The following is a 184,917-nucleotide window of genomic DNA, read 5'->3' on the forward strand; positions in this document are numbered from 1 at the left end:
CTCCTGACCCTGATCGAGGGCCTGCCGACCCGCGACTTGTCGGTGCCAGCGCCTAGGCTGGAGCCAGCATGAGTACGCCTGACCAGACCCCCCTCGCTTCCATCCCGGGCCTCGAGGCCTTCGCCTCGGCGCAGCCGGCCGACGAGCCGCGTACGAAACCGCGTGGCCCGAGCGTCGAGGAGCTCCTCGACGGGCTCAACGAGCCTCAGAAGGCCGCTGTGCAGCACGAGGGAGCACCCCTCCTGGTGGTGGCGGGAGCAGGCTCGGGCAAGACCCGGGTGCTGACCCGGCGGATCGCGTGGCTCATCTCCCAGCGTGGCGCCCACCCCGGCAGCATCCTGGCGATCACCTTCACCAACAAGGCCGCCGCCGAGATGAAGGAGCGCGTCGAGGCCCTGGTCGGCAAGCGCGCGCGGATCATGTGGGTCTCCACGTTCCACAGCGCCTGCGTGCGGATCCTGCGCAAGGAGATCGACAAGGTCGGCCTCAAGTCCAGCTTCTCGATCTACGACGCCCAGGACCAGAAGCGGCTGATGCAGCTGGTCCTCAGCGATCTCGACCTGGACCCGCGCCACTATCAGCCCAACCAGGTGCTCAACTGGGTCAGCGACCAGAAGAACGAGCTGCGCGACGTCGAGGCGGCCGAGAAGGACGCGCGCAACCATCTCGAGCAGACCTATGTCGCGGCCTACAAGGAGTATCAGAAGCGTCTTCGGCAGGCGAACGCCCTCGACTTCGACGACCTGATCATGTCGACCGTCGAGCTCTTCCGGGCCTACCCGGAGGTGCGAGAGGTCTACCGCCGCCGGTTCCGGCACGTTCTGGTCGACGAGTACCAGGACACCAACCACGCGCAGTACGCCCTGGTCCACGAGCTCTGCGCCGACCGGATGGACGACACCGCGCTGACCGACTCCTACGCCGAGGACACCCCGCGGGCCGAGCCGGCCGAGCTGATGGTGGTCGGTGACGCCGACCAGTCGATCTACGCCTTCCGTGGCGCCAACATCCGCAACATCCTCGACTTCGAGCAGGACTTCCCCAACGCGACCACGATCCTGCTGGAGCAGAACTACCGCTCCACGCAGACGATCCTCACCGCCGCCAACGCGGTCATCAAGCACAACAAGGGTCGCAAGGAGAAGGCGCTGTGGAGCGACGCCGGCAACGGCGACCGCATCGTCGGCTACGTCGCCGACGACGAGCGTGACGAGGCCCGGTTCGTCTCCGACGAGATCGACAAGCTCGTCGACGGCGGGCTCAAGGCTGCCGACGTCGCCGTCTTCTACCGCACCAACGCCCAGTCGCGCGTCTTCGAGGAGGTGTTCATCCGCACCGGCCAGCCCTACAAGGTCGTCGGCGGTGTGCGCTTCTACGAGCGCAAGGAGGTGCGCGACGCCCTGGCCTACCTGCGCACCCTGGCCAACCCCGACGACCAGGTCTCGCTCCGACGGATCCTCAACACCCCGAAGCGGGGCATCGGCGACCGTGCCGTGGCCTGTGTCAACGCGCTGGCCGAGCGCGACGGCCTGACCTTCTGGGACGCGCTGCAGAAGGCCGAGGACGCGCCCGGCCTGGCCACCCGCAGCCTGACCAACATCAAGGCCTTCGTCGCGATGATCGAAGAGCTGCTGCAGATGGTCGCCGCCGGTGAGCGGGCCGACGTCATCCTGGAGACCGTGCTCGATCGGTCGGGCTACCTCGCCTCCCTCGAGGAGTCCGACGACCCGCAGGACGAGACCCGCGTGGAGAACCTCGCCGAGCTGGTCGCCGTGGCCCGTGAGTTCTCCGACGACCCGGTCGCGGCCCCGAGCGCGGACCCGGCCGACGTCGACGCAGGCACGGTCGTGCCCGGGCTCCGCGACTTCCTGGAGCGGGTGGCCCTGGTCGCCGACACCGACCAGATCCCCGACGACGAGGACGGCGTGGTCACCCTGATGACGCTCCACACCGCCAAGGGCCTCGAGTTCCCCGCGGTCTTCCTCACCGGCATGGAGGACGGCGTCTTCCCGCACTCCCGAGCCCTCGGTGACGGCACCGAGCTCGAGGAGGAGCGCCGCCTGGCGTACGTCGGGATCACCCGCGCCGAGAAGCGGCTCTTCATCTCGCGTGCCGTCGTCCGGTCCGCCTGGGGCGCGCCCTCGCACAACCCCGGCAGCCGTTTCCTCGACGAGCTCCCCGTCGACCTGGTCGACTGGCGGCGTACGGAGAAGGAGATGTCCTCGTGGGGCCGGCCCAGCCTCGCCAACGACAGCTGGGGTGGTGGGCAGCGTCTCGGTCAGCCCACGGCCGCCGGCCGCCGCAACTTCTCCTCGGCCGCGCTGCGCGCCGATGTCGCCGCCAAGTCGAAGCCGGCCCGTGAGGTTCCCTCGCTCGACCCCGGCGACCGGGTCACCCACGACTCCTTCGGCCTCGGCACCGTCGTCACCATCGAGGGCTCGGGCGACAAGCAGGTCGCGAGCATCGACTTCGGGGATACGGGGGTCAAGCGGTTGCTTCTCCGCTATGCGCCCGTCGAGAAGCTGTGACTCGGGGAGGCTGAAGGCTCACGGGCCGCCGTGGTCGCTTAGGCGGCTGTCTCCTCGTGGGACGCCGAGTCGGCGCAACGGCACGCCTCGCTCGCTTCGCTTCGCTCCCAGGCGTGCAGTTGCGCCGACTCGGCTCTGTGCCGAGCTGACGCGCTGCGCGCGTCAGCTCGGGTCTACGCCGTGCTCGTTGAGGGCGGCGTCGGGGTCGACGGCGTCACCACCACCGGGGCGGACCTCCACGTGGAGGTGGTTGCCGGTGGAGTTACCGGTCGAGCCGACGTAGCCGATGACCTCGCCGGGGGAGACCGTCTGGCCGACGGAGACGCCGTAGTCGCTCTGGTGGCAGTACCAGATCTCGGTGCCGTCCTCGAGGGTGATGATCGTCCGGTTTCCGTACGCCCCGCCCCAGGCGGTCTCGGTGACCGTGCCGCGGGCGATCGCGTGGATCGGGGTGCCGTAGGGGGCCGCGAAGTCGAGACCCGTGTGGGTGCTGGACCAGTTGGAGCCCGAGGAGCCGAAGGTGCCGGTGATGCGGTAGACGCCCGCCGGGATCGGCAGCTCCCACATGTTGGACTTGAGGAACTTGTCCTGCTTGTCGGCCTGGACGTCGACGCCCTGGAGCGCCTTCTCGCGGTCGCTCGCCGCGGTGTCGGCCTCGGAGCGCTCGTCGTTGCGGGTGACGGTCGCGGAGCGGTCACCGACTACGACCATGTCGCTGTCGCCACCGAGCGCGGTGGCTCCGACGAGGCGTACGTCATCGGCGGCGACCATCGTCGGACCGCCGGTCAGCGCGATGCCACCGATGGCGGCGGCGAGGGCCGCGGCACCGGCGGTCAGCGGGACCGTCGGACGGCCACCGGCTGCCGAGGCGGAGGCGCGCCGGGTGCGGGGACGGGCGGGGCCGCCGATGCCGACCATCGTGCCGGTGGTCTCGACCGCCGGGAGGTCGTGCAGCTCGGGGCGGTAGGTCGCGATCTCGCTGATGCTCGGCAGGTCGATGCTGCCCGTGTCGGCGCGGAAGTAGGTCTCGGCCTGCTGCGGGTCGCGGTCGTAGCCGTCGGCGTAGTCGTCCTGGTAGAACGCCTCGTGGGCCTGCGGCTCCTCGTAGTAGGGCGCGTCGGTGTAGGACTCGGCCGGGAGGTCGATCGCCATCGAGTCGAAGTCGATCTGCTGCGGCAGCGACACCGGCGGGGCCGGGAACGAGGTCGTGTCGATCTTGAACGACGTCGGCGGCGCGTCGAACGCCTCCTGGAACCCGCGGGGCTCCTGTGCCTCCGGCTCGTAGGCCGGAGCGGCCGGCGCCACCGGCGGAGCCGGGATCTGGCGGGCCTGACGCACGGCGCGGATCTTGCCGGTCAGCGGCGCGAACGTGTTGGCCATCCGCAGCGGCTTCGGGGTGTGCGTCGGCTCGGGTGCCTGGAAGGTCGGCTCAGGAGCGACCGGCGCCACCGGACGGACCGGCTCAGGGAGCACCGGCTCGGGAAGGACCGGCTCGGGAAGCACGGGCGCGAGCGCTGCGGGAGCGGCCGGAACGCCGCGCGGGGGCGTCTTGGTCGAGACCGCCCTGCTCGAGGTCGCCTTGGCCGGCGCGGGCTTGGTCGGCTGGGTCAGGAACATGGTGAGCTCGGAGGTCGTCATGCCTCCGACGCCGAGGTCTTCGAGCACCTCGGGGGTCACCTTGTCCGGGTCGATGCCCATCGAGGAGAGCAGGTCGGCCAGGACCGGGTCGATCTGGGCCGCCCGTCGCTGCACCGGCACGATCGGCCGAGGCGCGAGCTGGGCGGGGGCGGGCGTCGTCGGGAACGAGGCCGGGAAGGTGGGGCCACCGTCGCCCTCGACGAGAGCACGCAGCTCACCCGTCGAGATGCGGCCGTCGGTGGTCTCGTCGGCGCGGGGGGACCCGACGACCGGCAGCGTGCCGGTCTGCTCGAGGACCACGCGGGCGGGCCGGGCCTTGGCGACCGGCTCTTCGGGAGTCTCAGGGGCGGGGGATGGCTTCGCGGTCCCGACGGCGGGGGACGGCGCGGCGCGCCGCTTCCCGACGTAGGAGGTCGATCCGGTCGCTCGCGGGGCAGGCCTGGAGGCAGGGCTGTCGGTCGCCGGCGCTGCGCGCCGCTTCCCAACGTAGCTGCTGCTGCTCGTGGTTGCTCCGGGGGAAGGGGTGACCGAACGCGGACTGTCACTGGTGACGTCGGCTCGGTGGTTGCCCATCAGTTCATATCTCCGCTGTTCGGGGTCAGGCGGCGAGCCATGACTGTAACGGACCGGAGGGCGCGGTCAAGAAATGTGGCACGCCCGTTTCGCTGATTTCACCAACGGCTGTGGCCGAATCAGTCGCTGATCTGCGTATTTCCGCCAGATTCGAAACTCGATTGCGACATCTTCATGTCACCCGAAACGCGTGTCATCGGCCCATTCAGGCCTCGATACGGTGTCGAAACCGGCTGGTTGCCGGAGTTCGGCCCGCGTCGTACGGGGTCAAACGGGGGTCGCTACGTAGGGCTACGGGCTGTTACCCGAGGTTGCCGATTTGTTGGTATATGTCCGGTGTGTCCGGCCCCGTGCGTTGCTAGTGGCGTACGTCACGTCGTGTGCCCTGGGCTCGTAAGTCCGCCTCGGCGGGGTCTATGGTGCTGGACGGACACATCTGAAGACGAGGGCGTCGACCGCTGATCCATGCGGTACGGCCCCCGTACCGCAACACACAGACCAGGTGGATCAGTGGATCTCATGGAATACCAGGCGAAGGAACTCTTCGCCAAGCACGGCGTGGCGACCACCCTTGGTGTTGTCGTCGACTCGGCGGAGGCGGCCAAGGCCGCGGCCGAGAAGCTGGGTGGCGTCACCGTCATCAAGGCGCAGGTCAAGGCCGGTGGCCGCGGGAAGGCCGGCGGTGTCAAGATCGCGAAGACGCCCGAGGACGCTTTCGAGCACGCCACCAACATTCTCGACCTGACGATCAAGGACCTGCCGGTCAACCGCGTCCTCGTGACGCCGGCGACCCCGCCGGTGGAGGAGTACTACTTCTCCTTCCTGCTGGACCGATCGAACCGGCAGTACCTCTGCATCGCGTCCGTCGAGGGTGGTGTGGAGATCGAGGAGGTCGCCAAGACCAACCCCGACGCCGTGAAGCAGATCGGCATCGACCCCGGCAAGGGCGTCGACGAGGCCAAGGCCCGCGAGATCGCGACCGAGTGCGGCTTCCCGGAGCCCGTCTTCGAGCAGGCCGTCGCGATGATCCAGAGCCTCTACACGGTGTTCACCGAGGAGGACGCGACGCTCGTCGAGGTCAACCCGCTGGCTCGCCTGGAGGGCGACAAGCTGGAGGCCCTGGACGGCAAGGTGTCGCTGGACGACAACGCCTCCGAGATCCGCCACGAGGACCACGAGAGCTTCGTCATCCGTGACGAGGAGGACCCGCTCGAGGCCAAGGCCAAGGACAAGGGCCTCAACTACGTCAAGCTCGACGGCCAGGTCGGCATCATCGGCAACGGCGCGGGTCTGGTCATGTCGACCCTCGACGTCGTCGCGTACGCCGGTGAGGCTCACGGCGGCGTCAAGCCCGCCAACTTCCTCGACATCGGTGGCGGCGCCAACGCGCAGGTCATGGCCGACGGTCTGGACGTCATCCTGAACGACGGGCAGGTCAAGTCCGTGTTCGTGAACGTCTTCGGTGGCATCACCGCGTGTGACGAGGTCGCCAAGGGCATCGTCGGCGCGCTGGACATCCTCGGCAACGAGGCCACCAAGCCGCTCGTCGTGCGTCTGGACGGCAACAACGTGGACCTGGGCCGCCAGATCCTCAGCGAGGCCAACCACCCGCTGGTCACCATCGTCGACACCATGGACGGCGGCGCCGACAAGGCCGCCGAGCTGGCCAACGCCTGAGGTCAGGAGAGAGAAACATGAGCATCTACCTCAACAAGGACAGCAAGGTCATCGTCCAGGGCATCACCGGCGGCATGGGTGCGAAGCACACCGCCCTGATGCTCGACTCGGGCGCCCAGATCGTCGGTGGCGTCAACGCCCGTAAGGCCGGCACCACGGTCACCCACAAGGACGCCCAGGGCGCCGACGTGGAGCTCCCGGTGTTCGGCACGGTCGCGGAGGCGATCAAGGAGACCGGCGCCAACGTGTCGGTCCTCTTCGTGCCGCCGGCGTTCACCAAGGACGCCGCGATCGAGGCCATCGACGCCGAGATGCCGCTGATCGTGGTCATCACCGAGGGCGTCCCGGTCCAGGACACCGCCGAGGTGTGGTCCTACCTGCAGGGCAAGGCCACCCGGATGATCGGCCCGAACTGCCCCGGCATCATCACGCCGGGTGAGTCGCTGGCCGGCATCACCCCGCACACCATCACCGGCAAGGGCCCGGTCGGTCTCGTCTCCAAGTCGGGGACGCTGACCTACCAGATGATGTACGAGCTGAAGGACTTCGGCTTCTCCACCGCCATCGGCATCGGCGGTGACCCGATCATCGGCACCACCCACATCGACGCCCTCGAGGCGTTCGAGAAGGACGACGAGACCAAGCTCATCGTCATGATCGGTGAGATCGGTGGCGACGCCGAGGAGCGGGCCGCGGCCTACATCAAGGAGAACATCTCCAAGCCTGTCGTCGGCTACGTCGCCGGCTTCACCGCGCCGGAGGGTAAGACCATGGGTCACGCCGGTGCGATCGTGTCCGGCTCCGCCGGCACCGCGCAGGCGAAGAAGGAGGCCCTCGAGGCCGCCGGCGTCAAGGTCGGCAAGACCCCGTCGGAGACCGCTGCTCTCGCTCGCGAGATCCTGCAGTCCCTCTGACGTACGTCAGATCCTGACCGCCCCGCGACCGCCAAGGTCGCGGGGCGGTCTTCGTCTGTGGGCGAATTGTCCGAATGTGCGCGCTCGAGCGTCCGAACGGATTAATGTGACAACCATGGCCAAGCGAATCACGCGTTTGCTCTCGGGTGCGGTCGTTATCGGACTTTCGGTGTCAATTGCGCCGCTGAGTCTCTGTTCGGTTTCGGCGGGAGCGGCGCCGGGCCAGAGCGTTAATCGGGTCGTGGACCAGGCGGAGAAGGCGCGGAAGACCCACGTCGTCCAGCCGGGCGAGACGCTCTCCGGGATCGCCGGGAAGTACGGCGTCAAGGTCACCGACCTCGCGACCTGGAACCAGATCGCCGACCCGGCCAAGATCCGAGCGGGGGCCGAGCTCGTGGTGAGCCCACCCGCCAAGCCGGCCGCGAAGACGTACACCGTGGTGGTCGGTGACACCTTCTCCGGCATCGCCAGGAAGTTCGGCGTCGAGGTGGGCGAGCTGATGGCCCTCAACGGCTATGAGGATCCCACCAAGCTCCTGGCGGGGAGCGAGATCAAGATCCCGGCGGCGAAGCCGAAGCCGAAGAAGTACCGGGTCGTCGCCGGTGACACGTTCGTCAGCATCGCCAAGAAGTTCGGTGTCACCGCGGACGAGCTGATGGCGCACAACGGCTACCAGGACCCCACCAAGCTGCTCGCCGGCTCGACGATCGAGATCCCGGCCAAGCCGGCCAAGCCCAAGCCGAAGCCGAAACCCCAGCCCGGCACCGGGGAGACCGTCTACACGACCGTCGCCGGGGACACCTACGCCAGCGTCGCCAAGAAGTTCCGCATCACCGAGGAGGAGCTGCGGATCTACAACGGCCACCGGGCGCCCGACAAGCTGTCTGCCGGCTTCAAGCTCTACATCCCGTCGAGCTGATCAGTCTCAGACCGCGCGCAGGGCACCGGCGCGGCGGCGCCGCATCGCCTCGAGCGACTCGGCGGTCGCCTCGTCGGCCGGCATCAGCACCAGGATCTGCTGGTTGTCGGCGGCCGGGAGCTCGAGCTCCTCGACGTCGAAGCGCAGCTCGCCGGCCTCGGGATGACACCAGCGCCACACGCCACCGTGCGGCAGGTCGTGGCGGCCCAGCCGGTCGGTGAACTCCGGCCCCGCCTGCGGTGACAGCGCCTCGATCATCCGGCGGGAGGCGCCGGCGTTCGGCCCGCGGTAGAGGTTCGCGACGAGGTCGTCGGCGACCCGGTCCCAGTCGGGGAACGCCTCGCGGGCGCGCGGGTGGAGGAAGGCGTACGCGGTCAGGCTGGGCTCCGCGTGGTCGAGCAGCCCCAGGGGGCGGGCGAGCAGGTCGAAGGTCTCGGTGTGGGCGAGCACGTCGCCGAGGCGGTTGGTGAGCACCGCGACCCCGGGCTCCAGCTGCTCGATGAGGGCGCGGGCGCCGGGGCGTACGTCACGACCCGAGGAGTACGGCCCGACGCACTGTCCGCTCGAGGCCATCGCCAGGGTCCGCAGGTGCTCGTGGGCGGCGGCGTCGAGGCGGAGCGCGTCGCCGATGGCCCGCAGGACCTGCGGCGAGGGATGACGGTCGCGGCCCTGCTCGATCCGGACCAGGTATTCGACGCTGATCCCGGCCAGCGTGGCCAGCTCGGACCGGCGCAGCCCCGGGGCGCGGCGGTGTACGCCTTCCGGAAGGCCGACGCTCTCGGGCGTCGTCCGGTCCCGGCGGTCTCTGATGAACGAGCCGAGGGCTCCCGGGTTGGCGGGCATGCCGACCAGCCTACGGCGGCCCGGCGCGGTGAGGGTGGCCCTGCCGGGGCCAGCCTGGGCTCGGTCTCCCACCGCTCGCTGATCGGCACGAACCTGGACGACATGAACCCACTACGTATCGCAGTCATCACCGCCAGCGTCCGGGAAGGCCGCGGCGGTCCGATCTTCGGCTCCTGGGTGGCCGAGCAGGCCGAGGCGTACGGCGGTCTCGAGGTCGAGCTGATCGACCTGGCCGACCACGAGATCCCGTTGTCCCTGCCCGCCGAGTCGCCGAAGGCTGCCGGGGACGACTACCCGCGGCCGGACGGCCAGCGCGACCTCACCGAGGCGCTCGCGGCGGCCGACGGCTTCGTCGTGGTCACGCCGGAGTACAACCACAGCTATCCGGCCTCGTTGAAGTCAGCCCTGGACTGGCACTTCACCCAGTGGCAGGCCAAGCCGGTCGCGCTGGTCTCCTACGGTGGCGACAGCGGCGGCCGCCACGCCGCCCTGCACTTGGAGAACGTGCTCACCGAGCTGCACGCCCACCCGCTCCAGGCGCGCCTTGCCTTCCCGCGCTACTGGGAGCGCCTCGACGAGAACGGTCGCCCCGGCGACCCGGACTCGGCCGTCTACGCCAAGGGCATGCTCGCTCAGCTCACCTGGTGGGCCGAGGCGTTGCGCGCCGCGCGTGCGGGCGCGGCCTACCCGGGGTGACGTCAGGCGGCGACCGTCTCCTTGGCGGGCTCCTCGTCCGCCAGGAGGCCCTCCGCCGAGGCGGAGCGGTAGCGGTCGACGTCGAGGATGCCCTCCCGCTTGGCCACGATGGTCGGCACGAGCGCCTGTCCGGCGACGTTGACCGCGGTGCGTCCCATGTCGAGGATCGGGTCGATCGCGAGCAGCAGGCCGACGCCGGCCAGCGGCAGGCCGAGGGTCGAGAGGGTGAGGGTCAGCATCACCACGGCGCCGGTGAGACCGGCGGTGGCGGCCGAGCCGACGACCGAGACGAAGGCGATCAGCAGGTAGTCGGTGATGCCCAGGTCGATCCCGAAGATCTGGGCGACGAAGATCGCCGAGATCGCCGGGTAGATCGACGCGCAGCCGTCCATCTTCGTGGTCGAGCCCAGCGGGACGGCGAACGAGGCGTACTCCTGGGGGACGCCGAGGTTCTTGACCGTCACCTGCTCGGTCACCGGCATGGTGCCCACCGAGGAGCGCGAGACGAAGGCGAGCTGGATCGCCGGCCAGGCACCGCGGAAGTACGCCAGCGGGTTGAGGCCGTTGACCCGCAGCAGCACCGGGTAGACGACGAAGAGGACCAGGGCCAGGCCGACGTAGACGGCCACCGCGAACCAGGCCAGCGAGCTCAGCGAGTCCCAGCCGTAGGAGGCGACCGCGTTGCCGATGAGGCCGAGCGTGCCGATCGGCGCCAGCCGGATGATCCACCACAGCACCTTCTGCACGATGGCGAGGAAGGAGCGGTTGAGGGCGAGGAACGGCTCGGCCTTCTCGCCGGTCTTGAGCGCCGCGATGCCGATCGCGAGGGCCACCACGAGCACCTGGAGGACGTTGAAGCTGAGTGCGGTCTCCGCGAGCGGGCTCCCGCCGACCTGCTCGACGCTGGTCGATGCCTCGAGGCCGAGGAAGTTGCCGGGGATCAGGCCCTGGAGGAAGTCGAGCCAGGAAGCGGAGGCGCCGGCCTCGGCCGCGTCGGCCGTGCTGACCGCGGTGTTGCTGCCGGGCCGGAAGAGGAGTCCCAGGCCGATGCCGATGACGACCGAGATCGCCGCGGTGATGGCGAACCAGAGCAGCGTCTGGCCCGCGAGCCGGGCCGCGTTGCTGACCGTACGCAGGTTGGCGATCGAGGCGATGATCGCGGTGAAGATCAGCGGTACGACGACGGCCTTGAGCAGCGAGACGAACGAGCCGCCGATCGTGGCGAGGGTCGTCGTCAGCCAGTTGGCCTCGTCGCCGGCCCCAGGGCCGATCGCTCGCGCGACGGCACCGAGCGCGACGCCGAAGACGAGGCCGAGGATGATCTGGACCGAGAAGGACGGAAGCCGCAGGCGCCGTCGGGTGGTGGGGGCGGTGGACACGAGAAGGTTCTCCAAGGTTGAGGCGGGTCGGGGCTCTGTTGGGCCCGAACGTCCTGGCCGGTACGCGTCTTCCCTGCGTGAGCGCGTTGTGACAGGAGTCTCCACGCTAAGTTATGAAAGACGATCAACCATATCGTGTTTGAGTGGAGCCCCTCAGCGCAGGTCGCTGATCCCGGCGGTGACCGCCGCCTTCTCGATCGCGAGGATCCGGCCGGGCCAGGAGTCGGGCTGGTCCGGCTGGTAGCACGGGTCGGCCTCGTCGCCGGTGCTCGGCGGGCAGGGGCCGGCGAGCTCGGCGTAGCCGACTAGGACGAGCCGGGTCTCGTACTCAGCGACCAGCTCGGTCTCGAACCACGCGCTGTCGCCACCGTCCATACCCGGGTAGGTCGCCTGCGAGCGGGCCGCGCGCTTCGGCCCGGCGTCGAGGTCGTCGGACACGTCGATGGGCAGGTCCGTGACGGTCGGGTCGACGCCGAGCTTGTTGGCCGGGCAGACCTCCATCCACTCCATGACCTCGTTATACGCAGCGCCGGCGGCGTTCTCGTCGGCGAAGTCCAGCACCGCGACGTGCACCTGGCCGACCATGGCGCTGTCGGTGTCCCAGCGGTAGTCGGAGGCGACCTTCGCCGAGGCGCCGAGCGAGGAGAGCCATTCCTTCTGGCAGGCCAGCGTCGGCACGTCGGGGGTGGGCGTGTACTGGTTCCAGCCGAGCTGGCTCTCGAAGCGGTCGAGCGCGGGGAAGGTGCTGCCGTCGACCAGGTTGGCCGCGCTGAGACCGTCTGCCGCGGGCGATCCCGCCTCCGTCGGGGTGGCGGACGGATCGCCCGGGGGCGCGACGCCGACCATCCGGTAGGCGGCGTTGACGGCGGAGGTCTGCAGGGTGGTGGGCGAGACGTAGTCCTGGACACCGCGTTTCCGGGTCATCACCAGCACCCGGTCCTCGGCGGAGACGACGGCCGTCGCGGTCTCCCAGACCGCGTTCATGTCCGGGTCCTCGGGCTGGTACGTCACCACGTTGATGTCCCCACCCGAGATGACGTCGCTCTCGACCGGCAGCGATCCGGCCACGTCGGCTCCGTCCACACCGGGGCAGGAGGTCGCGGCGTCGGAGAGGTCGGTGCGTACGGTCTCGGCCTCGTCGGCGGAGCCGAACTCGGCGACGACGGCGTTGAGCGTGCCTGCCGCGTCTGCCATCTCCGCCCCGGGCTCCGCGACGAAGTCGCGGCGGTACGTCGCCAGCGCGCCGGAGTCGCCCAGCGACTCGGTGAGACAGTCGTTGTAGGCGTCGGTGCCCTCGCCGTCGTAGGTCTGCTCCTGGACCCAGGCGGGATACGGGTCGTCGGTCTCGAGGTCGTCCTCGATCGGCAGGTCGGCGCGGGTGAGATCGGAGGCGGAGGCGGAGCCCGACGGGCTGGAGGCGACCGCGCTGTCGCTCGTGGCCGGTGCGGGGTCGATCCCCTGGTCGCCGAGCCCGGTGGAGAGGAAGATGACCGGCCCGGCGACGACGGCGGCCACGGCCGCCACGCCGGCGGTCACGGCGGCACGACGGCGGCGCCGGATCTGGTCACCTCGGCTCCGTGCCTCGGCTGCGGAGCTCATCGGCGCTCCGGGGGCGTCGGCGCGGAACTGGTCCAGACGCGAGATCGGGTCACTCATCTCAGGCCTCCTTCCAGGGCGCCGGGGTTGTCCTCGGCGAGCAGCTCCGCGAGGGCGGCTCGTCCTCGAGCCAGGCGGGCTTTGATGGTGCCGGTGGGCGCGCCGACCTCGGCGGCCACCTGATGGACCGGCAGGTCGGCGATGTGATGCAGGACGATGGCCTGCCGCTGCGCCTCGGGGAGCTGCTTCAGCGCGGCGACCAGCGCCACGTGGGACTCGTCCACCGCCGACATCTCCGTGCGTACGCCGACGGCTCTGTCGGCGGCCCTCCCGGCGTACTTCTTGCGGCGCCAGCGGCCCACGGCGAGACGGTAGGCGGTGGTGCGGACCCAGGCTTCGGGGTAGTCGACCGAGGACATCTTGCGGCGGTGTGCCCACGCGCGGGCGAAGGCCTCCTGCACGCACTCCGCGGCCTCGTCGAAGTCGCCGATCATGGCGTACAGCTGAGCACACAAGCGGCGGTAGGACGCGTTGTACAGCGCGTCGAACTCGTCCTCGTCCATCGTCTTGCCTCCCCGGCTGGCTTTACCCGACCCTTGCAGGAGCGTCAGTGTCGCGGATTGATACGTGCGAGCGTCCACATGGGTTGCATATCCGGTCATCTGGACGAGAGCCGATCGGCTGCGGCGGGGAGCATCTGCTGCACCGGCGTGCCGCCATCCTCTGCCGGCCAGGTGTAGTCCTGCCCGCTGATCAGCTGGCTGAGGACGGCGATCCGGGTGCCGCTGAGCACGACGCCCATCTCCAGGAACCACCCGTCCTCCTCGCGGCCGGCGGGGTCGTACTGCGTCCCGGGAGCGGCCGTGATCGGGCCGTAGACGGCCTGCCCGGTCACGCCCTCGGCCGGCGCTGACATCGGCACGTCGCCGAACGGGTTGGGCTTGAAGCTGTCCGAGCCTTCGGGGCTGCAGCCGTCGAACCAGGTGAGCACGTCCTCGTACGCCGCCTGGGCCTCCTCGTTGGACGGGAACTCGGCGATCGTCTCGTTGAGGTAGGCGTCGGCGTCGGGGTCACCGCCCTCGGAGGTCTCCAGGCCGAAGTCGCGCTGCATGGTGGCGATCGCTCCGCGGGCCTTCATGGAGCCCTGCCAGCAGGCGTTGGCCGCGGGTGCGGTCTCGCCGGTGGTCGTCGAGCCGGAGCTCTCCACCCAGTCCAACGCTCCTCCGTTGGGGTAGATCGCGTCCTCGCCGGTGAGCAGGTTGCGTGCCGACAGGGTCGGCTCCGGAGCCTTGCTGGTCGCCGGTGACGAAGCGGGCGGTTTCGAGGACGCCTCGACCGGACGCTTCGCGCCGACCATCCGGTGGGCGGCGTTGACGGCCGAGGTCTGCAGGTCGGTCGGCGAGACGTAGCTCTGCACGCCGCGCTTCCGGGTCATCACCAGGACCCGGTCGTCGGCGGAGACGACGGCCGTCGCGACCTCCCAGACCGCGTGCATGTCCGGGTCGTCGGGCTGGTACGTCACCACGTCGATGTGTCCGGCGGAGACGACGCCGCCCTCGACAGGCAGCGAGCCGGCGGTGTCCGCGCCGTCCACACCGGGGCACGCGGCTGCCGCCTCCGAAAGATCGCTGCGCGCCTTCTTCGCCTCCTCGGGCGACCCGAACTCGGCGACGACTGCCTTCAGCGTCCCGGCCGAGGCCGACAGCTCGTCCCCGGGTTTCGGGACGAAGTCACGGCGTACGGTCGCTCGGGCACCTGCGTCGGTCAGTGACGCGGTCAGGCACTCGTTGTCGTCGCTCTTGCCCTCCCCGTCATAGGTCTGCTCCTCGACCCAGGCAGGGAACGGGTCCTCGGCGACCAGGTCGGCGGCGAGGGGAAGAGCGGCGCGGGTCAGGTCCGACGCCGGCCCGGAGGCCGAGGCGGACGGGCTGGGGGTGATCGTGGTGGGGGTCTCGCTGGGGGCCGGTGCCGGGTCGATCGCCTTGTCGCCGAACCCGGCGGAGAGGAAGATGATCGGTCCGGCGAGCGCGGCGGCCACGGCCACGGCTCCGGCGGTGACGAGCGCGCGCTGGCGGCGGCGGATCTGGTCACCCCGGTGGCGTACCTCGGCTGCGGACTTCATCGGTGCTCCAGGGGTGGCGGCGCGGAACTGGTCCAGACGCGAGATCGGGTCACTCATCTCAGGCCTCCTTCCAGACGGCGCCGGGTGTCTCGTCGGCGAGCAGCTCCGCCAGGGTGGCTCGTCCTCGAGCCAGGCGGGCTTTGATGGTGCCGGTGGGGGCGCCGACCTCGGCGGCCACCTGATGGACCGGCAGGTCGGCGATGTGGTGCAGGACGATGGCCTGGCGCTGGACCTCGGGGAGCTTCTTGAGGGCGGCGACGAGGGCGACATGGGTCTCGTCGACCGCCGGCATCTCCGTGCGTACGCCGACGGCTCTGTCGGTGGCGCGGCCGGCGTACTTCTTGCGGCGCCAGCGGCCGACCGCGAGGCGGTAGGCGGTGGTGCGGACCCAGGCTTCGGGGTAGTCGACCGAGGACATCTTGCGGCGGTGTGCCCAGGCGCGGGCGAACGCCTCCTGGACGCACTCGGCGGCCTCGTCGGAGTCGCCGATCATGGCGTACACCTGAGCGCACACGCGGCGGTAGGACGCGTTGTAGAACACGTCGAACTCGTCCTCGTCCATCGCCTGCCTCCCGGACCGGCCGTCCCCGATCTGGCCCTACGCCAGCCTCACTGGATCAGATGCCTGGGAGGCGGGTCCGGTTGCATCCGGCGGAGGAAGATTCAGAGATAGTCGAGCCGGTAGGCGGCGCGCTTGGCGAGCGAGACGAACTCGGAGTTGCTGATGTCGGCGTCGCCGTCGGGATTGAAGCTCATCTGGGCGACGTTCGCGCCGCGCCGGATCGCGGCCATCCGGTAGTAGATGGAGGAGTTCTCGAGCTCGACCCGGATGTACCACACCGTGATCGCGCCGTCCTTGATGGACTCGGTCGCGAGCTGGGTGACGTGGCTGCCGAGCTGCTTGTCGCCGCACTTCTTCAGCCGGTCCTTGATGGCGACGTTGAAGGCCTGCGCCTGCTCGGCGGAGCCGAACTTGCCGACCGTCTCGGTGAGCCCGAAGGTGTCGGCGAGCTTCTTCTTCGTCTCCGGGATCACGAAGGAGCGCGTCTGGGCGCCGGTCATCCCCTTGGCGTTGAACTCGGTGCCGTCGCAGCGGGTCTGGGCGGGGTTGGTCTTGGCCGGCTTCGCCTCGGTGCCCTCCCACGGGTCACCGATGGTGGCGACCGGGGGCAGGTCGGTCTCGTTGATCAGCCCGGGTGCCTGCTCCGTGGCGATCGGGACCACCGTGGCACGCGGTCGCTTGGTCTCCACGCACGCGCCCGCGCCCGGCATCGAGCAGAGGCCGTGGACGGCGGTGCCGAGCATGGTCGAGGTCTTGGCCGCGGTCGTGCTGGACTTGCCCTCGGTCTTCACGGTCACCGCGGCGGTGTGCCTGCCGGTGCGTGCGACGCCGTAGGTGACCGCTCGGTTGTTCTCCCAGTCGCGGTAGGTGAAGAGGGTCGCCTGGTCGCCGATGCCGTCGACCGACTCGGTGAACAGCAGCTGGTAGCGGGGCTCGGCGCACGCTGCGTACCACCCCTGCATCTTCTTGTACGCCGCAGCCGCCGCCTTCGCGTCGACGGACGACTCGATCGTGGTGCCGGCGGTGGTCGCCTTCGCCTTGGCGGTGAAGGTGCGCGCCAGGCTCGCCACCGGCCGCTTGTCGGCCGAGGTGTCGGCCTGGCAGGGGATGGTGAGGCCGGTGCCCTCGAGGTTGTCGGAGGAGATGTCGACGGCCCAGGAGCCGCCGTAGATCTTCGCGACCTCCTCCTCGGTCATCAGGTCCTTGGCGGTCAGCTTCTTGCCGGGGATCTGGCTCGGCTCGACCTCGAACTCCTCGGCCGCCGACTGCATCGAGAGCGTGTTGAGCCGCGGCTCGGTCTCGGCGTCCTGGGTGACGAAGAAGCCGGTGCCGACCAGCGCGGCGATGGCCGCGGCCGCGCCGATCGCGGTGTGCACCCGGCGGCGTACGGCGCCGGCCGTGGTGAGGGTCGAGGTCTTCGGCCAGGGCTGCTCGGTGAGCACGTCGACGAGCGGGTCGAAGATGGACTGCAGCTGCTCCGGCGCGATCCCGAGCTCGGCGCAGATGGCGGCGTTGGCGCCCTGCAGGTCGGTCTCGGTGCGGCTGATCGGGGTGCCGACCTCGCGGGCCAGTTGGGCCAGGTCGACGCTGGTGAGGTGGCCCAGCAGGAAGACCTTGCGGTCGTGGAGCGGCAGGCTGCGCAGCGCGGAGAGCGTGCTCCGGGCCTCCGGCGCGATCGTCTGGTCGCGGTGGAGCAGCGGCACCGAGTGGTTGCGGATCGCCTTGGACCAGGCGATCGGGCGGACCCAGTCCTCGCGCTCGAAGTCGTCCATCGGCTTCACCTTGCGCCAGTGGTGCCAGGTGATGACCAGCGCGCCGCGCACGGCGGCCTTGGCGGCCTCCAGATCGCCGGTCAGCGACCAGGTTTGGAGAAGGAGGCGTCCACGGACGTCCTGATAGAACGCCTCGAAGGTCTCGTGGTCTGCCGTGGTCATGCCCATGTCAGCGGTCAACTGTAGGTGATTCGATCGAATGATTGGCAATGGTCGTTGATGCACAGGTGGGTATCAGGCGTGCACAAGACCTTTTCGGGCGGCGCGTCGCCCTGATCGAGACGGTGCGGGTTGCGAGGATGAGACGCGATGTCCTCGCTGCTGCCTCCTCGCACCCCTGACCGCGGGCTCTCCGCGGACGATCTCCACGATCTCCGCCACCGCCGCCCGCTGGTCGCGGTCGCTCTGCTGGGTGGCATCGGCACGGCCGCCGCCACGCTGGTCGTGTGCCTGGCGATCGGCATCCTGGGCTGGTTCATCAGCGACATGGGAGCCCACGGCGACCCGTCGGACGCCCTGCGTGTCGCCGCGCTCGGGTGGCTGCTCGGCCACGGTTCGGGCGTCGTCGTCTCCGGGGTCGCGGTCACGGTCGTCCCGCTCGGCCTGACCCTGATCCTGGCCTGGGTGATGTGGCAGGTCGCGGTCCGGGCCGGTGACGCGGTCTCGCTGCACGGCCCCGACGTCAATGCCCTCGCCGACGGCGAGCGTGACCTGACCGTCCCGGTCGTCGCCGGCCTCTTCACCCTCGGTTATGCCGGCACCGCGCTGGCCACCGCGATCATCGCCGGCACCCCGGCCACCGCGCCGAGCATCGCCGGCGTGTTCGCCTGGTCGGTCGGGCTCTGCGTCGTCGTGGCTCTGCCCGCGATCGCGGTCGGCTCCGGCCGTGCGGCGCTGTGGATCACCCTGCTGCCACGCGCGGCCGTGGACGTACTGGTGATGGTCCGCTCGATCCTGCTGTGGTGGTTCGCGGTCAGCACGCTGGTGTTCTTCGCGGCCCTCTTCACCGACTTCACCACGTCGGTCAACGTCGTCTCCCAGCTCCATCTCGACCTCGGCGGGATCATCCTCTACTCCCTGCTCGCCGTCCTCGTGCTGCCCAACGCGGTGCTCTTCTCCAGCGCGTACGCCCTGGGCCCGGGCTTCACGGTCGGCGTCGGCACCACCGTCACCCCCACGGCGGTGACCCTCGGTCCGCTGCCGATGTTCCCGATGCTCGCCGCGCTCCCCGACAACGGTGCCCCGCCCGCCTGGGTCGCCGCGGTGATGGCGCTCGGCCCGCTCACCGCCTTCTGGGCAGTCTGTCGGGTCAGCCGGGTCAGGCCCACCCTGCGTTGGTCCGAGGGCGCCCTCCGCGGCGTCAGCGCCGGCGTCGTCGCCGGCCTGCTCCTCGCCATTCTCTCCGGCGTCGCCGGCGGCTCCGTCGGCCCCGGCCGGATGGCCGACGTCGGGCCGTACGCGGGACAGGTCCTCGTCAACGCCATCGCCTTCTTCGGCCTCGCCGGTCTCCTCTCCGGGCTCGCGATGACCTGGTGGCACCGGCGTTCCCTCCCGACCGACTCTGCCGCCTAGAGTTCGCAGCATGTCGCTGCGTCTCGTCGTCCTCGTGTCCGGCTCGGGCACCAACCTCCAGGCCCTGCTGGATGCCTGCGCGTCCCCGGAGTTCGGGGCTGAGGTGGTCGCGGTCGGGGCCGACCGCGACGGGATCCAGGGGCTGACCCGGGCGAGCGACGCCGGGATCCCGACGTTCGTGCACCGGGTCAAGGACTTCGGGTCGCGGGAGGAGTGGGACGCGGCCCTGGCTGAGTCGGTGGCGGCGTACGAGCCTGATCTTGTCGTCTCTGCCGGCTTCATGAAGCTGGTGGGGGAGGCCTTCCTCGAGCGGTTCGGGGGGAAGACGCTCAACACGCACCCGGCGCTGCTGCCGAGCTTCCCCGGGATGCATGGAGCACGGGACGCGCTGGACTACGGCGTGAAGGTGACCGGGGCGACGCTCTTCATCGTCGACGCCGGGGTCGACACCGGGATGATCATGGCCCAGGTGACGGTGCCGGTGGAGGACGACGACACCGAGGAGACGCTGCACGAGCGGATCAAGGTCGTCGAGCGCTCGATGCTCGTCGAGTCCGTCGGAAGGATCGCCCGTGAGGGCTACACCGTGGACGGTCGGCGGGTTCGATTCGGGCGCGCCTGAACGGTTAGAGTGACGAGCACACGACTGGCGCAGGTGGGGGACCACCGGGGAGTGTAAAGAGACGGCATCGACCGCCTGGGTGCCCCTCATCGAATTCATCGACCGATGAGGAGTACGGCTGTGCAGGACCAGATCGCCATCAAGCGGGCCTTGGTGTCCGTCTACGACAAGACCGGTCTCGAGGACCTGGTCCGAGGGCTCCACGACGCCGGCGTCGAGCTCGTCTCGACCGGCGGCTCCGCCGCGCTGATCGAGAAGCTGGGCCTGCCGGTGACCAAGGTCGAGGACCTGACCGGCTTCCCCGAGTGCCTCGACGGCCGAGTGAAGACGCTGCACCCGCGCGTGCACGCCGGCATCCTCGCCGACCGCCGCCTGGAGTCCCACGTCGAGCAGCTCAAGGAGCTCGAGGTCGAGCCGTTCGACCTGGTCGTCTCCAACCTCTACCCGTTCGTGCAGACCGTCGCCTCCGGTGCCGGCCCGGACGAGGTCGTCGAGCAGATCGACATCGGCGGCCCCTCGATGGTCCGCGCCGCCGCCAAGAACCACCCCTCCGTGGCGATCGTGACGAGCCCGGAGCAGTATGCCGAGACCCTCGCCGCCCTCGCGGCCGGCGGGTTCACCTACGGCCAGCGCAAGGCGCTCGCCGCGGCCGCGTTCGTGCACACTGCGACGTACGACGTGGCGGTCGCCTCCTGGATGGGCTCCGTGCTCACCGACACCTCCGACGGCACCGGCTTCCCGGCGTGGGTCGGCGGGACGTACGAGAAGGCGACCGTCCTGCGCTACGGCGAGAACCCGCACCAGAAGGCGGCGCTCTACCTCAACGGGTTCGGCCCCGCCGGGCTCGCCCGTGCCGAGCAGCTGCACGGCAAGGAGATGTCCTACAACAACTACACCGACACCGACGCCGCGCGGCGCGCCGCCAACGACTTCGCCGAGCCCGCGGTCGCGATCATCAAGCACGCCAACCCGTGCGGCCTGGCCGTCGGTGCCGACATCGCCGAGGCCCACCGCCGGGCGCACGCCTGCGACCCGGTCTCCGCCTTCGGCGGCGTGATCGCCTCCAACCGCCCGGTGAGCGTGGAGATGGCTCAGCAGGTCGCCGAGGTGTTCACCGAGGTCATCGTGGCTCCGGGCTACGAGGACGGCGCCGTCGAGATCCTGCAGGGCAAGAAGAACATCCGCATCCTGGTCGCCCCTGCCGACGAGCGCGCCCCGGTCGAGACCCGCCCGATCTCCGGCGGCCTGCTGATGCAGCAGGTCGACCACGTCGACGCCGAGGGCGACGACCCGGCCTCGTGGACGCTGGCCACGGGTGAGGCCGCCGACGAGGCCACCCTCGCCGATCTGGCCTTCGCCTGGAAGGCCTGCCGCTCGGCCAAGTCCAACGCGATCCTGCTGGCCTCCGACGGCGCCTCGGTCGGCATCGGCATGGGCCAGGTCAACCGCGTCGACTCCTGCAAGCTCGCCGTCGAGCGGGCCAACAGCCTCGCCGAGGGCGACGAGCGCGCCCGCGGCGCCGTCGCCGCCTCCGACGCCTTCTTCCCCTTCGAGGACGGCCCGCAGATCCTGATCGACGCCGGCGTCAAGGCGATCGTGCAGCCCGGGGGCTCCATCCGCGACGAGCTCACCATCAAGGCGTGCAAGGCGGCGGGCGTGACGATGTACTTCACCGGCACGCGCCACTTCGCACACTGAGCGCGCTGGATGTTCGTCGAGGTATGCAGCCGATCCGTCACTTCCCGCGCGGAACTCCGCGTGGGAAGTGACGGTTTCCCTGCATACCTCGACGAACAGACACGGCCCGCCTACTACGCCGAAACCACAGCCCAGAGTGACAGGATGAAGAAGTGACAGCACAGAAGCTGGACGGCACCGCGACGCTGAAGGCGATCAAGGCCGAGCTCGCCGAGCGGGTCGAGAAGCTGAAGGCCCAGGGCATCACCCCGGGCCTGGGCACGGTGCTGGTGGGCGACGACCCGGGCAGCCGGTGGTACGTCAACGCCAAGCACAAGGACTGCGCCGAGATCGGCATCGAGTCGATCCGGGTCGACCTGCCGGCGACGTCGACGCAGGAAGAGGTCGAGGCCGAGATCGACCGCCTCAACGCCGACCCCGCGTGCACCGGCTTCCTGGTGCAGCAGCCGACCGGTCTCGACGAGTTCGCGCTGCTCTCCCGGGTCGCCCCGGAGAAGGACGTCGACGGTCTGCACCCGCACAACCTCGGCAAGCTGGTCCTCGGTGAGGACGGCCCGCTGCCGTGCACCCCGGTGGGCTGCATCGAGCTGCTGCGTCGTCACGGCGTCGAGATCAACGGCGCCGAGGTCGTCGTGGTCGGCCGTGGGCTGACCGTCGGCCGCCCGCTGGGCCTGCTCCTCACCCGCCGCTCGGAGAACGCCACCGTCACCCTGTGCCACACCGGCACCCGCGACCTGGCCGCGCACACCCGCAACGCCGACATCGTGGTGGCTGCCGCCGGCGTACCCGGGATCATCACCAAGGACATGGTCAAGCCGGGCGCGGCCCTGTTGGACGTCGGTGTCTCCCGGGTCGACGGTAAGATCGCAGGAGACCTGGCCGAGGACGTGTGGGACGTGGCTGGTTGGGTGTCGCCGAACCCGGGTGGGGTGGGTCCGATGACACGGGCCATGCTGCTCTCCAATATCGTCCTCAGCGCTGAGAAGGCTCTCGAAAGGCTCTGACATCGTGTCCGTCCACCCGCCGCTCACCCCCACGCCGCAGGCTCCCGCACCGGCGGCGGTTGCTCCTGAGCACGAGAAGACGGACCTCCAAGACGTACGCGGCTTCCCCTCGACCATCGGCGGGTTCGTCTACCTCGGGGTGCTGACGGCGGCGATCGTCGGTCTCGGGCTGGTCGGCTTCGGCCACTGGCGGGTGGGGATCATCGTCCTCGCCGCCGGGGTGGGGGCCGCGTCGCTGGGGCGTGCGGTGCTGCGTGCGAAGGATGCCGGGATGCTGGCGGTGCGCAACCGCTGGTTCGACGTGGCCCTGCTGGCGCTGACCGCGGGCGCGCTGTGGATCCTCGCGGTGACCGTTCCCGGAGAATGAAGACGTACAGATAGGACGAAGGCCGCCCCGAGGGGCGGCCTTCGTTGTTCCGGTCGAGCACTACTGCTCGATCGGGACCCATTCCTGCTTGGCGTAGTCCCAGCGCCAGCCGTCCTGCTCGTAGACCGGCAGGTCACCCTCGGCGGTCTGAGTCGGCTGCTGCCAGGCCGGCTGGCCACCGGTGCCGGCGCCGCCGGAGACGATGGTGCGGTCGCCAGTCTCGGGAGCAGCCGGTGCCGGATCGGCGGCCGGTGCGGCGGGCGCCGCCGGAGCGGCCGGGGCGGGCGGGGTGGCGGCCGCGGCTGCGGGTGCCGCGGGGGCGGCGGCCTGGGAGTCCCACTGGAAGTTCTGGGCAGGCGTCATGCTGTCGCCGCCGAAGGCGAGTCCTGCGCCCTCGATCTCGGAGCCGTCCTTGTTGAAGAGCAGCGGGTAGACGAACCCGGCCAGGGCGCCGCCGACCGCGGGGATGATCAGGAAGACCGGGAGGTCGACCAGTGCGTCGGTGCCGGAGAAGAGGGCAGGGCCGAACGAACGGGCGGGGTTGACCGAGGTGCCGGTCAACGGGATGCCGACGAAGTGGATCGCGGCGAGCGCGAAACCGATGGCCAGCGGTGCCGCGGTGGCGTTGGTCCCGGCCCGCAGGTCGGTGACACCGAGGATGACGAAGACGAAGATGAAGGTGAGGACGAGCTCGACGAGGATCGCGCCGATGAGCCCGGTGCCGGCTCCGTCACCCCAGGCGTTGGCGCCGAGGCCGCCGTCGTTCCACGAGTTGTAGCCGGAGGAGAGCGCGATGAGGAACAGCACGATCGCGCCGATCACGGCGCCGACGAACTGGGCACCGATGTAGGCGCCCGCGTCCTTCCAGGTGATCCGGCCGGCCGAGGCGACACCGAGGGTCACGGCCGGGTTGAAGTGGCCACCGGAGATGCGGCCGAAGGTGTACGCGCCGATCACGACGGCGATACCGAAGGCGAGGCCGACCGCGGCGACCTCGAGGCGCCAGGGCGTGTTGCGCAGCCCGGCGTGGGTGACGCCGGCGGCTACCGCGACGACCGAGCCGCACCCGAGGAACACCAGGATGAATGTTCCGATGACCTCGGCTGCGAGTTTCTGGATGAAGGTCGGCTCCGCCGACAGTGATTCCTCAGTCATGTCCCCTTAACCCTTCAATGTCTGTTGACGTCGGTCAGACCCATCGACACCCGAGAAGCACTCAGGTATCAGCAGTCACCTGAACAACATGAGGTGTTGACACACAGTAACTCTTTTGCGACGGCGCATCGTGGTGCTTAGGTGGGGCGGGGCGGCGTTGTGTCACCCTCTCTGTTATCTTGATGTCAAGACACTTTCGTTTCGTCAGGAGTAGCCACAGCAATGGCCGCACGAATCATCTACACCCACACCGACGAGGCGCCGCTGCTCGCGACGTACTCCTTCCTTCCGATCGTCTCGGCCTACGCGGCCAAGGCGGGAGTCGAGGTCGAGACGCGTGACATCTCCGTGGCCTCGCGCATCCTGGCCCAGTTCGGTCTGGCCGACGACGCGCTCGGCGAGCTCGGTGACCTGGCGAAGACGCCGGAAGCCAACATCGTCAAGCTGCCCAACATCTCCGCCTCCATCCCGCAGCTGAAGGCCGCGATCAAGGAGCTGCAGGAGAAGGGCTACGCGATTCCCGACTACCCCGAGGCGCCGAGCACGCCCGAGGAGGAGGAGATCCGGGCCAAGTACGACAAGGTCAAGGGCTCCGCGGTGAACCCGGTCCTGCGTGAGGGCAACTCCGACCGTCGCGCGCCCGGCTCGGTCAAGGCGTACGCCAAGGCCCACCCGCACACCAACAAGCCGTTCGCCGACGACTCCAAGACGACCGTCGCCACGATGGGTGCGCACGACTTCAAGTCCAACGAGAAGTCGGTGACCCTCCCGGCCGACGACACCCTCTCGATCGTGCTCGAGAAGGCCGACGGCGAGACCGTGACGCTGCTCGCCGAGCTGCCGGTGCTCGAGGGCGAGATCGTGGACGCGACGTACATGTCCGTGGCCAACCTGCACGCCTTCCTCGAGAACGCGCTCGCCAAGGCCAAGGCCGAGGACGTGCTCTTCTCGCTGCACCTGAAGGCCACGATGATGAAGGTCTCCGACCCGATCATCTTCGGCCACGTCGTGAAGGCCTACTTCAAGGACGTCTTCGAGAAGTACGGCCCCGACCTCGAGGCCGCCGGCCTCTCCGCCAACGACGGTCTGGGCGCGATCCTGTCGGGTCTCTCCGGTCTGGAGAAGGGCGCCGAGATCGAGGCCGCCTTCAAGGCCGCGATCGAGGCCGGCCCGCGCCTGTCCTACGTCAACTCCGACAAGGGCATCACCAACCTGCACGTCCCCTCCGACGTCATCATCGACGCCTCGATCCCGGCGCTGGTCCGCAACGGCGGCAAGCTCTGGGGCGCCGACGGCGGCGAGGACGACACCCTCGCGGTGATCCCGGACTCCTCCTACGCCGGCGTCTACCAGACCGTCATCGACGACGTGAAGAAGAACGGCCCGCTCGACCCGGCCACGATCGGCACCGTCCCCAACGTCGGTCTGATGGCGCAGAAGGCCGAGGAGTACGGCTCGCACGACAAGACCTTCCAGATCGAGGCCGCCGGCACCGTACGGATCCTGAACAAGGCCGGCGACGTGCTGATCGAGCACGACGTCGAGGCCGGCGACATCTGGCGCGCCTGCCAGACCAAGGACATCCCGGTCCGCGACTGGGTCAAGCTCGCCGTCACCCGTGCCCGCGACTCCAAGACCCCGGCCGTCTTCTGGCTCGACGAGTCGCGCGCCCACGACGCCTCGCTGATCGCCAAGGTCACCAGGTACCTCGCCGACTCCTCCATCGTCGGGGACACCGAGGGTGCCGACATCAAGATCCTCGCGCCCGAGCTGGCCACGGCGTACTCCCTCGAGCGCCTGCGCAACGGCGAGGACACGATCTCGGTCACCGGCAACGTGCTGCGCGATTACAACACCGACCTGTTCCCGATCCTCGAGGTCGGTACGTCGGCGAAGATGCTCTCCATCGTCCCGCTGATCGCCGGCGGCGGTCTGTTCGAGACCGGCGCGGGCGGCTCGGCGCCGAAGCACGTGCAGCAGCTGATCGAGGAGGACTACCTCCGCTGGGACTCGCTGGGCGAGTTCTTCGCGCTGGTCCCCTCGTTCGAGAAGTACGCCGAGCAGGCCTCCGCCCCGGCGGCGAAGGTGCTCGCCGGTGCGCTCGACCGGGCGACCGCGACCTTCCTCGAGAACGACCGCTCCCCGGGTCGCAAGCTCGGCACCACCGACAACCGCGGCTCGCACTTCTACCTGGGTCTCTACTGGGCCCAGGAGCTCGCCGCGCAGACCGAGGACGCCGAGCTCGCGGCCGCCTTCAAGGGTCTCGCCGAGACCCTCGCCGCCAACGAGGCCAAGATCGTCGAGGAGCTCCTCGCGGTCCAGGGCAAGCCTGCCGACATCGGCGGCTACTACCTGCCCGACGCGGAGAAGGTCACCGCCGTGATGCGTCCGTCCGCGACGCTCAACGAGGCGATCGACTCTCTGTAAGCCACCTCACGACGGCCCGGCACGGACTCCGTGCCGGGCCGTCGTGCCGTGTCGGGACGCTTTCCCGGCGTACGTGACGTTGCTCTCCAGATCTTTCTTCTGATTCCTATAGATGCAGGTCAGCGTGGTGTTTGTCGGCGGGTGAGGGCGGAAAACCTTTAGGTGGGTGTCGGTGGTCGCGCATACCGTGATCTATTGATGACTGCGACGCTCTCGACTCCGCCCGTGCCCACCTCAGGCAAGGCTCTCGGAGTCCCTGCCGACCCTGCCGACCCGAGTCGGCAGGTCGACTGGCGACGCCTGAAGGGGCCGGTCACGGCCACCGCGCTGATCGCGCTGGCGGTGGCCATGGTGGCCCAGTCGATCGGCACCGTCGTCGCCGGGCGGCTGGCGGAGAACCCGACCGCGAGCCTGGTCGGCTGGCTGGCGCTGTGCGTGATCGGCGCGTCGCTCATCGACTCGACGGCGAAGATCGCCTGGGTCGGGGTCTCGGACCGGGCCGAGGGCAAGCTGCGCGAGGACGTGCTCCAGGCGGCCATGCGACAGCCGCTCTCCGAGCTGAGCGAGCAGGCCGTCGGCGAGATCCTCGATCGGGTCGACGACGACTCCCACGAGGTCGGCAACCTGCTGCGCTGGCAGCTGTGGATGCTGTTCCGCTCGGTCTTCGCGGCGCTGCCGATGTGGATCGTGGCCAGCTTCACCTGGTGGCCGGCGGCGATCTTGTTCCCGCTGCTCGCCGCGGTGACCTGGTTCGTCATCCGCGGGCTGCTGAGCAAGATCTCCCGGCTCAAGGTCATCGAGGAGGCTTCCTGGACCGACCATGCCGCGGTGCTCGAGGAGGGCATCGCGGGGCGTGACGACCTGCGTACGAGCCTGGGCCAGGCCCACGTGGTCGCCCGGGTGGCGCGGCTGTCGGCGACGGTGCACGAGAAGTTCCGTGCCGTCGTGACGGTCGAGGCGAAGGTCGGCCGTCGTGCGGGCGTGCTGCTGCACTCCCTGCTGGCGGGCATCGGTCTCGCCGGGGTGGCGCTCGCCGCGAACGACCGCCTCGAGATCAGCGCACTGGTGACGTTGTTCCTGGTCACGAGCACCTTCGTCGGCCAGATCGCGATGCTCGCCAACCACCTGCCCGACATCCAGGCCGGTCTGGGCGCGGTCATCCGGCTGCGCCAGATGATGGGCGCCGAGCCGGAGCCCGAAGGCGGCGAGCCCGTGCCCGAGGGAGGGGCGCTGGAGGTCGACCTGCGCGACCTGACCTTCTCCTACGCCGAGGGCACCTTCGCCCTCCAGGGCATCTCGCTCACGGTGCCGGCCGGTGACACCATCGCCCTGGTCGGCCGCACCGGCTCGGGCAAGTCGACGCTCGCCTCGCTGCTCTCCCGGGCCGTCGAGCCGCCTCGCGGCTCGGTGTTCTTCGGCGGCGTGGACGTGCGCGACCTCGACCTGCAGCAGCTGCGCGCCTCCGTGGGGGTGGTGACCCAGCGCACCGAGATCCTGGCCGGCACGCTCGCGGAGAACATCGCGCTCTTCGACGACGAGCGTCCGCGCGAGGACATCGAACGGGCGGTTGCCCGGCTCGGGCTCTCGGAGTGGGTCGCCGGCCTGCCCGAGGGTCTCGACACCCTGCTCGGCCCTGGCGGCACCTCGTTGTCCGCGGGGGAGGAGCAGCTGGTCGCCTTCGCGCGCCTGCTGGTCCGCGACGTCCGGGTCGTCGTCCTTGACGAGGCGACCGCCCGGATGGACCCGCTCACCGAGCGCCGGGTGGTCGCGGCCGCCGACCGGCTGCTGACCGGGCGCACGGGCATCCTGATCGCCCACCGGCTCTCCACCATCGAGCGGGCGCCGCACGTGGCCTTGCTCGACCACGGCCGGGTGATCCAGCACGGCCTGCGGGCCTCGCTGGCGACCACGCCCGGGCCCTTCCGCGACCTGCTGGAGGCCAGCCGCACCGACCACCATGACTCGCCCTCACCGGCAGCCGGGGCTGGATCCTCGGGCGTCGACCACTCCACCCTCGACCATGTCGCGGAGGGCAACGTGGGCGGCAAGCGCCGCTCGGGTGCTCCGCCGGACGTTCCCGAGGTCGGCACCGGCCCCTCGCTCGCCCGGGGGATGCTGCACGTCCTGTTCCTGCGCCCCGAGTGGGGAGTGGCGGGTGCGCTGCTGTTCCTGTTCGCCTCGATGACCGGTGCGCAGGGTGCCTTCACCGGGCTCCTGTGGGGCCGGATCGTCGAGTCGCTGCAGGACGGCGGCAGGCCGACGGTGATGTCGGTGCTGCTCGTGGTCAGCCTGCTGGCCGCGCCGCTGATGCTCGCCGACGCCTTCTACCGCTACCCGCGCTGGTGGATCGAGGTCATGCTGCGGGCCCGGATGGCCGTGCTCTACGGTCAGACCCGCCAGCACCGCCTGACGCGGACGCCGCCGGGAGAGGTCGTCGCCCGCTCGATGGACGCGGACCGCTACGCCCGCTACGCCGACCGCTGGGTCGACTTCGTCAACGGCCTCGTGATCGCCACGATCACGGCGCTGCTGGCCGGCACCGCGCTCGCCGGCGCCGTGCTCCTGGTCGTCATGATCGCCTCGGCGCTCGCCTCTGCGGTCGGGCGGCCGATCGCCGGCCGCTCGGCCGCGGCCTCCTCGGCCGCTCGCGCGCGGTTCGGCCGCGCGGTGGTCTCCGCGCTGGAGTCCGTGCGCACCGTGAAGCTGGCCGCGGCCACCCCGCAGGTCCACGCCCACCTGCAGCATGTCGACGCAGGGAGGGTCGAGGCGGCGGTGAAGGAACACCGGGTGCAGGCATTCCTCGACGGGGTCCCCGCGCTCATGGTCCAGTGCGGCGTGGTGGCTGCCTGGGGGATCTACTTCGGTGGCGGCTGGGGCCTGGCCACCGCGCTGCTGGTCGCCAACGCGGTCTCGGGCTTCGACTGGTTCGGCCGGGTGGCCGGCATGGTCGTCACCGAGGCTCCCGGCACCCGTGCCTGGCAGAAGGAGACCAGCCGGTTCGCCGGTGGTCGGGACCTGATGGACCTGCCGCCGGGAGTCGACCTGGTCTCCGGCGCCGCGCCGGACCCCGGCCCGGTCGAGCAGGTGCCGCTGGAGTCCCTGGAGCTCTCGGCCCTGTCGGCGGTCCACGACGACGGCACGATCGGTGTCTCCGACGTCTCGCTCACGATCTCGCGCGGCGAGCTGGTCCTGCTCGTCGGGCAGGTCGGCTCCGGCAAGTCGTCCCTGCTGGCGTCGCTGGCCGGCCTCATCGAGCACACCGGCACGATCCGGTGGAACGACGAGCTGGTCCAGGACCCGCAGGCCTTCCTGAGGCCGGGGCAGGTGGCGTACGTCGCCCAGGTGCCGCGGGTGCTCTCCGGCACCTTCGCCGACAACATCCGCCTGGGCCACGACCGACCCTTCGACAGCCCGGTCGCCGACGCCCGGCTCGAGCTCGACGTCAAGGAGGCGGGCGGCGCGGACGCGATCGTCGGTCACCGTGGCGTACGCCTCTCCGGGGGGCAGGTCCAGCGCCTCGCCCTGGCGCGAGCGCTGGCCGCCGAGACCGAGCTGCTCCTGGCCGACGACGTCTCCAGCGCGCTCGATGCGGCCACCGAGATCGAGCTCTGGCGGGCGCTGCGTGAGCGGCACACGACGGTCATCGGAGCCACCTCGAAGCGTGCCGCGCTGGCTCAGGCCGACCGCGTCGTCGTCATGGTCGACGGCGAGATCGCCGCGGTGGGCCCGTGGGCCGACCTGGCTCCCGCCTGGTCCCACCTGGCCGGCTGACCCCCCTGCCGAGGCGTCACCCCGGTCGTTCGACTGGGCACTTCGGTGCCCACTCGGCCGGCGGGGGTGACGCCTCGGCCGGCGGGGGTGACGCCTCGGCTTCAGGCGGCCTCGCCGTGCTCGAGCGTGCGGCGCAGCGCAGCAGCATCCACGCCGAGGGCCTGTAGGGCAGCATGTCCTTCCCCTTCCGCGCGAAGGATGCCGAGCAGGATGTGCTCGGTGCCGATCGAGCGGTCCTTGAGTCGGATCGCCTCGCGCAGCGAGAGCTCGAGCACCTTCTTCGCGTCCTTGGTGAAGGGGATGTGCCCACCGAGACGGCGGCGTGGCTTCCCGCTGTCCAGGGCGCCGGCGCCGAAGACCTCCTCCACCTTGGAGCGCACCGCGTCCAGGTCGATCCCGAGCGTGGACAGCGCGTCGGCGTCGTCGTTGCCGAGGCGCCCGTGGGCCCGCTCGACCTCCGCCCGCAGCGCGGCCGCGTCGACCCCGGCGTCGGCGAGCGCCCGGGCGCCGGACGAGCCGGCGCTGGCGGCGATGGCCAGCAGCAGGTGGTCGTCGCCGATGCGCTCGTGACCCAGCTCGGTGGCGTACGTCTGGGCCGTGGTCACCGCATCGCGGGCCGGCTTGGTGAACCTCTCGAACATCACATCTCCTTTGCGTACTTCTTGTGGACCGCCTGTCGACTGACCTCCAGCGCGTCGGCGATCTCCTGCCAGGCCCATCCCTGTCGGCGGGCGTTCGCCACCTGCAGCCGCTCCAGCGAGTCGGCGAGGCGACGCAGCGCGAGCGCGGCTCGCAACCCGGTGCTCGGGTCGGCGCTCGCGGCCGACTCGGCGAGGTTCTTCGCATCCGTCATGATGTCAATATAGGTTGACAACGATCGCGGTGTCAACCGAAGTTGACGGACGCAGGTGGTTTGGAGGGACCCGTGTCACACCGATTCGCGGAATAGCCCGCAAATCGCCGAAGGTTAGGCAGTAGTGACCGACACCGCCAGCCTTCAGACCGCCGCGAGACCGGTCACCCCCGTCCAGTTCGTGATCGCCATGCTCGCTCTGGCGACCGGTGGGTTCGCGATCGGTACGACCGAGTTCGTCACGATGGGCGTGCTGCCGGAGATCGCCGAGGGCGTCGGCGTCGGCACCTCCACGGCCGGCCACCTGATCAGCGCCTATGCGGTCGGGGTGGTCGTCGGCGTACCGATCCTGTCGTTCTTCGTCGCCCACCTTCCGCGCAAGGGGCTGCTGCTGTCGCTGATGGCGGCGTACGCGCTGTTCAACCTGCTCAGCGCCGTCGCCGTCGACTACCGGATGCTGCTGGTCGCGAGGTTCCTCGACGGGCTTCCGCACGGCGCCTACTTCGGTGTCGCGACCATCGTCGCGACGTCGATGGCCGCCCCGAAGCACCGCGGCCGGGCGGTCGCCCTGGTCATGCTCGGACTCTCGGTCGCCAACGTGGTCGGTGTCCCGTTCGCGACCTGGCTCGGTCAGAGCGCCGGCTGGCGAGCACCGTACGCAGCCGCAGCAGGCCTCGCCCTGCTGACCGTGGTCCTGGTGCAGCTCTCGGTGCCCCACTTCCCGGGTGACCCGAGTGCGACCGGCCGCAGCGAGGCCGGCCGGTTCTTCACCAACAAGCAGGTCTGGCTGACGATGCTCGCGGGTGCGATCGGGTTCGGCGGCATGTTCGCGGCCTACTCCTACATCTCCCCGATCGTCACCGACACCGCCGGTCTGGCCGAGGGTGCGGTGCCGTGGTTCGTCTTCGCGTTCGGCGCGGGGATGGTCGTCGGCACCTGGGTGGCGGGTGAGCTGGCCCGCTGGTCGGTGATGGGCTCACTGCTCGCGAGCAGCCTCGGGATGGTGGCGGTGCTGACGCTCTTCTGGCTGGTCTCCCCAGCCGGGTGGTGGCTCGCGCCGGTCGCCTTCCTGACCACCGCGGTGGCGTCGGTGCTGGTGATCAACCTGCAGGTGCGCCTGATGGACGTCGCCGACGACGCGGTGACCCTCGGCGCGGCCATGAACCACGCGAGCCTCAACATCGCCAACGCCCTCGGCGCCTTCGCCGGTGGCCTGGCCCTCGACGTCTGGAGCGTCCGGGAGGCGCCGTTGGTCGGCGCCGGCCTGGCCGCCGCCGGGATGGTGGTGCTGCTGTGGAGCACCAGCATCCACCGGCGAAAGGCCTAGCAGAACGCCGACTCGGCGAGATCTTCTACAGATCGTCCTCGTCGCCCACCGAGGCGGTGGCGGCCTCGACCGCGGCGAGGAACCCGTCGGCCCAGGCCTTGGAGTCGTGGTGGCGGACGGTGTCCCACAACCCGCGCATCCGGTCCTTGGCCTCGGCCTCGTCCATGTCGACGGCCTGCAGGAAGACCCGGACCATGTCGGTGACGTCGTGAGGGTTGGTCAGCACGGCGCCGCGCAGCTCGGCGGCCGCGCCGGCGAACTCGGAGAGCACCAGGGTGCCGCTGGTGCCGAGGAGACCGTGGACCGCGGCGTACTCCTTCGCGACCAGGTTGAGGCCGTCGCGCAGCGGGGTGATCCACATGACGTCGGCGTTGGCGTAGTAGGCCAGCAGCTCCTCGAACGGGATCGGCCGGAAGTAGAAGTGCACCGGCATCCAGCCCATCCGGGAGAACCGGCCGTTGATCCGTCCGACCGCCTGCTCGATCTGGTTCTGCAGGGTCTTGTAGACGGTCATCTCGCCGGCCGCGGGCACGCACACCAGCACCAGCGACAGCTCACCCAGCAGTGACGGGTCCTCGAGCAGCGCCCGCTCGAAGGCCTCGAGCTGCTGCAGCACGCCCTTGGTGTAGTCGAGCCGCGAGACGGCCAGCGCGATCCGCTGACCCTCGAACTCGTCCTTCACCCGGGTGATCGAGGCCTGCACCGCCGGGGAGGCCAGCGTCTGCTCGATCCGCTTGGTGTCGACGCTGACCGGGTTGGCGCCCAGGTGGACCCGACGTCCACCGACGTCGATGACCGAGGGCATGGTGTCCAGGCCGAGAGCGAAGCCGTACGTCCGGAAGCGAGGCGCCGAGTCCTCGGTCTCGACCACCTCGACCGGCGCGACGCCGCGGGCCACGTCGACGAAGTTCTCGACCTGACGCGGGATGTGGAACGAGATGTAGTCGCACTGCAGCAGCGAGCCGATGATCTCGCGGCGCCACGGCACCACGTTGAACACGTCCGCACCGGGGAAGTGGGTGTGGTGCAGGAACGCGATCTTCACGTCTGGCCGCATCTCGCGCAGGTAGGCGGGCACCATCCACAGGTTGTAGTCGTGGATCCAGACGATGCCTCCGTACGCCACCTCGGCCGCCGCCTGCTCGGCGAAGGCCCGGTTGACCCGGCAGTAGACCTTCCAGTCCTCCTCCTTGAACTTCGCGCGCTCCCAGAAGGTGTGCAGCAATGGCCAGAACGCTTCCTTGGAGAAGCGTTTGTAGAAGACGTCCACGTCCTTCTTCGACAGCGGCAGCCGAGAGGCCACCAGGCCCGGGTAGAGCTTGGGGTCGACGACCGTGTGGGTGGCGAACTTGCCGCGCTTGGGGTCGTCGATGGACCAGGCGACCCAGGAGCCGGTGCGCTCGGTGAAGAAGGAGAGCAGCGTCGGGATGATGCCGTTGGGCGACTTCGGCCGTCGGCGCTTGACCTCGCCCTCCTCGATCACCTCGTCGTAGGGGAGCCGGTGGTAGACCATCACGAGGTCGGACTTGCCCGGGTCGTCGGCGTCGTTCTCGGGGTCGTAGATGTGCTCGTCGTCGAGCAGGTTGAAGTGCCTGATCGCCTGCAGGATCCCGCCGGTGCCGGGGGCGGTGGCGTGGAACGTACGCTCCTTGCCGCGGGTCGCGTCCAGCAGCAGGTCCTCGGCCTCGCCGACGCAGACGCCCGCGAACCCGATGTCGTACATCGACAGGTCGTTGAGGGTGTCTCCGGCGACCAGCACCCGGTCCTTGGGGATGCCGAGATGCTCGACGAGCTTCGTGACGGTGTGGCCCTTGTTGATCCCGCCGGGCAGCACGTCGAGGTAGTGGCTGGCGGAGTAGAGCAGGTCGCAGCCGATCTCCGCGACCGACTGCGCGAGGTCGTCGGTGACGGCCTCGGGGTCGCAGAAGTAGGAGACCCGGCGGTCCTGGGGCACGTTCTGCCGCACCAGGCCGGGTCGGTCGCCGACCTTCTCGAGCACGGCGAGCTCGCCGGGCCACTTGGCGGCGATCTCCTGCTGGATCGGCTCGACGGCCAGCAGGTCGTGCCCGGTCACGATGGTGGCGCCGACGTCGCAGATGATGAAGTCGGGCGTCGGGATGGTCGGGTCGGCGAGCAGCGGCAGCACCGACTCCAGCCCGCGTCCGGTGACGAAGGACAGCAATACGTCCTCGCGGCGGCTCAGCGTCTGGTACAGCTTGACCTTCGCCTCGGGGTCGCCGGCTAGGAAGGTTCCGTCCAGATCGGTCGCTAGCAGCATGCGTGCGTTGGCAGCGGACGTGTCGTTCACAAGTCTCCTCGAGGGTCGCCTGGCCTCGAGGCCGATTCGGCAGCTGGCCCGAGGCTGCGGACCCCTGGGAGGATCCGCGGGTCGACCAACCAGGCTAACAGGGGCATGTGTCAGGCCTGGAACGGGCATTTGACGGTTCATCGAATCCGCGCTGAGCAAAGCCTCTCAGGAGGTCCACAAACTCGTAAGAAATTGGATGCACCTGTTCGATAACTCCGCCGAGGATCCGTCGTTGATGGGGCATGCGGATCCTGCCCGCGGCCTTACTAAAAGTCCGCGGGCGGCCATGGTCCTCGACGTTGATCACGGGGGGCGCCGAGGCTCATGGCCGGCACGCAGATCAGTGCCGCGGGCAGGGTCCACAGCTCGTACGGATCGGTTCTCGATCTTCTTCCTCCCACCATTTCGAGCCTTTCGGCGGGTGGCTGACAGAATGCGCACATGACCGGCAGCACTGCTCCTACGACTAGGCCCAGGGTCCTTTCCGGCATCCAGCCGACGGCGGACTCCTACCACCTCGGCAACTACCTCGGCGCGGTCCGGCAGTGGGTGAGCCTGCAGGAGGAGCACGAGCCGTTCTTCTTCATCGCCGACCTGCACGCGATCACCGTCGAGCAGGACCCGAAGGTGCTCCGCGAGCGTACGCGGCGGGCCGCCGCCCAGCTCCTGGCCGCCGGTGTCGACCCGGAGCGGTCCGCGATCTTCGTCCAGTCCCACCTTCCCGAGCACGCGCAGCTCGGCTGGGTGATGCAGTGCATCACCTCGTTCGGTGAGGCCCGGCGGATGACCCAGTTCAAGGACAAGTCGGCCAAGGGCGGTGAGGGGTCGGCCTCCGTCGGCCTCTTCTCCTACCCGATGCTGATGGCCGCCGACATCCTGCTCTACCGCCCGGCGTACGTCCCGGTCGGCGAGGACCAGCGACAGCACCTCGAGCTGACCCGTGACCTCGCGCAGCGGTTCAACAGCCGCTACAAGAAGACGTTCCGGCTCCCCGAGCCCTACATCCTCAAGGAGGTCGCGAAGATCTACGACCTCCAGGACCCGACGATCAAGATGTCCAAGTCGGCCTCGAGTCCGACCGGCCTGATCGACATGCTCGACGACCCGAAGGTCTCGGCGAAGAAGATCCGCTCCGCGGTCACCGACTCGGAGATGGAGATCCGCTTCGACGAGGAGGCCAAGCCGGGCGTCTCCAACCTGCTCCGGATCTACTCCGCGCTGACCGGCGCCGACATCGACACTCTGGTCGGCAAGTACGCCGGCAAGGGCTACGGCGACCTGAAGAAGGACCTCGCCGACGTCGTCGTCGACTACGTCACCCCGTTCCGGGAGAAGACCTTCGAGGTCCTCGAGGACCGGGCCTACCTCGACGGCATCCTGCAGCAGGGTGCGGAGAAGGCGGGCGTGGTCGCCCGCAAGACTCTGGCCGACGTCTACGAGCGGGTTGGCTTTGTGGCCCCCGCGTCGCCGCTCGGCTAGTAAGGTCGGCGCATGCGCACCATCGGTGTTGCCATCGCTATCCCGGAGCCATGGGCAAGTCAGCTCCAGGACTACCGGACGTCTCTCGGGGACGCGACGGCGACCATGATCCCGACGCACATCACTCTTGTGCCACCGACGGAGATCCACGACGACCTGCTTCCCGACGTCGAGAGCCATCTCGAGTCCGCGGCCTCGAGGGTCGCGCCGTTCAGCGTGCACCTGCGCGGCACCGGCACCTTCCGGCCGGTCTCGCCGGTGGTGTTCGTGGCGGTGGTCCAGGGCATCTCGGGCTGCGAACAGCTGGCCAACGCGGTCCGGCAGGGTCCGCTCGACCAGAAGCTGACGTTTCCCTATCACCCGCATGTCACGATCGCTCACGACCTTCCCGACGCTAGCCTCGACAAGGCTTTCGGTGAGTTGGCCGACTTCGAGTGTGAATGGTCGGTCGAGGAGTTCCACCTCTATGTCCACGACGACACGGATGGCTGGCGCCCGACGCGGGAGTTCGCGCTGAGAGCAGCACTGACCGGTTGAGGCGGGCTCGGGTCCGCCCACGAACGATGGATGGGGACCTCGGGATGAAGGACAAGGTCAAGGCAAAGATCGCCGAGCTGCGGGAGCGCTTCCCGCTGCTGGACCGGGTGATCCGCACACAGGAGCACTACGGCGAGGTCGGTGCCGCGCAGCAGGCCGGCGCGATCACCTACTTCGGCTTCCTGTCGACCTTCCCGATCCTCGCGCTCGCGTTCTTCGCCGTCGGCCAGATCGCCAAGGTCTACTCCGGAGCCGAGAGCAATCTCGTCGAGGCGATCGACCAGGTCCTGCCCGGGCTGGTCGGCGACGGTGCCGGACAGCTGAAGATCGCCGACATCGAGAGTGCGGCCAACACGGTCGGGATCATCGGTGTCATCGGTCTGCTCTACGCCGGCCTCGGTTTCATCGACGGCCTGCGCAAGGCGCTCGAGGCGGTCTTCCTGGTGCCCGACGAGGAACAGCCCGGATTCCTGGCAGCCAAGACCCGTGACCTGGTCGCACTCATCGGGCTCGGCCTGATCCTGCTGGTGGCGGTCGCGTTCACCGGCATCGTACGCACCTTCTCGGTCAACGTCCTGGACTGGATCGGCCTCGACGAGGGTTTCGGCTGGCTGATCGTCCTCCTCACGCTGGTGCTCGGCCTCGCGGCCAACACGGTGCTCTTCTTCGCGATGTTCCATCTGGCTCCCCAGAACGACACCCCGAAGCGTCCGCTGTGGGCCGGCGCCCTGCTCGGCGCCATCGGCTTCGAGATCCTCAAGCAGGCCTCGACCCTGCTGCTCAAGGCCACCCAGGGCCAGCCGGCCTTCCAGGCCTTCGGCATCGCCCTCATCCTGGTCGTCTGGATCCACTACACCTCGATGGTGATCCTGTACGCCGCCTGCTACGCCCATGTGGGGGCGACCCCGGCCGAGCCCGACGAAGGCCCGACCGGTTCCGACGCCGCGACGACGTGATCGCCCGCTATGCGGGCTGCTGACGGTCGGCGCTCGGTCGGCGGATGAGAGAGTCGTACCCATGAAGCTCGAGAAGACTGACGGCGCGCTCCTCCTGGTCATCGGGGTCTGGACGATCGCGATCTGGACCAACTTCGGCCGCAACCTCGTCAAGACCGCCAAGGACCCGGAGCAGACCCGTCCGAAGCCCTACTACATCGCCCACGCGGTGCTCGTGGTCGTCGACGTCCTTCTCGGCGGTCTGCTGATCAAGCTGGGCGTGCAGCGGCTGCTGACCAGGGGATAGCGCTCAGGAGGACTCGGCCGTGTCGAGGTGGTCGACCAGCTCGGTCAGCTGGTCGCGCAGGGCGAGCGCCTCGGCATGGGTGATCCCCATCGACTCGCCGAGCTGCAGAGGCACGCCGGCGACCTGCTTCTCCAGGGCCCGGCCGTCCTCGGTCAGGCTGACCAGCACCCGGCGCTCGTCGCCGGGGTCGCGGTCGCGCCGCACCAGGCCGGCGTTCTCGAGCCGCTTGAGCAGCGGCGTCAGGGTGCCGGAGTCGAGCCGCAGCCGCTGGCCGAGGGAGGTCACCGAGAGCGGCTCGTCGCTCTCCCAGAGCACCAGCATCACCAGGTACTGCGGATAGGTCAGCCCGGTGCCCTTGAGCAGCGTCACGTAGCGCTTCGTGACGGCTCGGGTCGCTGCGTACAACGGGAAGCAGAGCTGCAGGTCGAGCGCGAGCTGCGGATAGGTACGTCCGGACACATCGACCAGTCTACTCCCTTGCGCTATTGAGTTGTGCGCAATATAGTTGTGCACATGACACCGATCTACACAGCCACCGCAGTCAGCACCGGCGACGCCCGCAACGGCCACGTCCAGTCCACCGACGGTCTCATCGACGCCGACGTCCGCGTCCCCAAGGAGATGGGTGGCGAGGGCGGCGCCACCAACCCCGAGCAGCTCTTCGCCGCCGGGTACGCGGCCTGCTTCCACTCCGCGCTCAAGCTCGTCGCCGGTAAGGCCAAGGTCGACATGACCGACTCCGAGGTCGTCGCCGACGTGAGCATCGGCAGCAACGGCGAGGGCGGCTTCGGCCTCGCCGTGCAGCTCGAGGTGACCATCCCCGGCGCCGACGCCGCGACCGCCCAGCAGCTCGCCGAGCAGGCCCACCAGGTCTGCCCGTACTCCAACGCCACCCGCGGCAACATCGACGTCAAGCTCACCGTCGCCTGAGCTGGTTCCTCCGGCAAGGTATGCAGACGAACAGACACATCCCGTGCGGAGCTCCGCACGGGATGTGTCTGTTTTGCTGCATACCTTGACGAAGGAACACGGGGCCGCCCCCGAAGGGGCGACCCCGTGTCACGGCGACCGACGGTCAGCCGAGGATCAGCGACTTGCGCAGGTCCTTGTTGAGCTGCGAGATCACGTCGAGCGGGATCTCCTTGGGGCACGCGGCGGCGCACTCACCGATGTTGGTGCAGCCACCGAAGCCCTCGGCGTCGTGCTGGCCGACCATGGACTGCACGCGGGAGTAGCGCTCCGGCTGGCCCTGCGGCAGCTCACCGAGGTGGGTGATCTTCGCGCCGAGGAACAGCGACGCGGAGCCGTTGGGGCAGGCGGCGACGCAGGCGCCGCAGCCGATGCAGGTGGCGGTGTTGAACGCCCGCATGGCCTTGTCACGCGGCGCGGGCACCGAGTTGGCCTCGGGGGCCGAGCCGGTGTTGGCCGAGATGTAGCCGCCGTTCTGGATGATCCGGTCGAACGCGGAGCGGTCGACGATCAGGTCCTTGACGATCGGGAACGACGCGGCGCGCCACGGCTCGATGGTGATCGTGTCGCCGTCCTTGAACGAGCGCATGTGCAGCTGGCAGGTCGTGGTGACCTCCGGGCCGTGCGCCTCGCCGTTGATCATCAGCGAACACATGCCGCAGATGCCCTCGCGACAGTCGGAGTCGAACGCGACCGGCTCCTCGTCGTTGTGCAGGAGCTGCTCGTTGAGCAGGTCGAGCATCTCGAGGAACGACATGTCCGAGGAGACCCCGTCCAGCTCGTACGTCTTGAGCGCACCCTTCTCGGACGCGTCGGCCTGCCGCCAGATCTTGAGCGTGAGCTTCATTACTTGTACGACCTCTGCTTCATCTCGATGGCGGTGTAGATCAGGTCTTCCTTGTGGAGGATCGGGGCGCCGTCCTCGCCACCGAACTCCCAGGCCGCGACGTAGGCGAACTCGTCGTCGTGACGCAGCGCCTCGCCGTCCTCGGTCTGCGACTCGCCTCGGAAGTGGCCGCCGCAGGACTCGCGACGGTTGAGCGCGTCGATGCACATGAGCTCACCGAGCTCGATGAAGTCGGCGACGCGGCCGGCCTTCTCGAGGTCCTGGTTGAGGGAGTCGGCCGAACCGAGGACCTTGACGTTGGTCCAGAACTCCTTCTTGAGCTCGCGGATCAGGCCGATGGCCTTCTTGAGGCCCTCCTCGGTCCGCTCCATGCCGCAGTACTCCCACATGATCAGGCCGAGCTCCTTGTGGATCGACTCGACCGAGCGGGTGCCGTTGATCGACATGAACTTGTCGATCCGCTCCTGGACCGACTGCTTCGCCTCGACGACCGCCGGGTGTTCCTCGGAGATGGCCTCGAACGGGCCGTCGGCGAGGTACTCGCGGATGGTGTTCGGGAGCACGAAGTAGCCGTCGGCCAGACCCTGCATCAGCGCCGAGGCGCCGAGGCGGTTCGCGCCGTGGTCGGAGAAGTTGGCCTCACCGGTGCAGTAGAGACCCTCGATGTTGGTCGAGAGCTCGTAGTCGACCCACAGACCGCCCATGACGTAGTGGACGGCGGGGTAGATGCGCATCGGCAGCTCGTAGGGGTTCTCGCCCGTGATCCGCTCGTACATGTCGAGGAGGTTGTCGTACTTCTCCTCGATCGCGGCCTTGCCGAGGCGCTCGATCGCGGCACCCAGGTCGAGGTAGACACCGCGGCGGAACTTCTTCACCGTGCCGTCGGGCTGGGTCTCGTCGACCTCGGGACCGACACCGCGGCCCTCGTCGCACATGTACTTCGCGGCGCGCGAGGCGATGTCGCGGGGGACCAGGTTTCCGAAGGACGGGTAGATCCGCTCCAGGAAGTAGTCGCGGTCCTCCTCGGGGATCTCGCGCGGGTCCTTGGCGCAGTCCTCGGCCTTCTTGGGCACCCAGATACGACCGTCGTTACGCAGCGACTCCGACATCAGGGTCAGCTTCGACTGGTGGGCGCCGGTCACCGGGATGCAGGTCGGGTGGATCTGCGTGTAGCAGGGGTTGGCCATGTAGGCGCCCTTGCGGTGCGCACGCCACGTGGCGGTGACGTTGGACCCCATCGCGTTGGTCGAGAGGTAGAAGACGTTGCCGTAGCCGCCGGTGGCGAGCACGACCACGTCGGCCAGGTGGGTCTCGATCTCGCCGGTGACCATGTCCCGGGCGATGATGCCGCGGGCCTTGCCGTCGGCGACGATCAGCTCGAGCATCTCGTGGCGCGTGTACTGCTCCACGGTGCCGGCCGCGACCTGGCGCTCCATGGCCTGGTAGGCGCCGATGAGGAGCTGCTGCCCCGTCTGGCCGCGGGCGTAGAACGTACGCGACACCTGCACGCCACCGAAGGAGCGGTTGTCGAGCAGGCCGCCGTACTCGCGGGCGAAGGGGACGCCCTGGGCGACGCACTGGTCGATGATGTTCACCGACTCCTCGGCGAGCCGGTAGACGTTGGACTCGCGGGCGCGGTAGTCGCCGCCCTTGACCGTGTCGTAGAAGAGGCGGTAGATCGAGTCGCCGTCGCCCTTGTAGTTCTTGGCGGCGTTGATGCCGCCCTGGGCGGCGATCGAGTGGGCGCGACGCGGGGAGTCCTGGTAGCAGAACGACTTCACGTGGTAGCCGGCCTCGCCGAGCGTGGCGGCAGCGGCGCCACCGGCCAGGCCGGTGCCGACGATGATGATCGACAGCTTGCGGCGGTTGGCCGGGTTGACCAGGCGGTTCTCGAACTTGCGCGTCTTCCAGCGCTCGTCGATCGGACCGGTCGGGGCCTTCGGGTCGACGAGCTTGTCGCCGAGCACGTAGTAGCCCGCGGCGTCGTCGGATTTCTGGACCGGTGCCTCGTTGGTCGGGGTGAGGCCCGGCAGGTAGTGGGTTCCAGCAGCCATGTGTCAGATGTCCTTACGAGATGACGCCGAAGACGGTGAACAGGGGGACCAGCGAGAAGCCGCCGGCGATCACGATCGCGACGACCCAGCCGGCGACGCGGGCCCTGGCACGCGACTCAGCGGTGTTGGTGAACCCGAGCGTCTGGATGGCGCTGAAGGTGCCGTGGTGCAGGTGGAACCCGAGCGCGAGCATCGCGAACAGGTAGATGGCGACCATCCACCACTGTTCCGGCTGGAACGCCGCGGTCAGCAGCCGGTACGGGTTCTCGGTGACGTCAGCAGCCTGTCCGCCCGCACCCACGTTGATCTTCACGATGGTGAACTGGAGCAGGTGCCAGACGACGAAGAGGAGCAGGGCCACGCCGCCCCAGCGCATGGTGCGCGAGGAGAGCGACGAAGCCTTGTTCTTCTTCACCGCGTACTTCACCGGGCGCTGCGCGTGAGCGCGGATGGAGAGCGCCACCGCCGCGCCGACGTGTGCCACCAGTGAGCCCAGGAGCACCACCCGCAGGATCCAGAGGAGGCCGCCGTACGGCAGCATCGGCTCCCCGAACGTACGCAGGTGCTCGGCATACTCGTTGTAGGCGAGCTCGCCGCTGAACGCTTTGAGGTTGCCGTACATGTGCAGGAGCACAAACAGGATGAAGACGATGCCGCTGGCCGCCATAAGGAGCTTCAGGGCGATCGTCGAGCGCGTCGACCGCGCGCCTTTGATCAGAGTCGTGGTTGCCACGGCACGCACGCTACTACCCCTCATACCCGAACTTGTACGCAGGGAGTATGTGACATTTTCGTCTCTGCGTGGGCGGGCGGGGTTACTGGTGAGTATCGGAGAAGCGGGTTAGGCAAGCCTAACAGCAGGGTGTGCATTCTCCGCCGCGATCGCGCGAGATGACGAGGACCGGACCTCGCTCAGCGCGATCAGACGCGCCAGCAGCTCGTCGACCGCATCGGTCCACGGACGCGTCGCGACCAGCTCGCGACCGCGGTCGCCGAGCAGGTGCCGGCGGGGGTCGGAGACCACCGAGGCGACCGCGTCCGCGAGCTCGCGGGCGCGGGCCGGGTTGTAGAGCAATCCCGTCTCCATGTGCTGGACGATCTCGGCCGCCGCGCCGGCCCGCGGGGCGACCACCGGGAGGGCGCTGGCCGCGGCCTCACGCAGGATGTGGCCACATCCCTCCTCCTCGCCGGGGTGGACGAGAACGTCGAGCGAGGCCAGGGCGATGGCCAGGTCGCCGGTGCCCAGCGGACCGGTCAGCTTCGCCTGCGGGACCCGCTGCCTGAGCCATCCGCGCTGGGGTCCGTCGCCGATGATGACGAGGCGGATCCCGGGCACCGCGGTGAGCTCGGCGAGGCGGCGTACGCCATGGCTCTTGGCGAGGTTGCCTGCATAGCCGACCACGACCAGCGGGGTGGGGCGGGACTTCGCCCGGGACCAGCGGCGGTGGAGCCAGTCGTCGCGCAGGGTGGGCGAGAAGGCGGCCGAGTCGACCCCCGGCTCCCAGACCTCGGCGCCGACGTCGATCGCCGCGAGCATGCGGCGCAGGTATTCGCTTGTGACAAAGATCTCATCGGCGTACGCGGCGATCGAGGTGCTCCAGGTGAGCGCGGCCTTCGGGGAGAGCGGGGACTGCTGGACGACCAGCGTGGTCGCGGCGGCCGCCGTCGGGGACGACAGTGCCCTGCGGCCCAGGCGGCCCGGGTCGAAGGTGATCACGACGTCCGGCTCGAAGGACTCCAGGGCGCTGCGTACCTGGCGGCCGGTCTTGGCGATCGGCGAGACTCGGACGACCCTGCTGTTGCGGTAGACCGGGAGTCCGGGGCCGGGTGCGATGAACCGCACCTCGTGGCCCGACTCGATCATCCGGTCGGCGATGGCCTTCACCGTGGTTGTGACACCATCGATGGTAGGAAAGAAGCTCTCGGTGACCAGCGCCATCTTCATAGGACCAGCGTCCTGCCCGGGGGTGGCGAGAGCGCGACGTGTGCGTTGACCTGGGATGAACCATCGGCACGACCAGTAGACGACCAGCGTGATGAGGACGATCAGTGGCGGTACCCAGACGAGTCTGGACGCTTTCGGCAGCAGCATTCGCGGTGGCTGGGCTCATGGGGATGTCCGGCTGTGGGCGGGCGCCGACCCAGCAGCCGCCGGCCGAGCACGTCTCTGAGCAGCCCTCGACCGCGACACCGGCCTTCGAGATGCCGGTCGACAAGCCCAACCTGCTGATGATCACGGTCGACGACCTCTCCTCCCTCGACATGGACTACCTGCCGAGCGTGCAGCGCCTGGTCGGCGAGAGCGGGGTGACCTTCACCGACGCGGTCGCGCCGACGCCGATCTGCGTGCCGGCCCGGGCCTCGCTGCTCTCGGGGCAGTACGCCCACAACCACGGCGCCCACACCATCCACGGCCCCGAGGGTGGCTATCCGTCCTTCGACGACTCCGCGACCCTGGCCACCTCGTTGCAGGAGGCGGGCTACTCGACGGTGTTCACCGGCAAGTACCTCAACGAGTACGGCGAAGCGGGGAGCGAACGCGACCTGCCTCCGGGGTGGGACGAGTGGCGCGCGACGGTCGACCCGTCGACCTACAACTATCTGGGCGCGAAGTTCAACGTCAACGGGCGCCTGGTGAAGCCGAAGGGCTACTCGACCACCGTCATCACCCAGCAGGCGAGGGCGGCGCTGAAGGACGCCAGGAAGAAGGCCGGGGCCGGGAAGAAGCCGTGGTTCCAGTGGGTGAACTACGTGGCGCCGCACATCGGCGGCCCGACGGAGAAGGGCGACCCCAAGCAGCGCTTCCCGGGCACCAAGGGTGCGATCGGCGTGCCGGTGCCGGATGCACGGGACCGGGACACCTATGCCGACAAGCCGATCCCGCGCCAGCCCAACCTCTTCCCCGAGGCGCGCAAGAGGTTCCCGAAGGGGTCCCCGTCGAGGAAGAACCCCTCGCAGGTCGAGAAGGACGCCTACCGCCTCTCCTATCAGCGGCGGATCGAGTCGGCGCGCAGCCTGGACCGCAACATCGCCTCCCTGCTCGGTGGGCTGAAGAAGAGCGGTGACCTGGCTCGTACGCTGGTCGTGTTCACCTCCGACAACGGCTTCTCCAGCGGCTACCACAACTTCAACGGCAAGCTCTGGTACTACGAGGAGTCGCTGCGGATCCCCGTGCTCATGAGCGGGCCCGGTGTGCCGAAGGGGCGCGAGGTCGCGACCACGCTCACCAACCCGGACATCGCCACGACGCTGCTCGCGGCGGCCGGGGCCGGCGACCCGCACGAGCCCGACGGCATCGACATCCTGCCGTGGCTGCGCGCGCCCGAGCAGACACGCGTCGTCCCGATCGAGGCGTGGCCGACCGCCGACGGCACCTCGCGGCTCTGGTCCGGCGTGCGCGTGGGGCGCTGGACGTACGTCGAGCTCGAGAACGGTGGGGTCGAGCTCTACGACCGCACCAACGACCCGTACGAGATGAGGAATCTCGCCGACGACCCGGGTCACGCCGAAACTGTCTCGCGCCTGGCCGACCTGGCCGAGAAGTATCGCGACTGCGCGGGCGACGACTGCCCCAAGAAGATGTACGCCGCGAATGGACCGCTTGATCTGGCGGGGCTCTGAGGTCGCAGTTCCGGGGTAGTCCGGTAGCGAACTGCCCATTTACTGGCCGGTAATAGACAGGTCGCTACCGGACTACCCGTCCGTCGCGTTAAAGTAGACTAAATAACTCGTATTACTTGGGAGTGTTTGGTCATGCCGGGTGGCAACCTGTTCACGCGTCGTCGGCGTGCTGCTGTCGCGACGATGGCGATGAGCGCCCTCGCGGTGACCGGACTCGTCCACGAGCCGGCCGCCGTGGCGGCGGGCCCGACGCGTACGCCTGCTCTGGAGCGGCCCGTGGAGAAGCCGAACCTGCTGCTGGTCACGGTCGATGACCTCTCCTATCTCGACATGGAGTACCTCCCGCAGGTGCGGAAGCTGGTCGAGCGGACCGGGGTCTCCTTCTCCGAGGGGATCGCGCCGACGCCGATCTGCGTGCCGGCGCGGGCCTCGCTGCTGACCGGTCAGTACGCCCACAACCACGGTGCGCGCACGATCGAGGGGCCCTACGGCGGCTACCAGGCCTTCGACGACTCCTCGACGGTCGCGACGTCGCTGCAGGACGCGGGCTACTCGACGATCCTGGCGGGCAAGTACCTCAACGGCTACGGCGAGGGTGAGAGCCGCGGTGACGTGCCGCCCGGCTGGGACCAGTGGCGCGCGACCGTCGATCCCTCGACGTACAACTTCCGTTCGCCGAAGTTCAGCGTCAACGGCGAGATCATCAAGTCGAAGGGCTACTCCTCGACCGTCATCACCGAGCACGCGAAGGCGGGGATCGCGGCCGAGCGCGGGTCGGGCAAGCCCTGGTTCACCTGGGTCAATTACGTCGCCCCCCACCACGGCGGACCCTCGGGGCCCGACGACCCGAAGAAGGTCTACCCGGGGACCGACGCCGCCCTGTCGGTGACCGTGCCCGACACCCAGGACCGCGGCTACTACGACAACGTGCGGATCCCGGCGCGTCCCAACCTCTTCCCCGAGGACACCTCCGGCTATGCGAAGGGCTCGCCCGGGCGCGGGAAGTTCAACCCGCGCAAGAAGGACGCCCTCCGGATCGCCTACCAGCGCCGTCTCGAGGCCACCCGCAGCCTGGACCGCAACATCGCCTCGCTCCTGGGCGGGCTGAAGAAGAGCGGCGAGCTGAAGCGGACCCTGGTCGTCTTCACCTCCGACAACGGCTTCTCGAACGGCTACCACAACCTCAACGGCAAGCTGTGGCACTACGACGAGTCGCTGCGGATCCCGGTGCTGATGAGCGGGCCCGGGGTGCCGCGTGGGCGGACCGTGCGGACCCCGGTCACCAACCCGGACCTTGCCGCGACCCTGCTGGCGGCGGCCGGGGCGAAGGCTCCGCGGCCGTCCGACGGGATCGACATCATGCCGTGGCTGAACGCGCCCGAGCAGGTCCGTGCGATCCCGGTCGCCGGCTGGCGGGTGACCGACGGGAGCCGGCAGCTGTGGTCCGGCGTCCGGGTCGGCTCCTGGACCTACGCCCGCCTGCACACCGGCCAGGTCGAGGTCTACGACCGGTCCTCAGACCCCTACGAGCAGCACAACCTCGCCGCCGACCCGTCGGTCGCGGAGACCGTCAAGGCGCTCGCGAGGCTCGCCGATCGCTACGCCGACTGCGCCGCCTCGACCTGCCCGAAGGACCTGTACGCCGCCGGGCGGGCGCTCGATCTGGAGGGGCTGTGACCAGCGCCGCCACCCGGGTCGGCGACCTCGAGCGTGAGGCCGCGCGGGCGCGGCTCGTCGAGGCGTACGCCGCGGGGCGGATCGACGCGCCCGAGCTCGAGTCGCGTGCCGAAGCCGTGTGGGACGCGACCCGGTCGGCGGATCTCGCCGCGGTGGTCGACGACCTGGGTGCGGAGGATCCGGCGCCCTCCGGGGAGACGGGCGGGCGCTTCGTACGGGATCTTCTGGTCTTCCTGGTCTGCGGCGCGATCGCCGTCGTCGCCTGGCACGTGACCGGGCGAGGCTTCTTCTGGCCGGTGTGGGTGCTCGTCTACACCGGGCTGCCGCTGTTGCGCCGCTGGCGCGACTAGGACTGCTTGGCCGACTGCTTGGCGAGCGTGTCGGCCGGGACGTCGCCCGACTCGATCTCCCGCGCCAGCTCCCTGATGCGTACGCCGCTGGCGGTCCAGCTGCCCGCGCGCTCCTCGTGGATGGGGGTGAAGCCGCGGCGTACCTCGACGGTCCAGTGGCGGCCGAAGACGACCCGGGCGCCGATCGCGAAGGGGAGGATCGCGAGCAGGAGGACGAGCTCGATGCCGGTCAGGAGCATGACCGCGAGGGCGACGACGAGGAGCGGCAGTGCGATGACGAGCCAGAGCACCAGGAGGATCGCGCTGATCGGATCGTCCCCGGAGGGCGGGCTGGGGACGTCGAATCCGTCGAGACTCAACCGTCGTGACTTCCGCTGCCACGGGACCCAACGCCGGGTGACCCGGTGGACCTGCCCGGCTGGGGTGCGCACCTTCACGGCGCTCAACCTAACGACCCGTCTCAGTTAGCGGTTGTAAACCTCACACTTTGTGGTCACCGCCACGTCAGCGGCCTAAGGTTCGATCCATGAACGACGCCGCTCGCGACGACTCGTTGCGCCTTGCCCAGCCGGCGGATGCCCATTCCCAGGCAGAGTGGGAGGCGGCGACCGCTGCCGTCCTCCGCAAGAGTGGTCGGCTGACGGCCGACGACGCAGACTCGCTCGTCTGGGACAAGCTGACGCGCACCTCCCTCGACGGACTCCGGATCGCCCCGCTCGGCCTGCCCGGGGAGTCCTTCGACGACGCGGCGCGCCCCACGCGCGCCGGCGCCTGGGACATCCGCTCGCTCGTCTCCGGCCTGTCCGGGGTGGACGCCAAGGCGGCCAACGAGGCCGCCCTGGTCGACCTGGACGGCGGGGTCTCCTCGCTGTGGGTGGCCGCCGACGAGACCACCGACCTCGCGGTGCTCCTCGACAAGGTGCTCCTCGACCTCGCGCCGGTCGTGCTCGATGCACCGATCGGTGCGGTCAAGGTCGCCCAGAACCTGCTCGCGCTGATCGCCGAGCGTGGCACCGGGCTGCACGCCGCGACCAACCTGGGCGCCGACCCGATGGGCGCGCTGCTGCGCGACCTGCCGCTGGCGCCCGACGAGGCGTTCGCCGAGCTGGTCGACCTCGCCCGTCTGGCCCAGGGGATCGGCGTGCGCGCGATCGTCGTCGACGCCACGGCCGCGCACGACCTGGGCGCCTCCGACGCCCAGGAGCTCGGCTGGTCGATCGCGGTCGGCGTCGCCTACCTGCGCGCGCTGACCGAGGCCGGATTCTCGCCCGCCGTCGCGGCCGGCCTCATCGAGTTCCGCTACGCGGCCACCGACGAGCAGTTCCCGACGATCGCCAAGCTGCGCGCCGCCCGCCAGCTGTGGGCACGCGTCCTCCAGCTCTCCGGCGCCGAGGGCGTCGAGATGCGCATCCACGCGGTGAGCTCGCGGCCGATGCTGTCGAAGTACGACCCCTACGTGAACATGCTGCGCGGCACCGTCGCCGCCTTCGCCGCCGGTGTCGGCGGCGCGGACGCGGTGACCGTGCTGCCGTTCGACTCCGCCAACGGGGTGCCGGACGGGTTCGGTCGCCGGATCGCCCGCAACGTGTCCCACCTGCTGATCGACGAGTCCCACGTCGCGGCCGTCGCCGACCCCGCCGGTGGCTCCTTCGCCGTCGAGCAGCTGACCGCCGACATGGCCGCGGCCGGCTGGGAGGCGTTCATCCAGCTCGAGGAGGAGTGGACCGGGGCGAACGCCGTCGGCGGCCACGACTTCTCGCCCTTCCGTGACCGGATCGCCGCGGTCTCCGCCGCGCGCGAGAAGGCGATCGCGCGCCGCCGGCGCCCGATCACCGGGCTCACCGAGTTCCCCAACCTCGCCGAGACGCTGCCCTCGCGGCCGAGCGATCCTCTCAACGAGCGGGTGGTGCGCTACGGCGCCTCCTTCGAGGCCCTGCGCGATGCTCCCGCCGCCACCAAGGTCTTCCTCGCCACCATCGGCACGGTCGCCCAGCACACCGCCCGGGCCACCTTCGCGACCAACCTCCTCGCCGCCGGTGGCATCGGCGTCGAGGTCGCGGGTGCGACCGCGGATGCCGAGGAGCTGACCGGGAAGTACCGGGCGGCCGGCGCGCCGCCGGTCGTCTGCCTGGCCGGTTCCGACAAGACGTACGCCGAGTGGGGTGCGGCCGCCATCGCGGCCCTCCGCGAGGCCGGCGCCACGCACGTGATCATCGCCGGGAAGCCCGACGCCGTCGACGCCGAGGTGGACGACGCCGCCTCGATGGGTGTCGACGCGCTCGCCTTCCTGACCGCTACGAGGGAGAAGCTGGCATGAGCATTCCTGATTCCTTCAAGGAGTTCTCGCTGAACGATCGTGTTGATCTCGACACGCCTCCGCCTAGCGGCTCCGGCGGCTCGATCAGCGGCGGCGAGCCGTGGCTGAGCCCCGAGGGCATCGAGATCCAGCCGGCGTACGGGCCTGCGGATCTGGAAGGGCTCGACGCGCTCGACACCTTCCCGGGCCTGAGCCCGTTCCTGCGCGGGCCCTACCCGACGATGTACACGACCCAGCCGTGGACGATCCGGCAGTACGCCGGGTTCTCGACCGCGGAGGAGTCCAACGCGTTCTACCGGCGCAACCTCGCTGCCGGCCAGAAGGGCCTGAGCGTCGCCTTCGACCTGGCCACCCACCGTGGCTACGACTCCGACCACCCGCGGGTGCGCGGCGACGTCGGCATGGCGGGCGTCGCGATCGACTCGATCTACGACACCAGGACGCTGTTCGACGGCATCCCGCTCGACGAGATGTCCGTCTCGATGACGATGAACGGCGCGGTGCTGCCGGTGCTGGCGCTCTACATCGCCGCGGCCGAGGAGCAGGGCGTCGCGCCCGAGAAGCTCGCCGGGACCATCCAGAACGACATCCTCAAGGAGTTCATGGTCCGCAACACCTACATCTACCCACCGGCGGCGTCGATGCGGATCATCGGCGACATCTTCTCCTACACCGCCGCGAAGATGCCCCGGTTCAACTCGATCTCGATCTCCGGCTACCACATGCAGGAGGCCGGGGCGACCGCCGACCTCGAGCTCGCCTACACGCTGGCCGACGGCGTCGAATACCTGCGGACCGGCCTGGCCGCGGGCCTCGACGTGGACGCCTTCGCGCCGCGGCTGTCGTTCTTCTGGGCCATCGGGATGAACTTCTTCATGGAGGTCGCCAAGATGCGCGCGGCCCGGGCGCTCTGGTCCCGGCTCGTGAGCCAGTTCGACCCGACGAACCCCAAGTCGCTGTCCCTGCGGACGCACTCGCAGACCTCCGGCTGGTCGCTGACCGCCCAGGACGTCTTCAACAACGTCGGCCGCACCGCGATCGAGGCGATGGCCGCGACTCAGGGGCACACCCAGTCGCTGCACACCAACGCCCTGGACGAGGCGATCGCGCTGCCGACCGACTTCTCCGCCAGGATCGCCCGCAACACCCAGCTGCTGCTGCAGCAGGAGAGCGGCACCACCGAGATCATCGACCCGTGGGGCGGCTCCTACTACGTCGAGAAGCTCACCCACGACCTCGCCGAGCGCGCCTGGGCCCACATCCAGGAGGCCGAGGCGGCCGGTGGGATGGCCAAGGCGATCGAGCAGGGCATCCCGAAGATGCGCATCGAGGAGGCGGCCGCCCGCACCCAGGCGCGCCTCGACTCCGGTGCCCAGAAGCTGATCGGCGTCAACACCTTCCGGCTCCCCTCCGAGGACCCGCTCGACGTGCTCAAGGTCGACAACGACCAGGTCTACAAGCAGCAGGTCGCCAAGCTCGAGCGGCTGCGCGCGGAGCGCGACGACGAGGACGTACGCCGGGCCCTGGAGGCCATCACCAACGCGGCCGGTTCGACGAGCAAGCCCAGCGGTACCGGCAATCTGGACGGCAACCTGCTCAAGCTGGCCGTCGACGCTGCCCGCGCGAAGGCGACCGTCGGGGAGATCTCCGACGCGATGGAGAAGGCGTGGGGGCGGCACCAGGCCGTCATCCGTACCATCTCCGGTGTGTACCGGGACGAGGCGACGACGTCGGGGGACTCCAAGGTGACCGAGGTGCTGAAGGCGACCAAGGAGTTCGAGGAGGCGGAAGGCCGCCGCCCGCGCATCCTGGTCGCGAAGATGGGCCAGGACGGCCACGACCGTGGCCAGAAGGTCGTCGTCTCGGCCTTCGCCGACCTCGGCTTCGACGTCGACGTAGGCCCGCTGTTCTCCACCCCGGAGGAGGTCGCGCAGCAGGCGGTCGACGCCGACGTACACATCGTCGGGGTCTCCTCGCTGGCTGCCGGTCACCTCACGCTGCTCCCCGCGCTGAAGGCGGCGCTGGAGGAGCAGGGCCGCCCGGACATCATGATCGTCATCGGCGGGGTCATCCCGCCCGACGACGTGGCGACGCTGGAGCAGATGGGCGCAGCCGCGGTCTTCCTCCCGGGCACCGTCATCGCCGACTCCGCTCTCGACCTGCTCGCCCGCCTGCGGGAGCAGCTCGATCACTGATCGACCCGCGAATGTCCTCGCCGGGGGCGTAGGGCTCGTCTAGCCTCAGAGCTGTGACGGACCTACGCCCGGGGCGGGCATCCGGGGACGGGCTGGTGAGGGTCGGGGCCTACGAGATCCTCAGCAAGCTCGGTGAGGGCGGCATGGGCGTCGTCCACCTCGCTCGCCACGAGAGCGGTGAGCGGGTGGCGCTGAAGGTGCTGCGTACGCACGTGGTGGGCGACGAGGAGACCCGCGCTCGGCTGGAGCGTGAGGTGCGGTCGCTGCGGCAGGTGCGCAGCCCCTGGATCGCCGAGATCGTCGACGCCGACCCCTACGCCGACCTTCCCTACGTCGCGACCCGCTACGTGCCGGGACCGACGCTGCACGACCGGATCAAGGACGACGGACCCGTCGTCGGCGAGGACCGGTTCTGGCTGGCACGCTGCCTGGCCGGCGGCGTCGCCGCCTGCCACGACGCCGGCGTGCTGCACCGTGACGTGAAGCCCTCCAACGTGGTGATGGAGGGACGTACGCCGGTGCTCATCGACTTCGGGCTGGCCCGGGTCGCCGACGACCCCAAGATCACCCTCACCGGCTGGCTGGTCGGCACGCCCGGCTATCTCGCCCCGGAGATCCTGGAGGGGACGCCCGCGACGCCGGCCAGCGACGTGCACTCCTGGGCGGCCACGACCGCCTATGCGCTGCTGGGCCGGCCGCCGTTCGGGACCGGGCCGTCGATGGCCGTCCTGGATCGCGTACGCCGCGGCCAGCACGATCTCGACGGCATTGAGGGATCGATGCGGGAGGTCCTGACGGCCGCGCTGGCGACGGATCCCGCGGACCGGCCGGGGCTCGAGGAGCTGCGCGAGTGGCTGATGGAGCCCGAGGTGCCGTGGTCGGGCGCGGATGCCTCCGCGGTCACGGTGGTGCTGCCGGTGACGCTGCCGTTGGCTGCCGCGCCGGCGGAGGCGGAGCAGCCGAAGCCGACGCTGGTCGACCCGGACGCCGCCGCTGTCGAGGATGCCGTGACGGAGGTGGAGGAGGTGCCGCCGACCGCGGTGACCGACGCCGAGGTGCCGGTCGAGCCCGTGGTGGTGCGCCGGTTCGACCCGCAGGCGCCGCCGCCCCAGGCCCCGCCGCCCGAGCCCGGCTGGAGCCCTCCCAGCAAGCACGCCAACCTCAGGCGCTGGCCGGGACCGATGCACTTCCTGGTCCTGCTCGCGCTCGCCGCGATCCTCGCCGGGGTCGTCGCTGCCTACCCGTTCCTCGGTGCCACTCTGCTCTGCCTGGGCGTCTGGTTCCTGCGGGCGGTCTCGCTGGCCGCCGAGCACCTCTCGAAGCGTCGCGAGGCGCGAGGACGCAAGTGGTACGACGGCCTGTGGGCACTCGTCCGCTCGCCGTGGGACCTGGTGCGCGCCGTCCCCGGCACGGCGGCCCTGACCGTGCTGGCCGGCGTGATCGCGGCCGCCGTCGGTGTGGGGTTCCTGGCGCTGGGCGTGCCGCCGGCCGCCGTGCTCTACGCCGCCGCGATGACGTTCATGTCCGCCGCCTGGCTCGCCTCGCAGCGCGTCCGCGACACCGTCGGCCCGGTCGCCCGCGCCGCCTCCTCGCCGTCCCAGCGATGGGTCGTCGCCGTCGTCGGCCTGGCGATCATCGCCGCCGCCCTCGCCTGGTACGTGCTGCAGGCGGGTGTCTCGTGGACGCCCCTGGACGAGGCTCGGTCGAGCCGGCTCCCGGACGTCCTCCGCGACCTCCTGCGGCGTGCTCGGTGATCAGGGCGCGGCCGCCCGGAGCCGCTCGAGCAGCGGCCGGGCGGCCTCGGCGAGGAACCGGTCCTGGGTGTCGTCGCCGATCTGCACCAGCGCGACGTCGGTGAAGCCGGCCTTCCAGTAGGCCGAGACCGCCTCGACGATCGCGTCCAGGTCGGGGCCGCACGGCACCGACCGGGCGACGTCCTCGGGACGGACGAGCTGGGTGGCCGCGGCGAAACCGGCCGGCGTGGGCAGGTTGGCGTTGACCTCCCAGCCGCCGCTGAACCAGCGCATCTGCTCGTGCGCTCGGCGTACGGCGGTCTCCTCGTCGGGGTCCCAGCAGATCGGGATCTGGCCGATCGCACGGGCCTCGGAGCCGATCCGCTTGGCGCCCTCGACACCGTTCCAGGTGTCGACCAGCGATGCCTCGGGCTCGACGGCGACCAGGTGGTCGGCGAGCGGGGCGAGCTCCTCGATGGCGCGTTCGCCGCCCACGGCGAGCCCGATCTCGACGGGCTCCTCGGGAAGGTCCCAGATCCGGGCGGAGTCGACCTGGAAGTACTCACCGCGGTGGTCGACGAGCTCGCCGCTGTGCAGGTCGCGGATGATCCCGACCGCCTCGCGCAGCATCGCGTGCCGCTCTTGGATCGATGGCCAGCCCTGGCCGACGACATGCTCGTTGAGGCTCTCGCCGGCGCCCAGGCCGAGCCGGAAGCGGCCCTCGGCGAGCAGCTGGACGGTCGCGGCCTTCTGCGCCACCACGGCGGGGTGGTAGCGGAGCGTCGGGCAGGTGACGTACGTCATCAGGCCCACACGCGAGGTGGCATGAGCGACCGCGCCGAGCACGCTCCAGGCGTACGGCGCGTGCCCCTGCTCGCTCAGCCAGGGCGAGTAGTGGTCGCTCATCACCTCGAAGTCGAAGCCGGCGTCCTCGGCGGAGGAGGCGTACCGGACGAGGTCGCGAGGTCCGCTCTGCTCGGTGAACAGGGTGTAGCCGAGATCCGTCATGATCGTTCTGTACCCACCCCGCCGGGCGGTCATTCGCGCCTCCGGACACTGCGCCGCCGGCCGGTCGCTGGTCGAGCCGCGCCGCCCGGCGCTCGACCGATTGGCTAAGGTGCTGGCCATGCCAGGGCCCGACGTACAAGACCTTCTCGACGGCATCAGCGACGGCAAGCGGGCGGCGGTGTCACGGGCGATCACCTTGGTCGAGTCGACCAAGCCCCAGCACCGCGACATCGCGCGCGAGCTGCTCACCAAGCTCCCCGCGGGCGACACCGTGCGGGTCGGGATCTCCGGGGTGCCGGGGGTCGGCAAGTCGACCTTCATCGAGGCCCTCGGCAGCCGGCTGACCGCCAACGGACTCAAGGTCGGGGTGCTGGCCGTCGACCCGTCCTCGGTACGCACCGGCGGCTCCGTCCTGGGCGACAAGACCCGCATGCAGCGGCTCTCGGTGGACCCCAACGCCTTCATCCGGCCCTCCCCGTCGGCCGGGACGCTCGGCGGGGTCGCCCGGGCCACCGTGCAGGCGATGGCGGTGCTCGAGGCCGCCGGCTACGACGTGGTGCTGGTCGAGACCGTGGGCGTCGGGCAGTCCGAGGTGACGGTGGCGGGGATGGTGGACACGTTCCTCTTCCTCACCATCGCGCGCACCGGCGACCAGCTGCAGGGGATCAAGAAGGGCATCCTGGAGATCTCCGACGTGATCGCGGTCAACAAGGCCGATCCCGACGACCCCCACCGAGCCCAGGAGGCGCGCGCGGCGGCCCGTGAGCTCGCCGGCGCGCTCCGGCTGGTGCGCTCCCGCGAGGAGTGGGCGCCGCCGGTGGTCACCGCCTCGGCGCTCCACGACGACGGGGTCGACTCGGTCTGGGAGCAGGTGATGGCCCACCGCGCCCACCTCGGTGAGGACGGGCTGCGCACCAAGCGTGCCGAGCAGCAGCTCGACTTCACCTGGGCGCTCGTCCGCGACGAGCTCGACCAGCGGCTCAAGCACTCCGCCGGCGTCAAGGCGATCCGTGACGAGGTGCGTGCCGAGGTGCTTTCCGGCGAGCTTCCGGCGACCGTGGCCGCGGACAGGATCCTGGCCGCCTACGACAAGGATTAGTCTGGCCAGACCATGGAGCCTGCTGCCTTCCTCGCCGAGCGAGTCGATGCCTACGACGCCGAGCTGACCGACCTGCGCCGGGACATCCACGCGCACCCGGAGCTCTCCTGGCAGGAGCATCGCACCACCGAGCTCATCGCCGAACGGCTGGAGAAGGCGGGCTGGCGGGTCGACCGGCCGTCGGCGACCGGTCTGATCGCCGACCTGGGTGGCGACGGCAACGTGGTCGCGCTGCGCGGCGACATGGACGCCCTGCCCGTCGACGACGTCACCACCGACATCTGGACGAGCACCGTCCCCGGGGTCGCGCACGCCTGCGGCCACGACGTGCACACCACGGCCCTGCTCGGTGCCGGCCTCGCGCTGGCCGACCTGCATCGCGAGTCACCGCTGCCCGGTGGCGTACGCCTGCTGTTCCAGCCCGCCGAGGAGGTCATGCCGGGCGGGGCGCTGCACCTGATGAGCCTGGGTGCGCTCGACGACGTGGAGCGGATCTTCGCGCTCCACTGCGACCCGACCGTGGACGTCGGGCGCGTCGGGCTCCGCTCCGGCGCACTGACCAGCGCGGCCGACCTGATCGACGTGCACCTCAGCGGCACCGGCGGTCACACCTCGCGCCCGCACCTGACCGGCGACCTGGTCTTCGCGCTCGCCAAGGTCACCACCGAGCTGCCGGTGATCCTGAGCCGGCGGATGGACCCCCGGGCCGGCGTGAGCGTGGTCTGGGGCAAGGTCACGGCGGGCCAGATCCACAACGTGATCCCCGCGCACGGGTCCGTCGGCGGCACGGTGCGGATCCTCGACAGCGACGCCTGGAGCGAGGTCGAGCACGTCGTGCGCGAGGTGGTCGCCGAGATCATCGCGCCCTACGGCGTGACGGCCGCCGTCGACTACACCCGCGGCGTCCCCCCGGTCAGCAACGACGAGGAGTCCCACCAGATCCTCGTCGAGAGCGTCCGTACGGTGCTGGGGGAGCGAGGCGCCGTGGTCTCCGCGCAGAGCCTCGGCGGCGAGGACTTCGGCTGGTATCAGGAGCAGGTCGCGGGCTCGATGTTCCGGCTCGGCGTACGCACCCCGGGCGGTCCCACCTACGACCTCCACCAGGGCGACCTGCGCATCGACGAGCGTGCGGTGGGCGTCGGCGCCAAGGTCCTGGCCGCCGCCGCCCACCGCACCCTCGCAGGTTCGGGGAGCTAGCCCTTCCGGTACGGCACGCCGTCGGCGGCCGGTGCCCGGGAGTGCCCGACCAGCCCGGCGACGGCGAAGATCGTCACGACGTACGGCAGCATCAGCATGAACTGCGACGGCACCGGCGAGCCGATCACCGAGAGCACGGACTCGACGTTGGACGCGAAGCCGAAGAGCAGCGCCGCCAGGGTCGCCTTGATCGGGTCCCACTTGCCGAAGATGACCGCGGCCAGCGCGATGTAGCCCGCACCGCCGGTCATCTCCCGTCCGAAGGAGGGCACCGAGACGAGCGTGTAGGTGGCGCCGCCGATGCCCGCGATCGCGCCGGCCAGCAGGATGGTGCGGTAGCGGGTGGCGATCACGTTGATGCCGACGGTGTCGGCCGCCTTCGGGTGCTCGCCGACCGCGCGCACGCGCAGCCCCCACTTGGACCGGTAGAGGGCCCAGGCGACGAGGAAGACGGTGGCGTACATCAGGTAGACCAGCACCGTCTGGCGGAAGAAGATCGGGCCGATCACCGGGATGCCGGACAGCAGCGGGATCTCCAGGCGCGGGAAGTGGGGCGGGTTGTTGAGCGCCCCGGCGTTCTCCGAGAGGACCTGGGAGAACATGAAGCTGGTGACGCCGATGACGAGCACGTTGAGGACGACACCGACGATGACCTGCTCGACCCAGTAGGTGATCGCGAACAGCCCCAGGAGCAGCGCGACCAGCATCCCCGCGACCATCGCGGCCACCAGGCCGGCCCACGGGGTGCCGGTGACGGAGGCGACGATCGCCGCGCCGAAGGCGCCGAAGAGCAGCTGGCCGTCGATGGCGATGTTGACGACGCCCGACCGCTCACCGACGACGCCGCCGAGCGCACCGAACACGAGCGGAACCGCCAGCGCCAGCGCGCCGGCCAGCAGGCCGACCACGGGAAGCGTCTTGCCCGCGACCGCCCACGCCAGGAACCCGGACACCGCGATGACGGCGAAGGCCGCGACCAGCACCAGGGGAGTCTTGCGGCCGGCGCGAGCGTTCCAGGCGGCGTACGCCGTGCACAGCAGGCAGAGCACCACGGCCGTCCACACGACGCCGTTGGCGGGCAGCGAGATGTCGGGGATGGCGAACCAGTCGCCCTCGCGGCTCCACCGGAAGGTGGAGTCACCGGTGCGCGGAGCCACGATGACGAGCAGCGCCACCAGCACGGTGAACACCGCCATGACGATGGGTGTCTTCCACAGGCCCGGGATGCGCTCGGCGACGACGGGTGCGTCGGAGTCGACCGGCAGATCGGCAGTAGTGGACACGGTCCTCAGGCCTCCTTCGTGGGGAGTCGGAAGATCGCCTTCACCAGAGGCGGCGCGGCGAGGAACAGCACGATCAGGGACTGGATCACCAAGACGATGTCGACCGGGATGCCTTCGGAGGCCTGCATGAAGAAGCCGCCGGACTTGAACGCGCCGAACAGGATCCCGGCGGCCAGGATGCCGAACGGACGCGACCGTCCCAGCAGCGCGACCGTGATCGCGTCGAAGCCGATCCCGGCGTCGAGGCCGCTGGTCGCGCCGTCGGTCACCGAGCCGAGCACCTGGTTGACCCCGGCCAGGCCGACCAGGGCCCCGGAGATCAGGAAGGCGCTGAGGTAGGCGGCCCCGACGTTGATGCCGGCGGCCTTCGCCGCCGAGGGGTTCTCACCGACCGCGCGGAACCGGTAGCCGAGCGAGGAGCGGTTGAGGATCCACCAGACCAGGAACGTCGCCAGCACCGCGAGCAGGAACCCGGCATGCAGGTTGAACTGCGGCCCGAGCAGGTCCGGCAGGATCGCCGAGTCCGGCATCGGCGAGGACTTCGGGTTGCCCGACCCGGGTGCCTGGAGCAGCGACTTGCGGGTCAGGGCGTAGAAGACCAGGTAGTAGCCGACGTAGTTGAGCATGATCGTCACGATCACCTCGTGGGCACCGGTGAGCGCCTTGAGGAGGCCGGCGATCCCGCCCCACAGCGCGGCGGCCAGCGCTCCGACGAGGATGGCCAGCGGCAGGTGCACGATCATCGGCAGGTCGAACTTGACCGCCACGAACGCGGCCGCGGCGCCACCGAGCAGCATCTGGCCGCGCCCGCCGATGTTGAAGAGCCCGGCGCGGAAGGTCAGGCCGATGCCGAGCCCGGCCAGCGTCAGCGGCGCGGCGAACTTCAGCGTCTCCGTGATCGGCTTGATCTGCTGGGCGAAGGTGCCGGCCAGGTCGTTGTAGACCGCACCCCGCCACAGCGAGACGTACGCCCCCGAGATGGCCTCCCACGCGTAGAAGAACGTGTCGGAGGGGCGGGCGAAGAAGTAGGAGAGCCCGTAGCGGACGTCCTCGTCGGTGAAGAGGATCATCAGCGACCCGACGAACATCGCGAGCAGCACCGAGAGCACCGCGACCAGCGCGTTGCCCGTGGTGATCTCGCGCATCGCCAGGTGCCACCGGCTCGCCTCGGGCACCCGGTCGGCGGCCGCGGTCGCCGTCGCGCCCTCCGCCTGCTCGGTGGGCTCTGTCGTCTCGGCCGGCTGGTTCTCCGGCCCCTTCTCGCTCACGAATCGCTCCCTTCCGGAGACTCGCCGGCCATCATCAGGCCGAGGGTGTCGCGGGAGGTGTCGGCGGGCACGATGCCCACGACCCGCCCGCGGTAGAGGACCATGATCCGGTCGGCGAGGGCGGCGATCTCGTCGAGCTCGGTGGAGACCACGAGCACCGGCACACCGGTGTCACGCGCGGCCACGATCTGCTGGTGGATGAACTCGATCGAGCCGACGTCGACGCCGCGCGTCGGCTGTGCCGCGACGAGAAGTCGCAGGTCACGAGAGAGTTCTCGGGCGACGACGACCTTCTGCTGGTTGCCGCCCGAGAGCTGCCCGGCCAGGGTCGAGACCCCGGGGGCGCGGACGTCGTACTCGGCCAGCTTCTCCTTGGCGAAGGCGTCGAGCTTCTTGAGGTTCAGCGAGCCGCGGGAGACGAAGGGCTCGTCGAAGCTGCGGTTGAGCATGAGGTTCTCGGCGATGGTGAAGTTGCCGACCAGGCCCTCGACCTGGCGGTCCTCGGGGATGAACCCGATGCCCGCCTCGAGCGCCTTGCGCACCGAGCGGCCCACGATCTCGCGGCCGTCGAGCTTGATCGAGCCCTCGACGTGCGGGGCCAGGCCGACCATGGCCTCGGTGAGCTCGGTCTGACCGTTGCCCTGGACACCGGCGACGGCGAGGATCTCGCCGGCGTCGATGTGGAAGCTGATCGAGTCGACGTGGACATAGCCGTCCTCGTCGACCACCGTGAGGTCGGAGACGACGAGTGCGCGCTCGCCGGGCTGCGCCGGGTCCTTGTGCACCTTGAGCTCGACCGGGCGCCCAACCATCAGGGCTGCGAGCTCGGCGTTGGAGGCTTCCGGGGAGGCCTCGCCGACGACCGCGCCGCGGCGGATGACCGTGATCCGGTCGGCCACCTCGCGCACCTCGCGGAGCTTGTGGGTGATGAACACGATGCCCGTGCCGGACTCCTTGAGCTGGCGCATGATCGTCATCAGCTCATCGGTCTCCTGCGGCGTCAGCACGGCGGTCGGCTCGTCGAAGACGAGCACCTCGGCGTCACGCGAGAGCGCCTTGATGATCTCGACCCGCTGCTGCACGCCGACGGGGAGGTCCTCGACGAGCGCGTCGGGGTCCACCTGGAAGCCGAAGCGGTCGGAGATCTCCCGGACGCGCTTGCGGGCGGCGTCGAGGTCGAGGCGGCCGGCGAACCCGGTGGACTCGTGGCCGAGCATGACGTTCTCGGCGACGGTGAAGACGGGGATGAGCATGAAGTGCTGGTGCACCATGCCGATGCCGGCGGCCATCGCGTCGCCGGGACCCTTGAAGCGCTGCGGCTCGTCGTCGATGAGGATCTCGCCCTCGTCGGCCTGGTAGAGGCCGTAGAGCACGTTCATCAGCGTGGACTTGCCCGCGCCGTTCTCACCGAGGAGGCAGTGGATCTCACCCGGCTCGACGGTCAGGGAGATGTGGTCGTTGGCGACCAGGGAGCCGAAGCGCTTGGTGATGTCGCGAAGCGCGAGTCTCATGGCACGGATCATTCCTTGCAGGGTGGAGAGATTCCAGAGGTACGTCGCGAGGGGGCCGGGTTCCCGGCCCCCTCGCACTGCTCGTGAGAGCTAGATCATTCGGCCAGGTAGGAGTTGACCTTGATCGAGCCGTCCTTGATGCCGGCGGTGACTTCCTCGATCTCGTCGGGGAGAGTCTCGGACACCTTCGACTCGAAGTTGTGGAACGGCGCCAGGCCGACCCCGTCGTTCTCGAGCGTGCCGACGTAAGGCGTCGCGTCGAACTTGTCCTCACCCGCGGCGAGGATGACGTCCTTGGTGGAGGTCTTCATGTTCTTCAGGATCGAGGTGAGCACGACGTCCTGGGTGTTCGGGTCGGTCTCGTAGAAGTCGGCGTCGACACCGATCAGGGCGACCTCCTTGCCGGAGTCGGCGATCGCGGTGAGCGCACCCTGGTAGATCGGGCCACCGACCGGCAGGATCACGTCGGCGTTCTGGTCGATGATCTGGCGGGCGGTGTTGGTGGCCTTCTCGTTGGCGACGAACTCGCCGGTGAAGGAGCCCTTCTCGCCGCCCTCGTAGCCGACGACCTTGACGTCCTTCTTCTTCGTCTTCGCGTAGTACTCCACGCCCTGCTTGAAGCCGTCCATGAAGATCGTCACGGTCGGGAACGGCTGGCCGCCGTAGGTGCCGACGACGCCGGTCTTGGTGTAGTCGGCGGCGACGTAGCCGGCCAGGAACGCGGCCTGGGCGGTGTCGTAGAGGATCGGCTTGATGTTCTCCGCGTCGGTCTTGCCGTCGAAGTCGGCGTCGGCCGCGTCGTCGATCAGGACGTACTCGGTCTCGGGGTTGGCCTTGGCGGACTCGATGGTCGCGGCCGAGAGCGCGAAGCCGACGGTCACGATGGTGTCGCAGCTCTGTCCGACCAGACCCTCGAGGTTGGCGGCGTAGTCGTTCTCGCTGTTGGACTCGACGTCCTTGTACTTCGAGCCCAGCTCGTCGGCGGCTTCCTTCACACCCTCGAAGCTGAGCTGGTTGAACGACTTGTCGTCGAACCCGCCCGAGTCGGAGACGATGCAGGGAAGGTAGTCGCTGTTGCCTTCCCCAGCGCGCTCGGCCGGCGCCTCGCCGCACGCGGCGAGGGCGGCAGCGGACAGGACCGCGGCGACGCCGCCGGCGGCCGCCTTCTTGATGTTGTTCTTCACTGGTGCCTCCAGGTCGTTGCCCCGCGGACCGCGGTGCAAAGGACATTCATGTCCGAACGTTCTCCCCAAAGACCGAGCATTGCCAGGGATTACGCGAACGGTTACCAACTTTTGATCTGGGCGAAGCCTAAGCCTCGTAGCTTGTGCTCGGTTGTCCGGACAGGCTTTAAGGTCGAACCATGACCGAGAAGCAGACGTACGCCGCAGAGGGCTTTGACTGGGAAGGACTGCGTGCGCAGGCCGTCGAGGCCGCAAAACATGCGTACGCGCCCTACTCCGACTTTCGCGTGGGAGTCGCCGGATACGCCGACGACGGGCGCCTCCTGCAGGGGTGCAACGTGGAGAACGCGGCCTACGGGGTGACCCTGTGCGCCGAGTGCGGCCTGGTCTCCTCGCTGCACATGACCGGCGGCGGCCGCCTCACCCATGTGGTCTGCGTCAACGGCTCCGGCGAGGTCATCATGCCCTGCGGCCGCTGCCGTCAGCTGCTCTGGGAGAACGGCGGCGCGGAGCTGCTGCTGATGACCGTCTCGGGTGTGAGGACGATGGCCGAGGTCCTTCCGGACGCCTTCGGTCCGGAGGCTCTGGCCTGATGCCTAGGGTGGTACCCATGTCACAGCATGATGCGGTCGAGGTGATCCTCGCCAAGCGCGACGGCGGCGAGCTGAGCGACTCGCAGATCGACTGGATGATCGCGGCCTACACCCGGGGGGTGGTGGCCGAGGAGCAGATGTCGGCGCTCAACATGGCGATCCTGCTCAACGGGATGTCGCGGCGCGAGATCGCGCGGTGGACGGCGGCGATGATCGCCTCGGGGGAGCGGATGTCGTTCGACTCGCTGGACCGGCCGACCGCCGACAAGCACTCCACCGGGGGCGTGGGCGACAAGATCACGCTGCCGCTGGCGCCGCTGGTCGCCGCGTGCGGCGTCGCCGTGCCGCAGCTGTCCGGACGCGGGCTCGGCCACACCGGCGGCACCCTCGACAAGCTCGAGTCGATCCCCGGGTGGCGGGCGTCGCTGTCCAACGAGGAGATGCTGGCCCAGCTCGGCTCGGTCGGCGCGGTGATCTGCGCGGCCGGCGAGGGACTGGCCCCGGCCGACCGCAAGCTCTACGCGCTGCGCGACGTCACCGGCACCGTCGAGTCGATCCCGCTGATCGCCTCCTCGATCATGTCCAAGAAGATCGCCGAGGGCACCGGGGCGCTGGTGCTCGACGTCAAGGTCGGCGCCGGGGCGTTCATGAAGTCCTTGGAGTCGGCGCAGGAGCTGGCGCGCACCATGGTCGACCTCGGCACCGACGCGGGCGTCAACACCGTCGCGCTCGTGACCGACATGGCCACCCCGCTCGGTCTGACCGCCGGCAACGCGATCGAGGTCGCCGAGTCCGTCGAGGTCCTCGCCGGCGGTGGCCCCGCCGACGTCGTCGAGCTCACCGTCGCGCTGGCCCGGGAGATGCTGGCCGCAGCCGGGATGTCCGGCCCCGACCCGGCCGACGTGCTCGCCTCCGGCAAGGCGATGGACGTCTGGCGCGCGATGATCTCTGCCCAGGGTGGCGACCCGTCGGCGCCGCTGCCGGTCGCTCGTGAGACCCACGTCGTCACCGCGCCGACATCCGGCGTCCTCACCCGGCTCGACGCGATGGCCGTCGGCCTCGCCGCCTGGCGCCTCGGCGCCGGGCGCGAGCGGAAGGAGGACGCCGTCCAGGCGGGCGCCGGGGTGACCTGGCACGCCCGCCCGGGCGAGGAGGTCGCTGCCGGTGCGCCGCTGTTCACGCTCCACACCGACACGCCCGAGCGCTTCGACCGCGCCCTGGCCGCGCTGGAGGGTGGCTACCAGATCGGGGACGGGGCTGCGTACGCGGCGACGCCGCTGATCCTCGACCGGATCGGCTGACGCCTCCCGCTGGTCGAGCGGAGGGCGGGGGATAACCAGTCGCCCCAGGGGACGGCCGGAGGCCAGACTTCGGTCATGGAGATCATCAAGCCACCCAAGGCCGCTGCGGGCGACAAGGTCGCCGTGCTGTCACCCTCGTTCGCCGCGCCCGGGGTGGCGCCGGCGATCCACGAGCAGGCGCTGTCGCGGCTGGCCGAGGTGACCGGACTGGTGCCGGTGGAGTACCCGACGACCCGGAAGGTCGGGGCGTCGGCGCAGGAGCGGGCGGCGGACGTGAACGCCGCGTTCGCCGACCCGGAGATCCGGGCGGTGCTGGCGACCATCGGGGGTGAGGACCAGATCACCGTGATCGGGCACCTGGACGCCGACCTCGTGCGGGCCGACCCGAAGCCGTTCCTCGGCTACAGCGACAACACCAACCTGCTCAACTGGCTGTGGACCAACGGTGTCGCCGCGTTCCACGGCGGCTCGACCCAGGTCCACCTCGGACCCGGGCCGGGGCTCGACCCGATCCACGAGGCCTCGCTCAAGGCTGCGCTCCTCACCGGCGAAACCCTCGAGATCACCGAGCCGGGAGAGTCCGAGGACATGGGCCGCGACTGGAACGACCCACGCGCGCTGACCGAGTACGGCGAGCGGGAGACGACCGAGCCGTGGACCTGGGCCGGGCCGGCCCGTGAGGTGACCGGGCGCACCTGGGGTGGCTGCATCGAGATCCTCCAGTGGGCGCTCGCCGCCGGACGCTTCCCAGCCGACCCGGGAGTGCTCGAGGGCGGCGTACTCCTGCTGGAGACCTCCGAGGAGCTCATCCCGGCTCAGGAGTTCGCCTGGATCACGCGCTCGCTGGGCGAGCGCGGACTGCTCGAGGCGATCGACGCGGTCGTCGTCGCGCGCCCGCCGACCTCAGACTTTGGGCGGAAGCCCAGCGCCGAGGAGCGCGCGGCCAAGCGTGCCGAGCAGCGCGACGCGGCGATCGAGACCGTCGCTCGCTACAACTCCGACGCGGTGGTCGTCGTCGGTCCGCCGTTCGGGCACACCCGACCGCAGTGGATCGTGCCCTACGGCGGCGAGATGACCGTCGACGGCACGACCCAGCGGCTGTGGGCCGACTACTCCTGAGCGGGCTCAGGAGTCCAGCAGGAGCACGACCGACTCCGCGACGCAGGCGGGCTTGGCCGAGCCCTCGATCTCGATCGTCGTCTTCACGACGAGCTGCAGCCCGGTCGGAAGCTCGGTGACCTCGCCGAAGCTGATGACCGGGCGGATGCGGGACCCGACCAGCACCGGGGTGGGGAACCGGACCTTGTTGAGGCCGTAGTTGAGCTTCGCCCCCGGGGTCTCCAGCGAGTAGACACTCACCCCGAGGTAGGGGATCAGCGACAGCGTCAGGTAGCCGTGGGCGATGGTGCCCCCGAACGGGCCTGCCTTCGCCCGCTCCTCGTCGACGTGGATCCACTGGTGGTCGCCGGTGGCGTCAGCGAAGGCGTTGACGCGGTCCTGGTCGACCTGGAGCCATTCGCCGGTGCCGATCTCGGTGCCTGCGGCGTCGGAGACTTCTTCGAGAGTGGTGAATGTGCGCACCCCCGGAATCTAGCGGCATACGGAATAATGAGCCCATGGAACCGTCCGACATGCAGATCAAGGCAGCGCCGAAGGTGCTGCTCCACGACCACCTCGACGGTGGCGTACGTCCCTCGACCCTCGTCGAGCTCGCCGCCCAGGTCGGTCACCGGCTGCCGGAGGGGACCCAGGACGATCCGGTCGCGCTGGAGGAATGGTTCGTGAGCAGCGCGGACTCGGGGTCGCTGGAGCGCTACCTCGACACCTTCGCGCACACGCTGGCGGTCATGCAGACGCTGCCCGCGCTGACCCGGGTTGCTCGCGAGTGCGTCGAGGACCTGGCCGCGGACGGCGTCGTCTACGCCGAGGTCCGCTGGGCGCCGGAGCTCCATCTGGCCAACGGCCGTGAGCTGGACGAGGTGGTCGCGGCCGTCCAGACTGGGTTCGACGAAGGCACGGCGGCCGTCGCGGCGAGCGGCCGGAAGATCGTCGTACGCCAGCTGCTCACCGCCATGCGGCAGGCCGCCCGTGCCGCCGAGATCGCCGAGCTCGCGGTGGCCTGGCGCGACCGCGGGGTGGCCGGGTTCGACATCGCCGGGCCGGAGAAGGGCTTCCCGCCGAGCCGGTTCCTGGCGGCGTTCGAGCAGCTGGCCGCGGACAACATGCGTTTCACCATCCACGCCGGCGAAGGCTTCGGGCTGCCGTCGATCTGGGAGGCGGTGCACCCCTGCGGCTGCGACCGGCTCGGTCACGGCGTACGGATCGTCGACGACATCACCCTCGAGGAGGGCGAGGCGCCGCGGCTCGGCAGGCTCGCTGCGTACGTCCGGGACCGGCGGATCCCGCTCGAGCTCTGTCCGCGCTCCAACGTGCAGACCGGGGCGGCGAAGTCGATCGCCGAGCACCCGATCGGGCTGCTCTACGACCTCGGGTTCCGGGTGACCGTCAACACCGACAACCGGCTGATGTCACGCACCTCGATGTCGGCGGAGATGGCCGGCATCGTGGAGGCCTTCGGCTGGGGGCTGCCCGAGCTCCAGCGGCTGACGACCAACGCGATGAAGTCCGCGTTCCTGCCCTACGACGAGCGGGTCGACCTGATCCACGAGATCAAGGACGCGTACGCGGCCCTGTGAGTCGTTCGACGGCGATGTAGCCGTGCTTCGGGTAGACCGCGGTGCAGCCCTTGGCGACCGCGTCCGCGACGACCTGCGGCTGCGCGCGCATGAGCGCCAGGCCCCGCTTGACCAGCACGAACGGTGGTTTGCGGCGCTCGCGCAGATCGCGGGTGAGCCGGCGCCAGAAGGTCACCGTCGGTGAGTGGGTGACGCAGTAGGCGGCGGCCAGCAGTCCCGCCTCGCGGCACCCGGCCACGATGTCCTGGGCGAAGATCCCCTCGGCGACGAAGAACGGCTCGTCGCCGAGGGTCAGCGACTGCCAGCCGGTGCGGCCGTCGTGGGCGATGTCGTAGACGGGTACGTCGGCGGTGCCCGTCTCGCACAGCGCCGTGATCGCCTTCATGGCGTCGTCGGGGTGCCAGGAGTCGGGGTGGTCCCAGTCGACCAGGCCGGCGTTCGGACCCTCGGTGATCCGGGGGAGCGAGGGGTCGGAGCCGTCCTTGTAGAAGTCGTCCAGCCGCAGGACCGGCAGCCCCAGCCGCTCGGCGAGACGGGACTTCCCGGCCCCCGAGGGACCGGCGAGGACGATGACCTGAGCATGCACGGGAGTTGATTATCCCGTGAAAGAAACTTTTCTTTCAGTCGGCGGCGTCAGTAGCCCGCCGCGGGCGCCGCGCCGGAGAGCAGAGCCCGCGATCCGGACACGCCCAGCCGGGTGGCGCCGGCGGCGATCATGGCCTCGGCCTGCTCCAGGGTGCGGACGCCGCCGGACGCCTTGACGCCCAGGTCGGGGCCCACGGTCTTGCGCATGAGCGCGACCGCCTCGACCGACGCGCCACCGGCCGGGTGGAAGCCGGTGGAGGTCTTCACGAAGTCCGCACCGGCCCGGACGGCGGCCTGACAGACACCCACGATCTCGTCGTCCGCCAGCGCGGCGGACTCGATGATCACCTTCAGCACCGTCGGGGCCGGGGCCGCGGCACGCACGGCGGAGATGTCGGCCTCCACGTCGGCGTAGCGCTTCTCCTTCGCGGCACCGATGTCGATCACCATGTCGACCTCGTCGGCGCCCGCCTCGACCGCGGCCGCGGCCTCGGCGGCCTTGACCGAGGAGAGGTGCTTGCCGCTCGGGAAGCCGCACACGACGGCGACCTTCAGGTCGTCGGGCACCGTGACCGGGAGCATCGACGGCGAGACGCACACCGAGTAGGTGCCGAGCTCGGCGGCCTCCGCGATCAGCGCCTCGACGTCGGCATGGGTCGCCTCGGGCTTGAGCAGGGTGTGGTCGATCATCTTCGCGATGTCTGCGGGGGTAGGCACGTGGTCAGCATACGAGGGCTAAGGTTTGCGCCGTGAATGACGATCAGCCCGAGGAGTGGTTCCGGAACTCCAGCAGCTCTGCCTGGGGTTTCCTCTCGGTAGGGGCCGCGGTCGCGGTCATCGTGATCGATGCCGCCACCGGCTGGCACCCCGAGACGACGGCCGGCGGCGTGCTCTTCGCGCTGGTGGCGTACGCCGCGTTCATCCGCACCAGGGTCGGGGTCAGCGAGGGAGACTTCGTGCTCCACCACCTCTTCTCCACGGTGCGCTTCCCGATGGCCGCGTTGGAGAGCGTCTCGGTCGGCCGCACCCTCGGCGCCTACGCGGGCGGCCGCACCTTCGTCAGCGGCGCCGTCGGGCGTCCGATGCGGGAGGCGGTCAAGGGAGCCAAGCGTGACCATCAGCCGCTGAGCAACCACGCCGACTTCATCGAGGACCGGCTCAACGCGCTGGCCCAGGACGCCCGCGACCGGCGCCGGATCAAGCGCGACTCCGACGAGCAGTTCGCCCTCGCCGAGGACGTACGCCGTAGCTGGGACTGGCCGCTGATCGCGGTCACCGTCACGGTGGCCGTCGTCTTCGTGGTCCTGCTGGTGCTCTAGCTCCCCGACTCGGCAGGGAGCTAGACGCCGAGGGCGGCGCGGATGTCGACCTTGAGCGCACCGAGCGCGATCTCGGCGTCGCCACGGGCATCGGCGAGCGCGGACGCGTCGGCGACCGGCTGCACCACCTCGAGGTAGCACTTGATCTTGGGCTCGGTGCCGCTGGGCCGCACGATCACCCGTGAACCGCCGGCCAGCCGGTAGCGGATCCCGTCGGTCGGCGGCAGCCCGCCGATGCCGGTGGTCAGGTCGTCGAGCTGCTGCACGGCGGCCCCGGCCAGCGCGGTCACCGGCCGGTCGCGGAGCCGCTGCATCGCGCCGGCGATCTGGGCCGGGTCCTCGAGCCGGACGGAGAGCTGGGCGGTGGCGTGCAGGCCGTGCTGGACGGCGAGCTCGTCGAGCAGGTCGGCCAGGTCGCGGCCCTCCGCCTTCAGCGACGCCGCCAGCTCGCACAGGAGCAGCAGCGCGGAGATGCCGTCCTTGTCGCGTACGTGCTCGGGGTCGACGCAGTAGCCCAGCGCCTCCTCGTAGCCGAAGGCGAGCCCGGGCGCGCGCGAGATCCACTTGAAGCCGGTGAGCGTCTCGGCGTAGGCCTGTCCGGCGGCCGCGGCGATCTTGCTGAGCAGCGAGGAGGAGACGATCGAGGCGGCGTACGTCCCGGTCACGCCCTTGCGGATCAGGTGGGTCGCCAGCAGCGCGCCGACCTCGTCACCGGTGAGCATCCGCCACTTCTTGCCGACCGGGATGGCGGCGGCGCAGCGGTCGGCGTCGGGGTCGTTGGCGATGACCAGGTCGGCGCCCTTCTTGCTGGCGAGGGCCATCGCCCGGTCCATCGCCCCGGGCTCCTCGGGGTTCGGGAAGGCGACGGTCGGGAAGTCGGGGTCCGGGCGCTCCTGCTCCTTGACCACGAGCGGCTCGGGGAAGCCGGCGAACTTCATCGCCAGCTGCACCAGGTCACCGCCGACGCCGTGCAGCGGCGTGTAGACCGTCCTGAGGTCGCGGGGGCCGCCTTCGGCGAGGAGTCCGACGACCGTGTCGAGGTAGCTGTCGACCAGGTCCTCGCTGATGGTGTGGCCGGCCGGTCCCCGCGGGACCGAGCTCACCTTGTCGACCGCCGCGATCCGCTTCGCGATCTCGACGTCGGCCGGCGGCACGATCTGCGAGCCGTCGCCGAGGTAGACCTTGTAGCCGTTGTCCTGGGGTGGGTTGTGGCTGGCCGTCACCATCACGCCGGCGCTCGCGCCGAGCGCCTTGACGGCGTACGCCAGCACCGGCGTCGGCAGCGAGCGCGGCATCACGAGCGCGGGCAGGCCGGCTCCGGTCATCACCTCGGCGGTGTCCTGGGCGAAGACGTCGGAGTTGTGCCGGGCGTCGTAGCCGATCACCACCGGCCCCTGTGCGCCGGTCGCGAGCAGGTAGCGGGCCAGCCCCGCGGCGGCCTTGATCACGACCACCCGGTTCATCCGGTTGGGGCCGGCGCCGAGCGCGCCCCGCAGCCCGGCGGTGCCGAACTGCAGCATGCCCGAGAACCTGTCGGCCAGGTCGGCCGCGGCCCCCGGGGCGGTGGAGGTCAGGAGGCTCTCGAGCTCTGCTCGGGTCTGTGCGTCCGGGTCGTCGGCAAGCCATTCCCGGGCCTGGACGACGAGCGCGGATTGATCTGTGGGGACCATGGATCCGACCCTAGGTCATCGGGTGCCCGGAGGCTCAGATCTTGGGCAACAGGTCGCCGAGGAGTGCGCCCATCCGGGTCGCGGCGTTGCGGCCGGCCTCGAGGACCTCGGCGTGGTCGAGCGGCTGGTCGGAGATGCCGGCGGCCAGGTTGGTGACCAGCGAGATCCCGAGGACCTCCATCTTGGCCTCGCGGGCCGCGATCGCCTCGAGGGTGGTCGACATGCCGACCAGGTCGCCGCCGATGATCCCGGCCATCTTCACCTCGGCGGGGGTCTCGTAGTGGGGCCCGGGGAACTGGACGTACACGCCCTCGTCGAGCGAAGCGTCCACCTCCTTGGCCAGGCCCCGAAGACGTGCCGAGTAGAGGTCGGTGAGGTCGACGAAGTTGGCGCCGACCAGCGGAGACGTCGCGGTCAGGTTGATGTGGTCGCGGATCAGGACGGGGGTGCCCGGCGACCAGGACGGGTTGAGCCCGCCGCAGCCGTTGGTGAGCACCATCGTGGAGCAGCCGGCGGCCGCGGCGGTGCGCACCGGGTGCACGACCGCGTCCACGCCCTTGCCCTCGTAGTAGTGGGTGCGGCTCAGGAAGACCAGCAGGTTGCGGCCGCTCGCCGACCGGATCGAGCGGATCTTGCCGCTGTGCCCGGCCACCGCGGCGGCGCTGAAGCCGGGCAGGTCGGTGGTGGCGATCTCGGTGTAGTCCTCGCCGAGCGCGTCGGCAGCGGGCAGCCAGCCCGAGCCCAGCACGAGCGCGATGTCGTGCTTCTCGATGCCGGTCTTCTCCGCGAGCGCGGCGGCGGCTTCCTTGGCGAGTTCGTAAGGCGTGGTCACTCGCCGAGTTTAGACCGGCTCAGTCGTTGGACCGGCACGGCCGCGTACGCAGGGAGTGCACGTAGTCGTCCGGCGCCCCGGCCGCCTCGGCGGCATCGGCCAGCGCGCCCAGGTGGCGGGCGTCCGGGATGCCGCCCTCGTACGTGTCCAGCACGTAGGTCTCGCAGAGCAGCTCCCCGGTGAGCGCGGCGATCCGCACCTTGGTCTTGAAGTAGAGGCCGATGTCGGCCAGCTCCCACTTCTCCAGGGCCTCCATGTCCTGGTCGACGACGTCGTAGACCGCGACGAAGACCTGCTCGAACGGGTCCGGGACGATCGTGGTCGTCGGGCCGTCGCCGAGCACGTTGTCCTCGCCCCCGAAGGTGAGCCGCCACCCGTCCAGCCAGCCGGTCGTACGCAACGGCGAATGCGGACACCGCTCGCTCATCAGCGCGGGGTCGAGATTGACGCCATAGGCCGCGTAGAGAGTCACAGGTCACCAGGTTACCGCCCAGTCCTCACCCGCTTGGGATCTATCTGGTATTGCCGGTCTACCCTTGATGCGTGACCCACTTTGATGTTCTCGTCCTCGGCGCTGGCCCCGGTGGCTACGTCGCCGCCATCCGTGCCGCTCAGCTCGGCAAGTCCGTCGCCGTCGTCGAAGACAAGTACTGGGGCGGTGTCTGCCTCAACGTCGGGTGCATCCCGTCCAAGGCCCTGCTGAAGAACGCGGAGCTGGCCCACACCCTCAACGACCCGAAGGAGAAGCAGAAGTTCGGGATCGTCGGTGACGCCCACCTCGAGTTCTCCACGACCCACGCGCGCTCCCGCCAGGTGAGCGCCGGGATCGTCAAGGGCGTCCACTTCCTGATGAAGAAGAACAAGATCACCGAGATCGACGGCTGGGGCACGCTGACCGGTCCGAAGGCCATCTCGGTGAAGTCGCACGACGGGGCGTCGACGGACTACACCTTCGACAACCTGATCATCGCGACCGGCGCCACGGTCCGCAGCGTCCCGGGCGTCGTGCCGAACGGCCAGAACATCGTCACCTACGAGGAGCAGATCCTCGACGCCGACCTGCCGAAGTCCATCGTGATCGGTGGCTCCGGCGCGATCGGTGTGGAGTTCGCGTACGTCCTGAAGAACTTCGGCGTCGACGTCACCATCGTCGAGTTCCTCGACCGGATGGTGCCGACCGAGGACGCCGACGTGTCCAAGGAGCTGGCCAAGCACTACAAGAAGCTGGGCGTCAAGGTCCTCACCTCGACCGCCGTCAAGGGCGTCGAGGACACCGGCTCGGGCGTCAAGGTGACCGTCGCGCCGGCCGCCGGTGGCGAGGAGACCGTCATCGAGGCCGACAAGTTCCTGGCCGCCTTCGGCTTCGCGCCGCGGGTGGAGGGCTACGGCCTGGAGAACGTCGGCATCGAGCTCACCGACCGCAAGGCCATCGCGATCGACGGCCGCGGCCGCACCAACGTCGAGAACGTGTACGCCATCGGCGACTGCACCGGGAAGTTCATGCTCGCCCACGTGGCCGAGGCCATGGGCATCGTCGCCGCCGAGACCATCGCCGGCGCCGAGACCATGGAGATCAACTTCGACATGGTCCCGCGGGCGACCTACTGCCAGCCGCAGATCGGCTCCTTCGGCTACACCGAGGCGCAGGCCAAGGAGAAGGGCTACGACGTCAAGACCGCGTCCTTCCCGTTCTCGGCCAACGGCAAGGCCCAGGGCCTCGGCGACGCGGTCGGCTTCGTGAAGATCGTCGCCGACGCCGAGCACAACGAGCTCCTCGGCGCCCACCTGATCGGCCCCGACGTCACCGAGCAGCTCCCGGCGCTGACCCTCGCGCAGCAGTGGGACCTCACCGCCGACGAGATCGGGCGCAACATCTTCGCCCACCCGACCCTCTCGGAGGCCGTCAAGGAGGCCATCCACGGCATCGCGGGTCACATGATCAACCTCTGATCCGACGTACGAGGCCCGGATCCGCGACCGCGGGTCCGGGCCTCGTCGCGTCCAGGCGTCACCTGCTGGCGCTGAGCACCTCGTCGATGGAGGTCTCGCGCCAGACGCGGAGCTCCTCGTGGAAGGCGACGGCGGAGCCGGGATAGCCGGTGGGGACGTCGGAACGGCCCCTGCCCTCGGCGTTGTAGTAGCCCGGGGTGCACTCGGCGTGGAACCAGGCGTGCTTCGGGGCGCCCCGGGCGATCCGGTGGGCCCAGGCGTCCTCGGCCTCTCGGGACGGTTCGATGACGGCGCCGCGGGTCTCGGCGGCGGCGACGAGAGCCGCGGCGTGGATCGCCTGCTCGTCGAGGATGTGGCTGAAGTTCACGCTGCTGGCGTTGTGCAGCGAGCCCATCTTGAGCAGGTTGGGGAAGCCGCTGGAGGTGAAGCCATGGAGCGACCGTGGGCCCTCCTGCGCCCAGGCCTGCAGGAGCGGGACCCCGTCGCGACCGATCACCGGCAGCCGGCCGGAGGTGATCCCGGAGACGCCGACGGAGAAGCCGGTCGCGAAGACCAGCGCGTCGATCTCGTACTCGACGCCCTGGACGACCACACCGCGCTCGGTCATCCGCTCGATGCCGTGGGAGTCGGCGGTGTCGACGAGGGTGACGTTGTCGCGGTTGAACGCGGGCAGATAGCGGTCGGAGAAGGTCGGCCGCTTGCAGGCGTAGCGGTACCAGGGCTGGAGCGCCGCCGCGGTCGCCGGGTCCTCCACGATCTCGGTGACCCGCGTCCGGATCCGCTCCATGGTGGTGTGGTCGAGGGCCTCGTACGCCGCCTCGAACCGCTCGACGTCGCCGTCGATGTGGTCACGCCGGAAGCTCGGCAGCAGCTTCTCGAGCAGCGCCGCCGACTCGGTCCAGGCGTCGTCGACGAGATCCACGTCGATGCCCGCGACCGCCTCGCCGGAGACGATCCGCAGGAAGTTCTGGCGGCGCTCGGTGGCCCAGCCGGGACGGTCCGCGCCGACGTCGGCGGCGGTGATCGGGCGCTGGCCGCGTACGCCGACGGTGGAGGGGGTGCGCTGGAAGACGTAGAGGTGTGCAGCGTCCTCGGCCAGCATGGGCACGGCCTGGATGCCGGTGGCACCGGTGCCGACGATGCCGACCCTCTTGCCCGCGAGGCCGCTCATGCCGCCCTCGGGGGTGCCGCCGGTGTAGCCGTAGTCCCAGCGTGAGGTGTGGAAGGTGTGGCCCGTGAACGACTCGATCCCGGGGATGCCGGGCAGCTTCGGCTCGGTCAGGGTGCCGGTCGCGGTGATGACGTACGTCGCCCGGAACTCGTCGCCGCGGTCGGTGGTCACCCGCCAGTGCTGGTCGGCATCATCCCAGGTCAGCGACGTCACCGTGGTCGAGAAGAGGGCGTTCTCGTAGAGGTCGAACTTCTCGGCGATGCGCACGGCGTGCTGGCGGATCTCCTCGCCCGGGGCGTACTTCCAGCGCGGGAGGTAGCCGGTCTCCTCGAGCAGCGGCAGGTAGACGGTCGCGTCGATGTCGCAGTGGATGCCGGGGTAGCGGTTCCAGTACCAGGTGCCGCCGAAGTCGCCGCCCTTCTCGACCACGCGCACCGACCCGATGCCCTGCTGGCGCAGGCGCGCGCCGGCGAGGAGGCCGCCGAAGCCGCCGCCGACGACCGCGACGTCGACGAGATCGTGGACCGGGTCACGCTCGGTGCCCTCGGCGTAGGGGTCCTCGGCGAAGTAGCCGAACTCGGCGTCGGTGGGCTGATACTGCGCCGATCCGTCGGGGCGCACCCGGCGCTCGCGTTCGGCGGTGTAGCGCTCCCTGATCTCGACGGCGCGCTCTGGGGTGACCGGGTTCTCGCAGCGCGGCAGGGTCATCGCGCGGCTCCTCTCTTGGGGGACGGGTGCCCGGTGCGCCGACGAGGATCGCGAAGTGCCCCGAGCGGCATTCGCGGTTACGATAGCCGAAACGGACAAGCATGTCCGTTTCGCTCCGACGAAAGGCCGTCGCCATGTCGACCCTCACCCCGTCCTCATCCGTACGCAGCTTCCTGGCCCATCCGGTCGCCGGAAGGGTCCTGCGCGGCATCATCGCGGCCGGCGGCGGCACCGAGGAGGCGCTCGCGCCGGCGCTCGGGCTGCCGCTGGACAAGCTCGTCGAGATGTCCGGCGGCAGGTTCCCCGCCGAGGTCGTGGGGCTGCTGGTCGGTGTCGCGGAGACCGGTGTGATCCCCGAGGGAGTGCCGACGGCCGAGGCCGCTCCGGCCGCCGCCGCTGCGGGGTCGGCCGTCGACCTGGGCGTCGAGATCGGCTCGCCCCAGCCCTGGGCCGAGGTGCTCACCGGCGGCCGGTTCGCCGGCCAGAGCGTGGTGGTCACCGGCGCCGCGGGCGGGATCGGGAAGGCGGTCGCGGCCCGCATCGTCGGCGAGGGTGGCCGGGTGATCGGCATCGACGTCTCGGCCGAGAAGCTGACCGCGACCGCGACCGAGCTGGGCGAGCGGTTCCATGCGCTGGCCGCCGACATCACCGCCCCGGAGACCGCGACCGCCGTCCTGGCCGCGGCGGGGGAGCGGATCGACGCGCTGGCCAACGTGGCCGGCGTCATGGACGACGATGCCGCCCCGCACGAGATCGACGACATGATCTGGGCGCGTTGCCTGTCGGTCAACGTCGACGGCCCGATGCGGCTGATGCGTGCGGTGCTGCCCGGGATGCTCGCCGCGGGCGAGGGTCGGATCGTGAACGTCGTCTCCGAGGCCGGTCTCCGTGGCTCGGCGGCCGGTGCTGCGTACACGACCTCGAAGCACGCCCTGGTCGGCCTCACGAAGTCGGCCGCGTTCCAGTACGCCGGGACCGGCGTGCGCATCAACGCGCTCGCCCCCGGCGCGGTCGCGACCGGGATCCACGTGCCCGAGGGTGCGCCCTACGGGTCGTCCCGGACGGCCGGGATGCGCGTCGCGATCCCGGGGATCGCCACCGCCGAGGAGCTCGCCGCCTCGATCACCTTCCTGCTCTCGCGAGACTCGGTGAACATCAACGGGGCCGTGGTCGCCTCCGACGGCGGCTGGTCGGCGGCCTGATGGCTAGACGCCCGGCGTGACCGGGCCGATCTCGATCCCGAGCAGGACCCATGCCCGGCGGGCGGTGGCCTCGCGGGCCTCCGGGGTCGGCCCGTGCACCGCGCCGGAGACCATCGCGACGGCGAGCATGACGTCGTCGGTGCCGAAGGTCTGCTTCGGAAGCCGGTCGACGGCGGTGCGTACGCGATCGGCCAGGAAGCGGGCGCTCTCCTCGCCGCCGAGCCGGATGATGCCGACGAAGGCGGTCGAGTGGATCATCTGCCAGGTGAGGACGCCGAGCACGTCGGCCAGCGTCGCATCGGGGCGGGCCGCGACCTGCTCGATGTCGCCCACGTTCTCCTCCAGCACCGCGGTGGCCAGGGTGAGGCGGTCGGGGAAGTGCCGGTAGAGGGTGCCCTGGCCGACGCCGGCGCGCTTGGCGACGGCCGACATCGGGGCGTCGAGACCCTGCTCGGCGAGCACCTCGCGCGCCGCGGTGACCAGGAGGTCACGGTTGCGGACCGCGTCGCTGCGGGTCGGGTTGGCGGGGCTCGTCATCCCAGCAGAGTAGTGGCCGGCGGATCTTTTTCGGTCCTCCGTCCAATGCGGACAGTAACTGACCTGAACGACTCCTAACGTTGGAGGTGTCAGAGGGAAACATCACCAAGGAGTCCATGTCATGACCGCATCCGCCGCGAACGCCACCGCCACCTCCTCCCGTGAGCGTGCCGACCTGCTCGAGACCCTGGCCAAGCACCGCGGCTTCCTGCGCTTCGCCGTCCGCAACCTGAGCGACGAGCAGGCGCGGCTGACCCCGACCGCCTCCACGCTCAGCCTCGGCGGCCTGATCAAGCACGTCGCCGCGACCGAGCGGAGCTGGGCCGACTTCATCGTCCGTGGTGCGGTGGCGCAGGAGCTCAGCCCGGAGAGGTACGCCGACTTCGCCGCCGACTTCGTGCTCGCCGAGCACGAGACCCTCGAAGGCGTGCTCAAGGCGTACGAGGACGTGGCCGCCGCCACCGACGAGCTGGTCCGCACCGTCGACCTCGACGCGGACCACGCGCTTCCCGAGGCCCCGTGGTTCGAGTCCGGCGCGCGCTGGTCCAACCGTCGCGCCCTCGCCCACATCCTGGCCGAGACCGCCCAGCACGCCGGCCACGCCGACATCATCCGGGAGACCATCGACGGTCAGAAGACGATGGGCTGACTCTGCCTCTCCGGGCGCGTGGAAGAATGCGGCCCATGGCGCGGGTGACGATCATTGGTGGGGGTCCTGGCGGATACGAGGCGGCGCTGGTCGCGCAGCAGCTCGGGGCGGAGGTCACGGTCGTCGACCGTGACGGCCTCGGCGGCAGCGCGGTGCTCACCGACTGCGTGCCGAGCAAGACCCTGATCGCCACCTCCGAGCTGATGTCGGACATGACGCTCGCCCGCGACCTGGGCATCAACTTCCGAGACCACCACGGTGACCCGGCCACCGAGCTCTACGCCGACCTCGCGCTGGTCAACAAGCGCGTGAAGTCGCTCGCGCTCGCGCAGTCGAGCGACATCGAGAGCCGGCTGACCCGTCGCGGGATCCGGATCGTCAAGGGCACCGGGCGCATCGACGCCGACAAGCGCCAGGTGATCGCGACCCGGGCCCAGGACGGTGGCGAGGAGGCGATCGAGAACGACGCGGTCCTGATCTCCACCGGCGCCCGGCCGCGGGTGCTGCCCACCGCCCAGCCCGACGGCGAGCGGATCCTGACCTGGGAGCAGGTCTACGATCTCGACGAGCTGCCCTCGCACATGATCGTCGTCGGCTCGGGTGTCACGGGCGTCGAGTTCGCCAACGCCTATCTCAACCTCGGCTCGCAGGTCACCCTGGTCTCCTCGCGTGATCGGGTCCTCCCGGGTGAGGACGCGGATGCGGCGACGGTTCTGCAGGACGTACTCGAGCGGCAGGGGATGAACATCCTCAGCAAGTCGCGGATGGAGTCGGTGACCCGCTCCGGCGACGTCGTCACCGTGAAGCTGACCGACGGCCGTGAGGTGGCCGGCAGCCACTGCGTCCTCGCGCTCGGGTCGATCCCCAACACCGAGGGCCTCGGGCTCGAGGAGGCCGGCATCGAGCTCGACGAGGGCGGGTTCATCCGCACCGACAAGGTCTCGCGCACCTCCGCCTACGGCGTGTACGCGGCCGGCGACTGCACCGGCGGCTTCATGCTCGCCTCGACCGCGGCCATGGCCGGCCGGATCGCGATGCGCCACTTCCTCGGTGACGCGGTCATCCCGATGGACCTCAAGGAGGTCGCGGCCAACGTGTTCACCTCGCCGGAGATCGCCACGGTCGGCTACTCGCAGGCCCAGGTCGACTCGGGCGAGGTCGTCGCCGACACCCTGCGCCTCGACCTCAAGGGCAACCCCCGGGCGAAGATGCAGGGCATCTCCGACGGCTTCGTCAAGCTCATCTCCCGCCCCGGCACCGGCGTCGTCATCGGCGGCGTCGTGGTCGGCCCGCGCGCCTCGGAGCTCATCCACCCCATCGCGCTCGCCGTCTCCACCGGGCTGACCGTCGACCAGATCGCCAACACCTTCACCGTCTACCCGTCGATCTCCGGCTCCACCGCCGAGGTCGCCCGCCGTCTCCACCACGTCGAGTAGTCGCCCCCGCCGGCCGAGGCGTCACCTACGTCGGCCGAGAGGGCACTCCGAAAACGGTGTGCGAGCAGCGCCGCGGCTTCGCTAGCGTGCCGCCATGGGTAACTGCTGCATGACGATGATCGTTCGGATCCGCCGCCGCTGACGGCGCGGATCCCACCGAAGCACTCGTCGCATTCGCGCCGCCACCTGGCACCCTGCCGGGCGGCTCTCGAGTGCTACCCGGACGCCGCCCGGCTCCTTCTTCCACGAGGAGCATCCATGCCCGACGTACGCCCTGGCCGGCACGAGCTCGGCCAGAACTTTCTCACCGACCGGTCGACGGTCGACCGCATCGTCCATCTCGTCTCGCAGCGGCAGGGTCCGCTGGTCGAGTGGGGCACCGGCAACGGTGCCGTCACGGTGGCGCTGGCCGAGCTCGGCCGTCCCTTGGAGGGGGTCGAGATCGACTCCCGCCGCGCGGCGGACCTGCGCCGACGGACCGGTACGCACGTGTGTATCGCCGAGGGCGACATCCTGCGGCACGCGCCACCGCAGGACGCGGTCGTCGTCTCCAACGTCCCGTTCCACCTGACCACACCGATCCTGCGCCACCTGCTCGCCTCGACGACCTGGCGCCATGCCGTACTCCTCACCCAGTGGGAGGTCGCCCGCAAGCGCGCGGGCGTCGGCGGCACGACCCAGCTCACCGCGCAGTGGTGGCCGTGGTTCACCTTCACCCTCGACCGGCGGGTCCCGTCGACCGCGTTCCGGCCGCGGCCGAACGTCGACGGCGGCCTGCTGCTCATCGACCGCCGCCGCGAGCCGCTGCTCCCCGAGCCGGAGCTCCGCGACTTCCAGTCGTGGGTGGCGAGGGTCTTCAGCAGCCGCGGCCGCGGGGTCGCCGAGATCCTGCGCCGCAACGGCGTCCCCGCCCCGCTCGCGGATCGGATCGCCCGGCGGCGTCGGCGATCCCAGACCCCCGCGCTGCCGCGGGATCTGCGTGCGGAGGACTGGGTCGAGGCGTACGCCGCGCTCTGATCCTGCCGAGAAGGCGCGCGCGTCGGCCGAGATGGCACCTAGGTGCCATCTCGGCCGACGGGGCTGACGCTTCGGCTCAGTCGAGCACGAGCACCAGGTCGCCGCCGTCGACGGCCTGGGTGCCGGAGAAGGCGAGGCGGGAGACGGTGCCGTCGACGGGAGCGGTGATGGCGGCCTCCATCTTCATGGCCTCGATGGTGGCGACGGTGTCGCCAGCCTTGACCGACTCGCCGGCCGCGACCGAGATGGTGACGACACCCTGGAACGGCGCCGCGACCTGTCCCGGAACCGCCGGGTCTGCCTTCTCGGCCGCGGCGACCTCGGCGGCGACGGAGCGGTCACGTACGCCGATCGGGCGCAGGTGGCCGTTGATCGTCGCCATCACGGTGCGGATGCCGCGCTCGTCGGGCTCGGAGACGGCCGTGAGCCCGAAGATGACCGTCTTGCCCTCGGAGAGCTCGACGACGTGCTCCTCGCCCTCGCGCAGACCGTAGAGGTAGTCGAGGGTGGAGATCACCGAGACGTCGCCCCACTTCGAGCGGGCCTCGGTGAAGTCCTTCGTCGGGCCGGGGAAGAGCAGCCGGTTGAGCGTCCCGCGACGGTCGGAGGCGAGCCCGGCGGCGTCCTCGGCCGAGAGGGTCGGCGAGGGTGCCTTCCAGGTGCGTCCCGCGATCGCCTTGCTGCGGAACGGCTCGGGCCAGCCGCCCGGCGGGTCACCGAGCTCCCCGTTGAGGAACCCGATGACGGAGGCCGGGATGTCGTACGCGGCGGGATCCGCCTCGAACGCAGCAGGATCGGCACCGGCCGCCACGAGCGACAACGCCAGGTCGCCGATGACCTTCGAGGACGGCGTGACCTTCGGGACCCGGCCGAGGATCGAGTTCGCCGCGGCGTACATGTCCTCGATCTGCTCGAACTTCTCGCCCAGCCCGAGCGCGATCGCCTGCTGGCGCAGGTTGGAGAGCTGGCCGCCCGGGATCTCGTGGCGGTAGACCCGGCCGGTCGGCGCGGGCAGCCCGGACTCGAAGGGCGCGTAGACGCGGCGTACGGCCTCCCAGTAGGGCTCGAGCGAGTTCACCGCGGCCAGGGACAGACCGGTGGCACGCGGCGTGTGGTCGGTCGCAGCGACGAGCGAGGAGAGCGGCGGCTGGGAGGTGGTCCCCGCCATCGACGCGGTCGCGGCGTCGACCGCGTCGACACCGGCCTCGATCGCGGCCGTCAGGGTGGCCAGCTGGCCACCGGCGGTGTCGTGGGTGTGCAGGTGGACCGGCAGGTCGAACCGCTCGCGCAGCGCGGTCACCAGGGTGCGCGCGGCGGGCGCCCGCAGCAGCCCGGCCATGTCCTTGATCGCCAGCACGTGCGCCCCGGCCGAGACGATCTCCTCGGCCAGCCGCAGGTAGTAGTCGAGCGTGTAGAGCTTCTCGTCCGGCGAGGAGAGGTCGCCCGTGTAGCAGAGCGCCACCTCGGCGACGGCCGTCCCGGTCTCGCGAACAGCGGAGATCGCCGGCCGCATCTGGGAGACGTCGTTGAGCGCGTCGAAGATCCGGAAGACGTCGATGCCGGTCGAGGCCGCCTCGGAGACGAACGCGTCGGTGACCTCGGTCGGGTAGGGCGTGTAGCCGACCGTGTTGCGACCGCGCAGGAGCATCTGCAGGTTGACGTTCGGGATCGCCTCACGCAGCTGGGCGAGCCGCTCCCACGGGTCCTCGGAGAGGAAGCGGAGAGCCACGTCGTACGTCGCCCCGCCCCAGGCCTCCAGGGACCACAGCTGCGGCGTCAGCCGGGCGACATGGCCGGCGACGCCGAGCAGGTCGGTGGTGCGCACCCGCGTCGCCAGCAGCGACTGGTGGGCGTCGCGGAAGGTGGTGTCGGTGACCGCGACCGGCTCCTGGGCACGCAGCGCGGCGGCGAAGCCCTCCGGTCCGAGCTCGCGAAGAAGGTCGCGAGAGCCTGCCGGCGGAGCCGCGGAGAGGTCGAGCTTCGGCAGCTTCTCGACCGGGTGCAGCGAGACCGGCGCGGCGCCGTACGGCTGGTTGACGGTCACGTCGGCCAGGTAGGTGAGCAGCTTGGTGCCGCGGTCGCCGGAGGCCCGCGCGGTCAGCAGCTGCGGGTGGGTCTCGATGAACGAGGTCGTGATCGAGCCCGAGATGAAGTCGGGGTCGTCGAGCAGCGCCTGCAGGAACGGGATGTTCGTCGCGACGCCGCGGATCCGGAACTCCGCCACGGCCCGGCGGGCCCGGGTGACGGCGTCCTGGAAGGTGCGCCCGCGGCAGGTGAGCTTGGCGAGCATCGAGTCGAAGTGGGGCGAGACCTCCGCACCGGCGTACGTCGTGCCGCCGTCGACGCGGATCCCGGCGCCGCCGGGGGAACGGTAGGTGGTGATCATGCCCGTGTCGGGGCGGAAGTTGTTGGCGGGGTCCTCGGTGGTGATCCGGCACTGCATCGCCGCGCCGCGCAGCTGCACGGAGTCCTGGCTCAGCCCCAGGTCGGCCAGCGTCTCGCCGGCGGCGATCCGCATCTGCGAGCGGACCAGGTCGACGTCGGTGACCTCCTCGGTCACGGTGTGCTCGACCTGGATGCGCGGGTTCATCTCGATGAAGACGTAGTTGCCGGCCGGGTCGAGCAGGAACTCGACGGTGCCGGCACACGAGTAGCCGATCTCCTTCGCGAACCGCACCGCGTCCGCACACATGCGTTCGCGCAGCTCGGGGTCGAGGTTCGGCGCGGGCGCGATCTCGACGACCTTCTGGTGGCGGCGCTGCACCGAGCAGTCCCGCTCGAAGAGGTGGATGACGTTGCCCTCGCCGTCGGCGAGGATCTGCACCTCGATGTGTCGCGGCTCGACCACGGCCTGCTCGATGAAGACGGTCGGGTCGCCGAAGGCGGCCTCACCCTCGCGCATACAGGTCTCCACGGCCTCGCGGAGCTTGTCGGGGTCATCGACCCGCCGCATCCCGCGACCGCCACCGCCGGCGACCGCCTTCACGAACAGCGGGTAGGGAAGGGCGGAGGCGGCAGAGACCAGCGCGTCGACATCGGTGGACGGCTCGACCGACTGGAGGGTCGGTACGCCGGCGGCCTTCGCCGCCGCGATGGCGGTGGCCTTGTTGCCGGTGAGGGTGAGGACCTCGGCCGACGGCCCGATGAACGTGATCCCCGCGTTGGCGCAGGCCTCGGCCAGCGCCGGGTTCTCGGAGAGGAAGCCGTAGCCGGGGTAGATGGCGTCGGCGCCACTCTGCTTGGCGACCTCGACGATCGCGTCGGGATCGAGGTAGGCCCGGATCGGATGACCGAGCTCCCCGATCTGGTAGGCCTCGTCGGCCTTGAGCCGGTGCTCGGAGCCCCGGTCCTCGTAGGGGAAGACAGCAACTGTCTTGGCACCGAGCTCGAAGCCCGCACGGAAAGCTCGGATCGCGATCTCGCCGCGGTTGGCAACCAACACCTTCTTGAACATGGCGGTCACGGTACCCATCAGAAGGGTGTCGTCCAGGGTGTGGGACGTTACCGCCCAGTTGGTGGACACCAAGAAGTCCTGAACTGTGCGGATTCGTTGGGACCGCGCAAGGGGTCGCCGCCGATACCGTCGCGGGCATGAAGCTCATCACTCGACAGCGTCGCTCGGCTCTGGTCGCCATCGCGGGCACCGCCCTGCTGGCCGGATCGCTCACCGGGATCGGAGCGGCGAGCTCGCCGGCCGCCGCGGCCGGCACCGTGAACTGTTCCGGATCGATCAACGGCAAGGCCGGCGGCTACCTCCGCAAGCGATCCATCAGCAACAGCACGGTGACCGGGAACTACCGCAGCGCAGCCACGGTCTCCTGGTCCCCGCGGGCCTGGATCGAGGTCGGCGGGGCCGGTGACGAGACCTCCTGGAAGTCCAGCTACATCGTGCCCGGCACCGACGGCACCGGCCGCACCGTGACCATCGGCGGGACCATCGGGCAGTCCGTGCTGACCGAGACGAAGTCCGCGCAGCTCTACCGCACCAACGGCTCCGCGGTGACCGGTTGGAACCCGAAGAAGGTCGTGAACGGCCCGACGACGGCGGTCTACAGCGTCACGACCTCCGGTGTCGTCCAGCAGACCGCGCTCTCCTACACCAGCGCGGGCGCCCGCCTCGGCACGGTCACCAACCTGCCGGTCACCCTGGCGAGCACCACGACCGTCGCGGGCGTGTGGACCAGCCACAACGGGGTGATGTACAACCTGCTCTACTCGATCAACCCGAGCACCAACAAGCTCGAGCAGATCGTCGTCCGCCCCGACCGCCCGGCCGAGGCGAAGAAGTACGTCGTCCGCAGCCTCGGCACGGGATGGCGCTACCTGTCGGTCCACAACTGCTACGACGCCGACGGCTCGGTCGCGGCCAAGGACATCGTGCTGATCAACCCGACGACCGGCAAGGCGGTTCGCATCCGCCAGAGCAGCGGGATCGGGCACAGCACGACCTTCTCCGCATCGTCCAAGGTCGGCACCGACGGCACCTGGAAGTGGAGCGGGATCAGCAGCTAGGAGCTCACTCCGGCCAGAGGTCGAGCAGGTCCCCCGGGCGCAGCCCGAGGGCGTGCTCGATGTCGCCCGGAGAGGTCTCGCGCAGGTACTCCGAGACCAGCTGGGCCAGCTCCATCCAGTAGCCGCGCAGGGTCGACTCGGACAGATACATCGACCGGCTCATCTCGGCGTACGTCAGCCCGCGGGCGCGATGGGCGAGGACCTCGCGCTGACGCGGGGTGAGGACGGTGATGCTGCGGCGGCGTACGAGAACTTCGATGAGGCCGGTGATACCCGGGGGGATCACCGGCTCATCGGAGGCCACCGCCCGGAAGGCCGCCTCGGCCTCGGCCAGGGTGGCCGACTTGGAGACCACGCCGGTCGCGCCGGCGGCGAGGCAGGCGGCGAGCACGAACCGGCGCTCCTCCTGGGAGTAGATGCAGACCCGGTAGCCGGCCTCGACGACGCGCCGGATGGCCGCGGTGCCCTGGGAGGCGTCGGGCTGGCCGGTGTTGGTGAGGTGGAGGTCGAGGATGACCACGTCGGCCTCCGGCCGTGCCGTCAGCAGGTCCTCGACGGATCCGTGGCTGGACACGAAGGTGAGCTCGGGCAGCAGCAGGCTCAGCGAGGCGCGCATCGCGGTCGCGTCGTCGACATGGGTGAAGCGCGGTGCGGGCGCCAGGGCGGACATCACGGCACCTCCGCGGCGGTCGGCTGCGTGAGCGTGACCGTCGTGCCGAGGTCGCGGATGCTGCTGATCTCGACGTCGATGCCCGAGCGGGCGAGCTGCTCGACGACCACCTCACGCAGACCGACCCCGTGGTCGGTCGTGGAGGTGTCGAAGCCGATGCCGTCGTCGTGCAGGGTGACCTCCCAGCCGGAGCCGTCCTCGTCCTCGGCGGCGTGCAGGACCACCCGGCCCGCCTGCGCGTGCTGACGTACGTTGAGCAGCAGGCTGCGCAGCGCGGCGGCCAGGTCGTCGGCGAGACCGCGCGGCAGCGCGACGTCCTGGGCGAGGTCGGCGACCACCGTGATCGGGAGGTCGTCGAACTCCGCGCCGACGGCGGTGACCACCGCGGCCAGGTTGGTCGCCTCGCTCACCGGCGGCGGGGTCTGGCCGCTGAGGTAGGCGCGCATCCGGTTGAGCTCGACCTCGGCCTGCGACCTCAGTGCCCCGTTGCCGTCGGCGGAGTCGGTCTCCACGAGCAGCCGCATCATCGCGGTGCCGTTGTGGATCGCGAGCCGGGCACGGCGCTCCTCCTCGGCCTTGGCGGCCTCGGCGGCGTAGCGTCGCGCCTCATCGGCCTCGGTCCCGATCCGCACGATCGTCTGGCAGCCGAACCAGGCCAGCGGCCCGAGGACCAGCAGGGTCAGGCAGGTGCTGACGGCGCCGGTGAGGTCGGCCACGCCGTCCACGGTCGGGGCGATGTAGACCACCTCGGCGACCGCCAGCGAGGCGAGCAGGAACATCCACAGCCACCGCGAGCGCACCGCCGAGAGCCCGCAGGAAACGCAGAGCGCGTAGCCCAGCTGGAACCCCACCCAGGTGCCCGTACGCAGCTCCACGGGGACCGTCCACAGCCCCACGATCAGCAGCGCCACGGCCACGGCGACGTCGAGCACGGCGTACGGCACTCCCGGCGGCCTGCGGGTGAGCAGGGTGATCGCGGCGACGGCGACGAGCATGACGGTCGCGAGGATCCAGCTGGCCCCGGTCAGCCAGGGATGGTCGGTGCGGGACAGCGCGGGCATCGCCGCCAGCAGCGAGGGAGCCATCTGGGCGAGGGTCGCCAGCCGCATCCCGGCCACGAAGAACGCCACCAGACGTACGGCGGCTGCCCGGGTCGAGTGTGGCACCCGCGAATTGTCGCTGATGGGCCGGGGAACGGTGGAGCATGGGGCCAGGATCCCGGCACCTGCCCTCCGGCCGGTACCAACGAATCCGCGGGCGTCACCGGCCGATCAGGGCGTCTCGCTGTTCGTCCATCTGCTCCCGCAGGCCGCCCACGACGGCGGCGACGGCCGGGCGTCGCCAGGACTCGGGATGCACGACCGCCCAGTAGGGGAGCCGCTGGTGGACGTCCTCGTGGAGCAGCCGGACGAGGTCGGGGTGCCGGTCGGCCATGAAGCAGGGCAGCAGGCCCAGGCCGGCCCCCGCCCGGGTCGCCTCGACGTGCACGAACACGTTCGTCGAGGTGACCGCGTCGCGGATGCCGGGCAGCAGGCGGCGGGGGATGTCGAGGTCGTCGACCTGGAGCATCGAGTCGACGAAATAGACCAGGCGATGGCGTACGGCCTCCTCGATCGTGGCCGGGGCGCCGTGACGCTCCAGATAGCCGGGGGAGGCGTAGAGGCCGAGCTCGTACTCGCCCAGGTGCATCGCCCGGCCGCGGTTCACCGCCGGCTCGCCGACCACCACCTCGATGTCGACGCCGGAGCGGTGCTGCGCCGCCTGCCGGGTCACGGTGACGATCTCGACCGAGAGCTCGGGATGGTCCTGCCGCAGCGCGGCCACCGCCGGCGAGGCGATGTACGCGGCGAACCCGTCGGTCGTCGACATCCGGACCACGCCGGCCACCGGGTCGGCCGGCTCGTCGGCCGCCAGCCGGGCCAGCGACTCGGCGACTCCCTCGGCGGCCCGCGCCGCGCGCTCACCGAGAGCGGTCAGCGCCCACCCGTCGGAGCCCCGCACGAGCACCCGGCCACCGAGGGCGCGCTCGAGCGCGGAGATGTTGCGGCTGACCGTCGTGTGGGTCAGGCCGAGCGAGCGAGCGGCGGTGGTGAAGCGGCCGCTGCGGGCGACCTCCAGCAGCACCAGCAGCTGATCGGCGGACGGCGGTGTCGGCGAGGTCGTGGCCACCGGGCCACCCTAGCGGTGGATGTGCATTTCCGTTCATCGCCTGTGCCAACATGCGCGTTGCAGGCACATTATGATCACTGTCACACTCCCAGCCATGTCCACGACACAGCCGGGCGCGACCGCCCCCAACGAACAGAGCCTGCTCCGCAGGACCGTGGCGGCCTCCATGGCCGGCACGGTCGTGGAGTGGTACGACTTCTTCCTCTACGCCACCGCCTCGGCGCTCGTCTTCGCCAAGGTGATCATGCCGGCCACCGGCAACGCCTACGACGCGATCATCGCCGCCTTCGTGACGTACGCCATCGGGTTCGTCGCCCGCCCTCTGGGCGGCGTCGTGTTCGGCCACATCGGCGACCGCCTCGGCCGCAAGTACACCCTGCAGCTGACCATCATGCTGATCGGTGTCGCCACCGTGCTGATGGGCTGCCTGCCGACGTACGACCAGATCGGGCTCGCCGCGCCGATCGCGCTGGTGGTGCTCCGGTTCGTGCAGGGGCTCGCCCTGGGCGGTGAGTGGGGTGGCGCGGTCCTGCTGGTCGCCGAGCACGCCCCCGACGACAGGCGCGCGACCTGGGCCGCCTGGCCGCAGGCCGCGGTGCCCGTGGGCAACCTGCTGGCCACGCTGGTGCTCACCGTGATGACCCTCGCGCTCTCCGACGCCGCCTTCCTGGCGTGGGGCTGGCGGGTCGCGTTCTGGCTCTCGGCCGTGGTGGTCGTCGTCGGCTACTTCATCCGCCGCTCGGTGACCGACTCGCCGATCTTCGAGGAGGCGAAGGCGGAGCAGGGCCAGGCCGCCGAGGCCGGCTACGGCGTCTTCGAGGTGCTGCGCCGCTACCCGCTCGGAGTCCTCAAGGGGATGGGCCTGCGGTTCGCGGAGAACATCATGTACTACCTGGTGGTGTCCTTCTCGATCGTCTACCTGGTCGAGGACCAGAAGATGGACCAGGGCGCGCTGCTCGGGCTGATCGCGATCGCGCACGCCTGCCACTTCTTCTTCATCCTCGCCGTCGGCCGGCTCGCCGACAGCGTGGGCCGCAAGCCGGTCTACCTCGTCGGTGCGGTGCTCGGCGCGACCTGGGGCTTCTGGGCGTTCCCGATGCTCGACACCAAGAGCAACGTCGCGATCGTGGCGGCGCTGATCGCCGGCCTGGCCATCCACGCGCTGATGTACTCCACGCAGCCCGCGATCATGGCCGAGATGTTCCCGACCCGGATGCGCTACTCCGGCATCTCGATCTCCTACCAGGTGACCTCGATCTTCGCCGGCTCGCTCGCGCCGCTGCTGGCCATCGCCTGGCTCAAGGACACCGGCACCTGGACCAACACCGCGATCTACCTCGCCGTGGCCGGCATCATCACCGCGCTCGTCGTGCTCACGCTCAAGGAGACCAGGGGCACCTCGCTGCGGGCGCTGGACCGTGCCGACGCCGACCGTGAGGCCGCGCGTGAGGTGAGCCCGGCGTGAGCTCCGCTTCGGCTGTCTCGGGCGCCGCCGCCCCCGGGCGTACGCTGCAGGGCCGGCGGGCCCTGGTCACCGGCGGCGCCTCGGGGATCGGTGCGGCGGTGGCCCGCGAGCTCGCCGCCCGCGGCGCGCGGGTCGTCGTCGCCGACCTGGCCGGCGACGCCGCCCACGCCCTCGCCGAGGAGATCGGCGGCGAGGCGTGGGTGGTGGACCTGACCGCCACCCAGGAGCTCGACGACCTCGCCCTCGAGGTCGACATCCTGGTCAACAACGCCGGCATCCAGCGGGTCAGCCCCATCGAGAAGTTCGACCCCGACGACTTCCGCAGGATCCACTCGATCATGCTGGTCGCGCCGTTCCTGCTGGTCAGGGCCGCCCTGCCGCACATGTACGCCAAAGGCTGGGGCCGCATCGTCAACATCTCCTCCGTGCACGGCCTGGTCGCCTCCCCGTTCAAGAGTGCCTACGTCTCGGCCAAGCACGGCCTGGAGGGACTCTCGAAGGTCACCGCTCTCGAGGGCGGTCCGCACGGGGTGACCAGCGTCTGCATCAACCCTGGCTACGTGCGTACGCCGCTGGTGGAGCAGCAGATCGCCGACCAGGCCGAGGTGCACGGTGTGCCGGCCGCCGAGGTCGTCGAGCGGGTGCTGCTGCAGGACGTCGCGGTGAAGCGGCTGGTCGAGCCGGAGGAGGTCGGCTCCCTGGTCGGCTGGCTCACCGGCCCCGACGCCTCGATGGTCTCCGGCGCCTCGTGGGCGATGGACGGGGGCTGGAGCGCCCGCTAGCTCCAGCCTCCCGCTCAGGCCTGGCTCCGCCACCAGTCCACCGTCGCCTTGGCCCCGGTCTCGAGCGGGGTGGGGGCCAGGCCGAGCAGGGACTCGCTGGCCGAGGAGTCCAGCACGAACGGCTTGTCGAACTGGTAGACCATCTCGGCCAGCTCCCGGGTGCCGGCGTGCACCGTGCCGACCGCCTTCAGCGCCCAGGTGGGGATGCTGCCGACCTTGGGAGCGGCGACGCCCGCCACGTCGGCGTAGAGCTGGACCAAGGCCCGCTGGGACACCGCGGGCGCGGTGGGCGCGTGCAGGAAGGAGTCCCACAGGCTCTCCTCGTCGGCCGCCCGGATCATCGCGGCCCCCAGGTCGGGGACGTACGTCCAGGAGTGCGGCGCGTCCGGGTCGCCGAGGACGCGCATGGTGCGGCCGGCGAGGACCGTCGGCACCATGCGCTCGCCGGCGTGGGCGTTGCGGACCAGCGGACCGTAGAAGTCCGAGGCGGCGACGCTGACCGTCGGGGTCGGGGAGGCGTCCCGGGCGCGGAGGAGCTCGACCCGCACCGCGGGCTTGCCGAAGTCGGCGTCGCGCGGCGTCTGCTCGGTCATCGGCCCGGTGACGTGGCCGTAGGCGTAGAGGCTCTCCGGGAAGACGACCACGGCGCCGGCCCGTCCGGCGGCCTCGAGCACGACCTTCTCGGCCCGCGGGAGCTCGGCGCGCCAGGTGTCGGCGGCGTAGGCGCTGCCGTGCATGCAGTGGAAGACGGCGCGGGTGCCGGAGGCAGCCTGGATGACGGTGTCCAGATCCGTGGCGTCGCCACGGAGCCGCTCGATGCTCGCGTGCACCGGACCGCTGCCGGAGCGGGTGAGGAGGCGTACGCGGTCGCCGCGGGCCGCGAGCTGCTGGGCGATGGTCGCGCCGACGGGGCCGGCGCCGATGACGAGGTAGGTGCTGTTCATGACTCTGTCTCCTTCGTGGGTTCCGAGAGCAGTGCTCTCGGAACGAGTCTGGCGCGAGTCGGAGACAAAAGCAAGAGCAGTGCTCACTTTTGTTGACAGCGCTCTCTGGGTCGGGTCACGATGTCGGCATGACAGCCACCTCACGAGACGGCACCCCACGCGAGCGGGCGCGGGCGCAGACCATGGACGAGATCGTCCGGATCGGCCGCGAGCACCTGGCGGTCCACGGTGCCGCCGCGCTCTCCTTGCGCGCGGTCGCCCGTGATCTCGGCGTGGTCTCCTCGGCGGTCTACCGCTACGTGAAGAACCGCGACGAGCTGCTCACGCTGCTCCTCGTCTCTGGGTACGACGAGCTCGGCGACGCCGTCGACGCCGCCGTCGCCTCGGCTCCTGCGGACGACCACCGCGCCCAGTTCCAGGCGCTCGGCCGCGCGGTCAGGACCTGGGCGCTCGCCGAGCCGGCGACGTACGCCCTGCTGTTCGGGTCGCCCGTCCCCGGCTATGCCGCTCCGGACGAGCGCACCAGCGTGCCCGGCACGCGGGTCCCGACCGCGATGCTGCGGCTGTGTGCCGGCGCTCTCGCCGCCGGCCGGCTGACCGTGCCCGAGGCGTCGGGCGAGATCTCGCCCGAGCTCTCGGCGGGGCTCCAGGGCATCCGTGACCAGCTCGGCCTCGATCTCCCCGATGCTGCGCTCACTCGTGGCGTACTCGTCTGGACCAGCCTCTTCGGCCGCGTCAGCTTCGAGGTCTTCGGCCAGTTCGGCCCCGACGCGTTCGGCGATCCCGCCGCCCTCTTCGAACTCCACCTGGCGGTCCTGGCCGAAACCCTAGGACTCGCCGAGTAGTCGGTTCTTGCCGCCGAGGGGTCAAAAATTGACGGCGAGAGGTCACCGGAGTGACTTCTCGCCGTCAGAAACTGACTTCTCGCCGTCAGAAGTTGACGCCTCGACGAGCTACTTGATCTCGGCGATGACTGCGCCGTTGGCGACGGTCTCGCCCACGGTGGCGTTCAGGCCGGTGATGGTGCCGGCCTTGTGGGCCTTGAGGGGTTGTTCCATCTTCATGGCTTCGATGACCACGACGACGTCGCCCTCGGCGACGTCTTGGCCTTCCTCGACGGCGATCTTGACGATGGTGCCCTGCATCGGGGAGGTGACCGAGTCGCCCGAGGCGGCCGCGCCGGCCTTCTTCGCCGACCGCTTGGGCTTCTTCGCCGCGGCGCCGCCGCCGACCGCGAGCCCACCGAGCCCGGCGGGCAGCGAGACCGAGAGGCGTTTGCCGCCGACCTCGACCACCACGGTCTGACGCTCGACGTCCTCGGCCGGCTCACCGGCGGCACCGGCGTACGGCGTGATCTGGTTGTCGAAGTCGGTCTCGATCCAGGTCGTGTAGACCTCGAAGGAGCCGTCCGCTGCGGTGTAGGCCGGGTCGGTGACGACGGCCTGGTGGAACGGGATGACGGTGGGCATGCCGTCGACCTTGAACTCGTCCAGCGCGCGACGCGAGCGCTCCAGCGCCTGGGTGCGGTCGCGGCCGGAGACGATCAGCTTCGCGATGAGGGAGTCGAAGGAGCCCGGGATGGTCTCGCCCTTCTCATAGCCCCCGTCCAGGCGTACCCCGGGCCCGGCCGGGGGTGCCCACTCGGTCAGGGTGCCGGGGGCGGGCATGAAGTTGTTGCCGCCGTCTTCGGCGTTGATGCGGAACTCGATGGAGTGGCCGCGGACCTCGGGGTCGTCATAGCCGAGCTCTTCGCCGGCGGCGATGCGGAACATCTCGCGCACCAGGTCGAGGCCGGTGACTTCCTCGGAGACGCAGTGCTCGACCTGGAGGCGGGTGTTGACCTCGAGGAAGGAGATGGTGCCGTCGGCGGCGACGAGGAACTCACACGTGCCCGCGCCGACATAACCCGCTTCGCGCAAGATGGCCTTGGAGGACTCATACAGGCGCTTGTTCTGCTCCTCGCTCAGGAACGGTGCGGGAGCTTCCTCGACCAGCTTTTGGTGGCGACGCTGCAGGGAGCAGTCGCGGGTGGAGACCACGACCACGTTGCCGTGAGTGTCGGCCAGGCACTGGGTCTCGACGTGGCGCGGCTTGTCGAGGAACTTCTCCACCAGACACTCCCCGCGACCGAAGGCACCGATGGCCTCGCGGACCGCGGACTCGTACAGGTCGGGGATCTCCTCCAGGGTGCGGGCCACCTTCAAGCCACGACCGCCGCCACCGAAGACCGCCTTGATCGCGACCGGGAGGCCGTACTCCTGGGCGAAGGCGACGATCTCGGAGGCGTCCTTGACCGGGTCCTTGAGCCCCGGCGCCAGCGGGGCACCGGCCTTGAGCGCGATCTGCTTGGCCTTGGCCTTGTCACCCAGCGCGTCGATGGCCTCGGGCGAGGGGCCGATCCAGGTCAGGCCGGCCTCGATCACCGCGGTGGCGAAGTCGGCATTCTCGGCGAGGAAGCCGTAGCCGGGGTGGACCGAGTCCGCCCCCGAGCGGCGGGCGACATCGATGATCTTCTCGATCGAGAGGTACGACTCCGCCGGTGTGGCTCCGCCCAGGGAGTAGGACTCATCGGCCAGGCGCACGAAGAGCGCATCACGGTCGGGGTCCGCATAGATCGCTACGGAGCCGATCCCGGCATCCTTGCACGCGCGGATCACGCGAACAGCGATCTCACCACGGTTGGCGATCAGGACCTTGGTCAGTGGCTTGCTCAACGAGAACTCCTCCATCGTGAATGCATAGACATGCTAGGGGAGGCCATCTCGGCCTGGCTCCAGCCGCCCGTCGTAACGATTGTCACACTTCGGTGAGCTGGGCGAGCGAGGAGGTTACTCGGCGGTACACGGCGTCGTCCACGAGCACGCCCCCGTGCCGCAACGCCAGCACGGCCGCTCCGGCCAGGCCGTCGGTGGCGAGGACCGCCCCCGGAGCGACCCGGGCGGCGAAGTCGGGCTGCCGGGCCAGGACGCTCCCGGCCGCGACCAGCGGCCCCTCGACATCAGGCGTACGCACCGCCGCCAGCGTCTCCGCCAGCCCCTCGGCCGCCTGGTCGAGGATGCCCGCGGCGACCTGGTCGCCCGCACCCGCCGCGGTGAAGACGAGCGAGGCGAAGTCGGCCAGCCGCAGCGGCGGCATCGCGTAGAGCGCCGCCGTCGCCGCGACGAGGGTGCCGGTCCGTCCGCCCTGCCGCCGGTCGTCGGGCACGAGCCCGAGCCGGTCCAGCAGCAGCCCGGTCAGCTGCGTCGCGGCACCCCGCCCGTCGAGCGGCGCCAGCCCGGCGCGTACGACCTCCCGGCCCAGCCAGAAGCCGGAGCCGACGTCGCCGAGCAGCCAGCCCAGCCCGTCCGAGATCCCCGCCGGCCGGCCGTCCTCGACCCGCACCGCCGACGCCCCCGTGCCAGAGAGCAGCACGTAGCCGTCGGGCGCCGCCGTCCCCGAGAAGTACGCCGCCAGCACATCGAAGTCGAAGACCGGCTCGACCTCGACGAGGTCGGAGAGAGCGGCCACGATCGCGGCCCGGTTGGCGGGGTCGCCCGCCCCCGCCACCGCCAGGGCGGCGCCGGCGAGCCGCCCGGCCTTCGAGGCGCTCACGGCCTGCGTGACCGCAGCCCTGATCGCCGTCGTGGCGGCGTCGATCCCGGCGGAGGTCGGGTTGCCGCTGCCGGCCTTCCCGATGCCTCCGCAATGTCCGTCGGAGGAGACGACGACGGCGCGAGTGCTGGTGCCTCCCGCGTCGAGTCCCAGATAGTTGTGAGTCATTGACACCGTTTCGTAACAGAAAACCATTGCCAGGCGTACTCTCTCCAAATAGTTTTCGAGCGCAGGCCTCGACATACGGTCGCGGCCGGAGTTTGCTAGGTGGGTGGACTAATTGACCAGAGACGTGTTCGGAGCCTTCGATGAGCAGGTTCGCACACGCCTGTCCGAGCTGCAGTCGATGGCGCAATCCGGTGGCCTCGACGAGGCGGTCGAGGCGATGGTCGGCAGCATCCGCAACGGCGGTGTGCTCCAGGCCTTCGGCACCGGCCACTCGCAGGCGTTCGCCATGGAGATCGCCGGGCGGGCCGGTGGTCTGATCCCCACCCATGCCATCGCTCTGCGCGACACGGTCCTCAAGGGCGACCGGCCGGCGAGCGATCTCAAGGGCGGCCTCCTGGAGCGTGACACCAACATCGCCAACGAGCTCTGGGAGCTCCACGAGTTCCACCCCGAGGACGTCTTCCTGATCGCGTCCAACTCCGGTGTCAACGGCTCCATCGTCGGCATCGCGCTGCGCGCGAAGGAGGAGGGCCACACGGTGATCGCGGTGACCAGCCTCGAGCACACCAACGCGGTCACCCCCAAGCACCCCAGCGGCAAGCGCCTGGCCGAGATCGCCGATGTGGTGATCGACAACCTGGCTCCGTTCGGCGACGCCACCGTCCCCGTGGGCGACGGCGGTGTGCTCGCCGGAGCCGTCTCCTCCATCACGGCGGCCTACATCGCCCAGCTCCTGACCCTCGGCACCGCCGCGAGGATCCAGGAGGCAGGCGAGACCCCGCCCCTGTATCTCTCCGCCAATATCCCGGGTGGCGATGAGCACAACGATGCGTTGAAGGCTCGCTACGGCGAGCGCATCGGAAGCATGGCCTGAACACCCGTAAGAACAAGTAACGAGGAACCCACCCGAAAGAAGGCAGCACGATGTCCCAGCAGCTTCACCGGCTCGACCGCCGGACCCTTCTGCGCGGCACCCTCGCCGGCGCGGCGCTCGTGTCGTTCTCCGGAGCACTCGCCGCGTGTGGCGCGCCCGGTAGCGACAGCGACAACTCCGGCGGTGGCACCAAGTCCGCGTCCAACCCGTTCGGCATGCCCAAGGACGGCACCGTCGACGCGGTGATCTTCGACGGCGGCTACGGCTACGACTACGTCGAGTTCGCCGCCGGCGTGGTCGGCAAGGAGTTCGCGGACGCCGACATCAAGGTCAGCGCCACGACCAAGATCGCCACGGAGCTGCAGCCGCGCTTCGTGGGCGGTACGCCCCCGGACCTGATCGACAACTCGGGCGCGGACCTGATCGGCTTCAGCTCGATCGCCGCGCAGCTCGAGGAGCTGGACGACGTCTTCGAGGCCGACAGCTACGAGGGCGTCAAGATCGCGGACACCCTCTACCCGAACGTGAAGGACCCCGGCACCTACAGCGACCGGTTCGTGGCGATCAACTACGTCATGACCCTCTACGGCGTGTGGTACTCCAACTCGCTCTTCCAGGAGAACGGCTGGACCGCGCCGAAGACCTGGGACGAGGCGCTCGACCTCGGCGCCAAGGCCAAGGCCAAGAAGAAGTACCTCTGGGTCTGGGGCAAGGAGGCGGCGACCTACTACCGCACCCTGGTGATCGACTCCGCGGCCAAGGAGGGCGGCGACGAGGTGCGCCTCGCGCTGGAGAACCTCGAGAAGGGCGCCTGGTCCCACCCGGTCATCCAGGGGATCCTGGAGAAGCTCGGCGAGATGGTGAAGCAGGACATGTTCGTCCCCGGCGGCGCCGGCACCCAGTTCACCGCTGCGCAGGCCAAGTGGTCCAACGACCAGCAGGCGCTCCTCTACCCGAGCGGCGGCTGGATCGAGAACGAGATGAAGGACGCGACCAAGGAGGGCTTCGAGATGACCGGCGTCCCGGAGTTCGTCCTCAGCGACAGCCCGTCGCTGCCGTACGAGGCCGTCCGGGCCGCGGCCGGCGAGGCGTTCATCGTGCCGAGCAAGGCGAAGAACCCGGCCGGTGGCAAGGAGATCCTCCGCGCCATGCTGTCGAAGGAGGCCGCGACCAACTTCGCCAAGACGAAGCTCGCCCCGACCATCGTCAAGGACACCATCCCTGCCGACGGGTTCGGCTCCGCGGCGCTGAAGTCGCAGAGCGCGATGCTCGACGCCGCCGGTGAGAACACCTTCAACTACCAGTTCTACGACTACTACGGCACCAACGCCGACGAGCTGGTCGTGTGGAACTCGTTCCTCTCCGGTGACCTCGACGTCAAGGGTCTGACCACCGCGGTCCAGGGCATCTTCGACAAGGTCGCCGACGACTCCTCGATCGAGAAGCTCAAGGTTTCCTGACACCATGCCGGACCCATCCACCACGATGGCCCAGACGGCCGGCGGCCCCTCCGAGGAGAATCCTTGGGGGGCCGCCCCCGGCCGGCGCCGCCGCAAGCTCACCCTCGACCGGGCACTGTTCATGACGGTCTTCCTCGGCCTCCCGGTCGCGGTCTTCGTCATCTTCGTCGTGGTCCCGATCGGGCAGGCCCTCTTCTACTCGCTGACCGATTGGACCGGCTTCTCCCCGGTCATGAACTTCGTCGGCCTGGACAACTACGCCAAGCTCCTCGACGACGACACGTTCCTCAAGGCGCTGCGCAACAACGTGCTGCTCACGATCGTGGTGCCGCTGGTGACGCTCGTCGCGGCGCTGGCGATCGCGGTGGTCGTGACCACCGCCGGTCCCAGCACCGGCCAGGTGCGCGGCCTCAACGGCTCCGGCTTCTACCGGGTCGTCTCCTTCTTCCCCTACGCCGTCCCGGCCGTCGTCATCGGTCTGCTCTGGGCGCAGGTCTACGACCCGGCCGCGGGCCTGCTCAACGGCATGCTCACCGGCATCGGTCTCGACGGGTTCAAGGACTACGCCTGGCTCGGCGAGGTGCGGGCCGCGATGCCGGCCTCGATGTTCGTGATCATCTGGGCGAGCATCGGCTTCTACACCGTGCTCTTCGTGGCCGCCATCAAGGGCGTCCCCGCGGAGATCTACGAGGCTGCCCGCATCGACGGTGCCGGCCGGTTCCGCACCGCGATCTCGATCACGCTCCCCTCGATCCGTGACAACGTGCAGACGGCCTACATCTACCTGGGGATCCTCACCCTCGACGCCTACGTCTTCATGGCGGCGCTCGCCCCTGGCGGCGGCCCTGCCAACAGCACGCTGACGATGAGCCAGCACCTGATGAACACCGCCTTCAAGAAGAGCCAGTTCGGCTACGCCACCTCGATGGGCGTCGTGCTCGCCCTGGTCACGCTGCTCTTCGCCGCCCTGGTCTTCGCCGTCTTCCACTTCGTTGGGGGACGGGACAAGAAGGGAGACGTACGCCGATGAGCACCGTCACTCTGGACAAGCCGGTCGCTGCCCGCTCCGACGGCCAGCGACGTACGCCGGGCGACGCACTGGTCGCCGGCACCTCGCACACCATGCTGATCATCTGGTCGGTGATCGTCATCGTGCCCTTCTGCTGGGTGGTGCTCTCCTCGTTCAAGACGTCGAAGGAGATCCTGTCCTCGCCGTTCTCGCTGCCGGCAGAGTGGAGCTTCGACAACTACATCAGCGCCTGGACCAAGGCCGGCATCGGGACGTACTTCTTCAACACCGTCATCGTGGTCGGCACCGCGCTGGTGCTGGTGATGCTGCTGGGGGCGATGTGCGCCTACGTGCTGGCGCGGTTCGAGTTCTTCGGCCGCCGGGTCATCTACTACTCGATGCTCGCCGGGCTGACCTTCCCGATCTTCCTGGTCATCGTGCCGCTGTTCTTCGTGCTCCAGGGCATCGGGCTGCTCAACACGCTGCCGGGGCTGATCCTGACCTACGTGGCCTATGCGCTGCCGTTCACCGTCTTCTTCCTCTACGCCTTCTTCAAGACGCTGCCCGACGACGTCTACGAGGCCGCGATGATGGACGGTGCGGGCGAGTGGCGCACGTTCTTCCAGATCATGCTGCCGATGGCCGCACCCGGGATGGCCGGCGTGGCGATCTTCAACTTCCTCGGGCTGTGGAACCAGTTCCTGCTCCCGGTGGCGCTCAACACCGACCGGAACAACTACGTGCTCACCCAGGGCATGGCGTCGTTCTCGTCCCAGGCGGGCTACAACGTCGACTTCGGCGCGCTCTTCGCCGGGGTGGTGCTGACCGTGCTTCCGGTGCTGGTCGTTTACCTGATCTTCCAGCGGCGCATCGCCGGGACGGTCTCCACGGGCACGTTCCGCTGACCCTGATCTGACTCGGATGTGATGCGGGTCTCGCGCCCTAGGTTAATAAGCGCTAACCTAGGGCGCGTGACCGCCTTTCTCCAGCCCGAGCACGAAGAGTTGCGTGCTGTCGTCCGTGACTTCGCCCAGAAGGAGATCGCGCCCCATGCCTCGCAGTGGGACCGCGACCATCACTTCCCCGTCGATGTGGTCCACAAGATGGGTGAGCTGGGCCTGTTCGGCCTGACCGCCCCCGAGGCGTACGGCGGGGGTGAGGGTGACCTCGTCGCGCTCTGCGTCGCGATCGAGGAGCTCGGCCGCGTCGACCAGTCGATCGGGATCACGCTCGAGGCCGCCGTCGGCCTGGGCATCAACCCGATCCTCACCTACGGCACCGACGAGCAGAAGGAGCGCTGGCTCCCCGACCTCGTGGCCGGCAAGAAGCTGGCCGGGTTCGGGCTGACCGAGCCGGGTGCCGGCTCCGACGCCGGCGCGACCGCCACCAAGGCCGTCCTCGACGGCGACGAGTGGGTCGTCGACGGTGCCAAGCAGTTCATCACCAACTCCGGCTCCTCGATCACCTCGGTCGTCACCGTCACCGCGCGCACCGGGACCCGTGAGAACGGCAAGCCCGAGATCAGCACCATCATGATCCCCTCGGGCACGCCCGGGTTCACCGCCGAGAAGGCCTACGACAAGCTCGGCTGGCACGCCTCCGACACCCACCCGCTCTCCTTCGACGGCGCCCGGGTGCCGGCCGACCACCTCCTCGGCGAGCGTGGCCGCGGCTACGCCCAGTTCCTCGCCACCCTCGACGACGGCCGTGTCGCGATCGCCGCGCTCGCCGTCGGCTGCATCCAGGCCTGCCTCGACATGGCGCTCGAGTACGCGGGGGAGCGGCAGACCTTCGGCGGCCCGATCGGCCGCAAGCAGGGCGTCGCCTTCCAGATCGCCGATCTCGAGGTCATGCTGCGGGCCTCCCGCCTCCTGACGTACGAGGCTGCGGCGATGAAGTCCGGACTCGACTCGGGTGCGGTGACGACGAAGGAGTTCAAGCAGGCGGCCGCCGCCGCGAAGCTGTACGCCACCGAGTCGGCCGTCACCGCGACCCGCATCGCCACGCAGGTCTTCGGCGGCTACGGGTTCATGGAGGAGTATCCGGTGGCTCGCTTCTACCGCGACGCGAAGATCCTGGAGATCGGCGAAGGCACCTCCGAGGTGCAGCGCATGCTGATCGCCAGAGGTCTCGGCCTTCCTGTGGAGTAGGGCCCGTCGAGAAGGCGCGAATCCTACGGCACGCTGAACGAAACCCGCGAAGTAATCAAGAGCCATCTCACCATTGACCCTTTACTGTGGCCACATGGTGTTCGGGGGACAGCTGCTGGGACGGCTGCGTCGCACCCGCCTCTTCGGAGAGGTGGTCCGCTTCATGATGGTCGGCGGAATCGCGACAGCAGTCGCCTTCGTGCTGTTCAACGGGCTGGTCCACGGCTTCTTCATGGGCGCGGGGCCGATGAACGGTCAGCCCATCCCGGCGTACGTCATCGCCAACAGCGTCGGCATGCTGATCAGCTACGACCTGAGCCGCCGGTGGACGTTCCGCCACCGGGTCTCCGACCATCCCGACGGCGGGTTCACGGCCTATGTCGTGATCAACGCGGTCACGATGCTGCTGCCGATCGCGTGCCTGTACGTCACCCGAACCGTGATCGGCTGGGACAGCGCGATCGCCGACAACGTCTCGGCCAACGTGGTCGGTGTGCTGCTCGGCCAGATCGCCCGGTTCTTCCTCTTCCGGAGGTTCGTCTTCGGCCGTCCGATCCGCTACACGCAGGTCTACGGCAGCGTCGAGGAGGAGGCTGCCGCGCTCGGCTTCACCGACGACAAGACGATCCTGATCGGCCCGGAGCGTCGCGCGCCGGTCAGCGGTTCCACAGAGCAGGCCACGCATGACCGAGCCGGCTGAGCAGGTCGCGTAGCAGCGGCAGGCTCAACCCGACCACGTTGTGGTGGTCGCCCTCGATCCCGGTCACGAACGCTCCGCCGATCCCGTCGATGGTGAACGCACCCGCGACGTGGAGAGGCTCACCGGTCGCGACGTACGCGGCGATCTCCTCGTCGCTCACCTCGGCGAAGTGCACCGTCGTGGCGGCGGTCTGCGACACCTGCCGACCGGTCGCGGTGTCGACCAGCGCGTGCCCGGAGACGAGCACGCCGCTGCGTCCCCGCATCTCCCGCCAGCGTTGGGTCGCCTCCTCGGGATCGTGCGGCTTCCCCAGCGGCTTCCCGTCCAGCTCGAGGACGCTGTCGCACCCCAGCACGAGCGCCCCTTCGGGCACCTCCGGACGGCCGGCGACCGCGTCCCGCTTGAGCTCGGCGAGCCCGAGCGCGAGCTCCGTCGGCGGCAGCCCGTCGAGCCTGCTCTCGTCGACACCGGAGACGATCACCACAGGCTCGACACCTGCGCTGCGCAGCGTCTGGAGCCGGGCGGGGGACTGGGAGGCAAGGACCAGCGTGGTCATGGCTCAACCCTAGGGGTAGCGGTCCTTTACCCCGGAGTCCGTCCCGACTAGGTTTCGCACATCCAACCCATCTCTATGAGGAGAAGTCCGACGTGACGGATTACCCGCCGCCCCCGCCCCCGCAGCAGCCGTACGGCGCTGGTCCCGTGGGCGAAGTTCCGCTGAGCCAGCCGCTCCGCGGCGCGTCGCCCCGCGACGCCATCGTGCGGTTCTTCAAGAAGTACGCCGCCTTCGAGGGCCGCGCCAGCCGCTCCGAGTTCTGGTGGCCGTGGCTGTTCTCGGTGGTCGTCAACATGGCGATCAACCTGCTCCTCGGCGCCGACTCGACCGCCGGCTCCATCATCGGCGGAATCTTCGCGCTCGCCATCCTGGTCCCGTCCCTCGCCGTCGGCGCCCGCCGCCTGCACGACACCGGCCGCTCCGGCTGGTGGCAGCTGCTCTGGCTCCTGCCGTGCATCGGCTGGATCGTGCTGATCGTCTTCTGGGCGCTCCCCGAGAAGGCCGAGGGCGACAAGTACAACGTCGCCTGACCGGCGGCTAACCACGAGCGACGATCAGTCCCTAGACTGATCGTCGCTCGGCCGAAGTGGCGGAATAGGCAGACGCGCAGGATTTAGGTTCCTGTGTCTTAGGACGTGCGGGTTCAAGTCCCGCCTTCGGCACACAGAGTCCGGGTCCGACCCGGGGCGTCCCAGGGTCGATCCTGATGGACAACAGATCCCTGACCCTCAAGGATGGAAGTACACACCCCATCCAGGAGAGGGATGAAGTCATGTCGTTCAAGGACAACGCGTCCAGCTGGCGCGATGGCGTCCAGAAGGGCGTCGAAGGCGCCAAGCCTGCTGTTGAGGACGCGAAGGTGAAGTCAGCACCTCACCTTGTCACCGGCGGCGAGAAGACCATCGAGAAGGCCGTCGAGTTCAAGGCTCAGATCGAGGCCAAGCGGGCCGAGGTGGCGTCGGCACCCGACGCGGACAAGCCGCGCAACCAGGCCCTGTCGGGCCTGCTCCAGGTCGGCGCGGCCGCCACCGATGTCGCCGCCCAGGCGGGCGAGTGGCTGAAGGAGACCGGGGCCAGGTGGAGCGCCGGCCCTGTGGTCGTCGAGCCGCCCAAGGAGATCCCGGGGGACGTACCTCCTCCGCCGGACTTCAAGAAGCCCGACGACCAGCAGTAGGACCCGGCAGCAGGACTACGAGGCGAGGCCGAGGTCGCGGCGGAGCTTGGCGACGTGACCGGTCGCCTTGACGTTGTACTGCGCGACCTCGATCTTGCCCTCCTCGTCGACCACGAACGTCGAGCGGATGACACCCTCGACGACCTTGCCGTAGAGCTTCTTCTCGCCGTAGGCGTCGTACGCCTTGTGCACCGAGAGGTCCTCGTCGGAGGCCAGGGTGATGGTGAGCCCGTCACGCTCGCGGAACTTCGCGAGCTTGGCGGGCTTGTCCTTGGAGATGCCGACGACCTCGTAGCCGGCGGCCTTCAGCGAGTCGATCGAGTCGGTGAAGTCGCAGGCCTGCTTGGTGCAGCCGGGGGTCATCGCGGCGGGGTAGAAGTAGACGATCACCTTGCGGCCGCGGAGGCTGCTGAGCGAGACCTCCGCGCCGGTGTCGTCGGGAAGAGTGAAGTCGGGGGCAACATCGCCCGGCTCGAGACGCGTCATGATGCCAACCTACCCAACTGATCCGGCGAACCGCAGCGGTGGAGCACGCCGTGGACGTACGCCGGTTGCTAAGGTCTGCGCATGTCCAAGGACCAGACTTCCTCGCTCGAGTCCGAGATCGAAGAGATCCGCGAGCGGCTCGCAGGCACCATCGACGAGCTGATCTATCGGGGCCGGCCCAAGACGATCGTGCAGCGCCAGGTGGCGGCCTTCAAGGCGGTCTACGTCGACCCGGTCTCCGGCGAGCCGAAGATGGGCAACATCGCGAAGACCGTGGGCGGGGTGGTGGGCGCCGTCGTGCTCATGGCCACGCTGCGTAAGATCACCAAGGTCAGCTGACCACTCCCCACCGGCAAGGCAACGACGGACGTGACCGACAAGACCCCCATCAAGATGCTCCACGACCGGGTGCTGGTCGAGGTCGGGTCCGACGCCGGTGAGCGTCGCTCCTCGGGCGGCATCGTCATCCCGGCGACGGCCGCCATGGGCGCGGCCCGACGGCTCACCTGGTCCCGCGTGGTCGCCGTCGGCCCGCATGCGCGGGCCGTCGAGATCGGCGACCGGGTGCTCTTCGACGCCGACGACAAGCCGGAGGTCGAGGTCGCCGGCGAGGTGTACGTCCTGATGCGCGAGCGCGACGTGCACGCTGTCGCCGCGGAGCGGATCGCGGACGAATCTACTGGCTTGTATCTGTAAGTCTTGCTGCCGAGTCGGCGCATCCGACCCCTCTGGCTCGCTTCGCTTCGCCAGGCACGGGGTCAGATGCGCCGACTCGGCACCACTAGTTGGGTAGGGCGTTGAACCGGTGCGCGAGCACGACGATGTTGCTGTCGTAGCTCGACCCGTTCCAGTCGGTGCAGGTGATGATCACCAGCCGGCCGTCGCCGTGGTCCTGGCCGAAGATGCGCTGGGCCTGCTCGGCCAGCTCGTTGCGGCTGAGCACCTCGACGGAGTCGACCTGGTGCTGGAAGGTCCCGTCCTTGGTGACGATGTCGACCTCCTGCCCCTTCTCGATGTGGTCGAGCTTGTTGAGGCTGCCGCCACCGGTGTGCACGGTGTGGCCGGTGACCACGGTCTGACCCTGCGCCGACCCCGGCTTGGCGCTGCCGACCCACCAGCCGATCTCGCGCGGGTTGCGCGGCGGGTCGAGCACCTCGCCCTTGAGACGGATCGGGACGACCCTCGCCTTCGTGTTCAGCCCCGGCAGCTCGAGGCGCTGCGGGGCGCCGGGCGGCACCTCCACCGCGGCGCTGCCGCTGGGCCACAACAGCCCCGCCACCACCATCGCGACGGCGAGCACGACCAGCGCGGTCCACAGGCCGCCCGCCGCCGCGGCGAGCCGCGGCGGCGAGTCAGCGGTCGAGGTCCGGTCAGCCACGCCGCAGCATGCGGACGTACGTCGCCACACCGGCGCCCGCGGCCGCGAGCAGGAGCAGGCTGACGAGGGCGATGCGCCCGGCGCTGCCGTCGTCGTAGCTCTCCACACCGGCGGTCACGACGGTCGGGACCGAAGCCGGCGGGTTGTCGGCCTTGGGCGGGTTGTTGACGACCGTCTTCGGAGCCGGGCTGTTCGGGCCACAGCTGCTGGTGCCGATGGTCAGGTGGGCCAGGCTGCCTCCGACGAACGCCTTGGCTGCCGGGAGGACCTTCGCATCGAGCGCGGTCACCGTGATCGCGCCCGGGGAGGTGTGCTGGGCGTTGAGGGTGATGTCGAGGACGTTCTCCTCCAGGGGTGCGAGCTGAGACTCGATCTGGCCGAGGGCCGTATCGAGCACCTGCGCCTGAAGCTGGTCGAGCGCATCGTTGGCCGGGGCCAAGGCGCCCTGCAGGGCGCTGGTGAACTGAGTGCGCAGAGCGTCCAGGATAGTGTCGGTCACGCCGGTCAGGTCGGTGACGACCTTCTGGTTCACGTCCGGGTCGACCGGAAGGTCGACCAAGGTGACGTCGCCGACGGTCGGGATGGTGACGTACGCCCGGCTGTTCGCCAGGCTGCTGTCGCCGGAGGCGGTGTCCTTGTCGGCGGTGCAGCTGCTCTGTACGGCGCCGAGGTCGAGATGCAGGCCGGGGTTGCCCAGTGGCGCGAGGATTTGCTTGAGCGCTGCCGTCAGCGGATCGGTGACGGCGGTCTGGCTCAGTCCCGCATCTTCCAGCGCTGCGATCAGCTGCTTGTCGACGCCCTGGAACAGACCGGAGGAGACGAGCTCGACCTCGGAGAAGTCGAGGCTGCCCGCGTCGAGCGTGATGTTGTCGCCGCCGCTGAGGCAGTCGCCGGACCCGGCCGCGACCAGGGTCGCGCCGTCGCCGGCGACACCCGAGCAGGCTGCCGAGGTGGCGTTGCGGTTGGCGACCGCGTCCTGGGCCAGCGTGCCGACGTGGATCGCGTCCTGGCCGCCGAGCGCGGTGATGAGCGGCTCGTTGGTGCCTTCGGCGGACTCGGTGGAGCCGTCATTGGTGACGGCATAGGTGCCGGTGTCCCTCGCTCCGGTGCCGGCGAGCTCGAGGCTCAGCGCGGTGGCGGATGCCTGCGACACCGTGGCGGCGCTGGCAGGCGCGGCTGACAAGGCAACCATGGCAGCTGCGGCCGCCACCGCGGCTCCCCGCGCGATGAGTGTTGTGCGCACGTGACTCTTCCTCCCTTTGACCTTCGTCACACTCAACGGAGGAGGAGCCCCGTACGTTACGGGCTGGGGTATCGCTTCTGAGCTGCGGAATCCGGGTGTCGCGTCAGCTGTCGCAGACCGTGCCGTCCTTGTCGCCGTCGCGGTACCACGCGTACTCGGCATCGCGACCCTTCCGGTAGGGCCCGTAGCCCTTTGCGATCGCCTTGGCGCAGGTGTCGAAGCGGGGGTCCTCATCCGAGCCGCCCGCAGGAGCGACGCTCTGGTCCGGGTCGTCCTCCGCCGGCCCCGCCTGGGCCAGCCGCACCGTGATCTCGGGATCGTCGCAGCCCGCGGCGACGTCCTCGATCGCGGCCTTCTCCGCACGGTCGACGTAGAGACTCCAACGGATCTTCACCGCGACCCAGTCGGCGACGTACGTGCAGTGGTAGCTGGTGGCGTCGGGCATCCAGTCGGCCGGGTCCTGATCGCCCTTGCTGCGGTTGGTCGCGGCGGTGACGGCGATGAGGGCACGCGGGTCACCGAGGTCGTTGGCGTACGCCTCCCGCTGCTCGTCGGTCCAGGCGTCGGCGCCCGACTCCCAGCTCTCCTTGAGCGGGACCATGTGGTCGATGTCGAGGCCGCCGGGGCGCTTGAGGGTGACGCCGTCGTACGCGGAGAGCCAGACGCCCGTGGTGGCCTCGCACCTGCCGCGCGCCTTCTTCCGCGACTCCTCGAGGAGCACCTCGGTGCGGGCGTCCTGGCAGTCGCCGTCGGCGTCGACCCAGTGGTTGAACTTCTCCCGCTCGTAGCCGGAGGTGACCTCCTCGGCGACGGGAAGCTTCGCGACGGCTTCGCTCAGCGGCAGGCTGACCTCCTCGCCGCTGCCTGCTCCGTATCCGGCTTGGACGGCGGTGTCGGGTCCGGCGACCTCGGCGCAGCCGGAGCAGAGGAGGACGACGGCGAGCAGGGTCGCCAGAGGGCGCAGCATGGAGTGACTCCAGAGAGATGGGGGAAGAGCTCTGGGGAGCATCGGGGGCGGCCCAACTCTGGCGGATCCCGCGACAGGCGGCACGCAGGCGCGCCGCTCGGAACATGCCCTTGCCGGTAAATGAAGCGCATCCCGGGCCACGGCGGGGAGCCGTGGCCCGGGATGCGGGTGCTGCAGGTTCTACAACGGTCCTACAGGGGTGTCCTGATCAGCGGATCAGGCGTGCGCGCGGCGCAGCAGGAACCACCGGGTGGCGGCAGCGGCGGCGACGAGCAGCACGAGCGCGCCGGCGGCGAACCCGCCCTTGGCGGCCGGGGACGAGAGCAGGTTGAGCTCGGCGTTGGCCGGGGCGTTGTCCGGCTTGGCCTGGATGCTGGTGTCCGGGTCGGACTTGTCGCCGGAGACGACGACGTCGACGTTCTTCTTGTCACCGCTGGCCGCAGCCTTCTCCTCGGAGGCGGTGAGGCCGTTGGTGCCGCAGGTGCTGGTGCCGATGGCGACGGCGGCCGCGGTCGGGGCGCCGACCTGCTTCACGGCGTCGAGCACCTTGATGTCCAGGGCGGACACCTCGAGCGACTTGGCGGTCTTGTCCTGCTTGTTCAGGGTGAGCTTGACCAGGTCGGTCTCGATGCCCTTGAGCAGCACGGCGAGCTGCTCCTTGATGTGCTCGATCAGGTCGATGCGGATCGAGACGTCGAGGACGCCCGGCGCGATCTTGCTCTTCAGGCCGGACTGGAGCAGCGTGTCGACGCGGCCGAGGACGGCGTCGGTCACCGGCGAGAGGTCGGGGACGACCGTGGTGTTCTTCTTCGGGTTCGTCGGCAGGTCCGCGACCTTGATGTCACCCTTGCCGGGGACGTTGACGGTGACGGCGGCGTTCTTGAGCTGGGTCTTGCCCTTGAAGTCGCTGCCCTGCGCCAGGCAGGTGCTCTCCGCGGCGTCGAGGTTGACGCCGACCGAGAGGCCGCCGACCTTGGTGAGCACGCCGGAGACGACGGTCTGGACCAGGTCGTTGACCGGGCCGAGCTTCACGTGGACGGACTTGCTCTCGTCGTTGAGCACGTAGTCGGTGGTGGCGCCCAGCTTCTGCAGGTTGAGCTCGGCGAGGTTGACCTTGACGGCCTCGCCCGGCTTGACGCAGCTGGAGCCGTCGCCGATCGCGACCAGGGTCGCACCCTCGCCGGCCAGGGCCGAGCAGGCGCCGGAGTAGGCGGCGCCGTTCTTGAGGGCAGCGGCCGCGTCCTGGGCGAACACGCCGACGGAGAGCAGCTGCTGCTCGCCCTTCAGGAGCGGGAGGGCCGGCTTGTTGGTGCCGGAGTTGACGGTCTTCTTGCCGTTGTAGGTGGCGGTGTAGCGGCCGGTGTCGACCTTGACCTTGTCAGACACGTTGACGGTCAGGGCGACCGAGGATGCCTTGGCCTGGGGCTTCTCCGCCGACGCAGCAGTCGCCGGGGCCGCGGTCACGGAAAGACCGATCATCGCGGTTGCCGCAACGAGGGCGGCTCCGCGGACCGAGAGTGGGGAGCGCAAGTGACTTCTCCAATGGTGTTGATAACTGTCGATGACAGGGCACGACGAGTAGAAGTCAGCCTCTGCAGCCCCCCGGTTGCTGTGACTCGCCGTGACGAAGCGGGGAGTTTAGCCACCTCGGATCGCGGGTGCATAGGCGTACGCGGCGGCCGGATGACCTGCGAAATCAGCCGTAACTTTCACGGCAACACCTCGTCCCGGAGCACCTGCCGGGGCCTCCTGTGGATCTTCGTCGTGATCGACACCCGAACGTCTGAGAGGCCTGGGCAAGTTGTGGTCGTCACGTAGCGCTCTCGGGTTCGTGAACAATGTGTTGTAGGCATCTCCACAAGCCGGTCCGATGCGCGATTGCTCACGGTTTCGAAGTGGATTTGTTAGGGTAACCTAACTAAAACCTTGCCCACTTTCTGACAGTGTGTCAGTATCTTTCCCGGAACGCCGATCGTTGCCGCCCGACCTGACTGGAGCACACATGTCCGCCCTCCTCGTCGACGAGACACCCGACGCTCCGCTCTCCGCGCTGATGCGCGAAGGCTCCCGGATCCAGCACACCGCCGCCGAGAGCTCCTCCTTCATGGAGGAGCTGCTGGCCGGCCGGATCAACGAGCAGGGGTACGCCGACTACCTGCTGCGTCTGCGCAAGGTCTACGTCGCGCTCGAGTCGGTGGGCCGAGACCTCGCCGCCACGGACGCCGTGGCCCGGGCTGTCCATGACGTCGCCCTGGAGCGTCTGGCCGCGATCGATGCCGACCTGGCGGTGTGGGCGCCCGGTGTCGACGGCGACGCGGTGGAGTCGGAGGCGGCCGATGCGTACGCCGCTCGGATCGAGGCCACCCGCGCCTGGGGCGGTCTCTACGCCGCCCACCACTACACGCGCTACCTCGGCGACCTCTCCGGTGGCCAGGCGATCGGCCGGCTGCTCGACCGGTTCTTCGAGCTCGACGGCGAGGGGGTGGCGTTCTACGAGTTCGCCGAGATCCCCAAGCCGAAGCCCTACAAGGACGGCTACCGCGCCCGCCTCGACGCGCTGGACCTCGACCCGGCGGAGAAGATCCGCATCGTCGAGGAGGTCCAGGTCGCCTTCGGCCTCAACCAGGCGCTCTTCGAGGAGCTCGCCGGTCGCCTCGACGACTATCGCAGGTGAACTAGGGTTCGTTCTCGTGCCCCGTATCGCCGCCGAGAACGTTCCCGAGCACCGCAGACTGGTGCGCGCACGGATCTTCGAGGCGTTCGCGGAGCTGATGGCCGAGAGCAGCTATGAGGCCATCAGCATGTCGAAGCTCGCTCAGCGCGCCGACATCGGACGCACCGCGATCTACCACCACTTCAAGGACCGGGACGCGGTGATGGTGGCGTTCGCGACGCACGAGACCTCCGAGTACGTCGCGGCCCTGCAGGCCCAGCTCGCCGCGAGCGAGGACCCGGCGGAGCGGCTGCGGATCTACGTACGCAACCACCTCACCCTCGGCGAGAAGTTCCACATGGGCTTCGGCCCGCAGGTCTACGGAGGGCTTCCCGAGGAGGCCCGCCAGGAGGTCCGCGAGCACATCGTCGCCGTCGAGCAGGTCCTCGCCGAGATCCTCGGGCAGGGCGCCGAGCAGGGCGTCTTCGTGGTCACCGACGTCGATGCCACCCTCGCCCTCGTCCATGCCGTCCTCGGCACCCGCCACCTCCCGGCCGAGCGGGTCGAGGAGTTCGTCCTCCGCGCCGTCGGGGTGCAGTGATGCGGGAGGCTGGGCTCCTTGCTGAAAGAAGAGTTTCTTTCAGCGGTCGGGACCTCTGCTGACGCGACCACCCGCCTGCTCTCGCTCCGGCTCGCCCCGAATGTTGTGAGTTGTCACATGGGGTATGTATCTACCTGGGTAGAACGGGTTACCGTTGTTGGTGCCGACGGGGCTGTCGGGGTGACTTCTGCCGTATGGCTTTCCCGGGTCGTGACGACCGGAGAAGGTTGTGGAGAGTGACACCGCGATGGGTGCCATCGGTGCCGTGGCCTCGGTCTGGAACCGGGGTCGCGGTCTAACTTGCGAGCGGGGCGTCTTGGCTGTGGGGGCTCACGACACATGGGGAAGCACCGAGTCGCTCCTGTTCGATGACGGTCGACGGCCCGGCGGTGGTTGTCCGGGCGCGTAACGCTCGGTCGAGAGCTGGTCGGCGGAGACCCATTCGGTCGACCAGTCCGTCGGCGTCGTCATCCGTACGATCTGAGCCCACCACACGTACTTGCCGAACTGGTCGGCCGGCGAGTGTGCCCAGGCCAGGAGGAACACCGGGTCACCTTCGCTGCCCGGCGAGGGCGACATGTGCCGCCAGCAGTGCCGTGCTTCTGGGCGAGGCACGATGATCGGCGGCTCGAGGCGGGGCGGCTTCGAGGATCCTGGAGCACGGGTCATGAATCGATCATATGTTCGATTCTCTCCGGCGGATTCTCCAGGTGGGCCGGTGGTGCGATCCGCTGGCGGACTCAGCGCCGCGACGACTGCTCCTGAAGCGTCCCTGGAACCAGCCCTGAAATGAAAGCGGCCCCTCACCTGTCATCCAGGTCAGGGGTCGATCTCCTGTACGCCATGTAGGACTTGAACCTACAACCCGCTGAGAGCAAACCGCCCCGCGGCCGGTGTCCGGATCCCTATTTGCGTCGCCGTGGTCGTTCGGTGGCACCTGTCGATTCTTGTGGTCGTTTGTGTGCCCGTTTGTGTGCCCGTCAGACGTTTTGCTTCTACCTCAGGTGAGGTACGTCGATCCGAGTTCGGCTGACCGCGCTGGCCAGGCACACCTAGCGTCCTGCGTGCGGGTCAGCCATCCCAATCGTGAGGGCCGCAATACGAGTGCGGCTCTGACGTGGCAGCGCCTGTGGGCCCCCCTCCGTTGGGTTGGCGGGGAGGGGCTCGACTTACACCGGGGGGAGACGGGAGGACCAGCCCATGACCTTCGGCGTGCTCCTCGGCGGGATCTTCGACGGAATCAAGCCGTTCGTGCCGATCCTCGTCCCGATCATTCTGCTCATCACGATCTTGTCGTTCCCTCTCCCTGGCCGGGGACCGGGCTTCCAGCGCCGCGATCCATGGCGGAGTTTCAAGTTCGCGGCACGCCGAGTCGTGATGACCTCTGCAGGAAACCGCTGCGAGAGCCCGTTGTTCCTTGCATGGGGACGATGCATCAAGCCTGCCGAGGAAGTCGACCACATCTATCCGTGGTCGAAAGGGGGCGCCACGATCGTCAGCAACGGCCAAGCCCTCTGCAAGAGCCACAACCGCTCCAAGTCCAACCGGACTCCACCGTGGTGGTACGTCCTGTCACTCGAACGGCGACGCCGGAAGTACTACCCCACGGGCGTCGCGGTCCGAGTGTCAGCAGCGATGGTCACCTCAGACAGTGCCGGCGGCAGAACCTCGAGGGGTGGTGCAGGTCGAAGGGTCTGACTCACCAACATGGGGTGGAGTTAAATTCGCCGGGTGGCTAGACCCGACCAGCGGCGCGGTGAGCGTTCGTCGGGAATGTGCATAGGACGGCGGTCGCGTCATCGTGGCGCTTGCCGCGAAACTTCCCGGTGCCGCTTTCGTCAACAGTGCGAACGTGTCCGATCAGTTCCCGAAATCCTATTGGCCGACCGGTACGTCGGGCAGGACCTTTCCGTGCCTGTCTTCCCGAACGCTGTTGGCACCTGGCGTGACCGGAGCAATGTGGGCCGCGATATCCGGAAGGTGCGGGGGAAGGTGTTCGGTTGGCTCACCTCGCACACGGCCCGGAAGACGGTGGCAACCGTGCTGGACGAGCGCGGGATGACGGCACGGCAGATCGCCGACCAGCTCGGCCACGCGCGGCCCTCGATGACCCAGGACGTCTACATGGGCCGCAAGGTCACTAACGCCGCTGTCGACCACCTCGACAGCCTGATTCCGAAGACACGAAAAAACACGGGGGAGGAGGACGACAATCCCGGCCAGAAAGCGAGCTAATCGGGGCTTTGTGTGCCCGATTGTGTGCCCGGGTTAGAAAACAAAGAACCGGCTCTCACCTGAACGTGCAGGTGAGAGCCGGTTTTCGATGTACGCCATGTAGGACTTGAACCTACAACCCGCTGATTAAGAGTCAGCTGCTCTACCAATTGAGCTAATGGCGCATGTCGTTTCGCGCGTCAGGCGCGCTTGGCGACGAGAAGAACAGTAGCAGCGGGCTCGGATACGGCCCAAATCGAGGAGGGGGTCAGCGGAGCTCCAGGACGGCTTGGGCGGCGTTGTGGCCGCCGAGGCCGGAGACGGCGCCGCCGCGGCGGGCGCCGGAGCCGCACATCAGGATGCTGCTTACCTCGGTGGCGACGCCCCAGCGGGCGGCGGGAGTGGTCAGATCGGAGTCGTCGGGGGCCCAGGGCCACGCGAGGTCGCCGTGGAAGATGTGGCCGCCGGGCATGGCCAGGTCGGCCTCGATCTCCTGGGGGATCTTGGCCTCGATGCACGGCTCGCCGTCGGCAGTCCGCGCGACGACGGAAGAGATCGGATCGAGCAGGTGCCGGTCGAGGGAGGCGATGGCGCGCTCGACCGCCTGGGCCTTGCGCTCCTGGCGCGTGGCCGGGTCCTCGAAGAGGGTCGCGGGAGCGTGCAGACCGAAGTAGGTCAGGGTCTGGGTGCCGGGCGGCACGTCGCCGAGGATGGACGGGTCGGTCAGCGAGTGGCAGTAGACCTCGCCCGGCATCTCGGTCGGCACCGAGCCGGCGGCCGCCTCGGCGTACGCCTTCTCGAGCTCCGTGTAGGACTCGCCGAGGTGGAGGGTGCCGGCGAAGGCGACCTTCGGGTCCTCGCCGGAGCGCAGCCGGGGGAGGCGCTCGAGGAGCATGTTGATCTTGAGCTGGGCGCCCACCGGCTTGGTCGCCGGGGAGGGGGTGCGGCCGAGGAGGCCGTCGAGGACGTACGGAGCCAGGCCGGAGAGCACGTAGCCGGCAGCCACCGTGTGGGAGCCGGACGAATCGGTCCAGGTGACCTCGGCGCCCTCGCCGGCAGCGCCGCCGCGGATCGAGGTGACGGTCGCGCCGGTGAGGATCTGCGCCCCACCTGCGTACGCCGCCTTGGCGATCGCTCCGGTGACTGCGCCCATGCCGCCGATCGGGACCCGCCACTCGCCGGTCCCGTTGCCGATCAGGTGGTAGAGGAAGCAGCGGTTCTGGATCAGGCTCGCCTCGCCGAGGCCGGCGAAGGTGCCGATCAGGGCGTCGGTGGCGACCACGCCGCGGACCAGATCGTTGGCGAAGCGGCGCTCGATCGCCTCCCCGAGCGGTCGCTCGACGACGTCACGCCAGATCGGGGCACCCACCTCCGAGCGGATCGCGGCGCCGGTGGGAAGCGGGGAGGTGAGGGTGGGCGCGACGACCCGGGCGAGGTCGGAGACCTCGTCGTAGAACGCCTGCCACGCGGCGTACTCCTCGTCCGACCCGGTCACCGCGCGGAAGCTCGCCGCGGTGGCCTCGCCCTCGGGCGTCTCCACGAGGAGGCCGGTGGCGCGCGAGCCGTCGAGGAAGGGGGAGTACGACGCGGTCTGCCGCGAGGCGAGCTCGATGTCGAGCCCGAGGTCGGTGCGGATCTGCTCGGGGAGGAGCGAGACCAGGTAGGAGTAGCGGGAGAGCCGGGTCGGGAAGCCGTCGAACGCCTGCGCCGAGATCGCCGCGCCGCCGACATGGTCGAGCCGCTCGAGCACCAGGACCGAGAGGCCCTCCCGGCTCAGATAGGCTGCGGCGGTGAGGCCGTTGTGACCGCCGCCGGCCACCACTACGTCGTACTTCTGCTGTGCCATGGCCCGATCTTAGGAGGCGGCCAGAGCGGCGTTGGCCCGTTCGGTGAGGGTGGCCAGGACGCGCGCGGTCACGGCCAGGTCCTCGGCCGGGATGTCGGAGAAGAACGCCCTGGTCAGCGGCTGGGTGCGTGCGGTGATCTGCTGCTGGAGAGCTTCGCCCTCCGTGGTCAGGGTGAGGCCGTCGGCGATCAGGCCGCGAGCGATCGTGGCGTCGAGGTGGGACTCGACCTCGGCCGCGGAGACCTTGATGTTGTCGGCCGTCGCGGCGACCAGGTCGGCACGCGCGACATCGCCCTGGCGCAGGTAGTTGAGCAGGAGCGACTGCTCGAAGGTCAGGTCGTAGTCGTCCAGCACGTCAAGGAGGTTCTTGCGCACGGCGAAGTAGGCGACGCCCAGGTTGGCGCCGGTCAGCACGGGGGCGGTGGTGGTCATGATCGTTCTCCAGGTGTGGGATCGGTATCGAGGGGAGCGGTGAGCATCGCCTCGAGCGCTGCTTGTGCCTCGGCCGCACGACGGCTGTCGCGGCCGCCGAGCGGTGCGGTGAGCTGGTCGAGCAGTCGGCCGGTCACCGCGATCGCCTCGCGGGTCACCTCGGTGCCCTCGGGCGTGATGACGAGGCGTACGGCTCGGGTGTCCCGGGTGTCGCGGACGCGCTCGATCCAGCCCCTGGTCTCGAGCTGGCGGGCCAGCTTGGAGACGTACATCGGCTCGAGGCCGGTGAGGTCGGCCAGTTGCTTCTGGGTCGGGGCCTCCGCGGCGCTGAGGCCGTGCAGGGAGGCGATGAGCGAGTACTGCGCATGGGTGAGGCCCAGGGGCGCGAGCGCTCTGTCCATCGACACCCGCAGACGCATGGCGAGGCGCCACGCGACGTATCCGATCGTCTGCTTCTTCATGGAAGAAACCGTACATGTTGATCATAAACATGTATAGCAATTAACGGTGTCGGTGGTGCCTGGCAGGATCGGAGGCATGGCTGAGCGTCCCGAGGTTCCCGAGGAGATGGTGGCGCGGCTGAGGGAGATCCTCACCGCGTTCCCGAAGTGCCTCGAGGACGACGCCTGGGTGGGAGTGCGCTGGCGGGTCGGCCAGGCGACGATCGCGCACGTCTTCGGCGGCGAGGACCAGCTCTTCCGGATCGTGTTCCGGGGTGAGCCCGACGAGGTGGTGGCCTTCGAGCACCTCGGTCCGCCCTACTTCAAGGCCGGCTGGGGCGGCAACGTGGTCGGGATGATCCTCGACGACGACACCGACTGGGACGAGGTCGCCGAGCTCTTGACCGACTCCTACTGCATCCAGGCCCCGGCGAAGCTGGCCGGTCTCGTCGAGCGCCCGGCGGTGGGCGCGGAGTAGGGTCCGCCCGGGCGTACAAGGGGCCGCAGGGTCGGCGTACGCCCGATCGACAAGCTTTCGCTGGTCACGCCCTGGTTTCTCGTGGCACCGGTGATCTTGGCGCTCTCCCGCCAGGTCGGACTGTGGAAATAGTCTCGAAGAGTTGGACCAGTATTGGGACCTTCGACCCTAGGCCGAATGCTTGGACTCGGGCATGTTGCCATGGTAAATCAGGGGGAACAATTTCCTTTCCGAAGCAACAAATTTCATAAGGAGTGCGTGTGCGTCGTGTGGCCATGCTGATCCTCGGGGGAGCCGTCGCGGCGGCCGGGGTCGGTTGCGGTTCGGACAGTTCCATCGACAACGGGTTCTACAGCAACAACCATGGCGAGAACCCCGCGATGGAGAAGAAGGTGATCACCGTCGACAGCACCGAGAGGATCGAGCAGAACCAGCAGCTCGGGTTGACGGCTGAGGGAACCATCAAGGGCGAGGCACCCGGAATCCTGTTGAGGGTGATCGTGCAGGACGTCTTCGAGACGTCCTTCACGGACGGCACCGAGACCCCGCCGGGGTCGCGTGTGATGGCCGTCGAGATCCAGATCGTCAACGCCGGCTCGAGGGTCTTCAACGACTCCCCGGCCACCGGCACGACGGTCGTCGACGCCTCGGGCAAGAAGTACAAGAGCCAGCCCGGCCCGGTGACGGTCGACGGCGGCGAGGTGTTCCCGAACCCGTTCGGGCTGCAGCCGCGGGACCAGCGGACGGCCCTGGTGCCGTTCGTCGTCCCGGTCGGAGTGAACATCAAGCAGGTCGGGTTCCAGATCGACAAGGGCGGCGAGAGCGGCCTGTGGCGGGTCCCGTAGCCCAGAAACACTAAATCTGGATCAGTACCAACCTCCAGGCAACCTTCTGGCGGCATTACGCGTCACCATCTCTGTGGTGATGAGACGATGGTTCGTCTCGGACGTAATGCTGTGTGGTCAACAGGAGGTGTGGTGCGGGTCCGGGTCCTGGGTGCCGTCGAGCTGATCTGTGACGACGGCACGGTGCAGAGACTGTCGCGTACGCGGCGGACTCTGCTTGCCCTGCTCGCGGCCGCCCGTGGAGCGCCGGTCACCTCGGACCTCCTGGTCGACGAGCTGTGGAGAGGTTCACCCCCGCCAACGGGGGTGAACCTGCTTCACCAGCGTGTCCGCGACCTGCGCCGGGCGCTCGGCGAGGATCGCCGTCACCTGGAGAGCCGGGCCAACGGCTACGCCCTGGTCGGCGCGGACATCGACCAGGCCCGCTTCGAGGACCTGGTCGAGCAGGGCCGAACCTCGGCCGAGGCCGGGGACCACGAGCGGGCCAGCATGCTCTTCGACGCCGCGCTGGGGCTGTGGACCGGAGGCGCCTACGGCGCGGTCGGTGATTCGCCGATGATCGCGACCGAGGCCGCCCGGCTCGACGAGCTGCGCCTGGTCGCCGTCGAGTCCCGTGCCGCCGCCGACCTGGCGCTCGGCAGACAGGCCGCGGTCGTCGCCGACCTGGGGCCGGTCGTCCGGGCCAACCCGCTCCGCGAGGGCCTGTGGCTGCTGCTGATGACGGCGCTGTGGCATTCCGGCCGCACGGCCGAGGCCCTGGACGCCTACCAGCGTCTGTTCCGGGTCCTGCGGGACGAGCTCGGGGTCGAGCCGTCCAAGGACGTACGCGACCTGCAGCTGCGGATCATCGAGGGAGACGATCCCGAGCCCGCGCCCGCGCGGACGTACGAGGAGATCGTGCCGATCGTGCCGCGCCAGCTGCCGCCGGTCGTCGCCGCCTTCGCCGGTCGCGAGGACCATCTGACGATGCTCGACGAGCTGGTGGAGAAGCGGACGGTCGACGAGGGCGCCCGGGCCGTCGTGATCTCGGCGATCGCGGGCACCGCGGGGATCGGCAAGACGACGCTGGCGCTCTACTGGGCGCACCGGACCGCACCCAGCTTCCCCGACGGCCAGGTGTTCGTGAACCTGCGCGGCTTCGACCCGAGCGACGCGCTCGACCCCCTGGACGCGCTGGGGGTGTTGCTCGAGGCGTTCGGGGTGGAGCGCTCGCGCCAGCCCCAGGACATCGACGGCCGGGCGGGGCTGCTGCGCAGCAAGCTCGCCGGCAAGCGGGTGCTCCTCGTGCTCGACAATGCCCGCGACAGCGAGCAGGTCCGCAGCCTGATCCCCGGCAGCCCGGGATGCGTGACCCTGGTGACCAGCCGCAACAGGCTCTCCGGCCTGGTCGCGGAGGCCGGGGCGAGACCGATGGAGCTGGGCCTGCTCGACGATGCCGAGGCCTATGAGCTGCTGGTCGGGCGGCTCGGCAAGGAGCGTCTCCTGGCCGAGCCGGAGGCGGTCGAGCGGATCATCGAGCTGTGCGCGTCGCTGCCGCTGACGCTGTCGGTCGTGGCCGCCCGGGCGGCGATCCGACCGGCCTACTCCCTGGCCGACCTGGTCGAGGAGCTCGGCGAGTCCCGCCTGGACGGGTTCGGTGGCGGGCGGGGTGACCTGCGGGCGACCTTCTCGTGGTCGGTCCGGCACCTGTCCGACGCCGCGGCCCGGCTGTTCCGGCAGATCGGTCTGCACCCCGGGCCGACCTTCACCGTGCTGGCCGCGGCCAGCCTGGCCGGGATCTCCAGGGTGCGGGCCCGGCGCCTGCTCGACGAGCTCACCGAGGCCAACCTGCTGACCGAGTGCGCCCCCGGCCGGTTCACGCTGCACGACCTGCTCCGCGAGTACGCCGCCGACCTCGCCACCGGCGAGCCCGAGGAGGCCCGCGAGGCGGCCGAGCTGCGGATGATCGACCATTACGTCTTCAGCGCCCGGGCGGTGCACAGCGCCTACGACCCGCACCAGCGCCACCTCGAGGCGCTGGAGCCGATGCGCGACGGGGTCACTCCCGAGGTCGTCGGCGACAGCGTCGAGGCGCTGGCCTGGATCGGCACCCAGCTGCCGGTGATCTCCCGGGTGATCGACGTCGCCGTCGACCGGGGGATCGCGCCCGATCGGATCGTGCTGCTCGTCGGCGCGCTCGAGCGTCTGCTCGACCTCCAGGGGCGCTGGATCGAGCTCGCCGCCCTGGCCGAGGCGGCGCTCCCTGGTGTGCGCCGCAGCGTCTCCCGCGGCGGCGACCCCGCCGGGCTCGGCGTCATGCACCGCGCGGCCGGGGCGGCCTGCGGGCGGCTGGGCCGGGTCCAGGACGCCCTCGACCACCTCGGCCGGGCCCTGGACCTGGCGATGGACTCCGCCGACCTGGTGGGGGAGGGAAAGACCCTGCACCGGCTGGCCACCGTGGCCACCGCCTCCGGCGACCATGCCGGGGCGGCTGCGTACGCGGCTCGGGCGGCGGAGGTCTTCGCGCGCGCGGGCGACCCGATCCGGGCAGCCTGGACGACCGGGCGGCTGGGTCTCTACGAGGCCCTCGACGGGGCGTACGAGGCCGGGCTCCGGCACTGCGAGGCGGCGCTCGCCGAGCTGCGCCGGGTGGCACCCGGCTACCGCAGCGAGGGCAACGTCATCGCCACCATCGGCTGGATCCACCAGCAGCTCGGCTCCGTCGACGAGGCCGCCGGTCACTTCGAGGAGGCCGTGACCAAGCTCCGTGCCGCCGGTGACCTGCCCGGCCTGGCCGACGCGCTCGGCCACCTGGCCGACGCCCGCGCCGCCCTCGGCAAGGACGAGGACGCCCGCTGCGCGAGGGTCGAGTCCGCCTCGATCCTCGCGCAGCTGGGCTGAGCCGGCCTAGACGGTCGGCAGCTGGTAGTCGGCGTACTCCTCGCGCAGGGTCTTCTTGGAGAACTTGCCCACCGAGGTCTTGGGCACCTCGTCGATGAAGACCACGTCGTCGGGCACCTGCCACTTGCCCAGGTTGTCGGCGAGGTAGCCGAGCAGCTCCTCCTTGGTCACCGACTCACCGTCCTTGACCACCGCGAAGGCCAGCGGCCGTTCGCCCCACTTCGGGTGCGGCACCGCGACGACGGCCGCCTCGGCGATGCTGGGGTGGCCCATGATGAGGTTCTCGATCGCGACGGTCGAGATCCACTCGCCACCCGACTTCACCAGGTCCTTGGTGCGGTCGACGATGCGTACGTAGCCCAGCGGTTCGATCGCGGCGATGTCACCGGTGCGCAGCCAGCCGTCGGGGGAGAAGGAGGTCGGTGCGTCGACCTTGTAGTAGCCCGACGCGATCCACGGGCCGCGGGCCTCGAGCTCGCCGGTCGTCTCGCCGTCCCAGGGGAGCTCGTCGGTGGTGCCGGGCTCCACGATGCGGAGCTCGACGCCGACGGCCGGGATGCCCGGCGACGTACGGAAGTCGGCCTTCTCCTCCTCGGAGAGGTCGGCGATCTCGGCGCGTTCGTTGAACACGCTGCCGAGCGGCGACATCTCGGTCATGCCCCAGGCCTGCGTGATCGGCAGGCCGATCGCCTCGCGCCAGGCCTCCGAGAGCGACTTCGGCACCGCCGAGCCGCCGCAGATGACCACCCGCAGCGAGGAGAGGTCGGCGTCCTTCAGCAGCGGCACCATACCCATCCAGATCGTGGGTACGCCGGCGGCGATCGTCACCTTCTCGGCCTCGAGGAGCTTGATGATGCCGGCGGGCGAGAGGTCGGGCCCGGGCAGGATCAGGTTGGCACCGGCGAGCAGGGAGGAGTGGGCGAAGCCCCAGCCGTTGGCGTGAAAGAAGGGCACCACGGGGAGCACGCGGTCGCGGTCGTTGGTGCCGAAGAGGGTGCCGGACAGCGAGGCCAGCGCGTGCAGGTACTGCGAGCGGTGGGTGTAGACGACGCCCTTCGGGTTGCCGGTGGTGCCGGAGGTGTAGCAGATACCGGCAGCGGTGCGCTCGTCGGTGACCCGGCCGTCGATCACCGCCTCCTCGGCGTCGGCCATCAGCTCCTCGTAGGAGACGACCCGCGGGTCGTCCGGCAGCGGTGTCGGCGCCCCGTCGTCCATCACGACGACGTGCTTGAGCGTGGTCAGCTGGGGAAGGAGCGGGGCCAGCAGGCCGAGCAGCGACCGGTCGACGAAGACGGCCTCGTCCTCGGCGTGGTTGAACGTGTAGACGAGCTGCTCGGGGAAGTAGCGGATGTTGCCGGTGTGCAGCACCCGGCCGGTGCAGGGGACGGAGTAGTAGAGCGCGAGATGGCGCAGCGTGTTCCACGCGAAGCTCGCCACCCGGCCGTCCGCGGAGATGCCGAGCCGATCGAGCACCCCGGCCTGCTTGCGGACCTCCACAGCCAGGTCCTTGAACGTGTGGTGCTCCAGACCGGTTGCGGTCTTGGTGACGATCTCCCGCGTCGGGAAGACGCGCTCGGCGCGCCGGATGATCGTGTCGATGGTCAGCGGTGCGTCCTGGATCAGTCCTTGCATGCTGCACATCGTGACCCAACGTGGCGCGCGTCACAACGAGTTCCCGCCAACTTTCTTCACGGGCGATGCCGACGACCAGGTAGCGCCTCGGGTGCCCAGCGGTCAGAATCGAGTGCGTGAGCACTCTCTTCGTCGCGGCCGGTGGTGGGGGTGATGCGCTCGGCGTGCTCCTGGCACGTCGGATCCTCGAGCCCGAGGTGCCCCACGGCGACGTGCTCGTCTCGACCTGTGCCTGGGAGCGGCTCCGCATCGACCCGGTGCCCGGCCCGCGCTCGCGGGGAGACTTCGTCGGGCTCCGCCTGGTCGACGGCGTCCGTGCGGAGATATCGACCACGACGGACACCCTCCCTCCGGGGCGGTCCGTCCTGCCTCGGCTTGCCGGTGACGTGGACGCGCGCCTGTTCCTGCACGACCTCGCCGACGGTGCGGTCGGCCTCGCCCGGCAGCTCCGGCATCTTGCCCGGGCCCTCGGCGCCGACTCGCTCACGGTCGTCGACGTCGGCGGCGACGTGGTCGCTCGCGGAGGCGAGCCCGGCCTGCTCAGCCCGTTGGCCGACTCGCTCACCCTGGCCGCGGCGCTGCGCAGCGACCTTCCCGTACGGCTCGCCGTCGTCGGCCCCGGGGTGGACGGGGAGCTCCCCGCTGAGCAGGTGATCGGTATCCTCGGCGGGCTGGGCGCGGCCCGGGCCGGAACGCTGGGAGCCGCGGACGTGGACGAGGTCGGCGAATCGCTCGGCTGGCATCCCACCGAGGCGACGACGCTGGCCGCGGCGGCCGCGCGCGGCCTTCGCGGCGCGGTGGAGATGAGACGGGGTCAGACGCCCGTTCCGGTGAGCGAGGTGAGTGCGACCGTGTGGCGCCTCGATGCCGTCGAGACGCACGACTTCCCGCTCGCCGAGGCGCTGATCGACACCCGCTCCCTGGGAAGCGCCGAGACGATCATCCGCGGCATCACGGTCGACGAGCTCGACTACGAGCGGCGACGGGCGCGGGAACGCCGGGAGATCCCGCCGCGGACGGTGACCGCCGCCGACATCGCGAACGCGAGCCTCGCCCGAGGTGCCTCGCACATCACCACCCGCCGCCTCCTGGAGGCGACGAGCGGGGACGTACTCAGCTATGAGTCGGCACGCTTCGAGGGGCTCGGGCTGTGGGCCCTGGATGCTCTCGCCCGGGGTTGAGCCGGGCGGTGTCGGGTCGGGTCGCGTGACGCGGCTCAGACGACAGCCTCGGAGGTGGTGAGGGCCAGGGCAGGGGTGGAGGCGGCACGGGGCCAGACCTCGGCGAGGATCTCGACCCCGCGACGGACGAGATCGGGGCGCGGTGTGATCGCCAGCCGCAGATGACGCTCGTAGGCGCCGTCGACCCCGAACCGCGGCCCGGCGGTGACGAGCAGCCCGTGGGGCCGGGCGGCCAGGGTGAGCTGGGAGCTGACCGGCGCGGGCAGGCCGACCCAGGCGGAGAGGCCGCCGTCGATGCGCGGCGGCAGCTCCCAGTCGGGAAGGTGCTCGCGCATCGCGTGGTAGAGCGCGGCGCGGCCGGCGGCGAGCTGGGCGGCGCGCTCCTCGAGGATCTCGGGAAGGTGCCGGAACAGGATCGTGGTGACCAGCTGCTCCCAGATCGGGGTGCCGAGGTCGGTGGCCGAGCGCCCGCTGGCGATCTGGGTCAGCAGCACCGGGTCGGCGCGGATCCAGCCGACCCGCAGCCCGCCCCACAGCATCTTGCTCGCCGAGCCGATGTGGACGACCCGGGCCTGGTGCTCGCCGGCCATCGCGGCCAGCGGCGGGAACGTGTGGCGGCGGTCGATGTCCAGCTCGGCGGTGGTGTCGTCGGCCACCAGGAGCGTGTCGACCTTCGCCGCCGCATGCAGCAGCCGGAGCCGGTCCTCGGTCGACATCGAGCGAGACGTCGGGTTGTGGAAGTCGGGCATGACGTACGCCATCACGGGGGTGGTCCGGGCGATGGCCGCCTCCATCGCGGGCATGTCCCAGCCGGCGTCGGTGGTCACCGGGCTGGTGATGATCCGGGCTCCGGCGAGGCTCAGGGCGTCGTACGCATTGGGGTAGGAGGGGCTCTCGGCGTAGGCCCGGTCGCCGCGGCTGATCACGGTGCGGGCGAGCAGCGCGATCGCGCTCTGGCCGCCGGTGGTCACCATGATTTGGTCGGGATCGGTCGGCAGGCCACGGGCGGTGTAGCGGGCCGCGATCTCCGCGCGGAGCTCCTCGATGCCCCACAGCGTGTAGCCGGGGCCGGTCATGTGGTCGGCCAGTCGCCGGGTCGCCTCGACCGCGGCCTCCGGGAGCCGCCGGGTGGCCGGCAGGGTGGCCCTGACCAGATCGATCTCACCGCCCTCGGCGAACGAGTCGGGTGCGGTGGGCGGGAGCTTGGTGGTCGTGCCGGATCCCTGGACGCTGAGCGCGTAGCCGTGCTCCCGCAGGCGGCGGTAGGCGGCCGTGATCGTGGTGCGGCTCAGCGTCAGCCGCTCGGAGAGCTCGCGCTCGGACGGGAGGCGCACGTCGGCGGAGAGCCGGCCGTCGATCAGCAGCAGCTGGATCCGTTCGGCCAGGTTCTCGTACGCCGGGCCCTCTCCTTGCCACTGACCGAGCAGGCCGGCGAGTGCAGTGGCACCGATTCTTCCGCGAGGCATGAGGCCACCTTACCGGGATTGGCTTCTTTACCTTCGATTGGACCCGTGATTGGCTTTGCAATCGTGAAGGATCTCTCTGTGAAGTCGCTCTCCTGGTTGATAACTGGACTCTTCCTCTACGGCATCGCTGTCGCCATGCTCGTGCAGGGCTCGCTGGGCCTGGCGCCCTGGAACACGCTGGCATCGGGACTCGTCGAGATCACCGGGATCTCCTTCGGGATGATGACCAACCTGATCGGGCTCGTCGTCCTGCTGCTCTGGATCCCGCTGCGACAGCGCCCGGGCGTGGGCACCGTCCTGAACGTCCTGCTCGTCGGCACCTCGGCGGAGATCGGCCTCTGGCTGCTTCCGCAGCCCTCCGATCTGCTGGCCCAGGTCGCGCTCTTCACCGGCGGCCTGCTCCTGCTGGCCGCGGCGACGGGCATCTACATCGCGCCCGGCCTCGGCCCGGGTCCGCGCGACGGACTGATGACCGGTCTGCACGAGCGGACCGGCGCCCCGGTCTGGATCTGCCGTGCGGGTGTCGAGATCACCGTGCTGGCGGTCGGCTGGCTCCTCGGCGGGATGGTCGGGATCGGCACCGTCGCCGAGGCCCTGCTCATCGGTCCGATGGTGCACCGCACCCTGCCGTTCTTCCGGACCCTGTACGCCGGGCGGGCGGCCGCTGCGGTGGTCGCTGCCGAAACACGCGCGGGGGCATGATTTAACCCACACAAAATTCCGGTGGCGCCCCCGACAGGATTCGAACCTGTGACCGTCGGATTAGAAGGCCGATGCTCTATCCAGCTGAGCTACGGAGGCGTGGCCTGTGTGAGCACCCCGCTGGAAGGGGGTTTGCGCAGGCCGCGCACGATCTTACCGGTGCCCGTATCCCTCGTGTGCATCGGAATCCGAAACGCTGGCCGGAGTGTTACCAAGGTGTGGGGGGTATTTGGGTGCACTGTCCCCGCACTGTCGACGTGAGTGTCCGATTGGCGGACCACGAGGGTTCGAGACTGGACGCGATCATCGGTAAGGTCCCCGGACATGACTATGGAGTCCATGTGCACCTCGTGCGGTGCAGCCGTCACCGGTATGCGCTTCTGCACAGGTTGTGGGACCCCCGTCAGAAGCGCTCATCAGCCGCCGTCGCAGGGTGCACCGGAGCCGGTCGCACCCCCGCGACTGCCGCAGCGGGGTGCCGATCCTGAGCAGGGTGGTCTGTCGTTGCCGAGGCGTGGTCAGGGAGCTGCCACGCCCGAGGCCGACACAGAGGCGGCCCCGTTGCCGCTCGAGCAGGTCAGGCGTACGCCGGGGGCCTCGATGGCGCCGCAGCTGAGCATGACCGCGCCCAGCGGTGAGCAGCCGGCCTTCGGTGGTGGCATGGCCCCGCCGCCCGCAGGCTCGGACGGTGGTGGCCTGTTCGGGCTGGCGGCGCGTACGCCGAAGTTCGAGCCGGAGCTCGCCTCCCAGTCGCAGTCGCTCTTCCTGCCCAAGCGCAAGCGCGCCGCGGAAGAGCCCGCCCCGGCTCCTGCCCCGGAGCCGCAGCCGGAGCCGCAGCCGGAGCCCGAGGCACCGGCGGCCGCGCCGGCGCCGCTCCCGGACCTGCCGACGCGGCCGGCTGCACACGAGCGCTCACCCGAGCCACCCGCGCCGACGCCCGCGCCGCAGATGCCGGAGCCTCAGGCGCCGCCGACCCCGGAGCCCGTGGCCGCCCCTCCGCTGCCCGAGCGTCCGGCGGCGGCGTACCAGCAGAGCGCGGAGCACCGGTCCTTCGCCGAGCCCGCGCCGCAGTTCGGCGGCCCGGACCCTGACGCGACCCACGAGGCGATGCCGCCGGTCGAGCGACGTCAGCCCGAGCCGTTCCGCCCGGACGAGACGCAGGTCGCGATGAGCCCTCGGTTCGACGCCCTCGACGAGGAGGAGACCAGCGGGGGCACCCGTCCGCGTGACGAGTTCGAGCAGTTCGCGCCGCCGCAGTTCGACGCCCCGGCGCCCGAGTCCCGCTACGACGACGGCCAGCCCGATCTCGCCCGGCCCGACCAGGGCCAGGCCCCGTCCTACGGCGACCCTGCCTACGCCCCGCTCGCGCCGCAGCTCGAGCCGGACCAGGCCCAGGCCTCGTGGTCCCAGGGCTACGACCAGCCCTACGACCAGCCCTACGACCAGCCCTACGACCAGCCCTATGAGCAGCCCTACGACCAGCCGTACGACCAGGGCTTCGACCAGGGGTACGAGCAGCCCTACGGGCAGCCGCAGGACAAGGCCCAGGACGAGTTCGCCCAGCCGTACGGTGACCCCTACGCCCACAACGCCTACACCGACGCCACCCTCGTCGGGCAGCCGCCGGTCGGAGGCGGGCCCAACACCCCGGCGCCGCCGCCGATGGCGCCGCAGGGCTACGACCCGTACGGGAACGCCTACGACGCCCGCTACGAGCCGCAGCGCGGTCAAGGGGGTCAGGGCAAGGGACCTGGTGGTCTCGACCTGAAGCGCTGGGGCCTGATCGTCCTCGCGCTGGCCGTCGTGGTCGCGATCATCGCCTTCGTCATCGGCCTGATCAACAACAACGACGACGCCAACGCCGAGACCGGCACCACCCAGGGAGCGACCACGGCCGAGGGCGGTGCCGCGGCCGAGGCCAAGAAGATCGACGACCTCATCAAGACCTCGGCCAAGGACAAGGAGGCCATCGGGGCCGCCCAGGCCGATCTCGAGGCCTGCGAGAACATCGACGAGGCGATCCAGACCTTCCAGGACGCCGCGGCCTCCCGCGAGGAGCTGGCTGCGAAGGTCGCCAAGATCGACACCGCCGTCCTCCCGGGGTCGCGCAAGCTCGTCAAGAACCTCGAGTCCGCGTGGATGACCTCGCAGAACGCCGACCTGGCCTTCGCCGCCTGGGGCGAGAAGCGCAAGGTCAACGACGACGGCGAGTGCATCGGCGGCAAGCGCAAGCTGGAGAAGGCGACCACGCTCAGCCTGGCCAGCCACGACCCGAAGAAGGCGGCCGCCAAGGCGTGGGGCCCGATCGCCGAGGAGTACGGCCTCGAGCCCGTCGAGTGGACGAAGCTCTGAGTTAGCTGAGCTGGGCTGAGCCGATTCGGGCTCAGCGGGAGCGGAGGTACGCCGCCATCGCCCGTTTGATGGCGGCGGCCGTCCGCGCCTGGAACCGGTCGGACTTCAGCAGGCGCGCGTCCTCGGCGTTGCGCATGTTGCCCGTCTCCAGCAGCACCTGCGGCACCGTGGTGAGGTTGAGGCCGGCCAGGTCGTCGCGCTCCACGAACCCGCCTGCGCCCAGGTAGGAGGCCAGGGGCATCCCGGTCTTCCGCATCTCGGTGCGGAGCAGCCGGGCGTAGCGGCGCGAGGGCTGGACGACCTCGTCGTTGGTGCCCGACGGCACCGGGATCAGCAGCGAGTAGCCCCGCTCGGACGCGGCCGCCCCGTCGGCGTGGATGTCGATCGCGACGTCGGCCTTCGCGTCGTTGATGATCTTCGCGCGCTCGTCGATGCACGGCCCGACCCCGTCGTTGCTGTCGCGGGTCATGACCACCTTCGCGCCCGACTCGCGCAGGTCGGCGGCGAGCTTCGTGGCCACGGCCCAGGTGAAGTCGGTCTCGGGGTAGCCGTCGTCGGTCGCGGTGCCGGTCGTGTTGCACGGGCTCTGCGAGCGCCCGTTCCACACCGGCTCGTTGATCACCTCGGGTGCGTCCGCGTTGCCGCCGTTGTGACCCGGGTCGATCCCGACCACGGTGCCGTCGAAGACGTCGTGGGGGACCGGCGAGGCCGATGCCGAGGCGCTCGGCGTCGCCGACGAGGCGGGCTGCTGTCGTGGCGTACGCCCTGGGCTGCAGGCGGTCAGGGCCGATGCCAGGGCGAGGCAGCCGGCCACCGCGGCCGCCGACCGAGGCACCTCGGTGAGCAGTCGCTGCCCTCGTGGAACTCCACGAAGGAAGCGCCGCTCCACCGAGTTACCTCGGTCAGCCTCCAAGGTCACAGATACTGGCCCATCCACGCCTCGACGTCGTCGGCCGTGCGCGGCAGGCCGGCGGAGAGGTTCACGGAGCCGTCCTTGGTGACGACGATGTCGTCCTCGATGCGGATGCCGATGCCGCGCAGCTCCTCGGGGACGAGCTTGTCCTCCTTCTGGAAGTAGAGGCCCGGCTCGACGGTGAGCACCATGCCTTCCTGCAGCGGTCCCTCGATGTAGGTCTCCTTCGACGCGGAGGCGCAGTCGTGGACGTCGAGGCCGAGCATGTGGGAGACGCCGTGGAGGGTCCAGCGGGAGTAGGTCTTGTTGTCCTCCGAGAGCGCCTCGTCGACGGAGACGGGGAGCAGCCCCAGGTCGTCGAGCCCGTGCGCGAGGATCTCCATCGCGGCGAAGTGGCCGGCCCGGAAGGTCACGCCCGGGCGGATCGCCTCGATGCCGGCCTGCTGGGCGTTGTAGACGAGCTCGTAGAGGTTGCGCTGCAGCGGGGTGAACGTCCCGGAGATGGGCAGCGTGCGGGTGATGTCGGCGGTGTAGAGGTTGTGGCCCTCCACACCCATGTCGAGCAGCACCAGCTCACCGGGGACGATCGGGCCGTCGTTGTCGATCCAGTGCAGCGTGGTGGCGTGGGACCCGCCGCCGACGATCGAGTCGTAGCCGAGGTCGTTGCCCTCCGCACGGGCGCGGCGGAAGAAGGTGCCCTCGATCCAGCGCTCGCCGTGCTTCAGCACCTGCTCCCACTCGCGCACCGCGTCGGTGAAGCCGCGCACGGTGATGTCGCAGGCCTCGGTGAGCTCACCGAGCTCCCACTCGTCCTTGATCAGGCGCAGCTCGGAGAGCGCCTTGGCGAACTCCTCGTCGCGGCCGCCCTCGGCCGGACGGACCAGCTTGTCGACGTCGGCCGAGACGCCGCGGAGGACTCGGGTCGGGGTGCTGCCGGAGAGCGCGGACTCGAGCTGGTCGACGTGGCGCACCTCGATGCCCAGCGAGTCGGAGAGCTCCCGGGCGGAGGGACGCGCGCCGGCCCAGAGCGCGCCGTACTGCCGGTCGCGGAAGAACTCGTCGGTGTCGCGACCGCTGCGCGGGCGGGCGTACAGCACCGAGGAGCCGTCGGGCTCGATCACGACGACGGCGTCGGAGGTCTGGTTGCCGGTCAGGTGCACGTGCGCGGTGTCGGCGCGGAAGCGGTAGTCGGTGTCGTTGGCGCGGACCTTGTAGGTGCCGGCCGGGACGACGAGGCGCTCACCCGGGAAGATGCCCGAGAGCCGCTGCCGGCGCGCGGTCGCCCACGGCGTGATCGGATGCTCGGGAACCTCGACCTCGCGGTCGTCCCAGCCCTCCCTCATGAACCTGGACCACGCCTCCGGAACCGTCTGGTCGTGGCTCTCGGTGTGGTCGTCTGCAGGGGTGGGGGCGCCATTGTCCGTCATACCGGAATCGTACGCCGCGCCGGAACGACAACGCTCGTGAGTTCCCAGGCCACGGGGGTCGCGGGGACGTCTTGATCGGTGTCTGGTCGCACGGGCGGCCCGCACGCCCGATAGTCTGGCGCGCATGGGGGCGATCCCGAAGGATCCGACACGAAGCAACCGCACGTTCACCATCGTGGTGGGCGTGCTCGTCGTGCTGACCTCGTTGCCGGTGCTCGGCATCGTTCTGCTGAGCACGAGCCTCGTCAACGACCATCTTGCTCCGACCGGCGCGATCCTGGGAGTGCTCTTCGCCGCCATCCCGGTGGTGCCGCTGGTCTATGCCTTCCTGTGGCTGGACCGCTACGAGCCCGAGCCGAAGTCGCTGCTCGCGCTCGGCCTGGGATGGGGTGCCTTCGTCGCGGTCGCGGCCGCGCTGATCGTGCAGAGCGTGGGGGCGCTGCTCGCCGGGTGGAGCGAGCCGACCCAGCTCGCGATCGTCGCGCCGGTCACCGAGGAGGCGGCCAAGGGCCTCTTCCTCTTCGTGCTGCTGGTCTGGCGCCGCCACCTCCTCGACGGGGTGCTCGACGGGATCGTCTACGCCGGCATGGTCGGCATCGGCTTCGCCTTCACCGAGAACATCCTCTACCTGGGCGGCACCTACAACGGCACGCCGGGCATGGGCGACAGCTCCACGGGACACCTCGGTGAGTTCACCGCCGTCTTCGTGATGCGCTGCCTGTTCAGCCCTTTCGCGCACCCGCTCTTCACCGCCTTCACCGGCATCGGCATCGGCATCGCGGTCGTGACGCGCAAGCGCTGGCTGAAGGTCGTCGCGCCGCTGCTGGGCTACGCCATCGCGGTGCTCGCCCACGGCACCTGGAACGGCTCGACACTGCTCTATGACGGGGCCGGGTTCCTGCTGGCGTACGTCGTGGTGATGGTGCCCGCGTTCGTCTCGATGGTGGTCTTCGCGGTGTGGCGGCGAAAGTCCGAGCGGATCGTGCTGACCCGGTCGCTGACCGACGCGGCTCAACGCGGGCTGATCCCCTACACCGACATCGGCTGGGTGGTCGATCTGCGGCGCCGGGAGCAGGCGCGGAAGTTCGCGGCGACACACGGAGGGGCTCAGGGGGTTGCGGCCATGCGTGAATACCAGCAGGCTGCCATCGAGCTCGGATACTTGCACTGGCGATTCCTGCGCGGCAACCCGCCGCCGGACTTCGCCGCCCGGGGGAGGGCATACGTTGACCGCATCAGTGAGGTACGTCCACACATCGCATTCCCGAGCGGGCAGGTGATGACCGGATGAGTGAAGAACACACACGCGACGACGAAGCTCCGCAGACGGCTCCCGAGGGGGCCCCGGAGCCCCGGCCGGCCGCCTATGAGGCGCTCACCGCGGGGATGCTCGCGGAGAAGCCGACCACCGAGTTCGAGGCCGCCCGGGCCGAGATCGAGGCGTCCGGGGGCGAGGGCAGCCGGATGGTGACCTCGCTCATCCAGCTCCACCAGGCGCTGACCGAGGTCACCCTGCCGCTGGACCTGCCCGGCGCCGACGAGCAGCGGGCCGCCCGGCAGAACATGGTCGAGCAGCTCGAGGACTACGTGATCCCGCGGATGATGACCATCGACGCGCCGCTGCTCGCGGTCGTCGGCGGCTCCACCGGCGCCGGTAAGTCGACGCTGGTGAACTCGCTGGTCGGCACCAAGGTGACCACACCGGGGCTGTTGCGGCCGACGACCCGTTCGCCGGTGCTGGTCCACCACCCCGACGACGGCCGCTGGTTCGGCCAGGACCGTCTGCTCCCCGAGCTGGAGCGGGTCAACCACCCGACCAACGACCCCGGCGCGCTGCAGCTGGTCGCCAGCGACCGGCTCCACCCCGGCCTGGCGATCCTGGACGCGCCCGACGTCGACTCGGTCGAGGAGGCCAACCGGGTGCTCGCGGCCGAGCTGCTCGCCGCGGCCGACCTGTGGGTCTTCGTCACCTCGGCCGCGCGCTACGCCGACCAGGTGCCGTGGGAGTTCCTCCAGCTCGCCGCCAACCGCTCCACCGCGGTGGCCGTGGTGCTCGACCGCACTCCGACCGAGGCCGTCCAGACCGTCGCCGGCCACCTGGCCCGGATGCTCGCCTCGCGCGGGCTCAAGGACTCACCGCTCTTCATCGTCCACGAGGGCGAGGTCTCCGAGCACGGCCTGCTGCCGGCCGAGCACGTCGCCGAGGTGCGTGCCTGGCTCGACATGCTCGCCGACGACGCCAGCGCGCGACACCAGGTCGTCACCCAGACCCTCGACGGTGCGGTGCGGGCGCTGACCCTGGAGGTCCACCCGATCGCCGACACCGCGGACGGTCAGGGAGAGGCCGCGCAGCGGCTGCGTACCGATGCGGACATGGCCTACGACGAAGCGCTCAAGTCGATCATGGCGGCCACCGCCGACGGCACGTTGCTGCGCGGCGAGGTGCTCGCGCGCTGGCAGGAGTTCGTCGGCACCGGGGAGATCCTCAAGGCGCTCGAGACGCGCGTGGGGATGCTCCGCGACAAGATCCTGGGCTCCATCAAGGGCAAGCCGCAGCAGGCCGAGCGGGTGACCGCGGCCGTGCAGGGTGGCCTGGAGATGCTGATCCTGGAGCAGTGCGAGGCGGCTGCCGAGAGGGCCGAGGCGGCCTGGCAGATGAGCCCCGCGGGGCGCGGGCTGCTCGCGGCCGGCCCCGCTGACCTCGGCCGGGCCTCGCGTGCGCTGCGACCCAAGGCCGAGCGTGCGGTGCGCGACTGGCAGCAGGACGTGCTCGACATGGTGCGCAGCGAGGGTCAGGACAAACGTACGACCGCGAAGTTCCTCTCCTACGGCGTCAACGGGCTCGGCGTCGCGCTGATGGTGGTCGTCTTCGCCTCGACCGGAGGAGCGCTCGTCGGTGCCGAGGTGGGCATCGCCGGCGGCACCCTCCTGATCGGTCAGAAGCTGCTGGAGGCGGTCTTCGGCGACCAGGCCGTTCGCGGGCTCGCGTCCAGGGCGCGCAAGGCGCTGGAGGTACGCATCGTGGGGCTCGTCGACGAGGAGCGGGCGCGCTACACGGGTCAGGTCGATGCGCTGCAGATCGACCACGGTGCGCCGGAGCGGCTGCGGCACGCCGCGCGTAAGGTCGGCGACGCCCGTTTCGCCAGCCAGCGCAGCGACGGCTGAGACTTGTCAGGGACTTTAGGGGGATCATTGAGCGGCCTGCTCGAAGGTGCAAAGAACCTGGTCGGCCGAGGTGGGGACCTCGGGGATCGGCTGGACGGACTGACCGCTGCGACCGCAGCGGCGACGGGGCGCCTCGATGACGGACTCGTCGAGGACGCGCGCACGGTGGTCAACAAGGCCCAGGGACGCCTCAAGCTCTCCGCCGACCACACGGTCGTCGGGGTCGCGGGGGCGACCGGGTCGGGCAAGTCGTCCACGTTCAACGCCCTGACCGGGCTGGAGCTCTCCGCCGTCGGTGTCCGGCGGCCGACCACCTCCTGGGCGACCGCCTGCGTGTGGGGCTCGGAGGGCGCTCAGGAGCTGCTCGAGTGGCTGGGCATCCCCGAGCGTCACCAGACCACCCGCGACTCGATGCTCGACACCCGCCGTGAGGGGCACGAGCTCGACGGCGTGGTGCTGCTGGACCTGCCCGACCATGACTCCACCGAGGTCTCCCACCATCTCGAGGTCGACCGGCTGGTCGAGCTCGCCGACATGCTGGTGTGGGTGCTCGACCCGCAGAAGTACGCCGACGCGGCCATCCACGACCGCTACCTGCAGCCGCTGCGCACCCACTCCGAGATCATGGTCGTGGTGCTCAACCACATCGACCGCGTTCCCGAGGACCGTCGTGAGTCGATGCTGGGTGACGTACGCCGCCTGCTCGACCAGGACGGGCTGCGCAACGTCCCGGTGATCCCGGTCTCGGCCAAGCTCGGCTGGGGGATCCCGCAGCTCAAGACCGAGATCGCCCAGCGGGCCGCGGCGAAGCGGGCCAACAAGTCCCGGCTCTCGGCCGATATCAAGACCGCTGCGGTGAAGCTCGCCAAGGCGTCCGGGGACGCCAAGCCGCGTTCCCTGGCCAAGCCCCGGGTCGAGGCCCTCGAGGACGCGATCGCCGAGGCGGCCGGCGTGCCGACCGTGGTGGACGCGGTCGAGCGGTCCGTACGCACCCGGGCCCGTGCGGCCACCGGCTGGCCGCTGGTCTCGTGGGTGTCCCGGCTGAGGCCGGACCCGCTGAAGCGGCTCCACCTGGCGCTGGGGGAGGAGGCGACCCAGCTGGCCGGGCGTGCCCGGACCTCGCTGCCGCAGACCACCGCGGTCGAGCGCGCGCGGGTCGACACCGAGGTGCGTCAGCTGGCCGACGAGGCCGGGGCCGGCCTCGCCTCGCCGTGGCGCGACGCGATCCGGCGTGCGTCGGTCTCGCGGATGGACGATCTCGCCGACCGGCTCGACGCCTCGGTCGGCGGAGTCGACCTGAACGCCGAGCGGCTGCCGCTGTGGACCGGGCTGGTCAAGGGGCTCCAGTGGTTCCTGATCATCCTCGCCACCGTCGGGCTGGTGTGGTCGGTGGCGCTGCTCCTCTCCGGAGCCGCTCAGGTCGGCGACGTGACGCCCTCCGTCGCCGGGGTCGAGCTGCCGTACGTCCTCCTGATCGGGGGTGTCGGGCTCGGGCTGGTGCTGTGGGCGGTGTGTCATCTGCTGGTGATCACCACCGCGCGGCGGCGGGCTCGGGCGGCCGATGCGCGACTGCGTGCGGCGGTCGCCGACGTCTCGCGCGAGCTCGTCGTCGACCCGATCGAGACCGAGCTGGCGGCCTACACCGCCCTCCGGCACGGGGTGGCCAAGGCGCTGCGCTGACCGCTGGACGGGCCGATCACTGTCCACAGGGGCGGTTCGATCCGGGGTTGTCCACAGGTGGACGTACGCCGCCCCGGAACTGTCGGTGGTCGAGCGCAGGGTTGTCTCCGAGGCCCGCACCAGGCGGGCGCGAACACTGAGGAGACAACGATGAACGACTCGATCATCACCCTGCGCGGCAACGTCGGCGCCGACCCCGTCGTGCGGAGCGTCGGCGAGATCTCGGTGGCGAACTTCCGGATCGCGTGCACGCCGCGGAAGCTCAACCGGTCTACCGGTGAGTGGAGCGACGGCGTCACGCAATGGTTCTCGGTGAGCGCCTGGCGACAGCTGGGGGAGAACGTCGGGCGCTCGCTGCGCAAGGGAGACCCCGTCGTCGTCCAGGGGCGGCTCTCGGCCCGCAGCTATGTCAACAAGGACGGGCTCGAGGTCAACACCTTCGAGGTCGAGGCGACCGTCGTCGGCCACGACCTCAACCGCGGGATGTCCAGCATCTCGCGCAACCCGCGTACGTTGGCCGCGGTCGCCGCTCCGGCGCCGGGGCCGCGCGACGACGACGCCGAGCGCGACCCGATCTCCGACTGGCGGGCCCCGGGTGCGGATCCCTGGGAGCAGCAGCCGGCGTCCCCGGACGATGTCGAGGCGCCCGCGGAGACCGAGCACTCCACGGCGGCCTGAGGTGAGCCGGGTGTGCGCCGGTTGTACCGGCGTGCCCCGACCTCATTAGGGTGGAGCCCATGGCCGACTACATCCTCTCCCTGCGCAATGTGCGCAAGGCCCACGGCGACAAGGTCGTCCTCGACAACGTCACCCTCTCGTTCCTGCACGGTGCCAAGATCGGCGTCGTCGGCCCGAACGGCATGGGTAAGTCCTCGCTGCTCAAGCTGATGGCGGGCCTGGACCACCCCAACAACGGCGACATCGTCCGTGACCAGGACGCGACCGTCGGGATGCTCCAGCAGGAGCCGCCGCTGACCGAGGGCAAGACCGTCCTCGAGAACGTCGAGGAGGCGGTCGGCGAGATCAAGACGAAGATGAAGCGCCTCGAGGACGCCTACATGGAGATGGGTGACCCCGACGCCGATCAGGACGCCCTGATGGCCGAGACCGGGGAGCTCCAGACCTACCTGGACAACATCAACGCCTGGGACATCGACTCCAAGCTGGAGCAGGCCATGGACGCGCTGCGCTGCCCCCCGGGTGACGCGATCGTCGACAACCTCTCCGGTGGTGAGCGCCGCCGCGTCGCGCTGTGCAAGCTGCTCCTGCAGGAGCCCGACCTGCTACTGCTCGACGAGCCCACCAACCACCTCGACGCCGAGTCGGTGCAGTGGCTGGAGGGTCACCTCAAGAGCTACAAGGGCGCCGTCCTGGCGGTCACCCACGACCGTTACTTCCTCGACAACGTCGCCGAGTGGATCGCCGAGGTCGACCGCGGCTCGATCCACGGCTACGAGGGCAACTACTCCACCTACCTCGAGACCAAGAAGGACCGCCTCAAGGTCGAGGGCCTCAAGGACGCCAAGCGCGCCAAGATGCTCGAGAAGGAGCTGGAGTGGGTCCGCTCCAACGCCAAGGCCCGCCAGACCAAGTCGAAGTCGCGTCTGGCCCGCTACGAGGAGCTCGCCGCCGAGGCCGACAAGGCCCGCAAGATCGACACCGCCGACATCAACATCCCGCCGGGCCCGCGTCTGGGCGACGTGGTGATGGAGGCCAAGGGTCTGGTCAAGGGCTTCGAGGGCCGCACGCTGTGGGACGACATCTCGTTCTCGCTCCCGCGTGCGGGCATCGTCGGCATCGTCGGCCCCAACGGTGTCGGCAAGACCACGCTGTTCCGGATGATCACCGGCTCCGAGAAGCCCGACGCGGGCGAGCTCAACGTCGGCCAGACGGTGAAGATCTCCTACGTCGACCAGAGCCGCGGCGGCATCGACCCCAACAAGAACGTCTGGGAGGTCGTCTCCGACGGCCTGGACTTCATCAAGGTCGCCAACTTCGAGATGAACTCGCGGGCCTACGTCGCCTCCTTCGGCTTCAAGGGCCCCGACCAGCAGAAGAAGGCCGGCGTGCTCTCCGGTGGTGAGCGTAACCGCCTCAATCTCGCGCTCACCCTGAAGCAGGGCGGCAACATGCTGCTGCTCGACGAGCCCACCAACGACCTCGACGTCGAGACGCTCTCCTCGCTGGAGGACGCGCTGCTCGACTTCCCCGGCTGCGCCGTGGTCACCTCCCACGACCGGTGGTTCCTCGACCGCATCGCCACCCACATCCTCGCCTGGGAGGGCACCGAGGAGAAGGAGGGCGAGTGGTTCTGGTTCGAGGGCAACTTCGAGTCCTACGAGGCCAACAAGATCGAGCGTCTCGGCCAGGAGGCCGCCCGCCCCCACCGCGTCACCCACCGTCGCCTCACCCGCGACTGATCGAACCCCTGCCGACTCGGCGCGTCTGTCTCGGACAGACGCGCCGAGTCGGCGCGTTCTGACCGAAATCCCGGCCGAGTCGGCTCGTTATGACGAGCCGACTCGGCCGGCGTCGGCGTCAGTTTGAGCCGACTCGGCGATCAGGGCGGGGCGTACGCCGTTCACGGCGGGGCTGATCCGGCGCTCGAGGCGCATCGAGCCGGCCACGACGCCGACGCAGCCGACCACCATCAGCGCGATGAACACCGTCGACTGTCCGTGCTCGAGCAGGAACCCGGCCAGGATCGGGCCGACGATCGCGCCGGTCTGGAACGAGGCCGAGTTGATCGCGTTGTAGCGCCCGCGCAGATGGTCGGGTGCCATGTCGTTGGTCAGCGCGGGGTAGGCGGACTGCATCAGCGTCTCGCCGAGGGCGAAGAAGATTCCCTGGAAGGCGACCACACCGACGATGGCGGCGACCGAGCCAGGCACCAGGCCGGTCGCTCCGAACACCACCCAGGCCAGGCCCCAGATCGCGGCGGTGGCGACGAGCACCCGAGTGCGCCGTCGGCCGCTGACCCGGTTCATCACCCAGAACTGGGCGAGCACGATCACTGCGCAGTTCACCACGAACGCGAACCCGACGACCCGGGTCGATACCTCGGAGATCTGGCGTGAGTAGGCCGGGAACCCGCTCTCGATCTGGCCGTAGCCCAGGGTCGAGAGCAGCACCCCGATCACCACCAGCCAGATGACCTCGGGGCGGCGCAGGATCGTGGCGTACGACGCGGTCGCGTCGGGCTCGTCGTCGGCCGGACGCGCGGCGCGGCCGTGGAGATGACGCAGCGGGCCGAGCAGGACCAGGGCCGGGATCATGAAGGTGGCGGCGTTGGCGAGGAAGGCGTAGGTGAACGTCTCGGGCTGGGTCACGTCGATGAAGAGACCACCGATGACGCCGCCGACGCCGATGCCGAGGTTGATCAGCGCGAAGTTCACCCCGTAGTAGCGCTGCCGGAGCTCGCCCTCGACCACGGTGGCGACCAGGGCGTTGGCGGCGGGCCAGGACACCCCGGCCTGGACGCCCAGCAGGCACAGCGCCGCCGCGGCGAGCACCGGGGTGGTGGCGAAGGCGAGCATGACGTCACCGGCGATCGCGCACACCAGGCCGCCCAGGATCACCGGACGGGCTCCGTACCTGTCGATCAGGCTGCCCGCGGGGCCGGTGACCACGAAGCCGACGATGGCGATCAGGCCCATCAGGGTGCCGGCGAGGCCGAGGTCGAAGCCGCGTACCTCGTGGAGGTAGATGATCGTGAACGGCAGCGTCATCCCGCGACCGAGGAGCTGGATCGCAACCGTCGACAGGAGCCAGCGGCCCTCGCGGGGAAGCGCGGCTATGAAGTCACGGAGACCGAGAGCAGGGGGAGTCGACACCGCCCAATCTTCGCCTTTACCCGCAGCCGTGGCGAATTGTTTCTGAGGCCCAGGAAGCCTCGTGCCGGGCTAAGGTCCTGGCTCGTTCTACCGATGGTCCCGACTGTTTTAGGGGCTCTCGTCCCGGGTGTTCATCGAACCTTCGGTGACAACTTCCTCGCCGTTATGGGGTGCCAGTGCACCGAACAGCCCGGAGACAGGGCTAACGTAATGCCCCGTGGGTGATGAGACTCGGTGGCTGGATGAAGAGCAACAGCGCTCGTGGCGTGCGCTGATGATGGGGATGACTCTGCTCGATGATCGCTTGGACGCCGATCTACGCACCCGCTTCGACATCTCGCTCCCGGAGTACGAGATCCTCGTCCGTCTCTCCGAGAACGACGGCGCCATGCGGATGGCTCAGCTGGCCGACTCCCTGGCCCACTCGCGCTCCCGGATCACGCACACGATCACCCGGATGGAGCGTGCCGGGCTGGTCGAGCGCCGCAACTCCGCCGAGGACGGCCGCGGCGTCGTCGCCACCCTCTCCGATCGCGGCTTCGAGCTGCTGCGCGAGGCGGCTCCTGTCCACGTCACCGGCGTACGCGACTACCTCATCGATCTGGTCAGCCCGGAAGACTTCGCCGCGCTGGGGCGCGTGATGAACACCGTCTCCGACCACCTCATCAGCGACCGCCCCGGCATCGAGATGCGCTGAAATCAGCCGAGTCGGCGCGTCATGACGCGCCGACTCGGCTGATTCTTCGGTTAATTTGCGCCGACTCGGTCAGACGTCAGATGCGCTCGAGGATCATCGCCATGCCCTGGCCGCCGCCGACGCACATGGTGATCAGACCGGTGGTCTTGTCGTGCCAGTCGAGGCTGTTGAGCATGGTGTTCTGCAGGCGCGCACCGGTCATGCCGAAGGGGTGACCGACGGCGATGGCGCCACCGTTGATGTTGAGGCGGTCGATGTCGATGCCGAGGTCCTGGTAGGACGGGATCACCTGGGCCGCGAAGGCCTCGTTGATCTCGACCAGGTCGATGTCGCCGATCGACATGCCGGCGTACTTCAGCGCGTTGCGGGTCGCCTCGACCGGGCCGAGGCCCATGATCTCGGGGGAGAGGCCGGAGACGCCGGTGGACACGATCCGGGCCAGCGGGGTGACGCCGAGCTCGGCGGCCTTGGTGTCGGACATGACCACGACCGCGGCGGCGCCGTCGTTGAGGGCGCAGCAGTTGCCGGCGGTGACGGTGCCGTCCTCGCGGAAGACCGGCTTGAGGCCGGAGATGGCCTCCAGGGTCACGCCGGCGCGGGGACCGTCGTCGGCCGAGACGACCGTGCCGTCAGGGGTGGTGACCGGAGTGATCTCGCGGGCCCAGAAGCCGTCGGCGATGGCCTTCTCGGCGAGGTTCTGGGAGCGTACGCCGAACTCGTCCATCTCCTGGCGGGAGATGCCGCGCGAGGTGGCGAGGTTCTCCGCGGTCTGGCCCATCGCGATGTAGACGTCCGGCAGCAGGCCGTCCTCGCGCGGGTCGTGCCACTTCTCGTTGGACGCGGCGGTCGCGGCGGTGCGCGACTGGGCGTCGTCGAAGAGGTGGTTGACGGTGTCGGGCAGGTGGTCCGAGGTGCCCTTGACGAAGCGGGACACCGTCTCGACACCGGCCGAGACGATGATGTCGGCCTCGCCGGCCTTGATCGCGTGCAGCGCCATCCGCGAGGTCTGCACCGAGGAGGAGCAGTAGCGGGTGATGGTCGCGCCGGGCACCTTGTCCCAGCCGTTCAGCACCGAGACGACCCGGCCCATGTTGTTGCCGGACTCACCTCCCGGCAGGCCACAGCCCAGCAGCAGGTCGTCGATGTCGTTGGGGTCGAGACCCTCGACCTTCCCGACGGCCTCCTTGGTGATGAGGGCCGCAAGGTCGTCCGGACGGAAGTCCTTCAGAGATCCCTTGTTGGCGCGCCCGATCGGGGTACGGGCGGCGGCGACGATGACTGCCTCAGGCATGAACACTCCCGGGTTACTGGTGAGTAGAAAGCGATGTGGTCGACACCATACTCGCCCGGACCCGGCGTTGAGACCAGGCCCAGTGCCCAAGATGATCTGGAAGGATCGGTCGCGTGCGCCACCTCTACGAATGCCCCATGCGCTGGGCCGACCTCGACATGCTGGGTCACGTCAACAACGTCGTCTACGTCGACTACCTCCAAGAGGCTCGCGTGGACATGCTGCGCACGCACGCGCGGAGCCCGCAGACCCAGGGTCTGGCCGAGGGGGTCGTGGTGGCCAGTCACCAGGTCACCTACGTCGCGCCGCTGCTCTTCGACTTCACGCCGGTCTACGTCGAGTCGTGGGTGACCGACCTCCGGGCGGCGAGCTTCACGATGGCCTACGAGATCTTCCGCGACCAGCCCGACGGCACCCGCAAGGTCTTCCTGCGGGCGAGCACGGTCCTGGCGCCGTACGTCTTCGCCACCGAGTCGCCTCGCCGGCTCAAGCCCGAGGAGAAGGCCAACCTGCAGCCGTACCTCGAGGGCTACCCGGAGGAATGGTCGCCGAAGCCGCTCGCGCTGGGCGAGCCGAAGCGGCTCGAGGAGGGGCGCTTCCCGCTCTACGTCCGCTTCTCCGACGTCGATGCCTACGGGCACGTGAACAACGTGAAGTACTTCGAGTACTTCCAGGAGTCGCGGCTGGCGCTGATGAAGCGGCTCAGCTCCCACGCCGAGGTCAAGGCCTGGCCCTCGGTCGTGGTCGCGCAGACCGACGTCACCTATCACGCGCCGGTCCTGGCTCGCTCGGAGCCGTACGACGTGTGGAGCTACGTCTCCCGGCTGGGCACCAAGTCGATGACGATCGAGTCGGAGATCGCCGACGGAGACCTCCGGCTCGCCCGCGGACAGGTCACGCTGGTCTTCTACGACCTGGAGTCCGGGAAGGCCGTCGAGCCCAGCCCGCAGGTGCGTGCGGCCGTCGAGGCCGTTCTCTAGGGAGCCTCAGTCGCGCCGGTCGTCGTCGCAGACGTCGCGGCGGTCGTAGCGGTCGTAGCGGTGCTCGTCGCGGCGGTCGCGCCGGCAGTCGTCATCCGTGTCGCTGTCGCGGTCGCCGTACCAACCGTCCGCGTCGTTCCACGCGCTCCAGTCCCAGCCGTCCTGGGTGGCCGTGAAGTCCTGCCCGGGCATCGAGGGGACCTGGCCCGAGGGCTTGCCCGGCTTCTCCCCGGCGCGCGTCTTCCGGGCGCTCAGCGGGCTCCCCTCGGCGGGCTGTCGTGAGTCGGGCGCCGACTCGGGCGGCGCGAGCAGGTCGCGGGAGGCGAGCTGGGTCGCCGTCGAGGCGTCGGGCGGAGGAGGCAGCGTGCCGACGGAGCTGTCCTCGGCGGCGTCGACGGGCTCGGGCGGACCCGTCGGGTCGTCGAGCACCGTCTGTGGGCCGGTCGCCTGCTGCGCGGGCCGGCTCGCCTGGTCCGGTCCGATCGACTGAAGGCCCCCGATGAGCAGTGCCATCGCGACGGTGGCGACTACGGCAAGCCCGACTCCGACGATAGCCCGCTGAATTGCCCGCATGCGTCCTCCGAGAGCGCTCTGATCGACAAAAGTTCTGCTTGAGTCCAGTAGCCTCCCAGTGCTTGCAGCGGATGTCGAGAAGCGGGACCTTTGTCAGCGTTTCCTGAGCCGCGTGGCCAGCATCGCGCGGCGTTCGGAGATCCGCTGCCACACGTACTGCTGGATGAGGAGCGTCAGCCAGCCGGCGATCGCCATGCCGGAGACGTTGAGGACGAGCTGCAGGGTGCTGCCCCAGACCTCATCGCCCAGCCCGAAGGCGAGGCCGAGGGCCACGTTGGCGGCCGCCGGGATGGTGGTCACCGAGATGAACACGCCGGACAGGTTGCCCGACCGGGCGGAGGTCAGCGCGAGCACCCCGGCGGCGGCCGCGATCAGCGCCACGATGAAGGACCACTTGTCGGGGGTGTAGATGAACGCGGTTCCCGGTCGCTCCGCGGTGACGTTCGCCGCCGTGATCCAGCCCAGGCCGCGGGCGACGAGCGCGGCCAGCGTGGTCACTGCGATGCCGACCGCGAACCCCGCCAGCAACGTACGCAGCGACTGGCCCAGCAGCCCGAAGCGGCGGCGCACCAGGGCGACCCCGAGGGCGGCGATCGCGCCGAACTCGGGCCCGATGACCATCGCCCCGATGACCAGGATCTGGGAGTCGAGGACGATCGCTATGCCGGCCAGCATCGTGGCCAGGCTGATCAGGCTCAGGAAGGTCCAGTTGGTCTCGGAGTCCTCGTAGGCCCGCTGGGTCACGTCGGCCCAGACCACCGAGTCGGCGCTGCTGCCCGGCGCGAGGTGGTCGGCGGCCAGGCCCGCCTCGGACATCCACGTCTGCACGGGCTCGACGTGGAGACTTCCCTCTCGGGGGATGCCGAGCTCGCGGAGCCGGTCGATGATGTCGTTGGAGGCCTCCCGGGCGACCGCGGCCAGCACCACATCGCCCTCGGGACGCAGCGAGGCTCCCGGCAACGACGAGAGCTCGCTGACCGCAGGATCGGCGGTGAGGATCTCGAGGACCTCGGGTGTCAGGTGCGTCGGCGAGGTGATCCGCAGCTGCAGCATGGGCACATTGTTGCGTGTGCGGGAGTCAGATCCAGTTGCGGCGGCGGAAGAGGACGTAGAGGACGACGTTGACCGTGAGCATCAGCCCGAGCGCCATGAAGTAGCCGTAGCGCCACTGCAGCTCGGGCATGAAGTCGAAGTTCATGCCGTAGACGGTGCCGACCAGCGTGGGCGCGAACAGGATCGCCGCCCAGCCGGAGATCTTCTTGACCTCGTCGTTCTGCTGCACGCTGAGCTCGCTGAGCGCCTTCATCTCCTCGTTCTGCTGCTGGGCGACGAGGGTGGCGTTGACGGTGAGGATGTCGCGCAGCAGGTTGCGGAACTCGTCGATCTGCTCGACGGTGCCGATCACGTGGTCCTCGACGTCGCGCAGGTAGCGCTGGAGCTCCTCGTCGGTGCGGTACTTGGAGAAGCCGGCGGCCAGGGAGCGTACGACGCCCAGGAGCGGCCGGGTCGCCCGCTGGAACTCGACCACCTCGCGGGAGAGCTCGTAGATGCGCCGGGACACCTGGGTGTCGCCGCGGAACATCTCGGTCTCGATCTCGTCGATGTCGTTGGCGAGCCCGGCCACGACCGGCGCGTAGCCGTCGACGACGCGGTCGAGGATGGCGTACAGCACCGCCTCGGGGCCGAGGCGGAGCAGGTCGGGGTTGCTCTCCATCCGGCGGCGAACGGGGGAGAGGTCGGGCTGGTTGCCGTGGCGCACGGTGAGGACGAAGTCGGGGCCGACGAAGAGGTGCAGCTCGCCGAAGTCGATGTCCTCGGTCTCGTCGACGTACCAGGCGGCACGCAGCACCACGAAGAGCGTCTCGTCGTAGCGCTCGATCTTGGGTCGCTGGTGAGCCACGATCGCGTCCTCCACGGCGAGCTCGTGCAGGCCGAACTCCTCGGCCAGCGAGGCCAGCTCGTGCTGGGTGGGCTGGTAGAGGCCGATCCAGGCCATCGCGTCGTCGTGGGCGTGGAGGGAGCGGTACGTCTCGGCGAGCGTCGAGGGTGAGTCGACGCGGTCGCCACCGACGTAGACAGCACTGTCGATCATGCTGCCGCGGGCCACCGGTGCCGGTGTCGAGGACCGACCACCGCCGTGCTGCGCGGGGATCATCGGCGGGTCGGCACGGCGCTGCTTGGTGAGTGCGCGCAGGGTCTTGAACGGGCGCTCGGACATGGTGGCCTCCTGAAGTGTTGCGAGCGAGCGGGCGACGCGGAAACGCGTCGCGCCGGCCCGGGCACGAACTCGTGGTGGCCGGACCGGTCAGGGCGAGGTGGTACTCGGAGGTTGACCGTCCATGGCGGCCACCTCCTCTCTTCCTCGCTCGCGGGCAACGGCCCGACGGACTGCTCGTTCGCACGCAGCCACCTGCGCACCAGGACAGGTTATGGCGTCCGTGTGCGGCACGAGAAGTCGCCGAGGCGTCAGGGAACCGTCAAGGTCGTCCGGTGCGGCCGGAGCAGGCGTAAGGGTTCCGTCAACGCGGCCGGAAACGGCCCGATGCGGGTCTGGAATGGAGGCGTGTCAGACCTCATCTACATCCTCCTCACGCTCGCGTGCTTCGCCGGGCTCGCCCTGCTGGTCGGCCTGATCGACCGCCGGCTGGGCTCGCCCGAGCCAGCCGCGGACGACGTCGCCGCCGACGTCGCTGCCGACGCCGCCGACGACGCAGCGGGCGTGAGCGTCCCCCACGACAACCGGATCCCCGGAGCCGCCCGATGAACGCCACGCTCGCAGCGGTGCTGCAGATCCTGGCCCTGGTCGCAGCGCTGGCGCTCAGCGTGCCGCTCCTGGGCCGCTACCTCGCCCACATCTACACCAGCCCCAGGCACCTGCGCGCCGAGACGGCGGCCTACAAGGCCCTCAAGGTCGATGCCGACGCCGACCAGCACTGGCGTTCCTACGCGATGTCCGCGCTGGGCTTCTCGCTGGTCGGGATCCTGTTCCTGTTCGCCTTCGGGCGGCTGCAGAACCTGCTGCCGCTCGACGGCGGCTTCGACCCGTTGCCCAGCGACGGGGCCTGGAACACCGCGGTCTCGTTCGTGACCAACACCAACTGGCAGTGGTACTCGGGTGAGGCGGCCACCGGCCACCTGATCCAGATGGCCGGACTCGCGGTGCAGAACTTCGTCTCCGCCGCGGTCGGTCTCTCCGTCGCCGCGGCCTTCGCCCGCGGGCTGGCCCGGACACGCCACCAGGGACGGATCGGCAACTTCTGGGTCGACCTGGTGCGGACGACGCTCCGGGTGCTGCTGCCGGCGGCGTTCGTCGTCGCGATCGTGCTGGTCGCGGCCGGGGCGGTGCAGAACCTGCACGCCGTGCACGAGATGAGCACGCTGACCGGGGGCAGCCAGTCCCTGACCGGTGGCCCGGTCGCCAGCCAGGAGGCGATCAAGGAGCTCGGCACCAACGGTGGCGGGTTCTACAACGCCAACTCCGCCCACCCCTTCGAGAACCCCAACCCGTTCACCAACCTGCTCGAGATCTGGGCGATCCTGGTGCTGCCGTTCTCGATGGCCTGGGCGTTCGGCCTGATCGTCAAGGACAAGCGCCAAGGGGGTGCGGTGCTGGCCACGATGGCGACCCTTCTCACCGCAGGCATCGCCCTGCTGACCTGGGCGGAGATGGCCGGTCCCGGCACCGCGCCGCAGCTCGCCGGCGCCGCGATGGAGGGCAAGGAGACCCGTTTCGGCGAGGCCGCCACGGCGCTCTTCGCCGCGGCCACCACCGGCACCTCGACCGGCGCCGTCAACGGCATGCACGAGAGCCTGACAGCCCCCGGCGGCGGTGTCGCGCTGTTCGGCATGATGCTCGGCGAGATCGCGCCCGGAGGGGTCGGTTCCGGTCTCTACGGCATGCTCATGCTCGCCGTGGTCACGGTCTTCCTGTGCGGCCTGATGGTGGGACGTACGCCTGAGTACCTGGGCAAGAAGATCAGCCGTGACGAGATGGTGCTGGTCGCGGTCTACATCCTGACCACCCCGATCCTGGTGCTGGTGGGCGCGGCGATCGCGCTGACCGCTCCGGCAGGGCTGGCCGGTCTCTCGACCGACGGTCCGCACGGCCTCTCCGAGGCGCTGTACGCCGTCACCAGCGCCGCCAACAACAACGGCTCCGCCTTCGCCGGGATCACCTCGGGCACCCCGTTCTGGAACACGCTGCTCGGATTGCTGATGCTGTTCGGCCGGTTCGTCCCGATGGTCTTCGTGCTCGCCCTGGCCGGCCGGTTCGCGACCGCCAACCGGCTGCCGGACAACGCCGGCACCCTGCCCACCCACCGCCCGCTCTTCGTAGGCCTGCTGACCGGCGTCGCGCTGGTCGTGGTCGGCCTGACCTTCGTCCCGGCTCTCATGCTGGGCCCGATCGTGGAGTCCCTGTCATGACCCAGACCCCCGTACGTACCCCTGAAGAACGCACCGAGCACCACACCCATGTCGAGGCGACCCCGTCGGTGCTCACGGCCAAGCAGATCGCCGAGGCGGTGCCTGGTGCGCTGCGCAAGCTGGATCCCCGCAAGCTGGTGGCCACCCCGGTCATGCTCGTGGTCGAGATCGGTGCGGCCGCCACGACCGTCATGTCGGTCCTCGACCCGTCGGTGATGGGCTGGCTCGTGACCGTCTGGCTCTGGCTCACCGTCGTCTTCGGCGCCCTGGCCGAGTCGGTCGCCGAGGGCCGCGGCAAGGCGCAGGCGGCCTCGCTCCGCGCGCTCCAGACCGAGACGACCGCGCGACGCCTGCACGGTGGTCTCGGCGCCGAGGAGCTCGTCGCCTCGACCGACCTGCGCGCCGGCGACGTCGTCGTGGTCGAGGCCGGCGAGCGGATCCCCGGTGACGGTGACGTCATCGAGGGTGTCGCCAGCGTCGACGAGAGCGCTGTGACCGGCGAGTCGGCCCCGGTGATCCGCGAGTCCGGTGGTGACCGCTCTGCCGTCACCGGCGGCACCCTGGTCCTCTCGGACCGGATCGTCGTCCGGATCACCTCCGACCCGGGCCACTCCTTCGTGGACCGGATGATCGCCCTGGTCGAGGGCTCGGAGCGGCAGCGTACGCCGAACGAGATCGCTCTCAACGTGCTCCTGACCAGCCTGACCGTCATCTTCGTGGTCGTCTGCTGGAGCCTCTACTACCTGGCCGACTACTCCGACGCCCACCAGTCGTGGCTGGTGCTCACCGCGCTGCTGGTCTGCCTGATCCCGACGACCATCGGCGCCCTGCTGAGCGCGATCGGCATCGCCGGCATGGACCGGCTCGTCCGCCGCAACGTCCTGGCGATGTCGGGTCGGGCCGTCGAGGCGGCCGGTGACGTGGACGTGCTCCTGCTCGACAAGACCGGCACGATCACCTACGGCAACCGGCAGGCGTACGAGATCATCCCGGTCACCGGGGTCACGCTGACCGGCGCGGAGAACGCCGCGGTCCTGGCCAGCCTCTCCGACCAGACCCCGGAGGGCCGCAGCATCCTCACGCTGGTCGGGAGATCGATGGGCGGGCCCGCGGACGCCACGATGGTCGAGTTCTCCGCCACGACCCGGATGTCCGGTCTGGACAGCCCCGGCCTGAGCGTACGCAAGGGCGCGGCGTCCGCGGTGGCGGCCTGGGTCAAGGAGAACGGCGGCCAGGTGCCCCCGGAGACCGCGGTGGTCGTCTCGGAGATCGCCGAGAGCGGTGGCACCCCGCTCGTCGTCGCCGAGCATCGCAACAACGACCCGGCACGGGTGCTGGGTGTCGTTCACCTCAAGGACGTCGTCAAGGACGGCATCCGGGAGCGGTTCGACGAGCTGCGTGCGATGGGCATCAAGACGGTGATGATCACCGGTGACAACGCGGCCACCGCCCGGGCCATCGCCAAGGAGGCCGGCGTCGACGACGTCCTAGCCGAGGCGACCCCGGAGGACAAGCTCGCGCTGATCCGCCGCGAGCAGCGCGGCGGGCGGATGGTCGCGATGTGCGGCGACGGCACCAACGACGCGCCCGCGCTGGCCCAGGCCGACGTCGGTGTCGCGATGAACACGGGGACGACCGCGGCCAAGGAGGCCGGCAACATGGTCGACCTCGACTCCGACCCGACCAAGCTCATCGACGTGGTCGAGATCGGCAAGCAGCTGCTGATCACCCGGGGCGCGCTGACCACGTTCTCGGTGGCCAACGACGTCGCGAAGTACTTCGCGATCCTGCCGGCGATGTTCGTCGGCGTCTTCCCCGCGCTGGACGTCCTCAACATCATGCGGCTGTCCTCGCCGGAGTCTGCCATCGTCTCCGCGGTCGTCTTCAACGCGCTGATCATCGTCGGGCTCATCCCGCTGGCGCTGCGCGGCGTCCGCTACCGGCCCTCCTCGGCGTCTGCCCTGCTGCGGCGCAACCTGCTGCTCTACGGGGTCGGCGGCCTGATCGTGCCGTTCGTCGGGATCAAGCTGCTCGACCTCGTCATCTCTCTCATCCCAGGACTGTGAACATGTCAGATCTCTTTGCCCTGCTACGCCACTCCCTCGCCGGGCTCCGCGTGCTCCTCGCCGCGACCCTGCTGTGTGGGATCGCCTACCCGCTCGTCGTCACCGGTGTCGCCCAGGCCGCCTTCGGGTGGCGTGCCGACGGCTCCCTGGTCACCGAGTCGGGGGCGCACACCGACGACCCCGCCGAGGCGGTCGGCTCGGCCCTGATCGGTCAGCGCAACGCCGACGAGGGGCTCTTCTACCCACGACCCAGCGCCGCCGGCGACGGCTGGGACACGCTGTCCACCTACGGCTCCAACCTCGGCCCGGAGGACCCGGACCTGGTCAAGGCGATCAAGGAGCGCCAGCGCGAGATCGCCGCGCGCGAAGGCGTCTCGGTCGACCAGGTTCCCGCCGACGCCGTCACCGCCTCCGCATGCGGCATCGACCCGGACATCTCGCCGGCTTACGCAGCCCTCCAGGTGTCCCGGGTGGCCCGCGCCAACGGGCTCGCGGAGGAGACGGTGGCGGCGCTGGTGGCCGACCACACCGACGGCCGCACCTTCGGGTTCCTCGGTGAGCCGCGGGTCAATGTGCTCGAGCTCAACATCGCGGTGCGTACGCACAGGGTCGAGTAGGGCACGGGGTTGAATAGGGACGTGCAGACCACGTCGACGGAAGGCCCGTCCCCGCGAAAGCGGGGGCGGCTGACCGTCTATCTCGGAGCCGCGCCAGGGGTCGGCAAGACGTACGCCATGCTCGGCGAGGCGCAGCGGCGCCAGGCGCGGGGGACCGATGTGGTGGTCGGGTTCGTCGAGACCCACGACCGCAGCAACACCGCGCGCCAGATCGACGGGCTCGAGGTGATCCCCCGCCGAGAGGTCGGCTATCGCGGGGCGACCTTCACCGAGCTCGACGTGGAGGCGGTGATCGCTCGTGACCCGAAGGTCGTCTGTATCGACGAGCTCGCGCACACCAACGTTCCCGGCAGCCACCACACCAAGCGGGCCCAGGACGTCGAGCAGATCCGGGCGGCGGGGATCGACGTGATCACCACGGTCAACATCCAGCACCTGGAGTCGCTCAACGACGAGGTCGAGCGGATCACCGGCGTTCGCCAGCGGGAGACCGTGCCCGACGAGGTGGTCCGCACCGCCGACCAGATCCAGCTCGTCGACATGGCGCCCGACGCGCTGCGGCGGCGGATGGCCCACGGCAACATCTACAAGCCCGAGAACATCGACGCGAGCCTGACCTCCTACTTCCGGGTCGGCAACCTGACCGCGCTGCGCGAGCTGGCGCTGCTGTGGCTGGCCGACCGGGTCGACGACGCCCTCGGCGACTATCGGCGCGAGCACCGGATCGAGCACCCCTGGCCGACCAAGGAGCGGATCGTGGTCGCGGTCACCGGCGGGCCGGAGTCGGAGACGCTGCTGCGGCGGGCGGCCCGGCTCTGCCAGCGCGCGAAGGGATCCGAGCTGTTGGCGGTGCACGTGGTCACCTCCGACGGGCTGGCCAGGCCGGAGGCCGGGTCGATCGAGCGCGTCCAGGCGCTGACCGCGTCGCTGGACGGCACCTTCCACAGCGTCGTCGGAGAGGACGCGGCCTCCGCCGTCGTCGACTTCGCGACCGGCGCCAACGCCACCATGATCATCGTCGGTGTCTCTCGGCACGGGCGGTTGCGACGGCTGTTCACCGGCACCACCGGAGACCGGATCGCGGCCGCGGCCGGCTCGATCGACGTACATCTGGTCACCCACGCCGAGATCGCCCGGGGCTCGCGGGACCGTGGCGGCCTCGGCTCGCCGCTCAGCCGCACCCGGCAGGCTCTGGGGTGGCTGTGCGCGATCCTGGTGCCCTCGGCCCTGGTCTGGCTGCTCCACCACGACGGTATCGAGGGCGACATCTCCAACCAGCTCCCGTTGGCCAGCATGCTGCTGCTCGCCGCCACCGTGCTGGTCGCGCTCGTCGGCGGTCGCTGGCCGGCGGTGGCCGCCGCTCTCGCCGGTTTCCTCCACCTCAACTGGTGGTTCACCCAGCCCGTACGCCGCTTCACTATCGCCGAGCCGCGCAACCTGGTGATGCTGGTGATCTTCGTCGCGGTCGCGGTCGGTGTCGCCACCGTCGTCGACCGGGCCTCGCGGCGCGCGGCCGAAGCCCGCCAGGCCAGGGGAGAGGCGGCGACGATGGGGGCACTGTCGCGCTCGGTGCTCACCGGGCAGGACACCGCCGAGGCGATCGTGAGCCGGGTGCGCGAGACCTTCGCGCAGCAGGCGGTGGTGCTGCTGGAGGAGACGCCGCAGGGATGGGTGCGGCTGGCCGGTGCCGGGATCGGCTATCCGGCGGACCCGAACCAGGGCGACGCCCAGGTCGCCGTCGACGACACCCACGTGATCGTCCTGCGCGGCACCCCGCTGCGGGCGAGCGACCGACGGGTCCTGGAGGCCTTCGCGGTCCAGACGTCGCTGGTGCTGGAGCACCGTCGCCTGCGCGACCAGGCCGACCGTGCACTCGCCCTGGAGCGGGCCGAGCAGACCTCGACGGCGCTGCTCCGCGCCGTCTCCCACGACCTGCGTACGCCGCTGGCCACCATGCGGGCAGCCCTCGACGGTCTCCTCGTGGGCCGGGTGCCGGAGGAGGACCGCAAGGAGCTCGTCGAGTCGGCCGCCACCTCCGCCGACCAGCTGGAGTCGCTCATCGACAACCTCCTCGACCTCTCCCGGGTCGAGGCCGGCCTGGTGCACCCCGCGATGCGGGACGTCAGCCTGGAGGAGTCGCTGCCGATGGCGGTCGCCGGCCTGCCTCCGGGCTCGATCGCCTTCGAGGTCGGCGAGGACACCCCGCTCGTACGGACCGACTCGGGCCTGCTCGAGCGCATCGTCGCCAACCTGGTCGGCAACGCGGTCCGGGTCAGCCGCCAGGGACCCCGCGTCGGCGAGCCGGTGCGGGTCCTGGCGCACGAGACACCGGAGACTGTGGAGGTGATGATCGTCGATCGTGGACCGGGGGTGCCCGAGGACCAGCGGGAGCGGATGTTCGAGCCGTTCCAGCGCCTCGACGACACCTCGGCCGGTGGCCTGGGGCTGGGCCTGGCGGTGGCCAGGGGCCTGAGCGAGGCGCTGGGCATCCAGCTGTCGGCCGAGGACACTCCCGGTGGCGGCCTGACCATGGTCGTCGCGGTGCCGCGGGCGAACGCCCGATGAGCCGCGTACTCGTCGTCGACGACGAGCCCGCTCTGCTGCGGGCGCTCGCCATCAACCTGCGCGCCGCCGGCTGGGAGGTCGAGACGGCGGTCGACGGGCGTTCTGCGCTCGCGGCCGCGGCGGCGACCCGACCCGACGTCGTCCTGCTCGACCTCGGGCTCCCCGACCTGGACGGCACCGAGGTGATCGAGGGGCTCCGCGGCTGGACCCAGGTGCCGGTGGTCGTGCTCTCCGCGCGCCAGCACGGTGACGACAAGATCGAGGCGCTCGACCTGGGCGCCGACGACTACGTGACCAAGCCGTTCGCGATGAACGAGCTGATGGCCCGCCTGCGAGCGGCCGTCCGGCGTTCTCAGGAGTCCGCGCCCCCGGCCGCGACCACCCTCAGCGTCGGCGACCTGGAGATCGACTTCGCCCGCAAGCGGGTCCACCGTGCCGGTGAGGACGTGCGACTGACCCCGACCGAGTGGTCCTTCCTGGAGCTCTTGGCCCGCAACGTCGGCCGGCTGGTGCCCCGCGACCAGATCCTCAAGGAGGTCTGGGGCCCGGCGTACGCCAAGGAGACCCACTACCTACGCGTCTACGCCGCTCAGCTCCGCCGCAAGCTCGAGGACGACCCCGCCCACCCGCGCTACCTCGTCACCACGCCGGGAGTCGGCTACACCCTCGACCCGGGCGAGTAGCCGAGGCCGCGACCCCGAGGGCCGGCAGAGCACCCGCCACGCGGAATCTTGACGGAATCCTTACGCCTTCCCGCGGGGCTCGGATGCCGCATCCGGGTGGATCGGCCAGAAGAATTGATCCCGTGACCGCAGTGACCACGGCGAGCAGCGTCCCGGACGCGGCCGAGCCCGCCGAGACCCCCGAGAAGAAGCATCCGTGGTGGCAGGTGATGTGCCTGACCGGTGTCGACTACTTCTCGACGCTGGGCTACCAGCCGGGCATCGCGGCGCTCGCTGCCGGGCTGCTCTCGCCGATCGCGACCCTGGTCCTGGTCGGGCTGACGCTGCTCGGCGCGCTGCCGGTCTACCGCCGGGTGGCGGCCGAGAGCCCGCACGGTCAGGGCTCGATCGCGATGCTGGAGCGGCTGCTGTCGCGCTGGGGTGGCAAGGCGTTCGTGCTCGCCCTGCTGGGCTTCGCGGCCACCGACTTCATCATCACGATGACCCTCTCGGCCGCCGACGGCGCCGCGCACGTGGTGGAGAACCCGCTCTTCCCCTCCACCTGGCACGGGCACAACATGGTGATCACCCTGGTGCTGCTGGCCGCGCTCGGGGCCGTCTTCTTCAAGGGCTTCAAGGAGGCGATCGGGATCGCGGTCGGCCTGGTGACGACCTTCCTCGCCCTCAACGCCGTCGTCATCGTCGTCGGCCTCGTCCACGTGTTCAGCAACCCGAGCGTCTTCACCCGCTGGAACGACGCGCTCTTCCTCGAGCACGGCAACGTCACGACGATGATCGCCGTCTCGCTGCTCGTCTTTCCCAAGCTCGCCCTCGGGATGAGCGGCTTCGAGACCGGTGTCGCGGTGATGCCGCAGGTCGAGGGCGACAGGAGCGACACCGAGGAGGACCCGGCAGGGCGGATCCGCGGCACCAAGAAGCTGCTCACCGCGGCCGCCCTGACGATGAGCGTGTTCCTGATCGCCTCCTCCTGGGTGACCACCCTGCTGATCCCGGCGGAGGCCTTCGAGGAGGGCGGCGGGGCCAACGGCCGCGCGCTGGCCTACCTCGCGCACGACTACCTCGGCAGCGCCTTCGGGACGGCGTACGACATCTCGACCATCCTCATCCTGTGGTTCGCCGGCGCCTCGGCGATGGCCGGTCTGCTCAACCTGATCCCGCGCTACCTGCCTCGCTACTGGATGTCACCGGAGTGGGCGGCCGCGACCCGGCCGCTGGTCGTGACCATCTCTGCGGCAGCGTTCCTGATCACCTGGATCTTCGACGCCGACGTGGACGCCCAGGGCGGTGCGTACGCCACCGGTGTCCTGGTCCTCATGCTGTCGGCCGCGGTGGCGGTCACCCTGGCTGCGCGCAAGGCCGGCCAGCGGGTCCGGACGGTGCTGTTCGGCCTGATCGCGGCCGTGTTCGCCTACACCACGGTCTCCAACGTGATCGAGCGCCCCGACGGCGTCAAGATCGCCGCCTGCTTCATCGCCGCGATCATCGGCGTCTCGCTCATCTCCCGGATCATGCGCTCCTTCGAGCTGCGCGTCACCGGCGTCGAGCTGGACAGGAGGGCCGAGACGTTCCTGCGGGAGTGCGCCCGCCGCCAGATCCGGCTGATCGCCAACGAGCACGAGGGCACCGAGGGCCCGGAGGAGTACGAGGACAAGCTCCGCCAGATCGTCGCCGACAACGACCTGGCCGACGAGACCGACCTCGTCTTCGTCGAGGTGCTCGTCACCGACCCGTCAGACTTCGAGGGCACCCTGAAGGTACGCAGCGAGGTGATCGGGAGCCGTCGGGTGCTGCGTCTGGAGGCACCGTCAGTGCCCAACGCGCTGGCCGCGGTCCTGCTCCACGTCCGCGACGTCACCGGCGTGGTGCCGCACATCTACTTCGAGTGGACCGAGGGCAACCCGGCGCTCAACCTGCTGCGGTTCCTGTTCATCGGGGTCGGCGAGGTCGCTCCGACCACCCGGGAGATCCTGCGGCGCGCCGAGCCGGACCGGACCCGCCGGCCCCACGTGCACGTGGGCTGATCAACGCCCCGCGGGGTTCAGCTCGGGGCGTTGATCATGAAGTTCGCCGCATGCTCGACGTACGCCCAGAACTGCGCGTCCTGCTCGGGGGTGAGCCCGGCGGCGTCGAGACCTTCGCGGAAGTGCTGGAGCCAGCGGTCACGGGCCTCCGAGGTGACCTCGAACGGGGCGTGACGCATCCGCAGCCGCGGGTGGCCGCGCTGCTCGGAGTAGGTCGTCGGGCCGCCCCAGTACTGAGCCAGGAAGAGCGTCAGCCGCTCCTGCGCCGGACCGAGATCCTCCTCGGGATACATCGGCCGCATCAGCTCGTCGGTCGCCACGCCCTCGTAGAACTTGGCCACGATCGTGCGGATCGTGTCCATCCCGCCGATCTCCTCATAAAACGTCACTGAGCCATTCTTCCACGCGCGTCCGCGCTCGCCTCCCGTGGCAGGATCGGGGCGTACGCACTCACACGAACTTTGGGAGATAACGATGGCCACCACTCGCACTGCCACCACCGTCTGGGAGGGCTCGCTCTTCGAGGGCGCCGGCAAGGTGACGCTGGACTCCTCGGGCCTGGGGACGTACGACGTCACCTGGGTGGCTCGCTCGCAGGAGCCCAGCGGCAAGACCAGCCCCGAGGAGCTCATCGCCGCTGCTCACTCCTCCTGCTTCTCGATGGCCTTCTCCAACGGCCTCGCCGAGAACGGCACCCCGCCGACCAGCCTGGAGACCAGCGCTGAGGTCGAGTTCACCCCCGGCAAGGGCATCACCGGCATCAAGCTGACCACGCGCGGTGTGGTGGAGGGGCTCGACAACGACACCTTCGTCAGCCTCGCCGAGGCCGCCAAGGCCGGCTGCCCGGTCAGCCAGGCGCTCGCCGGCACCACGATCACCCTCGACGCCGCCCTCGCCTGAGATGCGTGATGCCCCGGCTCCGGCCGGGGCATCACTGGTGGGGCGGGTCAGGCCTTGGCCTTCTCCTCCTGGGTGGCGGCAGCCGTCTCCTCGCGGTGCCAGATGACCCGCTGCGGGAACGGCATCTCGATGCCCTCGTAGTCCAGGCGGGCCTTGATCCGCTGGCGCATCTCGCGCGCGATCGCCCACTGCTTGAGCGGCAGCGTCTTGATCAGCACCCGCAGGGTGATGGAGTCGGCGGCCAGTGCCTCGACACCGGTGACCTCGGGCTCCTCGATGATCTGGCCCTTGAACTCCTCGTCGACCCACAGGTCGTGGGAGACCTCGCGCAGCACGCGCTGCACCTTGTTGAGGTCCTCGTTGTAGCCGACGCCGACGTCGATGACGGCGCGGGCCCAGTTCTGGCTGTGGTTGCCGACGGTGAGGATCTCCCCGTTGGGGATGTACCAGACCGTGCCGTCGAGCGAGCGCAGCCGGGTGATCCGCAGGGTGACGGCCTCGACGGTGCCGCTGATGTTGTTGACCTCGATGCTGTCACCGACGCCGTACTGGTCCTCGATGATCATGAAGATGCCGGACAGGTAGTCCCGCACCAGCGACTGGGCGCCGAAACCGAGTGCCAGACCGACGATGCCGGCCGAGGCGATGATCGGGGCGATGTTGATGCCGAGCTCGTCCAGGATCATGGTGGCGAAGATCGCGACCAGGACACCGGTGACGACGCTCTTGAGCAGCGATCCGATCGCCTGGGCGCGCTGGCTGCGGCGGGAGCTCGCGTGGATCTCGTCGCCGGGTTCGTGCAGCTTGGTGATCTTCCCGGCGAGCGTCGGCGCCTCGACGGCGCGGCTGACGACCTTGTCGATCACCCGGTGCAGCACCCAGCGGAGCACGATCGCCAGGACGACCAGGCCGAGGATGCGCAGCGGGATGCCGATCACCCATTCGCCGAGCGTCGACCACGAGACCGAGACCAGAGGGGGATTCGGGGGAATGGACATGGGTTCCAGTATCCAAGGCGTTCAAGGCCCGCGGCCAATCCCCAGGCGGGCATCGACTCCCGCCCCGGGTATCAGGGGCAGAGATGAGAACAGGCACGTACGCCGGTTAGTATCTGCCCCGTGAGCAACCAGATCCTGCGCCGCGCCGGCCTCCTCGGCGCCTCCGCCACCGCCGCCGTCGTCGCCTCTGTTGCTACCGCCGGCCCCGCCAGCGCCGCGGTTCCCGAAGGCTGGCCGGTCGCCGAGGCCATGACCGCCTCCGGTCTGCTCCTGCTCATCCTGCTCATCCCGGTGATCCTGATGGTGGTCATCTCCCTGCTGGTGCTCCTGCCGGGTGTGTTCCGCGGCGAGGGGCTGCTGCCCAAGCCCCACAAGGCCGAGGACGACAACCTCCCCGCCACGACCCACTGACCCTCGCCGTCTCTCAGGTCAGGACGGCCAGCTGCTGGGTCGCCCGCGTCATCGCGACGTAGCGGTCCACGGCACCCTCGATCCCGGTCCCGTACGTCTCGGGGCGGATGAGGACGACCAGGTCGAACTCGAGCCCCTTGGCGTGAACGGGGCTCAGACGGCGTACGCGGCCTTCGTCGGTATCGGGTGAACCGCTCGCGATGACGCAGGCGATGCCCTCCTCGTTCTCGGCGAGCCAGGTGTCCAGGATCACGTCGAGATCCGCGACGGAGCCGTGCACGACCGGGATGCCGGAGGCGCGGATCGACGTCGGCACGTTGGCGTCGGGGAGCGCCGCGCGGATGACCGGCTCGGCCTCGGTCATCACCTCCTCGGGCGTGCGGTAGTTGATGCTGAGGCCGGCCATCTCGATCCGGTCCAGGCCGACGCGCTCGAGCCGTTCCTGCCACGACTCGGTGAACCCGTGGCGCGCCTGTGCCCGGTCGCCCACGATCGTGAAGCTGCGCGAAGGGCAGCGGCTGATGAGCATCTGCCACTCGGCATCGGTCAGCTCCTGCGCCTCGTCGACGACGATGTGCGCGAACGGGCCCGCGTACGGGTCGAGCTCCTCGGTCTCCCGCACCGAGTCGTCCAGGAGCGCGGTGCGCACGTCCTGGCCGCGCAGCATCGACATCACCTTCATCTCGGAGTCGTCGTGGCTGATCAGGTCCGAGACGACCTCGGCCTTCGCCTTCCGGTCGGCGGCTGCCGCAGCCTTCTGGGCGCTCCGGCGCCGAGAGGCGTCGGGGTCGCCGAGCCGGCGGTGGGCGGCGTCGAGCAGCGGCAGGTCCGCATCCGTCCATGCCCGGGCGTCCTCGCGCTGCAGGCGCTTCACCTCCTCGGGCGTGAGCCACGGCGCACACAGCCGCAGGAACGCCGGGACCTCCCACAGGTCGCCCACGATGTCGGCGGGCCGCAGCCTCGGCCAGACCTGCCCGAAGACGTCGAGCAGCCCGGCGTTGTTCTCCAGCGAGGTGCGCAGGGCGTCGGTGGCGTCCTCGTCGACCAGCCCGTACGCGTCGAACTCGTCCTCGTCCGGGTCCGGGTCGCCCCAGTCGTCGAGATCGGCGTCGTAGTCGCGGTCGGGGTCGGCTCCGGCGTTCGCCTGGATCCGGTCGGTCACGATCCTCAGCAGCGCGTCCCAGACCTGGTCGCGAGCGTCGTTGTGCGGCGTACCCTGCTCGGCCGCGGCGATCGCCTCGGCCCAGTCGCCGGTGCTGATCACCGCGTCGCCGTAGGGGGTCTCGACCAGCGTCGGCTTCGACGGGGGCTTCTCGTAGAGCGCGACCGCCGGCTCGATCGCCGCGACCATCCTGGCGTCGGCCTTGAGCCGGGCGACCTCCGTGTCGGTCTCGGGCGCCAACGAGGCGCCCTCGGGCACCATCCTCCGCAGCGTGGTGGTGCGGACGCCCTCCTCGCCCAGGCTCGGCAGCACGTCGGCGACGTAGGAGAGGTAGGGCTCGTGCGGTCCCACGAACAGCACCCCGCCTTTGCCCTCGCCCAGGCGCGGGTCGGAGTAGAGGAGGTACGCCGTGCGGTGCAGCGCCACCACGGTCTTGCCCGTCCCCGGACCGCCGTCGACGACCAGGGCGCCCCGCGAGGACGCGCGGACGATGGCGTCCTGGTCGGCCTGGATGGTGCCGAGCACATCGCGCATCCGCGGCGAACGGCTGCTGCCGAGGGTGGCGATGAAGGCCGACTGGTCGTCGAGGGCCGCGTGCCCCTCGAGCCCGTCGGCGGTGAAGACCTCGTCCCAGTAGTCGGTGATCCGCCCGTTGGTCCAGCGGTAGCGGCGCCGGCTCAGCAGGCCGCGCGGGTCGGCATGGGTGGCCGCGAAGAACGGCTCCGCGGCCGGCGAGCGCCAGTCGACCAGCAGCCGGCGCCCGTCGCTGGCGGTCAGTCCGAGCCGCCCGATGTAGATCGTGCTGCCCGACTCCGTGACGATCCGCCCCAGGCACAGGTCCAGGCTGAACCGTCGCAGCATCCGCAGCTGCCCACCGATCCGGTGCACCTCCAGATCGCGGTCCATCGCCTCCTGCCCGTGCCCGCCCGGCCGGCGGCGTACGTCATCGAGCCGTTCGTTCAGCTCGGAGATCTGCTCCTCGAGGCTCTCCGCGATGGCAGCGAAGTGCCGCTCGTCCTCGGCGATCAGTGCCGGGTCCGCCTTGGCGTCGTGACGGCCCGCGAGATCGAATGCTTGCAACGCTGAATCCCCTGTCTGAACAGGCACTTTACCTGTTCGAGGAGGAGATTCTGCCCCAAGCCGGGGGCCTTGCGGCAAGCCCCCATATGCGCTATAAAGTTGTTAGTGGAAGGGAGAGTTTCTCCCTTCCTTTCGTCGTTTTTGGCGCCGAGTCGGCGCATCTTGACCCAAAACCTCGCCGAGTCGGCGCGTTATGACGCGCCGACTCGGCGAGGATGGCGGTCAGGACGCGCCGACTCGGCGGGGACCTACTGCGCGTCGCGCTCCTGAGCCGCGAGGGCGCGGGCGACCTCGTCACGTCCCTCGCGGACGTACCGCTTGGCGGCGGGCTCGGCGGGGGAGGTCTCGAGCCACTTGTCGGCCTTCTCCAGGAGCTCGGGGGAGGCGGCCGGCTTCGGGAAGATGAACTCCAGCACCGTCGAGGCGCGGTGGGTGCCGAGGTGCTCCCAGAGCGTGTCGGCGGCCTCGAAGTAGCGGTCGATGTAGGGCGCCAGCACCTCGTCCTGGCCGCTGCGCTGGAACGAGAGCACGATCGAGCGAGCGGTCTCGTTGGCGACGTCGGTGCGGACGACGACCGACTCCCAGGCGGCCTCCTTGGCCTCCGGGGTCGGCTGCGCGGCGCGGGCGGCAGCGGCCTTCTCCTTGCCGGAGATGGTGTTGTCGCGCTCGAGCTCGGCGGCGATCTCGGCCTCACCGAAGGTGCCGGAGGCGGCCAGGCCGGTGACCAGCGCCCAGCGGAGGTCCTGGTCGATGTCGAGACCGTCGAAGGCCAGGTCGCCGGAGAGCAGCCCCTGGAGGTCGGCGATCGCGGCCTCGGAGCGGGCTGCCGAGGCGTACGTCCGGGCGAAGGTCAGCTGGTGGTCGCTGTTCGGCGCGGCGGCCGCCAGCAGCTCCCGGAGCCCGCTCTCCCAGCGCGCCTTGAGGGCGTCGCGGTTGGCCGGGGCGGAGAACGAGTTGACCGCCTGCGCGGCGAAGACCGGGATCCGGGTGACGCCCCAGGCGTCGGTCTCCTGGCCGATGTTGGCGAGCACGAGCTCGACGAAGTCGCTTGCCCGCATCTCGGCGTCGCGGGTCATGTCCCAGGCAGCGCCCCAGATCAGCGCGCGCGAGAGCGAGTCGTCCAGCGCCGACAGCGACGACAGCGCGGTGGCCAGCGAGCGCTCGTCGAGCCGGATCTTGGCGTACGTCAGGTCGCCCTCGTTGAGCAGCAGCAGGTCGGGCTGCTTGACGCCCTCGAGCTGCGGAACCGAGGTCAGCTCACCGGTGACGTCGATCTCGAACGCGTCGCGGCGCACCAGCGCGCCGTCGATCAGGTCGTAGAGGCCGAGGCCGATGCGGTGGCGACGGAGCGTCGGGTAGTCGGCAGCGGCCGACTGGCGCACCGCGAAGGAGGCGTACGAACCGTCCTCGGCGAGGGTGAACTCGGGCGCGAGGGTGTTGACGCCGGCGGTCTGCAGCCACTCCTGGGCCCAGCCCTGGAGCTCACGGCCGGAGGCGGCCTCGAGGTGGCGCAGCAGGTCCTTGAACTCGGAGTTCCCGTAGGCGAACTCCTTGAAGTAGGCCTTCAGGCCCTCCAGGAACGGCTCCAGCCCGACCCACGCCACCAGCTGCTTCAGGACCGAGGCGCCCTTGGCGTAGGTGATCATGTCGAAGTTGACCTCGACGGCCTGCAGGTCGTAGTTGTCCGCGGCGATCGGGTGCGTGGTGGGCAGCTGGTCCTGGCGGTAGCCGGTCTGCTTGCGCGCGTTGGTGAACCCGGTCCAGGCGTCGGTGAACTCGGTCGCGTTGGCCTGGGCGTGGTAGCAGGCCCACTCGGCGAACGACTCGTTGAGCCAGAGGTCGTCCCACCACTTCATGGTGACCAGGTCGCCGAACCACATGTGCGCCATCTCGTGCAGGATCACCGAGGCGCGGAAGTCGTAGAAGGAGCGCGGCTGCTTGGAGCGCGGCAGGTATTCGTCGCGCAGCGTCACGGCGCCGGCGTTCTCCATCGCGCCCATGTTGTACTCCGGCACGTAGAGCTGGTCGTACTTCCCGAAGGGGTAGGGGAAGTCGAAGGCGTCCTCGAAGAACTCGAAGCCCTGCTTGGTGATCTTCACGACCTCGTCGCGGTCGAGGTAGGGGACCAGGGACTGGCGGCAGTAGTGGCCCAGCGGGATCGTGCCGAACTTGCCCTCGTAGACGTCCTGGACCTCGTGGTACTCACCGGCGATCAGCGCGGTGATGTAGGTCGACATCTTCTTGGTGGGCTCGAAGTCCCAGGTCGCGCGGCCGTCGCCCAGCGGCTTCGGCTCGGGCGTGACCGCGTTGGAGACGACCTTCCAGCCCTCGGGAGCGGTCACGTGGAAGGTGAAGACGGACTTGAGGTCGGGCTGCTCGAACGTGGTGTAGACGCGGCGCGCGTCGGGCACCTCGAACTGGGAGTAGAGGTAGACGCGGTCGTCGGCGGGGTCGACGAAGCGGTGCAGACCCTCGCCGGTGTGGGAGTAGGTGCAGTCGGCCTTGACGACCAGCACGTTCTCGGCCGCGAGACCGTCCAGCTGGATCCGGGAGTCCTGGTACGCCACCGCGGGGTCGAGCGCCACGCCGTTGAGCGTGATCTCGTGGACCGTCGCACCGACCAGATCGGCGAAGGTCGAGGCGCCGGCCTCGGTGGAGGTGAAGGTGATCGTCGTCGTCGAGCCGAACGTCTCAGCACCCGTGGTGAGGTCGAGATCGATGTCGTACGAGAGGACGTCGAGGAGTGCGGCCCTAGCGGTGGCTTCGGCGCGCGTCAGATTGGTTCCAGGCATGCCTGGATCCTCTCATTCTGCCCGGAATTCGAGACATTTATATCGGCGTTGTTGCCCGTTCTTGGGAGTCGCTGAGCGTGGAAAGTAAAAATACAGTGTTGTAATTCCGACACACCGGTATCAATGGTTGACAACTTTCTCTAGGGTGCTCATGTGCCCCTCAAGTCACAGGAACATCAGTATTCACAGAAGCCGCGCCGGGTGGGGAAGCCTGGCGGGGCGCTGCGCCGGACCTTGGTCACCGGCGCGGTTCTGCTGCTCGTCGGCCTCGGTGTGCAAGTCATCCCCAAGCTGGCATCACCGGCGCACGCGGGCTCCATCACGCTCTGCTCCGGGTTCTCGGACTGTCGCAGCAAGGGCTACTCCACCGCCGGCTACGAAAGTGCCTGGGGAAGCATGTACTGGCGCATGTACGCCGGCCGGAACTGCACGAACTACGTCGCGTACAAGCTGATCCAGACCGGACTGCCGAACGCCCGCCCCTGGTCGGGCGAGGGCAACGCGACCAACTGGGGCGTTGCGCTGAGCAGGCTGACGAACCGGACGCCGACCGTCGGCTCGGTCGCCTGGTGGCACTCCTCGCACCCGAGCGCGAGCCGCTTCGGGCACGTCGCCATCGTCGAGAAGGTCGGCGCGGACACGATCACGATCTCGGAGTCCAACTACGGCAGCGACATCAGCTGGCGCCGGATCGGCAAGGACTCGGTGAACTACCCGACCGGGTTCATCCACATCAACGACAAGGGGACGCCGTCGACGAAGCGCCTCTCGGTCACCAAGCGGCCCACGGTCGAGGGCACGGCGCAGGTCGGCAGGGCGGTCACCGTCAACACCGGCTCGTGGAGCCCGAACCCGAACAAGATCCGCTACCAGTGGATCGTGAACAAGAAGCCGATCCCGGGTGCGACCAACAAGACCTTCCGCATCCCCGGCCACCTCGCCGGCAAGCAGATCGCGGCGGTGCTCACCGGCACCCGCCGGGACTACAGCGGGGCCAAGACAATGAGCGAGATCCTGCCGCCGATCAAGCAGGGCACGTTCAAGGTCCTGGCGCAGCCGAAGATCACCGGCACCCAGAAGGTCGGCTCGACGGTCGCCGTCGGCGGAGCGGACTACGAGCCGTCGGCCAAGATCGGCGAGGTCAGGTGGTACGCCGACAAGACCCTGATCGCCCGCAGCAAGTCACGCTTCCTCAAGGTGCCCGCAACGGCCTCCGGGAAGAGGATCGGTGCCGTGGTCGTCGGTGTCCAGGAGGGCTACCGTCCGAAGCAGTCGTACGCCTTCGCCGACACCCTCGTCGGTGGCGGCAAGGCCCCGCAGCAGCCGGCGGAGCCGCCGAGCGGCGGCGAGCTGTCGCAGACCGCGGCCGGCTTCGTGAAGGGCGGCACCCGCCTCGGCGGCCTGATGCAGGTCGACCCGGGCAGCTTCAGCGAGGCGGTCGACCTCTCCTACCAGTGGACGCGGGAAGGCACGCCGATCTCGGGCGCGACGACCGAGAAGTACCGTCCGACCGAGGCCGACGTCAGCCACCGCCTCAGCGTCACCGTGGTCGCCCGCTCCAGCGACGGCCAGACGCTCAGCAAGACGTACGGCCCCAGTGGCCGGGTCCGCGTCAAGCCGAGCGTCAAGGTCGCCGCAACGGGTGGTTCCGGTCAGGCGGAGGTGGCCGTCAAGGTCACCGCGCCGGGCTATGCGCCGACCGGGACGGTCAAGATCACGACCAACGGCGGGCGTACGGTCACCAAGTCGCTCAGCGGCGGGGCGGCGGGTGTCACGTTCGTCAAGCTCCCCGCAGGTGAGTACGCGGTCACTGCTGCCTACAGCGGCGACGCGGTCGCCTACTGGGCCAGCGGGGGAGCCTTCACCACCGTCAGGTGACACCTGTCCGGCAACGAGTGTGGGCCGGAGCGAAACGTTCGCTCCGGCCCACACTGCTGTGCTGCGCGCGTCAGGCGCCGATGGCGATGACGGGCTTCTTGGTGGGGTCGAGAAGGCTGAAGTACTCCTTCATCATCCAGCGCGGGACGCTGACGCAACCGCCGGTCGCACCGGAGCCGTTGACGTGCAGGAAGATCCCGGCGCCGCGGTAGCGGACGGGGTTGTCGTAGTTGTACTTGATGACGACCGCGTACTCGTACTGCGTCGGGTAGGCCGCCAACCGCTCGGAGCTGTTCACGTCGCTGGTGGGGAGCGAGTAACGGAAGCCGCCCTGGGACTTGAGGCGGTAGCGGTTGTAGTAGGCCGAGTTGTTGTCCTGGACCCAGTAGGACTCGCTGGTGATCTTGGTGTGGCTCAGCTTCTGGGTGCTCGCCTTGGCGTGGGTGCCGAAGGTGGACATCAGGCTGAAGGTGCCCATCGGGGTGGTGCTGGTGCCCTGCTTGCGCTGGTCGCGGGGGACGAGCCCGCCGGAGCCGATGCGCCCCTTGGTGGTCATGAACTTCTGGGTCCACGTGCCGTCGGTCTTCACCCAGAATCGGACGTTGGCGTACGTCCCGGACGAGCGGTTGACGGTGACGACCTGCGTGCCGCCGTAGGGCACCGAGACCGAGACGCCGTCGAGGACCACCGTGGTGGCGGCGCCTGCGTTCGAGGGCAGCAGGGAGAACATGGCAGCGGCGGTCGCAACGACAGCGACGACACCGCCGATCAGACCTGTTCTCCGGTTGATCGAGAGTCTCACGAGACCTCTCTCCTTTGTGGGGATGAATCCGATCCGAGCGATCGGACCGCGGAAGCCTAGTGGGGTATGAAAGGGCTTACCTGCGGGTAGCGGTAACAAGTCCGAAACAAAGGCCGCTGCGGTCGCCGAGGCTCGGTGGTCAGGGCGTGGGCGGCGTACGAACCGCCGTGAACGTGGGGCGGAACAGATCCTTCGGAGCGGTGGTTGAGTGTCGATATGACGCAGACCACCCCCGCTTCCGAGAAGACCTCCGCCGACTTCTGGTTCGACCCCGCCTGTCCGTTCGCCTGGATCACCTCGCGCTGGATCCTCGAGGTGGAGAAGGTGCGTGACGTCGAGGTGACCTGGCACATCATGAGCCTGGCGTACCTCAACCAGGACAAGGACATCCCGGAGGACTACCGGAAGATGCTCGCGACCGCGTGGGGCCCGGTGCGGGTCTGCATGGCGGTCCAGAACGAGTACGGGCAGGAGAAGCTCGCCGAGATCTACACCGCGCTCGGCACCCGCCGCCACGTGGAGAAGAAGGACTTCACCCGCGAGGTCATCGAGGAGGCGCTGGCCTCGGTCGGGCTGCCCGTCGAGCTGGCCGACGCGATGGACGACTCCGGGTACGACGAGGCCATCGCGAAGTCCCACCACGAGGGTATGGACCAGGTCGGCAACGACGTCGGCACCCCGACGATCGCGATGAACGGCTCGGCCTTCTTCGGACCGGTCATCTCCAAGGCGCCGAAGGGCGAGGAGGCCGGCAAGCTCTGGGACGGGTTCCAGCTGATCACCGCCTACCCCTACGTCTACGAGCTCAAGCGGGCCCGGGTCCACGACCTCGACTTCAGCTGAGTGGCTGAGTCCTGACCAGCAGGAATTTGGCGGTGACGCCGAGGTCGAGCAGTCGTACGTTGGCAGGGTGACTACTTCAGACGAGGCAGGAATCCTCTCGCGGGCACTCGACCAGACCGGCGACCTGCTCGACCGGGTGCACGCCGAGACCGTCTCGCGGCCGACGCCGTGCGAGCAGTGGGACGTCGGCGCGCTGGCCGACCACGTGATCGCCGACGGGACCAACTTCGTCACGATGCTTCGCGGCGGGGAGCCCGACTGGGGCGCGCCGGCGCCGCACGTCAGCGAGGGCTGGGGGCCGAGGTTCAAGGTCGGTGCCGACGACGTGCTCCACGCGTGGGACCAGGGTCCCGGCGCCGACGGCTGGGAGGGCGGCGCGTCGGTGCCGGTCGGCCTGCTCGTCGCGGAGTACGCCACCCACTCCTGGGACCTCGCGCAGGCGCTCGGCGTCCCGTCCTCCGCGCTCGACCCGGAGGTCGCCGAGGTCGGACTGGCCTTCATGAAGGCGACCCTGAAGCCGGAGATGCGCACGGGTGCGTTCGACGCCGAGGTGGCGGCGCCCGAGGGCGCCGGGGCGTACGAGCGGCTGGCTGCTTTCGCGGGACGAAGGCTCGCCTGAGACCATGGGCGTGTGGTTGACCAGATGGGAGTGTTCGCGCTCCAGCGCGCACTGACGCAGGCAGCAGAGCTTCTCGATACCGTCACGGCGGACGACCTGACCCGGCCGACACCGTGTCCGGAGTGGGATCTGCGCAAGCTGGCCAACCACATGATCGCCCAGCCCCGCGTCTTCGTGACGATGCTCCAGGGCTCGCCGCCGGGATGGGACGGGCGCGAGGACTACGCGGTCAACCTGGGCGAGGAGCTGCGCACCCGGGGCAACGCGCTGATCAACCTGTGGCGCGAGGTCGGCGCCGACGACATGGTGATGGTCGACCCCGACTGGCAGTCGGCCGAGATCGCGGTCCACACCTGGGACCTGTGCGCGGCGCTCGGACGGACGACCGACGGCCTCGACGACGCGGTCGCCCAGCGGGCCGTCGTCGCGATGGACCGCATCCTCGGGCCCGAGCGCAAGGGGCGGGCCTTCGCCAACGCGCTCGCGGCGCCGGAGGGGTCGGGTGCCTACGAGCACCTGGCGGCGTACGCCGGACGGCCGGTGCCGTTCGTGCCGACCCCGTCGCACTAGTCACAGAAGTCCCAAACGACACACCGAACACATGCGTTTGCGGCATGTCGGGCCCTTGATTCTTCAAAATCAAGGGTATGGCCAGCTTCCCCCGCGTCATCACCGTGACCCTGACCGCTGTCGTTGTCGGCGCGTCGATGCTCGTTCCGGCCATCGGCTCGGCGATCGATCCGGCAGCAGCGGAGGGCAGCAAGCTGATCAAGCTGCCGCGGCTGGAGGACGGCATCGCCACCCGTGACGTGAAGCTGCCGCCGCGGCTGACCGAGCGGTCCGCGGACGCGGCCTCGACGGAGAAGCTGAACACGACGACGTTCTCGATGGTCGGGGTCTCCTGGACCGGAGCCGAGACGCCCCAGGTCGAGGTGCGGGTGAGCAAGTCGGACCAGTGGCGCAAGTGGCAGGAGCTGCCGCTGCAGCAGGACCTGCCCGACGGCGCCGAGGAGGCCGTGGCCGCCCGCGGCAAGGTCGAGCGCCGGGGCACCCAGCCGGTGTGGACCGGCCGGGCCAGCGGCGTACAGGTGCGGGTCCAGGGGGCGCAGCCCAAGGACCTGAAGCTGACCCTGATCAACACCGGGCCGCAGGAGGACGTGAAGGCTCCGAAGCGGGAGGCCGACGACATCGGCTACGGCAGCGCCTCCGGCGACAGCGGCGCCAACGGCCGGGTCGCGCGCTCGCGTCCGCGGTCGGCGCCGAAGCCGGTGATCTTCACCCGGTCGCAGTGGGGCGCCAACAACTCCTGGCGCAACGGCCGCCCGGAGTACAACAGCTCGCTGAAACAGGTCCACATCCACCACACCGCCACGAGCAACAACTACTCCAAGGGCGACGTGCCGGGGATCATCCGCGGCATCTACAGCTATCACACCAGGTCACTGGGGTGGTTCGACATCGCCTACAACTTCCTCATCGACAAGTACGGCCGCGCCTGGGAGGGTCGCTCCGGCGGCATCGACAGGCTCGTCAAGGGCGCCCACACGCGTGGCTTCAACCACCAGTCGATGGGCATCGCCCTGATCGGCAACTTCGAGAACGTACGTCCCTCCGACGACGCCCTCATCAAGACCGAGCGGATGGCGGCCTGGAAGCTCGACCTGGCCGGCCGCGACGCGCGCAGCACGCTCGAGACGATCTCCCAGGGCAGCGACCGGTTCCCGGCCGGCCGGCGGGTCCGGGTCTGGGTCATCGACGGCCACTTCCACACCAACGAGACCTCCTGCCCGGGCGCCCAGCTCGCCAAGTGGCTGCCGTGGATCCGGAAGTACGCCTACAAGCGCGACCAGATGTTCAACTGAGGCGTCGGCCGCTGCTGGCCCGTCGAATCAAACCTATGGCGTCCGCTCACTAGGATGCTGCCCATGAGCAATGTTCTGTCCGCAGTCGCCTGGCCGTACGCAAACGGCCCGCGCCACATCGGCCATGTCGCCGGTTTCGGCGTGCCCTCCGACGTCTTCAGTCGGTACATGCGGATGGCGGGCCACGACGTGCTCATGGTCTCCGGCTCCGACGAGCACGGCACCCCGATCCTGATCGCTGCCGACGAGGCCGGGGTGACGCCCCAGGAGCTCGTCGACAAGAACCACCGGATCATCGTCGAGGACCTGACCTCGCTCGGCCTGACGTACGACCTCTACACCCGCACCACCTCGGCCAACCACCACTCAGTGGTGCAGGAGCTGTTCCTCGGGGTCTACAACAACGGCTACTTCGTCGAGCAGACCTCCAAGGGCGCGATCTCGCCGTCGACCGGCCGCACGCTGCCCGACCGCTACATCGAGGGCACCTGCCCGATCTGTGGGGCCGACGGCGCCCGCGGTGACCAGTGCGACAACTGTGGCAACCAGCTCGATCCCGACCAGCTGATCAACCCGGTCTCCAAGATCAACGGCGAGACCCCCGAGTTCGTCGAGACCCAGCACTTCTTCCTCGACCTGCCCGCGCTGGCCGACGCGCTGCACGCGTTCCTCGACGACCGTGAGCAGACCGGCCTGTGGCGCCCCAACGTCATCCGGTTCAGCCAGAACATCCTCAAGGAGATCCGCCCGCGCGCGATGACGCGCGACATCGACTGGGGCATCAAGGTGCCGCTCGACGGCTGGCGCGAGAACCCGACCAAGCGGATGTACGTCTGGTTCGACGCGGTCATCGGCTACCTGTCCGCCTCGATCGAGTGGGCCCGTCGCTCCGGCAACCCCGAGGCGTGGCGCGACTGGTGGAACGACCCGGAGGCCCTGTCGTACTACTTCATGGGCAAGGACAACATCGTCTTCCACTCCCAGATCTGGCCGGCCGAGCTGATCGCCTACAACGGTCAGGGGTCGAAGGGCGGCCAGCCCGGCTCCTACGACGTGCTGAACCTGCCGACCGAGGTCGTCTCCAGCGAGTACCTGACGATGGAGGGCAAGAAGTTCTCCTCCTCGAAGAAGATCGTGATCTACGTGCGCGACCTCCTCTCGCGCTACCAGCCCGACGCGTTCCGCTACTTCGTGGCCGCCGCCGGCCCCGAGTCGAACGACTCCGACTTCACCTGGGCGGAGTTCGTGCGGCGTACGAACGACGAGCTGGTCGCCGGCTGGGGCAACCTGGTCAACCGCACCGCCACCCTGATCGCGAAGAACTTCGGCGAGCTGCCCGCTGCCGGGACGCTGACCGAGGCCGACGAGACGATCCTGTCCACGGTCGAGGCGGCCTTCGGCACCGTCGGCGACCTGATCGGCCGCCACCGTCAGAAGCAGGCGATCGGCGAGGCGATGCGTGCGGTCGGCGAGGTCAACAAGTACGTCACCGACCTGGAGCCGTGGAAGCTCGCCAAGGCCCCGGAGGACCGCGAGCGCCTCGGCACCGTGCTGCACGTGATGGCGCAGTGCGTCGCCGACCTCAACCTGATCCTGTCGCCGTTCCTGCCGTTCTCCGCCAACGAGATCGACAAGGCCCTCGGCGGCAAGGGCGAGGTCGCCCCGATGCCCCGCATCGAGGAGGTCGAGGACCTCGACACCGGCAAGCCCTACCCGATCATCACCGGCGACTACTCCGGCGCGCCCACCTGGGGGCGCCACCCGATCGTCGTCGGCACGCCGGTGGCCAAGCCCACCCCGGTCTTCCAGAAGCTGGATCCCGCGGTCATCGACGAGGAGCTCGACAGGCTGGGCATCAAGCCGGAGTAATCGGTTGGATCCGGCCCCGTGTGGCTGGGACGATTCGGCGCATGATCGCACTGCTCGGCGACGACCGGGGGCACCGTAGCCACCAGGAGCTCAACGCGCTTCGGCCGCAGCTGGCCGAGCTCGGGGTCGAGACGGAGTGGGTGCCGACCGACTCCGGGTTCAATGTCTCGGCCTACGACGGGGTCTGGCTCGTGCCCGGTTCGCCCTATGCCGATGACGCCGCGGTTCTCGCTGCGCTCACGGTCGTGCGGGAGCGGGGGATCCCGTTCCTCGGGGTGTGTGGTGGGATGCAGTACGCGGTGCTGGAATGGACCCGCAACGTACTCGGCTCCGCGGCGACCCACGCGGAGTCGGACGGCGCGGGAGAGGACAACGCCGTGGCCCCGCTGGCCTGCTCGCTCTACGGCGAGGAGCGGCTGGTGACCCCCGTCCCCGGCACCCGCTTCGAAGGCTGGCAGCCGGAACCGTTCGTCGGGATGCACTTCTGCAACTACGCGCCGACCGCCGACGCCGTCGCGGCGCTGGAGAAGATCGGTGTCGTCGTCGGCGCCACCGCGGACGACGCCGGCGCGGAGGTCCTGGAGTTCCCGGACCACCCGTTCTACGTCACCAGCATGTTCCAGCCCCACATCGGCGCCCTCGCCGGGGCGCCGGTCCACCCGCTCGTGCGCGCGTTCGTCGAGGCTGTGGGCTAGCTGACGGCGGCGGCGTAGCGCTTCGCGAGCACGTCGAGGTGGTCGCGGAGCTCCGGGGGCGACTCGACGGTGAAGTCGATGCCGAGCATGCCGATCCAGACGGCCACGACCTCGAGGCTGTCACCGCCGGTGACCAGGACGCTGCGGTCGGGGGCGATCGGCTCGACGGTGCCGACGGCGGGGTTGATGCGGGAGATGACCTCCTCGGCGGAGGCGGCGATGACCAGGCGGGCGTGGACGGCCCAGCCCGTGCGGGCGACCTCGCGGACGACGAACTCGGTGAGATCGAACCCTGGGTCAGCGGGACGGAACGGACGCCCACCGGGGACCTTGAGCCGCAGCCAGTCGACGCGCAGCGGTTGCCACGAGTCGTCACGCGGGTCGCGGGCGACGAGATACCAGCGGCGCTGCCACGAGACCAGCCGGTAGGGCTCGACCTCGATCGGCTCGTCGCGGTAGTCGGCGCGTACGCCCTGACCGTCCCGGATCGCGGTGGCCAGGGTCTGCAGGGTGCCGGCGTCGACGTCCGGGTCGGGGACGTTGCTGTCGGTGTTGACCGGGCCGGCCTCCATGGCGTCGACCACTGCGGCCAGCTTGCGGCGCAGGTGGTCGGGGAGCACCTGGTCGAGCTTGGCGAGAGCGCGGGCACTCGTCTCGGTCACGCCGGCGATGCCGGTGGCGGCCCGCAGCCCCACGGCCACCGCGACCGCCTCCTCGTCGTCGAGGAGCAGCGGCGGGAGGTTGCCGCCGATGCCGAGCCGGTAGCGCCCGCCCGGGCCACGCACCGACTCCACCGGATAGCCGAGCTCGCGGAGCTTGGTCATGTCGTTGCGTACGGTGCGCTCGGAGACGTCGAGCCGGGTGGCCAGGTCGGCGCCGGTCCAGCCGGCCGAGGACTGCAACAGGCCCAGCAGCGCCAGGAGTCGCGCAGAGGTTTCCAGCACGGACTCAGCGTGCGCCAAAAGAAATTCTGTAGCCAGCGAAATTCCGGAATCAGGCTTGCCGGAACCGTTCATAACGTGGGTCCCACAAGGTCGGAAACCACCAAGGAGAAGTCATGAACACGCAGGTCAACACCGGAATCAGCACCCAGTCCAACGGTCAGATCAGCACCGTCACCGTCGAGTTCCCGCAGGCCGATCTCGACGATCTCCGCACCCGCCTGGACCGCACCCGGTTCGCCCCGGCCGTGCCCGGTGACTCCTGGGACTACGGCACCCCGACGGCCTACCTCGCTGACATGGTCGAGCGCTGGAAGGGCTTCGACTGGCGTGCGGTCGAGGCGCGCATCAACGCCGTGCCCAACCACCTGACCGAGATCGACGGCCAGGTCATCCACTTCGTCCACGTACCGTCCACGAACCCCGACGCCAAGGCGCTCCTGCTCGCCCACACCTACCCGGGCTCGTTCCTGGAGTTCCTGCCGATGGTCGAGTTGCTGACGGATGAGTTCCACCTGGTGATCCCGGACATGCCCGGCTTCGGACTCTCGGCGCCGTTGGTCGACACCGGCTGGACGATGAAGCGGGTGGCCGAGGCGTACGACGTCCTCATGCGCCGGCTGGGCTACGACTCCTACGGCGTGCACGGCAGCGACGGCGGTGCGATGGTCGGCCGCGAGCTGGCCATCCTGAACCCGGAGGGCTTCCTCGGCGCCCACGTGCTGCAGCTCTTCTCGTTCCCGTCGGGCGACCCGAGCGAGTTCGAGGGCTTCGGGCCGAAGGAGTACGCCGCGCTCGAGCACATGCAGTGGTTCCAGTCGGTCGGTGGCTACAACGCCATGAACGGCTCCCGTCCGCAGACCATCGGTGCGGCGCTGGCCGACTCGCCGGTGGGGACGCTGGCCTACAGCGAGCTCTACGAGTCCTTCGGCAACGGCACCTCGCTGGTCACCCCCGAGCAGGTCATCGAGCAGGCGACCTACTACTGGCTCACCAACTCCTACGCCGCGGCCGCGCGCTACCACTACGAGGAAGGGCACGCCGAGCGCGAGCCCGAGGTCTCGCAGGGCCGGATCGGTGTCGCCGTCTTCAAGGACGACTTCCAGACCATCAGGTCGCTGGCCGAGCGGGACAACGCCAACATCCAGCACTGGTCGGAGTTCCCCGAGGGCGGCCACTACGCCGCGCTGGAGCGTCCCGGCGACATCGCCGCCGACCTGCGGGTCTTCTTCGCCTGACGGCTCTCACGGCCCTCACGGCCCTCACGAACCCGAGGATCGCAGCCCCTCCGCGGCTGCGATCCTCGGGTTCGTCAGGTGGCCGTCGTCGCGACGCTGGTGGCGACCATCACGGCGGTCATGACCGCGACGACCTCGTCGATGGCGTCCTTGACGCCCGTGGCCGCCCAGTCGCCCGTCGCGATCTCCTTCGCGCGCTGCTTGACCGTCCCGGCCCCGACGGCCCTGGTGTCGACCACCCGGTGGGCGAGGTCGATGGTGGACAGGAGCGCGATGAGCGGCCCGGTGCGCGCATCCGGGGTGGCGCCCTGGACGAGGACGGCTGTCAGCTGGTTGCGGACGGCGTTCTCGTGGGTCGAGTCCGCGGCCGGCCAGGTGGTGCGGGGGAAGAGCCCGAGGATCTTCTCGTCGCGACGCTTGAGGATGTTGCGGTCGCACAGCCGGGCGGCGAGCGTCTCGTGCAGGTCCTTGCCGAGGTCGGTGACGGCGTCCTTGGCCGAGAGCGGCTTGGTCGCCACCTTGCCGTACGCCGCGGCCAGGACCGGCTCGTCCGGCCGCCCGCCCGGCACCGCCACGGCCTTGGCCGGGGTGAGCCCCGACCTGGGCGTCACCTGGACCGAGCCCGTCATGGCGAGCTCGGTCAGGATGGCTCCCCCCAGCGCCTGCTGGACCCAGGCCGAGGTGAGCGTGCCCTTCTCGTCGTCCAGCACGAGCAGCAGCAGGTCTTCGGCGATGAGCATGTTCCGACGGTAAAGCGGCGCGCTGCCGAAAGCCTCCTACGAAAGGAGGATCTTTGCTCGGACCTTCGTCTAGGCCTGCGCCGACTCCGGGCCGGCCACGTCGAACATCCAGCTCACGCCGAACTTGTCGTCGAACTGGCCGAAGTAGTCGCCCCACGGAGCCTGCGCGAACGGCATCCCGGGCGTCCCACCCTCGGAGAGCTTGGCGTAGTAGTCGGCGAAGCGCGGCTGGTCGGCGGGGTCCGCGCTGGTCATCGCGACGGTGACCCCGGCGGTCGGGGCGACGTGGTCCATCCCCGGAGGCGTGTCGGCCGCCATCAGGACGAGGCCGTCGTCGAGGGTGAGCGAACCGTGCATGATCAGGTCCTTCGCCTCCGGGTCCACCGGACCCATCGCGTCACCCATGGAGCCGAAGGTCATGGTCTCCACGGTGCCGCCGAGCACCGACCGGTAGAACTCGAGGGCCTCGGCGGCCTCGGACTTGAAGCTGATGTAGGGGTTGAGCGTTGCCATCCGGATCGTCTCCTTTGATCGATTTCCGACCCCATCGCTCACACACTAAGCACGTTGGAGGGAACGGAGAAGGGCGATTCGCATCGGTTTGCCCTGATTTCGGGGCGGCCGGCGGCTCTGTCACGGGTGGCTGATCTCGACGCCCAGCCAGCCGGCCAGCGCGTCGATCTCGGCCTCGACCGCGTCACCGATCTCCGGCGTCCAGCCGAAGTCCTCGTGGACGGCGAAGACGTTCAGCACCCCCTTCTTGTGGTCGACCTTCGCGTCGAGCTTCCCGACCAGCCGCTCGCCGTACAGGATCGGGAGGGCGAAGTAGCCCCAGCGTCGCTTGGCGGCAGGCTTGTACATCTCCAGGACGTACTCGAACCCGAACAGGTCCAGCGCCCGGTCGCGGTCGTAGACGAGGCGGTCGAAGGGGGAGAGCAGGGCAGCCCGCGGCGCGAACTCGTCCTCGAGCGCGGCCAGCGCCTCGGGGTCGACCCGCCACTCGCCGTCGACGCCGGCCACGGTGCACGGGACACCGGCGTCGCCGGCACCGAGGACCTCGCCACCGGAGGAGTCCTTGCGTCCGGGACGGGCGATCCCGAGCGAGGCCAGTCTGCGCACCGTCTCCACCCTCAGGGCCTCTTCCGGAGAGGGAAGCTTCAGGTCGGAGGGGTAGACGCGCTCGGCGATGTCCCAGGTGCGCAGCTTGCCGCGGCGCCCGGCGACGGCGACCTCGCCCAGCCGGTTGAGCAGCTCGATCATCCTCAGGACGTTCTTGTCGTTGGTCCAGCCCGTCGAGGCCCAGGGCACCTCCGCGGTGTCCTCGATCTCGCCGGCCACGAGCGGACCGTCGGCTCGGAGGCGATCCAGGATCTGCGTACGGAATCTCTTGTTGGTCTCCACCCACTCGAGAGCCGTGGGGTGGATCCGGCCCGGCGACAGGGCGAGAAACGTCTCGATCTCGTCCATCGGCACGACGAAGCTGGAGAACTCCACCAGCGAGCGCTCCTGCTCGAGGGCGAAGGTGAGATCCGAATGATCGTACGCATCCCCCAACCGTGACCACGCGACGAGATCCGCGCTCGGTGCGATCGCCTTGGTCGGGTCGATCTGCAGGAGCGTCAGCTGGTCGACCGTCTCCACCAGCGAAACCGGCCGACGCGCATCGAGGAGCTGGGCGCGGACAGCGATCCGGCGCGCCTGCTCCGGGGTCAGGGTGAGCGTCATGGTCACACAGTATGGGGAGTTCCGGACGACCTGCTGCCGATTCGAACCGATCTTCCCATTCCGCTTGACCGCGCGAATGTTAACGCTCACACTGGGTCGCATCGTGACGACGGTCACACTGGCCGCCGCAGTAAAAACACTGGAGGACGACAGTGAAGAAGACCCTCATCGGGCTGTGTGCGCTCGCCTTGGGTGGGATGTCGCTCAGCGCGTGCGGCGGCAGCGAAGCCGCCGACGACGGCTCGATCACCATGGGGTTCGCCCAGGTCGGCGCCGAGAGCGGCTGGCGCACCGCGAACACCACATCGATCCAGGACTCGGCCAAGGAATCCGGCATCGACCTGAAGTTCTCCGACGCGCAGCAGAAGCAGGAGAACCAGATCAAGTCGATCCGGTCCTACATCCAGCAGAAGGTGGACGTCATCGCGTTCAGCCCGGTCGTCGAGACCGGCTGGGACGCGGTGCTCCAGGAGGCCAAGCGCGCCAAGATCCCCGTCGTGCTGACTGACCGGGCCGTGGACACCGAGGACACCTCGCTCTACGTCACCTTCATCGGCTCCGACTTCGTCGAGGAGGGTGAGAAGGCGGGGCAGTGGCTGGTCGACAACGCCGACGCGTCCGACGTGGACAAGGACGGCGCGGTCAACGTCGTCGAGCTTCAGGGCACCACCGGATCGGCTCCGGCGATCGACCGCAAGAAGGGGTTCGAGGACAAGATCGCCGCGGACTCGAAGATCAAGATCACCGAGTCCCAGACCGGTGACTTCACCCGGGACGGCGGCAAGCAGGTCATGGAGGCCTTCTTGCAGTCCAACCCGAAGATCGACGTCGTCTACGCCCACAACGACGACATGGGCCTGGGCGCGATCGAGGCGATCAAGGCAGCCGGCAAGAAGCCCGGCACCGACATCAAGATCATCACCGTCGACGCGGTCAAGGACGGCATGACCGCGCTGGCCGCTGGCGAGATCAACTTCATCGTCGAGTGCAGCCCGTTGCTCGGGCCGCAGCTGATGGATGTGGCCGAGAAGGTCGTCGCCGGCGAGGAGGTCCCCGACCGCATCGTCACCGAGGAGACCACCTTCACCCCCGAGCAGGCCGCTGAGGCACTGCCCGACCGCAAGTACTGACGCCCGTTGACCGAGGTGCCTCGGTGAGGCGCTGCTTCCCTCGTGGAACTCCACGAGGGAAGCGCGCGTCCACCGAGCTACCTCGGTGAGCATCCGCCGCCGCCCCCTCCGACCAGCAGGAGCCAGTACGACATGAGCCAGGCAGAGATGAAGCCACCCCGGCCGGTGGTGGAGATGCGCGACGTCTCCATCACGTTCGGAGCGGTCCGAGCGCTCGACAGCGTCTCGCTGCGACTCCTCCCGGGGGAGGTGCACGCGCTCATGGGGGAGAACGGGGCCGGGAAGTCGACGCTGATCAAGGCCCTGACCGGGGTCTACACGATCGATTCGGGACGGGTGGAGATCGCCGGCGTCGAGACCCGGTTCGCCACCCCGGCGGCGGCGCAGCACGCCGGGATCAGCACGGTCTACCAGGAGGTCAACCTGCTGCCCAACCTCACCGTGGCCGAGAACATGCTCCTCGGCCGCGAGCCGCGTCGCCTCAACGGGATCGGCCCGATCGACCGCCGGGCGATGAACCGCCGCGCGGCCGCCTCGCTGCAGAGCCTCGGCATCGACATCGACCCCGGGTCAGAGCTCGGCAGCCACCCGATCGCCGTTCAGCAGCTCGTCGCGATCGCGCGTGCCGTCGACACCGACGCCCGGGTGCTGATCCTCGACGAACCGACCTCCAGCCTCGACGCCGACGAGGTGGCCAGGCTGTTCGAGGTGATGCGCAGGCTGCGTGACCAGGGCACCGCGATCGTCTTCGTCTCCCACTTCCTCGACCAGGTCTTCGAGATCTCCGATCGGATGACGATCCTGCGCAACGGCCGCGTGGTGGGCGAGCGGCTGGTCGAGGGGACCACCCAGCTGGAGCTGGTGCAGCTGATGATCGGTCGCGACCTCCAGGTCCTCGAACGTCTCGACCATGCCGTGCACGAGGCATCCGAGGAGGCTGCGGCCGAGCAGCGCCTCCCGGTGCTGAGCGCGGTCGGGCTGGGCCGGAAGGGGAGCCTGGAGGCCACCGACCTCACCCTCTTCCCGGGGGAGGTCGTCGGCATCGCCGGCCTGCTCGGCTCGGGGCGTACGGAGCTGGCCCGGCTGCTGTTCGGCGCCGACGCCCCCGACACCGGCGACCTCACGGTTCGCGGGTCGAGCCGGCGGAGGCTACGCAGCCCGCGGCACGCGATCGACCGCAAGCTCGCCTTCTGCAGCGAGGACCGCAAGGCCGAGGGGGTCTTCGAGGAGCTCTCCGTGGCCGACAACATGCTGCTCGGTCTGCAGGCCACCCGCGGCTGGCTGCGGCCGATCCCGACGGCCACCAGGGAGAAGCTGGTCAAGGAGTTCATGACTGCTCTCGACGTACGGCCGGCCGACCCGAGCCTGCCGATGCGGAGCCTGTCCGGTGGCAACCAGCAGAAGGTGCTGCTGGCGCGCTGGCTGATCACGGAGCCCGACGTACTCCTGCTCGACGAGCCCACCCGCGGCATCGACATCGGTGCCAAGACCCAGATCCAGCAGCTCGTCGCCGATCTCGCCGAGAAGGGGATGAGCGTGGTGTTCATCTCCGCCGAGCTCGAGGAGGTCCTCCGGTTGAGCCACCGGCTGGTGGTCCTGAAGGACCGGCGCAAGATCGCCGAGCGGCCCAACCGGGGCATCGACGTCAACGACGTACTCGAGATCATCACCGGCGAACCCGGCGGCCTGGCCGAGAAGGAGCGAGCAGATGCCTGAGAACACCAGTCCGGGCAAGAGGCTCGGCGCCCGGGCGATGGCCCACCGACTCTTCTGGCCGCTGGCCGCGCTCGGTGCGCTGCTGGTCGTCAACCTGATCGCGACGCCGACGTTCTTCAACGTACGCATCCAGGACGGGCATCTCTTCGGCAGCCTGGTCGACATCGTCCGCAACGGTGCCCCGGTGCTGCTGGTCGCGAGCGGGATGACGCTGGTCATCGCGACCCGCGGGATCGACCTCTCGGTGGGGGCGGTGGCGGCGATCGCCGGCGCCGTCGCCTGCGTCTACATCGTCAAGAGCCCCGCCGACGGAGCCCTGGGCACGGCCGTCGTCGCGATCACGATGGCGCTCGCGGTCTGCGTCGCGCTGGGGCTGTGGAACGGCTTCCTGGTCGCGGTGGTCGGCATCCAGCCGATCATCGCCACGCTGGTCCTGATGGTGGCCGGCCGCGGGATCGCGATGCTGGTGACCGGCGGCCAGATCACCACGGTCAACAACGACGCCTTCGCCGCGCTGGCCTCGGGCCACCTGCTCACCCTCCCGGTCGCCGCCCTGATCGCTCTCGGTGTCTTCGCGGCCACCCAGATCGTCGTACGCCGCACCGCGCTCGGCCTGCTCATCGAGTCGGTCGGGATCAACCCGGAGGCGAGCCGGCTGGTCGGCGTACGCTCCCGCACGATCATCTGGACCGTCTACGTCTTCGCGGCGCTGTGTGCCGGGACCGCCGGCCTGATCATCGCCGCCAACACCCACTCGGTGAACGCCAACAGCCTGGGGCTGTGGATCGAGCTGGACGCGATCCTGGCCGTCGTCATCGGAGGTACGTCGTCGGCCGGCGGCCGCTTCTCGCTGACCGGGACCCTGGTCGGGGCGATGCTGATCGCCACGCTGACCCGGACCATCCCCAACATCGGTATCCCGGCCGAGGCCAACTATCTGTTCAAGGCGCTGGTGGTGGTGATCGTCTGCCTGCTGCAGTCGCCGAAGGCGCGGGCGGTGCTGCAGCGACGCAGCGACCGGACGCCGACCAGCCGCGAGGAGGCTGTCGCATGAGTGCTCAGGTGCCTGCCATCGAGACCGGGCTCATCGCCCGGGTCGCACGCTACAGCCCGCCGCGGCGCTACCTGCCCGTGCTCGGCACGTTCGCGCTGTTCATCGGCATGTTCGGGATCGGCGGGCTCCGCTATGAAGGGTTCGCCGACCCGCAGGTCTTCCTGACGCTGCTGCTCGACAACGCGTTCTTGATCGTGCTGGCGGTGGGGATGACGTTCGTGATCCTCACCGGCGGGATCGACCTCTCGGTCGGCTCCAACGTCGCCCTCTCGACGCTGATCGCGGCCCGGACGCTCGAGCTCGGCCTGCCGGTGGTCGCGGTGATCGGGGTCGTGCTCCTGGCGGGCACCCTGCTTGGCACCGCGATGGGACTGTTGATCCACTACTTCGACATCCAGCCGTTCATCGCCACCCTCGCCGGCATGTTCCTGGCCCGCGGGCTCTGCTACCTGATCAGCGTCGACTCGATCCCGATCAAGGACGAGACCTTCTCGGCCATCGCCTTCGGCTCGATCACCCTGCCCGGTGGCTACTACCTCGGGTGGACGGCGGTCTTCGCGCTGTTGATCGTCGCGCTCGCTGCGTACGTCCTCGCCTCGACCCGCTTCGGCCGCACCGTCTACGCGCTCGGCGGCAGCGAGCCGTCGGCGCTGCTGATGGGGTTGCCGGTCGCGGCGACCAAGGTCGGGGTGTACGCGATCAGCGGGCTGTGCGCAGCGCTGGGCGGACTGCTGTTCGCCCTCTACACGCTCTCGGGGTACTCGCTGCACGCGGTCGGGATGGAGCTGGACGCGATCGCCGCCGTGGTCATCGGCGGCACGCTGCTCACCGGCGGGCGCGGCTTCGTGGTCGGGTCGCTTCTCGGGGTGCTCGTGCTGGGCACGATCCAGACGTTCATCTCGTTCGACGGGACGTTGTCGTCGTGGTGGACTCGGATCTCGATCGGGGTTCTGGTGCTGGTGTTCGTGGTGGCGCAGCGGGTGTTGACTCGGCGGAGCTAGAGCGTTCTTTTGGCGCGCTTCGGTTGCTGTTTTTTGGGGTTGGTGTTTGCCGCCGACCCTTGCTTGGAGGGTGTTCTCGGCGGCGTCCGGAGTAAAGGACGGCCTTTGGCCGCCGGCTTCGCCGGTCGCCTTCGGCGATCCTTGACACCGGCCGTCGCCGAGAATTTTGGCTGGTTATCGGGTCGGCGGCAGGGGTTTGGTGCGACGGTTTTGGTTGGGCACGGGCTTGGGGATTTCGGCCGGTGTTGTTTCGTTCCGGTTGGTCGGGTAGGGGCAAGAGGCGAACGAACGTTCGTTCGTGCCGGGCCCCTCGCTGTGGGGTGCGCGGTTGGTGGGTGAAAGAAACTTTTCTTTCACCGAGGGTGGGCGGGCTTGCGGTAGGGAGGTTCGGTGGGGCGAACGAATGTTCGTTCGCCGCGAACCGGTCACCTGCCGAGGAGTGAATCGTCCGCGGCCACACCGGGGCCGCCGCCCCGATAGCCAGCCAAATCTTTCTCGACTGGCCCGGTGTCCAGGACCGCGCAGCGGCCGGCGAAGCCGGCGGCCGCAGGCCGTCCTTGACTCCGGGCCAGGTCGAGAAACACTCGAGAACGGGTCGGCGGCCCACACCAACCCCGCGGAACGGAGCGCCGACGAAGCAGCACTCCGCGTACGGCCAAATGCCTCTCCCCAACCCAGCAGACCTACAGCCGCCCAAGCGCCGCCCGAAGCGGATCGAGCCCGAGCGACCCGAGGTCCAGCGCGGCACGATGGAAGGCCTTCAGGTCGAACGCGGCCCCGGCACGAGCACGCGCATCCTCGCGGGCCTGGAGCCAGATTCGCTCACCGACCTTGTAGGACGGCGCCTGGCCCGGCCAGCCGAGGTAGCGGGCGACCTCGAAGTCGAGGAAGGCGTCCTCCATCAGGCAGTGCTCCCCGATGAACTCTCGGCCGAGCTGGGGTGTCCACACCTCCCCGGGGTGGAAGCCGAACGGGTTGTCCTCGGGGATCGTCAGCTCCAGATGCATGCCGATGTCGATGATCACCCGTGCGGCCCGGAAGGACTGTCCGTCGAGCATGCCGAGGCGGTCGCCCGGGTCGTCCAGGTAGCCGAGCGACTCCATCAGGCGCTCGGCGTAGAGCGCCCAGCCCTCTCCGTGGCCCGAGACCCAGCACATCAGCCGCTGCCAGCGGTTGAGCAGCTCGGCGCGGTAGGCCGTCTGGGCGATCTGGAGGTGATGGCCCGGAACTCCCTCGTGATAGACCGTGGTCAGCTCGCGCCAGGTGCCGAACGAGGTGACTGACTCGGGCACCGACCACCACATCCGGCCGGGGCGGGAGAAGTCCTCGGAGGGGCCGGTGTAGTAGATCCCGCCGTCGGTGGTCGGCGCGATCATGCACTCGATGCGCCGGACCGGCTCGGGGATGTCGAAGTGCACGTCGGCCAGCTCCGCGATGGCGCGGTCGGCGGTGGTCTGCATCCACGCCTTGAGCGCGTCGGTCGAGGTCAGCTGCCGGGCGGGGTCCTTGTCGAGGTGGGCCGCCGCCTCGGCGACGGTCGAGCCCGGCAGGATCCGGTCGGCGGTGGCCTCCATGTCGTCGAAGAGTCGCTTGAGCTCCTCCCAGCCCCAGGCGTACGTCTCCTCCAGGTCGATCTCGGCGCCCAGGTAGCGTCGCGAGGAGAGCTGGTAGTGGTCGCGTCCGACGGCCTCCTTCGGCAGTCCGTGGGGGACCAGCTCGTCGGCCATGAAGCGCCCGAACTCGGCGAACGCCTCGTTGGCCTTCGCCGCCGAGGCCTCGAGGTCGGCGCGCAAAGAGGCGGGCGTGGCCCCGGGGGCACGCGAGACCAGGCCGGTGAAGAAGTCGCCGGCACCCTTCTGCCCGGTCCAGCCGAGGATCTGGTCGACGACCTTCGCGTACTGTGCTGTCGCCGAGACCCGTCCGGCTGCGGCCTCCTCGCGCAGCGTCGCGGTGTAGCCCGCGACGGCCTCCGGCATCCCGGCCAGCCTGGCGCCGATCGCGGCCCAGTCGTCCTCGGTGCCGGTCGGCATCAGGTCGAAGACCTCGCGCAGGTTGTGGATGCCGCTGGTGATGACGGAGACGAACTTCCGGTCCAGCTGCGCCTCGGCGAACTCGATGTCGAGCCCGACCCGCTCCAGGAACGCGTCCTTGGCGACCTGCTCGCGCTCGTCGACCGGCTTGATCCCGGCCACGTCGGCGTAGGCCGCCCGGTTGAGCTCCTCCACCGCCTGCATCCCGTCGGGAGAGAGGTCGGGGAGCTCGGTGTCGTGGCCGGCGACACCGACGTACGTCGCGGTCAGCGGGTCGAGAGCGCAGAGCTCCTCGACATAGCGGTCGGTGCGGGCGTCTACGTTACGGGTCACGCGGCCAACCCTAGGACCGGGGCGTCGTGGGGCAACTCAATTCCGCCTGACTCGCAACGAACACGACAGACTTCGCGTAGGAGGTGTGTGAACGTGCCAGAGGAGGTGTCCGTGGATGCCGAAGAGCAGGAGAGGGACCCGGACTTCGGGGCCTGGGTGGCCTCGAGGGGGCCCGCGCTGCAGCGGTTCGCCTACCTGGTGACAGGCAACAGCTCCGACGCTCCTGACCTGGTGCAGGACGCACTCGCCCGTGCCTTGCCGCGGTGGGAGTCGCTGGCGGCGTCCGGGACGGCGGAGGCGTACGTGAAGAGGAGCATCGTCAACGGGTCGATCAGCGGCTGGCGCAAGCGGCGCCGCCTGGTGCTGGTCGAGGACGTCGAGCCGATGGCGACCAGCCATGAGCCCGGCCCCGAGGAACGAGACGCGGACGAGGCGTGGGCACTGGTGCAGACGCTGCCGTCGAACCAGCGAGCGGCCGTGGTGCTCCGGTTCTACGAAGACCTGTCGTTCGCCCAGATCGCGATGGTGCTCGACTGCGCCGAGGCGACCGCCCGGTCACACGTGCACCGGGCGCTGGCCAAGCTGAGGGAACGATTGAACGAGGGGGTTGGCAATGAGTGACTTCGAGCGCGAGGAGCGGGCCTTCCGGGCCGCCCTGGCCCGTGCCGCCGACGGCTTCGAGCCGCGGGAGCTCGCGATCCCCGGGGACGCTGAGGAGTCCGGACCGGCCGCGTCGACGGTGAAGACGGAGACGGCCGAGGAGAAGGCACCCGTACGCCGCAGGAGCACCTGGATCCTGGCCGCGGCCGCGGCGGTGCTGGCCGTCGTCGGCCTGGGTGGGGTGGTGGCCAACCTTCAGACCTCCGGCGGTGGCGGCGAGAGCACGGCTGCGAGCGACGCCTCCGGCGACGCGGACCGTTCCGGTGGTGCGCCCAAGGCGCTCGCGGAATCGGGTGAGGCGGCTCCCGAGGGCACCTACACCAACCGTGGCCGCACGGACCTGCCCGCGCCCGCGGACGGGAACCGCTGGGCGGTCCGCTACGACATCGCCTTCCAGGTGCCCGAGGAGTGGGCCGACGCCACGGCACCGGCGCTGCCGGAGTGCATCGCGGAGCCCGGCGACCAGTGGGACACCGTGCCGCGGACTCCTTACGTCGCGAACATCACCAACCAGCCGGTACCGAGGATCGCCTGCAACGAGACCGAGGACCGTGACTTCCCGCCCCAGTTCGGCAAGGTGCCGTTCGCGCTGTGGCAGCCGTACGTCCTGATCGAGAAGCCGGGCAAGGGCGGCACCCTTCAGACCGGCTCCTGGGAGCACGAGGGCTGGCTGCTGAGCCGGGTCCAGGTCGGGGACGGCGACGCCTACGCCACGATCCTCACCGGCCCCGGCGACGAGCGGGTCAACCAGGAGATCAAGGGCTCCCTCAGGACCGTGGCGAAGGATCCGTACGGCTGCGAGACCGCCTCGCCGCTGGCCGGGGGCGACCCGGTCCGGCCGAAGACCGAACCGTCGGCCCCGCCGCTGGAGGGTGATACGCCGGAGTCGATCGCGGTCTGCCGCTACGAGCCGTCCTCGGCATCGCTGACCGGGTCGCGTGAGATCACCGGCTCCGACGCCGCCGGCCTCGTGGAGGCGATCGGCAGCGCGCCGGCCCGCTCGGGTCCCAACACGCCGCAGAACTGTGCCGCCGGGCAGCCGGTCACGGCGTACGTCATCCTGCGGATCTTCCGCGACGGAGGCGAGCCCGGGGACGTCTACGTGAACTACGAGAACTGCGACGAGCACGGGTTCTACGACGGCATCACCGTGCACGAGCTCACTGCGGAGGCCTGCCGGCCGGTGTTCGCCGAGGAGCCGGTCACGATCTACTCGGCTCAGGGCGACGTCGCCAAGGTCTGCCTCTCCTGACCCTCGGCTGCTGGCCGCCCCCGCTCGGGGAGGGCGGCCAGCAACCGAGTAGTGCGCCACGCGGCGTAGAGGAAGAGAAGCACCAGCAGCCCGTTGCGCCAGGCCAGCACCTCGGTGATCCACGGGGAGCCGATGTCGTCGAAGGTGAGCATGTAGCCGTACATCCGCGGGAAGATCTCGTGGGTCAGCAGGGTGACCGCGACCAGCACGACCGACCAGATCCCGAGCTGTCGGCGAGCCCGGCCACGGAGCAGGACCAGCCCGGCTGAGGCGGCGGGGAGCAGCCAGAGCATGTACTGCGGGCTGAGCACCTTGTTGGTCACCAGGAACGCGGCCACGGTCGCGAGCACCAGCCACACGATCGTCTCCTCGGTCCTCTCGCCGCTGGGGAGCCGACGCCAGGCGAGCACCCACCAGACGATGACGAGCGCCCCGGCGACCACGGAGGCGACCGTCGCCGCGAGGAGCAGCACCTCGACCATCGGCCCGCTGATGTCGTACGCCTTCCACTCGGTGTAGTCGATGGCGTAGCCGCTCTCCGGACCGCCGTGGCCCCACTCGAACATCGCCGGGGTCGCGAAGACCGACTCGATCTGCAGGCCCCGCTCGCTCTGGTAGGTCAGCGGCGTCCAGAGACGGTCCCAGCCACCGAGCACCAGACTCAGTCCGGCCAGCGCGAGGCCGCTGGCGGCGACGGTCAGGATGACGCCGCGGCGGGTGGCGCGGTTCGCGGCGAGGGCCGGGATGACCAGGATCGGCCAGTACTTCGCGCCGGTCGCGAAGGCCGCGAACGCCGCGGCCACCTTCGGTTTCCGCACCGCGTAGAGCACCGCAAGGCCGACCATGATCCCGGGGAAGAGGTCGAACCGGGCGTACGCCGTCGCCCCGAGTGCCGGGACGGCGACCAGCCACATCGCCTCCGCGCCGGAGATCCCGAACCTCGGGTGCGCGCCGCGGCGGTTGCGGACGAGCAGCACCATGAAGAGCAGATCCGTCAGCGCGGCCATCGCCAGCACCGCCACGATGTAGGCCTCGCCGCTGAGCTGAAGCAGGTGGGTCGCGGCGTACGGGATCCAGAGCAGCAGCAGCGCCGGCACCGGATACTCGACCAGCGTGCCCGAGACCCCGTCCCCGGCCAGCGCGTCGAGGCTGTCGCGGTAGTAGTTGACGTCGCCCACCACGCCCCACTCGGTGCCCCACCAGGACAACGAGTCAGCCGTCGCCGGGAAGCCGTACAGGATCACTACCCATCCCCGGGTCACCAGCCATGCCAGGGTGACCAGGAGATATCGCCGAGAGAAGGTGATCACGGAGCGATCATGACATTGCGGTCCTCGTCAGTGAGGCAGCCCGCTTGCGCGCCAGGCGTTGGGGCCGGGGTGGAGCGGGGTACGCAGCTGCGGGGTGCTCCACAGGGAGCGCGGCTTCTTCTTGGGTGCCTCGCCGGCCGATCCCAGCGCCGCGAAGACGGCCACGATCGCGGCTACGTCCTCGGGGGTGGCGTTCTGGTCGATGACCTTGAGCAGGGGCTTCTGCTCTTCGTTGTCGGTCATATCCGTGACCACCTTTCGTTTCTCGGTCTGCCTTACGTCGGGCTGACGCCTGCGTCGGCGTCATCCGCTCTTGGCCGACCCCTCGCTTCGCTTCGGGATCGACTCAGAGCGGGATGTTGCCGTGCTTCTTGGCGGGGAGGGTTTCGCGCTTGGTGCGCAGCAGACGCAGTGCGCGGGTGACTTCGGCGCGGGTCTCGTGGGGTGGGATGACGGCGTCGATGTAGCCGCGTTCGGCGGCGATGTAGGGGTTGGCGAGGGTGGTTTCGTACTCGTCGATGAGCTCGGCGCGTTTGGCCTCGATGTCCCCGCCGGCGGCCTCGACCGCTGCCAGCGTCTTGCGGTGCACGATGTTGGCGGCGCCTTGGGCGCCCATGACCGCGATCTGGGCGGTGGGCCAGGCCAGGTTGATGTCGGCGCCGAGGTGTTTGGAGCCCATGACGTCGTAGGCGCCGCCGTAGGCCTTGCGGGTGATGATGGTGACCAGGGGGACGGTGGCCTCGGCGTAGGCGTAGATCAGCTTGGCGCCGCGGCGGATGATGCCGTTGTGTTCTTGGTCGGTGCCGGGCAGGAAGCCGGGGACGTCGACGAAGGTGAGGACCGGGACGTTGAAGGCGTCGCAGGTGCGGACGAAGCGGGCGGCCTTCTCGGAGGCGTCGATGTCGAGGCAGCCGGCGAACTGCATGGGCTGGTTGGCCACGATCCCGACGGGGCGGCCCTCGATGCGGGCGTAGCCGATGATGATGTTCGGGGCCCACAGCGGCTGGACCTCGAGGAACTCCTCCTCATCGACGATGTGGGAGATGACCTCGTGCATGTCGTAGGGCTGGTTGCCGCCGTCGGGGATGAAGGTGTCCAGCTCCCGGTCCAGGTCGGTGATCTCCAGATCCGAGATCTCCTCATAGGCCGGGGGCTCTTCCATGTTGTTGGAGGGCAGGTAGGACAGCAGGGCCTTGACGTACTCGATCGCGTCGGCCTCATCGGTGCCCATGTAGTGGGCCACCCCGGACTTGGAGTTGTGGGCCAGGGCGCCGCCGAGCTCTTCCATGGTGATGTCCTCACCGGTGACGGTCTTGATCACGTCGGGGCCGGTGATGAACATGCCCGAGGTCTTGTCGAC

Annotated in this window: 161 protein-coding genes, 3 tRNA genes and 1 riboswitch (1 of these 165 cut by a window edge); of the genes, 92 read left to right on the plus strand and 72 right to left on the minus strand. The window is 69.8% G+C overall.

Going from position 1 to position 184,917, the window contains the following annotated elements:
- Window positions 1-7: the 3' portion of a hypothetical protein gene (locus ACZ6WN_RS05805; protein ID WP_357337446.1), read on the plus strand. It extends 356 nt beyond the left edge of the window; 7 of the gene's 363 nt are visible here — the last part of the coding sequence; its start codon lies beyond the left edge, outside the window; its stop codon occupies window positions 5-7.
- Window positions 8-68: 61 nt separating this feature from the next.
- Window positions 69-2,528, plus strand: coding sequence for a DNA helicase PcrA (pcrA, locus tag ACZ6WN_RS05810; RefSeq protein WP_465863290.1), 2,460 nt, complete (start codon window positions 69-71; stop codon window positions 2,526-2,528).
- Between the two features lie 162 nt (window positions 2,529-2,690).
- On the opposite strand, the gene ACZ6WN_RS05815 is transcribed toward pcrA, so the two are convergent.
- Window positions 2,691-4,739 carry a M23 family metallopeptidase gene (locus ACZ6WN_RS05815; protein WP_465863291.1) on the minus strand — a complete coding sequence of 683 codons (2,049 nt, stop codon included), beginning with the start codon at window positions 4,737-4,739 and terminating at the stop codon, window positions 2,691-2,693.
- 510 nt (window positions 4,740-5,249) lie between these two features.
- Between ACZ6WN_RS05815 and sucC the strand changes: the two genes are divergently transcribed.
- The 3 genes from sucC (at window position 5,250) to ACZ6WN_RS05830 (ending at window position 8,249) form a co-directional block, all read left to right on the plus strand.
- Complete coding sequence (sucC, locus tag ACZ6WN_RS05820) at window positions 5,250-6,416, plus strand: ADP-forming succinate--CoA ligase subunit beta (RefSeq protein WP_465863293.1); 1,167 nt, start codon at window positions 5,250-5,252, stop codon at window positions 6,414-6,416.
- Between the two features lie 17 nt (window positions 6,417-6,433).
- Window positions 6,434-7,330 (plus strand): succinate--CoA ligase subunit alpha, encoded by an 897-nt coding sequence (sucD, locus tag ACZ6WN_RS05825; RefSeq protein ID WP_141802854.1) that lies wholly within the window; start codon window positions 6,434-6,436, stop codon window positions 7,328-7,330.
- Window positions 7,331-7,571: 241 nt separating this feature from the next.
- Window positions 7,572-8,249, plus strand: a complete 678-nt coding sequence (locus tag ACZ6WN_RS05830) for a LysM peptidoglycan-binding domain-containing protein (protein ID WP_465863295.1) — start codon at window positions 7,572-7,574, stop codon at window positions 8,247-8,249.
- A 6-nt stretch (window positions 8,250-8,255) separates the two neighbouring features.
- Here ACZ6WN_RS05830 and ACZ6WN_RS05835 read toward each other — a convergent pair whose 3' ends face one another.
- A complete protein-coding gene (locus ACZ6WN_RS05835; protein WP_465863297.1) occupies window positions 8,256-9,092 on the minus strand; it encodes a helix-turn-helix domain-containing protein in 837 nt (278 codons plus the stop codon).
- A 102-nt stretch (window positions 9,093-9,194) separates the two neighbouring features.
- On the opposite strand from ACZ6WN_RS05835, the gene ACZ6WN_RS05840 reads away from it, so the two are divergent.
- Complete coding sequence (locus ACZ6WN_RS05840; protein ID WP_465863298.1) at window positions 9,195-9,788, plus strand: NADPH-dependent FMN reductase; 594 nt, start codon at window positions 9,195-9,197, stop codon at window positions 9,786-9,788.
- A gap of 2 nt (window positions 9,789-9,790) precedes the next feature.
- Here ACZ6WN_RS05840 and ACZ6WN_RS05845 read toward each other — a convergent pair whose 3' ends face one another.
- The 6 genes from ACZ6WN_RS05845 to ACZ6WN_RS05870 form a co-directional block, all read right to left on the minus strand.
- A complete protein-coding gene (locus ACZ6WN_RS05845; protein WP_465863300.1) occupies window positions 9,791-11,167 on the minus strand; it encodes a dicarboxylate/amino acid:cation symporter in 1,377 nt (458 codons plus the stop codon).
- Window positions 11,168-11,320: 153 nt separating this feature from the next.
- Complete coding sequence (locus ACZ6WN_RS05850) at window positions 11,321-12,823, minus strand: hypothetical protein (protein ID WP_465863302.1); 1,503 nt, start codon at window positions 12,821-12,823, stop codon at window positions 11,321-11,323.
- A complete protein-coding gene (locus ACZ6WN_RS05855; RefSeq protein ID WP_465863303.1) occupies window positions 12,820-13,326 on the minus strand; it encodes a SigE family RNA polymerase sigma factor in 507 nt (168 codons plus the stop codon). Before ACZ6WN_RS05855 ends, ACZ6WN_RS05850 begins: the two co-directional genes overlap by 4 nt.
- A gap of 95 nt (window positions 13,327-13,421) precedes the next feature.
- Window positions 13,422-14,942: a hypothetical protein gene (locus ACZ6WN_RS05860; RefSeq protein WP_465863304.1), complete on the minus strand. Its 1,521-nt coding sequence runs from the start codon at window positions 14,940-14,942 to the stop codon at window positions 13,422-13,424.
- Between the two features lies 1 nt (window position 14,943).
- Window positions 14,944-15,447 carry a SigE family RNA polymerase sigma factor gene (locus ACZ6WN_RS05865; RefSeq protein ID WP_465863306.1) on the minus strand — a complete coding sequence of 168 codons (504 nt, stop codon included), beginning with the start codon at window positions 15,445-15,447 and terminating at the stop codon, window positions 14,944-14,946.
- A 101-nt stretch (window positions 15,448-15,548) separates the two neighbouring features.
- Window positions 15,549-17,381, minus strand: a complete 1,833-nt coding sequence (locus ACZ6WN_RS05870; protein WP_465863307.1) for a SigE family RNA polymerase sigma factor — start codon at window positions 17,379-17,381, stop codon at window positions 15,549-15,551.
- 147 nt (window positions 17,382-17,528) lie between these two features.
- Here ACZ6WN_RS05870 and ACZ6WN_RS05875 point away from each other — a divergent pair, with 147 nt between their 5' ends.
- From ACZ6WN_RS05875 to ACZ6WN_RS05895, 5 genes are all read left to right on the plus strand, one after another.
- Entirely contained in the window at window positions 17,529-18,791 is a 1,263-nt protein-coding gene (locus ACZ6WN_RS05875) for a cell division protein PerM (RefSeq protein WP_465863308.1), read from the plus strand.
- Between the two features lie 10 nt (window positions 18,792-18,801).
- Complete coding sequence (gene purN, locus ACZ6WN_RS05880) at window positions 18,802-19,413, plus strand: phosphoribosylglycinamide formyltransferase (protein ID WP_465863310.1); 612 nt, start codon at window positions 18,802-18,804, stop codon at window positions 19,411-19,413.
- A gap of 10 nt (window positions 19,414-19,423) precedes the next feature.
- Window positions 19,424-19,501, plus strand: a riboswitch (ZMP/ZTP riboswitch).
- 17 nt (window positions 19,502-19,518) lie between these two features.
- Window positions 19,519-21,111 carry a bifunctional phosphoribosylaminoimidazolecarboxamide formyltransferase/IMP cyclohydrolase gene (purH, locus tag ACZ6WN_RS05885; RefSeq protein WP_465863312.1) on the plus strand — a complete coding sequence of 531 codons (1,593 nt, stop codon included), beginning with the start codon at window positions 19,519-19,521 and terminating at the stop codon, window positions 21,109-21,111.
- Window positions 21,112-21,263: 152 nt separating this feature from the next.
- Window positions 21,264-22,115: a bifunctional methylenetetrahydrofolate dehydrogenase/methenyltetrahydrofolate cyclohydrolase gene (locus tag ACZ6WN_RS05890; protein ID WP_465863314.1), complete on the plus strand. Its 852-nt coding sequence runs from the start codon at window positions 21,264-21,266 to the stop codon at window positions 22,113-22,115.
- Window positions 22,116-22,119: 4 nt separating this feature from the next.
- Complete coding sequence (locus ACZ6WN_RS05895) at window positions 22,120-22,482, plus strand: DUF3017 domain-containing protein (protein WP_465863315.1); 363 nt, start codon at window positions 22,120-22,122, stop codon at window positions 22,480-22,482.
- A gap of 60 nt (window positions 22,483-22,542) precedes the next feature.
- Here ACZ6WN_RS05895 and ACZ6WN_RS05900 read toward each other — a convergent pair whose 3' ends face one another.
- A complete protein-coding gene (locus tag ACZ6WN_RS05900; protein WP_465863316.1) occupies window positions 22,543-23,637 on the minus strand; it encodes an MIP/aquaporin family protein in 1,095 nt (364 codons plus the stop codon).
- 222 nt (window positions 23,638-23,859) lie between these two features.
- Here ACZ6WN_RS05900 and ACZ6WN_RS05905 point away from each other — a divergent pair, with 222 nt between their 5' ends.
- Window positions 23,860-26,064: an NADP-dependent isocitrate dehydrogenase gene (locus tag ACZ6WN_RS05905; protein WP_465863318.1), complete on the plus strand. Its 2,205-nt coding sequence runs from the start codon at window positions 23,860-23,862 to the stop codon at window positions 26,062-26,064.
- Between the two features lie 225 nt (window positions 26,065-26,289).
- Window positions 26,290-29,835 carry an ATP-binding cassette domain-containing protein gene (locus ACZ6WN_RS05910; protein WP_465863319.1) on the plus strand — a complete coding sequence of 1,182 codons (3,546 nt, stop codon included), beginning with the start codon at window positions 26,290-26,292 and terminating at the stop codon, window positions 29,833-29,835.
- Window positions 29,836-29,936: 101 nt separating this feature from the next.
- Here ACZ6WN_RS05910 and ACZ6WN_RS05915 read toward each other — a convergent pair whose 3' ends face one another.
- Both ACZ6WN_RS05915 and ACZ6WN_RS05920 read right to left on the minus strand, forming a co-directional pair.
- Window positions 29,937-30,476 (minus strand): Clp protease N-terminal domain-containing protein, encoded by a 540-nt coding sequence (locus tag ACZ6WN_RS05915; protein ID WP_465863321.1) that lies wholly within the window; start codon window positions 30,474-30,476, stop codon window positions 29,937-29,939.
- On the minus strand, window positions 30,476-30,688 hold the full coding sequence (locus ACZ6WN_RS05920; protein WP_465863322.1) for a helix-turn-helix domain-containing protein: 213 nt from the start codon (window positions 30,686-30,688) through the stop codon (window positions 30,476-30,478). Before ACZ6WN_RS05920 ends, ACZ6WN_RS05915 begins: the two co-directional genes overlap by 1 nt.
- 124 nt (window positions 30,689-30,812) lie before the next feature.
- Between ACZ6WN_RS05920 and ACZ6WN_RS05925 the strand changes: the two genes are divergently transcribed.
- Window positions 30,813-32,015, plus strand: coding sequence for an MFS transporter (locus ACZ6WN_RS05925; protein ID WP_465863323.1), 1,203 nt, complete (start codon window positions 30,813-30,815; stop codon window positions 32,013-32,015).
- 25 nt (window positions 32,016-32,040) lie between these two features.
- On the opposite strand, the gene ggpS is transcribed toward ACZ6WN_RS05925, so the two are convergent.
- The gene (ggpS, locus tag ACZ6WN_RS05930; protein ID WP_465863324.1) at window positions 32,041-34,323 is read right to left on the minus strand and encodes a glucosylglycerol-phosphate synthase; all 2,283 of its coding nucleotides are present in this window, start codon (window positions 34,321-34,323) and stop codon (window positions 32,041-32,043) included.
- A 441-nt stretch (window positions 34,324-34,764) separates the two neighbouring features.
- On the opposite strand from ggpS, the gene trpS reads away from it, so the two are divergent.
- From trpS to ACZ6WN_RS05950, 4 genes are all read left to right on the plus strand, one after another.
- The gene (gene trpS, locus ACZ6WN_RS05935; RefSeq protein WP_465863326.1) at window positions 34,765-35,802 is read left to right on the plus strand and encodes a tryptophan--tRNA ligase; all 1,038 of its coding nucleotides are present in this window, start codon (window positions 34,765-34,767) and stop codon (window positions 35,800-35,802) included.
- 12 nt (window positions 35,803-35,814) lie between these two features.
- Window positions 35,815-36,339 carry a 2'-5' RNA ligase family protein gene (locus ACZ6WN_RS05940; protein WP_350665729.1) on the plus strand — a complete coding sequence of 175 codons (525 nt, stop codon included), beginning with the start codon at window positions 35,815-35,817 and terminating at the stop codon, window positions 36,337-36,339.
- A 26-nt stretch (window positions 36,340-36,365) separates the two neighbouring features.
- Complete coding sequence (locus ACZ6WN_RS05945) at window positions 36,366-37,295, plus strand: YihY/virulence factor BrkB family protein (RefSeq protein WP_465863328.1); 930 nt, start codon at window positions 36,366-36,368, stop codon at window positions 37,293-37,295.
- A 61-nt stretch (window positions 37,296-37,356) separates the two neighbouring features.
- A complete protein-coding gene (locus ACZ6WN_RS05950) occupies window positions 37,357-37,581 on the plus strand; it encodes an SCO4848 family membrane protein (RefSeq protein WP_091052819.1) in 225 nt (74 codons plus the stop codon).
- A gap of 3 nt (window positions 37,582-37,584) precedes the next feature.
- Here the strand turns inward: ACZ6WN_RS05950 and ACZ6WN_RS05955 are convergent, their stop codons facing one another.
- Window positions 37,585-38,040, minus strand: a complete 456-nt coding sequence (locus ACZ6WN_RS05955) for a MarR family winged helix-turn-helix transcriptional regulator (protein WP_465863329.1) — start codon at window positions 38,038-38,040, stop codon at window positions 37,585-37,587.
- 54 nt (window positions 38,041-38,094) lie between these two features.
- Here ACZ6WN_RS05955 and ACZ6WN_RS05960 point away from each other — a divergent pair, with 54 nt between their 5' ends.
- Complete coding sequence (locus ACZ6WN_RS05960; RefSeq protein WP_465863330.1) at window positions 38,095-38,511, plus strand: organic hydroperoxide resistance protein; 417 nt, start codon at window positions 38,095-38,097, stop codon at window positions 38,509-38,511.
- 145 nt (window positions 38,512-38,656) lie between these two features.
- Here the strand turns inward: ACZ6WN_RS05960 and ACZ6WN_RS05965 are convergent, their stop codons facing one another.
- From ACZ6WN_RS05965 to ACZ6WN_RS05980, 4 genes are all read right to left on the minus strand, one after another.
- A complete protein-coding gene (locus tag ACZ6WN_RS05965) occupies window positions 38,657-39,397 on the minus strand; it encodes a succinate dehydrogenase/fumarate reductase iron-sulfur subunit (RefSeq protein ID WP_465863331.1) in 741 nt (246 codons plus the stop codon).
- Window positions 39,397-41,451: a fumarate reductase/succinate dehydrogenase flavoprotein subunit gene (locus ACZ6WN_RS05970; RefSeq protein ID WP_465863333.1), complete on the minus strand. Its 2,055-nt coding sequence runs from the start codon at window positions 41,449-41,451 to the stop codon at window positions 39,397-39,399. Before ACZ6WN_RS05970 ends, ACZ6WN_RS05965 begins: the two co-directional genes overlap by 1 nt.
- Window positions 41,452-41,464: 13 nt before the next feature.
- Window positions 41,465-42,184, minus strand: a complete 720-nt coding sequence (locus tag ACZ6WN_RS05975; RefSeq protein WP_465863335.1) for a succinate dehydrogenase cytochrome b subunit — start codon at window positions 42,182-42,184, stop codon at window positions 41,465-41,467.
- Window positions 42,185-42,292: 108 nt separating this feature from the next.
- Complete coding sequence (locus ACZ6WN_RS05980) at window positions 42,293-43,396, minus strand: glycosyltransferase (RefSeq protein WP_465863337.1); 1,104 nt, start codon at window positions 43,394-43,396, stop codon at window positions 42,293-42,295.
- Window positions 43,397-43,548: 152 nt separating this feature from the next.
- On the opposite strand from ACZ6WN_RS05980, the gene ACZ6WN_RS05985 reads away from it, so the two are divergent.
- The 3 genes from ACZ6WN_RS05985 (at window position 43,549) to ACZ6WN_RS05995 (ending at window position 47,099) form a co-directional block, all read left to right on the plus strand.
- The gene (locus ACZ6WN_RS05985; protein WP_465863338.1) at window positions 43,549-45,072 is read left to right on the plus strand and encodes a sulfatase-like hydrolase/transferase; all 1,524 of its coding nucleotides are present in this window, start codon (window positions 43,549-43,551) and stop codon (window positions 45,070-45,072) included.
- Window positions 45,073-45,204: 132 nt separating this feature from the next.
- Window positions 45,205-46,749, plus strand: coding sequence for a sulfatase-like hydrolase/transferase (locus ACZ6WN_RS05990; RefSeq protein WP_465863339.1), 1,545 nt, complete (start codon window positions 45,205-45,207; stop codon window positions 46,747-46,749).
- Window positions 46,746-47,099 carry a DUF1707 SHOCT-like domain-containing protein gene (locus tag ACZ6WN_RS05995; protein ID WP_465863340.1) on the plus strand — a complete coding sequence of 118 codons (354 nt, stop codon included), beginning with the start codon at window positions 46,746-46,748 and terminating at the stop codon, window positions 47,097-47,099. The genes ACZ6WN_RS05990 and ACZ6WN_RS05995 overlap by 4 nt, the downstream gene beginning before the upstream one ends.
- Here ACZ6WN_RS05995 and ACZ6WN_RS06000 read toward each other — a convergent pair.
- Window positions 47,096-47,536, minus strand: a complete 441-nt coding sequence (locus ACZ6WN_RS06000) for a hypothetical protein (RefSeq protein WP_465863341.1) — start codon at window positions 47,534-47,536, stop codon at window positions 47,096-47,098. The genes ACZ6WN_RS05995 and ACZ6WN_RS06000 overlap by 4 nt on opposite strands.
- An 89-nt stretch (window positions 47,537-47,625) precedes the next feature.
- On the opposite strand from ACZ6WN_RS06000, the gene ACZ6WN_RS06005 reads away from it, so the two are divergent.
- Genes ACZ6WN_RS06005 through ACZ6WN_RS06015 form a run of 3 tightly spaced genes read left to right on the plus strand, consistent with a single transcriptional unit; the run spans window position 47,626 to window position 53,365 of the window.
- A complete protein-coding gene (locus tag ACZ6WN_RS06005; protein ID WP_465863342.1) occupies window positions 47,626-49,416 on the plus strand; it encodes a methylmalonyl-CoA mutase family protein in 1,791 nt (596 codons plus the stop codon).
- The gene (gene scpA, locus ACZ6WN_RS06010) at window positions 49,413-51,611 is read left to right on the plus strand and encodes a methylmalonyl-CoA mutase (RefSeq protein WP_465863343.1); all 2,199 of its coding nucleotides are present in this window, start codon (window positions 49,413-49,415) and stop codon (window positions 51,609-51,611) included. Before ACZ6WN_RS06005 ends, scpA begins: the two co-directional genes overlap by 4 nt.
- Window positions 51,612-51,664: 53 nt before the next feature.
- Entirely contained in the window at window positions 51,665-53,365 is a 1,701-nt protein-coding gene (locus ACZ6WN_RS06015) for a serine/threonine-protein kinase (RefSeq protein ID WP_465863344.1), read from the plus strand.
- Here the strand turns inward: ACZ6WN_RS06015 and ACZ6WN_RS06020 are convergent, their stop codons facing one another.
- Window positions 53,366-54,352: an LLM class F420-dependent oxidoreductase gene (locus ACZ6WN_RS06020; protein WP_465863345.1), complete on the minus strand. Its 987-nt coding sequence runs from the start codon at window positions 54,350-54,352 to the stop codon at window positions 53,366-53,368.
- Window positions 54,353-54,452: 100 nt separating this feature from the next.
- On the opposite strand from ACZ6WN_RS06020, the gene meaB reads away from it, so the two are divergent.
- Together meaB and ACZ6WN_RS06030 are read left to right on the plus strand one after the other, a co-directional pair.
- Entirely contained in the window at window positions 54,453-55,451 is a 999-nt protein-coding gene (gene meaB, locus ACZ6WN_RS06025) for a methylmalonyl Co-A mutase-associated GTPase MeaB (protein ID WP_457165465.1), read from the plus strand.
- Window positions 55,452-55,463: 12 nt separating this feature from the next.
- Window positions 55,464-56,648: an amidohydrolase gene (locus ACZ6WN_RS06030; RefSeq protein ID WP_465863346.1), complete on the plus strand. Its 1,185-nt coding sequence runs from the start codon at window positions 55,464-55,466 to the stop codon at window positions 56,646-56,648.
- On the opposite strand, the gene ACZ6WN_RS06035 is transcribed toward ACZ6WN_RS06030, so the two are convergent.
- The 4 genes from ACZ6WN_RS06035 to ACZ6WN_RS06050 form a co-directional block, all read right to left on the minus strand.
- Window positions 56,645-57,931 carry an ABC transporter permease gene (locus tag ACZ6WN_RS06035; protein ID WP_465863347.1) on the minus strand — a complete coding sequence of 429 codons (1,287 nt, stop codon included), beginning with the start codon at window positions 57,929-57,931 and terminating at the stop codon, window positions 56,645-56,647. The two genes, ACZ6WN_RS06030 and ACZ6WN_RS06035, sit on opposite strands and share 4 nt — an antisense overlap.
- A gap of 5 nt (window positions 57,932-57,936) precedes the next feature.
- Window positions 57,937-59,199, minus strand: a complete 1,263-nt coding sequence (locus tag ACZ6WN_RS06040) for an ABC transporter permease (RefSeq protein ID WP_465863348.1) — start codon at window positions 59,197-59,199, stop codon at window positions 57,937-57,939.
- On the minus strand, window positions 59,196-60,710 hold the full coding sequence (locus ACZ6WN_RS06045; protein ID WP_465863349.1) for an ABC transporter ATP-binding protein: 1,515 nt from the start codon (window positions 60,708-60,710) through the stop codon (window positions 59,196-59,198). The genes ACZ6WN_RS06040 and ACZ6WN_RS06045 overlap by 4 nt, the downstream gene beginning before the upstream one ends.
- A gap of 95 nt (window positions 60,711-60,805) precedes the next feature.
- Window positions 60,806-61,894, minus strand: coding sequence for a BMP family lipoprotein (locus ACZ6WN_RS06050; protein ID WP_465863351.1), 1,089 nt, complete (start codon window positions 61,892-61,894; stop codon window positions 60,806-60,808).
- Window positions 61,895-62,073: 179 nt separating this feature from the next.
- Between ACZ6WN_RS06050 and ACZ6WN_RS06055 the strand changes: the two genes are divergently transcribed.
- From ACZ6WN_RS06055 to ACZ6WN_RS06065, 3 genes are all read left to right on the plus strand, one after another.
- Window positions 62,074-62,487 (plus strand): cytidine deaminase, encoded by a 414-nt coding sequence (locus ACZ6WN_RS06055; protein ID WP_465863352.1) that lies wholly within the window; start codon window positions 62,074-62,076, stop codon window positions 62,485-62,487.
- 17 nt (window positions 62,488-62,504) lie between these two features.
- Window positions 62,505-63,788, plus strand: coding sequence for a thymidine phosphorylase (locus ACZ6WN_RS06060; protein ID WP_465863354.1), 1,284 nt, complete (start codon window positions 62,505-62,507; stop codon window positions 63,786-63,788).
- Between the two features lie 75 nt (window positions 63,789-63,863).
- Window positions 63,864-64,907 (plus strand): S66 family peptidase, encoded by a 1,044-nt coding sequence (locus ACZ6WN_RS06065; RefSeq protein WP_465863355.1) that lies wholly within the window; start codon window positions 63,864-63,866, stop codon window positions 64,905-64,907.
- 6 nt (window positions 64,908-64,913) lie between these two features.
- Here the strand turns inward: ACZ6WN_RS06065 and ACZ6WN_RS06070 are convergent, their stop codons facing one another.
- Window positions 64,914-65,369, minus strand: a complete 456-nt coding sequence (locus ACZ6WN_RS06070) for a MaoC family dehydratase (protein ID WP_465863357.1) — start codon at window positions 65,367-65,369, stop codon at window positions 64,914-64,916.
- Window positions 65,370-65,404: 35 nt separating this feature from the next.
- Between ACZ6WN_RS06070 and ACZ6WN_RS06075 the strand changes: the two genes are divergently transcribed.
- Window positions 65,405-66,484: an adenosine deaminase gene (locus ACZ6WN_RS06075; protein WP_465863358.1), complete on the plus strand. Its 1,080-nt coding sequence runs from the start codon at window positions 65,405-65,407 to the stop codon at window positions 66,482-66,484.
- On the opposite strand, the gene ACZ6WN_RS06080 is transcribed toward ACZ6WN_RS06075, so the two are convergent.
- Together ACZ6WN_RS06080 and deoC are read right to left on the minus strand one after the other, a co-directional pair.
- A complete protein-coding gene (locus ACZ6WN_RS06080) occupies window positions 66,459-67,070 on the minus strand; it encodes a uridine kinase family protein (protein ID WP_465863359.1) in 612 nt (203 codons plus the stop codon). The genes ACZ6WN_RS06075 and ACZ6WN_RS06080 overlap by 26 nt on opposite strands.
- Before the next feature lie 47 nt (window positions 67,071-67,117).
- Window positions 67,118-67,759: a deoxyribose-phosphate aldolase gene (deoC, locus tag ACZ6WN_RS06085; RefSeq protein ID WP_465863516.1), complete on the minus strand. Its 642-nt coding sequence runs from the start codon at window positions 67,757-67,759 to the stop codon at window positions 67,118-67,120.
- 59 nt (window positions 67,760-67,818) lie between these two features.
- On the opposite strand from deoC, the gene ACZ6WN_RS06090 reads away from it, so the two are divergent.
- Entirely contained in the window at window positions 67,819-68,388 is a 570-nt protein-coding gene (locus tag ACZ6WN_RS06090; RefSeq protein WP_465863360.1) for a hypothetical protein, read from the plus strand.
- A gap of 20 nt (window positions 68,389-68,408) precedes the next feature.
- Here the strand turns inward: ACZ6WN_RS06090 and ACZ6WN_RS06095 are convergent, their stop codons facing one another.
- From ACZ6WN_RS06095 to ACZ6WN_RS06105, 3 genes are read right to left on the minus strand one after another with little or no spacing between them, the layout of a single operon-like run.
- Complete coding sequence (locus tag ACZ6WN_RS06095) at window positions 68,409-70,058, minus strand: phospho-sugar mutase (protein WP_465863361.1); 1,650 nt, start codon at window positions 70,056-70,058, stop codon at window positions 68,409-68,411.
- A gap of 34 nt (window positions 70,059-70,092) precedes the next feature.
- Complete coding sequence (locus ACZ6WN_RS06100) at window positions 70,093-70,890, minus strand: purine-nucleoside phosphorylase (protein ID WP_465863363.1); 798 nt, start codon at window positions 70,888-70,890, stop codon at window positions 70,093-70,095.
- Between the two features lie 19 nt (window positions 70,891-70,909).
- The gene (locus tag ACZ6WN_RS06105) at window positions 70,910-71,362 is read right to left on the minus strand and encodes a gamma-glutamylcyclotransferase family protein (RefSeq protein ID WP_465863364.1); all 453 of its coding nucleotides are present in this window, start codon (window positions 71,360-71,362) and stop codon (window positions 70,910-70,912) included.
- A gap of 71 nt (window positions 71,363-71,433) precedes the next feature.
- Between ACZ6WN_RS06105 and lpdA the strand changes: the two genes are divergently transcribed.
- Window positions 71,434-72,840: a dihydrolipoyl dehydrogenase gene (lpdA, locus tag ACZ6WN_RS06110; protein WP_465863366.1), complete on the plus strand. Its 1,407-nt coding sequence runs from the start codon at window positions 71,434-71,436 to the stop codon at window positions 72,838-72,840.
- 58 nt (window positions 72,841-72,898) lie between these two features.
- Here lpdA and ACZ6WN_RS06115 read toward each other — a convergent pair whose 3' ends face one another.
- Entirely contained in the window at window positions 72,899-74,719 is a 1,821-nt protein-coding gene (locus ACZ6WN_RS06115; protein ID WP_465863367.1) for a flavin-containing monooxygenase, read from the minus strand.
- A gap of 134 nt (window positions 74,720-74,853) precedes the next feature.
- On the opposite strand from ACZ6WN_RS06115, the gene ACZ6WN_RS06120 reads away from it, so the two are divergent.
- Window positions 74,854-75,921: an SDR family NAD(P)-dependent oxidoreductase gene (locus tag ACZ6WN_RS06120; protein ID WP_465863369.1), complete on the plus strand. Its 1,068-nt coding sequence runs from the start codon at window positions 74,854-74,856 to the stop codon at window positions 75,919-75,921.
- A gap of 3 nt (window positions 75,922-75,924) precedes the next feature.
- Here the strand turns inward: ACZ6WN_RS06120 and ACZ6WN_RS06125 are convergent, their stop codons facing one another.
- Window positions 75,925-76,458 carry a TetR/AcrR family transcriptional regulator gene (locus tag ACZ6WN_RS06125; RefSeq protein WP_465863370.1) on the minus strand — a complete coding sequence of 178 codons (534 nt, stop codon included), beginning with the start codon at window positions 76,456-76,458 and terminating at the stop codon, window positions 75,925-75,927.
- A 121-nt stretch (window positions 76,459-76,579) separates the two neighbouring features.
- Between ACZ6WN_RS06125 and ACZ6WN_RS06130 the strand changes: the two genes are divergently transcribed.
- The 3 genes from ACZ6WN_RS06130 to erm all read left to right on the plus strand — a co-directional run bounded on the left by ACZ6WN_RS06130 (window position 76,580) and on the right by erm (window position 79,560).
- Window positions 76,580-77,107, plus strand: a complete 528-nt coding sequence (locus ACZ6WN_RS06130) for a DinB family protein (RefSeq protein WP_465863371.1) — start codon at window positions 76,580-76,582, stop codon at window positions 77,105-77,107.
- A gap of 35 nt (window positions 77,108-77,142) precedes the next feature.
- On the plus strand, window positions 77,143-78,543 hold the full coding sequence (locus tag ACZ6WN_RS06135; protein ID WP_465863372.1) for an NAD(P)H-quinone dehydrogenase: 1,401 nt from the start codon (window positions 77,143-77,145) through the stop codon (window positions 78,541-78,543).
- 258 nt (window positions 78,544-78,801) lie between these two features.
- Window positions 78,802-79,560, plus strand: a complete 759-nt coding sequence (erm, locus tag ACZ6WN_RS06140) for a 23S ribosomal RNA methyltransferase Erm (protein WP_465863373.1) — start codon at window positions 78,802-78,804, stop codon at window positions 79,558-79,560.
- A 76-nt stretch (window positions 79,561-79,636) separates the two neighbouring features.
- On the opposite strand, the gene ACZ6WN_RS06145 is transcribed toward erm, so the two are convergent.
- A complete protein-coding gene (locus tag ACZ6WN_RS06145) occupies window positions 79,637-83,014 on the minus strand; it encodes a pyruvate carboxylase (protein ID WP_465863374.1) in 3,378 nt (1,125 codons plus the stop codon).
- Window positions 83,015-83,151: 137 nt separating this feature from the next.
- Here ACZ6WN_RS06145 and ACZ6WN_RS06150 point away from each other — a divergent pair, with 137 nt between their 5' ends.
- Window positions 83,152-84,072: a hypothetical protein gene (locus tag ACZ6WN_RS06150; RefSeq protein WP_465863375.1), complete on the plus strand. Its 921-nt coding sequence runs from the start codon at window positions 83,152-83,154 to the stop codon at window positions 84,070-84,072.
- Between the two features lie 4 nt (window positions 84,073-84,076).
- Here ACZ6WN_RS06150 and ACZ6WN_RS06155 read toward each other — a convergent pair whose 3' ends face one another.
- From ACZ6WN_RS06155 to ACZ6WN_RS06165, 3 genes are all read right to left on the minus strand, one after another.
- Window positions 84,077-84,742 carry a response regulator transcription factor gene (locus ACZ6WN_RS06155; RefSeq protein WP_465863377.1) on the minus strand — a complete coding sequence of 222 codons (666 nt, stop codon included), beginning with the start codon at window positions 84,740-84,742 and terminating at the stop codon, window positions 84,077-84,079.
- Window positions 84,742-85,908, minus strand: coding sequence for an ATP-binding protein (locus ACZ6WN_RS06160; protein ID WP_465863378.1), 1,167 nt, complete (start codon window positions 85,906-85,908; stop codon window positions 84,742-84,744). The genes ACZ6WN_RS06155 and ACZ6WN_RS06160 overlap by 1 nt, the downstream gene beginning before the upstream one ends.
- Window positions 85,909-86,002: 94 nt before the next feature.
- Entirely contained in the window at window positions 86,003-86,911 is a 909-nt protein-coding gene (locus ACZ6WN_RS06165; protein WP_465863380.1) for a LysR family transcriptional regulator, read from the minus strand.
- A 94-nt stretch (window positions 86,912-87,005) separates the two neighbouring features.
- Here ACZ6WN_RS06165 and ACZ6WN_RS06170 point away from each other — a divergent pair, with 94 nt between their 5' ends.
- Window positions 87,006-88,376 carry an MFS transporter gene (locus tag ACZ6WN_RS06170; RefSeq protein WP_465863381.1) on the plus strand — a complete coding sequence of 457 codons (1,371 nt, stop codon included), beginning with the start codon at window positions 87,006-87,008 and terminating at the stop codon, window positions 88,374-88,376.
- The gene (locus ACZ6WN_RS06175; RefSeq protein WP_465863382.1) at window positions 88,373-89,158 is read left to right on the plus strand and encodes a 3-hydroxybutyrate dehydrogenase; all 786 of its coding nucleotides are present in this window, start codon (window positions 88,373-88,375) and stop codon (window positions 89,156-89,158) included. The genes ACZ6WN_RS06170 and ACZ6WN_RS06175 overlap by 4 nt, the downstream gene beginning before the upstream one ends.
- Window positions 89,159-89,172: 14 nt before the next feature.
- On the opposite strand, the gene ACZ6WN_RS06180 is transcribed toward ACZ6WN_RS06175, so the two are convergent.
- Entirely contained in the window at window positions 89,173-90,102 is a 930-nt protein-coding gene (locus tag ACZ6WN_RS06180) for an NAD-dependent epimerase/dehydratase family protein (protein WP_465863383.1), read from the minus strand.
- Window positions 90,103-90,230: 128 nt separating this feature from the next.
- Here ACZ6WN_RS06180 and ACZ6WN_RS06185 point away from each other — a divergent pair, with 128 nt between their 5' ends.
- On the plus strand, window positions 90,231-90,947 hold the full coding sequence (locus tag ACZ6WN_RS06185; protein ID WP_465863384.1) for a TetR/AcrR family transcriptional regulator: 717 nt from the start codon (window positions 90,231-90,233) through the stop codon (window positions 90,945-90,947).
- A gap of 108 nt (window positions 90,948-91,055) precedes the next feature.
- Here ACZ6WN_RS06185 and ACZ6WN_RS06190 read toward each other — a convergent pair whose 3' ends face one another.
- Entirely contained in the window at window positions 91,056-92,831 is a 1,776-nt protein-coding gene (locus ACZ6WN_RS06190) for an acetyl/propionyl/methylcrotonyl-CoA carboxylase subunit alpha (RefSeq protein ID WP_465863385.1), read from the minus strand.
- Window positions 92,832-92,898: 67 nt separating this feature from the next.
- Entirely contained in the window at window positions 92,899-93,861 is a 963-nt protein-coding gene (locus ACZ6WN_RS06195; protein WP_465863386.1) for an N-acetylglucosamine kinase, read from the minus strand.
- Window positions 93,862-93,985: 124 nt separating this feature from the next.
- Between ACZ6WN_RS06195 and ACZ6WN_RS06200 the strand changes: the two genes are divergently transcribed.
- The 6 genes from ACZ6WN_RS06200 (at window position 93,986) to ACZ6WN_RS06225 (ending at window position 100,054) form a co-directional block, all read left to right on the plus strand.
- A complete protein-coding gene (locus ACZ6WN_RS06200; protein WP_357337562.1) occupies window positions 93,986-94,735 on the plus strand; it encodes an SIS domain-containing protein in 750 nt (249 codons plus the stop codon).
- Window positions 94,736-94,785: 50 nt separating this feature from the next.
- Window positions 94,786-96,195 carry an N-acetylglucosamine/diacetylchitobiose ABC transporter substrate-binding protein gene (gene ngcE, locus ACZ6WN_RS06205; protein WP_465863388.1) on the plus strand — a complete coding sequence of 470 codons (1,410 nt, stop codon included), beginning with the start codon at window positions 94,786-94,788 and terminating at the stop codon, window positions 96,193-96,195.
- A gap of 4 nt (window positions 96,196-96,199) precedes the next feature.
- Window positions 96,200-97,225 (plus strand): carbohydrate ABC transporter permease, encoded by a 1,026-nt coding sequence (locus ACZ6WN_RS06210; RefSeq protein ID WP_465863390.1) that lies wholly within the window; start codon window positions 96,200-96,202, stop codon window positions 97,223-97,225.
- Complete coding sequence (locus ACZ6WN_RS06215) at window positions 97,222-98,109, plus strand: carbohydrate ABC transporter permease (protein WP_465863392.1); 888 nt, start codon at window positions 97,222-97,224, stop codon at window positions 98,107-98,109. The genes ACZ6WN_RS06210 and ACZ6WN_RS06215 overlap by 4 nt, the downstream gene beginning before the upstream one ends.
- 66 nt (window positions 98,110-98,175) lie before the next feature.
- Window positions 98,176-99,354: an acyl-CoA dehydrogenase family protein gene (locus ACZ6WN_RS06220; RefSeq protein ID WP_465863394.1), complete on the plus strand. Its 1,179-nt coding sequence runs from the start codon at window positions 98,176-98,178 to the stop codon at window positions 99,352-99,354.
- A gap of 94 nt (window positions 99,355-99,448) precedes the next feature.
- Complete coding sequence (locus tag ACZ6WN_RS06225; protein ID WP_465863395.1) at window positions 99,449-100,054, plus strand: GtrA family protein; 606 nt, start codon at window positions 99,449-99,451, stop codon at window positions 100,052-100,054.
- On the opposite strand, the gene ACZ6WN_RS06230 is transcribed toward ACZ6WN_RS06225, so the two are convergent.
- Window positions 100,011-100,610, minus strand: a complete 600-nt coding sequence (locus ACZ6WN_RS06230) for a Maf family protein (protein WP_465863397.1) — start codon at window positions 100,608-100,610, stop codon at window positions 100,011-100,013. The genes ACZ6WN_RS06225 and ACZ6WN_RS06230 overlap by 44 nt on opposite strands.
- A 92-nt stretch (window positions 100,611-100,702) precedes the next feature.
- Here ACZ6WN_RS06230 and ACZ6WN_RS06235 point away from each other — a divergent pair, with 92 nt between their 5' ends.
- From ACZ6WN_RS06235 to ACZ6WN_RS06245, 3 genes are all read left to right on the plus strand, one after another.
- Window positions 100,703-101,140: a DUF805 domain-containing protein gene (locus tag ACZ6WN_RS06235; protein ID WP_465863398.1), complete on the plus strand. Its 438-nt coding sequence runs from the start codon at window positions 100,703-100,705 to the stop codon at window positions 101,138-101,140.
- Window positions 101,141-101,190: 50 nt separating this feature from the next.
- Window positions 101,191-101,272: transfer RNA gene (locus ACZ6WN_RS06240), tRNA-Leu, on the plus strand.
- A 110-nt stretch (window positions 101,273-101,382) separates the two neighbouring features.
- Window positions 101,383-101,784 (plus strand): hypothetical protein, encoded by a 402-nt coding sequence (locus ACZ6WN_RS06245; RefSeq protein WP_465863399.1) that lies wholly within the window; start codon window positions 101,383-101,385, stop codon window positions 101,782-101,784.
- Between the two features lie 15 nt (window positions 101,785-101,799).
- Here ACZ6WN_RS06245 and bcp read toward each other — a convergent pair whose 3' ends face one another.
- Window positions 101,800-102,273: a thioredoxin-dependent thiol peroxidase gene (gene bcp, locus ACZ6WN_RS06250; protein WP_465863518.1), complete on the minus strand. Its 474-nt coding sequence runs from the start codon at window positions 102,271-102,273 to the stop codon at window positions 101,800-101,802.
- A 78-nt stretch (window positions 102,274-102,351) separates the two neighbouring features.
- Here bcp and ACZ6WN_RS06255 point away from each other — a divergent pair, with 78 nt between their 5' ends.
- Window positions 102,352-102,609, plus strand: a complete 258-nt coding sequence (locus ACZ6WN_RS06255) for a DUF3618 domain-containing protein (protein WP_465863400.1) — start codon at window positions 102,352-102,354, stop codon at window positions 102,607-102,609.
- 30 nt (window positions 102,610-102,639) lie between these two features.
- Complete coding sequence (locus ACZ6WN_RS06260) at window positions 102,640-102,966, plus strand: GroES family chaperonin (protein WP_008363372.1); 327 nt, start codon at window positions 102,640-102,642, stop codon at window positions 102,964-102,966.
- Window positions 102,967-103,051: 85 nt separating this feature from the next.
- Here ACZ6WN_RS06260 and ACZ6WN_RS06265 read toward each other — a convergent pair whose 3' ends face one another.
- The 4 genes from ACZ6WN_RS06265 to ACZ6WN_RS06280 form a co-directional block, all read right to left on the minus strand.
- On the minus strand, window positions 103,052-103,648 hold the full coding sequence (locus ACZ6WN_RS06265; protein WP_465863402.1) for a class F sortase: 597 nt from the start codon (window positions 103,646-103,648) through the stop codon (window positions 103,052-103,054).
- A complete protein-coding gene (locus ACZ6WN_RS06270) occupies window positions 103,641-104,891 on the minus strand; it encodes a hypothetical protein (protein WP_465863403.1) in 1,251 nt (416 codons plus the stop codon). Before ACZ6WN_RS06270 ends, ACZ6WN_RS06265 begins: the two co-directional genes overlap by 8 nt.
- Window positions 104,892-104,994: 103 nt before the next feature.
- The gene (locus tag ACZ6WN_RS06275) at window positions 104,995-105,858 is read right to left on the minus strand and encodes a GmrSD restriction endonuclease domain-containing protein (protein WP_465863405.1); all 864 of its coding nucleotides are present in this window, start codon (window positions 105,856-105,858) and stop codon (window positions 104,995-104,997) included.
- Between the two features lie 216 nt (window positions 105,859-106,074).
- Window positions 106,075-107,337 carry a hypothetical protein gene (locus ACZ6WN_RS06280; RefSeq protein ID WP_465863407.1) on the minus strand — a complete coding sequence of 421 codons (1,263 nt, stop codon included), beginning with the start codon at window positions 107,335-107,337 and terminating at the stop codon, window positions 106,075-106,077.
- A 523-nt stretch (window positions 107,338-107,860) separates the two neighbouring features.
- Between ACZ6WN_RS06280 and ACZ6WN_RS06285 the strand changes: the two genes are divergently transcribed.
- Window positions 107,861-108,532 carry a biliverdin-producing heme oxygenase gene (locus ACZ6WN_RS06285; RefSeq protein ID WP_465863409.1) on the plus strand — a complete coding sequence of 224 codons (672 nt, stop codon included), beginning with the start codon at window positions 107,861-107,863 and terminating at the stop codon, window positions 108,530-108,532.
- A 16-nt stretch (window positions 108,533-108,548) separates the two neighbouring features.
- Window positions 108,549-109,112, plus strand: coding sequence for a TetR/AcrR family transcriptional regulator (locus tag ACZ6WN_RS06290; RefSeq protein ID WP_465863410.1), 564 nt, complete (start codon window positions 108,549-108,551; stop codon window positions 109,110-109,112).
- Window positions 109,113-109,442: 330 nt separating this feature from the next.
- Here ACZ6WN_RS06290 and ACZ6WN_RS06295 read toward each other — a convergent pair whose 3' ends face one another.
- A complete protein-coding gene (locus ACZ6WN_RS06295) occupies window positions 109,443-109,781 on the minus strand; it encodes a hypothetical protein (protein ID WP_465863412.1) in 339 nt (112 codons plus the stop codon).
- Window positions 109,782-110,312: 531 nt separating this feature from the next.
- On the opposite strand from ACZ6WN_RS06295, the gene ACZ6WN_RS06300 reads away from it, so the two are divergent.
- Both ACZ6WN_RS06300 and ACZ6WN_RS06305 read left to right on the plus strand, forming a co-directional pair.
- Entirely contained in the window at window positions 110,313-110,810 is a 498-nt protein-coding gene (locus ACZ6WN_RS06300) for an HNH endonuclease (RefSeq protein ID WP_465863413.1), read from the plus strand.
- 213 nt (window positions 110,811-111,023) lie between these two features.
- On the plus strand, window positions 111,024-111,347 hold the full coding sequence (locus ACZ6WN_RS06305; protein ID WP_465863415.1) for a tyrosine-type recombinase/integrase: 324 nt from the start codon (window positions 111,024-111,026) through the stop codon (window positions 111,345-111,347).
- A 91-nt stretch (window positions 111,348-111,438) separates the two neighbouring features.
- Here ACZ6WN_RS06305 and ACZ6WN_RS06310 read toward each other — a convergent pair.
- The 4 genes from ACZ6WN_RS06310 to ACZ6WN_RS06325 all read right to left on the minus strand — a co-directional run bounded on the left by ACZ6WN_RS06310 (window position 111,439) and on the right by ACZ6WN_RS06325 (window position 114,065).
- A tRNA-Lys gene (locus ACZ6WN_RS06310) sits at window positions 111,439-111,511 on the minus strand.
- An 83-nt stretch (window positions 111,512-111,594) separates the two neighbouring features.
- Window positions 111,595-113,172 carry a phytoene desaturase family protein gene (locus ACZ6WN_RS06315; protein ID WP_465863417.1) on the minus strand — a complete coding sequence of 526 codons (1,578 nt, stop codon included), beginning with the start codon at window positions 113,170-113,172 and terminating at the stop codon, window positions 111,595-111,597.
- Between the two features lie 9 nt (window positions 113,173-113,181).
- On the minus strand, window positions 113,182-113,604 hold the full coding sequence (locus tag ACZ6WN_RS06320; RefSeq protein WP_465863418.1) for a hypothetical protein: 423 nt from the start codon (window positions 113,602-113,604) through the stop codon (window positions 113,182-113,184).
- Window positions 113,601-114,065, minus strand: a complete 465-nt coding sequence (locus ACZ6WN_RS06325) for a MarR family winged helix-turn-helix transcriptional regulator (RefSeq protein ID WP_465863420.1) — start codon at window positions 114,063-114,065, stop codon at window positions 113,601-113,603. Before ACZ6WN_RS06325 ends, ACZ6WN_RS06320 begins: the two co-directional genes overlap by 4 nt.
- A gap of 76 nt (window positions 114,066-114,141) precedes the next feature.
- Here ACZ6WN_RS06325 and ACZ6WN_RS06330 point away from each other — a divergent pair, with 76 nt between their 5' ends.
- The 3 genes from ACZ6WN_RS06330 (at window position 114,142) to ACZ6WN_RS06340 (ending at window position 118,247) form a co-directional block, all read left to right on the plus strand.
- On the plus strand, window positions 114,142-114,522 hold the full coding sequence (locus ACZ6WN_RS06330) for an MmcQ/YjbR family DNA-binding protein (protein ID WP_465863422.1): 381 nt from the start codon (window positions 114,142-114,144) through the stop codon (window positions 114,520-114,522).
- A gap of 260 nt (window positions 114,523-114,782) precedes the next feature.
- Window positions 114,783-115,367, plus strand: a complete 585-nt coding sequence (locus tag ACZ6WN_RS06335; protein ID WP_465863423.1) for a hypothetical protein — start codon at window positions 114,783-114,785, stop codon at window positions 115,365-115,367.
- 132 nt (window positions 115,368-115,499) lie between these two features.
- Complete coding sequence (locus ACZ6WN_RS06340; protein ID WP_465863424.1) at window positions 115,500-118,247, plus strand: AfsR/SARP family transcriptional regulator; 2,748 nt, start codon at window positions 115,500-115,502, stop codon at window positions 118,245-118,247.
- A gap of 6 nt (window positions 118,248-118,253) precedes the next feature.
- On the opposite strand, the gene ACZ6WN_RS06345 is transcribed toward ACZ6WN_RS06340, so the two are convergent.
- Window positions 118,254-119,879: a long-chain fatty acid--CoA ligase gene (locus ACZ6WN_RS06345; RefSeq protein WP_465863425.1), complete on the minus strand. Its 1,626-nt coding sequence runs from the start codon at window positions 119,877-119,879 to the stop codon at window positions 118,254-118,256.
- Between the two features lie 116 nt (window positions 119,880-119,995).
- On the opposite strand from ACZ6WN_RS06345, the gene ACZ6WN_RS06350 reads away from it, so the two are divergent.
- Window positions 119,996-121,060 carry a DUF1152 domain-containing protein gene (locus tag ACZ6WN_RS06350; protein ID WP_465863427.1) on the plus strand — a complete coding sequence of 355 codons (1,065 nt, stop codon included), beginning with the start codon at window positions 119,996-119,998 and terminating at the stop codon, window positions 121,058-121,060.
- A gap of 35 nt (window positions 121,061-121,095) precedes the next feature.
- Here ACZ6WN_RS06350 and yczR read toward each other — a convergent pair whose 3' ends face one another.
- The gene (gene yczR / locus ACZ6WN_RS06355; protein ID WP_465863429.1) at window positions 121,096-122,526 is read right to left on the minus strand and encodes a MocR-like transcription factor YczR; all 1,431 of its coding nucleotides are present in this window, start codon (window positions 122,524-122,526) and stop codon (window positions 121,096-121,098) included.
- 78 nt (window positions 122,527-122,604) lie between these two features.
- On the opposite strand from yczR, the gene yczE reads away from it, so the two are divergent.
- The gene (yczE, locus tag ACZ6WN_RS06360; protein ID WP_465863430.1) at window positions 122,605-123,228 is read left to right on the plus strand and encodes a membrane protein YczE; all 624 of its coding nucleotides are present in this window, start codon (window positions 122,605-122,607) and stop codon (window positions 123,226-123,228) included.
- A gap of 22 nt (window positions 123,229-123,250) precedes the next feature.
- Here the strand turns inward: yczE and ACZ6WN_RS06365 are convergent.
- Window positions 123,251-123,327, minus strand: a tRNA-Arg gene (locus ACZ6WN_RS06365).
- A gap of 462 nt (window positions 123,328-123,789) precedes the next feature.
- Between ACZ6WN_RS06365 and ACZ6WN_RS06370 the strand changes: the two genes are divergently transcribed.
- Complete coding sequence (locus tag ACZ6WN_RS06370) at window positions 123,790-125,580, plus strand: hypothetical protein (protein WP_465863432.1); 1,791 nt, start codon at window positions 123,790-123,792, stop codon at window positions 125,578-125,580.
- A gap of 31 nt (window positions 125,581-125,611) precedes the next feature.
- Here ACZ6WN_RS06370 and ACZ6WN_RS06375 read toward each other — a convergent pair whose 3' ends face one another.
- Entirely contained in the window at window positions 125,612-126,415 is an 804-nt protein-coding gene (locus ACZ6WN_RS06375) for an N-acetylmuramoyl-L-alanine amidase (RefSeq protein WP_465863434.1), read from the minus strand.
- Window positions 126,416-126,495: 80 nt separating this feature from the next.
- The gene (locus ACZ6WN_RS06380; protein WP_465863435.1) at window positions 126,496-127,920 is read right to left on the minus strand and encodes an aminopeptidase P family protein; all 1,425 of its coding nucleotides are present in this window, start codon (window positions 127,918-127,920) and stop codon (window positions 126,496-126,498) included.
- A gap of 124 nt (window positions 127,921-128,044) precedes the next feature.
- Between ACZ6WN_RS06380 and ACZ6WN_RS06385 the strand changes: the two genes are divergently transcribed.
- The 5 genes from ACZ6WN_RS06385 (at window position 128,045) to ettA (ending at window position 135,185) form a co-directional block, all read left to right on the plus strand.
- Entirely contained in the window at window positions 128,045-129,211 is a 1,167-nt protein-coding gene (locus tag ACZ6WN_RS06385) for a PrsW family intramembrane metalloprotease (protein ID WP_465863436.1), read from the plus strand.
- Window positions 129,208-131,085, plus strand: coding sequence for an ABC transporter (locus tag ACZ6WN_RS06390; protein ID WP_465863437.1), 1,878 nt, complete (start codon window positions 129,208-129,210; stop codon window positions 131,083-131,085). The genes ACZ6WN_RS06385 and ACZ6WN_RS06390 overlap by 4 nt, the downstream gene beginning before the upstream one ends.
- Before the next feature lie 27 nt (window positions 131,086-131,112).
- On the plus strand, window positions 131,113-132,765 hold the full coding sequence (locus ACZ6WN_RS06395; protein WP_465863438.1) for a GTP-binding protein: 1,653 nt from the start codon (window positions 131,113-131,115) through the stop codon (window positions 132,763-132,765).
- A gap of 150 nt (window positions 132,766-132,915) precedes the next feature.
- On the plus strand, window positions 132,916-133,443 hold the full coding sequence (ssb, locus tag ACZ6WN_RS06400; RefSeq protein ID WP_465863440.1) for a single-stranded DNA-binding protein: 528 nt from the start codon (window positions 132,916-132,918) through the stop codon (window positions 133,441-133,443).
- A gap of 59 nt (window positions 133,444-133,502) precedes the next feature.
- Complete coding sequence (ettA, locus tag ACZ6WN_RS06405; protein WP_465863442.1) at window positions 133,503-135,185, plus strand: energy-dependent translational throttle protein EttA; 1,683 nt, start codon at window positions 133,503-133,505, stop codon at window positions 135,183-135,185.
- An 87-nt stretch (window positions 135,186-135,272) separates the two neighbouring features.
- Here the strand turns inward: ettA and ACZ6WN_RS06410 are convergent, their stop codons facing one another.
- Window positions 135,273-136,598, minus strand: a complete 1,326-nt coding sequence (locus ACZ6WN_RS06410; RefSeq protein ID WP_465863444.1) for an MFS transporter — start codon at window positions 136,596-136,598, stop codon at window positions 135,273-135,275.
- Window positions 136,599-136,815: 217 nt separating this feature from the next.
- Here ACZ6WN_RS06410 and ACZ6WN_RS06415 point away from each other — a divergent pair, with 217 nt between their 5' ends.
- Window positions 136,816-137,295, plus strand: coding sequence for a MarR family winged helix-turn-helix transcriptional regulator (locus ACZ6WN_RS06415; protein WP_465863446.1), 480 nt, complete (start codon window positions 136,816-136,818; stop codon window positions 137,293-137,295).
- Window positions 137,296-137,371: 76 nt separating this feature from the next.
- On the opposite strand, the gene ACZ6WN_RS06420 is transcribed toward ACZ6WN_RS06415, so the two are convergent.
- Window positions 137,372-138,586, minus strand: a complete 1,215-nt coding sequence (locus ACZ6WN_RS06420) for an acetyl-CoA C-acetyltransferase (protein WP_008363437.1) — start codon at window positions 138,584-138,586, stop codon at window positions 137,372-137,374.
- A gap of 113 nt (window positions 138,587-138,699) precedes the next feature.
- Here ACZ6WN_RS06420 and ACZ6WN_RS06425 point away from each other — a divergent pair, with 113 nt between their 5' ends.
- Window positions 138,700-139,566, plus strand: a complete 867-nt coding sequence (locus ACZ6WN_RS06425) for an acyl-CoA thioesterase (protein WP_465863448.1) — start codon at window positions 138,700-138,702, stop codon at window positions 139,564-139,566.
- 6 nt (window positions 139,567-139,572) lie between these two features.
- On the opposite strand, the gene ACZ6WN_RS06430 is transcribed toward ACZ6WN_RS06425, so the two are convergent.
- From ACZ6WN_RS06430 to corA, 3 genes are all read right to left on the minus strand, one after another.
- A complete protein-coding gene (locus ACZ6WN_RS06430; protein WP_465863450.1) occupies window positions 139,573-140,079 on the minus strand; it encodes a hypothetical protein in 507 nt (168 codons plus the stop codon).
- A gap of 153 nt (window positions 140,080-140,232) precedes the next feature.
- Window positions 140,233-141,192, minus strand: a complete 960-nt coding sequence (locus tag ACZ6WN_RS06435) for a DUF389 domain-containing protein (protein WP_465863451.1) — start codon at window positions 141,190-141,192, stop codon at window positions 140,233-140,235.
- Between the two features lie 25 nt (window positions 141,193-141,217).
- On the minus strand, window positions 141,218-142,357 hold the full coding sequence (corA, locus tag ACZ6WN_RS06440) for a magnesium/cobalt transporter CorA (protein ID WP_465863453.1): 1,140 nt from the start codon (window positions 142,355-142,357) through the stop codon (window positions 141,218-141,220).
- Between the two features lie 345 nt (window positions 142,358-142,702).
- Here corA and ACZ6WN_RS06445 point away from each other — a divergent pair, with 345 nt between their 5' ends.
- From ACZ6WN_RS06445 to ACZ6WN_RS06475, 7 genes are all read left to right on the plus strand, one after another.
- On the plus strand, window positions 142,703-142,903 hold the full coding sequence (locus tag ACZ6WN_RS06445) for a hypothetical protein (protein ID WP_465863455.1): 201 nt from the start codon (window positions 142,703-142,705) through the stop codon (window positions 142,901-142,903).
- A complete protein-coding gene (gene kdpA / locus ACZ6WN_RS06450; protein WP_465863457.1) occupies window positions 142,900-144,564 on the plus strand; it encodes a potassium-transporting ATPase subunit KdpA in 1,665 nt (554 codons plus the stop codon). The genes ACZ6WN_RS06445 and kdpA overlap by 4 nt, the downstream gene beginning before the upstream one ends.
- Window positions 144,561-146,630, plus strand: a complete 2,070-nt coding sequence (kdpB, locus tag ACZ6WN_RS06455; protein WP_465863459.1) for a potassium-transporting ATPase subunit KdpB — start codon at window positions 144,561-144,563, stop codon at window positions 146,628-146,630. The genes kdpA and kdpB overlap by 4 nt, the downstream gene beginning before the upstream one ends.
- A gap of 2 nt (window positions 146,631-146,632) precedes the next feature.
- Complete coding sequence (kdpC, locus tag ACZ6WN_RS06460) at window positions 146,633-147,247, plus strand: potassium-transporting ATPase subunit KdpC (RefSeq protein WP_465863461.1); 615 nt, start codon at window positions 146,633-146,635, stop codon at window positions 147,245-147,247.
- 21 nt (window positions 147,248-147,268) lie between these two features.
- Complete coding sequence (locus tag ACZ6WN_RS06465; protein ID WP_465863463.1) at window positions 147,269-149,812, plus strand: DUF4118 domain-containing protein; 2,544 nt, start codon at window positions 147,269-147,271, stop codon at window positions 149,810-149,812.
- Window positions 149,809-150,495, plus strand: a complete 687-nt coding sequence (locus ACZ6WN_RS06470) for a response regulator (protein WP_465863464.1) — start codon at window positions 149,809-149,811, stop codon at window positions 150,493-150,495. The genes ACZ6WN_RS06465 and ACZ6WN_RS06470 overlap by 4 nt, the downstream gene beginning before the upstream one ends.
- Window positions 150,496-150,617: 122 nt before the next feature.
- Window positions 150,618-152,516, plus strand: a complete 1,899-nt coding sequence (locus tag ACZ6WN_RS06475; protein ID WP_465863466.1) for an APC family permease — start codon at window positions 150,618-150,620, stop codon at window positions 152,514-152,516.
- A gap of 17 nt (window positions 152,517-152,533) precedes the next feature.
- Here the strand turns inward: ACZ6WN_RS06475 and ACZ6WN_RS06480 are convergent, their stop codons facing one another.
- On the minus strand, window positions 152,534-152,905 hold the full coding sequence (locus ACZ6WN_RS06480; protein ID WP_465863468.1) for a globin: 372 nt from the start codon (window positions 152,903-152,905) through the stop codon (window positions 152,534-152,536).
- 85 nt (window positions 152,906-152,990) lie between these two features.
- Between ACZ6WN_RS06480 and ACZ6WN_RS06485 the strand changes: the two genes are divergently transcribed.
- Window positions 152,991-153,416: an OsmC family peroxiredoxin gene (locus ACZ6WN_RS06485; protein ID WP_465863470.1), complete on the plus strand. Its 426-nt coding sequence runs from the start codon at window positions 152,991-152,993 to the stop codon at window positions 153,414-153,416.
- Between the two features lie 47 nt (window positions 153,417-153,463).
- On the opposite strand, the gene ACZ6WN_RS06490 is transcribed toward ACZ6WN_RS06485, so the two are convergent.
- Window positions 153,464-154,414 (minus strand): mechanosensitive ion channel family protein, encoded by a 951-nt coding sequence (locus ACZ6WN_RS06490; protein WP_465863471.1) that lies wholly within the window; start codon window positions 154,412-154,414, stop codon window positions 153,464-153,466.
- Window positions 154,415-154,534: 120 nt separating this feature from the next.
- Between ACZ6WN_RS06490 and ACZ6WN_RS06495 the strand changes: the two genes are divergently transcribed.
- Entirely contained in the window at window positions 154,535-154,825 is a 291-nt protein-coding gene (locus tag ACZ6WN_RS06495) for a hypothetical protein (protein ID WP_465863472.1), read from the plus strand.
- Window positions 154,826-154,838: 13 nt separating this feature from the next.
- Here the strand turns inward: ACZ6WN_RS06495 and helR are convergent, their stop codons facing one another.
- Window positions 154,839-157,067, minus strand: coding sequence for an RNA polymerase recycling motor ATPase HelR (gene helR, locus ACZ6WN_RS06500; RefSeq protein ID WP_465863473.1), 2,229 nt, complete (start codon window positions 157,065-157,067; stop codon window positions 154,839-154,841).
- A gap of 248 nt (window positions 157,068-157,315) precedes the next feature.
- Window positions 157,316-159,859 carry an aminopeptidase N gene (pepN, locus tag ACZ6WN_RS06505; RefSeq protein ID WP_465863475.1) on the minus strand — a complete coding sequence of 848 codons (2,544 nt, stop codon included), beginning with the start codon at window positions 159,857-159,859 and terminating at the stop codon, window positions 157,316-157,318.
- A 201-nt stretch (window positions 159,860-160,060) separates the two neighbouring features.
- Between pepN and ACZ6WN_RS06510 the strand changes: the two genes are divergently transcribed.
- A complete protein-coding gene (locus tag ACZ6WN_RS06510; RefSeq protein ID WP_465863476.1) occupies window positions 160,061-161,737 on the plus strand; it encodes a CHAP domain-containing protein in 1,677 nt (558 codons plus the stop codon).
- A 70-nt stretch (window positions 161,738-161,807) separates the two neighbouring features.
- On the opposite strand, the gene ACZ6WN_RS06515 is transcribed toward ACZ6WN_RS06510, so the two are convergent.
- Window positions 161,808-162,539, minus strand: coding sequence for a L,D-transpeptidase family protein (locus ACZ6WN_RS06515; protein ID WP_465863477.1), 732 nt, complete (start codon window positions 162,537-162,539; stop codon window positions 161,808-161,810).
- A 216-nt stretch (window positions 162,540-162,755) separates the two neighbouring features.
- Between ACZ6WN_RS06515 and ACZ6WN_RS06520 the strand changes: the two genes are divergently transcribed.
- The 6 genes from ACZ6WN_RS06520 (at window position 162,756) to ACZ6WN_RS06545 (ending at window position 168,427) form a co-directional block, all read left to right on the plus strand.
- On the plus strand, window positions 162,756-163,382 hold the full coding sequence (locus tag ACZ6WN_RS06520) for a mycothiol-dependent nitroreductase Rv2466c family protein (protein WP_465863478.1): 627 nt from the start codon (window positions 162,756-162,758) through the stop codon (window positions 163,380-163,382).
- Between the two features lie 67 nt (window positions 163,383-163,449).
- Window positions 163,450-164,001, plus strand: coding sequence for a TIGR03086 family metal-binding protein (locus ACZ6WN_RS06525; protein ID WP_465863479.1), 552 nt, complete (start codon window positions 163,450-163,452; stop codon window positions 163,999-164,001).
- Between the two features lie 12 nt (window positions 164,002-164,013).
- The gene (locus tag ACZ6WN_RS06530) at window positions 164,014-164,571 is read left to right on the plus strand and encodes a TIGR03086 family metal-binding protein (protein WP_465863481.1); all 558 of its coding nucleotides are present in this window, start codon (window positions 164,014-164,016) and stop codon (window positions 164,569-164,571) included.
- Between the two features lie 77 nt (window positions 164,572-164,648).
- A complete protein-coding gene (locus tag ACZ6WN_RS06535) occupies window positions 164,649-165,863 on the plus strand; it encodes a peptidoglycan recognition protein family protein (protein ID WP_465863482.1) in 1,215 nt (404 codons plus the stop codon).
- A gap of 63 nt (window positions 165,864-165,926) precedes the next feature.
- Window positions 165,927-167,732, plus strand: a complete 1,806-nt coding sequence (gene metG / locus ACZ6WN_RS06540; protein ID WP_465863483.1) for a methionine--tRNA ligase — start codon at window positions 165,927-165,929, stop codon at window positions 167,730-167,732.
- A gap of 41 nt (window positions 167,733-167,773) precedes the next feature.
- Window positions 167,774-168,427 carry a glutamine amidotransferase-related protein gene (locus tag ACZ6WN_RS06545; RefSeq protein ID WP_465863485.1) on the plus strand — a complete coding sequence of 218 codons (654 nt, stop codon included), beginning with the start codon at window positions 167,774-167,776 and terminating at the stop codon, window positions 168,425-168,427.
- Here the strand turns inward: ACZ6WN_RS06545 and ACZ6WN_RS06550 are convergent.
- Window positions 168,424-169,371, minus strand: a complete 948-nt coding sequence (locus tag ACZ6WN_RS06550) for a helix-turn-helix transcriptional regulator (protein ID WP_465863486.1) — start codon at window positions 169,369-169,371, stop codon at window positions 168,424-168,426. The genes ACZ6WN_RS06545 and ACZ6WN_RS06550 overlap by 4 nt on opposite strands.
- Before the next feature lie 113 nt (window positions 169,372-169,484).
- On the opposite strand from ACZ6WN_RS06550, the gene ACZ6WN_RS06555 reads away from it, so the two are divergent.
- Complete coding sequence (locus ACZ6WN_RS06555) at window positions 169,485-170,606, plus strand: epoxide hydrolase family protein (RefSeq protein WP_465863488.1); 1,122 nt, start codon at window positions 169,485-169,487, stop codon at window positions 170,604-170,606.
- Between the two features lie 74 nt (window positions 170,607-170,680).
- Here ACZ6WN_RS06555 and ACZ6WN_RS06560 read toward each other — a convergent pair whose 3' ends face one another.
- From ACZ6WN_RS06560 to ACZ6WN_RS06570, 3 genes are all read right to left on the minus strand, one after another.
- Window positions 170,681-171,346 (minus strand): GOLPH3/VPS74 family protein, encoded by a 666-nt coding sequence (locus tag ACZ6WN_RS06560; RefSeq protein WP_465863489.1) that lies wholly within the window; start codon window positions 171,344-171,346, stop codon window positions 170,681-170,683.
- A 69-nt stretch (window positions 171,347-171,415) separates the two neighbouring features.
- Window positions 171,416-171,859 carry a VOC family protein gene (locus tag ACZ6WN_RS06565; RefSeq protein WP_465863490.1) on the minus strand — a complete coding sequence of 148 codons (444 nt, stop codon included), beginning with the start codon at window positions 171,857-171,859 and terminating at the stop codon, window positions 171,416-171,418.
- A gap of 120 nt (window positions 171,860-171,979) precedes the next feature.
- Window positions 171,980-173,071, minus strand: coding sequence for a DNA glycosylase AlkZ-like family protein (locus tag ACZ6WN_RS06570; protein ID WP_465863491.1), 1,092 nt, complete (start codon window positions 173,069-173,071; stop codon window positions 171,980-171,982).
- 152 nt (window positions 173,072-173,223) lie between these two features.
- On the opposite strand from ACZ6WN_RS06570, the gene ACZ6WN_RS06575 reads away from it, so the two are divergent.
- The 4 genes from ACZ6WN_RS06575 to yjfF all read left to right on the plus strand — a co-directional run bounded on the left by ACZ6WN_RS06575 (window position 173,224) and on the right by yjfF (window position 177,972).
- Window positions 173,224-174,201: an ABC transporter substrate-binding protein gene (locus ACZ6WN_RS06575; protein ID WP_465863492.1), complete on the plus strand. Its 978-nt coding sequence runs from the start codon at window positions 173,224-173,226 to the stop codon at window positions 174,199-174,201.
- Window positions 174,202-174,333: 132 nt separating this feature from the next.
- On the plus strand, window positions 174,334-175,917 hold the full coding sequence (locus ACZ6WN_RS06580; RefSeq protein ID WP_465863493.1) for a sugar ABC transporter ATP-binding protein: 1,584 nt from the start codon (window positions 174,334-174,336) through the stop codon (window positions 175,915-175,917).
- Window positions 175,910-176,971 carry an ABC transporter permease gene (locus ACZ6WN_RS06585; protein WP_465863494.1) on the plus strand — a complete coding sequence of 354 codons (1,062 nt, stop codon included), beginning with the start codon at window positions 175,910-175,912 and terminating at the stop codon, window positions 176,969-176,971. Before ACZ6WN_RS06580 ends, ACZ6WN_RS06585 begins: the two co-directional genes overlap by 8 nt.
- A complete protein-coding gene (gene yjfF, locus ACZ6WN_RS06590; protein WP_465863496.1) occupies window positions 176,968-177,972 on the plus strand; it encodes a galactofuranose ABC transporter, permease protein YjfF in 1,005 nt (334 codons plus the stop codon). Before ACZ6WN_RS06585 ends, yjfF begins: the two co-directional genes overlap by 4 nt.
- 683 nt (window positions 177,973-178,655) lie before the next feature.
- On the opposite strand, the gene ACZ6WN_RS06595 is transcribed toward yjfF, so the two are convergent.
- Window positions 178,656-180,335 (minus strand): DUF885 domain-containing protein, encoded by a 1,680-nt coding sequence (locus ACZ6WN_RS06595; RefSeq protein WP_465863498.1) that lies wholly within the window; start codon window positions 180,333-180,335, stop codon window positions 178,656-178,658.
- Between the two features lie 111 nt (window positions 180,336-180,446).
- Between ACZ6WN_RS06595 and ACZ6WN_RS06600 the strand changes: the two genes are divergently transcribed.
- The gene (locus tag ACZ6WN_RS06600) at window positions 180,447-180,956 is read left to right on the plus strand and encodes a SigE family RNA polymerase sigma factor (RefSeq protein ID WP_465863499.1); all 510 of its coding nucleotides are present in this window, start codon (window positions 180,447-180,449) and stop codon (window positions 180,954-180,956) included.
- Window positions 180,949-182,247: a hypothetical protein gene (locus ACZ6WN_RS06605; RefSeq protein ID WP_465863500.1), complete on the plus strand. Its 1,299-nt coding sequence runs from the start codon at window positions 180,949-180,951 to the stop codon at window positions 182,245-182,247. Before ACZ6WN_RS06600 ends, ACZ6WN_RS06605 begins: the two co-directional genes overlap by 8 nt.
- Here the strand turns inward: ACZ6WN_RS06605 and ACZ6WN_RS06610 are convergent.
- The 3 genes from ACZ6WN_RS06610 to ACZ6WN_RS06620 all read right to left on the minus strand — a co-directional run.
- Window positions 182,214-183,557, minus strand: coding sequence for a glycosyltransferase 87 family protein (locus ACZ6WN_RS06610; protein WP_465863501.1), 1,344 nt, complete (start codon window positions 183,555-183,557; stop codon window positions 182,214-182,216). The genes ACZ6WN_RS06605 and ACZ6WN_RS06610 overlap by 34 nt on opposite strands.
- A 27-nt stretch (window positions 183,558-183,584) precedes the next feature.
- Entirely contained in the window at window positions 183,585-183,800 is a 216-nt protein-coding gene (locus tag ACZ6WN_RS06615; protein WP_465863502.1) for an acyl-CoA carboxylase subunit epsilon, read from the minus strand.
- Window positions 183,801-183,903: 103 nt separating this feature from the next.
- On the minus strand, window positions 183,904-184,917 hold a 1,014-nt coding region (locus tag ACZ6WN_RS06620), incomplete at its 5' end, for an acyl-CoA carboxylase subunit beta (protein ID WP_465863503.1).

It is taken from the genome of Nocardioides sp. NPDC054178 (genome assembly GCF_055585005.1).

Excerpts from the sequence above, each read along its gene's own strand:
- pcrA (WP_465863290.1), top strand. The coding sequence starts at position 69 with ATGAGTACGCCTGACCAGACCCCCCTCGCTTCCATCCCGGGCCTCGAG.
- ACZ6WN_RS05815 (WP_465863291.1), bottom strand. The coding sequence starts at position 4,739 with ATGGGCAACCACCGAGCCGACGTCACCAGTGACAGTCCGCGTTCGGTC.
- sucD (WP_141802854.1), top strand. The coding sequence starts at position 6,434 with ATGAGCATCTACCTCAACAAGGACAGCAAGGTCATCGTCCAGGGCATC.
- ACZ6WN_RS05835 (WP_465863297.1), bottom strand. The coding sequence starts at position 9,092 with ATGCCCGCCAACCCGGGAGCCCTCGGCTCGTTCATCAGAGACCGCCGG.
- ACZ6WN_RS05840 (WP_465863298.1), top strand. The coding sequence starts at position 9,195 with ATGAACCCACTACGTATCGCAGTCATCACCGCCAGCGTCCGGGAAGGC.
- ACZ6WN_RS05850 (WP_465863302.1), bottom strand. The coding sequence starts at position 12,823 with ATGAGTGACCCGATCTCGCGTCTGGACCAGTTCCGCGCCGACGCCCCC.
- ACZ6WN_RS05855 (WP_465863303.1), bottom strand. The coding sequence starts at position 13,326 with ATGGACGAGGACGAGTTCGACGCGCTGTACAACGCGTCCTACCGCCGC.
- ACZ6WN_RS05860 (WP_465863304.1), bottom strand. The coding sequence starts at position 14,942 with ATGAGTGACCCGATCTCGCGTCTGGACCAGTTCCGCGCCGCCACCCCT.
- ACZ6WN_RS05865 (WP_465863306.1), bottom strand. The coding sequence starts at position 15,447 with ATGGACGAGGACGAGTTCGACGTGTTCTACAACGCGTCCTACCGCCGC.
- ACZ6WN_RS05870 (WP_465863307.1), bottom strand. The coding sequence starts at position 17,381 with ATGACCACGGCAGACCACGAGACCTTCGAGGCGTTCTATCAGGACGTC.
- ACZ6WN_RS05875 (WP_465863308.1), top strand. The coding sequence starts at position 17,529 with ATGTCCTCGCTGCTGCCTCCTCGCACCCCTGACCGCGGGCTCTCCGCG.
- purN (WP_465863310.1), top strand. The coding sequence starts at position 18,802 with ATGTCGCTGCGTCTCGTCGTCCTCGTGTCCGGCTCGGGCACCAACCTC.
- purH (WP_465863312.1), top strand. The coding sequence starts at position 19,519 with ATGAGGAGTACGGCTGTGCAGGACCAGATCGCCATCAAGCGGGCCTTG.
- ACZ6WN_RS05900 (WP_465863316.1), bottom strand. The coding sequence starts at position 23,637 with ATGACTGAGGAATCACTGTCGGCGGAGCCGACCTTCATCCAGAAACTC.
- ACZ6WN_RS05905 (WP_465863318.1), top strand. The coding sequence starts at position 23,860 with ATGGCCGCACGAATCATCTACACCCACACCGACGAGGCGCCGCTGCTC.
- ACZ6WN_RS05915 (WP_465863321.1), bottom strand. The coding sequence starts at position 30,476 with ATGTTCGAGAGGTTCACCAAGCCGGCCCGCGATGCGGTGACCACGGCC.
- ACZ6WN_RS05920 (WP_465863322.1), bottom strand. The coding sequence starts at position 30,688 with ATGACGGATGCGAAGAACCTCGCCGAGTCGGCCGCGAGCGCCGACCCG.
- trpS (WP_465863326.1), top strand. The coding sequence starts at position 34,765 with ATGACCGGCAGCACTGCTCCTACGACTAGGCCCAGGGTCCTTTCCGGC.
- ACZ6WN_RS05940 (WP_350665729.1), top strand. The coding sequence starts at position 35,815 with ATGCGCACCATCGGTGTTGCCATCGCTATCCCGGAGCCATGGGCAAGT.
- ACZ6WN_RS05945 (WP_465863328.1), top strand. The coding sequence starts at position 36,366 with ATGGATGGGGACCTCGGGATGAAGGACAAGGTCAAGGCAAAGATCGCC.
- ACZ6WN_RS05950 (WP_091052819.1), top strand. The coding sequence starts at position 37,357 with ATGAAGCTCGAGAAGACTGACGGCGCGCTCCTCCTGGTCATCGGGGTC.
- ACZ6WN_RS05960 (WP_465863330.1), top strand. The coding sequence starts at position 38,095 with ATGACACCGATCTACACAGCCACCGCAGTCAGCACCGGCGACGCCCGC.
- ACZ6WN_RS05965 (WP_465863331.1), bottom strand. The coding sequence starts at position 39,397 with ATGAAGCTCACGCTCAAGATCTGGCGGCAGGCCGACGCGTCCGAGAAG.
- ACZ6WN_RS05970 (WP_465863333.1), bottom strand. The coding sequence starts at position 41,451 with ATGGCTGCTGGAACCCACTACCTGCCGGGCCTCACCCCGACCAACGAG.
- ACZ6WN_RS05980 (WP_465863337.1), bottom strand. The coding sequence starts at position 43,396 with ATGAAGATGGCGCTGGTCACCGAGAGCTTCTTTCCTACCATCGATGGT.
- ACZ6WN_RS05990 (WP_465863339.1), top strand. The coding sequence starts at position 45,205 with ATGCCGGGTGGCAACCTGTTCACGCGTCGTCGGCGTGCTGCTGTCGCG.
- ACZ6WN_RS06005 (WP_465863342.1), top strand. The coding sequence starts at position 47,626 with ATGAACGACGCCGCTCGCGACGACTCGTTGCGCCTTGCCCAGCCGGCG.
- scpA (WP_465863343.1), top strand. The coding sequence starts at position 49,413 with ATGAGCATTCCTGATTCCTTCAAGGAGTTCTCGCTGAACGATCGTGTT.
- ACZ6WN_RS06020 (WP_465863345.1), bottom strand. The coding sequence starts at position 54,352 with ATGACGGATCTCGGCTACACCCTGTTCACCGAGCAGAGCGGACCTCGC.
- ACZ6WN_RS06030 (WP_465863346.1), top strand. The coding sequence starts at position 55,464 with ATGGAGCCTGCTGCCTTCCTCGCCGAGCGAGTCGATGCCTACGACGCC.
- ACZ6WN_RS06045 (WP_465863349.1), bottom strand. The coding sequence starts at position 60,710 with ATGAGACTCGCGCTTCGCGACATCACCAAGCGCTTCGGCTCCCTGGTC.
- ACZ6WN_RS06055 (WP_465863352.1), top strand. The coding sequence starts at position 62,074 with ATGACCGAGAAGCAGACGTACGCCGCAGAGGGCTTTGACTGGGAAGGA.
- ACZ6WN_RS06060 (WP_465863354.1), top strand. The coding sequence starts at position 62,505 with ATGTCACAGCATGATGCGGTCGAGGTGATCCTCGCCAAGCGCGACGGC.
- ACZ6WN_RS06065 (WP_465863355.1), top strand. The coding sequence starts at position 63,864 with ATGGAGATCATCAAGCCACCCAAGGCCGCTGCGGGCGACAAGGTCGCC.
- ACZ6WN_RS06075 (WP_465863358.1), top strand. The coding sequence starts at position 65,405 with ATGGAACCGTCCGACATGCAGATCAAGGCAGCGCCGAAGGTGCTGCTC.
- deoC (WP_465863516.1), bottom strand. The coding sequence starts at position 67,759 with ATGATCGACCACACCCTGCTCAAGCCCGAGGCGACCCATGCCGACGTC.
- ACZ6WN_RS06095 (WP_465863361.1), bottom strand. The coding sequence starts at position 70,058 with ATGGTCCCCACAGATCAATCCGCGCTCGTCGTCCAGGCCCGGGAATGG.
- ACZ6WN_RS06115 (WP_465863367.1), bottom strand. The coding sequence starts at position 74,719 with ATGACCCTGCCGCGCTGCGAGAACCCGGTCACCCCAGAGCGCGCCGTC.
- ACZ6WN_RS06120 (WP_465863369.1), top strand. The coding sequence starts at position 74,854 with ATGTCGACCCTCACCCCGTCCTCATCCGTACGCAGCTTCCTGGCCCAT.
- ACZ6WN_RS06125 (WP_465863370.1), bottom strand. The coding sequence starts at position 76,458 with ATGACGAGCCCCGCCAACCCGACCCGCAGCGACGCGGTCCGCAACCGT.
- ACZ6WN_RS06130 (WP_465863371.1), top strand. The coding sequence starts at position 76,580 with ATGACCGCATCCGCCGCGAACGCCACCGCCACCTCCTCCCGTGAGCGT.
- ACZ6WN_RS06135 (WP_465863372.1), top strand. The coding sequence starts at position 77,143 with ATGGCGCGGGTGACGATCATTGGTGGGGGTCCTGGCGGATACGAGGCG.
- erm (WP_465863373.1), top strand. The coding sequence starts at position 78,802 with ATGCCCGACGTACGCCCTGGCCGGCACGAGCTCGGCCAGAACTTTCTC.
- ACZ6WN_RS06145 (WP_465863374.1), bottom strand. The coding sequence starts at position 83,014 with ATGTTCAAGAAGGTGTTGGTTGCCAACCGCGGCGAGATCGCGATCCGA.
- ACZ6WN_RS06150 (WP_465863375.1), top strand. The coding sequence starts at position 83,152 with ATGAAGCTCATCACTCGACAGCGTCGCTCGGCTCTGGTCGCCATCGCG.
- ACZ6WN_RS06155 (WP_465863377.1), bottom strand. The coding sequence starts at position 84,742 with ATGTCCGCCCTGGCGCCCGCACCGCGCTTCACCCATGTCGACGACGCG.
- ACZ6WN_RS06170 (WP_465863381.1), top strand. The coding sequence starts at position 87,006 with ATGTCCACGACACAGCCGGGCGCGACCGCCCCCAACGAACAGAGCCTG.
- ACZ6WN_RS06180 (WP_465863383.1), bottom strand. The coding sequence starts at position 90,102 with ATGAACAGCACCTACCTCGTCATCGGCGCCGGCCCCGTCGGCGCGACC.
- ACZ6WN_RS06185 (WP_465863384.1), top strand. The coding sequence starts at position 90,231 with ATGACAGCCACCTCACGAGACGGCACCCCACGCGAGCGGGCGCGGGCG.
- ACZ6WN_RS06190 (WP_465863385.1), bottom strand. The coding sequence starts at position 92,831 with ATGGAGGAGTTCTCGTTGAGCAAGCCACTGACCAAGGTCCTGATCGCC.
- ACZ6WN_RS06195 (WP_465863386.1), bottom strand. The coding sequence starts at position 93,861 with ATGACTCACAACTATCTGGGACTCGACGCGGGAGGCACCAGCACTCGC.
- ngcE (WP_465863388.1), top strand. The coding sequence starts at position 94,786 with ATGTCCCAGCAGCTTCACCGGCTCGACCGCCGGACCCTTCTGCGCGGC.
- ACZ6WN_RS06210 (WP_465863390.1), top strand. The coding sequence starts at position 96,200 with ATGCCGGACCCATCCACCACGATGGCCCAGACGGCCGGCGGCCCCTCC.
- ACZ6WN_RS06215 (WP_465863392.1), top strand. The coding sequence starts at position 97,222 with ATGAGCACCGTCACTCTGGACAAGCCGGTCGCTGCCCGCTCCGACGGC.
- ACZ6WN_RS06225 (WP_465863395.1), top strand. The coding sequence starts at position 99,449 with ATGGTGTTCGGGGGACAGCTGCTGGGACGGCTGCGTCGCACCCGCCTC.
- ACZ6WN_RS06230 (WP_465863397.1), bottom strand. The coding sequence starts at position 100,610 with ATGACCACGCTGGTCCTTGCCTCCCAGTCCCCCGCCCGGCTCCAGACG.
- ACZ6WN_RS06245 (WP_465863399.1), top strand. The coding sequence starts at position 101,383 with ATGTCGTTCAAGGACAACGCGTCCAGCTGGCGCGATGGCGTCCAGAAG.
- ACZ6WN_RS06255 (WP_465863400.1), top strand. The coding sequence starts at position 102,352 with ATGTCCAAGGACCAGACTTCCTCGCTCGAGTCCGAGATCGAAGAGATC.
- ACZ6WN_RS06275 (WP_465863405.1), bottom strand. The coding sequence starts at position 105,858 with ATGCTGCGCCCTCTGGCGACCCTGCTCGCCGTCGTCCTCCTCTGCTCC.
- ACZ6WN_RS06280 (WP_465863407.1), bottom strand. The coding sequence starts at position 107,337 with ATGATCGGTCTTTCCGTGACCGCGGCCCCGGCGACTGCTGCGTCGGCG.
- ACZ6WN_RS06285 (WP_465863409.1), top strand. The coding sequence starts at position 107,861 with ATGTCCGCCCTCCTCGTCGACGAGACACCCGACGCTCCGCTCTCCGCG.
- ACZ6WN_RS06295 (WP_465863412.1), bottom strand. The coding sequence starts at position 109,781 with ATGACCCGTGCTCCAGGATCCTCGAAGCCGCCCCGCCTCGAGCCGCCG.
- ACZ6WN_RS06300 (WP_465863413.1), top strand. The coding sequence starts at position 110,313 with ATGACCTTCGGCGTGCTCCTCGGCGGGATCTTCGACGGAATCAAGCCG.
- ACZ6WN_RS06315 (WP_465863417.1), bottom strand. The coding sequence starts at position 113,172 with ATGGCACAGCAGAAGTACGACGTAGTGGTGGCCGGCGGCGGTCACAAC.
- ACZ6WN_RS06320 (WP_465863418.1), bottom strand. The coding sequence starts at position 113,604 with ATGACCACCACCGCCCCCGTGCTGACCGGCGCCAACCTGGGCGTCGCC.
- ACZ6WN_RS06325 (WP_465863420.1), bottom strand. The coding sequence starts at position 114,065 with ATGAAGAAGCAGACGATCGGATACGTCGCGTGGCGCCTCGCCATGCGT.
- ACZ6WN_RS06330 (WP_465863422.1), top strand. The coding sequence starts at position 114,142 with ATGGCTGAGCGTCCCGAGGTTCCCGAGGAGATGGTGGCGCGGCTGAGG.
- ACZ6WN_RS06345 (WP_465863425.1), bottom strand. The coding sequence starts at position 119,879 with ATGCAAGGACTGATCCAGGACGCACCGCTGACCATCGACACGATCATC.
- yczR (WP_465863429.1), bottom strand. The coding sequence starts at position 122,526 with ATGCCTCGCGGAAGAATCGGTGCCACTGCACTCGCCGGCCTGCTCGGT.
- ACZ6WN_RS06380 (WP_465863435.1), bottom strand. The coding sequence starts at position 127,920 with ATGACGGACAATGGCGCCCCCACCCCTGCAGACGACCACACCGAGAGC.
- ACZ6WN_RS06385 (WP_465863436.1), top strand. The coding sequence starts at position 128,045 with ATGGGGGCGATCCCGAAGGATCCGACACGAAGCAACCGCACGTTCACC.
- ACZ6WN_RS06390 (WP_465863437.1), top strand. The coding sequence starts at position 129,208 with ATGAGTGAAGAACACACACGCGACGACGAAGCTCCGCAGACGGCTCCC.
- ssb (WP_465863440.1), top strand. The coding sequence starts at position 132,916 with ATGAACGACTCGATCATCACCCTGCGCGGCAACGTCGGCGCCGACCCC.
- ettA (WP_465863442.1), top strand. The coding sequence starts at position 133,503 with ATGGCCGACTACATCCTCTCCCTGCGCAATGTGCGCAAGGCCCACGGC.
- ACZ6WN_RS06420 (WP_008363437.1), bottom strand. The coding sequence starts at position 138,586 with ATGCCTGAGGCAGTCATCGTCGCCGCCGCCCGTACCCCGATCGGGCGC.
- ACZ6WN_RS06430 (WP_465863450.1), bottom strand. The coding sequence starts at position 140,079 with ATGGCACTGCTCATCGGGGGCCTTCAGTCGATCGGACCGGACCAGGCG.
- ACZ6WN_RS06435 (WP_465863451.1), bottom strand. The coding sequence starts at position 141,192 with ATGCTGCAGCTGCGGATCACCTCGCCGACGCACCTGACACCCGAGGTC.
- corA (WP_465863453.1), bottom strand. The coding sequence starts at position 142,357 with ATGTCCGAGCGCCCGTTCAAGACCCTGCGCGCACTCACCAAGCAGCGC.
- kdpA (WP_465863457.1), top strand. The coding sequence starts at position 142,900 with ATGAACGCCACGCTCGCAGCGGTGCTGCAGATCCTGGCCCTGGTCGCA.
- kdpB (WP_465863459.1), top strand. The coding sequence starts at position 144,561 with ATGACCCAGACCCCCGTACGTACCCCTGAAGAACGCACCGAGCACCAC.
- kdpC (WP_465863461.1), top strand. The coding sequence starts at position 146,633 with ATGTCAGATCTCTTTGCCCTGCTACGCCACTCCCTCGCCGGGCTCCGC.
- ACZ6WN_RS06470 (WP_465863464.1), top strand. The coding sequence starts at position 149,809 with ATGAGCCGCGTACTCGTCGTCGACGACGAGCCCGCTCTGCTGCGGGCG.
- ACZ6WN_RS06485 (WP_465863470.1), top strand. The coding sequence starts at position 152,991 with ATGGCCACCACTCGCACTGCCACCACCGTCTGGGAGGGCTCGCTCTTC.
- ACZ6WN_RS06490 (WP_465863471.1), bottom strand. The coding sequence starts at position 154,414 with ATGTCCATTCCCCCGAATCCCCCTCTGGTCTCGGTCTCGTGGTCGACG.
- pepN (WP_465863475.1), bottom strand. The coding sequence starts at position 159,859 with ATGCCTGGAACCAATCTGACGCGCGCCGAAGCCACCGCTAGGGCCGCA.
- ACZ6WN_RS06520 (WP_465863478.1), top strand. The coding sequence starts at position 162,756 with ATGACGCAGACCACCCCCGCTTCCGAGAAGACCTCCGCCGACTTCTGG.
- ACZ6WN_RS06535 (WP_465863482.1), top strand. The coding sequence starts at position 164,649 with ATGGCCAGCTTCCCCCGCGTCATCACCGTGACCCTGACCGCTGTCGTT.
- metG (WP_465863483.1), top strand. The coding sequence starts at position 165,927 with ATGAGCAATGTTCTGTCCGCAGTCGCCTGGCCGTACGCAAACGGCCCG.
- ACZ6WN_RS06545 (WP_465863485.1), top strand. The coding sequence starts at position 167,774 with ATGATCGCACTGCTCGGCGACGACCGGGGGCACCGTAGCCACCAGGAG.
- ACZ6WN_RS06555 (WP_465863488.1), top strand. The coding sequence starts at position 169,485 with ATGAACACGCAGGTCAACACCGGAATCAGCACCCAGTCCAACGGTCAG.
- ACZ6WN_RS06560 (WP_465863489.1), bottom strand. The coding sequence starts at position 171,346 with ATGCTCATCGCCGAAGACCTGCTGCTGCTCGTGCTGGACGACGAGAAG.
- ACZ6WN_RS06565 (WP_465863490.1), bottom strand. The coding sequence starts at position 171,859 with ATGGCAACGCTCAACCCCTACATCAGCTTCAAGTCCGAGGCCGCCGAG.
- ACZ6WN_RS06570 (WP_465863491.1), bottom strand. The coding sequence starts at position 173,071 with ATGACGCTCACCCTGACCCCGGAGCAGGCGCGCCGGATCGCTGTCCGC.
- ACZ6WN_RS06580 (WP_465863493.1), top strand. The coding sequence starts at position 174,334 with ATGAGCCAGGCAGAGATGAAGCCACCCCGGCCGGTGGTGGAGATGCGC.
- ACZ6WN_RS06585 (WP_465863494.1), top strand. The coding sequence starts at position 175,910 with ATGCCTGAGAACACCAGTCCGGGCAAGAGGCTCGGCGCCCGGGCGATG.
- yjfF (WP_465863496.1), top strand. The coding sequence starts at position 176,968 with ATGAGTGCTCAGGTGCCTGCCATCGAGACCGGGCTCATCGCCCGGGTC.
- ACZ6WN_RS06605 (WP_465863500.1), top strand. The coding sequence starts at position 180,949 with ATGAGTGACTTCGAGCGCGAGGAGCGGGCCTTCCGGGCCGCCCTGGCC.
- ACZ6WN_RS06615 (WP_465863502.1), bottom strand. The coding sequence starts at position 183,800 with ATGACCGACAACGAAGAGCAGAAGCCCCTGCTCAAGGTCATCGACCAG.